The sequence below is a fragment of the Actinoplanes solisilvae genome, from assembly GCF_003999975.1.
GTDB classification, from domain to species: Bacteria; Actinomycetota; Actinomycetes; order Mycobacteriales; family Micromonosporaceae; genus Actinoplanes; species Actinoplanes solisilvae.
In genome coordinates, this window is sequence record NZ_RJAC01000020.1 from 1 (window position 1) to 194,635 (window position 194,635).

The 194,635-nt window shown below is 69.3% G+C and carries 173 protein-coding genes, 7 tRNA genes and 2 pseudogenes; 109 read left to right on the plus strand and 73 right to left on the minus strand.

All coding sequences use genetic code 11. From position 1 onward, the window contains the following. The 3 genes and pseudogenes from EER30_RS35085 to EER30_RS35095 all read left to right on the plus strand — a co-directional run. A pseudogene (locus tag EER30_RS35085) lies at positions 1–131 on the plus strand (thioredoxin-disulfide reductase); the annotation flags it as partial. 31 nt (positions 132–162) lie between these two features. After that, on the plus strand, positions 163–489 hold the full coding sequence (gene trxA / locus EER30_RS35090; RefSeq protein WP_127505134.1) for a thioredoxin: 327 nt from the start codon (positions 163–165) through the stop codon (positions 487–489). A gap of 112 nt (positions 490–601) precedes the next feature. Then, positions 602–1,750, plus strand: coding sequence for an N-acetylmuramoyl-L-alanine amidase (locus EER30_RS35095; protein WP_127505136.1), 1,149 nt, complete (start codon positions 602–604; stop codon positions 1,748–1,750). Here EER30_RS35095 and EER30_RS35100 read toward each other — a convergent pair. After that, positions 1,747–2,415 carry a GNAT family N-acetyltransferase gene (locus tag EER30_RS35100; RefSeq protein ID WP_127505138.1) on the minus strand — a complete coding sequence of 223 codons (669 nt, stop codon included), beginning with the start codon at positions 2,413–2,415 and terminating at the stop codon, positions 1,747–1,749. The two genes, EER30_RS35095 and EER30_RS35100, sit on opposite strands and share 4 nt — an antisense overlap. 173 nt (positions 2,416–2,588) lie before the next feature. Here EER30_RS35100 and EER30_RS35105 point away from each other — a divergent pair, with 173 nt between their 5' ends. The 3 genes from EER30_RS35105 to EER30_RS35115 all read left to right on the plus strand — a co-directional run bounded on the left by EER30_RS35105 (position 2,589) and on the right by EER30_RS35115 (position 5,907). Then, on the plus strand, positions 2,589–3,899 hold the full coding sequence (locus EER30_RS35105) for an aminotransferase-like domain-containing protein (protein ID WP_127505140.1): 1,311 nt from the start codon (positions 2,589–2,591) through the stop codon (positions 3,897–3,899). Then, positions 3,896–4,870: a D-alanine--D-alanine ligase family protein gene (locus tag EER30_RS35110; RefSeq protein WP_127505142.1), complete on the plus strand. Its 975-nt coding sequence runs from the start codon at positions 3,896–3,898 to the stop codon at positions 4,868–4,870. The genes EER30_RS35105 and EER30_RS35110 overlap by 4 nt, the downstream gene beginning before the upstream one ends. Positions 4,871–5,088: 218 nt before the next feature. Further along, on the plus strand, positions 5,089–5,907 hold the full coding sequence (locus EER30_RS35115) for a DUF4259 domain-containing protein (RefSeq protein WP_127505144.1): 819 nt from the start codon (positions 5,089–5,091) through the stop codon (positions 5,905–5,907). A gap of 465 nt (positions 5,908–6,372) precedes the next feature. Here EER30_RS35115 and EER30_RS48995 read toward each other — a convergent pair whose 3' ends face one another. Further along, entirely contained in the window at positions 6,373–7,257 is an 885-nt protein-coding gene (locus EER30_RS48995; RefSeq protein WP_432417584.1) for a hypothetical protein, read from the minus strand. Positions 7,258–8,290: 1,033 nt separating this feature from the next. On the opposite strand from EER30_RS48995, the gene EER30_RS47480 reads away from it, so the two are divergent. After that, a complete protein-coding gene (locus EER30_RS47480; RefSeq protein WP_164842594.1) occupies positions 8,291–8,449 on the plus strand; it encodes a hypothetical protein in 159 nt (52 codons plus the stop codon). A gap of 4,510 nt (positions 8,450–12,959) precedes the next feature. On the opposite strand, the gene EER30_RS35135 is transcribed toward EER30_RS47480, so the two are convergent. From EER30_RS35135 to rpmH, 8 genes are all read right to left on the minus strand, one after another. Then, the gene (locus EER30_RS35135; protein ID WP_127505150.1) at positions 12,960–14,006 is read right to left on the minus strand and encodes a ParB/RepB/Spo0J family partition protein; all 1,047 of its coding nucleotides are present in this window, start codon (positions 14,004–14,006) and stop codon (positions 12,960–12,962) included. Beyond that, positions 14,003–14,956 carry a ParA family protein gene (locus EER30_RS35140; RefSeq protein ID WP_284699735.1) on the minus strand — a complete coding sequence of 318 codons (954 nt, stop codon included), beginning with the start codon at positions 14,954–14,956 and terminating at the stop codon, positions 14,003–14,005. Before EER30_RS35140 ends, EER30_RS35135 begins: the two co-directional genes overlap by 4 nt. A gap of 1,791 nt (positions 14,957–16,747) precedes the next feature. Then, entirely contained in the window at positions 16,748–17,491 is a 744-nt protein-coding gene (gene rsmG, locus EER30_RS49000; protein WP_240670502.1) for a 16S rRNA (guanine(527)-N(7))-methyltransferase RsmG, read from the minus strand. 543 nt (positions 17,492–18,034) lie between these two features. Next, complete coding sequence (locus EER30_RS35150; protein WP_127505154.1) at positions 18,035–18,607, minus strand: Jag family protein; 573 nt, start codon at positions 18,605–18,607, stop codon at positions 18,035–18,037. Between the two features lie 147 nt (positions 18,608–18,754). Next, complete coding sequence (gene yidC, locus EER30_RS35155) at positions 18,755–19,786, minus strand: membrane protein insertase YidC (RefSeq protein ID WP_127505156.1); 1,032 nt, start codon at positions 19,784–19,786, stop codon at positions 18,755–18,757. Position 19,787: 1 nt separating this feature from the next. Beyond that, positions 19,788–20,045 carry a membrane protein insertion efficiency factor YidD gene (yidD, locus tag EER30_RS35160; RefSeq protein WP_127505158.1) on the minus strand — a complete coding sequence of 86 codons (258 nt, stop codon included), beginning with the start codon at positions 20,043–20,045 and terminating at the stop codon, positions 19,788–19,790. After that, positions 20,042–20,398: a ribonuclease P protein component gene (gene rnpA, locus EER30_RS35165; protein WP_127505160.1), complete on the minus strand. Its 357-nt coding sequence runs from the start codon at positions 20,396–20,398 to the stop codon at positions 20,042–20,044. Before rnpA ends, yidD begins: the two co-directional genes overlap by 4 nt. Positions 20,399–20,433: 35 nt before the next feature. Continuing rightward, complete coding sequence (gene rpmH / locus EER30_RS35170; protein ID WP_014448226.1) at positions 20,434–20,571, minus strand: 50S ribosomal protein L34; 138 nt, start codon at positions 20,569–20,571, stop codon at positions 20,434–20,436. A gap of 575 nt (positions 20,572–21,146) precedes the next feature. Here rpmH and dnaA point away from each other — a divergent pair. The 5 genes and pseudogenes from dnaA to EER30_RS35195 all read left to right on the plus strand — a co-directional run bounded on the left by dnaA (position 21,147) and on the right by EER30_RS35195 (position 28,642). Then, on the plus strand, positions 21,147–22,925 hold the full coding sequence (dnaA, locus tag EER30_RS35175) for a chromosomal replication initiator protein DnaA (RefSeq protein WP_127505162.1): 1,779 nt from the start codon (positions 21,147–21,149) through the stop codon (positions 22,923–22,925). Positions 22,926–24,560: 1,635 nt separating this feature from the next. Continuing rightward, complete coding sequence (dnaN, locus tag EER30_RS35180) at positions 24,561–25,694, plus strand: DNA polymerase III subunit beta (RefSeq protein ID WP_127505164.1); 1,134 nt, start codon at positions 24,561–24,563, stop codon at positions 25,692–25,694. 33 nt (positions 25,695–25,727) lie between these two features. Then, positions 25,728–26,609, plus strand: a pseudogene (gene gnd / locus EER30_RS35185) (phosphogluconate dehydrogenase (NAD(+)-dependent, decarboxylating)); the annotation flags it as partial. Positions 26,610–26,616: 7 nt separating this feature from the next. Further along, positions 26,617–27,747, plus strand: a complete 1,131-nt coding sequence (recF, locus tag EER30_RS35190; protein WP_127505168.1) for a DNA replication/repair protein RecF — start codon at positions 26,617–26,619, stop codon at positions 27,745–27,747. A 400-nt stretch (positions 27,748–28,147) separates the two neighbouring features. Continuing rightward, positions 28,148–28,642, plus strand: coding sequence for a DciA family protein (locus EER30_RS35195; RefSeq protein WP_240670503.1), 495 nt, complete (start codon positions 28,148–28,150; stop codon positions 28,640–28,642). A gap of 11 nt (positions 28,643–28,653) precedes the next feature. Here the strand turns inward: EER30_RS35195 and EER30_RS35200 are convergent, their stop codons facing one another. Next, positions 28,654–29,220 (minus strand): hypothetical protein, encoded by a 567-nt coding sequence (locus EER30_RS35200; RefSeq protein WP_127505170.1) that lies wholly within the window; start codon positions 29,218–29,220, stop codon positions 28,654–28,656. Between the two features lie 531 nt (positions 29,221–29,751). Between EER30_RS35200 and gyrB the strand changes: the two genes are divergently transcribed. The 10 genes from gyrB to EER30_RS35245 all read left to right on the plus strand — a co-directional run bounded on the left by gyrB (position 29,752) and on the right by EER30_RS35245 (position 39,233). Then, entirely contained in the window at positions 29,752–31,761 is a 2,010-nt protein-coding gene (gene gyrB, locus EER30_RS35205) for a DNA topoisomerase (ATP-hydrolyzing) subunit B (RefSeq protein WP_127505388.1), read from the plus strand. A gap of 115 nt (positions 31,762–31,876) precedes the next feature. Further along, positions 31,877–34,384, plus strand: a complete 2,508-nt coding sequence (gene gyrA, locus EER30_RS35210) for a DNA gyrase subunit A (protein WP_127505172.1) — start codon at positions 31,877–31,879, stop codon at positions 34,382–34,384. 3 nt (positions 34,385–34,387) lie between these two features. Then, positions 34,388–35,245: a DUF3566 domain-containing protein gene (locus EER30_RS35215; protein WP_127505174.1), complete on the plus strand. Its 858-nt coding sequence runs from the start codon at positions 34,388–34,390 to the stop codon at positions 35,243–35,245. An 80-nt stretch (positions 35,246–35,325) separates the two neighbouring features. Then, positions 35,326–35,399: transfer RNA gene (locus EER30_RS35220), tRNA-Ile, on the plus strand. 221 nt (positions 35,400–35,620) lie between these two features. Then, positions 35,621–35,749 (plus strand): DLW-39 family protein, encoded by a 129-nt coding sequence (locus EER30_RS49005; protein ID WP_240670504.1) that lies wholly within the window; start codon positions 35,621–35,623, stop codon positions 35,747–35,749. A 13-nt stretch (positions 35,750–35,762) separates the two neighbouring features. Then, positions 35,763–35,835: transfer RNA gene (locus EER30_RS35230), tRNA-Ala, on the plus strand. 270 nt (positions 35,836–36,105) lie between these two features. Beyond that, positions 36,106–36,687, plus strand: coding sequence for a DUF6461 domain-containing protein (locus EER30_RS49010; protein WP_240670493.1), 582 nt, complete (start codon positions 36,106–36,108; stop codon positions 36,685–36,687). Between the two features lie 58 nt (positions 36,688–36,745). Beyond that, positions 36,746–37,288 carry a helix-turn-helix domain-containing protein gene (locus EER30_RS35235; protein WP_240670494.1) on the plus strand — a complete coding sequence of 181 codons (543 nt, stop codon included), beginning with the start codon at positions 36,746–36,748 and terminating at the stop codon, positions 37,286–37,288. 107 nt (positions 37,289–37,395) lie between these two features. Then, positions 37,396–38,688, plus strand: a complete 1,293-nt coding sequence (locus EER30_RS35240; protein ID WP_127505178.1) for an SAM-dependent methyltransferase — start codon at positions 37,396–37,398, stop codon at positions 38,686–38,688. A 146-nt stretch (positions 38,689–38,834) separates the two neighbouring features. Beyond that, positions 38,835–39,233, plus strand: coding sequence for an NUDIX domain-containing protein (locus EER30_RS35245; protein ID WP_127505179.1), 399 nt, complete (start codon positions 38,835–38,837; stop codon positions 39,231–39,233). Here the strand turns inward: EER30_RS35245 and EER30_RS48125 are convergent. After that, complete coding sequence (locus EER30_RS48125; protein ID WP_205650557.1) at positions 39,211–39,993, minus strand: hypothetical protein; 783 nt, start codon at positions 39,991–39,993, stop codon at positions 39,211–39,213. The genes EER30_RS35245 and EER30_RS48125 overlap by 23 nt on opposite strands. Positions 39,994–40,155: 162 nt before the next feature. Here EER30_RS48125 and EER30_RS35255 point away from each other — a divergent pair, with 162 nt between their 5' ends. Next, a complete protein-coding gene (locus tag EER30_RS35255) occupies positions 40,156–40,704 on the plus strand; it encodes a YbaK/EbsC family protein (RefSeq protein ID WP_127505390.1) in 549 nt (182 codons plus the stop codon). 33 nt (positions 40,705–40,737) lie between these two features. On the opposite strand, the gene EER30_RS35260 is transcribed toward EER30_RS35255, so the two are convergent. From EER30_RS35260 to EER30_RS35275, 4 genes are all read right to left on the minus strand, one after another. Then, a complete protein-coding gene (locus EER30_RS35260) occupies positions 40,738–41,373 on the minus strand; it encodes a DsbA family oxidoreductase (protein WP_127505180.1) in 636 nt (211 codons plus the stop codon). A gap of 89 nt (positions 41,374–41,462) precedes the next feature. After that, positions 41,463–41,897: a SufE family protein gene (locus EER30_RS35265; protein WP_127505181.1), complete on the minus strand. Its 435-nt coding sequence runs from the start codon at positions 41,895–41,897 to the stop codon at positions 41,463–41,465. A gap of 46 nt (positions 41,898–41,943) precedes the next feature. Then, a complete protein-coding gene (locus EER30_RS35270; protein ID WP_127505182.1) occupies positions 41,944–42,333 on the minus strand; it encodes a CBS domain-containing protein in 390 nt (129 codons plus the stop codon). A 28-nt stretch (positions 42,334–42,361) separates the two neighbouring features. Continuing rightward, complete coding sequence (locus tag EER30_RS35275) at positions 42,362–44,095, minus strand: proline--tRNA ligase (protein WP_127505183.1); 1,734 nt, start codon at positions 44,093–44,095, stop codon at positions 42,362–42,364. Between the two features lie 136 nt (positions 44,096–44,231). Between EER30_RS35275 and EER30_RS35280 the strand changes: the two genes are divergently transcribed. The 12 genes from EER30_RS35280 to EER30_RS35335 all read left to right on the plus strand — a co-directional run bounded on the left by EER30_RS35280 (position 44,232) and on the right by EER30_RS35335 (position 61,892). Beyond that, complete coding sequence (locus EER30_RS35280; protein ID WP_127505185.1) at positions 44,232–45,002, plus strand: SGNH/GDSL hydrolase family protein; 771 nt, start codon at positions 44,232–44,234, stop codon at positions 45,000–45,002. A gap of 130 nt (positions 45,003–45,132) precedes the next feature. Beyond that, positions 45,133–46,032, plus strand: a complete 900-nt coding sequence (locus tag EER30_RS35285) for a sulfurtransferase (RefSeq protein ID WP_127505187.1) — start codon at positions 45,133–45,135, stop codon at positions 46,030–46,032. Between the two features lie 84 nt (positions 46,033–46,116). Then, complete coding sequence (locus EER30_RS35290) at positions 46,117–47,844, plus strand: HSP90 family protein (protein WP_127505189.1); 1,728 nt, start codon at positions 46,117–46,119, stop codon at positions 47,842–47,844. After that, entirely contained in the window at positions 47,841–50,516 is a 2,676-nt protein-coding gene (locus EER30_RS35295; RefSeq protein ID WP_127505191.1) for a tetratricopeptide repeat protein, read from the plus strand. Before EER30_RS35290 ends, EER30_RS35295 begins: the two co-directional genes overlap by 4 nt. A 43-nt stretch (positions 50,517–50,559) precedes the next feature. Next, positions 50,560–51,165: a TetR/AcrR family transcriptional regulator gene (locus EER30_RS35300; RefSeq protein ID WP_127505193.1), complete on the plus strand. Its 606-nt coding sequence runs from the start codon at positions 50,560–50,562 to the stop codon at positions 51,163–51,165. A 228-nt stretch (positions 51,166–51,393) separates the two neighbouring features. Then, complete coding sequence (locus EER30_RS35305; protein WP_127505195.1) at positions 51,394–52,722, plus strand: acetyl-CoA carboxylase biotin carboxylase subunit; 1,329 nt, start codon at positions 51,394–51,396, stop codon at positions 52,720–52,722. 7 nt (positions 52,723–52,729) lie between these two features. Next, the gene (locus tag EER30_RS35310; RefSeq protein WP_127505197.1) at positions 52,730–53,605 is read left to right on the plus strand and encodes a hydroxymethylglutaryl-CoA lyase; all 876 of its coding nucleotides are present in this window, start codon (positions 52,730–52,732) and stop codon (positions 53,603–53,605) included. A 142-nt stretch (positions 53,606–53,747) separates the two neighbouring features. Further along, entirely contained in the window at positions 53,748–54,797 is a 1,050-nt protein-coding gene (locus EER30_RS35315; RefSeq protein WP_127505199.1) for a hypothetical protein, read from the plus strand. Positions 54,798–55,044: 247 nt separating this feature from the next. Beyond that, on the plus strand, positions 55,045–56,397 hold the full coding sequence (locus tag EER30_RS35320; protein WP_127505201.1) for a chaplin family protein: 1,353 nt from the start codon (positions 55,045–55,047) through the stop codon (positions 56,395–56,397). Positions 56,398–56,645: 248 nt separating this feature from the next. Then, complete coding sequence (locus tag EER30_RS35325; protein WP_127505203.1) at positions 56,646–58,172, plus strand: acyl-CoA carboxylase subunit beta; 1,527 nt, start codon at positions 56,646–56,648, stop codon at positions 58,170–58,172. Positions 58,173–58,188: 16 nt separating this feature from the next. Continuing rightward, a complete protein-coding gene (locus tag EER30_RS35330; RefSeq protein WP_205650563.1) occupies positions 58,189–59,343 on the plus strand; it encodes an acyl-CoA dehydrogenase family protein in 1,155 nt (384 codons plus the stop codon). Between the two features lie 89 nt (positions 59,344–59,432). Further along, entirely contained in the window at positions 59,433–61,892 is a 2,460-nt protein-coding gene (locus EER30_RS35335) for an ATP-binding protein (protein WP_127505207.1), read from the plus strand. Positions 61,893–62,223: 331 nt separating this feature from the next. Here the strand turns inward: EER30_RS35335 and EER30_RS35340 are convergent, their stop codons facing one another. Beyond that, entirely contained in the window at positions 62,224–62,712 is a 489-nt protein-coding gene (locus EER30_RS35340) for a MarR family winged helix-turn-helix transcriptional regulator (RefSeq protein ID WP_127505209.1), read from the minus strand. A 101-nt stretch (positions 62,713–62,813) separates the two neighbouring features. On the opposite strand from EER30_RS35340, the gene EER30_RS35345 reads away from it, so the two are divergent. Both EER30_RS35345 and EER30_RS35350 read left to right on the plus strand, forming a co-directional pair. Continuing rightward, entirely contained in the window at positions 62,814–63,392 is a 579-nt protein-coding gene (locus EER30_RS35345) for a YceI family protein (RefSeq protein WP_127505211.1), read from the plus strand. Between the two features lie 150 nt (positions 63,393–63,542). After that, positions 63,543–65,000, plus strand: coding sequence for a glutamate-cysteine ligase family protein (locus tag EER30_RS35350; RefSeq protein WP_240670495.1), 1,458 nt, complete (start codon positions 63,543–63,545; stop codon positions 64,998–65,000). A gap of 45 nt (positions 65,001–65,045) precedes the next feature. Here EER30_RS35350 and EER30_RS35355 read toward each other — a convergent pair whose 3' ends face one another. Further along, positions 65,046–66,524, minus strand: coding sequence for a Hansenula MRAKII killer toxin-resistant protein 1 (locus EER30_RS35355; protein WP_240670496.1), 1,479 nt, complete (start codon positions 66,522–66,524; stop codon positions 65,046–65,048). A 166-nt stretch (positions 66,525–66,690) separates the two neighbouring features. Here EER30_RS35355 and EER30_RS35360 point away from each other — a divergent pair, with 166 nt between their 5' ends. Further along, positions 66,691–67,626, plus strand: coding sequence for a PASTA domain-containing protein (locus EER30_RS35360; protein WP_164842595.1), 936 nt, complete (start codon positions 66,691–66,693; stop codon positions 67,624–67,626). Positions 67,627–67,630: 4 nt separating this feature from the next. On the opposite strand, the gene EER30_RS35365 is transcribed toward EER30_RS35360, so the two are convergent. Beyond that, a complete protein-coding gene (locus EER30_RS35365) occupies positions 67,631–67,930 on the minus strand; it encodes a hypothetical protein (RefSeq protein ID WP_127505217.1) in 300 nt (99 codons plus the stop codon). A 387-nt stretch (positions 67,931–68,317) separates the two neighbouring features. Here EER30_RS35365 and EER30_RS35370 point away from each other — a divergent pair, with 387 nt between their 5' ends. The 3 genes from EER30_RS35370 to EER30_RS35380 all read left to right on the plus strand — a co-directional run bounded on the left by EER30_RS35370 (position 68,318) and on the right by EER30_RS35380 (position 69,989). Continuing rightward, positions 68,318–69,199, plus strand: a complete 882-nt coding sequence (locus tag EER30_RS35370; protein WP_127505394.1) for a helix-turn-helix domain-containing protein — start codon at positions 68,318–68,320, stop codon at positions 69,197–69,199. Further along, positions 69,169–69,387 carry a DUF397 domain-containing protein gene (locus EER30_RS35375; protein WP_432417586.1) on the plus strand — a complete coding sequence of 73 codons (219 nt, stop codon included), beginning with the start codon at positions 69,169–69,171 and terminating at the stop codon, positions 69,385–69,387. The genes EER30_RS35370 and EER30_RS35375 overlap by 31 nt, the downstream gene beginning before the upstream one ends. 155 nt (positions 69,388–69,542) lie before the next feature. Continuing rightward, positions 69,543–69,989 (plus strand): hypothetical protein, encoded by a 447-nt coding sequence (locus tag EER30_RS35380; RefSeq protein WP_127505221.1) that lies wholly within the window; start codon positions 69,543–69,545, stop codon positions 69,987–69,989. A gap of 3 nt (positions 69,990–69,992) precedes the next feature. On the opposite strand, the gene EER30_RS35385 is transcribed toward EER30_RS35380, so the two are convergent. The 3 genes from EER30_RS35385 to EER30_RS35395 form a co-directional block, all read right to left on the minus strand. After that, positions 69,993–70,589 (minus strand): hypothetical protein, encoded by a 597-nt coding sequence (locus EER30_RS35385; protein WP_240670497.1) that lies wholly within the window; start codon positions 70,587–70,589, stop codon positions 69,993–69,995. Positions 70,590–70,695: 106 nt separating this feature from the next. Continuing rightward, positions 70,696–71,502: a WecB/TagA/CpsF family glycosyltransferase gene (locus EER30_RS35390; protein ID WP_127505225.1), complete on the minus strand. Its 807-nt coding sequence runs from the start codon at positions 71,500–71,502 to the stop codon at positions 70,696–70,698. A gap of 307 nt (positions 71,503–71,809) precedes the next feature. Further along, a tRNA-Leu gene (locus tag EER30_RS35395) sits at positions 71,810–71,892 on the minus strand. A gap of 198 nt (positions 71,893–72,090) precedes the next feature. Here EER30_RS35395 and EER30_RS35400 point away from each other — a divergent pair. The 7 genes from EER30_RS35400 (at position 72,091) to pknB (ending at position 80,978) form a co-directional block, all read left to right on the plus strand. Beyond that, the gene (locus EER30_RS35400; protein WP_127505396.1) at positions 72,091–72,885 is read left to right on the plus strand and encodes an FHA domain-containing protein; all 795 of its coding nucleotides are present in this window, start codon (positions 72,091–72,093) and stop codon (positions 72,883–72,885) included. A gap of 5 nt (positions 72,886–72,890) precedes the next feature. Continuing rightward, positions 72,891–73,373 carry an FHA domain-containing protein FhaB/FipA gene (locus EER30_RS35405; RefSeq protein ID WP_127505227.1) on the plus strand — a complete coding sequence of 161 codons (483 nt, stop codon included), beginning with the start codon at positions 72,891–72,893 and terminating at the stop codon, positions 73,371–73,373. Next, a complete protein-coding gene (locus EER30_RS35410; RefSeq protein ID WP_127505229.1) occupies positions 73,370–74,806 on the plus strand; it encodes a PP2C family protein-serine/threonine phosphatase in 1,437 nt (478 codons plus the stop codon). The genes EER30_RS35405 and EER30_RS35410 overlap by 4 nt, the downstream gene beginning before the upstream one ends. A gap of 79 nt (positions 74,807–74,885) precedes the next feature. Continuing rightward, positions 74,886–76,346: an FtsW/RodA/SpoVE family cell cycle protein gene (locus EER30_RS35415; protein ID WP_205650564.1), complete on the plus strand. Its 1,461-nt coding sequence runs from the start codon at positions 74,886–74,888 to the stop codon at positions 76,344–76,346. Further along, positions 76,343–77,839, plus strand: coding sequence for a peptidoglycan D,D-transpeptidase FtsI family protein (locus EER30_RS35420; RefSeq protein WP_127505233.1), 1,497 nt, complete (start codon positions 76,343–76,345; stop codon positions 77,837–77,839). Before EER30_RS35415 ends, EER30_RS35420 begins: the two co-directional genes overlap by 4 nt. 2 nt (positions 77,840–77,841) lie before the next feature. Beyond that, positions 77,842–79,149 carry a serine/threonine-protein kinase gene (locus EER30_RS35425; protein ID WP_127505235.1) on the plus strand — a complete coding sequence of 436 codons (1,308 nt, stop codon included), beginning with the start codon at positions 77,842–77,844 and terminating at the stop codon, positions 79,147–79,149. Continuing rightward, positions 79,146–80,978 (plus strand): Stk1 family PASTA domain-containing Ser/Thr kinase, encoded by a 1,833-nt coding sequence (gene pknB / locus EER30_RS35430; protein ID WP_127505237.1) that lies wholly within the window; start codon positions 79,146–79,148, stop codon positions 80,976–80,978. The genes EER30_RS35425 and pknB overlap by 4 nt, the downstream gene beginning before the upstream one ends. Before the next feature lie 46 nt (positions 80,979–81,024). On the opposite strand, the gene EER30_RS35435 is transcribed toward pknB, so the two are convergent. The 4 genes from EER30_RS35435 to EER30_RS35450 all read right to left on the minus strand — a co-directional run bounded on the left by EER30_RS35435 (position 81,025) and on the right by EER30_RS35450 (position 84,679). Next, on the minus strand, positions 81,025–81,675 hold the full coding sequence (locus tag EER30_RS35435) for an aminodeoxychorismate/anthranilate synthase component II (protein ID WP_127505239.1): 651 nt from the start codon (positions 81,673–81,675) through the stop codon (positions 81,025–81,027). A gap of 1 nt (position 81,676) precedes the next feature. Beyond that, a complete protein-coding gene (locus EER30_RS35440) occupies positions 81,677–81,979 on the minus strand; it encodes a hypothetical protein (protein WP_127505241.1) in 303 nt (100 codons plus the stop codon). A 4-nt stretch (positions 81,980–81,983) separates the two neighbouring features. Then, on the minus strand, positions 81,984–83,621 hold the full coding sequence (locus EER30_RS49015) for a class E sortase (protein WP_240670498.1): 1,638 nt from the start codon (positions 83,619–83,621) through the stop codon (positions 81,984–81,986). A 245-nt stretch (positions 83,622–83,866) separates the two neighbouring features. Then, positions 83,867–84,679, minus strand: a complete 813-nt coding sequence (locus EER30_RS35450) for a DUF881 domain-containing protein (protein ID WP_127505243.1) — start codon at positions 84,677–84,679, stop codon at positions 83,867–83,869. A gap of 178 nt (positions 84,680–84,857) precedes the next feature. Here EER30_RS35450 and EER30_RS35455 point away from each other — a divergent pair, with 178 nt between their 5' ends. Further along, entirely contained in the window at positions 84,858–85,121 is a 264-nt protein-coding gene (locus tag EER30_RS35455; protein ID WP_127505245.1) for a cell division protein CrgA, read from the plus strand. Between the two features lie 185 nt (positions 85,122–85,306). Further along, positions 85,307–87,442 carry a (Fe-S)-binding protein gene (locus tag EER30_RS35460; protein WP_127505247.1) on the plus strand — a complete coding sequence of 712 codons (2,136 nt, stop codon included), beginning with the start codon at positions 85,307–85,309 and terminating at the stop codon, positions 87,440–87,442. Between the two features lie 4 nt (positions 87,443–87,446). On the opposite strand, the gene EER30_RS35465 is transcribed toward EER30_RS35460, so the two are convergent. After that, entirely contained in the window at positions 87,447–88,115 is a 669-nt protein-coding gene (locus tag EER30_RS35465) for a GOLPH3/VPS74 family protein (RefSeq protein ID WP_127505249.1), read from the minus strand. A 103-nt stretch (positions 88,116–88,218) separates the two neighbouring features. Between EER30_RS35465 and EER30_RS35470 the strand changes: the two genes are divergently transcribed. The 3 genes from EER30_RS35470 to EER30_RS35480 all read left to right on the plus strand — a co-directional run bounded on the left by EER30_RS35470 (position 88,219) and on the right by EER30_RS35480 (position 91,562). Then, a complete protein-coding gene (locus tag EER30_RS35470; RefSeq protein WP_127505251.1) occupies positions 88,219–89,541 on the plus strand; it encodes a hemolysin family protein in 1,323 nt (440 codons plus the stop codon). Then, positions 89,534–90,589, plus strand: a complete 1,056-nt coding sequence (locus EER30_RS35475; RefSeq protein WP_127505253.1) for a hemolysin family protein — start codon at positions 89,534–89,536, stop codon at positions 90,587–90,589. The genes EER30_RS35470 and EER30_RS35475 overlap by 8 nt, the downstream gene beginning before the upstream one ends. An 85-nt stretch (positions 90,590–90,674) precedes the next feature. Then, a complete protein-coding gene (locus EER30_RS35480) occupies positions 90,675–91,562 on the plus strand; it encodes a LamG-like jellyroll fold domain-containing protein (protein WP_240670499.1) in 888 nt (295 codons plus the stop codon). Here the strand turns inward: EER30_RS35480 and EER30_RS35485 are convergent. After that, positions 91,559–92,764, minus strand: coding sequence for a helix-turn-helix domain-containing protein (locus EER30_RS35485; RefSeq protein WP_127505255.1), 1,206 nt, complete (start codon positions 92,762–92,764; stop codon positions 91,559–91,561). The genes EER30_RS35480 and EER30_RS35485 overlap by 4 nt on opposite strands. Before the next feature lie 56 nt (positions 92,765–92,820). Here EER30_RS35485 and EER30_RS35490 point away from each other — a divergent pair, with 56 nt between their 5' ends. Beyond that, positions 92,821–93,357, plus strand: coding sequence for a hypothetical protein (locus EER30_RS35490; protein ID WP_127505257.1), 537 nt, complete (start codon positions 92,821–92,823; stop codon positions 93,355–93,357). 7 nt (positions 93,358–93,364) lie between these two features. Here EER30_RS35490 and EER30_RS35495 read toward each other — a convergent pair whose 3' ends face one another. Further along, positions 93,365–93,868: a YcxB family protein gene (locus EER30_RS35495; RefSeq protein ID WP_127505259.1), complete on the minus strand. Its 504-nt coding sequence runs from the start codon at positions 93,866–93,868 to the stop codon at positions 93,365–93,367. Positions 93,869–94,448: 580 nt separating this feature from the next. Here EER30_RS35495 and EER30_RS35500 point away from each other — a divergent pair. Further along, positions 94,449–94,688: a hypothetical protein gene (locus EER30_RS35500; RefSeq protein WP_127505261.1), complete on the plus strand. Its 240-nt coding sequence runs from the start codon at positions 94,449–94,451 to the stop codon at positions 94,686–94,688. Between the two features lie 103 nt (positions 94,689–94,791). Here the strand turns inward: EER30_RS35500 and EER30_RS35505 are convergent. Then, positions 94,792–94,862 (minus strand) — tRNA-Gly (locus EER30_RS35505). 234 nt (positions 94,863–95,096) lie between these two features. Continuing rightward, positions 95,097–95,597, minus strand: a complete 501-nt coding sequence (locus EER30_RS35510) for a pyridoxamine 5'-phosphate oxidase family protein (protein WP_127505263.1) — start codon at positions 95,595–95,597, stop codon at positions 95,097–95,099. Between the two features lie 75 nt (positions 95,598–95,672). Between EER30_RS35510 and dcd the strand changes: the two genes are divergently transcribed. Then, on the plus strand, positions 95,673–96,251 hold the full coding sequence (gene dcd / locus EER30_RS35515) for a dCTP deaminase (protein ID WP_127505265.1): 579 nt from the start codon (positions 95,673–95,675) through the stop codon (positions 96,249–96,251). Between the two features lie 78 nt (positions 96,252–96,329). Here dcd and EER30_RS35520 read toward each other — a convergent pair whose 3' ends face one another. The 3 genes from EER30_RS35520 to EER30_RS35530 all read right to left on the minus strand — a co-directional run bounded on the left by EER30_RS35520 (position 96,330) and on the right by EER30_RS35530 (position 98,802). Beyond that, positions 96,330–97,085: a hypothetical protein gene (locus EER30_RS35520; RefSeq protein WP_127505267.1), complete on the minus strand. Its 756-nt coding sequence runs from the start codon at positions 97,083–97,085 to the stop codon at positions 96,330–96,332. 142 nt (positions 97,086–97,227) lie between these two features. Continuing rightward, positions 97,228–97,701 carry a YcxB family protein gene (locus EER30_RS35525; protein ID WP_127505269.1) on the minus strand — a complete coding sequence of 158 codons (474 nt, stop codon included), beginning with the start codon at positions 97,699–97,701 and terminating at the stop codon, positions 97,228–97,230. Positions 97,702–97,938: 237 nt separating this feature from the next. Further along, positions 97,939–98,802 carry a TIGR03620 family F420-dependent LLM class oxidoreductase gene (locus EER30_RS35530; RefSeq protein WP_127505271.1) on the minus strand — a complete coding sequence of 288 codons (864 nt, stop codon included), beginning with the start codon at positions 98,800–98,802 and terminating at the stop codon, positions 97,939–97,941. A 60-nt stretch (positions 98,803–98,862) separates the two neighbouring features. Here EER30_RS35530 and EER30_RS35535 point away from each other — a divergent pair, with 60 nt between their 5' ends. Further along, on the plus strand, positions 98,863–99,138 hold the full coding sequence (locus EER30_RS35535) for a YciI family protein (protein ID WP_127505402.1): 276 nt from the start codon (positions 98,863–98,865) through the stop codon (positions 99,136–99,138). Here the strand turns inward: EER30_RS35535 and EER30_RS35540 are convergent, their stop codons facing one another. After that, positions 99,139–99,681, minus strand: a complete 543-nt coding sequence (locus EER30_RS35540) for a phosphoribosyltransferase (RefSeq protein WP_127505273.1) — start codon at positions 99,679–99,681, stop codon at positions 99,139–99,141. It abuts the gene before it with no gap. A gap of 100 nt (positions 99,682–99,781) precedes the next feature. Between EER30_RS35540 and EER30_RS35545 the strand changes: the two genes are divergently transcribed. Continuing rightward, positions 99,782–100,903 (plus strand): PP2C family protein-serine/threonine phosphatase, encoded by a 1,122-nt coding sequence (locus tag EER30_RS35545; protein ID WP_127505275.1) that lies wholly within the window; start codon positions 99,782–99,784, stop codon positions 100,901–100,903. Positions 100,904–100,915: 12 nt separating this feature from the next. Here the strand turns inward: EER30_RS35545 and EER30_RS35550 are convergent, their stop codons facing one another. After that, on the minus strand, positions 100,916–101,098 hold the full coding sequence (locus EER30_RS35550; RefSeq protein ID WP_127505277.1) for a hypothetical protein: 183 nt from the start codon (positions 101,096–101,098) through the stop codon (positions 100,916–100,918). Positions 101,099–101,394: 296 nt separating this feature from the next. On the opposite strand from EER30_RS35550, the gene EER30_RS35555 reads away from it, so the two are divergent. Then, positions 101,395–103,251: an acyl-CoA dehydrogenase gene (locus EER30_RS35555; RefSeq protein ID WP_127505279.1), complete on the plus strand. Its 1,857-nt coding sequence runs from the start codon at positions 101,395–101,397 to the stop codon at positions 103,249–103,251. 18 nt (positions 103,252–103,269) lie between these two features. On the opposite strand, the gene EER30_RS35560 is transcribed toward EER30_RS35555, so the two are convergent. Continuing rightward, positions 103,270–103,788, minus strand: coding sequence for a SixA phosphatase family protein (locus tag EER30_RS35560; RefSeq protein ID WP_127505281.1), 519 nt, complete (start codon positions 103,786–103,788; stop codon positions 103,270–103,272). An 89-nt stretch (positions 103,789–103,877) separates the two neighbouring features. Here EER30_RS35560 and EER30_RS35565 point away from each other — a divergent pair, with 89 nt between their 5' ends. Beyond that, on the plus strand, positions 103,878–104,150 hold the full coding sequence (locus EER30_RS35565; protein WP_127505283.1) for a DUF6458 family protein: 273 nt from the start codon (positions 103,878–103,880) through the stop codon (positions 104,148–104,150). Positions 104,151–104,332: 182 nt separating this feature from the next. On the opposite strand, the gene EER30_RS35570 is transcribed toward EER30_RS35565, so the two are convergent. Then, positions 104,333–105,172 (minus strand): SDR family oxidoreductase, encoded by an 840-nt coding sequence (locus EER30_RS35570; RefSeq protein WP_127505285.1) that lies wholly within the window; start codon positions 105,170–105,172, stop codon positions 104,333–104,335. A gap of 120 nt (positions 105,173–105,292) precedes the next feature. On the opposite strand from EER30_RS35570, the gene EER30_RS35575 reads away from it, so the two are divergent. Further along, a complete protein-coding gene (locus EER30_RS35575) occupies positions 105,293–105,664 on the plus strand; it encodes a winged helix-turn-helix transcriptional regulator (RefSeq protein WP_127505287.1) in 372 nt (123 codons plus the stop codon). 28 nt (positions 105,665–105,692) lie between these two features. Here EER30_RS35575 and trhA read toward each other — a convergent pair whose 3' ends face one another. After that, positions 105,693–106,370 (minus strand): PAQR family membrane homeostasis protein TrhA, encoded by a 678-nt coding sequence (trhA, locus tag EER30_RS35580; protein ID WP_127505289.1) that lies wholly within the window; start codon positions 106,368–106,370, stop codon positions 105,693–105,695. A gap of 78 nt (positions 106,371–106,448) precedes the next feature. On the opposite strand from trhA, the gene EER30_RS35585 reads away from it, so the two are divergent. From EER30_RS35585 to EER30_RS35595, 3 genes are read left to right on the plus strand one after another with little or no spacing between them, the layout of a single operon-like run. Then, positions 106,449–107,060: a 5-oxoprolinase subunit B family protein gene (locus EER30_RS35585; RefSeq protein ID WP_127505291.1), complete on the plus strand. Its 612-nt coding sequence runs from the start codon at positions 106,449–106,451 to the stop codon at positions 107,058–107,060. Beyond that, entirely contained in the window at positions 107,057–107,917 is an 861-nt protein-coding gene (locus tag EER30_RS35590) for a 5-oxoprolinase subunit C family protein (RefSeq protein WP_127505293.1), read from the plus strand. The genes EER30_RS35585 and EER30_RS35590 overlap by 4 nt, the downstream gene beginning before the upstream one ends. Further along, positions 107,913–108,662 (plus strand): LamB/YcsF family protein, encoded by a 750-nt coding sequence (locus EER30_RS35595; protein ID WP_127505404.1) that lies wholly within the window; start codon positions 107,913–107,915, stop codon positions 108,660–108,662. Before EER30_RS35590 ends, EER30_RS35595 begins: the two co-directional genes overlap by 5 nt. Positions 108,663–108,665: 3 nt before the next feature. On the opposite strand, the gene EER30_RS35600 is transcribed toward EER30_RS35595, so the two are convergent. The 6 genes from EER30_RS35600 to pdhA all read right to left on the minus strand — a co-directional run bounded on the left by EER30_RS35600 (position 108,666) and on the right by pdhA (position 117,987). Next, positions 108,666–110,459 (minus strand): NHL domain-containing thioredoxin family protein, encoded by a 1,794-nt coding sequence (locus tag EER30_RS35600; RefSeq protein ID WP_127505295.1) that lies wholly within the window; start codon positions 110,457–110,459, stop codon positions 108,666–108,668. Positions 110,460–110,519: 60 nt separating this feature from the next. Beyond that, positions 110,520–113,777: a hypothetical protein gene (locus EER30_RS35605; RefSeq protein ID WP_127505297.1), complete on the minus strand. Its 3,258-nt coding sequence runs from the start codon at positions 113,775–113,777 to the stop codon at positions 110,520–110,522. 298 nt (positions 113,778–114,075) lie between these two features. Continuing rightward, positions 114,076–114,213, minus strand: a complete 138-nt coding sequence (locus tag EER30_RS47485; RefSeq protein WP_164842596.1) for a hypothetical protein — start codon at positions 114,211–114,213, stop codon at positions 114,076–114,078. 173 nt (positions 114,214–114,386) lie between these two features. Next, positions 114,387–115,817 (minus strand): dihydrolipoamide acetyltransferase family protein, encoded by a 1,431-nt coding sequence (locus tag EER30_RS35610; RefSeq protein WP_127505299.1) that lies wholly within the window; start codon positions 115,815–115,817, stop codon positions 114,387–114,389. A 5-nt stretch (positions 115,818–115,822) separates the two neighbouring features. Further along, positions 115,823–116,848: an alpha-ketoacid dehydrogenase subunit beta gene (locus EER30_RS35615; RefSeq protein ID WP_127505301.1), complete on the minus strand. Its 1,026-nt coding sequence runs from the start codon at positions 116,846–116,848 to the stop codon at positions 115,823–115,825. After that, positions 116,848–117,987 (minus strand): pyruvate dehydrogenase (acetyl-transferring) E1 component subunit alpha, encoded by a 1,140-nt coding sequence (gene pdhA / locus EER30_RS35620; protein ID WP_127505303.1) that lies wholly within the window; start codon positions 117,985–117,987, stop codon positions 116,848–116,850. Before pdhA ends, EER30_RS35615 begins: the two co-directional genes overlap by 1 nt. Positions 117,988–118,440: 453 nt before the next feature. On the opposite strand from pdhA, the gene EER30_RS35625 reads away from it, so the two are divergent. Beyond that, complete coding sequence (locus tag EER30_RS35625; RefSeq protein WP_127505305.1) at positions 118,441–119,592, plus strand: hypothetical protein; 1,152 nt, start codon at positions 118,441–118,443, stop codon at positions 119,590–119,592. A gap of 7 nt (positions 119,593–119,599) precedes the next feature. On the opposite strand, the gene EER30_RS35630 is transcribed toward EER30_RS35625, so the two are convergent. From EER30_RS35630 to EER30_RS35640, 3 genes are read right to left on the minus strand one after another with little or no spacing between them, the layout of a single operon-like run. Beyond that, positions 119,600–120,811, minus strand: coding sequence for a hypothetical protein (locus EER30_RS35630; RefSeq protein ID WP_127505307.1), 1,212 nt, complete (start codon positions 120,809–120,811; stop codon positions 119,600–119,602). 37 nt (positions 120,812–120,848) lie between these two features. Then, a complete protein-coding gene (locus tag EER30_RS35635; RefSeq protein ID WP_127505406.1) occupies positions 120,849–122,528 on the minus strand; it encodes a GTPase in 1,680 nt (559 codons plus the stop codon). 26 nt (positions 122,529–122,554) lie between these two features. Beyond that, on the minus strand, positions 122,555–124,591 hold the full coding sequence (locus tag EER30_RS35640) for a GTPase domain-containing protein (protein ID WP_432417585.1): 2,037 nt from the start codon (positions 124,589–124,591) through the stop codon (positions 122,555–122,557). A 216-nt stretch (positions 124,592–124,807) separates the two neighbouring features. Between EER30_RS35640 and dnaK the strand changes: the two genes are divergently transcribed. The 4 genes from dnaK (at position 124,808) to EER30_RS35660 (ending at position 129,046) form a co-directional block, all read left to right on the plus strand. Next, positions 124,808–126,694, plus strand: a complete 1,887-nt coding sequence (gene dnaK, locus EER30_RS35645) for a molecular chaperone DnaK (protein ID WP_127505309.1) — start codon at positions 124,808–124,810, stop codon at positions 126,692–126,694. After that, a complete protein-coding gene (gene grpE / locus EER30_RS35650) occupies positions 126,691–127,323 on the plus strand; it encodes a nucleotide exchange factor GrpE (RefSeq protein WP_127505311.1) in 633 nt (210 codons plus the stop codon). The genes dnaK and grpE overlap by 4 nt, the downstream gene beginning before the upstream one ends. 67 nt (positions 127,324–127,390) lie before the next feature. Further along, positions 127,391–128,590, plus strand: a complete 1,200-nt coding sequence (dnaJ, locus tag EER30_RS35655; RefSeq protein WP_127505313.1) for a molecular chaperone DnaJ — start codon at positions 127,391–127,393, stop codon at positions 128,588–128,590. 21 nt (positions 128,591–128,611) lie between these two features. Beyond that, positions 128,612–129,046, plus strand: coding sequence for a heat shock protein transcriptional repressor HspR (locus EER30_RS35660; RefSeq protein ID WP_127505315.1), 435 nt, complete (start codon positions 128,612–128,614; stop codon positions 129,044–129,046). Positions 129,047–129,086: 40 nt separating this feature from the next. On the opposite strand, the gene EER30_RS35665 is transcribed toward EER30_RS35660, so the two are convergent. The 4 genes from EER30_RS35665 to EER30_RS35680 form a co-directional block, all read right to left on the minus strand. Beyond that, positions 129,087–129,533, minus strand: coding sequence for a hypothetical protein (locus EER30_RS35665; RefSeq protein WP_127505317.1), 447 nt, complete (start codon positions 129,531–129,533; stop codon positions 129,087–129,089). Positions 129,534–129,661: 128 nt separating this feature from the next. Beyond that, positions 129,662–130,870 carry a cation:proton antiporter gene (locus EER30_RS35670; protein WP_127505319.1) on the minus strand — a complete coding sequence of 403 codons (1,209 nt, stop codon included), beginning with the start codon at positions 130,868–130,870 and terminating at the stop codon, positions 129,662–129,664. A gap of 46 nt (positions 130,871–130,916) precedes the next feature. After that, positions 130,917–131,414, minus strand: coding sequence for a cation:proton antiporter regulatory subunit (locus tag EER30_RS35675; RefSeq protein WP_127505321.1), 498 nt, complete (start codon positions 131,412–131,414; stop codon positions 130,917–130,919). Between the two features lie 22 nt (positions 131,415–131,436). Continuing rightward, the gene (locus EER30_RS35680) at positions 131,437–132,666 is read right to left on the minus strand and encodes a sugar efflux transporter (protein ID WP_127505323.1); all 1,230 of its coding nucleotides are present in this window, start codon (positions 132,664–132,666) and stop codon (positions 131,437–131,439) included. Between the two features lie 167 nt (positions 132,667–132,833). Here EER30_RS35680 and clpB point away from each other — a divergent pair, with 167 nt between their 5' ends. Continuing rightward, positions 132,834–135,422 (plus strand): ATP-dependent chaperone ClpB, encoded by a 2,589-nt coding sequence (gene clpB / locus EER30_RS35685; RefSeq protein ID WP_127505325.1) that lies wholly within the window; start codon positions 132,834–132,836, stop codon positions 135,420–135,422. Between the two features lie 58 nt (positions 135,423–135,480). Here the strand turns inward: clpB and EER30_RS47490 are convergent, their stop codons facing one another. After that, positions 135,481–135,657 carry a hypothetical protein gene (locus tag EER30_RS47490; protein ID WP_164842598.1) on the minus strand — a complete coding sequence of 59 codons (177 nt, stop codon included), beginning with the start codon at positions 135,655–135,657 and terminating at the stop codon, positions 135,481–135,483. A 364-nt stretch (positions 135,658–136,021) separates the two neighbouring features. Here EER30_RS47490 and EER30_RS35690 point away from each other — a divergent pair, with 364 nt between their 5' ends. The 4 genes from EER30_RS35690 (at position 136,022) to EER30_RS35705 (ending at position 140,850) form a co-directional block, all read left to right on the plus strand. Beyond that, a complete protein-coding gene (locus tag EER30_RS35690; protein ID WP_205650558.1) occupies positions 136,022–136,948 on the plus strand; it encodes a hypothetical protein in 927 nt (308 codons plus the stop codon). A gap of 71 nt (positions 136,949–137,019) precedes the next feature. Then, entirely contained in the window at positions 137,020–138,330 is a 1,311-nt protein-coding gene (locus EER30_RS35695) for a hypothetical protein (RefSeq protein ID WP_127505327.1), read from the plus strand. A gap of 1,358 nt (positions 138,331–139,688) precedes the next feature. Continuing rightward, positions 139,689–140,066, plus strand: coding sequence for an ArsR/SmtB family transcription factor (locus EER30_RS35700; protein WP_092549981.1), 378 nt, complete (start codon positions 139,689–139,691; stop codon positions 140,064–140,066). A 109-nt stretch (positions 140,067–140,175) separates the two neighbouring features. Further along, entirely contained in the window at positions 140,176–140,850 is a 675-nt protein-coding gene (locus EER30_RS35705; RefSeq protein WP_127505329.1) for a class II aldolase/adducin family protein, read from the plus strand. Positions 140,851–141,061: 211 nt separating this feature from the next. Here EER30_RS35705 and EER30_RS35710 read toward each other — a convergent pair whose 3' ends face one another. The 4 genes from EER30_RS35710 to EER30_RS35725 form a co-directional block, all read right to left on the minus strand. Beyond that, positions 141,062–141,886 (minus strand): DedA family protein, encoded by an 825-nt coding sequence (locus tag EER30_RS35710; protein ID WP_205650559.1) that lies wholly within the window; start codon positions 141,884–141,886, stop codon positions 141,062–141,064. Positions 141,887–142,079: 193 nt separating this feature from the next. Further along, positions 142,080–144,569: a polynucleotide kinase-phosphatase gene (locus EER30_RS35715; protein WP_127505331.1), complete on the minus strand. Its 2,490-nt coding sequence runs from the start codon at positions 144,567–144,569 to the stop codon at positions 142,080–142,082. Then, the gene (locus tag EER30_RS35720) at positions 144,566–145,939 is read right to left on the minus strand and encodes a 3' terminal RNA ribose 2'-O-methyltransferase Hen1 (RefSeq protein WP_127505333.1); all 1,374 of its coding nucleotides are present in this window, start codon (positions 145,937–145,939) and stop codon (positions 144,566–144,568) included. The genes EER30_RS35715 and EER30_RS35720 overlap by 4 nt, the downstream gene beginning before the upstream one ends. A gap of 66 nt (positions 145,940–146,005) precedes the next feature. Beyond that, a complete protein-coding gene (locus EER30_RS35725; protein WP_127505335.1) occupies positions 146,006–147,424 on the minus strand; it encodes a hypothetical protein in 1,419 nt (472 codons plus the stop codon). A gap of 160 nt (positions 147,425–147,584) precedes the next feature. Here EER30_RS35725 and fbaA point away from each other — a divergent pair, with 160 nt between their 5' ends. Continuing rightward, positions 147,585–148,610: a class II fructose-bisphosphate aldolase gene (fbaA, locus tag EER30_RS35730; RefSeq protein ID WP_127505337.1), complete on the plus strand. Its 1,026-nt coding sequence runs from the start codon at positions 147,585–147,587 to the stop codon at positions 148,608–148,610. A gap of 153 nt (positions 148,611–148,763) precedes the next feature. After that, positions 148,764–149,279, plus strand: a complete 516-nt coding sequence (locus tag EER30_RS35735; RefSeq protein WP_127505339.1) for a hypothetical protein — start codon at positions 148,764–148,766, stop codon at positions 149,277–149,279. Here the strand turns inward: EER30_RS35735 and EER30_RS35740 are convergent. Further along, the gene (locus tag EER30_RS35740) at positions 149,241–150,479 is read right to left on the minus strand and encodes an LOG family protein (protein WP_127505341.1); all 1,239 of its coding nucleotides are present in this window, start codon (positions 150,477–150,479) and stop codon (positions 149,241–149,243) included. The two genes, EER30_RS35735 and EER30_RS35740, sit on opposite strands and share 39 nt — an antisense overlap. A gap of 18 nt (positions 150,480–150,497) precedes the next feature. Between EER30_RS35740 and EER30_RS35745 the strand changes: the two genes are divergently transcribed. Beyond that, positions 150,498–151,487: an ADP-ribosylglycohydrolase family protein gene (locus EER30_RS35745; protein WP_127505343.1), complete on the plus strand. Its 990-nt coding sequence runs from the start codon at positions 150,498–150,500 to the stop codon at positions 151,485–151,487. Between the two features lie 45 nt (positions 151,488–151,532). Beyond that, on the plus strand, positions 151,533–151,946 hold the full coding sequence (locus tag EER30_RS35750) for a DUF3151 domain-containing protein (RefSeq protein ID WP_127505345.1): 414 nt from the start codon (positions 151,533–151,535) through the stop codon (positions 151,944–151,946). A gap of 27 nt (positions 151,947–151,973) precedes the next feature. Here EER30_RS35750 and EER30_RS35755 read toward each other — a convergent pair whose 3' ends face one another. The 3 genes from EER30_RS35755 to EER30_RS35765 form a co-directional block, all read right to left on the minus strand. Next, positions 151,974–153,713, minus strand: coding sequence for a MinD/ParA family ATP-binding protein (locus tag EER30_RS35755; protein ID WP_127505418.1), 1,740 nt, complete (start codon positions 153,711–153,713; stop codon positions 151,974–151,976). A 70-nt stretch (positions 153,714–153,783) separates the two neighbouring features. Further along, entirely contained in the window at positions 153,784–154,758 is a 975-nt protein-coding gene (locus tag EER30_RS35760) for a diacylglycerol kinase family protein (RefSeq protein WP_127505347.1), read from the minus strand. Between the two features lie 2 nt (positions 154,759–154,760). Then, positions 154,761–156,053, minus strand: a complete 1,293-nt coding sequence (locus EER30_RS35765) for an adenylosuccinate synthase (protein WP_127505349.1) — start codon at positions 156,051–156,053, stop codon at positions 154,761–154,763. 118 nt (positions 156,054–156,171) lie between these two features. Here EER30_RS35765 and purD point away from each other — a divergent pair, with 118 nt between their 5' ends. Beyond that, positions 156,172–157,413 (plus strand): phosphoribosylamine--glycine ligase, encoded by a 1,242-nt coding sequence (gene purD, locus EER30_RS35770; protein ID WP_127505351.1) that lies wholly within the window; start codon positions 156,172–156,174, stop codon positions 157,411–157,413. A gap of 1 nt (position 157,414) precedes the next feature. Here the strand turns inward: purD and EER30_RS35775 are convergent, their stop codons facing one another. Beyond that, positions 157,415–157,867 carry an SCP2 sterol-binding domain-containing protein gene (locus EER30_RS35775; protein ID WP_127505352.1) on the minus strand — a complete coding sequence of 151 codons (453 nt, stop codon included), beginning with the start codon at positions 157,865–157,867 and terminating at the stop codon, positions 157,415–157,417. Between the two features lie 131 nt (positions 157,868–157,998). On the opposite strand from EER30_RS35775, the gene EER30_RS35780 reads away from it, so the two are divergent. The 6 genes from EER30_RS35780 to purL all read left to right on the plus strand — a co-directional run bounded on the left by EER30_RS35780 (position 157,999) and on the right by purL (position 165,159). Continuing rightward, positions 157,999–158,535 carry an ArsR/SmtB family transcription factor gene (locus tag EER30_RS35780; protein ID WP_127505353.1) on the plus strand — a complete coding sequence of 179 codons (537 nt, stop codon included), beginning with the start codon at positions 157,999–158,001 and terminating at the stop codon, positions 158,533–158,535. Continuing rightward, on the plus strand, positions 158,532–159,836 hold the full coding sequence (locus EER30_RS35785) for an MFS transporter (RefSeq protein WP_127505354.1): 1,305 nt from the start codon (positions 158,532–158,534) through the stop codon (positions 159,834–159,836). Before EER30_RS35780 ends, EER30_RS35785 begins: the two co-directional genes overlap by 4 nt. Next, positions 159,833–161,254, plus strand: coding sequence for an adenylosuccinate lyase (gene purB, locus EER30_RS35790; RefSeq protein WP_127505355.1), 1,422 nt, complete (start codon positions 159,833–159,835; stop codon positions 161,252–161,254). Before EER30_RS35785 ends, purB begins: the two co-directional genes overlap by 4 nt. 331 nt (positions 161,255–161,585) lie before the next feature. Then, positions 161,586–161,843 carry a phosphoribosylformylglycinamidine synthase subunit PurS gene (gene purS / locus EER30_RS35795; protein ID WP_127505356.1) on the plus strand — a complete coding sequence of 86 codons (258 nt, stop codon included), beginning with the start codon at positions 161,586–161,588 and terminating at the stop codon, positions 161,841–161,843. Further along, positions 161,840–162,550 carry a phosphoribosylformylglycinamidine synthase subunit PurQ gene (gene purQ / locus EER30_RS35800; protein ID WP_127505357.1) on the plus strand — a complete coding sequence of 237 codons (711 nt, stop codon included), beginning with the start codon at positions 161,840–161,842 and terminating at the stop codon, positions 162,548–162,550. The genes purS and purQ overlap by 4 nt, the downstream gene beginning before the upstream one ends. After that, positions 162,547–165,159, plus strand: coding sequence for a phosphoribosylformylglycinamidine synthase subunit PurL (gene purL / locus EER30_RS35805; RefSeq protein WP_127505358.1), 2,613 nt, complete (start codon positions 162,547–162,549; stop codon positions 165,157–165,159). Before purQ ends, purL begins: the two co-directional genes overlap by 4 nt. 126 nt (positions 165,160–165,285) lie before the next feature. Here purL and EER30_RS35810 read toward each other — a convergent pair whose 3' ends face one another. Beyond that, positions 165,286–167,160, minus strand: coding sequence for a carboxypeptidase-like regulatory domain-containing protein (locus EER30_RS35810; protein WP_127505359.1), 1,875 nt, complete (start codon positions 167,158–167,160; stop codon positions 165,286–165,288). A gap of 154 nt (positions 167,161–167,314) precedes the next feature. On the opposite strand from EER30_RS35810, the gene EER30_RS35815 reads away from it, so the two are divergent. From EER30_RS35815 to amcA, 5 genes are all read left to right on the plus strand, one after another. Continuing rightward, entirely contained in the window at positions 167,315–167,677 is a 363-nt protein-coding gene (locus EER30_RS35815; protein WP_240670500.1) for a sterol carrier family protein, read from the plus strand. 143 nt (positions 167,678–167,820) lie between these two features. Beyond that, positions 167,821–169,395 (plus strand): amidophosphoribosyltransferase, encoded by a 1,575-nt coding sequence (purF, locus tag EER30_RS35820; protein WP_127505360.1) that lies wholly within the window; start codon positions 167,821–167,823, stop codon positions 169,393–169,395. Positions 169,396–169,424: 29 nt separating this feature from the next. After that, positions 169,425–170,576: a phosphoribosylformylglycinamidine cyclo-ligase gene (purM, locus tag EER30_RS35825; RefSeq protein WP_127505361.1), complete on the plus strand. Its 1,152-nt coding sequence runs from the start codon at positions 169,425–169,427 to the stop codon at positions 170,574–170,576. A 194-nt stretch (positions 170,577–170,770) separates the two neighbouring features. Next, entirely contained in the window at positions 170,771–171,880 is a 1,110-nt protein-coding gene (gene amcB / locus EER30_RS35830; protein ID WP_127505422.1) for a cyclophane-forming radical SAM peptide maturase AmcB, read from the plus strand. Continuing rightward, positions 171,843–172,085: a multiple cyclophane-containing RiPP AmcA gene (gene amcA, locus EER30_RS35835; protein WP_205650560.1), complete on the plus strand. Its 243-nt coding sequence runs from the start codon at positions 171,843–171,845 to the stop codon at positions 172,083–172,085. The genes amcB and amcA overlap by 38 nt, the downstream gene beginning before the upstream one ends. Positions 172,086–172,268: 183 nt before the next feature. On the opposite strand, the gene EER30_RS35840 is transcribed toward amcA, so the two are convergent. After that, entirely contained in the window at positions 172,269–172,481 is a 213-nt protein-coding gene (locus tag EER30_RS35840; RefSeq protein WP_127505362.1) for a DUF3073 domain-containing protein, read from the minus strand. A 244-nt stretch (positions 172,482–172,725) separates the two neighbouring features. Then, on the minus strand, positions 172,726–173,805 hold the full coding sequence (locus EER30_RS35845; RefSeq protein WP_127505363.1) for a Glu/Leu/Phe/Val family dehydrogenase: 1,080 nt from the start codon (positions 173,803–173,805) through the stop codon (positions 172,726–172,728). Positions 173,806–173,955: 150 nt separating this feature from the next. Between EER30_RS35845 and EER30_RS35850 the strand changes: the two genes are divergently transcribed. Continuing rightward, positions 173,956–174,795, plus strand: coding sequence for a DUF8083 family protein (locus tag EER30_RS35850; RefSeq protein WP_127505364.1), 840 nt, complete (start codon positions 173,956–173,958; stop codon positions 174,793–174,795). Between the two features lie 282 nt (positions 174,796–175,077). Beyond that, positions 175,078–175,287: a BldC family transcriptional regulator gene (locus tag EER30_RS35855; RefSeq protein WP_014687221.1), complete on the plus strand. Its 210-nt coding sequence runs from the start codon at positions 175,078–175,080 to the stop codon at positions 175,285–175,287. 104 nt (positions 175,288–175,391) lie between these two features. Here EER30_RS35855 and EER30_RS35860 read toward each other — a convergent pair whose 3' ends face one another. Further along, entirely contained in the window at positions 175,392–175,775 is a 384-nt protein-coding gene (locus EER30_RS35860) for a PPOX class F420-dependent oxidoreductase (RefSeq protein WP_127505365.1), read from the minus strand. A gap of 19 nt (positions 175,776–175,794) precedes the next feature. Between EER30_RS35860 and EER30_RS35865 the strand changes: the two genes are divergently transcribed. Together EER30_RS35865 and EER30_RS35870 are read left to right on the plus strand one after the other, a co-directional pair. Then, the gene (locus EER30_RS35865) at positions 175,795–176,571 is read left to right on the plus strand and encodes a class I SAM-dependent methyltransferase (RefSeq protein ID WP_127505366.1); all 777 of its coding nucleotides are present in this window, start codon (positions 175,795–175,797) and stop codon (positions 176,569–176,571) included. Then, entirely contained in the window at positions 176,568–177,119 is a 552-nt protein-coding gene (locus EER30_RS35870; RefSeq protein ID WP_127505367.1) for an RNA 2'-phosphotransferase, read from the plus strand. Before EER30_RS35865 ends, EER30_RS35870 begins: the two co-directional genes overlap by 4 nt. A 6-nt stretch (positions 177,120–177,125) precedes the next feature. On the opposite strand, the gene EER30_RS35875 is transcribed toward EER30_RS35870, so the two are convergent. Beyond that, entirely contained in the window at positions 177,126–177,374 is a 249-nt protein-coding gene (locus EER30_RS35875) for a hypothetical protein (protein WP_127505368.1), read from the minus strand. 93 nt (positions 177,375–177,467) lie between these two features. Here EER30_RS35875 and EER30_RS35880 point away from each other — a divergent pair, with 93 nt between their 5' ends. Continuing rightward, positions 177,468–177,887 (plus strand): PaaI family thioesterase, encoded by a 420-nt coding sequence (locus tag EER30_RS35880; protein ID WP_205650561.1) that lies wholly within the window; start codon positions 177,468–177,470, stop codon positions 177,885–177,887. A 49-nt stretch (positions 177,888–177,936) separates the two neighbouring features. Further along, positions 177,937–178,326, plus strand: a complete 390-nt coding sequence (locus tag EER30_RS35885; RefSeq protein WP_127505369.1) for a hypothetical protein — start codon at positions 177,937–177,939, stop codon at positions 178,324–178,326. On the opposite strand, the gene EER30_RS35890 is transcribed toward EER30_RS35885, so the two are convergent. Together EER30_RS35890 and EER30_RS35895 are read right to left on the minus strand one after the other, a co-directional pair. Then, positions 178,323–178,631, minus strand: a complete 309-nt coding sequence (locus EER30_RS35890; RefSeq protein WP_127505370.1) for a hypothetical protein — start codon at positions 178,629–178,631, stop codon at positions 178,323–178,325. The two genes, EER30_RS35885 and EER30_RS35890, sit on opposite strands and share 4 nt — an antisense overlap. A 154-nt stretch (positions 178,632–178,785) precedes the next feature. Further along, positions 178,786–179,208 (minus strand): YybH family protein, encoded by a 423-nt coding sequence (locus EER30_RS35895; RefSeq protein WP_127505371.1) that lies wholly within the window; start codon positions 179,206–179,208, stop codon positions 178,786–178,788. Between the two features lie 97 nt (positions 179,209–179,305). On the opposite strand from EER30_RS35895, the gene EER30_RS49020 reads away from it, so the two are divergent. Both EER30_RS49020 and EER30_RS35900 read left to right on the plus strand, forming a co-directional pair. Then, the gene (locus EER30_RS49020) at positions 179,306–179,677 is read left to right on the plus strand and encodes a YciI family protein (protein ID WP_164842600.1); all 372 of its coding nucleotides are present in this window, start codon (positions 179,306–179,308) and stop codon (positions 179,675–179,677) included. Next, entirely contained in the window at positions 179,665–180,855 is a 1,191-nt protein-coding gene (locus EER30_RS35900) for an RNA polymerase sigma factor (RefSeq protein ID WP_240670501.1), read from the plus strand. Before EER30_RS49020 ends, EER30_RS35900 begins: the two co-directional genes overlap by 13 nt. 652 nt (positions 180,856–181,507) lie before the next feature. On the opposite strand, the gene EER30_RS35905 is transcribed toward EER30_RS35900, so the two are convergent. Then, positions 181,508–182,005, minus strand: a complete 498-nt coding sequence (locus EER30_RS35905; protein ID WP_127505373.1) for a MarR family winged helix-turn-helix transcriptional regulator — start codon at positions 182,003–182,005, stop codon at positions 181,508–181,510. 117 nt (positions 182,006–182,122) lie between these two features. On the opposite strand from EER30_RS35905, the gene EER30_RS35910 reads away from it, so the two are divergent. Next, on the plus strand, positions 182,123–182,950 hold the full coding sequence (locus EER30_RS35910) for an NADP-dependent oxidoreductase (protein ID WP_127505374.1): 828 nt from the start codon (positions 182,123–182,125) through the stop codon (positions 182,948–182,950). 87 nt (positions 182,951–183,037) lie between these two features. Here the strand turns inward: EER30_RS35910 and EER30_RS35915 are convergent, their stop codons facing one another. Together EER30_RS35915 and EER30_RS35920 are read right to left on the minus strand one after the other, a co-directional pair. Beyond that, complete coding sequence (locus EER30_RS35915) at positions 183,038–184,363, minus strand: cryptochrome/photolyase family protein (protein WP_127505375.1); 1,326 nt, start codon at positions 184,361–184,363, stop codon at positions 183,038–183,040. Position 184,364: 1 nt separating this feature from the next. Continuing rightward, on the minus strand, positions 184,365–185,252 hold the full coding sequence (locus tag EER30_RS35920) for a phytoene/squalene synthase family protein (RefSeq protein WP_127505376.1): 888 nt from the start codon (positions 185,250–185,252) through the stop codon (positions 184,365–184,367). Between the two features lie 66 nt (positions 185,253–185,318). Here EER30_RS35920 and EER30_RS35925 point away from each other — a divergent pair, with 66 nt between their 5' ends. The 9 genes from EER30_RS35925 to EER30_RS35965 all read left to right on the plus strand — a co-directional run bounded on the left by EER30_RS35925 (position 185,319) and on the right by EER30_RS35965 (position 192,145). Continuing rightward, positions 185,319–186,449 (plus strand): polyprenyl synthetase family protein, encoded by a 1,131-nt coding sequence (locus tag EER30_RS35925; RefSeq protein WP_127505377.1) that lies wholly within the window; start codon positions 185,319–185,321, stop codon positions 186,447–186,449. A gap of 25 nt (positions 186,450–186,474) precedes the next feature. Further along, positions 186,475–187,956, plus strand: a complete 1,482-nt coding sequence (gene crtI, locus EER30_RS35930) for a phytoene desaturase family protein (protein ID WP_127505378.1) — start codon at positions 186,475–186,477, stop codon at positions 187,954–187,956. Further along, complete coding sequence (gene idi, locus EER30_RS35935; protein ID WP_127505379.1) at positions 187,953–188,516, plus strand: isopentenyl-diphosphate Delta-isomerase; 564 nt, start codon at positions 187,953–187,955, stop codon at positions 188,514–188,516. Before crtI ends, idi begins: the two co-directional genes overlap by 4 nt. Further along, positions 188,506–189,399 (plus strand): MerR family transcriptional regulator, encoded by an 894-nt coding sequence (locus EER30_RS35940; RefSeq protein ID WP_127505380.1) that lies wholly within the window; start codon positions 188,506–188,508, stop codon positions 189,397–189,399. The genes idi and EER30_RS35940 overlap by 11 nt, the downstream gene beginning before the upstream one ends. Positions 189,400–189,547: 148 nt before the next feature. Beyond that, positions 189,548–189,620 (plus strand) — tRNA-Glu (locus tag EER30_RS35945). Between the two features lie 96 nt (positions 189,621–189,716). Further along, positions 189,717–189,790: transfer RNA gene (locus EER30_RS35950), tRNA-Asp, on the plus strand. 14 nt (positions 189,791–189,804) lie between these two features. Next, positions 189,805–189,881 (plus strand) — tRNA-Phe (locus tag EER30_RS35955). Positions 189,882–190,055: 174 nt separating this feature from the next. After that, entirely contained in the window at positions 190,056–191,264 is a 1,209-nt protein-coding gene (locus EER30_RS35960; protein ID WP_127505381.1) for an NAD(P)/FAD-dependent oxidoreductase, read from the plus strand. After that, complete coding sequence (locus EER30_RS35965) at positions 191,261–192,145, plus strand: RNA polymerase sigma-70 factor (RefSeq protein ID WP_127505382.1); 885 nt, start codon at positions 191,261–191,263, stop codon at positions 192,143–192,145. Before EER30_RS35960 ends, EER30_RS35965 begins: the two co-directional genes overlap by 4 nt. Before the next feature lie 120 nt (positions 192,146–192,265). Here the strand turns inward: EER30_RS35965 and EER30_RS35970 are convergent, their stop codons facing one another. Continuing rightward, the gene (locus EER30_RS35970; protein WP_127505383.1) at positions 192,266–193,282 is read right to left on the minus strand and encodes a serine hydrolase domain-containing protein; all 1,017 of its coding nucleotides are present in this window, start codon (positions 193,280–193,282) and stop codon (positions 192,266–192,268) included. A 98-nt stretch (positions 193,283–193,380) separates the two neighbouring features. Here EER30_RS35970 and EER30_RS35975 point away from each other — a divergent pair, with 98 nt between their 5' ends. Beyond that, the gene (locus EER30_RS35975; RefSeq protein ID WP_349290902.1) at positions 193,381–194,205 is read left to right on the plus strand and encodes a Rieske (2Fe-2S) protein; all 825 of its coding nucleotides are present in this window, start codon (positions 193,381–193,383) and stop codon (positions 194,203–194,205) included. Positions 194,206–194,635: the final 430 nt, after the last annotated feature.

Here is a 194,635-nt window from a genome sequence, read left to right on the forward strand (position 1 = left end):
ACCTGCCCGGCGTGTTCGCCGCCGGTGACCTGGTCGACCACACCTACCGGCAGGCGATCACCGCCGCCGGCACCGGCACCGCCGCGGCGCTGGACGCCGAGCGCTTCATCGCCTCATTCGTCGAGCTTTAAGAAACGCTGTAACTAGACCTGGAGGGTCCTGGTGGGAGTAGCAGGTAAGGCGGTCACCGACGCCACTTTTGTGAGCGACGTGCTGCAGTCGGACAAGCCCGTGCTGGTCGACTTCTGGGCGGAGTGGTGCGCGCCCTGCAAGAAGGTCGACCCGCTGCTCGCCGAGATCGCCAAGGAGATGGGCGACAAGGTCGAGATCGTCCAGGTGAACATCGACGAGAACCCCGAGACCACCCGTGCCTACCGGGTGATGTCCGTGCCGACCCTGACGATCTTCAAGGGCGGTGAGGCGGTCAGCTCCCGCACCGGCGCCGCCCCCAAGAGCGCCCTGGTCAACTTCATCGAATCGGCCATCTGACCCGTTCTCGCGACGCCCCGCATCCACCGGATGCGGGGCGTTGTCGTCGGGTGGCACCTGCGAGCGCGGAGTACGCTGCCCAAAGTCGTTCTTCGTTCCTAGGGAGTCGCGAGTGCGTTCCATCCGACGTGGAGACAGCGGCCCGGCCGTTGCCGAGATCCGATCGATCCTGGTCGGACTGGAACTGCTGGAAGCCGCGGGAGAAGTCTTCGACGACGCCATGGACAGCGCCGTACGCGCCTTCCAGCAGAATCGCGGCCTAGGCGTCGACGGCCTGGTCGGCGACGAGACGTGGGGCGCGCTCGATGCCTCCCGCTGGCGGCTCGGCGCGCGCACCCTGTTCCACTCGGTGCCCGACGCGCTCGTCGGCGAAGACGTCCACGCCCTGCAGGAACGGCTGCTCGAGATGGGCTTCGACCCGGGCCGCGCCGACTCGATCTACGGTGCTCGCACGGCCCGCGCGGTCGCCCAGTTCCAGCGCGAGGTCGGCCTGACCTCCGACGGCTCCTGCGGCCCCCGCACGATGAAGGCGCTGCGCCAGCTCGGCCGCAAGGTGGTCGGCGGCCGTCCGCAGTGGCTGCGCGAGGCCGAGGCGTTCCGTCAGGCCGGCACCAACCTGGTCGGCAAGACGATCGTGATCGACGCCGGGCACGGCGGCGGTGACGACACCGGTGTCGTGGTGCCCGACGGCCCACTGCGGTGGACCGAGGCCGACCTCGTCTTCGACCTCGCGGCCCGGCTCGAGGGCCGGCTGGCCGCGGCCGGCATGCGCGTCCACCTCACCCGCGGGCCTCACCCGGCCGCCCCGATGAGCGGCGCCGACCGGGCCGCCCTGGCCAACAGCCTCGGCGCCGACCTGCTGATCTCGTTGCACCTCGACGGCCACACCAATGAGACGGCCGAGGGCGTCGCGACCTACCACTACGGCACGGGCAGCGGCCTGAGCTCGACCGTGGGGGAGCGACTGGCCAACCTGGTACAGCGCGAGATCGTCGTGCGCACCGGCATGAGTGACTGCCGCATCCACGCCAAGACGTGGGAGCTGCTTCGTCTGACCCGCATGCCGGCCGTACGGGTGGATCTGGGTTATCTGACGTCGCCGGCCGACCGCGACCGGCTGATCAATCCGATGTTCCGCGAGCAGATCGTCGAGGCGATCCTGGCCGCCGTGCAGCGCATGTATTACCCCGTCGAGGCCGACGTGCCGACCGGGTCGATCGACGTGCGCCAGCTGCGCATGGCGCTGGCGAACCGCGCCTAATTCTCGACGTTGCGGGTGGCTGTGGCCGGGCGGACCGGCCGCAGCAGCGTCTCGGGGCTCATCGAGCCGAGCAGCTTCTCCAACGCGTATTCGACGTCGGACTTCCACGACAGGGCCGTGCGCAGTTCGAGACGCAGCCGCGGATAGCGCGGGTGCGGGCGTACGGTCTTGAAGCCCACGGACAGGAAGAAGTCGACCGGGGCGACGCAGCCCGTCTGCTTCTCCTCGTCGGCCTCGCCGAATTTCGCGTCGCCGAACGCCTCGATCGCCTTGACGCCGCGCTTGGTCAGGTCGCGGGCGACGCCCTGCACGAGCATGCGGCCGAGCCCGCCGCCGGCGAACGAGGCCACCACGTGCGAAGTCATCAGCAGGGCGGCGTCGGCACTCACCGGTGAGGTCGGAAAGGCCATCGAACGGGGGACGTAGGCCGGAGGGGCGTACATCACAAAACCGGCCGGCATACCGTCGACGTAGGCCAGCTTGCCGCACGAACCCCACTCGAGCAGGGTCTGCGAGACCCACGCCTCTTTCTCGAGGCCGGGATCGCCGGAGGCACACGCACGCTCGGCCGAAACCGGGTCCAGCTCCCAGAAGACACACTGGCGGCAGGGCCGGGGGAGGTCTTCGAGCGTGTCCAGGGTGAGGTTGACCAGGCGTCGTGACACTGCAATCCCCCTCGGCGTCGTGGGCCCAGCGCCCCGTGGGGATCCTACGCCGCAATAGTCATGAACGGGACCAGCTCGGGCAAGGTGACTGACTAACCGAGGGCTTCTGTCGCTCCTCGCCGCTACGATCGGACATCGGCACCCGGTCCTTCCTATTGGCGAGGTGAAGCCGCATGACCGGCACAACCCAGGACGACTACACCGATCGGTACGCGCGACGGGTTCGTGGCATGACCACGTCCGAGATCCGCGCACTGTTCGCCGTCGCAAGTCGTCCCGAGGTCGTGTCGCTCGCAGGTGGCTCGCCCTACATCGCCGCCCTCCCCCTCGACGCGGTCGGCGAAATGCTCAACCAACTCGCCGCCGAGCAGGGCGCCCAAAGCCTTCAGTACGGCATCGGCCAAGGCACGGTCGAGCTGCGCGAGCGCATCTGCGACGTGATGGCGCTCTCCGGCATCCACGGCGCGTCTCCAGACGACGTCGTGGTCACCGTCGGCGGCCAGCAGGCACTCGACCTGCTCGCCCGCCTCTTCCTCGACCCGGGCGACGTGGTTCTCGCCGAGGGCCCCAGCTACGTCGGCGCGCTCGGCGTCTTCCAGGCCGCTCAGGCTCAGGTGCAACACGTCCCGATGGACGACGAAGGGCTCATCCCGGCCGCTCTCGAAGAGGCGATCGCCGCCGTCGAGCGTTCCGGCCGCCGGGCCAAATTCCTCTACACGATCCCGACCTTCCAGAACCCGGCCGGCGTCACCCTGACCGACGAGCGCCGCGAACAGGTGCTCGACATCTGCGAACGCGCCGGCCTGCTGGTGGTCGAAGACGATCCGTACGGGATGTTGTCGTTCGAACGTGAAGCGCCACTGCCGCTGCGGGCCCGCCGCCGCGAGGGCGTCTTCTACGTGAGCACGTTCTCGAAGACCTTCGCCCCCGGGTTACGCGTCGGCTGGATTCTCGCCCCGCACGCCGTACGGGAAAAGCTCGTCATGATGAGCGAGGCGAACGTCCTGTGCCCGAGCGCATTCGCCCAGGGAGCCGTGACGCAATACCTGTCCACCATGCCGTGGCGCGAGCAGATCAAGGTCTACCGCGAGATCTATCGGGAGCGCCGCGACGCGATGCTCACCGCCCTGCGCGACCTCATGCCGCCCGGCACCACATGGACCCATCCGACCGGCGGTCTGTTCGTGTGGGCCACCCTGCCCGAAGGGCTCGACTCCAAGGCGATGATGCCGCGCGCGATCGCCGCCCGCGTGGCCTACGTGCCCGGCACAGGTTTTTACGCCGACGGCACGGGTCGCGGCAACATGCGGCTCAACTTCTCGTTCTCGTCTCCCGAGCGCATCCGTGAGGGCATCCGTCGCCTTTCCGGCGTCATGGAACAGGAGCTGGCGATGCGTGCGGTCTTCGGCGCGAGCACCGGTCCGAGCCACACCCGCCGACGGGGTGCGGCCGCCGCCGACGCCCCCGGCCCCGACTTGGCATGATCTCCACCATGTCTACGGGTGACGATGTGCGAGTTCTGGTGCTGGCCGGCGGCCTCTCCTACGAACGGGATGTCTCGCTGCGCTCGGGCCGCCGGGTTCTCGACGCGCTGCGCGCCGCCGGGCTGAACGCCGAGATGCGCGACGCCGACGTGTCCCTGCTGCCGACGCTCCAGGAAGACCCGCCGGACGCGGTCGTGATCGCGCTGCACGGCGCCACGGGTGAGGACGGTTCGCTTCGTGGCGTCCTCGACCTGTGCGGCGTGCCCTACGTCGGTTGCGACGCGCGCGCTGCCCGCCTGGCGTGGGACAAGCCGTCGGCCAAGTCGATGCTGCGCGAGGCCGGCATCCCGACGCCCGACTGGGTGGCGCTGCCCCACGACCGCTTCTCCGAGCTGGGCGCCGTGGCGGTCCTCGACCGCATCGTCGACCGGCTCGGCCTCCCGCTGATGGTCAAGCCCGCTCAAGGCGGCTCGGGTCTGGGCGCCGCGGTGGTGCGCGAAGAGAGCGATCTGCCCGCCGCGATGGTCGGCTGCTTCGCGTACGACTCCACCGCCCTGGTCGAGAAGTTCGTGCCCGGCAAAGATGTCGCCGTTTCGATCGTCGACCTGGGTAGTGGCCCGCAGACCCTGCCGATCGTCGAGATCGTCCCGCGCGACGGCGTCTACGACTACGCGGCCCGCTACACCGCCGGTCTGACGACGTGGCACACGCCCGCTCGCCTGTCGCCCGAGGTGGCTGCCCAGGTGTCCGAGACGGCGCTGGCCGCTCACAAGGCGCTGGGCCTGCGCGACCTGTCCCGCGTCGACCTGATCGTCGCCGAGGACGGCTCGCCTCAGGTGCTGGGCATCAACGTGTCCCCCGGCATGACCGAGACGTCGCTGCTGCCGTTGGCCGTGCAGGCCGCCGGCCAAGACCTCGGCCACATCCTGAAGACCTTGGTCGAACGCGCCGTGGCCCGCTCAGACTCGTGAGACCCCGAGGCGCCGATCCACTCGTCGGAATGCCCGCGACAAGCGTCACTTAGCCATGCACGACGCACTCTCAGTGTTGGGTGTTTGTTGATCGATACTCTCCAGGCCGAAGCGCCGGGCGGGCCGGGAGGCATAGAGAGTTCTCTGCCATCGAGAGGGTCAGCCGCGATTGGCATGATCTTGTAGCTTCAGGACGACGGTGGTCTTGAGGAGGCGTCATGGGAACCTTCGGGACCGGCCCGTTCTCCAGCGATGGCGCCATGGACTTCCTGGAAGAACTCGCCGAACGGCCCCCTTCACAGCGAGCGGAAGCGTTGAAGCGCACGTTCCTGCTGGCGAAGGAACGGCCGGACCTGCTCGGGCGGGACTACTTCGCAGACGAAGTCGTGGCTGCTGCGGCGATCGTCGCGGCGACCCTGCCTGGCGGACGACAGTTTGACGAGCGCCTCGACAGCTTGGTTGAGAACGACATTGTTCCCGACGGCCGGCTGAACGCGTCCGCGTCGGAGTTGGCCAGTGTTGCGCTCGAAGCTCTCCTGTTCGTTGGCGCTCCTCAAGGCCCGCGGCTTCAGGGCTGGAAGAACGACACGGACGCCGCTGAGGCGCGCGACACGATCGCCGCGCTGTCGCAGGTGCTTTCTCTCGGCGGCGGCAGGCTGGACGACCTCGACATCATGTGGAACGAAGCCGCCGACTTCGGCGCTGACGGTGAGATGCCGGACGGCACCCCGTCAGGCATTGAGCAGCTTGCGTCTTTGCTGGGCGTGCACAACTCTGCGATGGGAGGCGGCCTAGGCTTCGCGCTGGAGGTCAACGAGCCGTTTCGCGTCCGGCGCGCGATCAACGCCATGCGTTACTTCGGGCTCGCTGAGCCAGCCGACTTCCTGGACAACGTGCTGGACCGCAGTCTGAACAACGAGTCGCCCGATTCGTTGCCGTCCGACGACGACTTCTATGACCTCATGGACGATGAGATCGTGAGAAGGGCGTTCAAGGCAAAGGTGGCTCAGATTCCGACTGACTTCGGTCGCGGCTAGGGTGCCGAACTCCGGTCAAGCCGCCAGATGGCGGGCGGCTCAGTACGGCCACACCGATCAGAAGGCTCGTTGGCCTTGGTTAGCGCCGGTGAACTACTACGCTCACCGCGACCCGCGTCTGCTTGGGTGGCGACCGTACGGCTTTCGCGTGGTCCCCCACATTGAGATCGGGCGCTGGTTTGAGCTTCGCGGTCCCGGCCCGACGAATGCACGGCGGGCTTCCGTTGGGCCGAGAACGCGCCACGATGTCGGTCAGGTCACCCGCTACTGCTCGTCAGCTCGTCGCCGCGGTGCTACGCCGCACTGTCCCGTGGGCAAGCCTCGGCCGACGTCGTGCAGCCGGAGAGCGGTTGCTGGAGTGGCGTTCTCCCCGCACATGTAATGGCTGCTGTGCCATGCCGGTCCGACCCTCACGGCGTACGGGGAAGGAATTTAACGGCTCTGACGATTGGGGCTCGTCGGTGTTTACAGAGAAGTCGCGGGGTCTGTGACGGCGGTTCTCTGCGTGGGGATCACGCCGTCGCTCGTGTTGCCGGCGTGGAGCCCGGTCGTCTCTTCACCGATGGGAGTCGAGTATCGAGTCGGCTGATCTCGCTGATCTCGCTGATCTCGCTGATCTCGCTGATCTCGCTGATCTCGCTGATCTCGCTGATCTCGCTGATCTCGCTGATCTCGCTGCCCGGGCTGCTCTGGCCGCTGTGGCTGCTCGGGCTGCTCGGGCTGCGAGACGGCTGCGTCTGTGTTGTCGGTGTAGTTGAGCGTGGACGGCGACTCCCACTGGATGTGCGGGGGCTCGGCGATAGCTGTACCGCCGAAGTCGGCCAGCCAGGCGGCGACCAGGGCCAGATTTTCGCGCCACTGCTGTTCTGGGATGACGGGGAGAATGTCGTCCCAGAGGGTGAGGAATGTGCCGCGCAGTTGAAGCCGGCCGTAGGGGCGCGCGAGGAACCACATGTGAAGATGCGCCGAGCCGTCTCCCCAACGGTTGACGTGAACTCGAGCGACGCCGTCGAGCGAGCGGATGGCGCGTTCGAGGCGGACGGTCATGACGCCGAGCTCGGCGGCCAGGAGATTGGGTAGGTCGCCGATGTCGAGGTGCGATCGGCACTCGAGGATCAGCACCATCGGCAGTCCTGTCGGTCGATCCATCGCCCGTACACGCCAGCGTTCACTGATCCAGATATACGACTCGTCGGGGGTGTCGCAGGCGACGCAATCCGCGGCGTCCTCACCGCTGCGCGGCGGCTCGACCTCGACGGGAGCAGCCAGCGGCTTGACCCTCATCTCGCCCTCGAAGGGGAACGACGGCCAGCGCGTGAAGTTGGGCAGCGGGGGGATGTTCTCGGCCACGGGGTGACCTTAGCCCAGGCCAGACCCGCTGTCCCGAGTCAATTTTTCGACTCCGGAACCCCGCACTGTGCGTAGACCCGCGAACTCGGCGACTCCCCTGCAAACGCCGGCTGAACGTTGATCATTGTCACCGTCCGTGGGTGTGGCCCCACACCAAAAGTTATCCACAGAAGTTATCCACAGGCGTCCCCGTTTCACGTGAAACGCGACGTCGCAGGCTTGCAGCCCCTGTGGATACCGCAGTGGACACTCGCCGCCACATCAACGCCGTTTCACGTGAAACGGGGGCGTCGAGTTTCTCAACAAGCCTTACGCACAGCCTGTGGATAACCGAACAGATGTGCCCCTGGGTCCCATCGGGCCGGCGTGGCTTCTATCTCTCCGGATAGACACCGCCGCATCGCCTCGGCTCTGCTCCTGAACGACCGTGAAGGGCGAGACGAAGGCTTCTCGCGTCAGCTTGGTCGCCTGCGTCATTTCACACGGGAGGACGTTGCTCGGCTAAGACCGCCCGACGAGTGGCGGATCAGCTCCGCCGACGAGCAGATCTCCAAACAGTGGAGTGGCCAAAACGGCTCCGGGTCGATCGAGTCATCCGCCTTCATCGGCGTCGCGGTGATCAGCCCTGTCTCCGCAGTCGACACGTCCAGGGGCGGCCGTTGCAGGACCGGATCATGCGTACGGCATTGCAGGGCTGTCGGGCTCACCGGCACGGGCCCACGGCGCCGCAGGGACGTCCGGGTTCGCAGCGTCGCAGGGCGCAGGGCCGTCATTGGTTGCGGCGTCGCATCACCGGCACGTCCTTACGCGGCCGGTTCAATCGGTGAGCGCTGGCCATCAACTTGGCCCGCCTCACACAGAAAGGTCAGCCAATCCCGGCTAGCCCGATGAACCCGTCGAAGCCCGAGTACCGATGGACGCGCCTCCCGCGGTCTCTGGCACGCCATCTCAGCGCCAACGCCACCCCAGTTCCAGCAACCCATCGGAGGAGCCCTCGACCGGGCTTGCGTCCCGGTTCGAGCGGCAGTGGCGAGTGAGGGTTCCTGTCCGGCACTGCCTTCAATATGGCTTCGGCTTCGGCTACGGCTACGGCTACGGCTACGGCTACGGCTACGGCTACGGCTACGGCTACGGCTACGGCTACGGCTACGGCTTGATTATTCGCCTGGGGCATCAGAGCCCATGCTTCTGAGGTCGCCACGTCGATCATTGAGTGTTCGGGCGCCCAGCCGAGCTTCCATCGTGGCTTCGGGAACCAAGCCATATTTGTGAGGCCGCGGTTCCCAACCCCTCAGCGGCGTGTCTGGAGGCAGAGTCTCCGGCCACCGTTGGACCTCACTGATGGCGTGCCGGGAGCTGCCTTCGAAGAGTCAACGGCACTACTCAGCTCTGAGTCCGGCCAGCCCTGCGGATGCGATCAAGACCCAGGCGAATGATCCTCGATGTGGCTCTCACCGTCGGGCGGCAGTTCTCCAGACCCCGAGGAAGCAGCAAAGCCAGAACGAAGACGACACCCCGACACCGTTGTATCAAGCTCCGGTCACTCACCTGCGGGAGACCGAACGCAATCTTCGGCCGGCTACTTGACGTCGAAATCCTCGACCGGCTACCCGACGGCGACGGCGTGGCAGACCCTCCGCCGGCAACGAGCCCAGTGTCCCGTCTACTCCCACCCGGTCGAGTCGATCTATCTCGTGACCGCACCGCCCAGAGTCCCCCGGCGTAGACGAACACCGACACCGCAATCCCCTCCAAGCCGTCCGTCCGACAGGGCAGCCGTTGGTAGGGGCAAGCCGTAACAGCCGCTCCTCTATCAGCCAGCCCTCGTAGCGCTCCTAGATGCACAGCCAAGCTTCTAGCGAGCGACGCCGGCAGCATCAAACCAGAGCCACGGAGGCCTCCCGTCCTTTCCAGAAACGGGCAGGAATTCAGCAGCAGCAACACCGCTTGGCGTAGATCAGGTCGGAACAGATCAGGATCTCGCCTCGGTACATGCCTCCGAAAGCCTCATGGACAAAGCCAGTCCCGAGCCGACTTGGCCTTCCCGTCGCGTATGCCAGCCGGCCACGAGCAGACGGATCCGCTCCCGAGGCTCTGCGTCCCAAATTGGAGATTCGATTCCAACGTCACGTCCAGCCAACGTCAGCCGTGTCATAGCCCGCCCTGCTGCAAGACCCAGCCCGTTTCAGCCCGACGTCGGGCAACAGCACATCGAGCAGCTAAAGATTGCGCCGACTGGTGGTCTCAGCGCGATCAGCATGCTCAGGGCTGTCAGCAAGCTCAGGGCGTTGAGGACAGGCGCCAGGTTCTGTCCGAAAGGCCAAGCGGCTCACCTCCGCGGTTCGATCAGGCCCGGGCATCTTGGCGTAGCGAGTCTCTCCCGAGCGGCCGGCTGCACTCCTTAGTCCGTCCCCACGCCCGTGCCATCGAGGGCGTCCCGCAACCGCTCCGCCTGTCTCGAATCATCCGGACTAACGGTGGGCGGTCCAGTTATCGCTGCCGCCTGTGGCCACGGCGTCCCATGCTCCCCGGGTGGCCCATGCTCCCCCAGGTGGCCCATGCCACCACCTGCTGGGCCTGAACGCTCGGGCCGGGTAGCCACCAGCCCTCAGGCCCACCTCGCCTGATCTCGCCATGGAGCTTTGCTTCCAGTGGCGAGAATGCCGAACGCGCGTTTCACGTGAAACAGCGCTGCGGGCTGCGGGCTGCGGGCTGCGGGCTGCGGGCTGCGGGCTGCGGGCTCCGGGCTGCGGGCTGCGGGCTGCGGGCTGCGGGCTGCGGGCTCCGGAGAATCGTAGATCTGGTGTTCTGTTTCACGTGAAACTCGAGCCAGCCTGGCGTTCAGCCGAATAACCGAACATGACCTCGCGGGGTCTGGGTGATGCGGTGGCCGTTCCACGTGAAACGCGCGTTAGCACTCGGACGATCCGATGGCCTCCAGGCTCAAAGGCGCAACGATCGCCTACACGAAGCCGCCGAGATTCCGTCGGACGCCGACATGAGCGGCTGCCCGTGCTGCATCGATCTGCGCTGCCTTTCGCAACCCCGACCACCCTCGCCGGGGTTGGGCAGAGGCGATCAGATGTTCACCGGCGTCTAGACCGGCACGGCCTTCAAAAGACTGACCTCGGCGCCGGCGCGATGCCGGGACGGTGTTAAGGGCAGACAAACCAACCGACCATCTCCGGTCAGCTAGTCGGTCCCGGAATTCCGGTTGTGAGAGCAGTGCGAACTCTCGAACGCCCTTAAGCGCCGTGCTGCGCTCCTCATCGGCGACAGGCCGACCACGCGACACACCCAGGCGCTCTCCGCAGACAGCGCTGTTTCACGTGAAACGCTGAAGATCGGATTCGCCAAGGAAGGAGCGGCCCGCTGCCTCATGGAGCTGGCATGCCCCAAGAACGGACGGGCTCATCGCTGCGCGCAAGTGCCGTCCAGCCCGGATGCAGCCGATCGGTCCCGCAAGGGCTCGTGCGTACACAGACAAGGTCCGCCGCCGCATTCGGCGGTGACTCCTCCGACGGTTTGAGCTACCTCGGGATAGCCAGCGATCTCAGAATCGCCACCGAGACCCTCGATCAACGGACCCGGGCTTTGGGGCTGCTCACCCAGCCGGGAATGAAGTCGCTGCACGCGCCGACCTACGTCGGTCAGTAGGACGGGCGTACATGAGAGGCACCGATCTCACCGCCTGCGCGGCTCTCGCTGCAGGTGCCTCTTCGCCAATACGACACGAGGCAAAGAGAAGATCGGACTCAGCCGCCAGGCCGTAATTGGCGGTCGACCGGAGATCCTGACGGCGGACAACAGGTTGAGTTGGCTGCCTCTACGAGCGGGTCGAGTCCAGGGCGGGTCTGGCCAACCATCAAGCCGGAACACAAACAATGGACCGGCCGACCGCCGGACCGGAACTCGAGGGCGGGGCCGGACCAGAGCTCAGAGGTGAGCCATGGCCGACCACGGCACTCGCCTCGTAACGAGGCCGCCTTGCGAATGGCCGAGGCATGGCCCGTAGTGGGGGACGGGCTCACAACTGGAATCGCTCACATCTGGAGAGACGAGGAAGACAGGCACGCTCACGAAGACACATGGTCCGCCGGACTCTCGCCGAGTCATCCCACGAGATCCGGAAGATCGATGGCATCCGAGCGCGGCTGGGATCTTCGGCGTGCAGTCTCGCCGGCGTTCCTATTGCGACTTGGATCTTTCGGTTTCACGTGAAACGGCCACGCTGCGCTGGTACGCCTTCGATGTACGACATCCGGTTGACCTTCCATCGCTATCGACTCCGGCATTGGGAAGCGACGCGAAAGACAGATAAACGGTCGTTGTGGTGGAGCTACCCCAACCTGGGCGACGGACTCGGGAATCTCAACGGGGCCGTTGAGGGGCAGAGCCAGGCCCTCACCGCTCAATTGGTCGATCTTCACCGAGCCCTGGTGGCAACGAACGAAGGTCTACCAAGGACCTAGAAGGCGAGCATCCGACGGGGACACCCTGAAACCCAACTTCGTCAGGGCGTTGTCCAACGCAAGCATCTACGACGGCGTGCATAGTGGCGGGCGGACGCGACGTGCCGCAGAAGTTCTCCGCTTCCTGCACGTGCTCATCGCATCGAGCGAGCACGGAGCTAAACGCACCGGGTAACGCCCTTGGCTGTCCGCAGAGGGCAGACCAGATTGCTCGCCGAGTTGCTACGGGTCAGCCGCCGGCCGGGCTTGCAAGCGGTCTGGGGGGCGGAGGTACACACAACAGCATGGGTGTGCCCGCGGCTTGCGTGGATCGACAAGGCGGGGACTTAGTCGAAGGATCGGTCAACCCTTACTCGATCAACGGTCTCGATCGGCGAAGTAGCGGCTGCGGCGAGTGCGGCAAAGTCAGCCGACGAGAGCAGTCTCCATTGCGATCCGGTCGACACAGCCGGGACCAACATGGATCGGGCAGACACGATTTCGGAAGGCTAGAGAGCCCTCGGTATGAGCCACTGGGATCACACCGGCACTGCGGTCCAAGAGCCAGCCGACTCAAATCGGCGCCGCGCTATCGCGGCAATATGGCCGAATCAGCAAGGTCATCATCGCCACGGCTCGGGGAGCCGGCGCCCTCGAGATCGGATCGACAGACCCAACGCGGTCGATCAGAAGTATCGCGGAACCAACGGTGCGCCCAGCAACGCCAGTCGCGGGAACTGAGTGCGAGGGTAGGACGCGGCGTCCGGAGACAGTGCATGGGCCTCGGGCTTGAACAGGCACCAAGGTCTCGCGCGACGAACGGGACACTCAGGCCGGGCTAGACAATCAACGGCATTCAAGATCGGCGGCACTGGGCACGGACACGGTGTGCCTCACGAAAGGAAGAGATGGACGGAGGGTCTGGGCGCGTGACGCAACAGCGATGCCAGGCGATTGTAGATACGTAGTGGTATGCAAACAATGCTACAGAACGGCCGATGGGACCGATGCGGCGCGGGCCGCCTTGAACCAAGGCCCAAACGGACAATTTGGCCGTCAGATTTCGTCTGGAACGCTCGACAGCCGAGGGGAGAAATCCTAGGAGAATGGCTCTGACAGAACCGGTTTTGCGCCTCAATAGCGCTGTTTTCGAGCAAGATCTACTTCGTTCGATGGGCTATCGCGAGACCGGGTCGCAAAAGCAAAATCGGGGGCCGCGAAAGAATCGCGTGCCCCCGAAACTACGTACGGCTAGTCGTCGCCGCCGGCGCCTTCCTCTTCGACCCCGATCATGCCGACTATCCGTTCGAGGTCGTCCACGGTGGCGAACTCGATCGTGATCTTGCCTTTGTTCCGACCGATGTCGACCTTCACTCGGGTGTCGAAGCGATCCGACAGCCGCTCGGCCAAGTCGTTCAGGGCCGGCGCGTGGACCTTCGGCCGGCGGGTGGGCGCGGCCTTCTTCGCGGGACCGTCCGCGATCGCCAGCGAAACGAGCTCTTCGGTGGCGCGTACCGACAAGCCTTCCGCCACGATGCGAAGAGCCAACTTCTCCTGGGCGTCGCTGTCGTCCAAACCGAGCAGGGCGCGCGCGTGACCCGCAGACAGCACCCCGGCCGCGACCCGCCGCTGCACCGGCGCCGGCAGGTTCAGAAGGCGAATCGTGTTGGAGATCTGGGGCCGGCTACGACCGATCCGCTTGGCCAGCTCCTCGTGCGTCGCACCGAACTCCTCGAGGAGCTGCTGATAGGCGGCCGCCTCTTCCAGCGGGTTCAGGTTGGCCCGGTGGATGTTCTCGAGCAGCGCGTCACGCAGCATCGCGTCGTCGCGGGTGTCGCGCACAATCGCGGGGATCGTCTCGCGGCCGACGGCCTGGGCCGCCCGCCAACGGCGTTCACCCATGACGAGTTCGTATCGACCCTCGTCGGTCTCGCGGACCACGATCGGCTGGAGGAAACCGACCTCCTGGATCGAGATCTTGAGCTCGTCGAGCGCTTCCTCGTCAAAGACGTGGCGCGGCTGCTTCGAGTTCGGCTCGATCGAGCTGACCGGCAGTTCGGCGAAGCGTGCACCAGGCACCGGTGCAAGATCCTCGATGGGAGCAGCGACGGGCACCGCTGCGGGCTCTGCCGGCGGAGGATCTGGCACCGTGGCCACAATGTGCGCGGCCGGCGCGGCTACCGGTGCCGCCGGAGCAGCGACCGAGTCTTCGCCGGAGTCGGTGGCTACGGCGGCGGGCGCCGTCGGGATCAGGGCGCCCAGGCCCCGACCCAATCCGCCCCGGGGACGGTTCTTCATGCGGTGCCTCCCGTGTTGACGCCACGCATCGCGATTTCCAGGGCGGCCTCGAAGTAGCTGGTCGCGCCTCGTGATCCCGGATCGTAGGTCATCACGGACTGCCCATAGCTCGGAGCCTCCGACACCCGCACGTTTCGTGGGATGACGGCGTTCAGCACCTTGCTCCCGAAGTGGTTCCGTACGTCCTGCTCGACCGCGTCGGCCAGGCGAGTACGCCGGTCGTACATGGTCAGCAGGATCGTCGACACGTCGAGCGTCGGGTTGAGGTGCTGGCGTACCAGGTTGATGTTGTTGATGAGCTGGTTCAGACCCTCCAGTGCGTAGTACTCGCACTGGATCGGGATGAGAACCTCCTGCGCCGCGCAGAGCGCGTTGACCGTCAGCAAGCCGAGCGAGGGCGGGCAGTCGATGAAGACATAGTCGAACTTCTCGGGGTGCGCCGCAATCGCGCGGGCCAGCCGCGACTCTCGCGCCACAACCGAGACAAGCTCGATCTCCGCGCCCGCGAGGTCGATCGTCGCCGGCACGCACCAGAGGTTCGGGATCCCCTCGACCGGCTGGGCCACCTCGGACAGCGGCACGTTGTCGATCAGGCAGTCGTAAACGTCGGGAACGCCCGCGTGGTGGGGCACGTTGAGACCCGTCGACGCGTTGCCCTGCGGGTCAAGGTCGACGACGAGTACGCGGTTGCCGTGCAACGCCAGAGCAACCGCGAGATTCACGGTCGTGGTGGTCTTACCGACGCCACCCTTCTGGTTCGCGACGCAGAGCACCCTCGGGTGGTCCGGACGCGGCATCGTGATTTCGCCGCTCGGGTTGAGGATCTGCACAGCTCGCAACGCTTCCATGGCTAGGGGCGGATCGTCTTCAACCCGACTCGGCGTTTCACGTGAAACATGTTCGTCCGATACCAGAGGAGGCTCGGATGGCGACACCGGAGACCCGGACACGGGCGACGCCGAAACGGGCGCGGCGGAGACGGGTATCGGCGAAGAGACAACGGCCGGCGGACCCGAACGGGGTGTAGGCGCAGGTCGCCGGCCGTCGGCATCCTGCGGCGCCGCCGGCGACCCATAGATCTGCCCACCCGAGTACGTGCTCCCTACGCGTGGCGCGGGCACACCCTGTTCTCCGGTGTTGTATGCGCCACTATGACCACCGACACCGATTCCTGACGCGTTGTCGCGGTCGAGAGATGACTCGGTTTCACGTGAAACACCGTACTCATGCACCGTTTTATCCCTGTTAGTGAGGAACGGGTCGGTCGGCGACACGTGCGTTCCGGCGGTAAAAGACCGGTCCACACTATCGACGCCCGGCCAGCCTACGGTGGTCGGGCGACCCTCGCCACGGTCGATCAGCTCTCGAGGCAAACGCATCGCCGACAGTCCATCCCCAGTGGACGCCTCGATCACTCCCTCGCCTGACGGTGATTCGATCCAGCCCGTCAGCACCTCACTGTCCGCGATCAAAGAATCGGACGAACCACAAGAAACGACCTCAGCCGCAGTCACCTCCTGCACCACGTCCGACACTTCGGCTGCGGCGACCCCAACATCCCTTCCCGTACGCCGAAACGCGCGCAACAACCGCAATCCCCGGGTCTTCGCGGCGACGCCCACCCGGTCGCCCTCGCCAGAACCGGGTCGAGAATCGATTCCTGCCGCACTTCCGGCAAAACCAGGCTCAGATGCAGCTGACCGAAGATGATTTGTCATCGCTGCACTGCCGGACGAGACGCTCGGCGCGACCTGATCAGTTCCGCCTCGCGCAGCACCTAAGAGACTGCTATCCGCGGCGATCGCTTCAGCGCTCTGGAACCTCAGATCTGTTGCTATTTGTTGGGCACTCCCGGCGTCGCGGCCAAGGGGATCCGTTTGGTCCAGCCGGCCAGTGGACGGCGTACCGGAAGAATCTTGAGCCGAGCGCCCGGCCTTCGATCGTCGCGAGTCTCGTGCCTCTGACGGATCGGCAACCTGCGTCATGCCCGCGCTTACATCAGCGGGAGCCGCGTTGTGCGCATCCTCAGGAGTCGAATTGCGCGCCCTCACCCCCCACGCGGCACGAAGACCCTTTCCGGAAGCTTTGCCGACCCCACTGGCCCCGTTGGTCTCAGCCGTCACATTGGCCGCCTCAACGGGTCCGGTGAAGTCGGACGACGCGTTATCGGGCTGGGCAGAGTTGGGAGCTGGCGTTGGAGTTCTGCCCGCGTCTGAGCGGCCGGAACGGCGGGATTTGCGCGATCGGTTGTTCGCGCCGGAGGCATCGCTCGACGGTGAGGAGACCGGTCTACTCGGGCTACCCAGCGGTGATGCGAGGAACTTCCCATCGCCTCTTGCGCGAGTCGGGGCCGCGGGGGCGGAGGACGATGCCGCGTGGGCGGATCCGTTGTCGTCCGCACGGGTCGATGCCAGCGGTGAGGAGACCGGTCTGGTCGCGCTGCTCGGCGGTGATGCGAGGAACTTCCCATCGCCCTCCGCCCGCGTCACGGCCGCAGCCGGGGAGGACCTTGGCAACGAGGCAGGGGTGGGCCCGCTGTTATCCGCCCGCGTCGATGCTGCGAGCCGCGCGGAGGAGAACCCCGACCGTGATTCGACGGCGGACTCGTTGACATCCGCACGGGTCGAGGCTGCGGAGGGTGGAGAGGAGCGAGGCGGCGTTCCTCCGGCCGCCTCGCTTTGGAGGCCCTGGTCGGGACGCCGTGCTTTCGCGTTTCGTTTTCGCGCGCCCCGCTTGGACATCTATCCCCTCCGCGATCTCCTCTGCCCGGACCCACGACCGCCGGTTCGTCCGCCCGCGTCGCGTGCCGGGCCGTCCGCCCGGGTGGACGGCTTCGGCCTCGACTGCACGACTACCTCGATCACCGTCGTGGGCGGGTCGATCAAGCCCTCCCCACACAGCCGGAGAACCGGATCGGATCCGCCCAGGGCGGCTACCGCATCCCGATGCTCCGCCGCTTCGTCGGCGGCCGTGGCGCCCTTGAGCGCCAGGAGCCTCCCGCCGACCTTGGCCAGCGGCAGACACCAGCCGGCCAACCGGTCGAGCGGGGCGACCGCCCGCGCGGTGACGATGTCGGCACCGGCGGGGGGCCCGTCGACGACATCTTCAGCGCGGCCCCGGACGACCGTGACGGTCTGTTCGAGGCCGAGGGTGGCCACCGCCTCCGACAGGAACGCGGTGCGTCGTGCTAGCGGCTCGACCAGAGTGATGCGTAAATCCGGCCTTGCCACTGCCAGCACGATACCGGGCAAACCAGCACCAGAACCCACATCGACCACTGAAGCCCCGATAGGGATGATCTGGGACACGACGGCACAATTCACCAAGTGACGCTCCCAAATGCGGGGGGCCTCTCTCGGGCCGATAAGTCCGCGAACCACGCCGTCCGTGACGAGCAGCCGGGCATACTCGACGGCTAACCCCAGTCGATCTCCGAAGACTTCGGCCGCCACCGCCGCGATCTCGGCCGGCGGCTCAGCACCGATGTCCGAACCGCGGAGAACGGCCGGCTCCCCTGTCGTTCGGGCATTGCCGGAGTCGGAAAGTGCAGACCCTGACGGACCCGACGAAGTCGAACCAGGAGACGAAACTGCGGGCTCAGGGACCGCGGACGAAACCGCGGGCTCAGAGGCTGAAGACGAAGGCACGCGGTCAGAGGCCGCGGACGAAGCCACGCGCTCAGAGGCCGCGGACGAAGACGACTCCGTACGTTCAGAGTTCGAAGACGTGCGCCCGGAAGTCGAAGTCTCGGGCGAGGGCGCACGGCCAACCAACGAGCTCGAGACAGACGACGCAGAGACCGACAAGCCAGAGGCAGGTGAGTCAGAGGCAGGTGAGTCAGAGGCAGGCGAGCTAGAGGCAGGCGAGTTGGAGGCCGAAGGGCTGGAGGCGCGTGCTGTTCGGCCGGGGAAGGACAGCGGACGGCGTACGCCTCTGGATTGGGTCTTTCGGGGCTGGAAAGGCGGCGGCCCGGGCGATTCCTCACCCGGGCCGCCGTCTCCCGCGCCGAAGCGTGGGTCGGTCATCTCTCAGTCCGCCGCACGCACCACGATGCGCCGGTTGGGCTCGACGCCCTCCGACTCGCTCTGCACACCCGGGATGGCGTTGACCACGTCGTGCACGCACTTGCGCTCGAAGGCCGACATCGGCTCGAGGCGTACCGAGTCGCCGTGCTCCTTGACCTTCTCGACCGCGTTGCGCGCAACCGCGGCCAGTTCCTTGCGACGCGACGCCCGGTAGCCGCCGATGTCGAGCAGCAGGCGCGACGGCGAGCCGGTCGCCCGGAAGATCGCCAGGCGAGTCAGCTCCTGCAGCGCCTCCAGCGTGGCACCGCGCTGACCGACGAGCGGCTGCAGCCGGCCGCCGACGACCTCGACCATCGGCCGGCCCGCGGAGACGAGCTCGTCGATGTCGCCGTCGTAGTCGAGAATGTCGAGCAGGCCCTCGATGTAGTCGGCGGCGATCTCGCTCTGGCGGAACAGGTCGCCGTCGGAAGCGACGCTCTCGGACGTCTTGGTCTCCTCGGTCGCGGTTGTTGACGAGGCCGAGGCCACCTCAGGCTCGGCGGAGACTGACGATTCGGGCGTGCTGGTGTCGGTCACGGTCTCATCTCCGTACTCAATCGGGCCGGACCTGCTCGGTCCGCTGTTCCCGCGGCGCTGCGGCTGTGCTCGGGGCCACGGGGAGGTATCGGCAAGGGGAGCGCTCGGGCGCCCGCGAACGTGTCCGCATGGGCGCCCGAGCCGCGATCATCCCTTGGGTTTGCTCGCCGGCCGGGCGCCCTTCTTGGGATTCACCGGTTTGGCGCCCGGCTTGGGAGCGGCGGCCTTGGTCTCGACGACCGGGGCCGGCTCCGGCTGGGACTTCTTGCCGAACAGGCCACCGCTGCGGCCGGGCTGGACCGGGCTCTTCGGGGCCGCGGTGCCGGCCGGCTTCTTGATCGGCGGGCCGGACGGGCGGGCCGGGGTCGTGCCACCCTTGTTCGCCATCGGCGGCGGCGGGAACTTGCGGAGCACCCACTGCTGCTGGGCCAGGGTGAACAGGTTGTTCGTGACCCAGTAGATGATCACACCGATGGGGAACAGCGCGCCGGAGATGAGCAGCGAGGCCGGGATGCCGTACAGCATCAGGCGCTGGATCATCTTCTGCTGCGGGTCTTCGGCCCAGCCGGTCTTGAGGATCATCTGACGGCTGGTCAGGTAGGTCGTGGTCATCATCATCAGCACGAGGACACCCGCGATGATCTTGACTGTGGTGCCGTTGGCCTGCAGCGCCGAGAGTTCCTGCGAGGTCGACTGGAACTTGCCGGCGAGCGGCGCGGTGAACAGCGAGGCGTGGGTAGCACTCTCGAACTGCTCAACGGTCCACCCGTACAGGGTCTTGCCCTGGTTGTCGGGGTTCAGCCGCCGAAGGACGTGGAACAGGCCGAGGAAGACCGGAATCTGCAAGAACATCGGAAGGCAGCCCATGAGGGGGTTCGCCTTCTCGGTCTTGTAGAGCTCCATCATTTCTTTCTGGAGCGTCTCGCGGTCTTTCCCGTGCTTGGCCTGCAGCTCCTTTACCTTGGGCTGCAGTGCCTGCATCGCCCGCTGGCTCTTGATCTGCTTGACGAAGACCGGGAAGAGGACGACCCGGACCGTCACCACGAGGAAGACGATCGCCAGGACCCAGGACCAGTTGGTGCCGAGGAACCGGCCGTCGGTGATTCCGACGAAGTCCCAGAGGGCATGCCAGCGCAGAAGGATCCACGAAATGGCGTAGTAGATCCAGTCGAGACTCAATTCAGGCTCCAGTCACATCGGCAGGACGGTGACGGATCGGGTCAGGTACCGGGTCGTACCCGCCAGGGTGGAAGGGGTGGCAGCGAAGGAGCCGCCAGACCGCGAGACCCGTCCCCTTCACAGCGCCGTGCCGCGCCAGCGCCTCTTGGGCGTACGCGCTGCACGAGGGATAGAACCGACAGCGGGCCGGCAGCACCGGACTCACATAACGACGGTACGCGACCACCAGGGCTGTCAGCACACGGGCAAGAAGGCTCATCGGGGCCGCCGGGGCTTTTGTGCCGACGCGACAGCGGCGGCGAGGTCAGTGCCGAGAGTGGCGTACGACGCGCCGGCTGATGCCGGCAGGGCACGCACGACAAGCATGGCACCGTCGGGAAGCTCGCCGAGGAGGGGACGCACCAGGTGCCGCAGACGACGGCGCACCCGGTTACGGACGACCGCGTTGCCGACGGCTTTGGATACGACGAAGCCGGCGCGCGCCGTGGAGGCTTGCACCGGCTCCTCGAGAAGCAGATGTACGACAACCGTGCCCCGGCCGACGCGTCGGCCGCCGCGAATCGCTGCGGCGAAGTCGGCGCTACGCCGCAGTCGCTGCGCCGCGGCCAGCACGACTACCTGGGCATTCCGGCCCGACAGCCGTCGGCTCAGGCCGACAGCTTGTCGCGGCCCTTGGTGCGGCGAGCCGACAGGATGGCACGGCCGGCACGGGTGCGCATGCGCAGCCGGAAGCCGTGGGTCTTGGCACGCCGGCGGTTGTTCGGCTGGTAGGTGCGCTTGCTCACGTCATTACTCCGTCAACATCCAGGGGGCATCAAAGCTGCAAGACGCCACTTTATCAGAGCGCGGCGGAGCAACCGCTCGACCCTACGCAGGGGGACCACGCCGGTCAACCATATCCTGGCCCGGCACGCCGATTTCGTGATCACCACCTCGGTGGTCCGTCTTTCTACACAGGTAGTGAATCTTTTCCCGCGCTCGGGCGCTTGCCAGGCATCGGTGGAGTTGAAGCTTCGGCGAGATCGCTGTTAGCGTGCCCGTTTGCTGGTCATCAGCGCTGCCCGCATACCACGACGAGTCGGCCAGAACCAGACAAGCAGGTTAATCGTTCGCCACGATGGGCCTGCAACCGCGCCGATCAGGCTCCGGGAAGTCTGCCGACCATCCGGCCGGGGAGCGTTTGCCGGGCATGCACAGGTTGTGGATAACCTGTGGATAGCCGGTGGCGCCGAACGTCTTCAGCACGTTGAATGTGGTGCTGGGTTGGGGAGACCGTCGACGCCGACAGGGCGGCGACGGGAAAGTCGGTAAGCCGGACATATAGCTACCGGGGGTCGGTGGCGATGGGGGTGGCGCGGCGGTGGCCGATGGTGTCGACCTGAGCGGTGTGTGGAAAGCGACGCTGGACGAACTGGCCGACGAGATCTCGTCGCGTCAGCAGCGCGCCTACCTCCAGCTCACGCAGCTACGCGCCATTGTCGAGGACACCGCGCTGCTCGCCGTGCCCGACGCCTTCACCCGCGATGTCATCGAGTCGCGCCTGCGCCCGGCGATCACCGAGACGCTGAGCCGCCGGCTGAACCGTCCGATCCAGGTCGCGGTGACGGTCAAGCCCCCCGAGGACGGCTCCGGCCTGCCCGGCACGGTGTACGGCACCCCGGTCGAGGCGTCGGCCGCCGAGGCTGACGAGTCCCAGCCGCGGCATTACGCCGAACCGCCGCGGCAGCCCGACCAGCCGCCTTACGATCCTTATCCGACCGGTTCCGCGCAGCGTTCCGCGCCCGGCCTGGCGTACGGCGTGCCCACCGCTCGCGGCGGTCAGGAGGCGCTCTTCGGCGACCCGCTGCCCTCGCCGCCGGCCCCGCCCGGCCGTGGCGGCCCGCCCGTGGGGCACATCACCGAAAAGACGGAATCCAACGACGGCTCCGCGCACCGCATGGCGTCCGATCCGTCGCAGTTGCGAGACAACCAGCGCCGTACGGACGAGCACCCGACGATGCACAGCGATCCGCGCGACGACACGCTCCAGATGCGCGGTGGCGACAACGGTCCCGGCCGCGACCACCGCGATCTTCGCCCGAGCAGCAATCCGCGCGGCACCAACGACGGCAATCGCCTCAACCCGAAATACATGTTCGAGACGTTCGTCATCGGCTCGTCCAACCGTTTCGCCCACGCGGCCGCCGTGGCCGTCGCCGAATCGCCCGCGAAGGCGTACAACCCGCTCTTCATCTACGGCAGTTCCGGACTGGGCAAGACGCACCTGCTGCACGCGATCGGTCACTACGCGACCACCCTCGGCCACGCGAGAAGCGTCCGCTACGTCTCCACCGAGGAATTCACCAACGACTTCATCAACAGCCTGCGCGACGACAAGACCCAGGCGTTCCAGAGGCGCTATCGCGACGTCGACATCCTGCTGATCGACGACATCCAGTTCCTGGAGAATCGCGAGCGCACCCAGGAGGAGTTCTTCCACACCTTCAACACGCTGCACAACGCGAACAAGCAGATCGTCATCAGCTCGGACCGTTCGCCGCGCCAGCTCGCCACGCTGGAAGACCGCATGCGTACGCGTTTCGAGTGGGGCCTGCTCGCCGACATCCAGCCGCCCGATCTGGAAACTCGTATCGCGATCCTGCAGAAGAAGGCCGCGCAGGAGCGCATGTACGCGCCCGACGACGTTCTCGAGTTCATCGCGTCCCGCGTCTCCAACTCGATCCGCGAGCTCGAGGGCGCCCTCATCCGGGTTACGGCTTTCGCGAGCCTCACCCGCTCGTCGGTGCAGCTCTCGCTGGCCGAAGAGGTCTTACGCGACTTCATGCCCGACGGCGCCGGCCCCGAGATCACCGCCGACCAGATCATGGTGTCGACCGCCGACTACTTCGGCGTCTCGCTCGAGGACCTGCGCGGTCACTCGCGCTCCCGCGTGCTCGTCAACGCCCGCCAGGTCGCCATGTATCTGTGCCGCGAACTGACCGACCTCTCCCTCCCGCGCATCGGACAGGCCTTCGGCGGCCGCGACCACACCACGGTCATGCACGCCGACCGCAAGATCCGGCAGCACATGGCCGAGCGTCGCTCCCTCTACAACCAGATCGCCGAACTGACCAACCGCATCAAGCAGAACAACCTCTGAGCAACGCGGCCCGCTCTCCAGTCCTTTAAACCAGAGAGCACAACCCGTTTCCAGTACGCGGGCGCGCAGTTCTCAACCGCACTGGCGCCACGCCCGCAGCTTCATCTCGGACCGTAGGGCTCAAGGCCGAATTTTCGTTCCGGGCGTTCCCGCGTCCCCAGCCGCAGTCCGCCGGCGCCCCACCCACAGCCCACGCAGCACGCCGTCTCTCCCTGCGGCCGTCACCCACGCGGCTTGACCTCGGCCCGAGCACGCTGAAAAAGCGCTGGCCAGCAAGGTCCCGTCCGTCGATCTCGGGCCCGCCCCGCCGACTCAGGCCCGCCCCGCCGACTCTGGGCTCACGCCATCGACCTCGGACACGCCATCGACCTCGGACACGCCGTCGACCTCGTTACTCACGCCGTCGACCTTGGGCTCACGCCGCCCTCCTTGGGGCTCACGCCGCCGACCTTGGGTTCCCGGTCTCGGCCTTGCATTCCTGGCGCCGTCCACACCGCATTTTCCCAGCTCTCTGCGCTGTCAGACCGCGTTGTCCACAGGCCGGCTAAGCGCCCAGAGCAGAGTGCTCATCGGCGCCCGTTGAAGTGCAGCTAACCCCTCGCCGCTCGGCGGAGTGCACGCTCGAGACGGACGGCTCCGGAGGGGCAATCACAACAAGATCCGGTCGGTTGACTCGCGTAGCTAGCGCGTTGTCCACACCCCTCCGCATCGCTGGCTAGGGGTAAATTTCCGCATTCCTCAGCATTTATCCACAGGCTGTGCACAACGGCTGGGCACTCAGCAGGGGTGTTGTCCACAGGTGCGACGGTCGCGAGGGCACTCGGGTGCCGGGTGAATACCCACACGGGTATTCACCCACACGTGCGTTTTGTCAACGGTGGGACGGGACGGTTTCGTGCCAACGTTATCCACACTTATACACAGGCATTCACAGGAAGTTATCCCCAGCGGTGGACAACCGGCCGGGGCTCTACCCACAGATGTGGACAGGCCCTGGGGAAATCGATGTGGACAAACACGGAGCGTCACAAAGTTATCCATGGACTGTGGACGCTTGTGGATTTCCTGTTGAAGACTCTGGGGACGACGTGCCGGTTGCGTCCCGACGCCATCCACAGGGCAGGGGACAAACCCAGTGGATAACCGGTGGATAGCCGGTGGACGACGGTGGAAAACCCGCGTCCGGCTCGAGGACTGTGGACGCAGACCCGGGTTTATACCCTGGTTTCCCACATGTGAATCACCGGTGGATAACCTTCTGACCTGCGAAAACGTGAGTTCTCCACAGTATGCACAGCCCCGATGAAGACGACTAGTTATCTCTCTAGGAGAACAAAAAGCAATCACAGGCGTTGTGGATGTTGTGGATCGGCTCGATGAGGGCTCGCCGCCCCTCCCGCCTCCAAGAGCGCACCGAGGCCAAGAGGTCGATCCGAGAGACTCACCGGGGCCGGTGCCGGAGACCGAGGACCGAGACGGCAGGAGCCAGAATCAAGTGGCACGTCACGGGACAGCCGGGGTGGGTCGTCAGCGGTCACGATGGTGGACGACACTGATTAGGTCACGATCGGCTCGGCGAATAAGGTTCGTGGGGTCGACGAAGCCCCCGACAGAGGAAGCGACGCGGAGGACAGCATGAAGTTCCGGGTGGAGCGAGACGCACTCGCCGACGCCGTGGCGTGGACGGCGAAGAGCCTGCCCAGCCGGCCGTCGGTGCCGGTCCTCGCCGGCGTCATGCTGCGCGTCACCGACGGCCGCCTGCAGGTCTCAGGCTTCGACTACGAGGTCTCCAGCCAGGTCACCGTCGAGGTGCAGGCCGACGCCGACGGTGCCGCCCTGGTCTCCGGCCGCCTGCTCGCCGAGATCACCAAGGCCCTGCCGGCCAAGCCGGTCGACATCGCCGCCGTCGGTGCCCACCTCGAGCTGGTCTGCGGCAGCGCCCGGTTCACGCTGCCCACGATGCCGGTCGAGGACTATCCGAGCCTCCCTGAGATGCCCGCCAGCGCCGGCACGATCGACGCGGCCGCCTTCGCCTCGGCCGTCTCCCAGGTAGCCATCGCCGCCGGTCGCGACGAGACGCTGCCGATGATGACCGGTGTGCGCATCGAGCTGAACGGCTCGACGATCGCGATGCTCGCCACCGACCGCTACCGCCTCGCGATGCGCGAGCTCGAGTGGAACCCCGACGACCCCGAGATCAGCATCAACGCGCTGGTCCCGGCCAAGACGCTGAACGACACCGCCAAGACGCTCGGCCCGCTCGGCGGTTCGGTCGTCCTCGCGCTCGCGCAGGGCAACGCCGGCGAGGGCATGATCGGTTTCGCCGGTGGCACCCGCCGCACCACAAGCCGCCTGCTCGACGGGGCCAACTACCCGCCGGTCCGCTCGCTCTTCCCGGCCACCAGCAACGCGCAGGCCCAGGTCAGCGTGGCCGGCCTGGTCGAGGTGGTCCGTCGTGTGGCGCTGGTCGCCGAGCGCACCACCCCGGTGCTGCTGAGCTTCAGCGAGGACGGTCTGGTCGTCGAGGCCGGTGGGACCGATGAGGCGCGGGCCAGCGAGGCGATGGAGGCCACCTTCACCGGCGAGCCCCTGACGATCGGCTTCAACCCGCAATATCTGATCGACGGCATGCAGAACCTCGGCTCCTCGACCGCGATCTTGTCGTTCGTCGACGCCTTCAAGCCGGCTGTGATCTCCCCCGCAGGCGAAAACGGCGAAATCGTGCCTGGTTACCGCTATCTGATCATGCCGATCCGGGTAACCCGCTGATACTGGGCATGTAAGAAACGCTCATCTAGGGGGAACACCATGCAGCTCGGCCTTATCGGTCTCGGCCGAATGGGTGGCAACATGCGCGAGCGGTTGCGCTCGGCGGGGCACGAGGTGGTCGGTTTCGACCACCACCCGGAGAACAGCGACGTGGCCAACCTGGCCGAACTGGTCGAGAAGCTCGCTGCTCCGCGAGTCATCTGGACCATGGTGCCCGCGGGTCAGATCACCGAGGACACCATCAACGAGCTCTCCGGGCTGCTGTCCGAGGGCGACATCATCATCGACGGCGGGAACTCGAAGTTCACCGACGACGCTCCGCGGGCCGAGCGCCTGAAGCCCAAGGGCATCAAGTACATCGACTGCGGCGTCTCCGGTGGGGTCTGGGGCCGTCAGCTCGGCTACGCGCTCATGGTCGGCGGCGACGAGGCCGACGTCGAGCACTGCCGGCCGATCTTCGAGGCGCTCAAGCCGGAGGGCGAGTTCGGTTTCGCCCACGCGGGCACGCACGGCGCCGGCCACTACGCCAAGATGATCCACAACGGCATCGAGTACGGGATGATGCAGGCGTACGGCGAGGGTTACGAGATCCTCATGGCGTCCGAGCTGGTCACCAACGTGCCGGCGGTCATCAAGAGCTGGCGCGAGGGCAGCGTCGTCAAGTCGTGGCTGCTCGACCTGCTCGACCGGGCGCTAGACGCCGACCCGGAGCTGGCCCAGATCAGGGGTTACGTCGAGGACACCGGTGAGGGCCGCTGGACGGTCGACGAGGCAGTCCGGCTCGCCGTCCCCGCCCACGTCCTGGCCGCGTCGATCTTCACGCGTTTCGAATCGCGTCAGGACGACTCGCCCGCCATGAAGGCCGTGGCCGCGCTGCGCCAGCAGTTCGGCGGTCACGCCGTCAAGTCTGTCTGAGCAGGCTGTGTACGTACGCCGGGTCGAGCTGACCGACTTCCGTTCCTACGAGCGGGTGGCGGTCGATCTCGAACCCGGCGTGTCCGTGCTGGTCGGCCAGAACGGCATGGGCAAGACGAACCTGATCGAAGCATTGGGTTATGTGGCCACTCTGGACAGTCACCGGGTGGCCACGGACGCCCCGCTGGTACGGGCCGGGGCGTCCTCGGCCGTGATCCGTTGCGCGATCGTCCATGAGGGACGCGAGCTGCTGGTCGAGCTTGAGATCGTGCCCGGCAAGGCCAACCGTGCCCGGCTCAACCGCTCGCCGGTACGCCGCCCGCGTGAGGTGCTGGGCGCGCTGCGTATGGTGCTGTTCGCCCCGGAAGACCTCGAGCTGGTGCGAGGCGACCCGTCCGAGCGCCGCCGCTACCTCGACGACCTGCTCGTCGCCCGCCAGCCTCGGTACGCCGGGGTGCGCTCCGACTATGACCGGGTGGTCAAGCAGCGCAACGCCCTGCTGCGAACGGCCTATCTGACCCGCAAGGTCGGCGGCAGCCGCGGCCAGGACCTGTCGACGCTTGCCGTCTGGGACCAGCATCTGGCCCACCACGGCGCCGAGCTGCTGGCCGGCCGCCTCGAGTTGGTCGCCTCCCTCGAGCCACACCTGACCAAGGCGTACGACGCCGTGGCCGCGGGACGCACCGCGGCGTCGATCGCCTACGCCGCCAAACTCGGCGAGGGCCTCACACCGGACCGCCCGGCCCTCGAGCAGGCGCTGCTGGCCTCGCTGCAGGAACGGCGCACGGCCGAGATCGAACGGGGCGTGACCCTGGTCGGCCCGCATCGTGACGACCTGACGCTGGCCCTCGGCGACCTGCCGGCGAAGGGCTACGCGAGCCACGGTGAGTCGTGGTCGTTCGCCCTGGCGCTGCGGCTGGCCGCCTACGACCTGCTGCGCTCGGACGGGATCGAGCCGGTGCTGGTGCTCGACGACGTCTTCGCCGAGCTCGACGGGGGCCGGCGCGAGCGTCTCGCCGCCCTGGTTTCGGACGCCGCGCAGCTTCTGGTCACCTGCGCCGTGCCCGAGGACGTGCCGGCCGCGCTGCGCGGAGCCCGTTTCGACGTCACGACCGGGACGGTGACCCGTGCCGGCTGACCAGGACGCCCCGCGCGACGAGGACAACCGCGAACGCCACGACGACCTGGTGCGCGAGCGGCATCAGGGCCTGGCTCGCGAACGCAGCGCCGACCTCTCCCGCGGCCTGCGCGACGACCTCGTGCGTGAGCACCGCCCGCCCCGGGCCGACGGCGACCGCCCCGACCCGCCGTCCACAGCGGAGCGCTTCTATCCACAGGCTGATCCCCAGGCGCTGGTCCGCAGCGAGCTCGGCGACGCTGACGACGGCTGGTATGCGACCGAGCCCCCGCCGCCCGGCGGCAGCCGGCGGCGCGACGAGAGCCCCGCAGCGGCCCCGGAGAGGCCCGGGGAGGGTTCCGCCCCGGGCGACGGGGGCTCGACGGCGCAGGAAGGCGCTGAGGGCGTTTCCGGTCCCGACCTGGCTCGCGCGGTTCTGGACGCCGCTCTGGCCAAACGCCGCGACGCCGCCGCGCGCAACCCGCGACGCCGTACAGGCTCCGGCGAAGGCCAGGGCACGGGCCGGCGTCCCCGCGGCTATTCGGGCCCCGGCCCCGACCCGCGCGACCCTCAGCTCTTCGGCGACATGCTCCAACGCCTGATGAAGGCGCGCGGCTGGGAACGCCCCAAGGCCGAGGCCACCGTCTTCGGCGCCTGGGAGAAGGTCGTCGGTCCCGACATCGCCAAACACAGCCGTCCGGTCAAACTGGACGCCGGCGTGCTCACGGTCGAGGCCGAGTCGACGGCCTGGGCCACCCAGCTACGCCTACTGGCGGCCACACTCCTTCGCAACATCGCTAAAGAGATCGGCCACAACGTCGTGACCAGGCTCAACATCCACGGCCCGGCTGCTCCTTCGTGGAACAAGGGACCCCGACGCGTCCAGGGCCGAGGGCCCCGGGACACGTACGGCTGAGCTCTGGGCCGTCAGTAGTCGGCGAAGACGGCGAACCCGCGCTCGGCGCAGCGGCGATAGAACCCGGCCAGGACGGCGAGCTCGGAGCGGGCGAAGCTCCAGTGCGGAGCGTTGCCGGCCTCGTCTCGCAGGGCGGTCAGGCGCTGGTCGAGCCACCGAAGTTGCTGCTCGGCGAGCCGTCCGGCGGCGATCGCGTTGCGCATCACGTCGGCCACCGTGTCGAAGGTGACCAGGTCGCCGTACTTCTCGTGACCCTCGACGAAGCGCTCCAGACCGCCGGCGATCCACGCACAGCCGTCCGGATCGATCACCGGGTCCTCGTCCTCGGCCGCGGCGTCGGTGGCGTAGAGAACGCCGCCGAGTCCCAGCAGAAGATCGACGAGCTCCGTGTACGCCGTGGCGCGAACCGTGCCGGTCTTGGCGATATGCAGTGCCAAGGCCCCGGTCGGAGCCGCGATCTCGGGCGCGTCAGCGATCGCGCCGAAGTCGACGAACTCGGCGGGAGCCACCGGATCGTAGTACTGGTTCGTCCGCGGCCAATGGACCGCGACGTTCTCCAGCCCCTTGTCGTGCGCCATGTGGGGGCCACCCCTCCTCGACCTCCGTCGCGGCCGTCCGGCCAACACCGGCCCGCGCGGGCAGAGGTTACGACACGAACCCCTGTCGCCGGGAGGCAGTGTCGCAGTGCGTGGCCGGGAGGCGTGGCAGGCGCGCCCTGACGATCAACCGCCGGATCACTTGTCGTTGCGCGGGGCCCCCGCTCCGTGTAGGGGGAGACTTGGGAGCGGCCTCAAATCCGGCTACGGCAATCTGAGGCACCCGGACGGGGTGCCGGACCCCCGGCAACTCGTTTCGGCGGAGTAGAATCGACGGAGACCGGGAAAACCTGTGAGTAACGATCGCGGTTCGGCTGTCGTTCGGCGCTTTGTCGCTGCCGTTCGGCTTTGTCTTGGACGAATCGGACCGCTGTCGTCACGCTACGCGGTTTTCCCAGCCGATCACGATCCGCGGGCCTGCCGCGGCGACCGGCGTGCACGGTTCCACCGGTGGTCCGCTCCTCTCCGCGGGTTGTCATCTGTGGCTCATCGTGCCTGCTGGTGGCCGCCCGCATGCCCGCCGACCCCGTGCGGGGCCCCAGCGGGTCAAGTGCGAGAAAGTGGCCGAGGGTGGCAGAGAACAAGCAGGAGTACGGTGCTGATTCAATCACCGTGCTGGAGGGTCTCGAGGCGGTCCGCAAGCGCCCAGGCATGTACATCGGTTCCACCGGCGAGCGGGGTCTGCACCACCTGGTCTGGGAGGTCGTCGACAACGCGGTCGACGAGGCCCTGGCCGGCTACTGCGACACGATCGACGTCGTTCTGCTCGCCGACGGTGGCGTGTCCGTGACCGACAACGGCCGCGGTTTCCCGGTCGACCTGCACCCCAAGCTCAAGAAGCCGGGCGTCGAGGTGGCGCTGACCGTGCTGCACGCCGGCGGCAAGTTCGACGGCAAGGCGTACGCGGTCTCCGGTGGTCTGCACGGCGTCGGCGTCTCGGTCGTGAACGCGCTCTCCAGCAAGATGTTCGTCGAGATCAACAAGTCCGGCAACGTCTGGCGTCAGCACTACACGGCGTCCAAGCCGGGTCCGCTCGAGAAGGGCGAGACCACCGACAAGACCGGCTCCATGGTGCAGTTCTGGCCCGACCCGACGGTCTTCGAGACGACCGAGTTCGACTGGCAGACGATCTACCGCCGGCTCCAGGAGATGGCGTTCCTCAACCGCGGTCTGACGATCAACCTCACCGACCTGCGGCCCGAGTCGGCCGACGACAAGGGTGAGCCGCGCAAGGTCTCCTTCATGTACGCGGGCGGCATCGCCGACTTCGTGCGCCACCTCAACGCCACCAAGAGCGCGATTCACAAGACCGTGATCGAGTTCGGCACCGAGGACAACGAAGCGCGCATGGCGGTCGAGATCGCGATGCAGTGGAACGAGTCGTACGGCGAGTCGGTCTACACCTTCGCCAACCGCATCAACACGCACGAGGGCGGCACCCACGAAGAGGGCTTCCGCGCCGCGCTGACCAGCGTCGTCAACCGGTACGGCAAGGACAAGAAGCTGCTCAAGGGCGACCAGAACCTCTCCGGTGAGGACATTCGCGAGGGCCTCGCCGCGATCATCTCGGTCACCCTGGCCAACCCCCAGTTCGAGGGCCAGACCAAGACGAAGCTCGGCAACACCGACATGAAGAGCTTCGTGCAGAAGGTCTGCAACGAGCAGCTCGCCGACTGGTTCGACCGCAACCCGGCCGACGCGAAGAGCATCATTACCAAGGCCGACCAGGCCGCCCGGGCCCGCATCGCGGCCCAGCAGGCGCGCAAGCTGGCCCGGCGTAAGTCGCTGCTCGAGTCGGGGTCGATGCCGGGCAAGCTGGCCGACTGCCAGTCCACCGACCCGCGCGAGTCGGAGCTGTTCATCGTCGAGGGTGACTCGGCCGGCGGCTCGGCCAAGCAGGGCCGCAACAGCCGCATCCAGGCGATCCTGCCGATCCGCGGCAAGATCCTGAACGTGGAGAAGGCCCGGATCGACCGGGTGCTCAAGAACAACGAGGTCCAGTCGCTGATCACCGCGCTGGGCACCGGCATCCACGAGGACTTCGACGTCGCCAAGCTGCGCTATCACAAGATCGTGCTGATGGCCGACGCCGACGTTGACGGTCAGCACATCCAGACGCTGCTGCTGACCCTGCTGTTCCGCTTCATGCGGCCACTGGTCGAGATGGGCCACGTCTACCTGGCCGCCCCGCCGCTCTACAAGATCAAGTGGAACAAGCGGGGCGACGACGCGCAGTACGCCTACTCCGACCGTGAGCGTGACGGGCTGATCGCGTTGCGTCAGCAGAAGAAGGCGAACGCCAAGCCCGACGACATCCAGCGGTTCAAGGGTCTCGGCGAGATGAACTTCCAGGAGCTGTGGGACACGACGATGGACCCGGCCACCCGAACGCTACGCCAAGTGACGCTCGACGACGCCGCGGTGGCCGACGAGCTCTTCAGCGTGCTGATGGGTGAGGACGTGGAGGCGCGGCGCTCGTTCATTCAGCGCAACGCCAAGGACGTGCGGTTCCTCGACATTTAGTTGACGTGGGGGGTTGCTGTATCCACAGCGGCCCCCCACTTTCCACAACCTTATCCACAGCCGGATGCGTATTTTCGCCGCACTTGTCTGGTTTTACCTTGAGTAAGGGTTAACAGTGACTGACACTCCCGAGACTTCCGACGGCGACGAGTTCCCCGAGACCGGCGGTGTGGCTCAGCGGGTCGAGCCCGTCGGCCTCGAGGTCGAGATGCAGCGGTCGTACCTCGACTACGCGATGAGCGTGATCGTGGGCCGCGCGCTGCCCGACGTCCGCGACGGCCTCAAGCCCGTCCACCGCAAGATCCTCTACGCGATGTACGACTCCGGCTTCCGCCCGGACCGCGGCTACGTCAAGTGCGCCCGCGTCGTCGGCGACGTGATGGGCAACTACCACCCGCACGGAGACTCGTCGATCTACGACGCCCTCGTGCGCATGGGCCAGCCGTGGTCGCTGCGCTACCGCTTGATCGACGGCAATGGCAACTTCGGTTCGCCGGGCAACGACCCGCCGGCGGCCATGCGGTACACCGAGTCGAAGCTCTCGCCTCTCGCGATGGAGATGCTGCGGGACATCGACGAGGACACCGTCGACATGCAGGACAACTACGACGGGCGTACGCAGGAACCGACGATTCTGCCCGCGCGGTTCCCCAACCTGCTGGTCAACGGCTCTGAGGGCATCGCCGTCGGCATGGCCACCAAGATCCCGCCGCACAACCTGCGCGAGATCGCCGCCGCCGTGCAGTGGGTGCTCGACCACCCCGAGGCCGACGAGCCGACCGTCCTCGAAGCGCTGCTCGAGATCGTCAAGGGCCCCGACTTCCCGACGTACGGCCTGATCGTGGGCCAGCAGGCGATCCAGGACGCGTACCGCACCGGTCGCGGTTCGATCCGCATGCGCGCCGTGGTCGAGGTCGAGGAGGACGCCCGTGGGCGCCCCTGCCTCGTCGTCACCGAACTGCCCTACCAGGTCAACCCGGACAACCTCGCCGAGCGCGTGGCCGAGCTGGTCAAGGAGGGCAAGCTCACCGGGATCGCCGACATCCGCGACGAGTCCTCCGGGCGTACGGGCTTGCGGTTGATCCTCGTCCTCAAGCGGGACGCGGTCGCCAAGGTCGTGCTGAACAACCTCTACAAGCACACCCAGCTGCAGGAGACGTTCGGCGCGAACATGCTGGCGCTGGTCGACGGCGTGCCGCGCACGCTCAACCTGGCCCAGTTCATCCTCTACTACGTCGAGCACCAGATCGAGGTCATCCGCCGGCGGACCGCGTACCGCCTGCGCAAGGCCGAGGAGCGCGCGCACATCCTGCGCGGCCTGGTCAAGGCGCTCGACGCCCTCGACGAGGTCATCGCCCTGATCCGGCGCTCGCCCACGGTCGAGGACGCTCGCTCGGGCCTGATCCAGCTCCTCGACATCGATGAGGTGCAGGCCGGCGCGATCCTCGACATGCAGCTGCGTCGCCTGGCCGCCCTCGAGCGCCAGAAGATCATCGACGAGCTGGGCAAGATCGAGATCGAAATCGCCGACCTCAAGGACATCCTGGCCAAGCCGGAGCGGCAGCGGGCGATCGTCTCCGACGAGCTCGGTGAGATCGTCCAGAAGTACGGCGACGACCGTCGGACGCAGATCATCCCGTTCGATGGCGAGGTCTCGATGGAAGACCTCATCACGCGCGAAGACGTTGTGGTGACGATCACACGGACCGGTTACGCGAAGCGCACCAAGGTCGACCTCTACCGCTCGCAGAAGCGCGGTGGCAAGGGCGTCAGCGGTGCCACGCTGCGCCAGGACGACATCGTGTCGCACTTCTTCGTGATCTCGACCCACGACTGGATGCTGTTCTTCACCAACAAGGGACGTGTCTACCGGGCCAAGGCGTACGAGTTGCCGGAAGCGGCCCGGGTGGCGAAGGGCCAGCACGTCGCGAACCTGCTGGCGTTCCAGCCCGACGAGCACATCACCCAAGTCATCCAGATCCCGAATTACCAGGTCGAGCCCTACCTTGTGCTCGCCACCAAGAATGGTCTCGTGAAGAAGACCCGGCTCGAGGAATTTGACTCCAACCGAAGCGGTGGCATCATCGCCATCAACCTTCGGGAGGACGACGAGTTGGTGGGTGCTGCGCTGGTGTCTTCGGAGAACGACCTTCTCCTGGTTTCCAAGCACGCCCAGGCGATCCGATTCAACGCAACCGATGAGGCGCTGCGTCCTATGGGTAGGGCCACCTCGGGAGTGATCGGCATGCGGTTCAGCGACAACGACGAGCTCCTGGCCATGGAAGTGGTTCGGGAGGGTATGGATGTGTTGGTCGCCACCAATGGTGGGTATGCGAAGCGCACACCGATCGAGGAGTATCCCGTGCAGGGCAGGGGCGGCAAGGGCGTCCTCACCGCGAAGATCACGGAGCGCCGTGGTGGACTGGTGGGTGCACTCGTGATCAGCCCCGAGGATGAACTATTTGCCATCACCAGCAATGGTGGTGTCATCCGGACTCCCGTGAAGCCTGTACGGCGCACACGGGATCGGAACACAATGGGGGTCAAGCTGATGGACCTCCCAGAAGGTGTAACCATCGTGGCGCTTGCTCGCAATGCCGACGAGCCTGACGAACAGGACTAGTTGATGCCGGAGACACAGGCGAAGTCGGGGGCCACGGGGAGCTCAGCGACTCCGAACGAGGCGGCCAAGAAGGACGGCGCCGCCCCGAACGGACGCGAGGCCGCGGCTCGTGCGGCGACCCCCGCCGATGCCCCGTCCCCGCCGAAGTTCACCCGGGCGCCGGGCATGGCCCCGCCGCCCGGTGAACCCGCCGACCAGGACGGCTCCGACGCCAAACGGCCGGGACCGGCCGTCAAGGGCTCGGCCAGCGTGCCGACCGTGACCAAGGGCAAAGGTGCCGCCCCCGGCAGCACCTCCGGCCGGGTCAGCGTGCCGCCGGCCGGTAAGCCCGGCTCGAGCACCGGTCCGCAGCAGCGGCCCGGCGGCTCGACCGGCAGCGTCACGCCTCCCGCCGGGGCCACCGGCTCCGCCGCGGTCGGCGCGGCCCGCGTCACCGAGGTGGTGCGCTCGGCGCGGTCCACGGTCACGTCGGCGGCCGCCCGCGGCCCCCGGCGGGCCCGGCTCAACCTCAAGCGGATCGACCCCTGGTCCGTCATGAAGTTCTCGTTCGCCGTCTCGGTCGTGCTCTTCATCGTGGTCGTCGTCGCCACCTCGGTGCTCTACCTCGCGCTCGACGCCATGGGCGTCTGGACCGAGGTCAACACGAGCCTCAAGGAGCTGGTGAACGCCAGCGGCGGCGACGAGGCGTCGGCGAGCGGTGGCTTCCAGGTGACCGCCTGGGGCGTCATCGGCACGTCGATGCTCATCGGTGCGGTAAACGTTGTTCTGTTCACAGCGCTGGCCACGCTGGGTGCCTTCATCTACAACGTCTGCGCCGACCTGGTGGGCGGGGTCGAGCTGACCCTCGCCGAGCGGGACTGACGGACGATCTTGGGTTCGGGAGCCACCCCCCGTTTTGGTGGCTCCCACCCCGGTGCGGTAACCTTCGGTGTCGCACTTGAGGGGCTATAGCTCAGTCGGTTAGAGCGCAGAGCTGATAACTCTGAGGTCGCTGGTTCGATTCCAGCTAGCCCCACGAGCGTCGGCGGCCCCTGTCCACGGAAAGCGTGGACCGGGGCCGCTCGTTATGCTGGCTCAGGGGGGCCGAGCCCCCTGAAACCCCACGTTGCGGTGGTCGCTCTGAGCGTCCTGGTTACGCTCGGGTCTGAGCGTCCTGGTTACGCTCGGGTGGTGCTCGTGGCCTGGCGGCCACATCCAAGCTTCGCTTCATTTGGGTCGTTCGGGATGGAGAGCCTTATGCTTAAGAAGCTCCTGATTGTTGCCGGCGTTGTTGGTGCGGCGGCCTTGATCTTCAAGAAGGTTAAGGCGTCCAGCGATGAGCGGGCGTTGTGGCACGAGGCCACTACCGCGCCTGACCTTCGATAAAGGCCGGGGTTCGGGGGCCCTAGCTCAACTGGCAGAGCACCGCCTTTGCAAGGCGGGGGTTAGGGGTTCAAGTCCCCTGGGCTCCACTCGAAAATCTCGTCCCTTCGGCTTTGGCCGGAGGGACTTTTTGCTGTCCTGTGAGGACTGCTCAGGCGCTTTGTGGTGGTCTGAAGCGCCTGGGCGTGAATCGGAGTCGCGTGGCTGGTCCGGGGGGTCGTGGGGTGGGGGCGTTTGATCTACTGGGCGGCGTGCGGCGGCGTGCTTTTTTGAGTCTTCTGGCCGGTGGGCTGTTGGCGGGGTGTGGAGCCCGGGCCGAGCCTGCGGTGGTGCCGTCGACTTCGCCTCGCGGGAACGCGGTGGCGGGTGACTACGGGTGGTTCTCGCAGGTTGGTGACCTGAGCAAAGGGTTTTGCTTTGTTTGGGTGCTCGGGGTGCGGCCCGTGCAGGTGCTTGAACGCATGGGGGCCGATGAGCTCGAACGCATCGGGTGGCAGCAACTCGTCGGGGCCGGGGACGGGCAGCGCGGAGTGACCGACAAGCGGTACTTCGGGGTGTCCCGGATCTCGGATGACTGGTCGTTGGTGGTGGAGGACAACGGCTCGCTCGGGCGGGCTGACGAGCTGCTGCGGCCGTTGTCGGTGGGGACCAAGGTTGTGGTGGTCCATCGGGATGCGGACGGTCGTGGGCGGTTCCTGCTGCTGGAGGACCAGTCCGTGCGGCTCGACTTCGACCCGATGTCGGACGGGCCCCGTGCGGGGGCCGCGGCCGCGGCTTTGAACCCGACGGTTGAGGCGTCGGGATTCGATGGGGCGGCTGAGCCCGCACGGCGGACTGCGGCCGCGTTTGCGCTGGCCGAACGACTTACCGGCGTACGGCTTGATCTTGAGGTTTTGCGGGGTCGAACGTATCTGTTCAGCGTGGTGCCGGCGCCTCTCTGAAAGAGTCAATAGCCGTTCGGTTGTTGCATCGCGGTGGCGTGGGAGACACTATCCTCGTGTGACCAAGCGCACAACTGAGCTGCTCACCATTGGTGAGGCGGCGATCCTGCTGAAGTTTCCGCGGCGGCGGGCGCTGGATCTTTGCGCGCGCGGGCTCCTGCCGTACGTCAGTCTTGGGCGGCAGTGGCGGGTGCGCCGGGAGGACGTCGAGGCGCTCATCCACCCTGTGCTGACGCGGGCCGAGCTGGAGCAGCTCTGGTTGCATCAGGCCGTCGCTACGAGATTCACGGCGCAGCCGGGTGCGGTACGCGCGATCGCGGAGATCAATCTGCGCCGGCTGCGACGCCTTCACCCGGGCGGCCGGGAGTGGGACTGGCTCGAACGGTGGGAAGTGCTGCTGTCGGGCGAACCGGAGGCTGTGCTGGACGCGCTCACGTCGCCGGCGCAATACGCGGTCAAGTTGCGTTCCGCGTCGCCGTTCGTGGGCGTACTGTCCGAAAGGGAGCGTCGCACGGTGCTCGATGCCCTGACGGAGAGCCGCCGTGACCAGGTCCGTCCGCTGCGGCTGGCCAGTCTCGTGCGAGTCATGCGCGCTGTGTGAGTCCTCGATCACAAAACAAGAAAAGGGTCTTATGTAACTCGGCGCGTCGGGCGGATAGTGAATCGGTTCCAAGATTCGGTCGCGCGATGTGCGCCCGGGAGGTACCGATGCCGACCACCATCCCCCATTCCACTACCGCGACGAAGCTGCAGGGCGTTCTCGAAGCGCTGCTGCAGACTCCTCTGCCCATGCGCGTGCGCGCCTGGGACGGTTCCACCGCTGGCCCGGCCGACGGGCCGACGCTGGTGATCAAGCATCGCCGCGCGCTGCGCCGGTTGATGTGGCAGCCCAACGAGCTGGGTCTCGCCCGTGCCTACGTCGCCGGCGAGCTCGACGTCGAGGGCGACCTCTACGACGCCCTCGTTCGCCTGGCCGCGCTGGTCTGGCGCGCGCCCGACGTCAAAGATGTGCCGATCCGGGCGGTCGCGGGCGACCTCGTGCGCCTGGGCGTGCTCGGCACGCAGCCCAAGCCGCCGCCGGAGGAGATGGTCGTCAGCGGCGCCCGGCACAGCAAGCGGCGCGACCGGCAGGCGATCAGCCACCACTACGACGTGGGCAACGACTTCTATCGCCTCGTCCTCGGGCCGAGCATGGTCTATTCGTGCGCCTACTGGACGTCCGACCGGCCCGGCTACGACCTGGCCGACGCGCAGCGCGACAAGCTCGACCTGATCTGCCGCAAGCTCGGCCTGCAGCCCGGTCAGAGGCTGCTCGACGTCGGCTGCGGCTGGGGCAGTCTGGCGATCCACGCGGCCCGGGAGTACGGGGTGCAGGTCGTCGGCATCACCCTTTCGACCGAGCAGGCCGAGTTTGCCCGCAAGCAGGTCGCCGAGGCCGGCCTGGCCGGACAGGTGGAGATCCGGATCGAGGACTATCGCGACCTCGAGGACGGGCCCTACGACGCGATCTCGAGCGTGGGCATGGCCGAGCACGTCGGCACCGAGCCCTACGCGGAATATGCGGCGATCCTCTACGCCCAGCTCAAGCCGGGCGGACGGCTGCTCAACCACCAGATCTCGCGACTGCACCTGCCCGCCAAGCAGCCGCATCAGGCGCGCAGCTTCATCGACGCATACGTCTTCCCGGACGGTGAGCTGGCGCCGGTGGGCACCACGGTCACGCTGCTCGAGCAGGCCGGCTTCGAGGTACGCGACGTGCACGCGCTGCGTGAGCACTACGGGAAGACGCTGCGGGAGTGGGTCGCGAACCTGGAATCGGAGTGGGCGACGGCCGTGCGGCTGACCAGTCCGGGACGCGCTCGCGTGTGGCGGCTCTACATGGCGGCGTCGGCGCTCGCCTTCGAGCAGTCACGCATCGGAGTGAACCAGGTCTTGGCCGTCAAGGATCACCGTGACGGAGCGGCAGATATGCCGGCGACTCGGAGTGACTACTCGGTCTGATCGGTTTCGGACTACGTCGATGTCTCTGTCCGATCTGTCCTCATCGGTCGGTGACGCTTCCGTTACGCGGGAACGAATGTGGGCGTTATCCACAGGCTTCGAAGTTGTCGTGCGGAACGTGGCCGGAGCCGGTTAGCCTGCGTTTCGTGAGCGAACGAAAACGGGCCGCCGCCGTGATCGTGCGGGACGGCCGTGTACTGATGGTGCACGAGCGCAGCCGACGATCCGGTGGCGGTGAGTGGTGGACCCTGCCGGGCGGTGGCATCGAACCCGGCGAGACCGCCGAGCAAGCCGTGAAGCGGGAGGTCTTCGAGGAGACCGGCCTGGTGGTGAGCCATGCCCGCTACGTCCTTGAAATGCCCTATCCCTCGGGGATGACCTCGGTGTTCTCGGTGACCGTGGCCGACGGCGAGCCGCGGGTCGGCGCCGATGACGGGGTCGGGCCCGAGACGCTCGGGCTCGACTGGCTGCCCGCGCCCGAGCTGCCGACGGAGACGAACGGTGGCGTCCCGGTCCCGCCGATCATCGTGGTGCTTCCGACCTGATGGCGGCCGCCCGTCCGGTCGTGAAGGTGGCCGGGCTCGGCAGCGATGCCGGGTGGCTGTGGGCGGGCAGGGTCGAGTTGTGTCCGGCGGCGTGCGAGCGGGTCATCGGGCCGTGGCCGGCGGTGGGAGCGTGGCCTTGGTGACGGCGTCGCAGAACAGCACCGTCGGCTGCGGTGTCATCAGCGCTGGGTCGCGCGGTCGGGTCTTGAGCGTTGGGTCGCGCCGTGGCGTTCTGGGTGCTGGGCCGTGCGGCGGTGTCTTGACCGCTGGGCGGTGCGGTTGTGTTTTGGGTGCTGGGCGGCGCCGTGGTGTTTTGGGTGCTGGGCGTGGGTGCGGCGTTCTGGGTGCCGGGCGTCTCGGTGGTATCCCGGGTGTTCGATCCGGTGGCGATGCGCGCAGTCTCTGTGGCGCAGCGCTCCGCGGCGGCGGGCTCGTGCGGCGGCGGGGTTTGTGCGGCCAGTGTGCGGCGGCGTTCGGTCACGAAGAAGGCGCAGCAGGCGATGTAGGCGACGGCCAGCACCAGACCCAGGCCCCGCGTCGGCCAGGTGTCGAAGACCAGGATGCTCGTCAGCAGCGCGACCTCGGCCCACACGCCCAGCAATACGGCGTTTGTCGTGTCCTCGCGCGTCCACCGAGATTGAGCACGGCGGGCCTGCCGCTTCATCTCCTCGATCAGCGAGTGGCCCAATCCGAGCGTGAGAGTGCCGAGCAGTAACGTCGCCGACAACGACTGGTGGTCCCCGCCCACCGCGGCGGACATGGCGGTACCGCCGGCGAGCAAGGCCAGCCCACCGACGGTCCCGATCCGTCCTTCACGACGCTCCTTCACAATCCCTGACGGTCGGCAGCCGGGGCCGCATCCTGAGGAAGTCCGCCCGCCATCATGACGACGGCGAAGTATTGAGCAAGGATTGCGGTCGTGATGGGAAGCCTGAAGCTCGAACCCGCCCGATCCCGCCCCGACCTGCTGGCCGTTCCGGTCGCCAAGGCCCTCGCTGTCTGGCCCGGCGATGCGCCGATCGACGCCGACCAGGTCCTGGTCGCCCCGATCGACGCGAACCTGGCCGACACGGCTGCCTTCTGCGAGGCGTACGACGTGGGTCTGGACGTCTCGGCGAACTGCGTGATCGTTGCCGGCAAGCGGGGCGAGATCGTGCGTTATGCGGCCTGCATCATCCTGGCCACCACCCGCGCCGACGTGAACGGCGTGGTGCGCAAGCGGCTCGACGTGCGCAAGTGCAGCTTCGCGCCGATGGACGACGCGGTCCGCCTGACCGGCATGGAGTACGGCGGCATCACCCCGATCGGCCTGCCCGCCGACTGGCCGATCCTGGTCGATGCCCGCGTCGCCGCCGCCCCGCACGTGATCATCGGTTCCGGCGTGCGGCACAGCAAGATCGTTATCGCGGGACCGGCGCTGGGTGCCCTGCCGGGCGCCGAGGTGATCGAAGATCTGGCCCGCCCGGTCTGATAGGCGTACGTCGATAAGGTTTCACGTGGAACATCATCGACCGGCGTCGACGGCCTCGCGTCGGGCGATCTCGTGCAGGGCCGACACCAGGCTCGACGTCTCCTGGGCGCCCTGCACGGCGTACTTCCCGTCGATGACGAAGAACGGCACGCTTGAGATGCCCAACTCGCGGGCCTCGGCCAGGTCGGCGTGCACGGCGCCGGTGCCCGCCTCGGACGAGAGGTAGGCACCGGCGGCAGCCGCGTCGAGACCGATCGACCAGGCCACCGAGGCGAGCACCTTGTGCGAGCCGAGGTCTAGCCCGTCGCTGAAGTGTGCCCGTTGCAGGGCCTCGAGCATCTCGGCCTGACGCTCCTGACCGGCGGCCCACGCGATCAGCCGGTGGCTGTCGAACGTGTTGGCCGTGATCGCCCGGTCGAAGTCGAAGCGCAGCCCTTCACCGGCGCCGAGCGCGGTGACGTGGGCATATCGCTGACCGACCTGCTCGCCGAACTTGGCCGCCGCGACCTCCTTGGCCGGCCGGCCCTCCGAGATGCGGGAGGGGTCGAGCTGGAAAGCCCGGAATGTCACAGTGACGTCCCCGCCGAACTGGGCGATTGCCGCTTCCAGCCGCCGCTTGCCGAGGTAACACCACGGGCACACGACGTCGGACCAGACCTGAATATCCACAAGGGCCTCCGTCGGCGAGGGGTGGGGTGACGGGCGAGGGGTGGGTGACGGCGAAGGGTGGGGTGACGGCGAAGGGTGGGGGTGAGGGGTCAGGGGGCGACGGTCTGGGCGGCGACCTGGCGCTTCAGGCGGGCCAGGATGGCTGAGCCGCCTCGGATTCTCAGGGGGCTGATCGCCTGGGCCAGGCCCATGCGGGCGTAGAGGTCGTCGGGAACGGCGAGGATCTCGGCGGCTGTCGCGCCCTCCAGGCCCTCGGCGAGGATGCCCGCGAAGGCGCGAGTGGTCGGCGCCTCGGGCGGGCAGTCGAACCACGTCTCGACCGTGTCGTCAGGGCGAACCACGGCCTTGAGGAAGAACTGGGTCTGGCACTCCGGCACCTGCTCCATGCCGTCGTGCCCGGCGAGGTCGGCCGGTAGCGGCGGCATGGCGTCGGCGAACTCGAGCAGCATCTCGAGCACCAGCTCGCGCGGCGCCGAGGCGAACTCCTCGACGATCTCGGCGAGTTTCGGGGGCATGTCGGTCACGGCTCCGACGATAACGCGACCACCCCACACAACCGTCCGAGAGTTCTCAGGCCGCGGTGGACGTCGGCATCAGCGCCACGTCACTGAGGCTGAGGATGCCCACCACCTTGCGATCCGCGTCGCAGACCAACAGGCGGCGGACGCCGCGCTCGCGCATGGCCTGCACCGCCTCGTCGACCGTGGCCGACTGCTCCACCATGATCAGCTCATGGGACGTGATGTCGCCGAGAGAGGTCGTACGTGGGGGCAGGTTTTCGGCTATGGCCCGCACCACGATGTCGCGGTCGGTGACCACGCCCACCATCGTCGGGCCGCGGGTGACCACGACGTCGCCGATGCCTCGGTCGCGCATCACCTGCGCGGCCTCATCCAGCATCGTCGCCTCCGGCAGGTAGACCACCTGCCGGGTCATGACGTCGGCGACCGGCTTGGCCATTCGCGAACACCTCCCGTTGGGAATGGAGTTACCCGAGTGCTTCCCTGATTACACGCGGTATGTCCGTGACCGCCACCTCGTCACGCGACCCGGTGCGGCGATCGCGAACCTCGACGATGCCTTCACCCAGCCGCCGCCCGACCACGATGGACCTCGCGACACCGATCAGCTCGGCGTCGGTGAACTTCACCCCGGCCGAGATGTTCGGCCGGTCGTCGACGAGGACCCGCAGACCCGCCTCGACCAGCGAAGCACCCAGGGCGAGCGCCGCCTCGACCTGACCGTCCTTACCGGCCGCCACGATGTGCACATCGGCCGGAGCGACCTCGTCGGGCCAGAGCAGTCCACGTTCGTCGTTGTGCTGCTCGGCGATCGCCGCGACAGCCCGGGAGACCCCGATCCCGTACGACCCCATGGTCGGCCGAACCGGTTTGCCGTCCACTCCCAGCACGTCGACCTTGAACGCGTCGGTGTATCGCCGGCCGAGCTGGAAGATGTGGCCGATCTCGATGCCTCGTCGCATGGTCAGTTCGCCGTCCCGGCACGAGGGGCACGGGTCGCCGGCGCGCACCTCGGCCGCCTCGATCGTGCCGTCGGCGGTGAAGTCGCGCCCGGCCACCACATTGATCGCGTGCCGGCCGGCCTCGTTGGCGCCGGTGAGCCAGGCCGTGCCGGGCGCGACACGCGGGTCGGCCAGGTAGCGCGCCTTGATGCCCTGCGGGCCGATGTAGCCCTTGACCAGATCGGGCCGTGCCGAGAAGTCGTCGAAGAGGGTGGCCGTGGCCGGGGCCAGGGCGGCGTCGAGCCGCTTGAGGTCGACCTCGCGATCGCCGGGCACGCCGATCACCAGCACCTCGTCGTCGCCACCGGGGCGGTGCACCGTGACGACGACGTTCTTGAGGGTGTCGGCCGCCGTCCAGTCGGTGCGGCCGCCGAGCGCGCGGGTGTTGGCCAGCTCGACCAGCGAGGCGATCGTCGGGGTGCCGGGGGTGTCGTGCACCTCGAGCGGCCGCGCGGTCATCTCGGGCGAGGGCGGCGCCGGGGTCACGACCGCCTCCGTGTTCGCCGCGTAGGAACAGGACGTGCAACCGACGTACGTGTCCTCGCCCACCTCGGCTGTGGCGAGGAACTCCTCGGAGGCCGAGCCGCCCATCGCCCCCGACATCGCGGCGACGATCGTGTGCGACAGCCCCAACCTCGTGAACGCCCGCTGATAGGCCGCGCGCATGGTGGCGTACGCCTGGGTCAGCTCTTGATCGGTCAGCGAGAACGAGTAGGCGTCTTTCATCAGGAACTCGCGGCCGCGCAGCAGGCCACCGCGGGGCCGGGCCTCGTCGCGGTACTTCGTCTGCACCTGGAAGAGCACCAGGGGAAAGTCCCGGTACGAACTGGTCATGTCCTGCACGAGCAGGGTGAACATCTCTTCGTGGGTGGGCGCGAGCAGGTAGTCGGAGCCGCGCCGGTCGTGCAGCGTGAAGATGTCGTCGCCGTACTCGGTCCAGCGGTTGCTGACGTCGTAGGGCTCGCGCGGCAGCAGCGCCGGGAACGACACCTCTTGCGCGCCGACGGCCAGCATCTCGTCGCGCACGATCGCGGTGACCCGGTCGAGCACCAGCTTGCCGAGCGGGAGCCAGGTGTAACCACCCGGGGCGGCGCGACGGATGTAACCGGCGCGCAGCAGCAGCCGATGACTCGGCACCTCCGCGTCCGCCGGCTCCTCGCGCAGGGTCTTGAGAAGCAAGGTGGACATTCGCAACAGCATGCGCAGCAGCGTAGGGAGGATCACCGCCGAAAGCAGGTCATTAACGGGGTGTCGTGATCGTCACGCTACCGGTCACCTTCATTCAGTGCTTATGTGTCCCCACGAGGACCTAAGGCGCGTTAAGGGGGAGGCGACGATGGGCTGGCACAACTTCGTTGCTATGGGGGACAGCTTCACCGAGGGGTTGAACGACGCATACCCGGACGGCACCTTTCGAGGGTGGGCTGACCTGGTGGCCGCTCGCCTAGCGGTCGACTCGGGTCCGGATTTCGGCTATGCGAACCTGGCCATCCGGGGCAAGGTCATGCACCAGATCGTCGACGAGCAGCTCGAGCCGACCCTGGCCATGAAGCCCGACCTGGTCAGCATCGCGGCCGGCGGCAATGACGCTTTACGCGTACGGGTCGACCCGCACGCGCTCGTGCGAGAGCTCGACGGCGTGGTGCGGCAACTGCGTGACTCGGGGGCCGAAGTCGTCCTGTTCCGGTTCGCCGACGTGACCGTGAACCTGCCGGCCATTATCGGGCGGCGGGCCGCCGTGCTCAACGACGGCGCCAGCATGATCGCCCAGCGGTACGGCGGTTACCTGGTCGACCTGTTCGCCGACTCCGCCTTCCACCATCCGCACATGTGGGCGCCCGATCGGCTGCACCTCTCGCCGGCCGGGCATCGCCGGGTGGCCGGCCAGGTGCTGAGCGTCCTCGGGGTCGGCGTCGACGAAGACTGGATGCTCGTCCCGCCGATGCCCGAGCCCACGCCGTGGCTGCTTGCCCGCAGTGCCGACCTGCGCTGGGCCCGTGAGCACCTCGCGCCCTGGGTCAGCCGCCATCTGCTCGGCCACTCGTCCGGCGAATTGGTCAGCGCCAAACGGCCGGTGCTTGCTCCGATCGGATGCGGCGGCGAGTGACGGGCGGCGGCGAGTGACGCGGCTGGGAGTGACGCGCGGCTGGGAGTGACGCGCGGCTGGGAGTGACGCGCGGCTGGGAGTGACGCAGAGCGCCCCTGATCACGCGACATAGAGGGCTAGCGTGGTGAACATGTCTGTTGCGAACGATTCGGCGCCTGCGCTCCAGGCGTACGCGCATCCCGACAAACTCGTCACCACCGAGTGGCTCGCGGCGAACCTCGACACTCCCGGCCTCGTGGTCGTCGAGTCGGATGAGGACGTGCTGCTCTACGACACCGGGCACATTCCCGGCGCGGTAAAGGTCGACTGGCATCTCGAGCTCAACGACCAGGTGACCCGCGATTACCTCGATCCGGCCGCCTTCGCCGCGCTCATGGAGGCCAAGGGCATCGGCCGCGACGACACGATCGTCTTCTACGGCGACAATTTCAACTGGTGGGCGGCGTACGCCCTCTGGGTCTTCAGTCTTTTCGGCCACCGCGACGTGCGTCTGCTCGACGGCGGCCGCCAGAAATGGGCGGCCGAGGGCCGGCCGATGACCCGCGACCGCACCGAGCGGGCGCCCGCGAAATATCCGGTGCCGGTGCGCAACGACGCCGAGATCCGGGCCTTCCGCGATCAGGTAATGGGCCACATCAGCAGCGGTCGGCCGCTGGTCGACGTGCGTTCCCCGCAGGAATACACCGGCGAGCTGACGCACATGGCGGCCTACCCGCAAGAGGGGGCGCTGCGCGGCGGCCACATTCCGGGCGCGCTGAGCAAGCCGTGGAAGTCGGCGGCCAACGAGGACGGCACGTTCAAGCCGGCCGACGAACTCGCGAAGATCTACCACGACGAGCTGGGCCTCGACTCGGGCGACGACATCATCGCCTACTGCCGCATCGGTGAGCGCTCCAGCCACACCTGGTTCGTGCTGCGTCACCTGCTGGGCTACCCGCAGGTGCGCAACTACGACGGCTCCTGGACCGAGTGGGGCAACCTGGTCCGGGCGCCGATCGCGACGGGTTCGGAGCCCGGCGGCCTGAGCTGAATGATCGACGGCGGGGCGGGTTGATCTTCTCGGGGATCCAGACCTGCCCCGTTTTTGTCGGCCGTTCGCGGTACCTTCTCCGCCGTGAGCAACACGTTCCAGGTCGATCTCCGCGGCATTGTCGATCTTCTGAGCCATCACCTCTACGCGAGCCCTCGTGTCTATGTGCGCGAGCTGCTGCAGAACGCCGTCGACGCGATCACCGCGGCCGGCGGGCCCGGGCTGGTGTCGATCACCACCGGCGCCGACGCGCTGCGGGTCAGCGACAACGGCATCGGCCTCACCGAGGCCCAGGTGCACGAGTTGCTCGCCACCATCGGCCGCAGCTCGAAGAGGGACGAGCTCGGTTTCGCCCGTCACGAGTTCCTCGGCCAGTTCGGCATCGGCCTGCTCTCGTGCTTCATGGTGGCCGACGAGATCCGGGTGCACACCCGCCGCGAGGGCTCCGCGGCCGTCCTGTGGACGGGCTATTCCGACGGCCGTTATTCCGTCGCCCCGGGCGATGAGCGCGAGCCGGGCACGACGGTCACGCTGCTGCCCCGCCGCGGTTCAGAACACCTTCTCTCCCGTACGACGGTTCGCGAACTCGCCGCGCTCTACGGCTCGCTGCTTCCCGTGCGCGTCGAGGTCGACGACGTCCCGGTCACCACCGGCACCCTGCCCTGGACGGGCCGCGACCCGGGGGCGTACGCGGAAGAGGTCTTCGGTTTCCGCCCGCTCGACGTGGTGCCGCTGGAGGTGCCCCAGGCCGGGCTCACCGGTGTCGCGTTCGTGCTGCCCACGCCGGTCAACCCGGCCGCCCGGGGTGGTCACCGCGTCTATCTCAAGCGCATGCTGCTGGCCGAGAGCGTCGAGGGCCTGCTGCCCGAGTGGGCGTTCTTCGCCCGCTGCGTGGTTGACAGCAGCGAGCTGAGGCCGACCGCGAGCCGCGAGGCGCTTTACGACGACAGCCTTCTGGCCGACACCCGCGAGGCGATCGCCGACCAGCTCCGCGGCTGGCTGGTGCGGCTCGCGTCGACCGACCCGCGCCGTCTCGGCGAGTTCCTCTCCATCCACCACCTGGGTGTCAAGGCGCTGGCCCTGCACGACGACGAGATGCTGCGCCTGGTCGAGCAGTGGGTGCCCGTCGAGACCAACATGGGCATGGTCACGCTGGCCGAGTTCCGCGAACGGCACGGCGTTCTGCGCTACGCCGCCGGTCACGACGAGTTCCGCCAGCTCGCCTCGGTCGCCGCCGCCCAGGACCTCGGCGTGATCAACGGCGGCATCGTCTACACCGCCGACATCGTCGAGCGCCTGGCCACTGTGGATGAGGACGTTCGCGTCGAGCGGCTCGAGCCGGCCGACGTGGCTGCTCGCTTCGCCGCCGTCGACACCGAGACCGAGCTGCGCCTTCGTCCTTTCCTGACGGTCGTGCAGCGCCGTCTCGACCGGCTCGGCTGCGAGGTCGTGGTGCGCGGCTTCGACCCGCCGACCGTCCCCGCCCTCTACCTGGTGAGTCGCGCCGCCGCCTTCAGCGAGCAGTTCACCGCGAGCCGCGACGTCGCCGACGACGTGTGGGCCGGCGTGCTCGACGCGCTGTCACACACGGTCGCCACCGACCGCCCGCAGCTCGTGCTCAACCACCGCAACGCCCTGGTCCGCCGCATCACCGCGCTCGGCGACCCCGATCTCGCCGGCCTGGCCGTCGAGTCGCTCTACGGCCAGGCCCTGATGCTCGGGCAGCACCCGATCCGCCCGGCCGACGCCGCTCTGCTCACCAGTTCGTTCATGGGCCTGCTCGACCGGGCCGTCCCGGGGGAGGACCGATGAAGACCGCCGACGAACTCTGGGACCTGTTCCGTCAGGCCGACGACCTGCCGCACGGCTCGGCCCAGATCGCCCTGGTCGAAGAGGTGCTGCGGCACGCCGACATCGTCGACGACCCCCAGCTGGCCTTCGCGATCCGGCTGCTGGCGACGAACGCCTACACCTACGGCGGCGAACCGGCCAAGGCGTTCGCCACCTTCGCCTGGTCGCTCAACGACTTCGACCGCAATCCGGGCCGGCACCACACGCACGGCAAACACACCCTGCTGTGGCACTTCAAGACCATGGTCAGCGCCATGACGAGCTTCCCCGAGATCCCGTTGCAGCGCACCTACGCGGTGCTCGACGACATGGAACGCCGCTACCTCGAGGACGGCCAGAGCCTCCAGGCGGTCCACAAGCACCGCTACCTGGTGGCGAGCCACATCGGCGCGCCCGAGGCCGACGAGTGGTTCGCCCGCTGGCAGGCGACACCGCGCGGCGAGCTCTCCGACTGCATCGGGTGCGACCCGTCGTCGACCGCGGCCTACTACAACCACCGCGACCGGTTCACCGACGTGATCGCCACCGCCGAGCCGGTGCTGGCCGGCGAGCTGACCTGCAGCGAGCAGCCTCAGGGCATCCTGCGCGAGCTGATGGTCGCCTACCTGCGCACCGGCCGCCCCGACGAGGCCGCCGACGCCCATCGCCGCTCCTACCGTCTCGAGCGTGGCAACCTCGCCGACCTGTGGAACATCGGCGTTCACCTGGCGTTCTGCGCGCGCACCGGCAACGAGAGCCGCGGGCTCGAGATCTTCCAGCGGCACGTCGGCTGGCTCGACCGCGCGCCGTCGCCGGCCGCCGAGATGAACTTCTCGGCCCACTCCGCCATGCTGCTGCGCCGTCTCACCGAGCTCGGGCACGGCGAGACGGTGATCCACCGGCGCGACAAGGGCGACATCTCCGCCACCGATCTGGCCGCCGTGCTCGCCGAGCGGGCCACCGACCTGGCCAAGCGGTTCGACGAGCGCAACGGCACCACCCACCAGAGCACGCAGATCGCCGGCAAGATCAACGCCGAGCCGTACGAGGTGACCCTCCCGCTTTCCCCGACGGCGCGCCGCCCGGCCGCGGTCCCGGCGCCACCGGCTGTCGTCACCGCGCCCGATCCCACGCCCGAGATTCCCGCCGAGGCCGGGGCGGCCGAGCTGCTCGACCTGGGCCACCAGCACTGGCGGGCCGACCGTGACGCGGCGCTGGCCGCGATCATCGAGGCGCTCGACGCGCGTTTCCCACGGCTCGACGATCCGCTTCTCGAGGCCCGCCGCGAGCAGCTCATCGGCAACCGCGCCCAGGATTCCGACGAGGAATCGCTGCACGATCACTGGTCGCGCGCGATCGAGCTGTTCGAGGCCGCGGGCGCGACGGGCCCGGCCAGTGCCCTTCGCGCTCGCCTGGCAATGGCCGCGCGATACGCCGGCGGTGATTTCGACGAGCAGCCGATCCGAGCCGACGTGACCCTGCAGGAAGAGCACGGCGGCGCCTTCGAGCGGGCCAACGCGTGGGCCCGCCTGTCGATAATGCATCTGATGGAGGGCCGCCCCGACGAGGCGAACGAGGCCGGCGACCGTGCCGACGCCTATGCCGAGCAAACTGGCGATCCCCGCATGATCGCCATGCACGCCCTGCTGCGCGCCCGCAGCCGTATGGCTGCTCACCGGCACGACGAAGCGGTGACCGCGGCGCGCCAGGCCTGGGAATTCTTCTCCCAGCACGGCCCGGCTCGCCGCGTCGCCGAAGCCGGCACGATCTATGGCCACACCGTCGACGACCCGGCCGTGCAGGTCGAGGTGTTCGGCGCCGTCATCGCCACCGGCGAGACCGACAACGCGCTGCCCGTCCGGGTCGGCCGCGGCAACGCGCTGCTGCGCCTGGGCCGGCCCGACGAGGCGATCCCCGATCTGGTCGAGGCGGTGGCGCTCTGTGCCGAGGCCGGGCTCGACGTCGGCGGCGCCCACGCCCGCAGTGATCTGGCCAACGCCTTCCGCCTCGCCGGCCGCCCGGTCGAGGGGGCCGAGGTGGCCGAAGAGGCTCTGGCGCTCTTCGAGAAGCTGGACGACGACGAGTCGGCCGACAACACCCGCTACCTGCTGGCCGGCCTTTATCAAGCGATCGGCGACAAGAACGGCGCACTCAGCCTCTATCACGATCTCATCGAGCGCCTGGCCGACAACCCGGCGGGCCGAGGTCAGATCGCCGAAGACGCCGCCGGGCTGCTCTTCGACCTCGACCGCGACGCCGAGGCGGCCGAGACGTTCCTGGCCGCGGCCTCGGCGATGCGCCAGGCCGACGACCTGATCGGCGAGCTGCGTGCCCTGCGCCGGGCGGTGAGCGCGCTGCACTACGCCGACCAGCCCGAACGGGGCGAAGAGGTGGTGCGGCAGGTCGGTGAGAAATACGACGCGCTGCCCGCCGAACTCGCGGCCGAACCGAATGCCGTCTTCCAACGCTCGATGGCCTTCTACGAAGCCGGTAACCTGTTGATGTCGCGGGGTCGTTTCGCCGACGCGGTGCCGCTTCTGCTGGGCGTGCCGGAAAGATTGGCCGCCATCGGCGCCGACGAACAGGCGACCCGCGTCGAGGGAATGCTGGCCGAGGCGCGGCGGCAGGCCGACGATGACCGTTCCACATCCTGAACGCCCGTTAAGGAAAACCTTGACGAGGGGTTAAAGTGGCGTCGTGACTACGGTTGATCAGCAGCAGCGCTCGGGGCCGCCCGCGCCCCGGCGGCGGTCCCGTCGCGACGAGATCCTCGAGATCGCGGTCGGTCTCTTCGCGGCTCGTGGCTATCACGGCGTCTCGATGGACGACATCGGCACCGCCGCGGGGGTGACCGGCCCCGCGCTCTACCACCACTTCGCCGGCAAAGAGGCGATGCTGGTGGCCGCTCTGATCCCGGTGAGCGAGAGCCTTCTGCACGGCGGCAAGGCCCGCGTCGCCCTGCACCCCGGCGACGCCAGCGCCGCGCTCGCCGACCTGATCGATTTCCACGTCGAGTTCGCGCTGGCCAACCCGGCCGTCATCGCGCTGCACCTGCACGAGCTCGACCGCCTGCCCGAAGAGCCGCGCCGTCAGATCCGCCGGCTCCAACGGCTCTATGTCGAAGAGTGGGTCACCGTGCTGGCCACGCTGCGGCCCGAGCTCGACGCGGCCGAGGCGCGGGTGCTCGCCCACTCGGCGTTCGGCCTGATGAACTCGACCCCGTTCCTCGGCGGTGAGGTCGATCGTCGCCGTCGTGCCGCCCTGCTGCGCGAGGCCACCGTGCACGCCTTGACCGGCCACTGAGCCCCACCGGAAACACCGAGCCGCCGCAAGACCGAGCCGCTCCGAAACGCGAGCTGCTTCTGTGACACCGTGGCGCAGCGGCACCGAACCGCTGCAACACCGAGCCGTTCTGTAACACCGAGCCGTTCTGCAACACCGAGCCGTTTTGTGACACCGAGCGCCCACACCCCCGGGCGCGCCAACAGTGACCGCCCCGATCGGGCGGCCGACACGAAGAGAAGGTCAACGATGATCGACTCGCTGCTCATCGCCAACCGGGGCGAGATCGCCCGCCGGATCATCCGGACGGCGAAACGGCTCGGCATCCGCACGATCGCCGTGCACTCCGACGCCGACGAGCACATGCCGTTCGTCCTCGAGGCCGACGAGGCCGTCTGCGTCGGCCCGGCCGACCCGGCCCAGAGCTACCGCAACACCGAGGCGATCCTGGCCGCCGCCAAGTCCACCGGTGCCCAGGCCATCCACCCCGGCTACGGCTTCCTCAGCGAGAACGCCGACTTCGCCCGGCAGGTCGAGGCCAACGGCCTGATCTGGGTCGGTCCGAGCCCCGAGGCGATCACCGCGATGGGCGACAAGATCAACGCCCGCAATCTGATGGCCGCCGCCGGGGTTCCGGTCGCCCCGGGAACCGAGCAGCCGGTCGCCACCGTCGACGAGGCGATCGCCGCCGCCTCCGGGGTCGGCTACCCGGTGATGGTCAAGGCGGCCGCCGGTGGTGGTGGCATGGGCATGGCCGTCGCGGCCGACGAGACCGCCCTGCGCGCCGAGTTCGAAAAGGTTCGCGCGTTCGCCGAGCGCATGTTCGGCGACGGTTCGGTGCTGCTCGAGCGCTACTTCCCCCGGGTCCGCCACGTCGAGGTGCAGATTCTGGGCCTGGCCGACGGCCGGGTGCTCGCCCTATCCGAGCGCGAGTGCTCGGTGCAGCGCCGCAATCAGAAGCTCGTCGAAGAGGCGCCCAGTCCGGCTGTCTCCCCCGAGTTGCGCCAACGCTTCCTGGCCGCCGCGGTGAAAGCCGGCGAGGCGGTCGGCTATCGCAACGCCGGCACGGTCGAATGCCTGCTCGACCCGGCCACCGGCGAGTTCTTCTTCCTCGAAATGAACACGCGCCTGCAGGTCGAGCACCCGATCACCGAGCTGATCCACGGCATCGACCTGGTCGAGCAGCAGCTGCGCATCGCCTCCGGGCTCGACGTCGACATTCCCCTGACGACCAGCGGCCACGCCATCGAGCTGCGTGTCAACGCCGAAGACCCGAAACGCTTCCTCCCCGGCCCCGGCAAGGTCACCACCTGGGTCGAGCCGACCGGCGAGGGTGTGCGGGTCGACTCCGGCTACGCCGAGGGCACCACGGTCGGCATGTCTTACGACTCCCTGATGGCCAAGCTGATCGTTTTCGGCGCCGACCGGGCCGACGCGATCGCCAAGGCCCGCACGGCGGTCGCCGGGTTCGCGATCGCCGGCCCCAAGAACAACCTGCCGTTCTTCGCCGAGCTGCTCGAGAACGACGAGTTCCTCTCCGGCGACTACGACACCGGCATCGTCTCGCGGATGAGGTGACGAAACGATGAACGTAAGCATTCGTGAGGTCGCCCCCCGCGACGGCCTGCAGAACGAGGAGCCGATCCCGACCGACGCGAAGGTGCGCCTGATCGACGCGCTGAGCGAGACCGGCGTGCGGCGCATCGAGGCGGTCTCCTTCGTCCACCCGAAGGCCATCCCGCAGATGGCCGACGCCGACGAGGTATGGGCGCGGGTCGACCGGCATCCCGACGTCCGCTATTCGGCGCTGATCCCGAACACCCGGGGCGCGCAGCGGGCGCTGGCCGCCGGCTTCCGCGAGATCGAGGTCGTGGTGTCCGCTTCGGACACGCACAACCGCCGCAACCTGAACCGGTCGACCGACGAGTCGCTCGACGACATCGCGTCACTCATCCCGCTGATTCACGAGGCCGGCGCGACGGTCGAGGTGATCGTCGCGACCAGCTTCGGCTGCCCGTTCGAGGGCGATATCGACCCGGATCGGGTGGCGGCGATCGTGGCCCGCGTCCGCGCCGACGGGGCGGACCGCATCGCCTTCGGCGACACGACCGGCATGGCCACTCCCCGCCGGGTGCGTGACCTGCTGTCCGCCGTACGCCCCGACCTGCTGCACTTCCACAACACCAGGGGTACGGGTCTGGCCAACATCCTGACCGCGCTCGAGCTCGGGATCACCGAGTTCGACGCGAGCGCGGGCGGGATCGGCGGGTGCCCCTACGCGCCCGGCGCCTCGGGCAACGTGGCGACCGAGGAGGTCGTTCACATGCTGCACGACATGGGAATCGACACCGGAATTGATCTGGACCGCCTGATCAGCACCGCCGAGATGGCCGAGAAGATGCTCGGTCGCACACTTCCGTCGGGTGTTTTGCGCGCCGGGCCGCGTACCAGATCTGTGTGATTTTCAGCCCACCGGCCCGCGATCATTTTTCTTATTTGTTCGCGTGACCGCTCTCCCGTCGTCTCGTTACCAATATCGAGTGGCCGATGTCGTCGATTTGGCGAAACGCCACCGGTTCAGCCGACACGAAGAGGGGCGGATCATGACGGGATCGGGGGTCGAGCGCACGCTGCGCACGGCGTACCCGTCGCCGTTGCCGCCCGCCGGCGCCTCCACGCCCTTGCCGCCTCACATCCAGGGGGCGGAGCGGCGATCGGAGCGCCGCACGCGAAGCGTCGCGATGCGGTGGGGTCTGCGCGTTCTCGTCGTCGGGGGCCTGACCGGTGCGGCCTGGCTGCTCACCGGGACCGCCGCCCAGGCAGCGGACCGGGTCGACGGGCCGGACGGCTCGTTGCTCGGCTCCGTCGTGGGCGACGACGTCACCTCGCCGGTCATCGGACTCCTGAAGGCGGCCGCCCAGCCGCTGGAGAATACCCGGCCGGCACACCACGAACGCAACGTCGTGGCCGACATTCTCGACGTCCCCCAGCGGGTTCTGACCCGCCCGGCGGCGACGATCGACGATGTCGCGCACGACCCGACCGGGACCACTGTGGACACCCTCGCCGGTGTCGACGCGGTCCTGGGGGAGGTCGCCGTCCCACTCCGCCCTGCCGGCGGACCGGCGCCCGACCAGCGGCTCACCCCCGCAAGGGGAAAGGTCGTCGACTCCCTGCCTCCGGCCGACGCATCGCCGCAGCTCGCGGCGGACGAGCCGGCTCCTCTCCCCCAGGAGCGGAAGGCTCCACTTTCTCAGGAGCGGACGGAGCGAGCACCCGAGCCGATCACCAAGGCCCCGCCGGCCCCGGCCGTCGACCACCACACGGTCGTCGCGGTCGAGCACGGCAAGGCCTCCTCCGCAGCATCCGTCCACCGGCACCGCACCGCGTACGCGGTGACCGCGGGGCCGGCGACGGAACGGGAGGACAGCACGCCCGGCGGTGACGCACCTGCCGCTCCTCTGCGGCTGCACCTCGGGGATGTCAGCGGCGCTCCGACCAGCGGGTCGGGGACTCCGACGGAAGGTGGCTCCACGGCCTTCCTTCCGGTTGCGATCGCGAACAGCACGATGGCTCGCCACGTGCGGTTGATCGCGGCCGATGTCGAGGCCCGGCGACATGACGCCGAGGCACCGACCGTCTCACCTGACTAGTGATTGACGCCGCACCGGCTTCGGTGCCGCGTTCCGGTCCGATTCCCGAACCGCTTGCGAACAAGCGGCGAATCGCTGACGCCTGAATCACACGCACCGCACCGAAGCGCCGTACGGGCGCACGTCGACAGGCGGGGTCAGGGCAGAAAGAAACGAGCCAGGGCACCGCTGCGCCCAGAAACACCATTCCAAAACCGAATACGCAATACCACTGCCGAGAACATTCTTGAAAGGCATTTCTTTTCTCATGAAGACTTGGGTTCGCAAGACTCTGAGCGTGGGCGTCCTGGCCGCCGGCGCGCTGCTGTTCGCCCCGGGCGCGGCCAACGCCGACGTCCGCCAGACCACCGGCGGCAACTACGGCTTCCTCAACGGCACCCAGATCGCCGTTCCGGTGAAGGTTCCGGTCAACGTCGTCGGCAACTCGCTCGGCATCCTCGGTGTCGCCGACGCCCGCGGCGTCGGGGTCAACCACATCGAGGAGAACGGCCGTCGTGGCGGCAACGGGCCGACCCAGGTCAGCGGGCAGAACTTCGGCCTGCTGAACGGCACCCAGGCGTACCTGCCGGTCACCGTGCCGGTGAACATCGTCGGCAACGCCGCGTCGGTGGCGGGTGTCGCCAGCGCGTCGGGCACCGGTGTCAACCGCACCGAGAGCGGCAAGCAGGGCGGCCACGACTGGAACGAAGGGCCGACCCAGCTGTCGGGCCAGAACTTCGGCCTCGGCAACGGCACGCAGATCTACGCGCCGATCGACGTCCCGATCAACGCCTGCGGCAACTCGCTCGCCATCCTCGGCGCCAGCTACGCCAACGCGGTCTGCTCGAACGACCTGCACAGCCACCGGAGCCACCGGTTCGCCCGCAAGCAGGAGAGCGTCGGCCACCGTCGCGGTGACTCGCAGGTGAGCGGCCAGAACTTCGGCGCCCTGAACGGCACCCAGCTCCTCGCGCCGATCAGCCTGCCGGTGAACCTGGCCGGCAACTCGGCCTCGGTGCTCGGTGTGGCCAGCAGCCGCGCGGTCGCCGTCAACGAGTCGACTCGTGACGACGACGTCAGCCAGGTCTCGGGCCAGAACTTCGGTCTGCTCAACGGCAGCCAGCTCGCTGTGCCGATCAACGTTCCGATCAACGTCTGCGGCAACTCGCTCGGCGTGCTCGGTGCGGCCCAGTCGGCCGCGGCCTGCGCGAACGGCGACCGTGACGGCCGTGGCTTCGGTTTCGACCGGGACCGCGACCGCGACCGTGACGGGCACGGCCACGGCCGCCCGGGTCACGACGGCGACTTCGGCGGCGACGACTGGGACGGCGACGACTGGGACGGCGACCACGGTGACGTGGACGACGACGACGCCTACAAGGGCAACGGTGGCAGCAAGGGCAACGGCAACACCAAAGACGACGACGACAAGAACGACGGCGACGTGCGCGGCCAGAAGGACTACGGCCAGCCCACCGACGTCGAGCCGGACGCGGTCGGCTCGGACAGCGGCGCCGACGGCGGCCGCGACGACGCGACCGAAGAGGCGTCCCCGATCTCGGACCTGACCGAGACCGTCAGCGGCGTCGGCAGCCTGGGCCTGCTCAACACGCTGCGCTGAAGCTCGCCGCACCGCGGGGGACAGTGACAAGGCCGGGTCGCGCCGGTCCCGGGCGCGACCCGAACGGCGCCAGGAGGCGTCGAGCAGTAACCGGTGCCCCTCCACGGCATCGGCAGCAGTGAAACGAACGGGAGTCTCCGCCAGCGGGCGGGGGCTCCCGTTCGTCGTTCGTTGCTGCCGATTGCCCGATGGGATACCCTAACGGTCGTTAAGCTTGAACGAGCGTTAAGGTATCCGGGAGGCTCACCGTGCTCGACGACGAGGCGCTTGCGCAGGTCCGCAAGCGGGTGCTGGCCGGTGGCGCCGAGCGCTACCACGCCGCCAACGCCGCGAAGGGCAAGCTCTTCGCCCGCGAACGGATCGCGCTGCTGGTCGACGAGGGCACCTTCGTCGAGGACGGGCTCTATGCCAACAGCCTGGCTGACGGACTGCCCGCCGATGGTGTGATCACCGGGATCGCCCGGGTCGACGGCCGTGAGGTCTGCCTGATGGCGAACGACTCGACGGTCAAGGCGGGCTCCTGGGGCGCCCGTACGGTCGAAAAGATCATCCGCATCATCGAGCGGGCCGTGCAGTACGGCGTACCGATGATCTACCTGGTCGACTCGGCCGGCGCCCGCATCACCGACCAGGTCGACCTCTTCCCGGGCCGCCGTGGCGCCGGCAAGATCTTCCACACGCAGGTCAAGGCGTCCGGCGCGATCCCGCAGGCGTGCGCGCTCTTCGGCCCGTCGGCGGCCGGTGGGGCGTACATCCCGGCCTTCTGCGACATCGTCGCGATGGTCGACGGCAACGCGAGCATGTATCTCGGCTCCGACCGCATGGTCGAGATGGTCACCGGAGAAAAGACGACGCTCGAGGCGATGGGCGGCGCGCGGGTGCACTGTGCCGAGTCCGGCGTCGGCCACTTTCTCTGCAAGACCGAGCAGGACGCGCTCGACACCGTCCGGTCGTACCTCTCCTATCTCCCCTCGAACTGGGAGGGCAAGCCACCCGCCGTGGAGGCGAAGGCCTCGACGGGGGCCGATCTGGGCGCGCTGGTTCCGGTCAGCGAGCGCCAGGCCTTCGACATGCGGCGCTACGTCAAGGGCCTGGTCGACGAGGGTTCGTTCTTCGAGATCCAGGCGCTGTGGGCGAAGGAGCTGACGATCGGGTTCGCCCGCCTGAACGGCGAGGTGCTGGGCATCGTCGCCAACAACTCGATGTTCAAGGGCGGGGTGCTCTTCCCCGACTCGGCCGACAAGGCTTCCCGCTTCGTGCAGCTCTGCGACGCCTTCAACGTGCCGCTGCTGTTCCTCTGTGACGTGCCCGGCTTCATGGTCGGCTCGGCGGTCGAGAAGCAGGGCATCATCCGGCACGGCGCCAAGATGATCACCGCGATCTCGGAGGCCACGGTGCCCAAGATCTGCGTGGTCGTCCGGAAGGCGTACGGTGCCGGTCTCTATGCCATGGCCGGGCCCGGCTTCGAGCCCGAGGCCACGATCGCGCTGCCCACCGCCAAGATCGCGGTAATGGGCGCCGAGGCCGCGGTGAACGCGGTCTACGCCAACAAGATCGCCGCCCTCGCCACCGAGGAGGAGCGCGCCGCCTTCGTCGCCGAGCGCCGCGCGGAATACGAGCAGGACATCGACATCATGCGACTGGCCAGCGAGCTGGTCGTGGACACCGTCGTCGAACCCGGCGACCTGCGCGACGAACTCATCCGCCGCTACCACGCCGCCCGAGGCAAGGAGCGCGGGTTCGCCCGTCGCCGCCACGGCGTCACGCCCGTCTGACAGGAGCACTCTCATGGTGAACTTCCGGCTCGACGAGGAGCAGGAGGCCCTGCGCGCCACCGTCCGCGACTTCGCTCGTGAGCAGGTCGCGCCGGTGATCGCCGAGCACTACGAGCACAAGACCTTCCCGTACGACGTCATTCGTCAGATGGGCAAGATGGGGCTCTTCGGCCTGCCCGTCAGCGAGGAGTTCGGCGGCATGGGCGGCGACTACTTCGCCCTCTGCATCGCGCTGGAAGAATTGGCCAGGGTGGACAGTTCGGTGGCGGTGACGCTCGAGGCGGGCGTCTCGCTGGGCATCATGCCGATTTACCGCTTCGGCAACGCCGCGCAGAAGGAGCAGTGGCTTCCTCGTCTCACGGCCGGCGAGGCCCTGGCCGGCTTCGGTCTCACCGAGCCCGGCACCGGCTCCGACGCGGGCGCCACGACCACTCGCGCGGTCTACGACGAGGCGACCGACGAGTGGGTCATCAACGGGACGAAGGCCTTCATCACCAACTCCGGCACTGACATCACGTGCCTGGTCACGGTCATGGCGGTCACCGGCGTGAACGACGACGGGTCCAAGGAGCTGTCCACGATCATCGTGCCGTCGGGGACCCCGGGCTTCACCGTGGCGCCGGGCTACTCCAAGGTCGGCTGGTGCGCCTCGGATACCCACGAGCTCTCCTTCGATGACGTACGGGTCCCGGCCGCGAACCTGTTGGGCCAGCGCGGCCGCGGCTTCGCTCAGTTCCTGCAGATCCTCGACGAGGGCCGCATCGCGATCGCCGCGCTGTCGGTCGGTCTCGCCCAGGGCTGCGTCGACGAGTCGGTGCGTTACGCGCAGCAGCGTGAGGCGTTCGGCCGGCCGATCCGCGACTACCAGGCCATCCAGTTCATGATCGCCGACATGGAGCTGCGGGCGCACACGGCTCGGCTGGGCTACTACGACGCGGCAGCGCGCATGCTGGCCGGCGACGACTTCAAGCGGTACGCGGCGATCGCCAAGCTCAACGCCAGCAACGCGGCAATGGAGAACAGCCGCTGGGCGACCCAGGTTCACGGCGGCTACGGCTTCATGAACGAGTCGGCGGTCGGCCGCTTCTACCGCGACGCCAAGATCCTGGAGATCGGCGAGGGCACCTCGGAGGTGCAGCGCATGCTCATCGCCCGCGGCCTGGGGCTTTAGCGGCTTTTGCGAGCAGGATTTCGGTCCGCTTTCCGACAAGGGCGGATCTCTGCTCGCCGGGTTGGTAAAGGCACCCTAAGTTCGTTGTCATGGGGGAAGTAAACGCGCCGGACCAGGGTAGATCCGGGTTCGACGTCGTGCTGCGACGGCAGCGGCTGCGCGCCAAGCTGACCCAGGAAGAACTGGCCACCCGGGCCGGCGTCGGCGTACGCACGGTTCGCGACCTCGAGCGCGGCCGGGCGTCCCGCCCCCAGCGCACCACGATCGAGCTGCTGGCCAACGCGCTCGGCCTGATCACCGCCGAGCGCGAGGCCTTCCTCGCCGCGGCTCGTGGACAGTCCACCGAGGACCGGCTCCCGCCCACCGGTTTCCAGCGCGTGCTGCCGACCGGCGACCTGATCGGCCGCGACGACGACCTCGCCGAGATGACGGCCCAGATCACCACGCCCGACGGGCCGCGCGGCATAACCCTGGTGGGACTCGCCGGTGTCGGCAAGACCAGCCTTGCCATCACGGCCGCCCACCGGGCGGCCGTCGCATATCCGGGCGGTGTCGCCGGCATCGTGGTCACCGACAACTGCACGGTCGGCGAGTTGCTCGGCAGCGTTGCCGCCGAGTTCGGCGTGGGCCGTCCCGATGATCTGCCGGGCCGCTTCGGCGACCGGGCTGCCCTGGTCTTCGTCGACGCCGTCGAACGATCGCCGGACGCGACCGCCGAGATGCTGGCCCGGCTGCTTGAACGACTGCCGACGCTGCGGTTCCTCGCCACCGGTCGTCATCCGGTCGGGCTCAGCGTCGAACGGGTGTGGCCGTTGGCACCGCTCACCGCGCCGCCGCCCGACACCGCGAACACCCTTGCGGACGTGGTGGCGTACCCGGCTGTGGCTCTTTTTCTGGAACGCCTCGGCCGCGTGCGCCACACCGAGCCGGAGCCCGACGAGGTCGCGGCCCTGGCCACGCTGGTGCGCCGGCTCGGCGGCCTGCCGCTCGCGATCGAACTGGCGGCGGCCCGGGGCCGCGTGCTCACCATCCCCGAGATCCTGGACCGGTACGGCAACCGCGTGCTCGATCTCGACCGGCCGGGCTCCCGCGACCCGCTGGTCTCGCTGCGTGACGCCGTGGCGGCCAGCTATCGGCTGCTCAACCCGCAGGAGCAGCGCGCCCTGCGACGACTGGGCATGTTCCGCTACCGCTGGTCGATCGACCTGGCCGAGCAGCTCATCGACGACCCGCGCACCGACGTCGTGCACCTGCTCGACCGCCTTCTCGAACTCGGCCTGCTCAGCGTGCGCGGCAGCCGACCCTTCCGGTTCCGGCTGCTCGACGTGGTGCGCGACTACGCCGCCGAGCGCGCGGCCGCCGAAGGGGAGCTGACCGAGAGCCGGCGACGGCACGCGCGGGTGCTCGCCGACCTGGCCCAGCACATCTGGCCCGATCTGGCCGGCACCCACCTGCCCGAGGCCGCAGGACGGCTCGACGACGTGGCCGGCGACTTCGGGACGGCGCTGGCCTACGCGGCGGGCGACGATCCGCACACCGCGCTGCGTCTGGCGGCGGCCCTGCCACGCTGGTGGCGGTTCCGCGGGAGGGACGTGACCGGTCGTCAGTGGCTGCGACGGCTGCTCGACGACCCGCGCACCGCCGACGCCGACCCGGCCACCCGGGCCTGGGCACGCATCGGCCTGGCCCAGCTCGCCCGCGAGCACGGCGCCGGCGCGGAGGAACTCGAGTCGACCACCGAGGCGCTGGCCGACTTCGTGCGGCTGGACGACATCGCCGGCCAGCTCACGGCGCATGCACAGCTGGCGGCCCTATGGATGAGCACGGGCGAGTTCGACCGGGCGCGGGGGCACGGCGAGGAGGCGCTGCTGCTGGCCCAGCGCGGCGGGCACGACCGCGACCTGGCGGTGGCCGAGAACAACCTGGTCTGGCACGAGATCCGGCAGGGCGATCTGGACGCGGCGCGCCTTCGGCTGGCGGCGGTCGATCGGCTGGCCGGGCGGTGCGGGGAACAGCGGCTCAAGGCGCTGGCCCAGGCGAATCTGGCCGAGGTGGCGCGGCTCGACGGACGGCTTGAGGAGGCCGAGCGGTTGGCCCGCGGCGCGATGATCGAGCTGAACGAGCTGGGGGATCCCGGGCACCGTCGACGGTTGCTGGCGACACTGGGGCTGGCGCTGGCCGAGTTGGGGCGGGTCGACGAGGCGGCCGCGGTGCTCGTGCAGCTGGGGTCGGCGTCGGGGCCCGCCGGGGACAGCGTGCAGGACGGGCCGGGCGCTGTGGTCGAAGGGGCGATCGCATTGCAGCGTGGGGAACCCAAGCGGGCGGCCGACAACTTCGCGCGGGCCGCCGAGGCGTACGACGGGACTCATGATCCGCGGGATGTGGTGGAGGCGCTCGTCGGGTTGATCGTGAGCACGCCGGACGGCGACGAGAAGAGTGTGGCGATTCGGCGGCTGGGCGAGATGTGCCGTTCGAGCGGCATCATGCTGCTGCCCCGAGAGGTCGAACGCCTCGGGCCCCGGACTGTCGCCGAGGTGCTGGGAGCCTGAGCCAGCCCTGTTTCAAGTGACTGGCGGCTGAGAGGGGCTGGTCGGGCGCGGACGGTCGGCGTTGCGTGCCCCCCACGCGCCGACCGTCGCAACGCCCGCCAGTTACGCGGCGAGAACGAAGCTCCCCCGTCAAGCCCCGCTGTCGCCTCGGTCGCGCCGCATCCCCCTGCGTGGATCACAGTAGCCGCGGGCGACCGGCCAACCCGAGAGATTTGTCCGTTTGAGGCCGTGAGTCGACCGGTTCTGCCGGTACTTCTGCCGGTTGCCCGCATAACCTGCGGTCAGTCCGTCACCGACCGTTTCGTGGCGACTTCGCCGGGTGCCCAACGGATCAAGCCGCAGGCTGCTCCTCGGCGTCCATGCCCGCGGTCGCGCACGGGTTGACCGCGTCGCGGATCTTGCGCAGCGACGCGAGCATGTCGTCGAGCTGCTCAGGGGTGAGCTGGCCGATGAACCACTGCTGGAGCAGTTCGAGGTGGCCGGGAAGAACCTCGTCGAGGCGGCCCACGCCCTCGTCGGTGATCACGGCGAACGAGCTGCGACGGTCGCTGGCGCAGGCCTCGCGGCGCACCAGGCCGTCCCGGTCCATGCGGTCGACGACACGGGTGACGCCGCTGGTGGACAGCGAGGTCTGAGCGGCCAGGTCGGTCATGCGCAGCCGACGGCCGGGCGAGCGGGCGAGGCGCATGAGCACCTCGAACTCGACGCCGGAGAGCCGGTGCTCCTCGAATTGGGCGTTGAAGCGATTGGTCAGCCCCGTGAACGCCTCGGCGAACAGGCCGAACGCGGTGAAACGGGGGTCATCGAGATCCGTACTCACGACTCCATCGTACACGTCCCTTGACAGCGGGAATGTTGCTTGGCATATTGTTGTTCCGTCAGACAAACACCGACCGCCCGTGCTTGAGAGAAGGAACAGTCATGACCGAGTCCGTCGCCAACACCCGTGCGTTCGAGGGTCTGCAGATCCCGGCCGCCGGCACGTACGACCTGGATGCCGCGCACAAGCGGGTCGGCTTTGTGGCGCGACACCTCATGGTCAGCAAGGTCCGCGGGCAGTTCGCGGACGCCTCGGCCACGATCACCATCGGCGAGGACCCGCTGCAGTCCTCGGTCACCGCGACGATCAACACCGCGAGCATCACCACCGGCCAGGTCGACCGCGACAACCACCTGCGCAGCGGCGACTTCTTCGAGGCCGAGAAGTACCCGGTCATGACCTACCGCAGCACCGGCATCAAGAGCCACGCGGGCGGCGAGTTCGTCCTCGACGGTGAGCTCACGATCAAGGACATCACCAAGCCGGTCGAGCTGGTCGTCGAGTTCGAGGGCGCCGGCAGCAGCCCCTCCGGCCAGGGCGTCTTCGGCTTCAGCGCGACCGCCGAGATCGACCGCGAGGAGTGGGGCCTGACCTGGAACATGGCCCTCGAGAGCGGCGGCGTCATGGTCAGCCGCAAGATCAAGATTGAGATCGAGGGCGAGGGCGTACGCCGCGCCTGATCTTCACGGTCCACAGTCGAGCCGCCGTCCGGATGCCCGGGCGGCGGCTCGTTGTCGTGTGGCGCGACCTCGGCCGGGGGTGGCAAGGTAGACCGAGCGCAAGCAGTCGCTCACGCAGTGGTGATCCACGTCCCCGGCTCGGGAGGGTAAGTGGGCAACGAGTTCGCCCCCGAAGATCGTGTCGTCCATCGCCGGAAGGTGCGGCAGTGCCTAGACGTCCTGGCCGAGATGCTCGACAACGGTGCCTTTGTCAGCCGCGACGGCATGACCGGCCTCGAGATCGAGCTCAACCTGATCGACGCGAACGGCCGGCCCGCGATGCGCAACGCCGAGGTGCTGGCCCTGCTGGGCGACCCGGCGTTCCAGACCGAACTGGGCCGGTTCAACGTCGAGCTCAACGCGGCCCCCCGGTCGATCGCCGGCCACGGCTTCGGTGACTACGAGCGTGACCTGCTCGAAAGTCTGGGCCGGGCGGCCGAGCGAGCGGCCAAGGCCGACTGCGGTCTCGTGCTGATCGGCATGCTGCCGACGCTGTCCCCCGACGACCTGGTGCTCGAAAATCTCAGCGCCAGCGACCGCTATCGCCTGCTCAACGACTCGATGGCCGGTGCCCGCGGCGAGCAGTTCGACCTCGACATCCGCGGCGTCGAGCGGCTCCGCAGCGCCAGCGACACGATCGTGCCCGAGGCGGCGTGCACGAGCGTCCAGTTCCACCTTCAGGTGCCGCCTGACCGGTTCGACCGCTTCTGGAACGCGTCCCAGGCGATCGCCGGCGTCCAGGTGGCGGTCGGGGCCAACTCGCCGTTCCTGCACGGCCGCCGCCTGTGGGCCGAGACGCGCATCGCGCTTTTCCAACAGGCCACCGACACCCGTCCCGAAGAGCTCAAGGCCCAGGGCGTACGCCCCCGCGTGTGGTTCGGCGAGAACTGGATCACCTCGGTCTTCGACCTCTTCGAGGAGAACGTCCGGTTCTTCCCGCCGCTGCTCCCGATCCTCACCGACGAGGACCCGGCCGAGGTTCTGCGCTCGGGCCGGGTGCCGAGGTTGAGTGAGCTGCGTCTGCACAACGGCACGGTCTATCGCTGGAACCGGCCGGTCTACGACGTGATGGACGGCCGGCCCCACCTGCGCGTCGAGAACCGGGTACTGCCGTCCGGCCCGACCGTGATCGACCTGCTGGCCAACGCGGCCTTCTATTTCGGCCTGGTGCGCCAGCTCGCCGAGGAGGAGCGCCCGGTCTGGTCCCGGTTGCCGTTCGCCGTCGCCCGCGACAACTTCCACACCGGTGCGGTCGAGGGCATCGAGGCGACGATGTTCTGGCCCGGGCACGGCGAGCTCCCGGTGGCCGAGCTGGTGCGATCGGTCCTGCTGCCCAAGGCGTACGCCGGTTTGGATCGCTACGGTGTCGAACCGGGTCTGCGCGACCGCCTGCTGGGCATCGTCGACAACCGCTGTCGCCTGGGCCGCAACGGGGCAACGTGGCAGACCGAGGCCGTGCGGCAGGCCGAGAGCCGAGGCCGATCGCGGGGCGAGGCGCTGCGCGAGATGCTGCTGCGCTATTCAGAGCTGCATCGCACCAACGAGCCGGTCCACACCTGGCCTACCTGACAGCCGCATTGCGCCGACGAGCCGACCCCTTACCTCGGAGTCGTCTCACTTCGAGGCGGAGGGTTTGGGGTTGATCTGCGCGACGGTCGGGGCGGTGGGAGGCGGGGTCACGGTTGACTTCGGTGGGGTGGGCGCCGGTGTGTCCTTTTTGGGCCGGGGGCGGCGAGGTCGAGCCGCGGCCGCGATCTCGGCGTCGACAACCGGCGCCGGAGCAGGCCGGGGCGGCGTCGTTTCCTCAGCGTGTGTTTGTGCGGGGACCTTGGAACGGCCGAACAGCCTGCGCTTTGTGGCGTTGGGCTCAGCCACCGACTCCGGCTCAGCGGCTGCGGGGTTGGGCCGCGGCGATTCGGACGGCTCGGCTGTGACGGCGTCCCTGGCCTGGCGGGGTGGCTCGGCTGTGACGGCGGCCCTGGCCTGGCGGGGTGGCTCGGCGGGAGGCGTGGCCTTGGCCTGGCGGGGTGGCTCGGCGGGAGCGGAGGCTTTGGACGGACGGGGTGGCTCGGCGGGAGCAGCGGCCTTGGCTCGCTGAGGTGGCTGAGGAGAGCCGGCGCTGGGCAGGGCGGGGGCGGCCGCGGGGATGTCGGGAACCGGGCGGGCGGGCGGCGTACTCGTGGTCATGGTGTTGAGGCGGACCGAGGTCAGGACGGCGCCGGGGCGGCGGGCGGCCAGGGCACGGCCGGCGGCGATGGTGACCGCGGAACCGGCGAGGCCGGCCAGGATCGCGTAGGGGGCGATCAGGTAGGCCGACTCGATCGGGCCGAGGGTTCCGGTCAGGCGCGGGGCCAGGGCCAGGAACGCGATGGCGACCAGCATCGGCCCGGCCACGCCCGAGGTGGCGGCACCGGTGCCGAAGTCGCCTCGACGGGCGGCGGGCGCGGCGGCCAGCACTCCGATCAGGACAGCCGCACCCAGCGTGAGCAGCGCACTCGGCCAGAAGATCGCGCCGTAGCGACCGCTGTTGGCCACCTCGGTGAACTGCCAACTCGTCAGATAGGTGGCCGAGTCACGGTGGAGGGCCAGTTCGACCACGATGCCGGCGATCGCGAGGGCCCACAGCCAGACGCCGGTGGCCATCAGGTTGGCCGCGACCGGCCGCGACGACACCGCCCAGAAGGCCATGATCAGGCCGAGCAGCAGGCCGACGGCCGCGTAGCCGCCCGCGATCACCTGCGGCGTGAAGGTGTCGAACCGTACGGCTGAACGGGCCGGCAACGCGATGAGCGCGACCGTCACCAGGGAGCCGACCGCGGCGCAGGCGGCCAGGGCGAAGCGCCAGGATCCACTCGTTCGGGGACCCGGCCCACCCCGGTAGCGGCTGCCGAGGACCGCGCCGAACACTGTGGCGCTCGCGGTGATCCATGTTGCCCAGCCGAGGCTGCCCAGCCAGGCACTGTCGTCGGAGGCCGGTGTCACCGGCCAGACGACCACGCCCAGGCCGTAGCCCAGGCCCAATTGCGCCGCTCCCGTTCCCGCGGCGACACCCGCCGCCGTGGCGATCCGTGCGGTCCAGCCCTTCTCGGCCATGCGCCGCACTGTAGCGGCACCCACCGATGCCTGCGAATCGGTCGGTTGCGGTACCTGTGTCCGTTTCACCCGTAGCCACCTGGTGTGTTTGTCCGGCGGAGTTCGATCCGGTCCGGCAAGATTCGATACGTTGATCCCCGCGGGTGAGCGAGCCGGAGGAGTGGCGATGTCCGACGAGAGCGACGAGACGCGACGCTTCTCGTCCGGCGACGACGCGCCCGGGGAGCCTCGAAAGAAGACCCCGGGGCCCGACGACCCGGACGCCACTCAGGTCGGCGACGTGCCGCCCGATGTGGACGCGGTTCGTTCCTCCTCCGACCTCGATGCGACGCAGGTCGACGGCGTTCCTGCGGCCGGCGACGACGACACACTGCCGGGTCAGGGCGACGAGACCCGCGTGGTGCCGCCCGTCGTCGACGATGCGACGGTGGTGCAGGACCGGCTCGGTTCCACCGCGGTGATCCCGCCGGTCGACGACGACGACTGGGCGCCGAGCCGGGGCAATCCCGCCTGGTCGGGGCGGGCCGAGGTGCGCCCGCCGCAGCCGACCGGCGGCTATCCCGAGGCTGAGTGGCCGGCTGGCCCTCCTCGTCAGCGCGACCGCTGGTGGATGCCGATCGTCGTCGGCATCATCGCGTTGCTGCTGCTGGCGGTGCTCGGCTGGGCGATCTGGCTGCTCGTGCGGGACACCGAGGACGACCGGACCCCGGCTCCGGTGGCCACCACCTCGACGACGCCCAGCTCGGCCCCGACTACTTCGGCCTCGCCCAGTTCATCGCCGACGTCGACTTCGGCCTCGCCCAGCCCGTCGCCGACGACGCCCTCGGCAACGACGCCGTCACCGACGGCAACCGAGGTGCAGATTCCGGCGCTGCGGGGATTGTCGTTGGCTGACGCGCAGGTGGCGTTGCGCTCGACCGGGCTGAACTACCGGCTGATCTACCGGCAGGCACCCGACGTGCCTCCCGGCACAGTGATCGACAGTGACCCGGTGGAGGGGCAGGAGGTGCCACCGGACACGACGATCACGCTCGTGATCGCGGCCGAGGCCACGACCCCGCCGCCCCCGCCCACCGACGATGCCGGGGACGGCCAGAACTAGCCGGTCAGCGGTTGGTGCGGACCGCGCGGGCCTGGACCGAGCCGCTGGCCACGCCTGGCTGCCGGCCGTTGCGCGCCCTGGGGTCGGGCGCCTTGCCGACGGCGCGCAGGCCACTGATCTGAACGAAGATCGATCGGCGCTCGACCGCGTCGCCCGAGGCGTTCAGTTCGTATCCGTCGAGCCAGATCCAGCCCTCGTACGTCGGCCAGTCGTGGACCCGGATGACACGGAACAGCATCGGCGCTGCGAATTGGACGCTCGCCGCCTTCGTCACGTGGAGAACATCACCGGACCGAGGTAGCACGTCATCTCCTGCCCTGAAACTTCGTCGCGGGACGAACCTTGACACGAAAGCATCAAGTGTGCCCGGCATAAACTTCTGTGCAAGCCTCTGATGATGCCAATCATCAAAAGCGTTGCGGAACGTCACCGTCACCGATCCGATGGCCGCTCCGAAGTGGATCAGTACACTCCGGACGGGCCAAAGATCAGTACCCCGTAAACGGTGGCATATCTGTGCGTTGAGCGGCCTTCGGTCACTTCACCCGTTGGGGCGTAGTGACGTGGGCCATACCGAAAGATTGCACCACGAGTGCGGTCGATGCAAGTTGCATGTCAGCCCTTCGTGATTACCGGTTGGTAGGCGTCGGTCAACTTGAATCGTTAAATGATCGACAGGAGACTGGAGGCTGTGAATCAGCATCGCAGTCCCACCATTCGCCGTCGTCGACTCGGAGTCGAGCTGCGCCGGCATCGGGAAGCGGCCCGGGTCACGATCGACATGGTGGCGGACCGTCTCGGCTGCTCAACGTCCAAAGTATCCCGTATTGAGACGGGCCATACGAGTGCGAGCCCCGGCGATGTCTCGGCCATGTTGGACATTTACGGCGTAGACGCTGAGATCAATCAGGAGCTCGTCCAAATTGCCCGAGAGGCCAGGCAAAAGGGATGGTGGCATCCCTTTTCGACCGTTTTGACCGGGGCCTATGTGGGGCTGGAGGCTGCGGCGAGGTCCGTCCGGACCTACGAATCGCAGGTCATCCCCGGTTTACTCCAGAGCGAATCGTACGCAATTGCGATGATTAGGGCCGCCCGACCGGGGGACACCGATCAGGAAATTGAGCGGCGAGTGCGCGTCCGGATGGAACGGCAGTCGTTATTGATTCAGGACGATCCGTTCGATCTTTGGGTGGTGCTCGATGAGGCGGTAGTGAGCCGGCCGGTCGGCGGCGACGAGGTCATGCGAGATCAATTAGCCAGATTGATCACGACGGCCCGGTTGCCGAACGTCACGTTGCAGATCTTGCCCTTCGCGGCGGGCGCGCACGCCGGGATGGACGGCACGTTCGCCATTCTCGAGTTCGAGGAGGAGGGTGATGCCGACGTGGTGTTCACGGAAAACGCGACCGGTGGCCTGTTCCTCGAGAAAGTCGAGGAGCTCGGCAAGTACATCTCCATCTTCGAAACCATCCGGACGACGGCCCTCCCCCCGGAGGAGTCCATCGAGATGATCCAAATGCTGGCAGAGGAGCCATTGTGGAAATCGAAGCGAAGGGTCTCCGAGTCGATCTGAGCCGGGCACAGTGGTTCAAGAGCGCTCGCAGCGGGCCGAACTCCGACAACTGCGTCGAGGTGGCGTTCGTCGACGAGGCGATCGCGGTGCGCGACTCCAAGAACCCGCAAGGGCCCGCACTGATCTTCACCGCCGCCGAGTGGGACGCGTTCGTCGGCGGAGCCAAGGACGGCGAGTTCGACCTCTGAACCACCGTTGACGTCGCCGTGCGGCCGGCCCTCCCACCTCGGTGCGGGAGAGCCGGCCGTAGTCATTTCCACGCTCGCGTCGTTGAACGCCAAAAGCGCGGCCCGGACCGTGCACACCGGCGGGTCAATCACCCGAGCGAGGGCAAGGCATACAGATGACGATTGGTTCGGAAAACCTCAGCAACGGCTCCGCGACGGCGCAGGACCGGTTCAGCGGCGGAGTCAGCGCCTACCGGCAGAACCGGCGTGAGGCCGCACTGGCCGAGGACGGCGAACTGGTGTCGCGGGGCAGCTCGTCGGGCCTGCCCACCCGGTCGCCGGGCCGCTCGCACAGCAGCATCGAGCCGATCAGCCCGCTCGACCGGGCGGCCAAGCTGCCCTCGCTCGACATGCAGGGACTGACCGAGCCGGTCTTCTCGTCGACTGACTGGCCCGAAGCCGGCTCGTCGCAGTCGATGGCCGACCACCCGCTGCTGCGTGGCCTGCTGCTCGAGCTGCCCGCCCGTGGCACGCTGCCCACATCGGACTGGCTCGACCGATGGTTCGAGGCGGCCCGCTCGATTCTCGAGCTGCTCTATGTGCAGGAAGCCAGAAAGAACTGACGCCTATCGCGAGTCGACCGGCGCGCGCAGACGATTGCGGCCGATCGGAGCCAGAGCGAGCAGGCTGAGCCGGCTGTGCCGGATGCCGGCGCGCACCCCGATCGCGAGGACGGCCACGCCGACCACGGTGATCGCGATACCGGCCAGATCGGCGCCCGGCACCCTTACCAGGCCACCCGCGATCGGCAGGCTGACCAGCGTGGCCAAACCGGTGACCTGCAACGGAACCAGGATCATCGGGTGGGCGGCGGCCGCGCGCAGGGCCGGCGGCACCGGGGTCTGAGGGGCGGTAGCAAAGGCGCCCGCCCCGCGCCGCACCTGCGCCATGCGGCGCAGGCCGACGGTGAGCACGACCAGGGCCGGAACGGCCGGCGCGAGAGCCGCGGCCGGAGCCGCCGACTCACCCGGCAGCAGCGCGGTCACCACGGGAACGGCGACGAACACCAGCGCACCCCCGACGACCAGCGCGGTCAGGCGGACCGCCCGGCGGCGCAGCTCCATCGCCGAACGGGCCGACGGCAGCGCGTCGGCCAGCAGCCCGGCCGTGAGCCAGACGACGACGAGGGCGCCGGTGAGGATGAGGTCCGCGACGATGTTCACATCGTTCAGCGTTCACCCGTGCGCGCTCGGGCGAAACCGGGTTATCACCCCACGAGCCCCGTAAGGGAGGTGTGGTTAATTACCCTGACCCGTTTGAGGGGGCCCGTCAGACCGCGAACGAAGTCACCGGTGAGGTGGCCGGAGCGGGCGGGTTCGCCTTCCACAGTCCGCTCTTCTGCGCCGCGAGCCGGCTCAGGTAAGCGGGGTTGAGCAGGACGTATCGCTTCCACAGCCGCTTCGGCTCGAGCCCCAGGCGCCAGAGCCACTCGAGTGCGTACTTCTGCATCCAGGCGGGCGGGTTCTTCAACAGACCGGCGTGGTAGTCGAACGCCGCGCCGACCGCGAGCAACGGCATGTCAAGAAGCGGACGCATCGCGTACGTGAAGATCTCTTGCCGCGGGCACCCGAGCCCGACCAGGACGACACGCGCGCCGGACGCTTTGATCCGCTCGGCGATTTCTTCCGGCTCGCCCGGCTGCGACGCCCGGAACTTCGACGCCTCGACCCCCGCGATCTTCAGCGCCGGGAACATCTCTTCCAGCGCCGGCACCAGCCGGTCGAGAGTGGGCTGCGTGGACCCGTACAGATAAACAGGTAGTCCCTCGGCCGCGGCCTGCTCCACGACCTTCAACGTCAGCGTCGGCCCGTACACGCGGTCGGTGAGCCCCGCGTGGTGCACCGAGTTCAGTGCCCACCGAACCGGCTGCCCGTCCGGCGTGACAAGGTCGAAGGAGTTCAGCCGAGCACCGTGCGCCCTGTCCTGCACCCCGGTCATGACCCCGTGCACAGCCAGCGCGGTAACCGCGAAGGGCCGCCGCTCCCGAGCCGCTTCCATGATCCGGGACGTGGCATCGGCGTAGTTAGTGATGTCAACCAACACCCCGAGCACACTGCGCTTGCCCGCGTTCGTCACGGATCCACCTCTGACTAGGTCCCAAGCCCTTTACCGCCGCCGAGCATAACGACCCCGGAGTAACTCACCCCACAGCATGGGTGACTGAGGCCCACCGGAGGTGTTGCAACCACACCGTGACTTGTAACGCTCAGCAACCAAGTCGGGTCAAAATCCCGACGAAGTCGGGCAATCCAACAAAGGGTGAGAAATCCCGCAGCACGCGACCACGACACCGTGGGGTTTCAGGGGGCTCGGCCCCCTGAGCAGATATGACGAGGCGCCGAGGTTCGCGCTTCTCAGCGAACACTCGGCGCCCAGCGCCTCGTGGGGATGGGGGGAGTTGAACCCCCACGTCCTTTCGGACACACGGACCTGAACCGTGCGCGTCTGCCATTCCGCCACATCCCCGTGGCATATGAGACCGGCCCGTAGACCTGCCTTTTTGTTACCGGCTGCGACAGACTACGCTGTCGCACGTCACCAAGCGAGTTGATATCGCCCTCGACGCCAGGGAACACTATCACGGCGTCGACGGGTGTCATACGAGGGTCAGAAGTGCCGGTCGCTCTTGAGCAACAGATGCGCAAGCGGCGGCCGGATACCATCATGTCCTCGGAAGCCGAGGAGGAGCCGGTGAGCGTGCTGCAGCGCTTTGAGAAGCGATTGGAAGGCCTTGTCGAGGGGGCCTTCGCCAAGGTGTTCAAGGGTGTTGTGCACCCGGTGGAGATTCTTAATGCCATGCAGCGGGAGGCTGAGGCACACAAGGCCATCCTCGCGGGTGGCCGCACTCTCGTGCCGAATCGCTACGTGATTGACCTCTCGCCCTACGACCACAGCCGGCTGGCGCCCTACGCCGCCGCGCTCGCGCAGGAACTTGCGCAGTCGCAGGCCGAGTTCATCGGGGAGCAGGCGTGGACGGTCTACGGCGACGTGATCGTCGAGATCGAGCGCGGTGACGGGCTCGACACGGGCATGTTCCGCGTGACGGCCGAGGTCTACACCGGTGGCGAGGTCGCCCCGGTGCAGCAACCGGCCTACGACGCCGGCCCGCAGTACCCGCCCTACGAGCAGCAGGGTGGTTACCAGCAGCACGGTGGCGGCGGCGGCATGAACGGCCGCGGTGGTGTGGGCCTCATCTCGGGCGACGGGCGCACCTACCCGTTGCAGATGGGCTCGACCGTGATCGGCCGGGGCGATCAGGCCAACCTGCGCCTGCCCGACGTCGGCATCTCGCGCCGGCACGCCCGGCTCGACTACGACGGAAATCAGGTCGTCCTGACCGACCTGGGCTCCACGAACGGCACGATGGTCAACGGCCAGCGCGTGTCGGCAGTGGCGCTCAACCCGGGCGACATGATCCAGTTGGGCACGACCACCCTCACGTTCCGAGTGGACGGCTAGTCACCTTGCCCGAATTCGTCCTCACCGTCGCCCGGTTCGGCTTCCTCATCCTGCTGTGGATCTTCGTCTTCACAGTCGTCGGGGTGATCCGCCGGGATCTCTTCGCTGGGGTCCGGTCCAAGAGCATCGTCGCCAGCCCTCGGGGGGTGGGTGGTGCGGTTCCCGCGGACCGGCCGGCCAAGGCCAAACGCGGTAAGGCGGCAAGGCAGGTCGTGGTCACCGCCGGCCAGTTGGCCGGCACCCGCATCACCTTGGGTGAAGCACCGATCACTATCGGTCGCGCCGAGGATTCGACGCTCGTCATCACCGACGACTTCGCCTCGGCTCGGCACGCGCGGCTCGTTCCGCGGGACGGCCAGTGGTTCGTCGAGGATCTCGGCTCGACGAACGGGACCTATCTCGACCGCGGTAAGGTCTCCGGACCTACTCCCGTCCCCCTTGGCGTCCCGATCCGGATCGGACGCACTTCTCTCGAGTTACGGCCATGACCCTGACCCTGCGCTATGCCGCTCAGAGCGACCGCGGTCTGATCCGAGACCTCAACCAGGACTCCGTCTATGCCGGGCCGCGGCTTCTTGCCGTCGCCGATGGCATGGGCGGCATGGCCGCTGGTGACGTCGCGTCCAATATCGTCATCGCCGCGATGGCGCCGCTCGACGAGGACGTCCCTGGTGACGCCCTGGTCGACGCGTTGCGTCATGCCGTCGGCACGGCCAACCAGCACCTGCGTGACACCGTCGACGCCAATCCGCAGCTCGAGGGCATGGGCACCACGCTGACCGCGGTGCTCTTCTCGGGCAGCAAGTTCGGCATGGTGCACATCGGTGACAGCCGGGCCTATCTGCTGCGCGGGGGTGAGTTCGCCCAGATCACCAAGGACGACACCTACGTTCAGATGCTGGTCGACGAGGGCCGCGTCAGTCCCGAGGAGGCGAGCAGCCACCCGCAGCGCTCGTTGCTCACCCGGGCGCTCGACGGCCGCGACATCGACCCTGAATACAGCGTCCGCCAGGTGCTGAAGGGCGACCGCTACCTGATCTGCAGCGACGGCCTCTCCGGCGTCGTCAGTGCCGACACCATCGGCCAGACGATGCGCGAGATCGCCGACCCGCAGGCCTGCGTCGAGCGGCTCGTACAGCTCGCGTTGCGTGGCGGCGGGCCCGACAACATCACCGTCGTCATCGCCGACGCGACGGACGCCGACATCGTCGAGCAGTCGCCGGTCGTGGGCGGGGCTGCCTCGCTCGACCGCGGCAACAACACGGTCGCCGACAGTTCGACCCCCGCGGCCCGGGCTTCCGCGTTGCAGGCGCCGCGCGCGCCGCAGCCGCAGCCCGAGAACGACAACTACGAGGAGCCGCGGCCCAAGGGCCACCCGGTGCGGGCGACCCTGCTCGTGCTGGTGCTGCTCGGTGTGCTCGGCGGCGGCCTGTGGCTGGGCTACCAATACACGCAGAAGCAGTATTACGTCGGCGCCACCGAGGCGGGCGAGCTCGCGATCTTCCGCGGTGTGCCCGGCCAGATCGCCGGCCTCGACCTCTCCAGCGTCAACGAGACCAGTCCCAACCGTCTCGACGACCTCACCGTCGTCGCGCAGGAGCGGGTCAAGCAGGGCATCCACGCCGAAGACCGGCCGGACGCCCAGCGCATGATCGCCGAGCTCACCGAAGACGTGCCGACGAACCCGAACCTCAAGCCGGCCTGCAACACGTCGACCCTGGCGCCGGCCTCGTCGCCGTCGGCACCGTCGTCGGTCCGGCCGAGTGCCGGAGCCGGCAGCCCGACCGTCGGCCGCACTGCCAACGGCACGGGCTCCAAGGTCGCGTCGGCCCCGCCCGTCGCGCCCACAAGCACGCCGTCCGCTCAGGTTTCCGAGTCCGCGCCCGCTGCCGATCCGGTCGGGTGCCGGACCGTCAACTGAGCTTCGGCTCGACCATGTCTGGGGATCCTTCTTGACCGCGCCCGCCGTACCTGCCTCCTCGCCCGGCTCCACGGGCGAGATGGCGCGTATCCCGGGAATGAAGACCCAGCGCAATGCCGAGCTGGGTCTGCTCGCGTTCGCCATGGTGCTGGTGGCCGCCTATGGGGCCACCGTCGAGGCGGCCCGCATCGGTGAGATCACGCCGACGTTCTGGGTGCCGGCCGCGTTGCTGAGCATCCTGTTCGTCGGCCTGCACTTCGTCGTCCGCTACACCGCGCCGTACGCCGATCCGGTTCTCATTCCGGCGGTCGCCCTGATCAACGGGTTGGGTGTGGGCTTCCTGCGGCGGCTCGACATCGGCGACGCTCTCAGCAAGAAGCAGGCGATCCCGGGAATCTTCTCCGGGATCGGTGGCCGCCAGCTCGCCTGGACCTTGATCGCGTTGATCCTCGCGGCGGTCCTGCTGATCGTGGTGCGTGACCACAAGATCGTCTCTCGGTACGCCTACACGCTCGGTCTGACCGGCATCGTGCTGGTGATGATCCCGGCGGTGCTGCCGTCGAGCATCTCCGAGGTCAACGGCGCGAAGCTGTGGATCCGGATCGGGTCGTTCTCGATCCAGCCCGGTGAGTTCGCCAAGATCGCCCTGGTCTCGTTTTTCGCCTATTACCTGGTGCGCAAACGAGAAGTGCTCTCGCTGGCGAGCAAGCGAGTGCTCGGCATCGACTTCCCGCGTGGCCGTGACCTCGGTCCGGTCGTCACGGTGTGGCTGCTCAGCCTCCTGGTGCTGGTGTTCGAGAAAGACCTGGGTACGGCCCTGCTCTACTTCGGCCTGTTCGTGGTGACGCTCTACGTCGCCACCGAGCGGGCGAGCTGGCTGATCATCGGTCTGCTGCTGTTCTTCGGTGGCGTCTACCTCGCCTACCTGCTGGGCGCCTCGGTCGGCGGCCCGTTCGCCAACTTCTACGACCGCGCGCAGGTCTGGCTCGACCCGTTCGCGCTGGACAACTACGAACGGTTCGGCGGCAGCTATCAGCTCGTGCAGGGCCTGCTCTCGCTCGGCACCGGCGGGTTGTTCGGCTCGGGTCCGGGCGGCGGCTCCCCGCGGTTCGTACCCGAGGTGCAGAACGACTTCATCTTCGCCGGCATGGGTGAGGAGATCGGCCTGTTCGGCCTCTCCGCGCTGCTGGTGCTCTACCTGCTGATCGTCGAGCGGGGTCTGCGCTCGGCGCTCGCCGTGCGCGATTCGTTCGGCAAGCTGGTTGCGGGCGGCCTGTCGTTCACCCTGGGTTTGCAGATCTTCGTCATCCTGGGTGGCATCACCGGACTCATCCCGCTGACCGGCCAGACGACGCCGTTCCTCTCGTCGGGTGGCTCGTCGCTGATGGCCAACTGGCTGCTGATCGCGATGCTGTTGCGAATCTCGAACGCGGCCCGCGGACCGGCGGCGAGCGGCGGCGGCGCCGATCGAGCCGGTGGCGGACCAAAGAAGGCGCCGGCACAACTGCACGGCGCCATGACGGAGGTGATCAAGCCGTGAACGCACCACTTCGCCGGGCCGGCGTGGTCATCCTCGTCCTGTTCGGGCTGCTCTTCGCGAACCTGAACTGGGTGCAGGCCTACAAGGCCGACGACTACCGCACGAGCGACTACAACCGCCGGGTCGTGGTCGCGCAGTACGAGCGGCCGCGCGGCATCATCGAGGTCGGCGGCACCGGGGTGGCGACCAACAAGGTCACCGACGACGCCCTGAAGTACCTGCGCGTCTACCCCCGCAAGGAGGTCTACGCCCCGGTCCTCGGTTACCGTCCCGTCGGCCTGGCCGCGACCGGCATCGAGAATGCCGAGAACGACTTCCTCTCCGGTGAGAGCGACAAGCTCTTCGCCGACCGGGTAAAGGACATGTTCACCGGCAACAACACCGGCGGCGGCAACGTCCTGCTGACGATCAACTCCAAGGCGCAGGAAACGGCCTGGAAAGAGCTGACCGGCAACGAGCGCGGGGTCAAGAGGGGCGCGGCGATCGCGATCGACCCGCGCACGGGGGCCGTGCAGGCCATGGTCTCGATGCCCAGCTTCGACCCGAACCCGCTGGTCAGCCACGACGAGAAGGCCGCCTCGGCCGCGTACAACAGGCTCAACAAGGACCCCGCTCAGCCGTTGCTGAACCGGTCGACAGCCGAGACACTGCCGCCCGGCTCGACCTTCAAGGTGATCGTCTCCGCGGCCGCCCTCCAGAACGGTTACACAACCGAGACAGAGATTCAGGCGGGCGCCGAATACCGCGAGAGCGGGGCGGTCATCCGCAACGCCGAGGACGAAGTTTGCCCTGGTCAGCGCATCGATCTGAAGGAAGCGCTGACGGAGAGCTGCAACACCGGCTTCGCCCGGCTCGGCGTCACCCTCGGCCGCGACAAGATCATGGCGGCGGCCAAGGCGTTCGGTTTCCAGGACAGTCAGCTGACCGTCGGCAACCTCGAGGGCAGCGGCCTCCCGGTCGCCGCCAGCGACACCGGCAAGATCGCCAACGCGGACGGCAGCGTCGACAAGGGCGCGCTCGCGCAGTCGTCGATCGGCCAGCGCGACGTGCGCATGACCCCGATCCAGGGCGCGCTGATCGCCGCCTCGGTGGCCAACGGCGGCAAGCAGATGCGCCCCTACCTGGTGCAGAAGCTGCTCACCCCCGACCTGCGGACGATCTACACCGCCAGTCCGAAGACGCTTCGTGAGCCGATCAACAGCCAGGTCGCCGGTGACCTGAAGGACATGATGATCAGCGTCGTCGAGAACGGCACCGGCAAGAAGGCCCGGATCAAGGGCATGGAGGTCGGCGGCAAGACCGGAACCGCGGAGAACGCCGAGGGCGCCGACGATCACGGATGGTTCATCGGTTTCGCCTACAACGACAAGGGCGACGCGGTTTCCGCGGTTTGCGTCATGCTTGAGAACGTGCCCGGTGGCCATGCGAGTGCCGAGGCTGCCCGGATCTCCGGGCTCATCATGAAGGCCGCGGCGGGTCAGGGAGGGGACTGAGCATGATCAGCCCTGGGGTGACCCTCGGCGGCCGGTACCGTCTCGACGAGCGGATCGCCGGCGGTGGGATGGGTGATGTCTGGCGCGGCACCGACGAGGTGCTGGGCCGGACGGTCGCTGTCAAGATCCTGCTGCCCGCCCTGCTCGACGAGCCCGGCTTCGCCGAGCGGTTCCGGGGCGAGGCCCGCACCATGGCCACGATCAACCACCCCGGGGTCGTCGACGTCTACGACTACGGCAGCGACCAGCAGCTCGCGTTCCTGGTCATGGAGTACGTCGAGGGCGACGCCCTGTCCCGCACGCTGAGCCGGGTGGGCCGGCTGACCCCGGCTCGCACGATGGCCCTCATCGCCCAGGCCGCCGACGCGCTGCAGGCCGCCCACGCGAACGGCATCGTGCACCGGGACGTGAAGCCCGGCAACCTGCTCGTACGCCCGAACGGCACGCTCGTGCTGACCGACTTCGGCATCGCCCGATCGGCCCTGGTCGGGCAGCTCACGGTGGCCGGCTCGGTGCTCGGCACCGCCTCCTACATCTCCCCCGAACAGGCCTCGGGCGCGGTCGCGACGTCCGCCTCCGACGTCTACGCACTCGGCGTCGTGGCCTATCAGTGCCTCTCCGGGCACCGGCCGTTCGACGGCGCCACGCCGATGGAGATCGCGATGAAGCACGTCCGCGAGACGCCGCGGCCGCTGCCCGGCGACATCCCGCCGCACGTGCGCGCGATCGTCGACCGGGCCCTGGCCAAGGACCCGGGTGCCCGCTGGCCCTCGGCCTCCTCGCTGGCCGGCGTCGCCCGGCAGGCCGCCGCCGCGCTGACCTCGAACGCGCCGCAACCGGCACGGGCCGCGGGCCCGGTCAGCCCCGGCGCCGGCGCTCACCCGCCGGCCGGGCGCCCGTCGAGCGGGGCCGGCGCGGGCCACCCGCCGTACCCTCCGGTTCCCCGCCCGGTCTCGGGCGCGCGCGGGGCCGCCTCGGTGCCTTCCGGCCCACCCGTTCAACCGCAGCCCTACCGCCAGCCGTACCAACCACAGCAGGCGCCCGCGCCGGCCGCCGCCAAGCCGGAGAGCTCCGGTGGGCGTCAGGTGCTGATCGTGCTGGCCGTGGTGCTGGCATTGCTGGTGCTGCTCTGCGCGGGAGTCATCTCGTTCCTGCTCAAGCAGGGCCAGGACAACAAGAACAGCGGCGCGGCCGCAATCCACACGGGCGTCACGGGTGGGGATCCATCAGTGGCGTCGTACCGTCTAACCACGCGGGCGGGCGCGAACCCCGGCTGGATAAAAGCTAACGAAGGACGACAGACGCTATGACGGCGCAGGCCCGCCTGCTCGGTGGCAGGTATCAGGTCGGCGAGCTCTTGGGCTACGGCGGCATGGCCGAGGTGCACCGCGGACGCGACCTCAGGCTCGGCCGTGATGTAGCGATCAAGATGCTGCGCACCGACCTGGCCCGGGACGCCACGTTCCAGGAGCGGTTCCGCCGTGAGGCGCAGAACTCGGCCGCCCTGAACCACCCAGCGATCGTCGCCGTCTACGACACGGGCGAAGAGATTTCCCCGGCCGGCGAGAAGCAGCCGTTCATCGTGATGGAGTTCGTCAACGGACAGACCCTCAAGGAGGTTCTGGCCCAGGAGCAGCGCCTTCAACCGCGCAAGGCTCTCGAGATCATCGCCGACATCTGCGCCGCCCTGGAGTTCAGCCACCGGCACGGCATCATCCACCGGGACATCAAGCCCGGCAACGTGATGATCACGCAGAACGGCCAGGTCAAGGTCATGGACTTCGGCATCGCCCGGGCCCTGGCCAGCGGTGCGACCACCATGACCCAGACCAGCGCGGTCATCGGCACGGCGCAATACCTCTCGCCCGAGCAGGCCCGCGGCGAGGCGGTCGACGCGCGTTCCGACGTGTACGCCGCCGGCTGTGTGCTCTTCGAGCTGCTGGTCGGTAACCCGCCGTTCGTCGGCGACAGCCCGGTCAGCGTCGCCTACCAGCACGTTCGCGAGGAACCGAAGGCGCCGAGCGAGATCAACCACGAGGTCTCGCCCGACGTCGACGCCATCGTGCTCAAGGCGCTCGCCAAGAACCCGATGAACCGCTACCAGAGCGCCCAGGAGATGCGGGCCGACGCGCTGCGGGCCGTCGCGGGCCGACCGGTGCTCGCCACCCCGGTGATGTCACAGGCCGAGACAATGGCCATGCAGGGCGCGCCGCAGTGGCAGCCGCAGGGCGCCACGACCATGCAGCGGCCGATCGGCGGCCCCCCGTACACGCCGCAACGCCGTTCCTCGTCCTGGGTGTGGGCCGCGCTCGCGGCGCTCGGTGTTCTGGTAGTCGTGGTGCTCGGCGTCGCGCTGGCGATGCAGCCCGACGACAAGGACAACACCAACGCCACCCCGACGAGCTCGGCCCCGGTGACCAACCCGATGCCCGATCTTCAGGGTCTGACCAACGATGAAGCGGTCCAAGCCCTGCAGCAGGCTGGCATCAAGAACATCACACCCGAATCCCCCGAGTTCAAGAGCGACTGCGAGGGTACGGTCGTCAAGCAGAACCCGAAGGTGGGCACGCCGATCGGCGCCGACCAATCGGTCAGCTACCAGCTGTGCCAGCCGCCGAAGCAGGTCGAAGTGCCGAAGAACCTGGTCGGCTCGAAGCGCGAAGCCGCCTCGAACATTCTCAAGGGTCTTGGCTTCGGGGTGGACATCAAGGAGAAGGCCAGCCTGGAGAAGGCTGGCATTGTGCTCAAGGTCGAGAATGCCGGCGAAAAGGTCGACCCCGGCACGCGGATCACGGTTGAGGTGTCGAACGGCCGCCTGGTCGAGGTGCCCGACGTGATCGGCAGGTCGGCCGCCACGGCGCAGGGCATCCTCGACAACGCCGGCCAGTTCAACGTCAACATCGTGGACGTCGAAGACCCGAACGGCCAGCCCGGCACGGTGGTCGCGCAGACGCCCAAGGCAGGCTCGACCGCTGAGAAGGGCGACAAGGTCACGATCTCCGTCATCGTGGAGCCCGATCCCGGCGAGACCGAGCCCACCGATCCCGGCTCCGAGCCGCCCGGCAACGGCGGTGGCACCGGCACCAACGGCCTGATCGGCAACTCGTTCGGCACGTTCCGCCGCGACGACAGCCTCTGACCGACAGAAATCAGCCCGCCTCTCCGAACAGGGGAGGCGGGCTTTTCTACGTGGTGGCGAAGGCCGCGCGGCGCCGCGTCTCGACCTCGGCGGCCAGCGGCGGCGCCTTCTCGAGAGCTGAGGGCAGGCCGCAGGCGGCGAGCCAGTTGGCCAGCATGGTGTGGCCGCCCTCGGTGAGCACCGACTCGGGGTGGAACTGCACGCCCTCGATCGGCAGCGAGCGGTGCCGCATCGCCATGACGATGCCGGACTCGGTGCGCCCGGTCACCTCGATCTCGTCGGGCACGGTGTCCGGCACGACGGCCAGCGAGTGGTAGCGGGTGGCGGTGAACGGCTCGGGCAGACCGGCCAGCACCCCCGCACCGTTGTGATGCACCGACGAGGTCTTGCCGTGCAACAGCTCGGGCGCGCGGGTGACGGTCGCTCCGAACGCGGCGCCGATCGCCTGATGCCCCAGGCAGACCCCGAACATCGGCAACTTCCCGGCGTACGCCTTGATGACGCCCATCGTGATGCCGGCGCGTTCCGGAGTTCCGGGGCCGGGCGAGAGCAGAATGCCGGCGGCGCCGAACGTGCCGACGTCGGCGACCGAGATCTCGTCGTTGCGCCGCACCTCGCACTCGGCGCCGAGCTGGCCGAGATATTGCACGAGGTTGAAGACGAACGAGTCGTAGTTGTCGATCACCAGCACGCGCATGTCAGTTCCCCGGGATCTGGTTGCCGCCGGCGGGATCGGACGGGTGCGGCTGGTTCGACTCGGTGCTGTAGGGGATGTCCTCGGGACCGTGGTCCGGGTTGTCCGTCGAGGTGATGTCGCCGCCGGCCGGACCCTGTTGCTCGGTGCCGTTGCCGACCTGCACGTCGTCGAAGGGCAGCAGCGGGGTCGCCCACGGGAAGATGACGTACCAGAGGAGCGCGGTCGTGGCCGCGAGGAGCGCGAGCGAGCTGGTCAGCTTGCCCCAGAAGCCGAACGGCAACTTGCGCCAGATCCAGGCGTACATCGCGTCAGGCCTTCTTCACTTCGGCCGGCATGCCGGCGTCGGGGAGCTTCTGGTCGCGTTTGGACGTCGAGACCAGCTCGGCGTGGATGATCAGGCGCTCGTAGTTGTTGTACTTCGGGTTGCAGGTGGTCAGCGTGAGCAGCGCCTTGGACGGCTTGGCCCGGGGCTTGCCGGGTACGGGCGCCACGACCTCGACCTGGCTGGGCTTGACCACGTCCTTGTCGTAGACGCGGTAGACGTACCAGTTGGTGCGGGTCTCCACGCCGATGACGTCGCCGTCCTTCAGCTCGTCGAGCCGCCAGAAGATCTTCTTGATGCGGTGACCGGCCACCGAGAAGTTGCCGACCTTGCCGGGCTTCGCGGAGTCGGGGTAGTGGCCGGGTGCGTAACGGATGTCGTCGGGCTGCACGCCGTCGACGACGACCCACTCCTTATCGAACTTCGGGATGTAGAGGCGGCCGACCAGGTTGCTGCCGGGCGCGGCCGGACCCTTCGACGCGGCGGCTGTCGGGGTCGGGCCGACGGTCGGGTCGTTCCAGACCTCGTCGAGCTGGCTGGCCAGAGCGTCCTGCTCGTCCTGCACCTTGGCCGAGTTGCCGAAGACCTCGTAACCGGCGAAGAGCAGCACGATCAGTCCGAAGGTGATCATCACTTCGCCGGAGACGCGGATGCCGCCGCGGATGCGCGAGCCGATGGTCGGCCGGGTCAGTTCGGAGTAGACGCTCTTGTAGCCCTCGTCGGTCTGTTCGGCCCGCAGCCGGACGACCTTCTCGCCTCGCTTCGGCTCCTCCGCCACGGGTTCCTCCTCGGCGGGGGGCCGGGCCGCACCCGGGCTGACAGGGGCAACCGAGGCGGCGCCGAGGACGGTGTCGGGCTCGGCTTTCGCCTTCGCGGCGTGGGCGGCGACGCCCGGCACAGCGGAGAGCAGAGCGGTGGGCGAGCGGACGGCGGACGGTTGCTCGGCCGGGCGCTTCGCCATCGGCAGCAGGCCGGTGGGCGCATCCGCCGAACGGATGACGGCTGTCTCGTTCGGGTCTTCGGGCCGGCCGAAACCGGGCGCGGCCGACGGGCCGGGCGTCACCGGGGCGCCGACGCCGGCCGGGCTGCCGAAGGCGGCGAGCGCGGTGGTGGGGTGCCCGCCGGGGTTGTGGCCGGCGGTGGCCGGCGGGACCGGCGGCCGAAACCCACGGCCGGCGACGCCGGACGAGGCCCCTGCGGTGCCGGTCGGAATCTGTGCGGTGCCAGTCGGGAGCCCTGCGGCGCCGGTCGGGAGCCCTGCGGTGCCGGACGGGACCTGTGCGGTGCCGTTGGCGGGCGCCTGCGGGCTCGGTGCGGGCGCGGCGGGGGTCGACGGCGGGTAGACGCCGTTGCGGGCCTGAGGGGCCTCGTGAGGGGGCGCCGCGGGCGGGTGGGCCGCGGCGGCGGGCGCGGGAGTGGCCAGGGCCGCCGCAGCGAGCCAGTCGAAGCCCGGCGAGCCGGGCTGCGGCTCCGCGTGCGGCTTCTGCAGCGACGCGTCGGGCGCCACGCCGTTGCGGGCGATCCGTTGCCGCACCTCGTCGGCGGTGGACAGGATCGCCGTCTCGCTGGCTGAAGGGGGCGGCGGCGCGACGGGCGACGGCGCCGCGGCGGGTGGCTGCGGCATGGCGGGTGGCTGCGGCACGGCAGGTGGCTGCGCTGCGGCAGGTGGCTGCGTCGACGCCGGTGGCGAGACCTGCCCGACCGACTGTGTGGAGGCACCCAGCCCGATCGGCGGTGCGAGCGGACCACCGGGCACGCCGTCCGGCGATGCGTCGGTGATCCGCGGGATGTATGCCGTGTGGGCCTCGGCGTCAGGCGCTCGATGCCGGCCTGAATTCCCCGGCGCGCCCGGCTGGTCCGCTGCCGCCATCAGCCGCTGACCCGCGCGGATCGGAGGTCACTCGACCCGTCGTACGCCCGCACTGTCACGTTCCTCTCGACGGTTTCCTGATAACCGAGGCCGAAGTCGGCGACCGCATCCTTGAACTGCCGGACTCCCTCTGCGGACTCCAACGCGTGATGCATCGTTGTGGGTTCGCCGATCGCCGTGATCCGGAACGGCGGCGAGAAGACTTGGCCGTGGAGTAGCAGCGTGTTGCCGACACAGCGTACCGCGCTGGTTGAGATGACGCGGACATCCATGATCGACATTGCCTCGGCCCCACCAGCCCAGAGGGCATTCACGACCGCTTGAACGTCACCCTGGTGGACGACAAGGTCGTCGTTGTCGGGGGCGTTCGCGGCCACGAAGTCGTTACTGCGGCGCGACGAGTCGTCGAGGCTGACGGTGAGGCCCGGACCTTGCAGGGCGGTGAACCCGGCTGGGGAGCGCAGCGCGTCGGCGCGTTCCCGGGCCCGCTCGGCCGGGCCGCCGGCCTCGGCGAGACGGGCCGTGTCTTGATCGACCGCGGTGCGCAGTTTCGCCGCCGTCCGCTCGCGCGCGTCGAGGCGGGCGCGCTTGTCGGCGATCAGCTGGGCGAGCTGGGGGCGGCGGTCGTCGCGCAGCGCCGTGCCGTCCGCGGTGGTCGCCGAGGTGGTGAAGAGCAGGCCCGCGGCTAGGGCGATCAGGGGTACGCCGACGGTCCAGCCGTGCGGGCGCTTGGTCGGTTTGCGGGGCCGCAGACCGCGCCACGCCCGGCGCAGAACGAGCCGCCACGAGGGCGTGCCAGTGGTGTATTCCACGTCCTCGGCTCCCCTGAAAATCGCGCCGAACAATTTTCCTTGCCCGGCGGGTGCCTGTCATCGCACCGACTTGACTACGCTAGCGGTCGAACATTAATCGCCACGGGCAGCATTCGGGACCTCCGAGGCCGCTCAGCGGTGGGGTTGTTCACCACTTGTTGCCCTTCAGGAGAGCACCGTGCCGAAGTCTCAGGTTCGCAAGAAGAAGGTCTACACGCCGCCGACGGACATTCGTCCGGCGGCTGCCGCGGCGTCCAAGAAGCCGAGCCCGATGTGGCTGCCGATCAGTGCCGTGGCGCTGATCGCGATCGGCATCGCCTGGCTGGTCGTGTACTACCTGTCGTCCCAGGCGTACCCGATCGAGTCCCTGCGGTACTGGAACCTCGCCATCGGCTTCGGCTGCATGGTGGCGTCCCTGGGCATCCTGTCGCGCTGGCGTTAACCACGCTTCCGCCCGCTTCCGCGCGGGTAGGGTGACTTTCGTCCGTTTCATGCGCACCCCGCGCCGGTGGCCGGGGTGCGCTTTGTGCCTGGCGGCCGGTCCCTTGACCCCGTGGCATGCGGCCGTCTATTACTCACGAGTAACATGAGCGCGGCGGACACCCGAGGCGAGGAGGCTCAACGCAGATGGGCATAGCGCAGATAGTCGCCACCGTTCTGGCCGGTGCGGTCACCGTCGTGGCTGTTGTGCTCGCGGTGCGAGCCGTGCTGACCATCACCTCGGTGATCAGGCGCGGACAACCCGACCCGGCGCGGTTCGCCGACCCCAAGACGCGTACGAAGACCATGCTGGTCGAGACGCTGGGTCACACCCGCATGCTCAAGTGGAGCACGATCGGTGCCGCCCACTGGCTCGTCATGGTCTCCTTCATGATCCTGTTCCTGCTGGTCGTGGAGGCGTACTTCGAGGTCGTCGACCCCGAGGCGGGGCTGCCGATCATTGGGCACTGGGTCGTCTACGGGTTCGTCACCGAGTGGATCGGCATTCTCGGCCTGCTCGGCATCCTCTACCTAATCTTCGTGCGCCAGCGCGCGAACCGGGCCAAGCGCAGCCGCTTCCTCGGTTCGACCAGGTGGCAGGCCTACTTCGTCGAGGCCGTGATCCTCGGCGTGCTCGTCTGCGGCTTCCTGATCCGAGGCTTCAAGGTCGCCAACGACACCTTCGAATACCCCGGCTGGGCGACCCCGCTGTCGCACGGCGTCGGTTCCCTGCTGCCCGCCGCGGCCGACGGGCCGACCTGGGTCGCGCTGGTCAAGCTGCTCATCTCGATGGGCTGGCTGATCACGATCGCACTCAACCCGACGATGGGCGTGGCCTGGCACCGGTTCCTGGCGTTCTTCAACATCTTCTTCAAGCGCGCCCCCGAGAAGCCGGCCGGCTCCGGGCTGGGCGCGCTGCGGCCGATGATGAGCCAGGGCAAGCCGCTCGACTTCGAAGAGGCCGACCCCGAGAAGGACCAGTTCGGTGTCGCCCAGGTGGAACAGTTCACCTGGAAGGGGCTGCTCGACTTCTCGACGTGTACGGAGTGCGGCCGCTGCCAGTCGCAGTGCCCGGCCTGGAACACCGCCAAGCCGCTCTCGCCCAAGCTCCTCGTGCTCAGCCTGCGCGACCACGCGTACGCGAAGGCTCCTTATCTTTTGGGCGGTGGAGGCAAGGACCTCACCGGCGAGGAGAAGGCGGCCGAGGCGCAACTGGCCCACATGGACGTGCTGGCGCTGGCCGAGGGCAACCGGCCGCTGATCGGCACCGAGGACGAGCAGGGCGTGATCGACCCGGACGTGCTGTGGTCGTGCACCACCTGCGGCGCGTGCGTCGAGCAGTGCCCGGTCGACATCGAGCACATCGACCACATCGTCGACATGCGCCGCTACCAGGTGCTGATCGAGTCGTCGTTCCCCAGCGAGGCCGGCGTGATGCTGCGCAACCTGGAGAACAAGGGCAACCCGTGGGGCGCTCCGCAGAACACCCGCGAGGACTGGACCAAGGGTCTCGACTTCGAGGTGCCGCGGGTCGGCGAGAAGGAAGACTTCGAATACCTGTTCTGGGTCGGCTGCGCCGGCGCGTTCGAGGACAGGGCCAAGAAGACCACCCGCGCGGTCGCCAAACTGCTGCACGAGGCCGGCGTCGACTACGCGATCCTCGGCGAGGGCGAGACCTGTACGGGTGACCCCGCGCGACGCATCGGCAACGAGTTCGTCTTCCAGATGCTGGCCCAGCAGAACGTCGAGACCCTGCAGGAGGCGAAGGTCAAGAAGATCGTCGCCACCTGCCCGCACTGCTTCAACACGCTCGGCAACGAATATGAGCAGCTCGGCCTCGAGGTCGAGGTCGTGCACCACACGCAGTTGCTGGCCCACCTGGTCGCCACCGGCAAGCTCACCCCGGTGCAGCCGGTCGACGGCGGCGTCACCTATCACGACCCCTGCTACCTGGGCCGGCACAACCGGGTCTTCGACGCGCCGCGCGAGGTGCTCGGCTCGTCGATCGCCGGTGGGCTGACCGAGATGCCGCGTAACTCCGAACGCTCCTTCTGCTGCGGCGCCGGCGGCGCACGCATGTGGATGGAGGAGAAGATCGGCAAGCGGATCAACGTCGAGCGCACCGAGGAGGCCCTGGCGACCGGCGCGAAGACGATCGCCGTGGGCTGCCCGTTCTGCTACACGATGATCGGCGACGGGGTCACCGGCAAGGGCGAGCAGGAGAACGTCGAGGTCGTGGACGTGGCAACGGTCCTCCTGCGCTCGCTCAAGCAAGAGGTCTAAGGCTTCACGAGGACGTGCCGGCGGTGGCCGCGGTGGTCGAGGCGACGATCGCGACCATCACGGCCGCCTGGATCTCCTCGATCGTCTTCTTGACCGCCGCGGCCGCCCACGCGCCCTCGCTGATCTCCCGCAGCCGCGCTTTCACGGCCTTCCGGTCGAGGTCACCGAAGACGGTCTTGTCGAGGTCGGTCGCCGCGACCAGGGCACAGAGCGCAGCCGTACGGGGTTCGACCGCGCCACTGTCGAGCACGGCGCGCCGCATCCGGTCGCGCGCCGCCTTCTCCTGCGCGGGCTCGACGCCGTGAGCGGCCGGGTACTTGATGCGGGGGAACACCCACAGCACCTTGTCCTTCTCGGTCGTCAGAATGCCCTCGTCGACCAGGCGGGCCAGCACCATCGGCCGGGTCTCCTTGGCGAACTTCGACACCCAATGGCCGGGCCTGCGCGCTTTGTCCTCGCCGACGATCTTCGCCAGGGCCGCGTCGACCAGCGGGTCTCCGGTCGGGCTCGCATCGACCACGACCACCCTCTTGTCCTCGACGTCCACCCGCCCGGCCAGAGCGAGCTCGAGCAGCAGCCCGCCGCCCAGACCGTGGTCCAGGTGAGTGCCGTCGGTCAGCGGCGTGCCGTCGTCGTCGTACGCGAGCAGCGTGAACTCTTCGACCAGGTTCATACCCTGACGATTCTCCAAATTCGTGACGTGCCAATCCTCACCTCGCCGACGGCGCGCCCGGCTCGCACCGTTCCGGCACAATGAGACCCGAGGTGAACCGATCATGGACGGCCTGTTCCTGACCGCGGTGCTCCCGTTGGCGGCGTTCGCGCTGCTCACGGCCGGCAACGCGTTTTTTGTGGCCGCCGAGTTCGGCCTGGTGACCGTCGACCGGGCCGAGGTCGCGTCCCGGGCCCGTGCGGGCGATCGCCGGGCGCGCACGGTCGAGCACGCTCTGCACGAGCTGTCCTTCCAGCTCTCCGGCACCCAGCTGGGCATCACGATCACCGCGCTGCTCACCGGCTACCTCGCCGAGCCCGCGCTCTCCCGCATCTTCTCGCCGGTCGTCGAGCCGATCGCGGGCGACGCCACCGAGGGCGTCACGCACGGCGTCGCGCTGGTCGTCGCCACCCTGATCTCGATGCTGTTCGGCGAACTCGTGCCCAAGAACGCGGCGCTGGCCCGGCCGATGCGCGCCGCGCTGTCGACCGCGGCCCCGCTGCGTACGTTCTCCAGGCTCCTCAAGTGGGTGATCGCCGGCCTCAACGGCTCGGCCAACTGGCTGGTCCGCCGGCTGGGCATCGAACCTCAGGAAGAGCTGGCCAGTGCGCGCTCGCCCGAGGAACTGGGCCTGCTGGCCGCGATCAGCGCGCGGGCCGGTGCTTTGCCAGCCGAGACGGCCACGCTGCTGCGCCGCACGATCCGCTTCGGCGAGAAGCGGGCGGCCGAGGCGATGACCCCCCGCGTCGACGTGGTCGGGCTCAAGACCACGGCGAGTGTGGCCGAGCTGATCTCGGTCGCGCGCGAGACCGGGCACACCCGGTTCCCCGTCTACGAGAACACGATCGACCTGGTCATCGGCGTCGCCGGGGTGCCCGACGCGCTCGGTGTCCCGCCGGAGCGCCGCGCCGCGACCCAGGTCTCGACCATCGCCCGCGAGCCGGTCTACGTTCCCGAGAGCCTCGGCCTCGACAAAGTGCTCGCCGCGCTGCGCGAGGCCCACGCCGACCTGGCGATCGTGGTCGACGAGTACGGCGGCACCGACGGCGTCGTCACGGCCGAAGACCTGATCGAGGAACTGGTCGGGGAGATCGCCGACGAGTACGACGCTGAGCCGATCGAGACCTCCTCGCAGGAACTCCTGGCACCGGACGGGGTCGTCGACGGCCTGCTCCGCGAGGACGAATTGATGGAGCAGACCGGATTCGCCCTGCCCGAGGGGCCGTACGAGACGCTTGCCGGTTTTCTGCTCTCCCGGCTCGGCCACATCCCGGTGGTCGGCGAGACCTATGAGAGCGACGGATGGGTGTTCACCGTGATGGCCGTCGACCGGCACCGCATCGAACAGGTGCGCGTGTCCGCGCCGCCGGAGCCCGACGATGACTGAGCTGCTGGTCACCTTCGGACTGCTGATCGGAAACGGCCTCTTCGTGGGCGGCGAGTTCGCCCTGATCGCGTCCCGGCGTACGGCCCTGGAACCGCTCGCCGCGACCAGCAAGCGCGCCCGCTGGGCCCTCTCGGCGATGAGCCAGATCCCGCTGATGATCGCCGGCGCTCAGCTCGGCATCACGATCTGCTCGCTCGGACTCGGTGCGCTCGCCGAACCCGCGCTGGCCCACTTCCTCGAAGGCCCGTTCCACGACATCGGCCTGCCCGAGAACGCGGTGCACCCGGTGGCGTTCGTGCTGGCCCTGAGCATCGTCGTGTTCCTGCACACGGTCATCGGCGAGATGGTCCCCAAGAACATCACGCTGGCCGGGCCCGAGAAGGCGGCGCTCATTCTCGGCCCGTTCATGCTGGCCTTCTGCACGGCCACGAAACCGCTGCTCAACGCGATGCGCTGGGCCGCCCGGGTGGTGTTGAAGATCTGGTCGATCGAGGCGACCGACTCGGTCAAGACCGTGTTCACGGCCGAGGAGCTCGCCGGCATGGTCACGCAGGCCCGCGCCGAGGGGCTGCTCGGCACCGAACAGTTCGCGCGCATCCACGCCGCGCTCGAGCTGCACGGGCGTACGGCGGCCGACACACTGCGGCCCTGGTCGAGCGTCACGACGATCGCCGACGACATCACGCCCGCGACGCTCGAGATGGTGGCGACGCGCACCGGCCGGTCCCGCTTCCCGGTCGTGCAGCGCGAGACACGGCGGGTGCTGGGCTTCGTGCACGTCAAAGACATTCTCGGGTACGCCACCGAGCGCCGGACGCGTCCGATCCCGCCTGAGATCATCCGGCCGTTGGCGGTGGTCTCGCCCGAGCGTTCGCTCGCCGACCTGCTGCTCATGATGCGCCGCGACCGGCTGCACATCGTGCTGGTCAGCGATGGCCGGCGGCCGCTCGGAGTGATCACTTTGGACGACGTGGTGCACGCGGTGGTGGGCGAGCCGGGCCATCCGGTTCTGCCCACTCCGGTGGCCCAGCCTCGGACGGTCGGCTGACCGCCTACGGGTTGTTCCCGTTCTGGTCTGCTCTTGCCGCCGGGTCGCGTTCGATCGTCGGCCGACCATTTCGGACAATAGACCTATGGTTCGCAAACGGTGGTGGATTGCGCTGGCGGGGACGCTGGTCGTTCTTGTCGGCACTCTCACTTACTCGCACCGGATGTCGTCGTTGCCGGCCTTCGCCGTGGGATTACGACCCACGCCCACGGCGGACGCGCCCGCGGCAGTCTCAGGCGCCCGTTCCGTCGCACTCGGCGGTCTGCTGCCGATCGAGGAGCCGGTCCCGTCGGCCAAGTCGGCGCCGCCGGGCCGCATCCGGGTCGCCGCCGGCTCAGTGGAGGTGCGATACACCTTCGACGGGGGTGTCGGCCGGCCCATCACCGATCACCTCGGACGCCACCAACTGCGGCCGCTCGGACAGAACGGTGGTGCGCTTCGACTCGTACGCCAAGGGTCTGGCCTGGCCCTTTCCTATCCTGACCGGTGCCGGCTGGCCCGCGAGAAGGACTGCCCGCGGGCGATTCTCGAGGGTGAACGCGACGACAGCCTCAACCCCGGCACAAGGCGTTTGCGGTACGGGGCCTCGGTGCGGATGACGCACGCCGACCTCGCCGATGGGGCGAATGTGGTGCAGAAGGGCTATTCCGTCGGGCGCGTCAGCCAGTACAAACTGCAGGTCGACCATCGGCTCGGGCATCCGAGCTGCGTGCTGGCCGGCAAGGGCGCCATCTATCGCGCCGAACCGATCATCGACGTGGCCGACGGGCGCTGGCACGACCTGGCCTGCACCCGCACCCGCGACGAGCTGACCATGCTGGTGGACGGCGTTCCCGCAGCCTCGGTCGCCGTTCCGGCAGCGCTGTCGATCGCGAACGCCGAACCCCTGCGCGTCGGCGGCAAGGGCACCAGCAAGTCGAACGACCAGTTCGCGGGCGAGATCGACAACGTCTTCGTCGCGATCGGTTCCTAGCGGCTCTGCAGGCGTTCGCACAGAGCCCGCAGCTCGGTGCCGCCGGCCTGACGACGGGAACGGTTGAGCAGCGTGCGGACGGTTTCGGCGAGCTCGGCCGAGGTGCGTACGTGCTGGGGCGCGATGCGTTCCGCGATGAGCAGGAAACGGATCGCCCCACGATCATGCCCGCCGAGACGCGTGAGGGCGCGGGCCGTGTCGGCGTAGTAGAAGACCTGGCGGATGCCGGCCGGGATCGCCGCCGGATCGGTGCGGTGGGCGATCTCCACCACCCGCGCCGGGTCGCCGTCGTCGACCTCGATGCTCATACGCCAGATGTCGACATTCGTGGGGCCGAAGAACATGCCCATCGCGTTGGTCTCACCGGTGCGGTGGGCCAGTTCGGCGGCCTCGTCGAGCCAGTCGCGGCTGTCCTCGAGCCGCTGGCGGCACCGGCTGGCCAGGGCAGCGACGAGATGCAGTGAGCCGAGCACCTCGGCCGCTCCGGGGCGACTCAGGTGGTGGCCGAGGTCGTCGACGGCCCGCTCGGCCAGCGTCTGTCCGCGCTGGTACGAACCGCAGGCGGTCGCGGACCGGGCCAGCGCGAAGGCGGCCTGACCCCGCAGCACCGGGTCGCCGACGGCGTCGGCCGCGTCGCGGCACCGTTCGGCGCCCAGCCAGGCGTCGGCAGGATGACCGAGGCAGCGCAAAACCGACGAGGCGACCGACGTGGCGTCGCAGAGCAGCCGCAACGCTTCGAGATGATCGGGACCGGCCGTCTCGGTGTGCAGGTCGCGCAACAGATCGGGCAGCAGCCGCGCGGCCCCGGCGTAGTCACACGCCTCGAACAGGGCATTGACCAGGACGACGCCGCGGCTCAGCTCGGCGACGGGCGGCGCGGCTCCGGACGGCGGCTCGCTCAGATCGATGTCGATCAGCGCCCGGCGCAATCCGACCACGCCGGCCAGGGCCGCGGCGGTCGCCCGATCGGGGGCCGGAACGCCGGTGCCGGCCAGGTCGGCGGGCGCACACTCCAGCGCGCCGGCGATGTCGGCCAGCGTGAACCGGTTGTCGGCCGCCTGCAGGCCCCGCTCGATCCGGCTCCAGGTGGCATGCGAGACACCGGCGCGGCTAGCCGCGAAGCGCACACTCCAGCCGCGCAGCAGCCGGCGGGCCCGAATCCGCTCACCCACCGCCGGGTCAGCCCTCACTCGTGGCGTCATACGCCGACCGTAGCCGCGCCGCTCCGTGGGGTGGTGCATGCCTGTACCGCCTCGCGGTGACTTTGCGGTGGTCGGTCGTGCCGTTGGAGAGTGTCGGCCCTTTGCGGTTCGGCATGACGATGGCCGAAGTTGTTGCGGCGGTGCCTTCCGCGGTCGAGCTCCGCCGGTTCGTGGCTGATCCCTTTGCCGACGTCGTGGGCATCCAATTCGGATTCCCGGCGCTCTACGCATACTTCGACAGGTCCGGGCAACTGTTCTGCGTCGCGGCCGACGCGGTGAGTGGCCCCCAGCTAGTCCTCGACGGCATGGCGCTGACCGGTGGCAACCCTTCCGAGCTGGAGCAATGGCTCTTCGACCGCGGCGGCCTTCGCTACGGCCCACGCGCCAACCCCGGGATCGACTCGCTGGGCTTGGTGATGCGAGTGCAGCTGACCGCCGGAGGTCTCCAGACGCGCCCCGTACTGGTAGGTCGCAACTGGGCCGACCGCTGCACGGACGATTGGGAGGGCGCGATCCCCGAATGCGAGTGGGTGGGGCACCTCTGGCCCGACCTGCGTTATCCCGAGCGCGCGAAGACGTGGCCGCCGACGTAGGCCTGTTCTACTTCAGGGGATTGTCGACGTGCGCCTGGTACCGCTCGATGAACGCCTCGATGGCCGCCGAATCGGACGTGGTCAGCGTCCGGCGGTGAAGGATGATCCCCGCGGGCTCTCTCGACCCGAAGAAGTAGGCGTCGGGCGTGGTGATCACCTGCGTCATGCCCTCCCAGCGAACCAGACGCTGGTAGAACGCGGTCTCGATCTCGACCCCCTGCTCGGAGATCCGAAAGGTGACCGGATCGTCGACCCAGCCGGGTTGGCCCCAGATGACGAGCCAGACGTACCACCACTGGAAGGTCAAGGCGATCACGCCAACCAGCAGGCAGACCGCCGAAACGATCAGTTGCTCGGCGCAGAGGGCGACACCGCCGACCGCGATGGCGGTCAGCCCGCCCAGACCCACGCGACGGGTCAGCTGCGCATAGGCAGTGCGCGCCGTCCGGCGCAGATCTCGCCGGCTCCTGACAATCCTTACCTCGACACCACTGTGGATCGGCGGCTGCACCGCGGCAGCATCCCCTGCCCCCAGCCACCCGTCAAGATCGAGCCGGACGGGCCACAGCCGCGATGTGTTCCCCAACAGCCTGAACCGTTGTGATTGCTGCGTTCGTTGCGACTAATTCGCTTACGGTTCGGACGCGGAGATGTCGGTGAAGCACTAGGCCGAGACGATCGCGGTCGTGGCGGAGGCGTTGCCCCGAGTTCAGAACTACCTGCGTACGCACCCACAAGGGCCTGCGATCGCAAGGTTCGTCGATGAGCGCGATGAGTTCGTCCTCCACGTGGGGCTGTTGAGCCTCTGCCCCGCATCCTCGCGCACATGACAAACGGCCATAGCGTCTCGATTGTCTTGGAGCATGCGGAACGACCACCAGCAGGCAGCTGACCTACTGAACGTGTCGAGGCCCACCTGATCAGGTCAGGCGAGATCGAGTTCCGCAGAGTGCGCACGCACCGCCGTGTGCTGGCCAGCTCGCTGCGGAGTAAAGCATCAGAACGACCCAAGGCGTCACAAAGCAACTGACGAGCCAGCGCAGCCGGAGCAAACAAAGATCCGACCTGACGGCCGACCCTCCGTCGTCACCGTGCCTGAGCGCAGCACACTACGCGCGTGTCCGAGCCCCGAGCAGCGGGCCTGGTCGAGCCCCGAGCAGCGGGCCTGGTCGAGCCCCGAGCAGCGGGCCTGGTCGAGCCCCGAGCAGCGGGCCTGGTCGAGCCCCGAGCAGCGGGCCTGGTCGAGCCCCGAGCAGCGAGCCGGGTCGAGCTCCGAGCAGTGCTCTCCCAGGCCGGGGCCCCGGGCAGCTCTCCGGGCCGAGCCCCGGTGACCGTGACCATCAGACACCGTGGGGGTCTGGGGGGTCGCCCCCCAGGTGAATATGCGAGGAGCCCCGGTCCGCGCAGTATGCGGACAGGGGCTCCTCAGCGACGAGCGGGTGACGGGAATCGAACCCGCACTGTCAGCTTGGGAAGCTGATGTTCTGCCATTGAACTACACCCGCGGCGGCACCACTGTACCTGATCTGGGCGGCTGGCGGCGCTACCGGGCCGGGGCTGAACTGGCGCCTGTCGGAAGGGCTGGGTTGGCCGACAGTGGCTGCGGTAGGCGGCTGGTGGCGGCTAGGGCAGGTCACCGATCCGAACGACGGCGGGCAGTGACGTGGGCGATGGCGGGCGGCGATGGCGGTGTCGACCTCGGCGTCGGGCGGGGTGCGATTGCGGAGGCTCGGCGAGGGCTAGCTGACTGCGGCCAGGGGGCGGGGTAACTCTGCCCGCCACGTGCGGGTCAAGGGGGTCACGGTGGGGCGGGCGGCCAGGGGTAGGGCGCCGGCGGGGCCGTGGGTGCGGAGTGTGGCGGTGTCGATGGAGAGCTCGAAGACATGCCAGTCGACGTCGGGGGAGGCGTGGAGGGTCAGGGCCAGGCGGGTGATGACTCGGGGGGCGAGGACGCGGGTGGCTCGGCCGGACAGGAAGGCCTCGTCGTCGTTCTCTTCCGGGGGAAATGAGTGCAGCGCGTAACGGCCGTCGCGTTCGAGGTCGCGGCGTTTGGGGGACGGGATCAGGAAGCAGAAGAGGGCCTCGTCGGTGAACACGGGGGACACCGGATGGACCCGGGGGCCGCCGTCGGGGCGGACGGTGGCCAGGTAGGCCAGGCCGGGACCGTATTGCTGCAGGAGCGCGCGGATGCAGGCCGCGAGGGTGGGTTCTGCGGCGGCGAAATCGGACCAGGAAGCCATGAGGGGATTCTATCGAACAAGTGTTCGACGCGCCCACCAAAACACGCCGAAAGGGCAGGTGGGTATGGTGTTGCGATGCTGCTCTCCGACCGCGACCTGGTCTCCGAGATCAAGTCGGGCGATCTGGCCCTGGCGCCCTTCGAGCCGGCGTTGCTGCAACCGTCCAGCATCGACGTGCGGCTGGACAGGTTCTTCCGGGTGTTCAACAACCACCTGTATACGCACATCGATCCGGCCGAGCAACAGGACGATCTCACCGCCCTCGTCGAGGTGAGCGACGGGGAGCCGTTCGTTCTGCATCCGGGTGAGTTCGTGCTGGCCTCGACCCTCGAAGTGATCACGCTGGGCGACCAGCTCGCGGGCCGGCTCGAGGGCAAGAGCAGCCTCGGGCGCCTGGGCCTGCTGACCCACTCGACGGCGGGCTTCATCGACCCGGGCTTCTCGGGGCACGTGACGCTGGAGCTGTCCAACGTGGCCAATCTGCCGATCAAGCTCTGGCCGGGCATGAAGATCGGGCAACTCTGCATCTTCCGGCTGTCGAGCCCGGCCGAGCACCCATACGGTTCGGCCGTCTACGGCTCGCGCTACCAGGGACAACGCGGCCCCACCCCGAGTCGTTCGTCCCACAACTTCCGGCTCTGGCCGACAAGCTGACCGGCAAGACAGAAGAGCGGCCCCATCCCGTACGAGATGTGGCCGCTCTTCTCAGTTGGAAAGCTTGGAAAAGTCAGGTCAGCGGAGCCAGCCCGGCCACCAGACGTTGTTGCGGAACCCGGTCGACCACTGGTGTTCCGAGCAGGACGTCTTCGTGGCGAAGCGCTGCTCGTCGAGGACCGCGATGGTGCCCGCGTTGTAGGTGCCGAGCCCGAAGCCGTAGCCGGTGACGACCATCTTCGGGTTGGCCGCGACGATCTCGGCGAACGTCTTGGCCGGCGGGCCACCACCCATGGGCGGCAGGCCGGTGATCACGTTGGACGACGTCCACAGCTTGCCCTGCAACACGTTCCACTCGGTGCGGACCTGGCGCTGCGGCGTGCCGAGCCCGTTCTGGCTGAGGTACCAGTAGGGCTCGTACACCAGCGTGCCTTCGCCGGCCGGGGTCTTGACATAGATGTGGTACGACGGCAGGGCCGCGTCGTTGACGACGTTGTTGTCACCCGCGGTCTGGTCGAGCTTCACGGTCTCGTACGTGAGCTCGTTGAGCGTGTTCGCCGGGATCGGCCTGATCGTCTCGCGCCACGTCACCTTGTCGACGTTCGTGTTCTGCGCGGTGGTCAGCTTGATGCCGTCGGCGCCGACCGTGGCGGTGGCCGTGCCAAGCTTGGTGACACCGTTGGTGGTGCTGTGCTTGACGATCGTGCACGGCCGGTGCGTCGAGGCCTGTGCGGGCTGCGCGGTCACGGCCAGCGTCGTCGCCGCGGTCATCGCCACGGTCGCCGCGATCAGCGGCCGCCGGGCCATGCGAGAGATCTTGACGTTTTGGTCCATATGTCTATTCTAGGCCGTGTGGGACCTAGATCGCTTTAATGGCACTTCGTCAGTGGTACGCCGAATCGATCCAACTTTCCCCCGAACGGTGTCGGGCTGAGAGGTTTGGAGAGCAGCAATAGCAGGTGACTGTGGACAGAGGTCAGGAACGAACCGGGACGCCGTGAGCGGCCGCCGTGGTCAGCACGTCGTGAATCTGCTGGGCGCTCAGCCCGCGTGTCGGAACCTGCACGAAACGGCCGTGACCGAGGCCGAGCACGATCTGCCCGGCGAGGTGTTCGATGTGGGAAAAGGCGTTCCAGGCGTACGCGTGCCGGCTCTGCCCGGTCGAGCGGGCCACCCCGCCCTCGCTGATCTCGATGGTTGCCGGCTCGCCGTCACTCAATGCCCGCCGCACGCCGCCGTTGAGCAGCACCATCGGCACGATCACGGCCAGCGCCACGCCCGCGACCAGCAACGACACGTTGAGGCCCTCGCCGGTCATCTGCAGCAGCACGGCCAGGCCGAGCAGCGCCCACCCCGCCAGCCGCGAGAGCAGCACGGGCCGGCGCAGTCCGTGTCGCAGGGCGGCCGCGGTCAGGTGGGGGTCCGGTCGCGCGATAATCCGAAGGAACACTCCCGAAAGGTAACTTTGCGGGAGCAGGCGGAGCTATCGTCCGCAGGCCGACCCGGCATCGGCCGCGAGCGGCAACCTCAAGCCGATTTCCGCTCAAGTGGCGGACGCCGTCTAGCCTGTGGCGGCATGGGCGCTATCAAGCCGTGGCACCTCTTCATCCTGCTTTTCTGCTTCCTCGTCGTGGGGGCGATCCTCTCGATGATCGCCGTCGCGGTGATGAAGCGGCGTAAGTAGGCGTCAGCCGTTCAGCGCCTCGGCCAACACCCGCCACTCCTCTTTCGGCAGGTGCTGGCTCGTGTCGGCCGACAACACCTGCAGGGCCACCTGGTCGGCCCCTGCCGCGAGGTGGGCGTCGACCCGTTTGCGCACGGTAGCCACGTCTCCCCAGGCCACCGCCCAGTCGACCAGCTTGTCGCTGCCGCCGTCGGCGAGGTCTTCGTCGGTGATGCCGTAACGGCGCCACACGTTCGTGTAGTTCGGCAGCGTCAGGTAGGTCCGCAGCACCCGCCGGGCCACCGCGCGTGCCACCGCCGGGTCGGTCTCGACGAAGACCTTCTGTTCGGGGATCAGCAGGCGGTCGGGGCCGAGGATCTCGCGCGCCGCCGCCGTGTGCTCGGGCGGAGTGAGGTAGGGCAGCGCCCCCGCCGTCAGCTCCCGTGCCGCCTCGAGCGAGTTCGGCCCGAGCGCCGCGATCATGCGCTCCGGCGGCGGCACCCGGCGCAGCTTGTCGGTGAGGAAGCCACGCAGCCGGCTCAGCGGCTTCACGTAGCTCTGCCCGACGGCCGCCGCGGTCGGGGCGTGGCCGGAACCGACCCCCAGGTAGAAGCGGCCGGGGAAGCCGTGCCGAACCCGCGCATGGCTGGCCGCCAGCGTCTCGCCGTGGCTGTGCCAGATGTCGACCACGCTCGTGCCCGCGACCAGCGTCGACGTGGCTGACAGGATGGCTTCCGGCAGTTCCAGATCGTCGTGCGGGCTGGCGCCGATCCACACCGCGCCGTAGCCGAGGCTTTCGAGTTCCTGCGCGGCCGAGGCGATCAGGTTCGCTTCCGTCGGCCAGTGGTGACGCGAGACCCAGATTCCGTACCGACCAAGGTTGTCCACGATTTCGATCGTACGATTGCGAACCAGCGAAACGCCGGAGAGGAACCCCCCGTGTATCTGATGATCTCGAAATACTCGGTGCCGATCGAGCAGGTCGACCAGTACCGGGACGCGCACCTCGCCTTCCTGGACGGCCTCGAGTCGAAGGGCCTGGTCGTGACGGCCGGGCGGCAGACCCCGCCCAAGGGTGGCGTCGTGGTGCTCAACGTCGACGACGAGGCCACCGCCCTCGAGCTGATGAAGGACGACCCGTACGTGCTGGCGGGCGTCGGCGAATACGTCGCCACCGGCTTCATCCCGTCCCGCGGCGCGCTCAAGGACTACCCCAAGCCGTAATCAGAGATCGATGTCCTGGCCCGTGAGCAGCCCGCGCAGGGTGAGCTCGCGGGCCACGTCCGGCGGGCACTCGTTCACGATCACCGCTGTGCCGACATATCCGGCGCCGAAAAGTGTGCTCAGCGCCCTGGCCTGGGCACCGGTCGACGCCCAGTCGTCCACCACCAGCACGCGATCGTCCGGAGAGATCAACTGACGCCGTACGCCGAGGTGCTGGGTCTCGCCGCGGTGGTCGGCGGGCACCTCGGCCCAGATCATCGGCTCGGCGATGGGACGCCGCGCCCCGGCTCGGTAGGCCTCGACGAAGCCCACGCCGAGCGCCCGCGCCACCAGCGGCCCGACGAGGAAGCCGGTCACCTCGGGCGAGACCACCACGGTGGGCCGGTCGGCGCGGAAGAGGTCGGCCAGCGCGTCGCCGAGCCCCGCGAGGATCACCGGATCGCGCCACCAACCGGAGCGATCGCTCACGAGATAGTCGCTGCCGTCGCCGGGATCGGTCCAGCGGAACGCCGTCCTGAGCTGATCACGCAGATCGGTTGTCACGCCGACATCCTGTCATCGCCCGGCCGTCCGGTTCGGCCGCGCGGTCAGAACCCGCTCAGACTAGGGGTCAAGTTAGTGCCGTCGACGCTCCTGATCGGGCATGCTGTTCCGCGTAGCCATGCCTAACCTGCCGCCGGGCCGACGCCCGCTGAGCCCTGGATCCCGCGCCGGCCTCGGCGCGGCTGTTGTGCTGCTCGCCGTCGTGTCCGCCGTGGAGCTGGCCGACAACCGCAACGCCGACTTCGTGGGCCTGTTCGCGGCCGTCCCGTTCCTCGCCGCGGTCTTCGCCTTCTGGCAGACCGTGCTCGTCGTCGGCGTGCTGGCCACGATCGTCGGCATGGTCTTCATCGGCACGGCCGGCCCGCTCTCGGTCAACGGTGTCGTCAACATCCTCGGCATCCTGCTCGCGACCGGCATCGCCGCCGTGGTGGCCACGATCCGGCAGCGCCAGGCCGACAAGATCGTCGAGCTGCAGCGGCTCGCCGCGGTCGCCCAACAGGCGGTGCTGCGACCGGTCGGCCCCCAGGTGGGCGCGCTCGCGGTCGCGGGCCGTTACATCTCGGCGACCGCCGCGGCCGACATCGGGGGCGACCTCTACGAGGCGCTCGACACGCCGTACGGGGTGCGGATCATCATCGGTGACGTACGGGGCAAGGGGCTGGACGCGGTCCGCCTGGCGAGCATCGTGCTCGGCTCCTATCGTCACGTGGCCTATGAGCGGGCCGATCTCAAGACGATGGTCGCCGATCTCGACCGGGCCGTGGCCCGCAGCGTCGGCGACGAGGATTTCGTCACCGCCGCGCTGGTCGAGGAGCGAGGCGGAACCCTCACGATCGTCAATTGTGGACATCCGGCGCCGTTGCTGCTGCGCCGTGGTCAGGTGATTCCGCTGGAACCGCCCGCACCGGCGCCGCCGCTGGGTTTCATGCCCGAGGTCAAGGCGCGCGTCGAGCGGCTCGAGCCGGGCGACCGGCTGCTGCTCTTCACCGACGGTCTGGGCGAGGCGCGACGGGACGGCGAGTTCTTCCCGACCGCTGACCGGGCGTGGCGGCTGCTGGGTCACGGCACAGTCGGTGATGGGCTGGCCTCGCTCGAGACCGCGCTGGTCGACTGGGTGCACGGCCGCCTCGAAGACGACATCGCCCTGGTCCTGCTCGAATACGCCGGCCCGGGTGACGGTGTCACGGTGCCGATGCCGAGCTGGGAGGTGGGCGCTGCCTGACTGAGGCGGCGCTCAGGCGGCGGCGATCTCTTCGGTGCGGCCTTCGGTGGGGGGTGTGGACTCGACCGGCGGCCCGGCGGGAGCGGGCGAGACCGGCACCGGGACCGGCTCCGGCCGGCGGTGACGCCCGACGTAGTGGCGAGGCTGGTCCGCCTGGCGGGGCTCCGGAATCAGATTTTTGATACTGGCGAACATGGCGCGCCCCCTTGGCGGCTCGTCGAAGTCGAAAGCTTCGTGTCTATCCGGAGCAACGAGCCGCGTGGCGCGCCGATACGTGGGGGTCGCATGGGAGAGCGCAAATAGCCGAACGGCCATCCTGCTGGCCACCCGATCGGAGGCGTTTGATGTGCGAACCGTCGACAAGCCCCCGCAACCAGGTGGTTGGTTCCGGAAAAACTCGCAACTTGTCCCTCGCTACCGATCGGTAATACAGTGGGAGTTACTGACGGGTAACTCCAGACCGGCGGCGTTCGGAGAGCGGGGCCAGCAGCATGACTCACTACAAGAGCAACCTTCGGGACCTACAGTTCAACCTGTTCGAGGTCTTCGGGGCTGATCGTGCGTTCGGCCAGGCGCCGTACGAGGAGATCGACGCGGAGACCGCGCGCGACGTGTTGACCGAGGTCAACCGTCTCGCGACCGAGGACCTGGCCGCGAGCTACGTCGAGGCCGATCGCAACCCGCCGGTCTTCGACCCGGCCACCCACACGGCGCCGTTGCCGGAGTCGTTCAAGAAGTCGTTCGAGCAGTGGATGGCGTCCGAGTTCTGGCGCCTCGACCTGCCCGGCTCGCTCGGCGGCACGTTCGCGCCCCGCGCGCTCTGGTGGGCGCTGGCCGAGAACGTCCTCGGCGCCAACGCCCCCGTGTGGCTCTACTCCTCCGGCCCGTCCTTCGCGCACGTCGTGGAGACCGAGGGCACCGAGGAGCAGAAGAAGTGGGCCAAGCTCTTCGTCGAGAAGCAGTGGGGCTCCACGATGGTGCTGACCGAACCCGACGCGGGTTCCGACGTCGGCGCCGGTCGGTCGCGGGCGATCCCGCAGGCCGACGGCTCGTGGCACATCGAGGGCGTCAAGCGGTTCATCACCTCGGGCGAGCACGACCTGAGCGACAACATCATCCACTACGTGCTGGCCCGCCCGGTCGGCGTCGAGGGTGTCGGCGGCCCGGGCACCAAGGGCCTGTCGCTGTTCATCGTGCCGAAGTACCACTTCGACGCCGAGACCGGCGAACTGGGCGAGCGTAACGGCGTCTACGCCACCAACGTCGAGCACAAGATGGGCCTCAAGGTCTCCAACACGTGCGAGATGACCTTCGGCGAGCACGGCACGCCCGCGAAGGGCTGGCTGCTGGGCGAGGTGCACCAGGGCATCCGTCAGATGTTCATGATCATTGAGTACGCCCGGATGATGGTCGGCACGAAGGCCATCGCCACCCTGTCGACGGGTTACCTGAACGCGCTGGAGTATGCCAAGAACCGCGTGCAGGGCGCCGACCTGGTGCAGAACGACGACAAGGGCGCCCCGCGCGTCACGATCACCCACCACCCCGACGTGCGTCGTTCGCTGATGCTGCAGAAGTCCTACTCGGAGGCTCTGCGCGCGCTGGTCATCTACACCGCCACCTGGCAGGACCGGGTGGCCATCGCCGAGGCGGCCGGTGACACGGAGACCGCGAAGACCGCGAGCAAGGTCAACGACCTGCTGCTTCCGCTGGTCAAGGGCGTCGGCTCCGAGCGGGCGTACGAGCTGCTCAGTCACGAGTCGCTGCAGACCTACGGCGGCTCCGGCTTCCTGCAGGACTACCCGCTCGAGCAATACGTGCGAGACGCCAAGATCGACACCCTGTACGAGGGCACGACCGCGATCCAGAGCCTCGACCTGGTCTTCCGCAAGATCGTGAAGGACCAGGGGGTCGCGCTCGCCGTGGTGGCGGGCGAGATGCAGAGCTTCGTCGAGAGCGAGGCCGGCAACGGTCAGCTCAAGGTCGAGCGGCTCGCGCTGGGCAAAGCGCTCGGCGAGATGCAGCAGATCCTCGGCATCACGATGGGCTGGCTCGGCGCGGTGCAGGGCGGCGAGGCCCGCGAGCTCTACAAGGTGGGCCTCAGCTCACGACGCGTGCTGCTCGCCCTCGGCGACGTAGTGCTCGCCTGGTTGCTGCTCCGCCAGGCCGAGGTTGCTCTCAAGGCGCTGGGCGGCGACGTCTCGGCGGCCGACAAGAACTTCTACGAGGGCAAGATCGCGGCGGCCCGGTTCTTCGTACGCGAGGTGCTGCCGCGGGTCGGCTCCGACCGCCGCATCATCGAGAACACCACGCTGGACATCATGGACCTCTCCGAGGACGTCTTCTGATCTCCTGAGGACAATCCTTCAGCCGCGGGCGGTGTGCCGTTCCACCAGGGGCATTGCTCGCGGCTCGAAGGCCGTCCACGGGCTCTCGAAACGGTGCACGGCCAGGCCTGCCGTCTTGAGCTCGATCTCCTGACCGTCCCATTGGTCGTCCGGCATGAGCATGAGCGACACCTCGGAGACCGTCGGGTTGTGACCGACCACGAGCACCGTACGAATCGTCTCGGGGACCTTGCGCACCAGGTCGAACACCTCAGTGCGGCCGCCGTGGTAGAGCCCCTGCTCGTAGCGGACCTCGGGCGTCCCACCACCCGGCTGCGCCTGGGCCAGCGCGATCGACACGCCCTGCCAGGTCTGACGGGTGCGGGCCGCCGGCGAGCACAGTACGAGCCCCGGTTGCAGGCGCTCGTCGGCCAGCCAGGCGCCGGCCGCGTCGGCGTCGGTCTCGCCGCGCGTCGTCAGCCGTCGGTCGATATCGGAGAGTTCACCCGGCGTCTCGGCCTTGGCGTGACGGAGGAGTACGAGCGTCCTGATGGTCATGGGTCCAGCTTGCCTGATTGAGGAATCGGGCGGGTGGGTAACCCGATCCTTGAACGCATCGACCACGGTGAGGATCAAGGAGGCCCGTGATGGGCATCGGCGGAAGCATTTTCCTGCTGGCGTTGGGCGCGATCCTGGCGTTCGCCGTCAACGCGGACATCAGCGGGCTCGACATCAACATCATCGGCTGGATCCTGATGGCGGCCGGCCTGATCGGACTGATCGTCACGCTCTGGTTCTGGAACAGCCGTCGTCGCACGGTCGTGACGCGCCAGACGGCGGCACCGGTCGCGGCCCCGCAGCAGGTGCGCACCGAATACCGGGAGACCCGGCGCGACGACGTTCCCCCGCCCGGCTACTGATTGATCTCGCGACGCCGGCGACCGCCCACCCCCCTGGCGGCTGCCGGCGTCGCGCCCTGTCCGGCCTCCAACGGCCGTGGCCCGAGGCCGTGGCCCGAGGCCGTGGCATCAGGCTGTGACCGTCAGGCCGTGACCGTCAGGCCGTGACCGTCAGGCCGTGATCGTCAGGCAGGCCGTGATCGTCAGGCCTTCAGCGCCGCCGCTACCCACGTGGCGACCGGGGTCGCCGGCCGGCCCAGCAACCCCTCGAGATCGGCCGTCGGGGCGAAGAGAGCTCCCTGCGAGGCAGCCCGGTCGGAATCCGCGTAGACCGCCGCGGCCGCCTCGGGCAGCCCGACACCGACGAGCATCTCGCGGTACTTCTCCTCGCCCAGGTCGGTGTAGGTCACCGGCTTGCCGGACTGCCGCGCGATCTCGGCGGCCAGCTCGCCGAGTGTGAAGGCGACCCCGCCCAGCTCGTAGACCTTGCCCGCGTGGCCGTCGGTGGTGAGCACCGCCGCGGCGGCCTCGGCGAAGTCGGCCCGCGGCGCGGCGCTGATCTTGCCGTTCCCGGCCGCGCCGAACATGCCGTGCTCGAGAGCCTGCTCGACGTTGTAGTTCTCGGTGTACCAGCTGTTGCGCAGGAACACCGCGGGCAGCCCAGTGGCGGTGATCATCTGCTCGGTCGCCAGGTGCTCGGCGGCCAGCTTCATGTCGGTCGTGTCGGCGTGCGGGGCGCTGGTGTAGGCGATCAGGCCCACGTTCGCGGCCTTGGCCGCGTCGACCACGTTGCGGTGCTGCTCGATCCGCTTGCCGACCTCGCTGCCCGAGATGAAGAGGACCTTGTCGGCGTCTTCGAAAGCGGCGCGCAGCCCGGCCGGATCGTCGTAGGAGACCTGCTTCACGGTGACCCCGAGGTCGGCGATCCGGTCGATCTGACGACCGAGGCCGACGATCTCGCTCGCCGGCACGCCGCGGGCGAGCAGCGACTGGATGGTGAGCCGGCCGAGGTGTCCGGTGGCGCCCGTGACGACGATGGTCATGGTGGTTCCTCCTGCGTTGGTCGTTGTGACAATCCGAGCTAACGTCGCAGCTCAGGGATCACTTCCCTATCGATAGAAGGCACCTTGAAGTGCAGTACTCACCCGAGGGATAGTAACCAGGTGGAAGTCAGTGCGTACGCGAAAGACTGCCCCAGCCGGCAGATCCTCGACCGGATCGGCGACACGTGGAGCGTCCTGGTCGTGATGATGCTCGCCGACGGGCCGCAGCGCTACACGGCGCTGTCCCGGCGGATCGAGGGGGTCAGCCCCAAGATGCTCACCCAGACGCTGCGGGGGCTCGAGCGCGACGGGCTGATCGACCGCACGGTGTACGCCGAGGTGCCGCCGCGGGTCGACTACGAGCTGACCGATCTGGGCCGCAGCCTGCTCGGCCTGGTGCGCGGCCTGGAGCAGTGGGCCGTCACCCACATCGACGACGTGCAGGTGGCTCGCCACGCCTATGACAACCCGGGCGTACGGGTAAAGGTGTAGTGCCTGGCGGCCCGATCGGCGACTGGCCCTAGGCGTAGAGCGCGAAGTAGACGGCGATGTGGTGGCTGATCGCGGCCACCAGCGTGCAGGCGTGGAAGAACTCGTGGTGGCCGAAGACCTCGGGCCACGGGTTCGGCCGGCGCAGCGCGTAGAAGAACGCCCCCACGCTGTAGATCACGCCGCCCACGATCAGCAGGACCAGGCAGGCGACGCCGCCGCGGTGCAGTACCTCGGGCAGGATCGCGACCGCGCCCCAGCCCAGGGCCAAATAGAGCGGGGCCCCGGCCCAGCGCGGCAGATGCGGCCAGATGGTCTTGAGGGCCACCCCGCCGAGCGCGCCGCCCCAGATCAGGCTCAGCATCAGCGTCGCCTTGCCGGGAGACAGCAGCAGCAGGCAGAACGGCGTGTAGGTGCCGGCGATGAAGATGAAGATCATCGAGTGGTCGGCCCGGCGCATGATCTGGTAGCCGCGTTCGCTCCAGACCCGACGGTGGTAGAGCGCGCTGATGCCGAACAGCCCGCACACGGTGATGCTGTAGACCAGGGTGCTCAGGAAGGGCTCGATGCCCGGCCGGCTGAGGGCGATCGAGCAGAGCACGATGCCGCAGACCAGCGCGACGAAGAACGCGTACTGATGCAGCCGTCCACGCAGTCTCGGCTTGCCGAGATCGGCCGGCTTCATCCTGAACGGGGCGGAGGTCGTCACGGCTCCCAGGTTACGGTATCGTAAGTTACTACAGGGTAGGTCAGTCGGGGTGAGAAAGAATACTGGCAAGATCTGCTCATGAGGCTAAAGCGTGCCGGTGCCTCGGCGCTGCTGATCGAGTGTCGCGACGGTGAACAGGTCGAGGCCTGGCGAAGCGAGCTGCTCCGTCGTCGAGACGCCGGTGACCTGCGCATTGTCGACATCGTGCCCGGTGCCCGCTCCCTGCTGCTCGACGGCGTCGGGCCGGGGACAGTCGAGGCGCTGGCCGCCCTGCCCGAGCCCCGGCGATCGGCCGTTTCCCGAGATCAGTGGCCGGTCGTGCCGATCCCGACGGTCTTCGACGGCCAAGATTTGGCGGACGTGGCCACGCGCTGGGCGATGACCACGGCGCAGGCGATCGACCACCTGACGACCACCGACTTCACCGTCGCTTTCTGTGGGTTCTCGCCCGGGTTTGCCTATATGCGCGGACTGGGCGAGAAGTTCTCGGTCCCCCGGCTCGACGCACCTCGTCCCCGCGTGCCGGCCGGTTCGGTGGGCCTCGCCGGCGAATATTGCGGCATCTATCCGACGGCCTCACCGGGCGGCTGGCAACTCGTCGGCCGCACGTCCGAGACCCTTTTCGACGTACGCGACGAGCCCCCGGCCCGCCTCGGCCCGGGCACCCGCGTCCGCCTGGTGGCAGCGTGATCACCGTCGTGCGGGCCGGCCCGCTGACCACCATCCAAGATCAAGGCCGGCCCGGGTACGCCCACCTCGGTGTCCCCCGCTCCGGGGCGCTCGACAGCCGGGCGCTGCGCCGGGCCAACGCGATGGTCGGCAACCCGGCATCGGCGGCCGGGCTCGAGACCACCCTGATGGGTTGCGCGCTGCGTTTCGAAGAGCCGGCCGTCGTGGCGGTGACCGGTGCGGCGGCGATCGTGAAGCTCGACAAGGTGCCCGTCGACGGCCTGATCGAGGTGGGGGCCGGTTCCCTGCTCGACGTGGGAAGGGCGACCCGCGGCGTACGGTCGTACGTGGCTGTCTGCGGTGGTCTCGACGTCGAGCCGGTGCTGGGCAGCCGGGCTACGGACACGCTCTCGGGCCTCGGGCCGGCGCGGCTGACCGACGGCATGACCCTCTCGGTGGGGCGGCCTCCCGCGGCTTCGCCGGAGGCTGCCGTCTCGCTGGAGCCCGACGACTCCCCGGAGATCGAGGACCAGCCCGAGATCGCCGACGAGCTGGACCTCGGGGTGTGGATCGGCCCGCGCGACGACTGGTTCTCGGGCAGCGAGCTGTTCGACACTCCGTACCGGGTCAGCCCGATGAGCAACCGCATCGGCTGCCGGCTGTCGGGTGCCGCCCTGACCCGTACGCGGGCCGGTGAACTGCCCCCGGAAGGCGTGGTGCTGGGCGCGATCCAGGTGCCGGTCGACGGGCAGCCGTTGATCTTCCTGGCCGATCATCCGACCACGGGCGGCTACCCGGTGATCGGGGTGGTCGACGACGTGAACGCCCTGGCCCAGGCGCGACCGGGAAGTACGGTGCGGTTCCATGCCCTCGATTGACCTGAACGCCGACCTCGGTGAGGGGTTCGGCCGCTGGAGCCTCGGCGACGACGATGCGCTGCTCTCCGTGGTGACCTCGGCCAACGTGGCCTGCGGCTTCCACGCGGGCGATCCGTCCACTATGCACCGGATCTGCGCCTTGGCGGTCGAGCGGTCGGTGGCGATCGGGGCACAGGTGGGCTACCGCGACCTGGCCGGGTTCGGGCGGCGGCGCATCGACTACGAGCCGGACGAACTGCGCGACGACGTGCTCTATCAGATCGGCGCGCTCGAGGCCTTCTGCCGCGTGGCCGGTGGACGGGTTGCCTATGTGAAGCCGCACGGCGCTCTCTACAACACGGCGGCCGTCGACGAAGGGCAGGCGGGCGCGGTGGTAGCGGCAGTGCGGGCGTACGACGCCTCGCTGCCGGTGTTGTGCCAGCCGGGATCGGTGCTGGCCCGGCTCGCCGCCGAGGCCGGACTGACCGTGATGGGCGAGGGATTCGCCGACCGGGGCTATCGCGCGGACGGCACGCTGATGCCGCGATCGCTACCGGGGGCGGTGCTGCACGACCCGGACGAGGTGGTCGCCCGGGCCGTGCGCATGGCGGTCGAAGGAGTGGTCGAGACCGGCGACGGCGTCACCGTGCCGGTGCCCGTCGCGTCGATCTGCGTGCACGGCGACACACCCGGCTCGGTCGAACTGGCCGGGCGGGTGCGTGCCGGGCTCGCCGGTGCGTCCCTGACCCTTACACCGTTCGCCTGACCGTCAGGCCTCGTCGTCCATTCCGCGCAGGATGAGCGGGAGGCGGCTCGGGCCGTCGGTGGTGACGACGACCGGGACGCCCCAGTCCTGGCGGGTCAGGTGGCAGGCGGCGAACTCGACGTCGACGTCGCAGGTCGCGGCCTGGGCGACCACCTGGAGCACGCCCTTGGGCACGTCCGGGTTGATGACCAGGGCGCGCGACAGGTCGGTCGTGACCCCGGCGCCGTCGAGCAGCAACTCGGGCGGTGACGCCGAGACCTCGAGCCGGGTCGACGGGCCGAACTGCTCGTCGAGCTTCTGCCCGGGGGCCGGGGTGAACACCACGTCGAGGGTCAGCGCGCCGGGCGCGACCGGGGAGGGCGGGCGCTCGGTGCGGTGCCGTTCGCCGCTGACCGTGCGGACCGCGCCGGGCGCCAGGCGGGTCAGGCGGTGGGCGGCCGACTCGACCACGATCACGTCACCGGCGGTCGTGACCACCAGGTCGCTCGGCTCGGCCAGGCCGGAGTCGACGGTCGACACCTCATCGGTCTGCGGGTCGAACCGCCGGACCGCGCCGTTGTAGGTGTCGGCGATCAGCACCGAGCCGTCGGGCAGCGCGGCGACGCCGAGCGGGTGCTGCAGCAGCGCCTCTTTGGCCGGGCCGTCGACGTGCCCGAAGTCGAACAGACCCTGGCCGGCGGCGGTATGCAGGACGCCGCTCTCGATGTAGCGCAGCGCCGAGGTCTCGCTGTCGGCGATCCACAGCCGGTCACCGCCGACCGAGAGGCCCGACGGCTGGGCCATCCACACGTCAGGGATCGGCCCGTCGCGCAGGGACTCGACCGTCGTGCCGGCGTAGACGCCCACCGTGCGCCGGCTCGGGTCGAACCACCAGAGCTGGTGAATGCCGGCCATCGCGATGATCACCCGGTCGTCGAACCAGGCGAGGTCCCACGGGGAGGACAGGTCGGCGGCCAGGGCCTCTTGCACCGGCTCGTCGACGGCCGAGCGCCACGGACGGCCCGAACCGGCCACCGCGGTGATCTTGCCGTCGGCCAGGCGCAGGCCGCGCAGCTGGTGGTTGACCGTGTCGGCGACCACGACGTCGTAACCGACGTTCGCGGCGACCTCGGCCGGCAGCAGGAGCAGGCCCTCAGGTTCGCTGAACGGCTCACCGCGCTCACCGCTGCCGAACCGGCGGACCAGCGTCTCGCCGTCGGACTCGACCTCGACGACCGAGTGCCGGGCCGAGTCGCTGACGAGCAGGTGGCCGTCAGGCAGCTCGATCGCCTTGCCGGGGAAGCGGAACACGGTGTCGGCGGCGGGCGGCGGAACGTACGGGCCGTCGCCGCGGTGCAGCGTGCCGTCGGCCGTGTGCTTGGTGATCAGCTCGTCGATCAGCCGGGAGAGGCCCTCGGCGTGACCCTCGCCGGCCATCGAGGCGACCAGGTAGCCGGTGGGGTCGATCACCGACAGCGTGGGCCAGGCCTTCGCCGCGTACTGCTGCCAGAGGTGCATGTCGCCGTCGTCGACGACCGGGTGGTGCACGCCGTAGCGCTCGACCGCCGCGGCCAAGGCCTTCGGGTCGCGCTCGTGCTCGAACTTGGGTGAGTGCACGCCGATCACGACGATCGCGTCGCCGTACTTCTCCTCCAGCGGCCGCAGCTCGTCCAGCACGTGCAGGCAGTTGATGCAGCAGAAGGTCCAGAAATCCAGGACGACGATCTTGCCACGCAGGTCGGCCAGGGTCAGGTCCTTGCCGCCGGTGTTCAGCCAGCCACGGCCCCGCAGCTCGGGGGCCCGCACACGTGCAGTCATCGCACCATCGTGCCGCACCTCGACTGCGGGTACGGCACGAAGGTGGTCAGGATGACAACGTCAGGCGGGCTTCTTCAGGCATAGGACCTGGTTGTTGCCGTCGGCGTCCTTGTTGATCACGGCGGGCTGGGCCGGGTCGGCGCACTTCGCCCGGTCGTCCACGATGGAGACGACCTGGAACGCCGTGGCGTCCGAGCACGCGACCTTGACCGCCGCCTCACCCTCCTGCTTCACGCACTCGCCCTGGATCACCGACAGCGACTCGCCACCCTTGCCGCCGGCCACCAGATAGACGATGCCGAACACGATGCCGAGCAGCACGACCGCGCCCAGCACGACCGACACCAGGATCGGCAGCATGCGGACGTGCGGCGTCTCGGGCTTGGCCGGCTTCGCCTCGGACTTGAAGCTGTCGAACCGGCCCTGGTCGGCCTCGACGCCGGGCCAGCTCGTCGTGTCTTCCGGGGTCGGCGGGGTCACCGTGGCGCGGCTGGCCGGGCTCGGGAAGCCGCCCACTCCGCCGTCGTTGCCGAAGCCGTTGGACCCCGGCTGGCCGGGCGAGTCGAACCCGCCCAGACCCGGAGGCATCGGCGGCAGAGCCGGCGCCGGCACATAGGGCTGCAGGTCGCGGCCCGCGATGTCGGTGGTCAGCTCGCTGTAGGGCTCGCCGGGCCGCGGGGGCGGACCGGGCAGGTCGGAATAGAGCGAGCCGGGCGGAGCCGGCTCGGGCGCCGCACCGGGCAGCGCGGGCGCCGAGGCCATGCCGGTCGGGGCGCTGCCGGGGCCGCTCGTCGGGGAGACGCGGGCGCTGGCCCGGGCCGGGGACTGCGGGATGATGCCGGCGCCGCGAGGCTCGTCGTCGTCGGGATAGGCCGGGAAGGGCGGCGACCCGAAAACGCCCTGCGCGGAACTGTCGTCGCTGGCGCCGAAGGCTCCGGAATCCGGGTGGAAGGCACCCGAGTGGGGCTGACCCCCGCCGAAGCCCGCGCCGAACGCGCCGGAATCGGGCTCCGGGCTTGCGGAGGACGACTCGTCCTCGGCGGGCTCGGCCGCGGCGGGACGGCCGTAGACCCGGGCCTGCGGCGCGGCGTTCGCGGACGGGATCTCGGCCGCGTCGACCGGGGCCGTGCGGCTGGTCGTCGGCACCGAGGCGCTCGCCGTGACCGGCCGGGCCGAGCCGACGGCGGCCGGGTTCTCGGCCGGGTCGCGCGGCGCGGGCACCGAACCGGGGGCGACCGGCGAGCTGAGCGCACCGAGCGCGGCCCCGGGCACCCGCTGCGGGTAGCCGTTCGGGTTGTCCTCGGACTGGCCGGGCCTCCGGTAGATCGCTTGATCATCGGCGGGTTGCTCGTCGCCCGGCGTGAACGGCTGGGCTGCGCCGTAGGTGGCGCCCGGATCGCGCACCACGCCGAAGGGCGAGGACGCGGCGTCGGACGGCGATGAGTGGTCCTGCTGGTCGGACTCGAACGGCGGGACCGGACGGGCGGAGCCGTACGTGGGCGAGCTCGCGCGGGCGTCGTCGGATCCGCCGCCGTAGGGCTGGACGGAGCCGAAGGCACCGGGGTCGCCGGCGGCGCCGTAGACGGGAGCGCCGCTTTCTTGGGCGCCGTCGGGCTGACCGAACGGGGACGCCGGGCCGGAGTCGGCCTCGGGCTGGCCGTAGGGGCCGGCGGGCCGGGCCGAGCCATAGACGGAGGCGCCGTTGTCAGGGCTGCCGGGCTGACCGAACGCGCTGGAGTCGCCCGGCTGACCGAACGCACCCGAGTCGGGCTGACCGAACGTGCCCGAGTCGGGCTGACCGAACGTGCCCGAGTCAGGCTGACCGAACGTGACGGAGTCGGGCTGGCCGAACGCGTTGGAGCCGGCCGCAGGCTGGCCGTAGGTGGCCGGGTCGCCGGAGGGCTGGCCGTAGGTGCCCGCCGGACGGGCCGAGCCGTAGACGGGAGCCTCGCCCTCTTGAGCGCCGTCGGGCTGACCGAACGGAGCCGGCGGCCGCGCCGAGCCGAACGCGGGCGTGGCCGGGACGCTGCCATAGGCCGGGCTCTGCGGCTGCCCACCAGCTTTGCCGCCGCGGCCGAACGGGTCGGGCAGACCGTCGCGCTCGGTCTCGCCGAACGACTGCTCGGTCGGTTGCCCCTCGGCGGACGCGCCGCGGCCGAACGGGTCGGCGAACGGCTCGGGACGGCCGTAGGGGTGGGGCGGGATCTCGTCGGCCGAACCCTCCGGCCCGCCGAACGTGTTGAAGCCCTGAGCTGCAGGTTGCTCGGGGAAGCCCGTGGGCGGGCCGAACGGCGCCTGCTGGCTGCGGATCGGGAGCTCGCCGGGAACGCCCTGCGGCGGCTCGGGGCTGTCGCCAGGAGCGTTGCGCAGCGGGAACCCGCCGCTGTCGCCGCGACGGGTCGGGAACGCCGTGCCACCACCGCCGGAGCCGCGCAGCGGGAACCCGCCGCTCTCGGCCGACGCCGGCGCGGGAGCGGCGGCGGGAGCCGCCGGGGGGCGAGGCGCAGCCGGCGGAGGGGCCGGAGCGTCGGAAAGACCGGTCAGCGTGGCGCCGGGAACCCGGATGCGCTGGTCGCCGAAGGCGGAGACGCCCGGCGGCCGACCGGTGGGCGGCTCGGCCTGCTCGGGGGCGGCACCGCGGGACGCCGCGGCGGCGAACCCGTCGAAGCCGTCGAGCGAGTCGACCGTGCTGCCCGGGTTGGCGTTGCGCTGCGGCAACGGGGCGCCGGGGCGCTGGATGAAGTCTTGGTCGGCGGCCGGCGGGGCCGTCGGGGGCGGGCCCCAGACCGACTGCGGCTCGGCGGGCGGTGCCGCGGCCTCGGAACCGGGCGGTGGCCCGAACGCGGAGGACGGGCCGCCGTTCTGCGCGGGGCCGAACGGGGACGCCGGTGCGGCGGAACCGTAGGCGCCGGGGTCGCCGGGCGTGACCGAGCCGTAGGGCGAGGCGGCGCCGCGCTGCGGCAGCGCGCTGCTCTCACCGGTCTGCGGGGCCGGGGTGGGGTTGCGTTGCGGCAGGGTGCCGCCCTCCTCGGGAGTGGGGACGCGGGCCGAACCGTACGACGTGCCGGTCGCCGGACGCGGAGCGTCGGGACCCTGGCCGAACGTCGGCACGGCGGGCACCACGAACGGCGAGCCGCCGTTCGGTGTGGCCTGCGGAGGCGGGCCGTAGGAACTGGGGAAACCGTCGGCGGGTGGCGGGGCGGACGCCCGGCCCGAGATCCGCTGACCGTCGGAGTCGGGCGGGAAACCCTCGGACTCCGGGCCGCCCGACGTGGCCTCGGCCGGTTGTGAACCGGCGTAGTGCCCCTCGGACGTCATGAGCGCCTCCTCATTTCATGCGGCCGTTGCCAGTCAGCTCGACACGGACGCCGGACTAACACGACGTCGTGCCCAGCTCTGAGGCCAGGCCGTGCGAAGACTCCGGGTCTTCAGGCCCGGGCCCCCGGGCCGACCGGCCGAGCCGGTCCGATGACCGTGCCCAACCGTACCGGGCGAGGGCGGCAGGAGGAATCCCGGTGTACGCCCCGGAGGGGAACGGCGGGCCGATCTTCGAGGATGCCGCTAAATGCGAACGGCCCGCCCGGAGGGGATCCGGACGGGCCGTGGCGCCGTTGGCTCAGAAGACCCGGCGCTGTGCGAAGAGCGCGATCTCGTCGCGCATCGACTGGGTGGGCGCGGTCATCCAGGCCCGGTCGATGGCGCGGTTCTGGCGGTTGATCAAACGACGACGGCGGACGCGGTCGACGATGCTCATTGCGTCTTCACTTCCCTCGGGCCGGGATCGCCGGCCCATCGTGGTGCTGGTCTCGATGTGACTCCATTGTGCTTCACATCGAGACCAGCGGCCAACGATTTATGGGGTGACGTCGCGCACGTGCCTAACGATCGTAGGTCAACAAACTTGCTTGCCTAACGATTGCCAGCGTCTTAACTCCAGGCCAAGATCGTTCCCTCGGGGTCGGTGAGGAAGTCACCGATGTCGCGCAGGAACTTCGAGCCCAGTTCGCCATCGATGATCCGGTGGTCGAAGGAGAGCCCGAGGGTCGTGACCTGGCGAACCTTGATCTTGTCCTTGTGCACCCAGGGCATCGGCCTGATCGCGCCGAAGGCCAGGATCGCCGACTCGCCCGGAGGGAGGATCGGCGTGCCGGTGTCCACACCGAACACTCCGACATTTGTGATGGAAAGGGTGCCGGCTGCCATGTCGGACGGCGGCGTCTTCCCCGACTTCGCGACCTGGACCAGCGCATTCAGGGCGTCGGCGAGCTCGCGCAGGGTGAGGCGGCCGGCGTCCTTGACGTTCGGGACGATGAGACCGCGCTCAGTCGCCGCGGCGATGCCGAGGTTGACGTACTCCTTGACGACGATCTCGTTGGTCGCCGCCGACCAGGTCGAATTGACCATCGGGTGGCGCTTGACCGCGAGCAGCACGGCCTTGGCCACCAGCAGCAACGGCGAGATCCGCACGTCGCGGAACTCACGCTGGCCCTTGAGCTTCTCGAGGGTCTTCATGGTGCGGGTCACGTCGACCGTGAGGAACTCGGTGACGTGCGGCGCCGTGAACGCCGACGCGACCATGTTCTCGGCGGTGAGCTTGCGGACACCCTTGACCGGGATCCGCTGTTCACGGCTCGCGTCGAAAACGGCCGCGGCCGAGACGGTGGTCACGCTGGGTGCGGCGACAGCCACCTCCACCGGGGCCGTCGCGGCCTGGTGTACGTCGTCCCGCGTCACCGATCCGAGCGGACCCGTACCGGTGATCGTGGTCAGGTCGACGCCGAGATCGCGGGCCAGCTTGCGCACCGGAGGCTTGGCGAGCACGCGACCACCCGCGGGAACCGGCGGCGGAGGCGGGGCCACCGGGGCCGGAGCGGGCGGGGGCGGCGGCGGTGCGGTGGTAGCGCTGCCGGTCGGCGTACCGACTCGGGGTCGCCTTTTGGCCGTTGTGGTCTTCGGCCCGTAGCCGACGAGCACCGCCGTGCGGCCACCCGGCGCCGGACCACCGATCAGGCCCGGCTCGACCGCACCCTCGGCCGGCGCGATCTCGACTGCCGCCAGCGACTCGGCCGACGGCACAGGACCGGGCCGGTCGGACGGGAGCGGACCGGCCGACGGGTCGGTGTCGATCGCCACGATGGGCGCGCCGACCTCGACCGTGGTGCCGGCCTCGTGGAAGATCCGCGTGACGACGCCCGCCCACTTGGCCGGGATCTCGACCGCGGCCTTGGCCGTCTCGACCTCGACGATGGGCTGGTTCAGCTCGATCGTGTCGCCGACCTTGACCAGCCAGGCCAGGATCTCACCCTCGGTGAGGCCCTCACCGAGGTCGGGCAGGTTGAACTCCTTGACGCGTGACATCGCCGTCACCAGCCGAACGAGCGGTCGACGGCGTCGAGCACACGGTCGAGGTCGGGGAGGTAGTCCTCCTCGACGCGGGCGGCCGGGTAGGGGATGTCGTAGCCGGTGACGCGCAGGACCGGGGCTTCCAGGTTGTAGAAGCAGTGCTCGGTGACGCGGGCGGCCAGTTCGGCGCCGAGGCCGATGTTGCCGGGGGCCTCGTGGACGACGATCGCGCGGCCGGTCTTGCGGACCGAGGCATAGATCGTGTCGTAGTCGACCGGGGAGAGCGAGCGCAGGTCGATGACCTCGAGGTTGCGTCCGTCCTCGGCGGCGGCGGAGGCCGCGTCCAGGGCGGTGCGGACCATCGGGCCGTACGCCAGCAGGGTCGCGTCGGTGCCCTCGCGGGTGACCCGGGCCGAGTGCAGCGGGAAGGCGCCGGACAGGTCGGCGTCGAGGTCGACCTCGCCCTTCTCCCAGTAGCGCCGCTTCGGCTCGAAGAAGACGATCGGGTCGTCCGACGTGATCGCCTGCTGGATCATCGCGTACGCGTCGGCCGGGTTCGAGCAGGTGACGACCTTGAGGCCGGGGGTGTGCGCGAAGTAGGCCTCGGGCGACTCAGAGTGGTGCTCGACTGCGCCGATGCCGCCACCGAAGGGAATGCGGATCACGATCGGCAGCCGTACGTTGCCCTTGGAGCGGTAGAACATCTTCGCCACCTGGGCGACGATCTGGTTGTAGGCCGGGAAGACGAAGCCGTCGAACTGGATCTCGCAGACCGGGCGGTAGCCGCGGATGGCCAGGCCGACCGCGGTGCCGATGATGCCGGCCTCGGCGAGCGGGGTGTCGATGACCCGGTCGTCGCCGAAGTCTTTCAACAGCCCGTCGGTGATGCGGAAGACACCGCCGAGCTTGCCGACGTCCTCGCCCATGATGACGACCTTGGAGTCCTGCTCCAGCGAGCGGCGCAGCCCGTGGTTGAGCGCCTTGCCCAGGGTGATCGTCTCGCCCCGGTTCTGCTGGGGGTTTCCGCCGCGGTTGAGCTCAGCCATCAGTGCTCACTCCCCTCGAACGAGGCGTGGTAGTCGGCGAACCGGGCGCGCTGTGCGTCGACCTCGTGCGAGCCGTTCGGATAGACATGGTCGAACATCGTGTCGGGCGCCGGGTCGGGCATGGCCAGGACCCTTTCCCGCAGGTCGAGGGCGAGCGTCTTGGCCGACTCGTCGACCTCGGTGAAGAAGGCCTCGTCGGCGACCTGCTGCTTGGTCAGGAACGCTTTCAGCCGCGAGATCGGGTCTTTCGCCTTCCACGACTCGACCTCGCTCGCGATGCGGTAACGGGTCGGGTCGTCGGAGCTGGTGTGCGCGCCCATGCGGTAGGTGTAGGCCTCGATCAGCGTCGGGCCCTGCCCGTTGCGCGCGCTGTCGAGCGCCGCCCGGGTGACCGCGAAGCTGGCCAGCACGTCGTTGCCGTCGATGCGTACACCCGGGAAGCCGAAGCCCGCGGCCCGGCGGTAGAGCGGGATGCGCGTCTGCCGCTCGAGCGGCTCGGAGATCGCGTACTGGTTGTTCTGGCAGAAGAAGACCATCGGGGCGTTGAAGACACCGGCCCAGACGAACGCCTCGTTGACCTCACCCTGGCTGGTGGCGCCGTCGCCGAAGTAGGCGATGACGGCCTCGCCGTCGGGCGTGCCGGTCTTGCCGTCCATCGTCACGCCCATGGCGTAGCCGGTGGCGTGCAGCGTCTGCGAGCCGATCACGATGGTGTAGCCGTTGAAGCGGTGCTCGTTGGCGTCCCAGCCGCCCTGGTCGACGCCCCGGAACAGGCCGAACGGCATGATCGGGTCGATCGAGCGGGTGTAGAGGACGCCGTGTTCCCGATAGGTCGGGAAGGCCATGTCCTGGGGGCGCAGAGCCCGGCCGGAGCCGACCTGGGCCGCTTCCTGACCCAGCAGGCTGGCCCAGATGCCCAGCTCACCCTGCCGTTGCAGAGCGGTCGCCTCAGCGTCGAGTCGCCGGACGGTCACCAGATCGCGGTAGAGCCCGCGGTATTCCTCGTCGGTGAAATCGACGGAGTAGGTAGTGCCGTCGGCGGTGGTGACGCTGTCGATGCGATCGCCGTCGGGGGTGAGCAGTTGGACGAAGCCGCCGGCGGGAGCGTCGGCCCCCACTTCGCGTTCGCCGTTCGCCATCCGTGTCTCCCTGTTCATCTCTGCGCCCGCGACGGGTGTTGCCCGTCTGCGCGGCGGACCGTTGGTCGCCGCGCCTGGCCCGGGTGAGGTTGCCGCGCGGCGGATCGGCGCGGGCCTGGACCCCACCGGGGAGTGACGAACCCCACCTCGCGCCCCGCGTGGTCAGCGGAAGCAACGGCGGCGGTGCCGTCGCCACCATCCTGACAGAGAACGTGAGCCGCGTTACAGGTCGGGTCGATCACAGTCAGAAAATTCCCCGGTCATATAGGTGCCCGTTTTTGTCCGAATAAGCGGCTTTCGTACGGTCACTACCGTACGAACGGTCCTTTTGTGCCGCTGCCGATATGCCCATGCGTCGTTCACTCCGGTAACCGAGGCGGATCGGTGTTGATCATTGCAGCCGGTCGTGCCCGTCCATGTCCGCTCGACCATCCGTGAGAGGGGGAGCCCGGCGTGCCGGACCAGCGCGAAGACGACCTCGTGCCGCCGATCAGGGTGATGCGCAAGCGTCTGAACGGGGTGTACCGGGCGGACGCCGGGTTCTCCGGTCCTACGCGTCGCTACGTCCTGATCGTAGCGATGCTGGTGGGGCTCGCGTCGGTGCCGACCCTGGCCGCGATCACGGTGGGCTCGCGAGAGCTGTCGGGCGGTCGTACGGACACGATGGACATCCCTTTCCTGCCGCCGACCGCGTCCGGCCCGGTCCAGCAACGGCCCCCGTCCTCGTCGCCCGCGCCGGATCCCACCGGCGGATCGGCACAGGGCGCCTCCAAGACCGCAGATGCCGCCGTACGGGTGGGGAAGTTGCTCGGTCAGGCAGGCAAGCGAAAGCCGGCCGGGACCGGCACCCCCGCCCCCGACCGCCGCGACGACAGCGATTCGCGGGCCCGGACCCCGGCCGGAGGCTCCGGTGAGGACAGGCCACGACGGAGTGGCCGCGGAGGCACTCGCGCCGCCGACGTCGACCACCCGGTGAACACCAGCAACCGCGCGGCCCGGGCCGCCCGCCCGGCCACTCCCGGACGGCCCGGTGGCGTACGCAAGCCGGTGGTTCCGGGATTGCCGCCGGTGCCTGACGAGCCGGCCGAGCTCGAGACGCCCCCGCGCGACCAGTGGAGCCGCGCCGGGCTGCCGTCGAACCCCGACCTGCCCGACGTGCCGGCCGACGACGAGGAACAGCCGTCGGGCGACGACGAGGACCCACGCCCGCCCGACGGCGAGGAACCGCCGTCAGGCGAGGGCGAGCATTCCGACCGGCAGCGCCGGTGCGAGGAGAACAAGCAGAACCGGAAGACCCACCGTTCCGTAGCCCGTCACCGGTCCCGAGACCGGTCCGAACACAGCCGGAGGTCAACTGTGGCCGAACGCCCGCACAACATCCGACCGACCGCGATCCTCGAGCGCAGCCACGCCAACAGCGGCAACTACGCGCACCGGGTCATCCCCGAGGCCCGCTCGGAGGAGAACCAGAACCGCTCCTACCGGGGCAGCCACAGGGCGAGCAGCATGCACCACGCCGACGACCAGACGCCGGCCCAGCAACGCAGCTCCCGGGTCGGCCGCCATCACGCCGAGCACAGCGAGGATCTTTCCGGCCGCTGGTGAGCGGGCCCTACGGCCCGTCGAGGCGGTGGCGGTTGGCCTCGATCCAGGCGTCGATGGCGTCAGCGTCGTTGGGGTCGACGCCCTCGGAGATGAGCTGGGCCACGGCCGCGGTCGCCGGGCTGCGCTTCTCGCCGGTCGCGTAGAGACGCGCGAACTCGGGGATCATCTCTTCGACGACGGCGTCGGTCTGCTCGGCGGCGGCCTCGGGCAGGTCGCGACGGCGCAGCGCGTAGGACGACCAGGCGCGGGTCACGCGGGGAAGCATCGCGGCGTCGTCCATGTCGAGCACGGCGCGACGGTGCACCCAGTCGAGCAGGAAGAGCCCCGCCACCGCCGGACTCCAGCGCAGCGGGTCGGGGTCGGGCAGGCTCGCCGCGTGGTCGAGGATCAGGCTCAGGCAGAAGTGCAGCGAGGCGAGTTCGTCGTCGGCGTGCACCCGGTCGAGCCCGAAACGGGCCGCCTCGGGCGAGGCCAGGAAGTCACGGACCAGGGCGGAGCCGGCCGGCGTGGGCGGCTCGGCCAGCGGCGGCGTGGTCGCCGAGGGCAACAGGGCCAGCCGCGCGCCGGCCAGCGCCCGGTCGGTCGCGAGGGAGCCCTCGGAGGGCAGGTCGGTCAGCTCGTCGGTGATCTCGAGGTGACGGGCGACCTCGCCGCGCAGGCGGCCCGGATCTTCCTCGCGGAACCAGGTGAGGTCGTCGTCGGCGCACATCTGGCGCACCTGCTCGAGGATGCGCTCGGCCGAGGCGCCGACGAAGACGTCCTTGGCGATGCCGATGTTGTGGTCGACGAGGGCGACGACCGCGTGCTCGGGGCCGCCGGCTTCCTCGTCGTCGTAGGCGAAGGTGGCCAGATAGGACGTCTGGTCGCCGTAGACGTCGCCGTAGGCGTAGCAGCCCGTCGGGCGCACCCGGCCCAGTTGCGCCGTCCACGACGGGGCCTGGGCGCCCGGTCGCACCTGCCCGGTGCCCTCGGCGTCGGGCACGAGAGTAGCGAAGACCTCACGGATAGTGGTCGCGGAGGCCGTGCGGCGGCGGGTCGTCGCCGACAGGAAATCGCCGACGAAGGCGCGCACACCCGCGGCCCGGTCGTCGTGGGCCACGGCGTAGACGCTGCCCAGCAGGGCGGTGCCGAGCATCTCGGCATCCAGCGCGCAGTCGAGCTTCGCCACGTCGCGGGCCGCGTGCAGGACCGCCTCGTACGGAGTCTGTGGTGCCGGCATGCCGCGAGCCTACCCGCCACGGTGCGTGCTGGGACTACTACGAACGCACGGCGGTGAGAGCTTCACGCGCCTGTGCGTAAGCGTTCAGCACTTCGCGCACGGGGGCGACGACATATTCGCGGCCGACCTCGGTCACCGAGGCCCGCAGCCGCTGTTCGGCCCGTCGCCGCGCCCGGTTGGCTCCCCACTGCACGATCGGGCGCAGGATCAGCCACAGCAGCACGCCGAGGACCAGGCCGCCGACGAACAGCACGGTCGGCAACGGAACGACGCCGAGCTGCGGATTGTCCAGTTCGGGCAGTCCGAGCAGGCGCAGCCCGTAACCGAGGATGAGCCAGCCCAGCCCGGCCACGGCGGCCGCGAGGAACAGCCAGTGCAGCCAGCCGGCCGCCCGCCACCAGAGCGGCGTCTTGTCGAGGCCCAGGTCGGTCTTTCCGACGGCGCGGTCGAGCGCGTCGGGCAGGTCGGCCGATCGGGATCGAGCAGCGGTGGCCAGCGCGGGTTTCCACACGTCGGGCAGGGGTGCGGCCGCCCGGTTCGAGACCGCGCGCACGGCCAGGCCGACCGCCGATTTCTGGGCCGCGTCGGCCTCGGGCAGCGACGTGCGCGGGACGATGTCGGTGGAGATCGCGTCGGCCTCGGCCGGTTTCGCGTCGGCTGACTTCGCGTCAGCCGGCTTGGTGTCGAGGTGCAGACGGCGTAGCGGGTCGGGACGCAGGCGGCGCAGCCCGCGGGTCAGCGGCCAGCCGGTGGCGGCCGCAGCCCGGTGACGGTAGGCGCCGGCGGCCGCGTCGGCCACCGCGGTGACCCCGGCCGAGGCGGCCAGCGCGTCGGTGAGCTGGCGCACGGTGGCGCGGTCAACCTCGTCTTCGGCCGCGGGCGGCCCGATCATGCTGGTCAGTGGCCCGCCGACGGAGTCGAGATCGCCGGCCAGGCGGCGCAGGGCGGCCTGCCGGTCGGCGACCGTGGTCTCGAGCGAGCCGCGCAGGTCGGACAGCATGCCGGGCTGCTTCGCCGAGGTCGCCAGCACCGGTGCCTCACCCAGGCCGTCGTCGCCGAGCAGCCGCTTGAGGTCGCCTAGCACCAGCTCGGTGTCTTGAGTGGACAGCCGGTCAGCCTGGTTGAGCACCACGACCGTGACCGCGGCGTGCGAGCGGAACTGCGACAGGTAGGCCTGGTGCAGGATCCGGTCGCCGTATTTCTGCGGGTCGACCACCCAGACGATCAGGTCGACCAGGCCGAGGAGGCGGTCGACCTCGAGCCGGTGACCGCGCTCGACCGAATCGAAGTCGGGCAGGTCGAGCAGCACGAGCCCACGCAGCGAGGCCTCGTCGTCACCGTCGAGCGCGCTCTCGCGCATGAACCGGTGCCGCGGCAGCACGCCGACCCAGTCGAGGAGCTGGTTGGCCGGCTCGAGCGGGCCCCAGACACAGGCGTGCGCCACCCCGGTCGTCGGCCGCCGCACGCCGACCGGCGACAGTTTGAGCCGGGCCAGGGCGTTGAACAGGCTGGACTTGCCGCTGCCGGTGCTGCCGGCCAGAGCGACGACGGTGTGGTCGCGCGAAAGGGAAAGCCGGTTGCCGGCCCGCTCGACCAGCGTGTGGGCGGCGACCAGGCCGCTGTCGGGCAGGTAGGGGTCGACCAGGCGCAGGAATCGGCTCAGCGCCTCGAGCCGCAGCACCAGCCGCTCGGCGTCCACCCGGTCGTCGCCCGCCATCGCCTCGCGCACCTTCTCGATCAAGCTCACGTCGCGCTCCCCGTCAGGGCGAGTTCGCTACGGGAAGTCTCCACGGCGGCCGCGGCTTGCCGCAGGAGGGCCCCCGGTTCCTCGGCCAGGCCGACGGCCGCGAGCCGGTCGGTGAACCGTGCGGCCTCTTCGTCGAGCAGCTTGCCGACCCGCAGCAGCAGATCTTCGCGGGCCTGGGTGGCGAGCGTGCGGATGGCCTGGTCGCCGAAGATCGCCTCGAGCACCTTCTGGGCGGCCACCGCGCTGCCGGCACCGGCAGCCACCTCGAGCCCGGTGGGGATGAAGGCGGTCGAGGTGAAGACGGCGATCATGACGGCCAGCCCGGCGCCGTTGATCGCGTAGGCCGCGCCGCGCGCCACCACCCGCTTTTCCGCTCCCTCGGCTCGCACCAGGCCGAGCACCCACTGCTGCCAGTCGCGCACCATGCGGTCGGCGCGGTCGGGCAGGTCGGCCGAGGGTCGTTGCAGATCGGCGTCGAGCAGGGCCGCACCGGCCGGGTGGGCCTGCCAGGCCGCCGACGCCTGCTCGGCCGCGTCGGCCGCGATGCCCCGCAGCAGCGTGACGAGCTGGGACTCGAGCGCGGCCTGCAGGTTGCGTCCGGGTAGGGGGCGGCCGGTGAGCGCCGAGACGAACCGGTCGCGCAACTGGCCGACCTTGTTCTCGAGGGTTTTGAGGAACTCGCCGGTGCCGACGAACTCTTGCCAGCGGGCCAGCACCTCGCCGCGCAGCAGGCGGCCGTCGCGCAGGCCGTCGCCCATCGTCTGCCGGCCGGTGCGATAGGCGGCGGTGACGCGGTCGCTCAGCGCCTTGGACGCGACGGCCTGCTCGTCGGCCGCGTCGGCCAGGCCGGCCACGGCCGGGGCCAACGACATGAGTGCTCCGTCGAGCGTCTGGCGTACCACCGCGGCGCGGGCGGTGGCGTCGGCGGCGAGCCGGCCGAACCAGTCGTGCAGGGGGCCGATCACGTCTTCGCCGATCAGGCCCTGACCGTCGAGCTGGGTCTCGGGCAGCACGAACAGTGGCGCGGCGCCCAGGTCGCGAACGTTGAGCATGTCTTGCAGGTGAGTGGCGATCTCGGCCGTGGCCTCGGCGGGCACCCGGTCGAGGACCAGGGCGATCACGGTGCCGCGCAGCCGCGCGGTGGTGAGCAGTTCCCACGGCACGGCGTCGGCGTAGCGGGCCGCGGTGGTCACGAACAGCCACAGATCGGCGGCCGCGAGCAACTGCGCGGCGAGTTTGCGGTTGCCCTCGACCACCGAGTCGATGTCGGGCGCGTCCAGCAGGGCCAGGCCGGCGCCGAGCGCGGGGGCCGCGACGAGTTGCAGCGCGGTGGGCTCGTTGCTGGCCTCGCGGGTGCGCACCAGGCCGGGCAGCAACTGTCCCTGTTGGAACCACGGCAGGTCGGCCGGGTTGCTGACCAGCACCGGCGAGCGGGTGGTCGGGCGCAGCACGCCGGCCGTGCTGACGGGGGCGCGTACCAGGCTGTTGACCAGCGTCGACTTGCCCGCGCCGGTGGAGCCGCCCACGACGACCAGCAGCGGGGCGTCGAGCCGGGCGAGGCGCGGCAGCAGGTAGTCGTCGAGCTGCGTGACCAGGGCCGTGCCGACCCGCTCAGCCTCCTCGGCCGAGGGCATGACGAGCGGATAGGACGTGTCGCCGATCACACCGCGTAGTTCGGCGAGCGCCTCGGACAGCCTGCGGACGGCGGGTGAGGGTTCGGCCGTGACCGTCGCGGCGACAAGCGCGTCGGCCTCGCCGAGATCGGCCGGACGTGGCCCGGCCGGAACGAGGGCGGCGTCGGGCGCCGGCGCGGTGATCTCGGCGCCGGGCTCCTGCGGAGGACCTGCCTCATGTGGCTGACGGGACACGGCGGAATCCGTACGATCAGTGTGGTCCACGGCCTCGGCGGTCATGGCGCTGACCTGCTCTTTCTTCTCCGCTGAGCCGCTGCTGGAAACCGGGTCGGGCGCTCGCGTGGCGGCGGGTGCGGCGGACAGGGCCGCTTGCCCCACCGCGTCACCGTGGGTCGTCACGGGTAAAGAGTGCCGTATCAATTGGTGCAGAACAACAGGTGCCGGTATGCCGTGACCGGACAGGTATCTGTCGAACTGCCGACGCGGGGGCAAACCGGCGGTAGTTGCGCCGGGTCGACTCAACTTCGACTTGACGTCGTGCGCGCCCGTGGCATCATTGAGTCGGTTCCACTCAACCTTGTATCGAAGCCGAGCATGTAAGAAGCGAGGAACACCATGGCACGTGCGGTCGGTATCGACCTCGGCACCACGAACTCCTGCGTCAGCGTTCTGGAAGGAGGCGAGCCCACCGTAATCGCCAACGCGGAGGGCTCACGGACCACCCCGTCCATCGTCGCCTTCGCCCGTAACGGTGAGGTGCTCGTCGGTGAGGTCGCGAAGCGTCAGGCGGTGACCAATCCTGACCGGACCATCCGCTCGGTGAAGCGCGAGGTCGGCACGAACTGGTCGATCGACATCGACGGCAAGAAGTACACCCCGCAGGAGATCTCGGCGCGGGTCCTGATGAAGCTGAAGCGCGACTCCGAGGCCTACCTCGGCGAGACGGTCACGGACGCGGTCATCACCGTCCCGGCCTACTTCAACGACGCGCAGCGCCAGGCCACCAAGGAGGCGGGCGAGATCGCCGGCCTCAACGTCCTGCGGATCGTCAACGAGCCCACCGCCGCCGCCCTGGCGTACGGGCTCGACAAGGGCTCCAAGGAGCAGACCGTCCTGGTCTTCGACCTCGGCGGCGGCACCTTCGACGTCTCGCTGCTCGAGCTGGGCGACGGCGTCATCGAGGTCAAGTCGACCTCGGGTGACAACCACCTCGGCGGCGACGACTGGGACCAGCGGGTCATCGACCACCTGGTCAAGACGTTCCGCGGCGAGCACGGCATCGACCTCGGCTCCGACAAGATGGCTCTCCAGCGTCTGCGTGAGGCCGCCGAGAAGGCGAAGATCGAGCTCTCCGCCGCCACCACCACCAGCATCAACCTGCCGTACATCACGGCCGGCCCCGACGGCCCGCTGCACCTCGACATGTCGCTGTCGCGCGCCGAGTTCCAGCGCATGACGCAGGACCTGCTCGACCGCTGCAAGGGCCCGTTCGAGTCTGCGATCAAGGACGCCGACGTCAAGCTCGCCGACGTCGACCACGTCATTCTCGTCGGCGGCTCGACCCGCATGCCGGCGGTCGCCGAGCTCGTCAAGAGCATGACCGGCAAGGACGCCAACAAGGGCGTCAACCCGGACGAGGTCGTCGCGGTCGGCGCCGCTCTGCAGGCCGGCGTGCTCAAGGGCGAGGTCAAGGACGTTCTGCTCCTCGACGTCACCCCGCTGTCCCTGGGCATCGAGACCAAGGGCGGCATCATGCACAAGCTGGTCGAGCGCAACACGACCATCCCGGCGCACCGCTCCGAGGTCTACACGACGGCTGAGGACAACCAGCCCTCCGTGCTGATCCAGGTGTACCAGGGCGAGCGCGAGATGGCGGCGTACAACAAGAAGCTCGGCACCTTCGAGCTCAGCGGCATCGCCCCCGCCCCGCGCAACGTGCCGCAGATCGAGGTCTCCTTCGACATCGACGCGAACGGCATCGTGCACGTGTCCGCCAAGGACCTGGGCACGGGCAAGGAGCAGAAGATGACGATCACCGGCGGCTCCGCGCTGCCGAAGGACGACATCGAGCGCATGATGCGCGACGCGCAGGACCACGCCGACGAGGACAAGAAGCGCCGCGACGACGCGGAGACCCGCAACCTGGCCGAGCAGCTGCAGTGGCAGACCGAGAAGTTCCTGGCCGAGAGCGGCGACAAGCTGCCCGAGGACAGCAAGAACAAGATCGGCGAGGCGCTGGGCGAGCTGCGTGGCGCGCTCGGCGGCACCGACATCGAGAAGATCAAGTCGGCGCACGAGCGTCTGTCACAGGTCTCCCAGGAGGCCGGTTCCCAGCTCTACTCGCAGGGCGACGGCACCCAGGCGGCTCCCGGCCCCGACGGGACCGAGGCGCCCGGCGCGGCCGGTTCCGAGGGCCCGGCCGGTGCGTCGAACGCGGGGCCGAAGGCCGGTGGCAACGACGACGTCGTCGACGCCGAGATCGTGGAGGACGACAAGAAGTGAGTGCCACGGACGACGAGAACGACGGTCAGGCGACCGAGCGGGTCGTCATCCGGGACCGCCGCAAGATCGATCCCAAGGCTGAGTCCAAGGCCCCCGCGGCCAAGGGCAAGGCCCAGGTCGGCGCCCACCGGGCGGCCGAGCCCGAGCAGGAGACCCCTCAGGCCGCTCAGCCCGAGGAGTCCAAGCCCGGTCTCGGCGCCGAGCTCGAGGCGCTGCGGACCGACCTCGAGGAGCGGACCCACGACCTGCAGCGCGTGACCGCCGAGTACGCCAACTACCGCAAGCGGGTCGACCGCGACCGGGGCGCGGCGGCCGAGCAGACGACCGGTGCGGTCCTGACCGCGCTGCTGCCGGTGCTCGACGACATCGACCGGGCACGCGAGCACGGCGACCTGTCGGGTCCGTTCGCCTCGGTGGCCGAGTCGCTGACCACCGTGACGGGCAAGCTCGGGCTGGTGCCCTTCGGCGAGAAGGGCGACCCGTTCGACCCCAACCGCCACGAGGCGGTCGCTCACCAGACGTCCGCGGACGTCACCGAGCCGACCTGCGTCGAGGTCATGCGCCGCGGATACACGCTGGGCGAGCGGCTGTTGCGACCGGCCATGGTCGCGGTCGCCGACCCGGAGTGATCTCACACGTTCGTCCCGCCCACCGCATCGCGGTGGGCGGGACCTGCCGCAGGAGGGGGGAGGCGGGATGAGCTCGAAGGACTGGCTCGAGAAGGACTTCTATGCCGTTCTCGGCGTGCCCAAGTCCGCTCCGGCCGACGAGATCAAGAAGGCCTACCGGAAGCTCGCCCGCGATCTGCACCCGGACCGGAACCCCGGAAACCAGGAGGCGGAGGAGAAGTTCAAGGCCGCCTCCGAGGCGTACGACGTGCTGTCGGACGACAAGAAGCGCAAAGAGTACGACGAGATGCGCTCGCTGTTCGGCTCCGGCGCGTTCCGCCGGGGCGCCCGCTCCGGCACCGGCACCCAGTTCGACCCGTCCGACCTGTTCGGCGGGTTCAGCGGGGCCGGCGCGGCGGGCGGCGCGGCCGGTGACAAGCGCTTCGGCGGGGCCGGGTTCTCCGACATATTCAGCTCGATCTTCTCGGGCGGCGGCCCGGGCGGTGGCGCCGCACGGCGGGGCGGACCGCGCCGCGGCCGCGACGTCGAGACCGAGGTGACGCTCGACTTCCCCCAGGCGGTGAAGGGCACGACACTGCCCCTCACGCTGCGCTCGGCGGGTGAGTGCGAGACCTGCCACGGCAACGGCGCCGCGCCCGGCACCTCGCCGCGCACCTGTCCGCAGTGTCAGGGCAGCGGCCTCATCTCCCGCAACCAGGGCTCGTTCAGCTTCTCGGAGCCGTGCCGCGACTGCCAGGGCGCGGGGACGATCGTCGAACAGAAGTGCCCGGAGTGCCGGGGCACGGGCGGGGTCACCAAGGCCCGCACGATCAACGTCCGGTTCCCGTCCGGGGTCGCCGACGGCCAGCGCATCCGGCTCAGCGGCCGCGGTGAGCCGGGCGATCGGGGCGGGCCCGCGGGCGACCTGTTCGTGCAGGTCAAGGTGCGGCCCGACGACCTGTTCGGACGCACCGGGGACGACCTGACCCTGGTGGTGCCGGTCACGATCGCGGAATCGGTGCTCGGCACCGATCTGCGCGTGCCGACGCTGGACGGCCCGGTCACCCTGCGGGTGCCGCCGGGCACGCCGAGCGGCCGCAAGCTGCGGGCGCGCGGCAAGGGAGTGACCCGCAAGGACGGACCACCCGGAGACCTGATCGTCACGGTCGACGTGCAGGTGCCCGACGGTGTCACGGGGGAAGCCCGCGACGCGCTCGAACGTTTTTCCAAGCTGACCCCGCCGGCCGGGCGGGAGCGGCTCGAGGACCGGGTGCGCCGGAGTAGTTGAGACTGAGGTCAGGAGGGGCACATGCATGAGGAGATTCGCATCTCGGTCGAGCAGACCTCCGACGCGAAAGTTTTGATCATCTCGGTCGCGGCTCGCCTCGCTGGGATGCACCCGCAGACGCTGCGGCAGTACGACCGGCTCGGACTCGTGCAGCCGGGCCGGACGGGCGGTGGCGGTCGTCGCTACAGCGAGCGGGACGTCGCGTTGCTGCGTGAGGTGCAGAAGCTCAGCCAGGAGGAGGGCGTCAACCTGGCCGGGATCAAGCGCATCATCGGCCTGGAGCAGATGGTCGGCGACCTCGAGCAGCGCGTGCAGGACCTCGAGCAGCGGCTCTCCGAGGCCTACGCCCGGATCGCCCAGCTCGAGAGCCCGTACGGCGGAGGGGACCTGGTCCGCCAGGAACGCCACTCGACGGCCCTGGTCGTCTGGCGCCCCCGGCGCTCTTCCGACCGGTAACTACAGGACGGCCCCGCGAAAGCGGGGCCGTCCTCTGTGTTCAGCGCCGGTTGAACAGCCCTAGGCGTCTGGGGTTGCGGACCAGGCCGCCTTCGATCCAATCCGAGTAGTCGAAGATCTCGGGGCGGCTCATCAGGACGCGGCAGTTGTGCGCCCAGATCGACATCGGCTCGTCGCCGACCTCCTCGGCCCGCTCGACGAACTTCTTCAGCCGGCGTTTGCGCTGGCCGGTCGCGTTCTGCCGGACGCCGTCGGCGGCGTAGATGTACATGCAGTGCTGGGCGAAGCGGCGGGCCGGACATTGTCGGTCCATCGCCAGCTCGAAAAGGGTGGGTGCGAGCACGTCGCCGGAGATCAGCAGGTCCCAGTCGGGAGGCATGCTGCTCAACGGCACGGCTTCAGGATGGTAGGCCCACGCCTGGATCTCTTCCGGTCGAGGATCGACCGGGTTGGCGAACCCGAAGAATGTCGACTCACGCACTGTCACGTCGCCGCCCGAGAAAGTCCGATAACACGTAGTTGTCGGGAGGGAACGGTAGCGCGCCAGCAAGGTCCTACGGAAGTGTCAAGACCTCACAATCGGATACCGGTCAGTAGCTTTAAGCAGCATCATGATCATTCTTCGGCGATCAGGGGCCGGTTCGACGACCGCGAGGGCTGGCGCCACCTGCGGATAAAGGTCTTGAACCACTCGTAATCGGGCATCCGGGCGAGCAGTGGGCCGGCCACGACTGTGATCAAGACGTACGCCGTGGCGAGCGGGGCGAGCCGAGGTTCGACCCCCGACGCGACGGCCAGCCCGGCGATGACGATCGAGAACTCCCCGCGCGGCACGAGCGCGAGCCCCGCGCGCAGCCGGCCGGGCAACGCGATGCCGACCCGGCGCGCGGCGAGGAAGCCGGTCGCCACCTTGGTCAGCGCCGTGACCACGGCCAGGGCCAGCGCCGGCAGCAGCACGGGCGGGATGTCGGTCGGGTCGGTGGAGAGCCCGAAGAAGACGAAGAAGACCGCCGCGAACAGGTCGCGCAGCGGGGACAGCATCTGGGTCGCGTGGTGGGCCACCGGTCCCGAGATCGCGATGCCGACGAGGAACGCGCCGACCGCGGCCGAGACGTTGAGCTCCTCGGCCACGCCGGCCACGAACAGGGTCAGGCCGAAGACGCCGAGCAGCAGCGCCTCGGCGTCCTTGGCCGAGATGAGAGCGCTGATCTGGCGGCCGTAGCGGATGGCCACGACCAGGACCGCGACGACGGTGACGACGGCGACGCCCAGCGCCTTGGCCCCGCCCAGCAGGCCCACCCCAGCCAGGACGGCGGTGACCAGGGGCAGGTAGAACGCCATCGCGAGGTCCTCGATGACCAGCACCGAGAGGATCACCGGCGTCTCGCGGTTACCGAGCCGGCCGAGGTCGCCGAGCACCTTGGCGATCACGCCGGAGGACGAGACCCAGGTGATGCCGGCCAGCACCAGGGCGGCCCGCCAGTCCCAGCCCATGATGAACGCGAAGGCGGCCCCGGGCACGGCGTTGAACACCGCGTCGAGCAGCCCGGCCGGAGCCGCGGCGCGCAGGTTGCCGACGAGCTCGCTGGCCGAGTATTCGAGACCCAGCATGACCAGCAGGAGGATGACGCCGATGGACGCGCCGACCTCGATGAACTCCTCGCTCGCGGAGAGCGGGATGATGCCGCCGTGCCCGAAGGCGAGGCCGGCCAGCAGGTAGAGCGGGATGGGCGAGAGACCGACGCGACGGCCCAGCCGGCCGAGCATCCCGAGCGCGAAGAGCAACGCGCCGACCTCGATGAGGAGGATCGTCGTGTCGTGCATCAGCTGCTCTTATTCCTCGGTTCGGCGCCGCGGTTACGCAACGCTCTCAGCCGTCGGCGTCGCCGGCCAGGATGGCGGAGACACCGTCCAGACCCTGACGGGTGCCGACCGCGACGACCACGTCGTTCGCCTCGAAGACGAAGTCGGGGCCGGGGGACGCGATGACCTCGCGGTCGCGCATGACGGCGACGATCGACGAGCTGGTGCGGGTGCGCGCGCGGGTGTCGCCCAGCTTGCGGCCCACGAAGGGCGAGCCGGCGGGCAGGGCGATCTGCTCGGTGAGCAGACCGGACGCCTGCTGGCGCAGCCCGGCGAGCTGCCCGAGCATGAGTGAGGCGCCCAGCACGTCGGCCAGCGCCTCGGCCTCGTCGTCGGTCAGCGGGATCGAGGCGAGGCAGGCGTCGGGGTCGTCCACGTCGTAAAGCACCAGGTCGCGGCGGCCGTTGCGGTGCGAGACCACGCCCACCGTGCGCCCCGAGGACGTCACCAGGTCATGTCGGACGCCGATTCCCGGCAGCGGAGTCTGTTCCACCCTTACGCGCACGATCACCACCGTAACGCAGCAGTCACAGGCTTCCGGCCAGCAGTGGTTGCTCCCGCACTTCCGGGACGATTCGCCGGGCGCGGCGGGCGACGACCATGAGCAGCAGGCCGAGCACGCAAAGACCCAGATTCACCGCGTACGCCAACCGGAAGTCGAAGTGCTGAGCCAGGCCGAACGCCGGCGCGGCCAGGATCTGGCCGATCGGGAACGTATTGGTGATCAGCGTCGTGGCCCGCCCCGGATGGCCCGGCATCAGGTCCTGCATATAGGTGATGTTCAACCCGCCGACGGCGGCGATGAAGATCGCGTTGAGGACCTGCGCCCCGGCCAACACCCCGACCGAGCCCGCGCTGACCGCGACCGCCTGATAGGCGATGCCGAAGCCCACACCGATCAGGATCAGCGTGCGCAGCGGCACCCGGGCGCCGAGCGCGCCGAAGCCGAGCAGCAACGGGATCTCCAAAGCCGCGCACAGCCCGAGCACCAATCCGGCCTGGCCGATCGTGCCGCCCAGCTCGGTGCTGATGAACAGGGGCATCGCCTGTACGCCGAGCGCCATCGAGGTCTGCACGACGGTGAACCCGACGACCAGCAGGAAGATCGTCGAGCGCGGGGCCTCGGGCGTACGCAGTTCGACGGGCTCGGCGTGACCGGCCGGGCCACCCGCCTCGGGCAGCCAGCGCAGCACGATCAGCGCGGCGATGCCGTACATGACCGCGACCAGGCCGTACGTGTAGGCGAAGCCGCCGTCGGCGAGCAGGAACGCGGCCAGCGGCGGCCCGGCGACCCACGCCACCGAGAAGAGCATGCGTAGCGAGCTCATCCCCATCGCGGCATGCTTCGGATCGCCCTGGCGCAGCACCTGACGGGCGTACGCGAAAGCCTGTGGGAAAAGGGTGCCGGCCAGGGCGGTGAGCGTGATCGTGAGTCCGAACAGCACCCAGTAGTCACGCACGACGGCGGTGAGCGCGGCCCCGGCCAGACCGGCCAGCGCGGCGATCAGCAGCAGCTTGCGCCGGATCGGGCGACGGTCCGAGATGCGGCCGACGAGCCACGAGGCGAACACGCCGGCGAGCGGCGTCACCACGAGGAAGACGGTGGTCTTGACCGGGCCGGCATGGATGCCGTCGCTGAGGAAAAGGGCGAGGAACGGGCCGACGAAGGAGGTGCCGATGCCGACCGCGATGAAGATCAGGGCGAGCGGGATCAGGCGCCGCGACACTTTGCCGTGCGCCGGGGGTGGTACGGGCATGATTCGCTACGGTACGACGCCTTCCGGTCCTCTGGATCTTCTCGTGGGCACCGTCACGGCCCCTCTTTGTCGTTGTGGCGCTGCGGGCATAGAGTTGAGTGGAATACGCTCAACTCTGTGGTGAGCCTGTTTGGGTGAGCTTGTTTGGCAGTCGATCAGGGGAGCACATGAACGCCGAACGTTTGACCACCAAGAGCCGCGACGTGATCACGGGGGCGGTCGCCGACGCCGGACGGCGCGGCCACGCCACCGTCGAGCCGTGGCACATGCTGCTTTCTTTGCTGGACACCGGCGGCTCCACGGCCCCGGCTCTGCTGCGCGCGGTGGGGGCCAACCCCGCTGACGTACGCCGGGTCGCGTTGCGCTCCGTCGAGTCGTTGCCCTCGGCCCGCGGCTCGAGCACGGCCGAGCCCAGCCTCTCGCGCGAGTTCGTGAACGCGATCGGCGAGGCCGAGCTGATCGCCCAGCCGCTCGGCGACGAATACATCTCGACCGAGCACCTGCTGGCCGGCCTGGCCCGGGTCGGCGGCGCGGTCGGCAAGGCGCTCAAGGACGTCGGCGCCACCGAGGAGGCCCTGGTCGCCGCGTTCCCGCAGGTGCGCGGCGGGGAGCGCCGGGTGACCACCACCGACCCCGAGCAGACCTACAAGGCGCTGGAGAAATACAGCGTCGACCTGACCGAGCTGGCCCGCGACGGCAAGATCGACCCGGTCATCGGCCGGGACGCCGAGATCCGCCGCGTCGTGCAGGTGCTCTCCCGCCGCACCAAGAACAACCCGGTGCTGATCGGCGAGCCGGGCGTCGGCAAGACCGCGATCGTCGAGGGCCTGGCCCAGCGCATCGTGGCCGGCGACGTGCCCGAGACGCTGCGCGACAAGAAGCTGGTCTCGCTCGACCTCGGCGCGATGGTCGCCGGCGCGCAGTACCGCGGCCAGTTCGAGGAGCGGCTCAAAAGCGTCCTCGAGGAGATCCGCAATTCCAACGGCCAGGTCGTCACCTTCCTCGACGAGCTGCACACCGTCGTCGGCGCCGGCAAGGGCGAGGGCTCGATGGACGCCGGCAACATGCTCAAGCCGATGCTGGCCCGCGGCGAGCTGCGCATGGTCGGCGCGACCACCCTCGACGAGTACCGCGAGCACATCGAGAAGGACCCGGCCCTCGAGCGGCGTTTCCAGCCGGTCGTGGTCGGCGAGCCGACGGTTGAGGACACCATCGGCATCCTGCGCGGTCTCAAGGGCCGCTACGAGGCCCACCACCGAGTGCAGATCACCGATGCCGCCCTGGTCGCGGCCGCCTCGCTGTCCGACCGCTACATCAGTGACCGCTTCCTGCCCGACAAGGCGATCGACCTGATCGACGAAGCCGCGTCCCGGCTCCGCATGGAGATCGACTCCCGTCCGGTCGAGCTCGACCAGCTCCAGCGCCAGGTCGACCGCATGCGCATCGAGAAGCTGGCCCTCGAGAAGGAGACCGACCCGGCCTCCCGCGACCGCCTGGCCCGCCTCGACCGCGACCTCGCCGACCGCGAGGAAGAACTGACCGCCCTCAACGCGCGCTGGGAACGTGAGCGCGGCGGCCTCAACCGGGTCGGTGAGATCAAGAAGCAGCTCGACGAGGTCAAGGCCTCGCTCGAACGCGCACAGCGTGACGCCGAGTGGGAGACCGCCTCGCGCCTGCAGTACCAGGAGATTCCCCGCCTCGAGTCGGAGCTGGCCACCGCGGCGGCGGCCGACGAGGAGACCGCGGCCGAGCCGCCCATGGTCAAGGAAGAGGTAGGCGCCGACGACATCGCCGAGGTCATCTCGTCGTGGACCGGCATTCCGGCCGGCCGGATGATGGAGGGCGAGACCGCCAAGCTGCTGCGCATGGAGGAGTCCCTGCGCGACAAGGTGGTCGGCCAGGCCGAGGCGGTCGCCGCGGTGGCCAGCGCGGTCCGCCGCGCCCGGGCCGGCATCGCCGACCCCGACCGCCCCACCGGCAGCTTCCTCTTCCTCGGCCCCACCGGCGTCGGCAAGACCGAGCTGGCCAAGGCCCTGGCCGGGTTCCTCTTCGACGACGAGCGGGCCATGGTCCGCATCGACATGAGCGAGTACGGCGAAAAGCACTCGGTCGCGCGGCTCGTCGGCGCGCCGCCCGGGTACGTCGGCTACGAGGAGGGGGGCCAGCTCACCGAGGCCGTGCGGCGCCGGCCCTACAGCGTGGTACTGCTCGACGAGGTCGAGAAGGCGCACCCGGACGTCTTCGACGTGCTGCTGCAGGTGCTCGACGACGGGCGGCTCACCGACGGGCAGGGCCGCACGGTCGACTTCCGCAACGCGATCCTGGTGCTCACCTCGAACCTGGGCTCGCAGACCGCCGACATCACTATGGGCGACGAGGAACGGCGGGACGAGGTGCTCGCCGTGGTGCGGGGCCACTTCAAGCCCGAGTTCCTCAACCGGCTCGACGACATCGTGGTCTTCCACGCCCTGACCCGGCAGAACCTGAACGCGATCGTCGACATCCAGCTCGGCCGGCTGCGCTCCCGGCTCGCCGAACGGCGGCTCAGCCTCGAGGTGACGCCCGCCGCGATCGACTGGCTGGGCGAGCACGGGTACGACCCGATCTATGGCGCCCGGCCCCTGCGGCGGCTCGTGCAGTCGACGATCGGGGACGGGCTGGCCAAGGCGCTGCTGGCCGGCGAGATCCGGGACGGCGACACGGTCGTGGCCGACCTGGGCGACGGCAAAGACGGACTGCAGGTTTCGCGAGCCTGACTTACGTACGGAAAAGGGGTCCTGGGTCTGTCGACCCGGGACCCCCTTTCGGTGGCTCTTAAGTTGTGGCCGGCCGCTGCCGGTAGGCCTGGGTCATCAGGACGTCGGTGACGACCTGTTCCCCCTCGTCGGACCAGATGCGGATGCCGTCACGGTGGAGCTGATATCGGACGTCCTTGAATCGGGTCCTCGAGTCGTCATGGTGAACGACGGTCAGAGTGTCGGCGTGGGGCATGGGAGTCACCGGTCCTTAACAGGTCTGGGGCCGCCGCGGTGTGGTCACGCGGCTGGCGTATCGGGACAGTTGCCCGGCTGTGACGGTCTGCCTCGGCCCAGGCGGTATCTCCGCGGGGCGGGCGACTCGTGCGGGCAGGGGGCACCGGGGAAGCGTTGTGCTGCCGCGTCGGTGCCACGGCTGAAAGTGTAGGGACCGACGCGTACCCGCGCCGCCCCCTGAACGAGCGACCTATTTATGGATATTTCGGTCATCTTCGCCCGATGCTGCCATAGATTTGCCGGATTTGAATGGCTGTCGCGGAGTTGGCGGCCTACCGATACCGTGAATGGATCTAGATTTCGGGCATTCTGTTGGGGGCACTGTGACCGTTCCGAGTTATCCGGCACCCGGCTACCCGGCGCCCGCGGCGCGAGCGCGTCCGACCGTCGTCACCGTCGCGGTCTATCTGCTCTATGCCGTGGCCGCCGTTCAAGCGCTGAACGCGGTGCTCACCTTCAGCATCGCCGGCCGCATCACCGAGGCAGTGCGAGACGCGTACGCCGGCACCGAGGTCGACGGCTTCGAGTCGATCGTGTCGTTCACCTTCATCGGCGGCGCGGTGATCAACCTGCTGCTCGGGGCGGGGTTCGTCGTGCTCGGCATCCTCGACGGCCGCGGCAAGAACGCGGCCCGCATCGTGACCTGGGTCATCGGCGGCCTCGCGCTCTGCTGCTTCGGCGTCGGCCTCGGCGGTACGGCCCTGGTCAGCTCGTTCGACACCGGCACCACGACCGGCGCCCCGAGCGACGCCGAACTGCAGCGGCAGCTCGAGGCGGCGCAGCCGTCCTGGTTCGAGCCGATCACCACGACGCTGTCGGTGATCGCACTGCTCGCGATCCTGGGAACGGTGATCCTGCTCGCGTTGCCGGCCGCCAACGACTTCTTCCGGAAGCCGGCGGCCGGTGGGTGGGACCCGACGGCGCCGCCTTACCCGGGGGTGCCCGGCTATCCGGCGCCGCAGGGTGGCTACCAGGGGCAGCCCGGTTACCCCGGTGCTGCTGGTGGTTCCTACCCTGGTCAGCCTGCTCCTGGGTCGCCCTACCCGCCCTACCCCGGTCAGCCTTCGCCCGGCCCCTCGTACCCCGGTCAGCCTTCGCAATACCCGGGTCAGCAGGGCCAGCCTGGGCAGCCGGCTCCGGGGCTGCCGCCCTATCCCGGCCAGGAGACGACCCCGCCGCCCGCCGACCCGTTCGCGCCGCCGCCGACGAACGAGCCGAACCCTCCGAAGCCGCCGACCGACCCGGCCTGACCGGGTTCACTCTCCGCTCGCCGTGACCGCCGGGTAGGTTCGGCGCAACGGATCACCGCGGGGAGTCGTCGATGTCGTACCCAGTCCAGCCGCCGCCGATCGCGGCCGCGCCGCCGGCCTCGCCGTCCGGCCGGCCGCCGGCGGTGACGGTGGCCGCCGCCCTACTGTGGTTGATGGCGGGCGTCGGGCTGATCTATGCCATCGCGACGCTGGCCGTCGTGCCCGGCACGGTCAGCCGCTTCCGCGAGGTCGCCGGCGGCGGGTCGGGCTTCACCGGCGACAACGACCCGGAGTATTACGTAGCCGTCGTCTGGCTGGGCGCCGCGATCGCGATGGCCCTGGCGGTCATCGCCTTCGCGCTGTTCGTGGTGATCGGCCTCTCCCTGCGCCGCGGCAGCAACGTGGCCCGCATCGCGACCCTGGTCGTCTGTGCCCTCGGCCTGCTCGGCGGCATCGGAAGCATCCTGACGGTCGTGGCCCAGCGCAGTGGCGACAGCGTTCCGTTGTCGCTGGGCGGGCAGTTGAGCGAGGCCTACCCGGGCGGCTGGCTCGGCACCAACACCGGCCTCTCGGTGGCCCAGATCCTCGGGTACGCCGTGGTGGGCATCCTCGTCCTCACGGCGCCCCGGGCCTTCTTCCGCCGCCCCGCCGCGCCCACGGTTCCCCAGCAGGCCTACGGCATGCCCTACCCCGGCTACGGTGCCCCCGGCGTTGCCCAGGCCCCGACCGGCTATCCCGCCCCGGGCCTCGCCCCGCCGGCCGTCGGCTATCCGGGAGCCGGGCACCCCGGTAGCTATCCCGCGACACCTCCGAGTGGGCCGTCCACGGTGCCCGGCGGTTACCCCAGCACCTGGGAGCCGGCCGTGCCTCACCCGCCCGGCGGCTACACGGGCGGGCCGGGCTATCCGGGTGTCAGTTACGAGGCGCCCGCTCCCGGGTCCGACCCCGGGCCGAATTCCGCTCAGACCCACCCGGCGACGGACCATTCCTTCTACGCCCGGCCGGCGGGTCACGCGCCGGACTCGCCCTTCGCGCCTCCGGAACCCTCGACGCCGACGGCCGCACAGCTTCCGCTCGCCGACCCGCACTCGCCCTACGCCCGCCCGCAGGCTCAACCCGCAGCCGCTCCCGCGGGCCAGCCCCCTTCCGGCCTCCACGAGGGACAGGGCCGGCCCGCGACCGTTCCCGCAGACTCGCCCCAGGGACAGACCGCGACCGTTCCTGCGGACTCGCCCCAGGGGCAGACCGCGACCGCTCCTGCGGACTCGCCCCAGGGTCCGTCCGCGCCGAGTTCTGCCGACGGCTCCGCCAGTTCTGCGCCCGACCGCCCTGTCTCTGGCGTTGAGGGCGGCACCGAAGCCCAGCCGCCGACCGCTTCCTAGCGTCGGGTTCACTCGATCGGTGCACTCGGGCGGCCGGTCGGGGACCGCCACGGTGATCTGACGGCGGTTCTGCCACCTTCAGGCAAGAGCGGCAGTACTTTCGCGCTGTCCGGAAAGCCAGCCGGGGCGTCAGCCACCTGTGTGTCCAGCCCTGCACCTCTTACAAGCCTCCGAGGGGTCAGCGGCTCGCGGCTGTCCTGAGGCCCCTGAAGAGAGACTGAGCCGCGACCGCTCGCCACAAGGCTGGTCCTAGGAGTGGCATCCGGGCCGAACCGTGCCCGCGCTACGTCGGAACCGCGCCGGACCGCCGACAACTCGCCTCGCGCGACCAGTCGTTGAAAGTCGGCTTCCGGGCGTCGTCGAATGCCGGATTCCGGCGGGCGGGCCGGTGGTTCAAGAAGGACCGGCGGGATTCGTTTGGGGCTGCGAGGGGTGGCCGGGGATGGTGTGATGAGTCCCGGTCAGGGGCATCTACGGTTGTTACCGGCCAGTTACCCCCTCAAATTGATGGAGTGACCCCTCATATTGATGGTCATGGGTCACCCGAACGGGTAACTTTCTTCGTCGGCTTCGTCCCTCTATCGGCTGTCCGGATAGCGCGCCACCAGCCGGTCGGAGGGGGTTTTTCGCTAGATGGGTAAACGTCGAAGCGCACGATTCACAGGAGCTTCTCAGCCCCCCGACCGGGTGATCTGTCGATCTGAGGTCTTGTGACCCGCGACATAGGAGCTTTGAGCTGCATCGATGTTCCCGGCATCGGGCGAAAGGGACTCTTGAATCTGTAAGGTTTGTTTTTAGATCGACTCAATGCTGTGCGTCAATAGTTACGTTCCGCACCGCCGGGGCGAAAGGTTCCAGTTTCGTTCCAGCAAGTACGCTCGATGCATGCAAGCACGCCACGACCTGCGTAAATTCATCACTGAATTAGCCGTCGCGCAGCGTGGTGCCGTGCTTTCATCGGGTCGTGTACTTCCTGGACCGGGCCGCCCGGTCCGAGAGGTCGCGCAGGGTGGTGAGACGACGACGTCGAGGCGGGTGCGGGCCTACGGCGAAACGGATCAGGACCCTGCTGAGCCAGCCCGGACGGACAAATGGATCGACGAATTGACAATGTGGGGTGTCTCACTCCCGGGGCGGGGATCGAGACCTCGACACGGATGGGTAGCGACCTGATGGCGGCTGAGGCGTTGCAGGAGGCAGAGACCGAAGTCGGTACGGCGGTTTGGGTTGCATCGGAGGCTCGGGTTGCCGGCCGTCTCCGATCGACCGACCCGGCGTGGGGCGTCGGCCTTACGGCCTGAAAGTTAGCCGGTTCGTCCCTGCACACATGCAGGAGAATCGATGCAGTTGGTGGAAGGATGGAGATCGTGGGAACTGCGTTGGCGGAAATGACAATGCCTCAGATCTCGCCGCTTGCCGGCGAGCCAATTGAACGTGCCGACGCCGAGCGTCTGGCGGGTGTGCTTAAGGCACTCGCCGACCCGGCTCGACTTCGGCTTCTCAGCCTCATCCAGTCCGCAACGGACGGCGAGGCCTGCGTCTGCGACCTGACCGCTCCGCTCGGTCTGTCACAGCCGACGGTGAGCCATCACCTGCGGATCCTGACCGAGGCTGGTCTGCTCGAGCGCGAGAAGCGTGGAGTCTGGGCGTACTACCGCCTGGTGCCCAGCGCCATCGCGACCATCGCCGACCTCCTGACCCCGCCTCGTAAGCGGGCCACCAAGAAGGCGCGCTGACCGCTTCGCGGAATTCGCCTGGCGTCACCGGCATCACGTGGGCGTGACGCCAGGCAGCAGACCTCTCCGCCTCCAGCAGTCCACCCCCCAGGACCTTCAGGAGTAACGGGTGAACTACGTCCACGGCGATTTGCGTGACCAGCTCGCGTTCGTGGGTTTCGACGTGGTCCAAGCCGGCCTCGTCGCCGGGTCCGGCGGCAACCTGTCCGCCCGGATTCCCGATGAGGACGCCGTCTGGATCACCGGCAGCGGCTCGTGGCTGGGCCGGCTGAGCCGGACCTCCTTCACCGCCGTGCGAACCTCGGACGGCGCGCCCGCGGTGGTCGGCAGTGTGCCGCCGCCCGCGATCGAGCCGACCAGTGAGATCGCGCTGCACCTCGCGCTGTATCGGGCCCGACCCGATGTCAACGCCGTCATCCATCTGCATCCGCAGACCGCACTTCTGCTCGATGCCCTGGGTGAACACATCCGGATCGTCACCACCGACCACGCGTTCTATCTGCGCCGTGTGTCGACGGTGCCGTTCCGTCTGCCCGGCACCACCGAGCTGGCCGCGCTGACCGCCGCGATGGCGGCCGACGGCACCGATTGCCTGGTGCTGAGCCAGCACGGGTGCGTGGTGATGGGCGACTCGATCGAGTTGGCGCACAAACGCGCCCGCAACCTCGAGGAAGCCGCGGAGCTCACCTACCGGGCGCTCTCCGCCGGCCGTCTGGAAAACCTCCGCGACTGCCCCGAGGAGTTCCTCGACCGTCTGTACGGTTCCACCGCCGTCACGGTCTGACAACGCAGAACCCGTCCGCTCGATCGCATCGCCCCCGACGGCGCACGAGCGCGGGTCCCACGGAACACGAACGCGCCCGGCCGACCATGTGGTCAGCCGGGCGCGGTTGTCTTTCCACAGCGGCGCCGTCAGCCAGCGCGTGCGGAGGCGCGAGACCCAGCGGTGCGTCGGTTAGTGCGTGCGGAGGCGCGAGACGCCAGCGGTGCGTCGGTCAGCGCCGGCGGCGGTGCGACCGCGGCGTGGGGTCGTCGTCCTCGTCGTCGTGGTGGTGGTGGGTCGACTCGACCAGGCCGGCGATGCTGGCGGCGGCCACGACACCGATCGCGGCGGCCGGCTCGGGCGGGGCCGTGGGGCCGCCCTTCTTCTTGTGGCGACGCTCGCGCAGCATCTCGATGATGATCGGGAGCAGCGAGATCAGAACGATCAGCGCGACGACCGGCAGGATGTATCGGTCGATGTGGTCGCCGATGGTGTCGTAGATCTTCTGGGCCAGCAGGTGCCCGAGCAACAGGATGCCGTCGGTCCACAGGATCGCGCCGACGATGTTCCAGAGCAGGAACTTGCGGGCCGGCATGCCCAGCGTGCCCGCCACCGGGTTGAGGAACGTGCGCACGATCGGGATGAACCGAGCGAGCACCACGGCCTTGGCCGGGCCGAACTTCTCGAAGTAGTACTCCGCCTTCTCGACGTACTCCCGCTTGAAAAGCTTGGAGTCGGGCTTGTCGAACATGCGCCGCCCGTAGCGCGCGCCCAGCCAGTGCCCGAGCTGAGCGCCGACGATGGCGCAGATCGGCGCCCCGATCATCAGACCCACGAACGAGATCTGGGTCCCCGGGCCGAAGATCGAGTCGGCCACGGGTGACGCGGCGACCCCGGCGAGGAACAGCAGCGAATCGCCGGGGAAGAAGAACCCGACCAGCAGACCGGTCTCGGCGAACATGATCGCCCAAACGCCGGGCATGCCGAGGGTGTGCACCAGATCCTTAGGATCCAGTGGGTTGAAGGCGAGGTTCTCGCCGAGCGCACGGAGGGTCACGAGGAGCCAGGGTACCGCCGATCAGTACGCCGTTCGTGTCCCGATGCTGTGGAAATGCGTTATGGCGTCCGACCGGCGGCCGCGGGATCCGCAGCGGGCCTCCCGGGCAACCCGTTCGTGCTGCTCACCGACCCGAACGGCTCTGGACCCGGCCGGGTGCGGCACCTCGGAGGAAGCGCCGCACCCCGCCCGATCACAGTCGCGGGTCGACCGGCTCGGACTCGGTGGCCAGGATCGCGAAGACCAGCTCGTGGACGCGCCACAGCGGCGCCCCCTCGGCTACCCGGTCGAGCGCGGCCAGCCCCAGCCCGTGCTCCCGCAGGGCCATGTTGCGCTTGCGCCCCAGGTTGCGCCGCCGCAGCCGGTCGAGCTGTTCCGGCCGCGTGTATTCCGGGCCGTAGATGATGCGCAGGTATTCGCGCCCGCGGCATTTCACCCCCGGCTGCACCAGCCGCCCCTTGCCGTCGACGGCCTTGAGCCCGGTCCACGGCTTGACCACCATGCCCTCGCCCCCGGTCGCGGTGAGGTCGAGCCACCACTCGGTCGCGGCGGCTTCCGCGGCGGCGTCGCCGAGGTCGACGATCATGCGGCGCGTCGGGGTGAACAGCGACGGGTCGGCGGCCACGAGCCGGTCGGCCAGCGCCAGGTGCCAGCCGTGGTCGCGACTCGCGTACGACACCCCATCGCCCGCGAGCACGGCGAACGGCGCGAGCGTGACCCCGTCGAGCCCGTCGGTCGGCCGCACGTAGGCGCGGTAGGCCGCGGTGTAGCCGTCGATCTCGGCCGACCGCAGCGCGAGCCCGTCTCGCAGCCCGGCCACGTCGAGCCCGCGCGCGGCGGCCCGCTCGACGACGTCGAGGGCGGCGGGCAGCGCGGCCCGCCCGGCCGCGCCGACCCCCGCGTAGCGCTCGCGGATCAGGCCCGCCGCCTTGGCCGACCAGGGCAGCAGTTCGGCGTCGATCAGCAGCCAGTCGGTCGCCAGCTCGTCCAAGACGCCGGCGCAGGCGGCCCGTACCCGGGCGAGGAGCTGCTCGTCGAGCGGGGAACCGAAGAACGGCCGCCCGGTCCGGGTCCAGATCGCGTCGCCGGCGCCCGAGCGGGACACGCGCACCACAGCGCGCGAACCCATGTGCTTCTCTTCGCACACGACCCGCTCGACGCCTGCCTGACGCAGGTCGTCGAAGGCGGTCGCCGGGTGTTCGAGGTAGCCATCGAGGGTCGACGTCGAGCACGGCGCCATGGTCGGCGGCAGCCACACCAGCGTGGCCGGGTCGAGCGCGAACCGGCTCATCACCTCGAGGGCCGCGGCCGAGTTCTCGGCGGCGATGGTGGCGCGGCCGTAGCCGTACTCGAGGTGGCGGCGGCCGGTCACGTCGGCGAGGTCGAGGCCCTCGTCGGGCCGCTCGGCGGCGGCCAGCGGACGGACGGGCGCGTAGTGCTCCCGCTCGGCCGGCACCGAGACCAGCTCGCGCGACGGCCAGCGCAGCGCGGTGAGGGCGCCACCGAAGACGCAACCGGTGTCGAGGCAGATGGTGTTGTTGATCCATTCCGGCTTCGGCGTCGGGGTGTGGCCGTAGACCACGGCCGCCGAGCCCCGGTAGTCGCGTGCCCACGGGTAGCGGACCGGCAGACCGTATTCGTCGGTCTCGCCGGTCGTCTCGCCGTAGAGCGCGAAGCTGCGCACCCGCCCCGACGCCCGACCGTGGTAGGCCTCCTTGAGGCCGGCGTGCGCGACCACGAGGCGGCCGCCGTCGAGCACGTAGTGGCTGACAAGGCCCTCGATGAAGCCCTTGGCCGAGGCGACGAACTCGTCCGGCTCGAGCTCGAGCTGGGCCAGCGTCTCGGGCAGCCCGTGGGTGAGCTGTACGTTGCGGCCGTTGAGCTTGCGGGCCAGCTTCTGCTCGTGGTTGCCCGGCACGCAGAGCGCGTGGCCGGCCGCGACCATGCCCATGACCAGGCGCAGCACGCCCGGCGAGTCGGGGCCGCGGTCGACCAGGTCGCCCACGAAGATCGCCTGGCGGCCCTCGGGGTGGACCGCGTCGACCGGCCGGTCTGACGCGTCGCGGGTCAGCGTGTAGCCGAGCCGTTCGAGCAGGGTCTCGAGCTCGGCGCGGCAGCCGTGCACGTCGCCGATGATGTCGAACGGGCCGGTCAGCTCGCGCTTGTCGTTGAACAGCCGCTCGTAACGGATCTCGGTGGCCGCGATCTCGTCGGCGCCGCGCAGCACATGCACCTTGCGGAAGCCCTCGCGAGCCAGCGAGCGCAGTGAGCGCCGCAGGTCGCGCTGCATGCGGGCGAGGACGGGGCGGCCGAAGTCGCGGTCGGGCCGGGCCTCGGTGCGTTCCCAGGCCAGCGCCTCGGGCACGTCGAGGACGATCGCCACCGGCAGCACGTCGTGCTCGCGGGCCACGCGTACGAGCTCGGCGCGGCCGTGCGGCTGGAGGTTGGTCGCGTCGACCACGGTGAGCCGGCCCGCGGCGAGGCGCTTGCCCGCGACGTAGTGCAGCGCGTCGAAGGCGTCGGCCGAGGCGGACTGGTCGTTCTCGTCGTCGGCGATCAGGCCGCGGAAGTAGTCGGAGGAGAGGACCTGGGTGGGCTTGAAATGGGCGCGGGCGAAGGTCGACTTGCCCGAGCCGGACACGCCGACCAGGGCGACGAGCGCGAGCTCGGGGATCTCGATCATGCGGTCACCTCCGACGGGGACGATGTGAAGAGCGCGAGCTGGGTGGGGGTGCCGGTGGCCTCGTCGACCTCGCCGACGGGGCGCAGCGACACCGAGTAGTCGTAGGTGGCGGCCACCCGGGCGGCCCAGTCGGCGAATTCGGCGCGGGTCCACTCGAAGCGGTGGTCGGGGTGGCGCATGCCGGTCAGGCCGGCGTAGTTGACGTTGTATTCGGCGTTGGGCGTGGTGACGACGACCGCGGCCGGACGGGCATGGCCGAAGACGCTCGCCTCGAGCGCGGGCAGGCGTGGCGGGTCGAGATGTTCGACGACCTCCATGAGCACGGCCGCGTCGTAGCCGCGCAGGCGGTCGTCGCGGTAGGTCAGGGCGGACTGCCACAGCTTGAGGCGGGTCTGCTGACGCTCGGGCAGGCGGTCGAGGCGCAGCCGGCGGGCGGCGATCTCGAGGGACCGCGCGGACACGTCAGTGCCGACGATCTCGGTGTAGCGCCGGTCCTTCATCAGGGCGGTGAGCAGCGCGCCACCACCGCAGCCGAGGTCGAGCACGCGGGTCGCCCCGACCTCGGTCAGGGCCGCGAGCACGGCGTCGCGCCGCTGCTCGGCCAGTGGCCGCCGCCGAGCGACGGGCAGCTCGGGGTCAGCCGGAATCGCGGAATCAGCCTCGTCCCCCTCGAGCTGCTCCAGCGCCGTGGTCAGGAAGGCCCGCTTGTGCACGAGGTAGCGCCGCGCGATCAGCACCTTGTCGGGATGGTCGGCGAGCCACCCCGCGCCCGAGCGCAGCAGCTTGTCGATCTCGTCGGGAGCCACCCAGTAGTGCTTGGCGTCGTCGAGCACGGGCAGCAGCACGTACAGATGGTTGAGGGCCGCCGACAGCGTGAGCTCGCCGGTCAGTTCGAGGTCGACGTAGCGACTGTCGCCGCCGAGCGAGGCCTCCAGCGGGATCGGCGTGGCGGTCACCGACCAGCCGAGCGGCTCGAACAGCCGGGTGGCGAGCTCGGTCGTGCCGCGCAGCACGGGCACGCGGATGACCAGCGGGATCGGGGTGGCGACCAGGTCAGGCCGGTCTTTGGAGGCACCGCGCAGCGCGCTGCGGAAGACCTTGGCGAGGGCGCTGGCCAGCAGGCTCGACGCGGCGTAGGGCCGGTCGTTGACGAACTGGCCGAGCGAGAACGCGTCGTGCTGGGCGCGCAGCCGCTGAGGGTCGACGTCGAGCAGCAGCGCGGCGGTGCACCTCTCGTCGGTCGCCTCGGGATAGAGCACGTACGCCGTGCCGGTGGGCACGTCGAATCGATGCACCCGGTCGGGATGCTTGACCAGCAGGAACCCGAGGTCGGTCGCCGGCTGGTGCGTGGTCGTCACGGTGAGCAGCACGTCCTAGATGATGAGCGCTCCTGGTGATCTTGGGCGACCCCTTTTACCGCCTGTGGATAACCACCCTCAGCGATTTTCAATCGGCCGGCGGGCACCGAGCACGGCCAGCAGCCCGGCGACGACCAGCAGAAAGCCGCCCAGCCCGGCCCCCGAGCCGGTGATCGGAAGCGCAAGGGCGGTGACCGCACCGCACGTGGCACCACGAACGTCGGCCCGAAGCTCGGCCGTGCTGCGCACCGACCCCGGCAGTTCCTCCTGCATCTCGACGTGACCGGGGTCGCCGCAGTCCGCCGCGACCTGCACCTCGATCGGGAAGGACGCCTGCTGACCCGGCCCGAGATCCTGGTCGAGCAGGCATCGGTGCACGCCGTCCGAGAGTTCGCAGCCTCCGGCGTCACCGGCGACCACGTTGCCCGGCATCCTCGTCGCGACCGCGAGGCGGTTGTTCGGGAACAGCCCGGGTCGCAACGTGCCCGGCCCGAAATTCACGAGCCCCGGCGACAGCGTCACCTCGTCGCCGACCGCCACCTCGCGCCGCACCCCGACCGCGGTCAACGTCGGTCGGCGATCGCCGGTGACCGTCAGCGTCGTGGTCGCGAAGCCGGCGTCCGGCAGAACTCTCGGCGGCGCGACGGTCATCGGCCGGAGCCGCAGGAGCTCTCCGGAACCCGCGGCGCCGTCCTCGATCTCGTCCCGCTCGGTCTTGGTCATCCACTGCTCGACCAGCCGAACCGCGCTGCCGGGGACGGTGTCGGACGGCGTCCGCAGGGTGATCGGCTGGGACAGCGTGTAGCGGCGGCCGGGTTGAAGCTCGGTGTCGAACGTGCAGATCAACCCCGATCCGTAGCGGCAGTTCCGGTAGGACGAGGGTGCGAGCAGCCGAGAATTCACGGGAAGCACCAGCACCGCACCGTCGATCTTGGTCACCCCCGGGTTGCGCACGATCGGCGTGAACGTGACCTTCCGTCCGGCCGCTGCCTTGATCGTCCGAGCCTGACCAGCCGCGAGGCCGGTCCTCTCGCCCACGCGAATCATCGTCGCCGCCGAGCTGACGACCCCGTCACCGATCCTGGCGGACACCGCGATCTCGGCCGCGTCCCCGATCGTCGCGGTCTTCTTCGGCAAGGCCGTGATCAGCGCCGGGAAGTCGATCCCCGAGGTCGCCGTCCACGAGCACAAGACCTTTTCCCCCGTACGTCGACACGCCTGCACCGGCGACGCCGAGAACCCGGACGAGACACGCACGTCGGCGAAGCCGCTCGCCCCGCCGAGGTCGACGGTCACCTCCGCGCGCGCTTTCGTGTCCGGTTCGACGCCCCTCACCCGTACGCGGAGAAGGGTGTTTCTCTCGGGGCCGCCAGGGGCCAAAGTGACTGGTTGGAGATGTGGCTCGGCCACCGCGGCGGTGGGCGCGGCCGCCGCGGGCCACACGGGCACCAGGATCAACAGCAGTGACAGCGCCAGCGTCCGGGAGATCATTGGCATGGTCGGAGCGTAAATCGCCCTCTATGTCCCATGAGCCGGATTCCTAGGAGAGTTACGGGGTCATTTCTCGTCGTCCGATCGGCTACGGAATACTTCCTGCTGGAGGACAGCGCGGTCCTGCCCTCTGCCTGAAGAAACACGAAGAGCAAGGAGCGCACCGATGCCCATCGCTTCTCCCGAGGTCTACGCCGAGATGCTGGACCGCGCCAAGGCCGGCGCGTTCGCCTACCCGGCGATCAACGTGACGTCCTCGCAGACGCTCAACGCGGCCCTGCAGGGCTTCGCCGAGGCCGGCAGCGACGGCATCGTGCAGATCTCCACCGGCGGTGCGGAGTACGCGTCCGGCCCGACGATCAAGAACATGATCACCGGCGCGGTCGCGCTCGCTGAGTACGCCACCGAGGTGGCCAAGAACTACCCGGTCAACATCGCGCTGCACACCGACCACTGCCCCAAGGACAAGCTGGACAAGTACGTCCGCCCGCTGCTCGCGATCAGCAAGGACCGCGTGGCCAACGGCCTGGCGCCGCTGTTCCAGTCGCACATGTGGGACGGCTCGGCCGTGCCGCTCGACGAGAACCTCGAGATCGCCGAGGCGCTGCTCAAGGACGCCGCCGCCGCTCACATCATCCTCGAGATCGAGGTCGGCGTCGTCGGTGGCGAGGAAGACGGCGTCTCCGCCGCGATCGACGACAAGCTCTACTCGACGATCGAGGACGGCCTGGCCACCGCGGCCGCCCTGGGCCTGGGCGAGAAGGGTCGCTACATGACGGCCCTCACCTTCGGCAACGTGCACGGCGTCTACAAGCCGGGCAACGTCAAGCTGCGCCCCGAGATCCTCAAGGAGATCCAGGACGCGGTCGGCGCCAAGTACGGCAAGGAGAAGCCGTTCGACCTGGTCTTCCACGGCGGCTCGGGTTCGCTGCTGTCCGAGATCCACGGCGCCCTGGACTACGGCGTGGTCAAGATGAACATCGACACCGACACGCAGTACGCGTTCACCCGTCCGGTGGCCGACCACATGTTCCGCCACTACGACGGCGTTCTGAAGATCGACGGCGAGGTCGGCAACAAGAAGCAGTACGACCCCCGCGCCTGGGGCAAGCTGGCCGAGGCCGGCCTGGCGCAGCGCGTCGTCGAGGCCTGCGAGAACCTGCGCTCGACCGGCACCACTCTCTCGAAGTAATCACGTCGTGACGGTCGGCCCCCAGCCGGGGGCCGACCCCCATCCGACCACCCCGCCCCCACCCAAAAGTGGACTAAAGGCTCCGCTGATTGTTGCCGGGTTACTGAGAGGTATGTATACGATCGTTCCTCCCTTGAGAGGAGGACCAAGATCGTGCTCGGCATCGAGGGATATGAACCCGAATGGCACCACGATGCCGAGGCGCTGGCGGCGGTCCACCGCACGAGGTTCGTGCGGCTCATCGGGCGCAAGTTGCAGTCGAGCTGGCTGATGTGGGACATGGCCGAACGCGGCTGGTTCGCCGACGGCCCGGTGATCCTCGACTTCGGATCCGCGCACGTCGAAATCACCCATCGTAAGTTCGACGAGTGCGCGATCACCTGGGACCAGATCGATCTGAACATCCCGATCGACTGGTACGAGCACTTCGACTGGCGCCCCGACCCGCACGCCGCCCTGCGCAAAGCCCGCGGCAGCGTCCTGCGCGCGGTCAACATCATCGAACTGATCACGGTGGCCGAGTGGCGGCCCCGGGTGCTGCACGCCGTCGAGTTCCTCTTCGAGGACACGCGGCTGGCCGTCTACAACGCGATGGACGAGAACGGCATCACCGACATCCCCGAGGACGAGCTACCCGTGACGAGCTGGCGTCGTGTACATGTCGCCTGACCCGGCAGCGAGCGCGGTCATGGCTTCGTCGAGCGAGTCGGTGACCACGACCAGGTGAGATTGATCGCCGTGCGGGCTCTTGGCCAGCAGCGGCCGCAGCAGCTCCTCGACCGGCAGCTCGCGCCAGTGGTCGACGCCCAGGAAGACGAAGGCGCCCGAGGGCCCGTCGGTCTGATAGAAGGTTTTCGTCGCGGCCTGGAAGATCTCTTGCACCGTGCCGGCCCAGCCGGGCGCGAAGACGATGCCGCCCCGAGAGAGCCGCAGAATCGAATCTTCCCGCACGGCGTTCGAGAAATACTTGCCGATCTGACCGGCGAACAGATTGGCCGGCTCATGCCCGTAGAGCCAGGTGGGCAGGGCCAGGCCACCGTGCAGCAGCCGGCCGACCACGTCGGTCACCGGTGTCGACGGCGCCGGGAACGCGGCGCGAACAGCCAGAGCCACAGCCGTGTACGGGTCGTGGTCGGCGAAGTGTGGCGCGGCCGACAGCATGTCGATCGCCTCGCCCAGCTGCGTGGCCGGACGCGTCGAGAAGAAGGCGCCCAGATTCGCCGCCTCCATCACGCCCGGGCCGCCACCGGTCACGACCAGCCGGCCGATCGAGGCCAGCCGCCACGCCAGGGTCGCCGCCATGCGATAGGCCGCCGAGCCACGCGGTGCCGCGTGGCCGCCCATGATGCCGACCGCACCCGCCCGGCCCCGCGCGTGCACCCAGGCGGCCAGCGCCTTGCCCAGCGCGTTGTCGACGCCGGCGTCGTGCAGCCGCTGGGCGATCGCCTCGCGGATGTCCGGCCCCGCGCCCCCGTGGCGTACGAAATGGTCGTAGACCTGGGTGTCGTACATGCCCGCGAAACCCTCGGCGGGGAAGCCGAAAGCGAGATCTTCCGGCGTGTAGAGAGTGGCCGGATGAGTCGGGTAGGGCCGCGCGTCGAACGGCGGGATCAGGTGGGCCCCGCGCCGGATCAGGTCGATCTCGACGTCGTCGTTCGCGAGCCGGCAACCCACGAAGAGCGCTCCGTGCACGTCGACGTCGGTCAGGTCGGGCGGGTCAAGATCGAGACGCAGCCCGAGAATGACCAGGTCGGCCAGCGATTTCGTGGCGAGATGCAGGTCGAGCTCGGCCCGCGACTCGATCTCGGAAGCGGTGGCGTCGAACGGGACGGGCCCGCCGAGAACAGGTTGTAACGGGTCGCCGGGCATGTCCGTAGGGTATCCACCGTGCAAAACGTCGCGGGATCGCTCTACGGCCTGGCTTACGGAGACTCGCTCGGCAAACCCACCGAGTTCCAGGACTACGCGACGATCGTCGCCCGCTACGGCGAGGCCGGCCCGAGGGAACTGACCGGCCACCCGGCGCTGGTCACCGACGACACCCAGATGGCGCTCGCGGTCGGCGAGGCGATGCTGGCCGCCGCCGAGCTCACGCCCGCGGCGATGGAGCCGTTGCTGCGTGAGCACTTCCTCGCCTGGGCGATCAGCCCCGACAACAACCGTGCGCCCGGCATGACCTGCCTGCGGGCGTGCGGCGCGCTCGGCGAGGGACTGCCGTGGACGGAGGCGACGATCGCCGGCTCGAAGGGCTGCGGCGCCAATATGCGCGTCACGCCGGTCGGGTTGCACCCCGATCTCGACGAGGACCAGCGCGCTGGTCTGGCCCAGTTCCAGGCGGGCCTGACGCACGGGCATCCGACCGGGCTGGCGGCGAGCGAGCTGACCGCGTACGCCTGCCGGTGGCTGGTCGACGGCCGGGCGCCGTCGGACCTTCTCGGCGCGTTGCGCGAGCGGGCCGACAGCCAGCGCTCGGTCTATCGCGCGGAGTGGCTGGGCGACCTGTGGCAGCGGTCCTCGGCGTCCTCGCCCCAGGAGTTCATCGCCCTCGGCTGGGACGAGGCCGCGGCCGCGCTCGATCGCGTGGGGGTCGCCTTGAAGGCCGGGAACTACGCCGGCGACCCGTGCCTGGCCACCGGCGAGGGCTGGATCGCCGAGGAGGCGCTGGCCACCGCGCTGTACTGCTATCTGATCTCGCCCGACGAGCCGGTGGCCGTGCTGGGACGGGCTGCGGCGTCGTCCGGCGACTCCGACTCGATCGCCTGCCTGGCCGGGGCGTTCGCGGGGGCGGCGTCGGGGCTCGGGGCCTGGCCTTCGGCGTGGTTGGAGCAGATCGAGTACGCCGACCGGCTCGCTCGGCTGTCTCTCACGTGGGAATGAGGAGTCGGTCGGAATGCCCCGCGGCCGGGCCGGTTGAATAAGGTCATGCAGAACCTGCTTCCCGAGCCTCCGGCCACGTTCCTGCCCGCTGACGTCGAGGCCGACAAGGCACTCGCCGAGGCCGGCTCCCTCGCCGCGATCAAGGCCGTCGCCGCTGACCACCCCGCCTACAGTGCCGCCTGGGCCGCCCTCGCGGCCGACGCTCTCGCCGCGGGCGAGCCGGTGACCGCGTACGCCTATGCCCGCACCGGATATCACCGTGGGCTGGATGCGCTGCGCCGCAACGGCTGGAAGGGCCACGGGCCGATCCCGTGGTCGCACGTGCCCAACCAGGGCTTCCTGCGCTGCCTGCACAGCCTCTCGCAGGCCGCCGCCGAGATCGGTGAGGCCGATGAGGCTGCCCGCTGCGCCCAGTTCCTGCGCGACAGCGACCCGGCCGCCGCCGACGCCCTGAGCTGATCGCCGCTCAGCGAAGCGGAGCCAGAATCACAGCCCTTCTGCTACGGCCGCCGCGATCTTCAACCAGGCATCCCTGGTGTGGTTCGAGAGGTGGCCGTAGCGGATCGGCTCACCCGAGTCGATCAACTTCTCGTACGGGGCGAGCAGGACAGATCTCGTACGGGCGGCGAAGTGGCGCTGAATCGCCGGCAGGTCTATGTCCTTGCGGGTCGGCGGCATCGACACCACGCTGACCGCCTGCCGCACGAGGCGCTGACGGCCGGTCTGTTCGAGGTGATCGAGCATGCGGGCGGCGGTCTCGGCCGAGTCGTTGCGGGCCGACATCGTGATCACCAACTGGTCGGTGGCGTCCATCGCGGCCTGCCAGTTCTGGGCCCGCACGTTGTTGCCGGTGTCCACGAAGATCAGCTTGTAGAACCGGCTGACGATCTCGCGGATCTCGCCGAACGCGTCGGCCGTGAGCATCTCACCCGCGGTGGCCGACTCGTCGCTGGCCAGCACGTCGAACATGCCCTCGCCCTGCGCCCGCACATATTGCGAGAGGTCACCCACCCGGCCGTGTGAACCGCGGAAGAGATGCAGGTCGCGCATCATGTCGCGCACCGTGCGGGCGTGGAAGTCTTGCTGGGCGCGCATGCCGAGGGTGCCCTGGGTCTCGTTGTTGTCCCAGGCCAGCACGTAGCCGCCGCGCTTCTGCCCGAAGGTCATCGCGAGCAGCAGCACGGCCACGGTCTTGCCGGCGCCACCCTTCGGGTTGACGACGGTGACCTGCCGCAGCCCGCCGAAGTTGCGCCGGACCATCTCGACGTCCTGCTTGTATTCCTGCTCGCGCTTGCCCGGAGCCAGCTTGACCAGGCCCATCGTGCCCTTGCGCAGCATCGCCCGGGCGCCCTGAGTGGCTACCGGGTCGGCCGGGCGGGCCATGCGGCGGCGGGCGAACTCCTCGGCCGTCGGCGTGCCGTCGGAAACCCACGGAAGGTCTTGGAACGGGTCGGCCGGGGGCGGAGTGGGTGGTTGCGGTGGACGGTTCGCCGGCGGCCGCGGTGTCGTTCGCGGAGGTACGGCGGCCGCGCCGTGGGCGGGCGGCGGAGCGCCGGGCCGGTAGACCGTGCCGTTGGGCGGCTCGGCGGGCGGTGGCGGTGGTGGCGTGAAGTGTGGTGGATCTTCAGGGGGAGCAGCGACGAGCGGGGGTGCTGGGCGCGGCTGCACAGCGATGGGCGGGGGCGTCGGGCGCGGCGGCGCAGGTGTCGAACTGGGTGGTTGTGGCCCCGGACGCGGCGCGAAGACACGTTGGTCGCCGGCTCGGCGCTCAAGGGCCGGTGGCGCGGCCGGACGTTGTGGCGGTTGCGACCACGGAGAGTCGGGCAAACTGTGCACACCGGACTCGGCGGCACCCGCCCCCGAGGTCGGCGACTCCGGATCTGGCCACGGCGGCGCGTGGGCTGGCGGCGCGCCGGGTGGCGTGTGGGCGGGCGGCGCGGGTGGCGTGTGGGCGGGCGGCGCGGGTGGCGTGTGGGCGTGGGGCGCGACCGGCACCGCCACTGGCGGCGGCACCGGAATGCGCTCACCCGGCCGGTAGGTCCCCGGCGCTCCGTGGGGCGGCGTCGGCAGGGGCACAGCCGGGGGCGCTTCGTGCGGCACGGGACGCCCGTGCACCGGCGCTTCGAGTTCTTCCGGCTCCCAGAATGGCTCCACGTCGCGATCGGGCGGTGCGGGGTTGCCGGCCGAGCCCGGGACATAGACGCGGTCAGCGTTCCCGTCCTCCACCGATGCCACTGGTGCGAACCTCCCCGCGACGCTGACGTAGCTGCCTGCTACTTCAGCGTCGCACAGAAGGTCAGCTCGCGTACACCGCCCAGGCCGACGCCTCGGTCCACCATGAACGCTTGCGATTCATCGATCCACCGACCCCGTCGTCGAGGAACTGGATCTCGCCGTCGCGGGGCAGGACCGAGACTGCCCGGCCTCGCGCGCGCCGCACCTCGACGCGCATCTTCGTGCCCCGGAAGCGCTGCTTCACGATCGTCGGGACGGCCACCGCCACCTCGACCTGACCGTCGAGTGCGTCGCCGTCGGCCAGCATGCGCATGCCGGCGAAGTCGGCGTAGCCCGCGCCGTTGCCGATCACGCAGGCGAGGATCGGGTCGTCGCCGTTGGACAGCACCGCGTCGTCGACCTCGACCCGGCCGCGCCACGGAATCGCGCGTCCGTCGTCGTCCATGCCGCCGACGAGCGCGCCGTCCACGGTGACCGAGCCGCCGTCGTTGCGCAGCAGGTCGAGCCGTCGCACTGAGCCGCTCAGCACGGCCGCGGCCACCCCTTCGGGCGTACGGGGGAGGCCGAGCTGGGCGGCGAGGTCGGTGGTGTTGCCCTCGTCGAGCGGCAGGATCGCCAGCGCCGGAAGGTCGGGCACCGTGCGGCCCACCGGCATGTCGGCCGGGCGCTTGCTCGGCGCCGGGGCATAGCGGCGTACGAGCCGGCGCACGACCGCGCGGAGCTGCCCGTCGGTTGCCGAGGCCACCACCAGACGGATCTTGCTGTCGGGGTCGGGCCAGGTCAGGCCGTCGGGCCGGGCCGGGCCGTCGAGCCGGGCGAGCACCTCGTCGATCTCTTTGTCGGAAGCCGCCGTGATCATTTCGACCCGGGCGCCGGCCGCGGTGAGCGCGTCGGAGCAGCGCAGCACCGGAACGCGGGGCGCGCAGGCCGCCGCGGTCGCGGTCGCGGGCGCGCAGCCGCCGCAGTCGGCGCCGCACGCACCGCCACCCCCGGACCCCTGGCCTTCGGCGAGGCTGAGCAGGACGACGTCGTACATCTTCAGTCTCCGCTCAGCACCGAGTGACGCTCGATGACCTGGTCGCGCGCGGGGCCGACGCCGACCACCGAGATGCGGGCGCGGATGCGTTCCTCGACGAACTCGACGAACCGCTGGGCGTCCTTGGGCAGGTCGGCGAACGTGCGGGCCCCGGAGATGTCCTGCTTCCAGCCGGGCAGCGTCTCGTAGATCGGGGTCGCGTGGTGGAAGTCGGTCTGGCTGTACGGCATCTCGTCGTGCCGCACGCCGTTCACCTCGTAGGCCACGCAGACCGGGATCTCGTCGAGGGCGTCGTAGTTGTCGAGCTTGGTGAGCACGAAGTCGGTGACGCCGTTGATCCGCTGCGCGTAGCGGGCCATGACCAGGTCGAGCCAGCCGATGCGGCGCGGACGGCCGGTGGTCGTCCCGTATTCGTGGCCGACCTCGCGCAGGTGATCACCGAACTTGTCGTGCAGCTCGGTCGGGAACGGACCCTCGCCGACGCGCGACGTGAACGCCTTGAGCACCGCGACCACCCGGTCGATGCGGGTCGGCGGGATGCCGGAACCGGTGCAGGCGCCCCCGGCCGTCGCGTTCGAGCTGGTCACGAACGGGTAGGTGCCGTGGTCGACGTCGAGCAGGGTGGCCTGGCCGGCCTCGCACAGCACGACCTTGCCCTCGTCGAGCGCCTCGGAGAGTTCCAGAGCGGTGTCACCCACGTACGGCCGGAGCCGGTCGACGTAGGACAGCAGCTCGTTGACCACGTCGTCGGCGCGGACGGCCTGGCGGTTGTAGATCTTGGCCAGGATCTGGTTCTTGAAGGAGAGGGCCGCCTCGACCTTCTGCCGCAGGATCGACTCGTCGAAGAGGTCCTGAACCCGTACGCCGATGCGGTTCATCTTGTCGGCGTAGGTCGGGCCGATGCCGCGACCGGTGGTGCCGATGCGGCGCGCCCCGAGGTAACGCTCGCTGACCTTGTCGAGCGAGCGATTGTACGAGGGGATGACGTGCGCGTTGGCGCTGATGCGCAGCCGCGACGTGTCGATGCCGCGCGCCTCGAGGCCGTCGATCTCCTGGAAGAGGACGCCGAGGTCGACCACGACGCCGTTGCCGATCACCGGGACGACGCCCGGGGAGAGAATGCCGCTGGGCAGCAGATGCAGCGCGTACTTCTCGCCCTCGATCACCACGGTGTGACCGGCGTTGTTGCCGCCGTTGAACTTCACCACGTAGTCGAGCCGGTCGCCCAGCAGGTCAGTGGCTTTGCCCTTGCCCTCGTCGCCCCATTGGGCGCCGACCAAAACGATCACCGGCACGTGCGGACGCCTTCCGTCGAACAGGTCGTACTCGGCAGAGGTCCGGGTACTGCCGAAGTTTACGCGACTGCCCCGGTGTGCGACGGCGGGAAGGAGAGCGCCGGTAGGATCGCCGCTCGTGCGCGTACTTCTGATCGGCTCCGGCGGCCGCGAACACGCCCTTGCTGTCGGCCTCGCCGCCGACCCCTCCGTCGACTTCCTGGCCGCGGCCCCGGGCAACCCGGGCATCGCCCAGGTGGCCGAGCTGCACGACGTGAAGGCCACCGATCCGGCGGCCGTCGCGGCGCTGGCCGTCGAGCTCGCCGCCGACCTGGTCGTCGTGGGGCCCGAGGCGCCGCTGGTGGCCGGGGTGGCCGACGCGGTGCGGGCCGAGGGCATCGCCTGTTTCGGCCCGAGCGCGGCCGCGGCCCAGCTCGAGGGCTCGAAGGCGTTCGCCAAAGACGTGATGCTGGCGGCCGGCGTGCCGACCGCGCGGTCGTACGCCTGCTCCCACGCCGACGAGGTCGCGCGCGCGCTCGACGACCTCGGCGCGCCCTACGTGGTCAAGAACGACGGGCTCGCGGCGGGCAAGGGCGTGGTGGTGACCGACGACCGCGAGGCGGCGGAGCGGCACGCGGCCGACTGCGGCACGGTCGTGATCGAGGAATACCTGTCCGGCCCCGAGGTCTCGCTCTTCGTGGTGACCGACGGCACGGCTGCGGTCCCGCTGATGCCGGCCCAGGACTTCAAGCGGCTGGCCGACGGCGACGAGGGGCCCAACACCGGCGGTATGGGCGCGTACGCCCCGCTGACCTGGGCGCCGAAGGACCTGGTGCCTCGGGTGCTGGCCGAGACGGTCGAGCCGACGCTGGCCGAGATGCGCCGCCGCGGCACGCCGTTCGCCGGGTTGCTCTACGTCGGTCTCGCGCTGACCCCCGACGGCCCCAAGGTCATCGAGTTCAACGCGCGGTTCGGCGACCCGGAGACCCAGGTCGTGCTGGCCCTGCTCGAGACGCCGCTGGCCGGTCTGCTGCGGGCCGCGGCCACCGGCGCGCTGGCCGAGTTCCCGCCGCTGCGCTGGAGCGACGGCGCCGCGATCACGGTCGTGGTGGCCAGCAAGAACTATCCCGGCACGCCTCGTACGGGCGACGTCATCGAGGGTGCCGAGGTGCCGGGCGTGATCCACGCGGGCACGGCCCGGCGCGACGACGGCGCGCTGATCTCGGCCGGTGGCCGGGTGCTGAGCGTGACCGCGACCGGCCCCGACCTGGCGTCGGCCCGCGACGCCGCCTACACCCTGGTGGACAGCGTGCGCCTCGACGGCGCCCAGTTCCGCACGGACATCGCGCTGGGCGCCGTAGAGGGTCGCATCAAGCTGTAATTCAGGCCTTGGGGATGTCGAAGAGCTTGGCCACGTTGGCGGCCAGGCCCAGGTCACCCTTCGCCTTGATCTTGCCGGTCATGAACAGCATCATCGGGTTGCCGTCACCGGAGACGACCTTGAGGAACGTCACCGCGTCCATCGTCATGGCCAGCTTCGGGTCGCGGACCGGCGAGCTGGTGACCGTGCAGGCGCCGTTCTCGATCACCGTCTCGTAGGTGTCGCTCGCGCCGCCGGCGCCGCCCGTGATGATCCAGTGGATGACCGCGGTGGTGTTGCCGGCCTTCTCGGGGCGGAACAGGGTGGGCATGCGGTTGAAGACCTCGTCGAGGATCTTGGACCGCGAGTCGCCGGACATCACCTCGGCGATCTTCGAATCCGGCGTCGCCTTGACGAGCTGCGCGAACTCCTTGGGGCCGATGGAGGCCAGCGTGTCCGGGTTGAAATCAGTCATCGATGGACCTTTCGGGATGAGCCAGTTGCCTACTCGTCGGTAACTTTAGCGACAATGCCGCATCTCCGTGCAGTGTGCCACTCCCAAACAACCATTGGACAGTTGACCCGCCCGTCCCTAGACTCCCCAACATGTCTTTGGGAGATGCGAACCGGACTGCCGCGCTGAGGGCCACGGCCCATCCCGTACGACTGAGGATCATGTCGTTGCTGACCGGCGCCCCGATGACGGCGGCCGAGGTCGCTCGCGAACTCGGCCTGACTCACGCCAACGCCAGCTACCACCTGCGCAACCTTCTCGCCGCCGGAATGATCGTGATCGCCGGCGAGGAGAAGATCCGGGGCGGTGTGGCCAAGCGCTACCGCTACGACATGAGCAACGACCGCGCGCCCGAGGCCACCGACGAGCGGCGATCACTCTTCACGGCCCTCGGGCACGAATTGATCCGGCGTTCGGCCGAGGGCCGGTTCGGCAAGACCGCACCGGGCCGCACGGTGCTCGGCGACGGCGAGTTCTGGATCGACCCCGACAAATGGCAAGAGATCAAGAACAGGGTCGCGGAAGCCGTTCACGAACTGCATGATGCAGCCCAGCCACCCCGTACCCCCGGCACCATCCGTACGAGCACGACGGTCGCGATGTTCGAGATGGAGACCCCCACGCCATGAGTGCCCTCGCGCCACTCCGCATCCCCGCCTTCCGGCTGCTCCTCGGCGGTCGCACGATCAACGCCCTGGGCAATTCGTTCGCCCCGATCGCGCTCGCCTTCGCCGTCCTCGACCTGACCGGCTCGGCCACCGACCTCGGCCTGGTGGTCGGCGCCCGCACGCTGATCAACGTGCTGTTCCTGCTGTTCGGCGGCGTCCTCGCCGACCGTCTGCCGAAACACCTGCTCATGGTCTGGGCGAGCCTGGCCGCGTTCGTGACCCAGGCGATCGTCGCCACCCTGGTGCTCACCGGCACGGCCACCATCCCGGCGCTCATCGTGATCTCGGCGATCAACGGCATGGTGGGGGCGCTCGCGCTGCCGGCGAGCTCGGCGATCGTGCCGCAGATCGTGCCGGCCGAGATCCGCCAGCAGGCCAACGCGCTCAACCGCCTGGCCCTCAACACGGCGTCCGTCCTCGGCGCCCCGCTGGCCGGCGTTGTCGTCGCCGCGACGAACCCCGGCTGGGGCATCGCGGTCGACTCGGCGACCTTCCTCGTGAGCGGGCTGCTGTTCGCCTTCCTGCGGGTGGCGCCCAAGCCCGTCGCGACGACACCGGCTCCGGGCGTCATCGGTGACGAGCAGACGCCGGGCGTGGCGTCCGTCGAGCCCTCCCGGCCCAACGTCTTCGCCGACCTGCGTACGGGATGGTCGGAATTTCGGTCTCGCACGTGGCTCTGGGTCGTGGTGGCCGGGTTCTGCGTGATCAACGCCAGTTGGAGCGGCTCGCTCTTCGTGCTCGGGCCGGTCGTCGCCGACGAGACCATCGGCCGCCGGGCCTGGGGCCTGGTGCTGGCGGCCGAGACGCTGGGCATGATCGTCGGCGCGCTGATCGCGATGCGCCTGCGGATGCGCCGGTTGCTGTTCTTCGGCACGTTCAGCACCTTTTTCATGGCGCTGCCGGTGCTGATCCTCGGCACCTACGTGCATCTCTGGCTGCTCATCGTCGGCGCCCTGATCGCGGGTCTCATGGTCGAGCAGTTCGGCATCGCGTGGGAGACGACGATGCAGGAGCACATCCCGGCCGACAAGCTGGCCCGGGTCTACTCCTACGACATGGTCGGTTCGTTCCTCGCCATCCCGGTCGGCCAGGTGGCGGTCGGCCCGATCTCGCACGCTGTCGGCGTCGAGGCGACCCTGGTGGGGGCGGCAGTGCTGATGACCCTCGCGGTGGTGGGCATGCTGAGCAGCCGTGACGTACGCACCTTGCCGCACGCGCTGCCCGAGCCCGAACCGAGCACCGTGAAACAATCGGTCGCGTGACCATCCCGAACGTCCTAGCCGCCCGTTACGCCTCGAGCGACCTCGTCGACCTCTGGTCCCCGGAAGAGAAGATCCGCATGGAGCGCCGGCTCTGGCTGGCCGTGCTCCGGGCCCAGCGCGATCTCGGCGTGTCCGTTCCCGAGGGCGCCGTCGAGGCGTACGAGGCGGTGCTCGACCAGGTCGACCTGGGTTCGATCGCCGACCGCGAGCGTGTCACCCGGCACGACGTCAAGGCCCGCATCGAAGAGTTCAGCGCGCTGGCCGGCTTCGAGCAGATCCACAAGGGAATGACCTCCCGCGACCTGACCGAGAATGTCGAGCAGCTTCAGATCAAGGCCTCGCTCGAGCTCATCCGGTCGCGCGTGATCTCCACGCTGGCCCGGCTCACCGAGCGCGCCGTCGAACACTCCGACCTCGTCATGACCGGCCGCTCGCACAACGTCGCGGCTCAGGCGACCACCCTGGGCAAGCGGTTCGCCTCGGCCGCCGAAGAGCTGCTGATCGCGTACGAGCGTCTCGACGACCTGATCGGCCGCTATCCCCTGCGGGGCATCAAGGGCCCGGTCGGCACCGCCGCCGACCAGCTCGACCTGCTCGACGGCGACTTCGAGGCACTGGCCACGCTCGAGCAGCGCGTCGCTGGCCACCTCGGCTTCGAGCGCGTGCTGAGCAGCGTCGGCCAGGTCTACCCGCGCTCGCTCGACTTCGACGTGGTGTCCGCTCTGGCCCAGATCGTCGCCGGGCCGTCGTCGCTGGCCACCACGATCCGCCTGATGGTGGGTCAGGAATTGGTGACCGAGGGCTTCAAGCCGGGCCAGGTCGGCTCGTCGGCGATGCCGCACAAGATGAACACGCGGTCGTCCGAGCGGGTCAACGGCCTCGCGGTGATCGTCCGCGGCTACCTGTCGATGGTCGGCGAGCTGGCCGGCGATCAGTGGAACGAGGGCGACGTCTCCTGCTCGGTGGTGCGGCGGGTCGCGCTGCCCGACGCGTTCTTCGCGACCGACGGGCTGTTCCAGACGTTCCTCACCGTGCTCGACGAGTTCGGCGCCTACCCGGCGGTGATCGCGCGCGAGCTCGACCGGTTCCTGCCGTTCCTCGCGACCACCAAGATCCTGGTCGCGGCGGTCCGCAAGGGAGTCGGCCGCGAGGTCGCCCACGAGGTGATCAAGGAGCATGCCGTCGCTGTCGCGCTGGCCATGCGCGAGAAGGGCGCCACGGTCAACGACCTGTTCGACCGGCTCGCCACCGATGGCCGGCTCGGGCTGACCCGCGCCGAGATCGACACGCTGGTGGCTGACCGGGCCGCCTTCGTGGGGGCCGCGCCGTCACAGGTGCGGGCCGTGGCCGACCGGGTCGCGACGATCGTCGCCGCCCACCCCGAAGCCGCGAAGTACGCGCCCGCTCCGATTCTGTGAGGCATGCCGCTGGGGCGCGGCGGAGATGATTTTCACGCCGCGCCCCGGCGGAATCCGCGCCGCGCGGTGGTGGGGCGACCGCCGCACGGTCTTATGGAGATCGATGGATTGACGGTAGGGTCCGCCTGCCCCGCTGCCAAGAATCCAGTTCGCACCTATCACGGTGTGATGACCCACGGTGCTTGAAGTTTTGACCACACCGTGGTCGAGATCACCCGTGTGTTGCCTGCTCAGCACCGCCGGCGTCGTTCACGCGGCACCGGCCGACAAACTCGTAGCGTGGTTCACAAGGTAGGCTCCACGTGCTTACACCTATCAGTCAGGAGTGCCCGTGGCTCGCGTCGTGGTCGACGTCATGCTCAAGCCGGAGATCCTCGATCCGCAGGGCCAGGCAGTCGCCAATGCTCTGCCCCGGCTCGGCGTCAACGATGTTTCGTCCGTCCGCATCGGTCGCCGGATCGAGATCGAATTCGTCGGCGAGCCCGATCTCGACCGGGCTCGCGAGATCGCCGACAAACTGCTCGCCAACCCGGTGATCGAAGACTTCGCCATCCACGTCGTGGATGACGCCGCGGCGGAGGTCGTCTGACCATGCGCATCGGTGTGGTCACCTTCCCGGGCTCGCTGGACGACGGGGACGCGGCCCGCGCCGCGCGCATCGCCGGCGCCGACGTCGTCCGTCTCTGGCACGGCGATCCCGATCTGCACGGCGTCGACGCCGTGGTGCTGCCCGGCGGCTTCTCCTACGGCGACGCTCTGCGCTGCGGCGCGATCGCCCGGTTCGCCCCGGTGATGGAGACGATCATCGACGCGGCCCGTGGCGGCCTCCCGGTGCTCGGCATCTGCAACGGCTTCCAGATCCTCTGCGAGGCGCACCTGCTTCCCGGCGCGCTCACCCGCAACCAGCACCTGCACTTCCGCAACCGCGACCAGTTCCTGCGCGTCGAGTCGACCGGCACCGCGTGGACCAACAGCTTCACCGCCGGTCAGGAGATCCTGATCCCGGTGAAGAACGGCGAGGGTTGCTACGTCGCCGACGAGCGCACGCTCGACCAGCTCGAGGCCGAGGGCCGCGTGGTCGCGCGCTACATCCGCGGCAACCCCAACGGTTCGCAGCGCGACATCGCCGCGATCACCAACGAGGCCGGCAACGTGGTCGGCATCATGCCGCATCCGGAACACGCCGTGGAGGCGCTGACCGGCCCGTCGCTCGACGGCCTCGGCTTCTTCACTTCGGTCCTGCGCGCCCTCGCCGGGGCGTCCGCGGGCGCAAACGCAGGGGGACACCAGTCATGACGACGCAGCCGGACACGGCCACCAGCGGCGCGGTCGCGCCGTCGGCCGGGCCGAACCAGTCGCCGTCAGCGGGCAAGCAGACCGGCTTCGCCGCCACCGACGTGCTGGTCAACGAGTTCGACGGCGGACCCGACACCGTGCAGCGTGCCCTGAGCACCCCCGAGGAGCTGCAGCCGCACACCGAGCTCGGCCTCAAGGACGACGAGTACGACCGCATCCGTCAGATCCTCGGCCGGCGTCCCACCGCGTCCGAGCTGGCGATGTACTCGATCATGTGGAGCGAGCACTGCTCCTACAAGTCGAGCAAGGTGCACCTGCGCCAGTTCGGCGAGAAGACGCCGCAGGGCACCCGCATGCTCGCCGGCATCGGTGAGAACGCGGGCGTCGTACAGATCTCCGACGAGGTCGCGGTCGCCTTCAAGGTCGAGTCGCACAACCACCCCAGCTTCGTCGAGCCCTATCAGGGTGCGGCCACCGGCGTCGGCGGCATCGTGCGCGACATCCTGGCCATGGGCGCCCGCCCGATCGCGGTGATGGACCCGCTGCGCTTCGGCGCGGCCGACCACCCCGACACCGCCCGCGTGCTGCCCGGCATCGTCGCCGGCATCGGCGGCTACGGCAACTGCCTGGGCCTGCCCAACATCGGCGGCGAGATCGTCTTCGACCCGACCTACCAGGGCAACCCGCTGGTCAACGCCTTGAGCATCGGCGTGCTGCCGGTCGAGCGCCTGCAGCACAAAGAGGCAGCCGGCGTCGGCAACATCGTCGTGCTGCTCGGCGCGCGTACGGGCCGCGACGGCATCGGCGGCGTCTCCGTGCTGGCCTCGGCCACCTTCGACGAGGGCGCCGAGCAGCGCCGCCCGTCGGTGCAGGTCGGCGACCCGTTCATGGAGAAGCTGCTCATCGAGAGCTGCCTCGAGCTTTACGACGCCGGCCTCGTCGCCGGCATCCAGGACCTGGGCGGCGCCGGCCTGACCTGTGCGCTCACCGAAACCGCGGCTGCGGCCGGTGCCGGCATGCGGGTGTGGCTCGAGCGGGTTCCGCTGCGCGAGGCGTCCATGTCGCCCACCGAGATCCTGGCCAGTGAGTCCCAGGAGCGCATGCTCCTGATCGTCACACCGGAAAACCTCGAAGCGGTGCTCGGCGTGGCCGAGAAGTGGGGCGTCTGGGCCACCGCGATCGGCGAGGTCACCCCGGCCGGCGAGGACGGCTCCCCGGGACGCCTGCTGATCACCTGGAACGACCACGTCGTGGTGGACGTGCCTCCGGGCTCGCTCGCCGACGACGGCCCGGTCTACGCCCGGCCGATCCGCGAGCCCGCCGACCTGATCCTGATCCAGGCCGACAAGGCCGAGACGCTGCCCCGCCCGGCCACCGGTGACGAGCTGCGCGCGACCGTGCTGCGCATGATCGCCTCGCCGAACCTGTGCGACAAGAGCTGGGTCACCGAGCAGTACGACCGCTACGTCCTCGGCAACACCGTGCTGGCCCAGCCGGAAGACTCCGGTGTGCTGCGCATCGACGAGCGCAGCGGCGCCGGCGTTGCGCTTTCGGTCGACGGCAACGGCCGGATGGCCCGCCTCGACCCGTACGAGGGCTCCCGTTTCGCGCTGGCCGAGGCGTACCGGAACGTCGCCGTCACCGGCGCCGACCCGATCGCGGTCACCAACTGCCTGAACTTCGGCTCGCCCGAGGACCCGGCCGTGATGTGGCAGTTCGCCGAGGCCGTTCGCGCCCTGGCCGACGGCTGCCTCGAGCTCGGCACCCCGATGACCGGCGGCAACGTCAGCTTCTACAACCAGACCGGCGCGGCCGCGATCCACCCGACCCCGGTGGTCGGCGTGCTGGGCGTCTTCGACGACGTTGCCCGGCGCATCCCGATGGGCTTCCCGGCGGTGACCGGCGAGGGCGACCGGCTGTTCCTGCTCGGCGACACCGAGGTCGAGCTGTCCGGCTCCGAGTGGGCCTGGGTCACCCATGGCCACCTGGGCGGACGCCCGCCGAAGGTCGACCTCGGGCACGAGCAGCGGCTGGCTCAGATGATGGCCCGCGCCTCGCACGCCGGTCACGTCAGCGCCGCGCACGACCTCTCCGACGGCGGCCTGTCCCAGGTGCTGGTCGAGAGCTGCCTGCGCCGCAACGTGGGCGCCAAGGTCGCGCTGCCCGACGACGGCAAGTCCGCGTTCGTTCACCTCTTCAGCGAGTCGACCGGTCGCGTGCTGATCGCCGTGCCCCGCGGGCACGACAAGGCGTTCGTGGCCCTCGCCGCCGAGTACGGCATCACCTGCACGCCGCTCGGCAGCACCACCGCCGAGCCGGTGCTCGAGGTGCGCGACCAGTTCAGCCTGCCGCTCGACGAGGCCCGCGAGGCGTTCGAGGGGACGCTGCCCCGCCTCTTCGGCGGCGCGGCCGAGCTGGCCAACCGGCACGGCGACCCGGAGCACGCGGCCGACCCGACCGCGCCGGCGAGCCCCGACCGCGGCAACCAGGTGCTGATCGCCGCGGCGGCCGGTGCGGCGATGGAGTCCGCGGCTCCGATCGAGGCGGACGGTATTCCGGCCGCCTCCGTGGCCGAGGTCAAGGAGCCGGTGCCCGACGAGGACGCCTGATCCAGCAATACACAGAACCGGTCGGCGGAAACGCCGGCCGGTTCTTTTTTGTGTGCGCCCTCCAGATACGAAAGAGCCGGTCGGCGTTTCCGCCGACCGGCTCTTTCGGTGTCCTATTTCAGGGACTCAGTAGTCGTGGCCACCCCGTCGCTGGACGGGTGGGTCCTGCCGGCCGCCGTAGGTGCCGTTGCCGCGCTGGCCCTGGTTGTTGCCGTACTGCTGTTGCTGCTGGTCGTCGTATCCGCCCTGGTCGGCGTACCCGCCGCCCTGGTAGGAGTCGTAACCGCCGCGCTGCTCGCCCTGGTAACCCTGCTCGTAGTCGCCGGCGTTGTACTGCTGGGTGCCGCCGCCGTACTGGGCGGTGCCGCTGTACTGACCGCCGCCCTGCGGGCCGTAGCCGTTGTTGTTGTCGACGCCGTCCGCGGGCGACTCCCACGATCCGTAACCGCCGGGGCTAGCCGGCTGCTGTCCGTAACCGTCGGCTTGGTAGCCGTCGGCAGCCTGGTCGGCGCCGTACTGGCCACCACCGTACGGCTGGGTGCCGCCGCCGTACTGGCCGCCGGCCTGGTCGTAGCCGTCGGCCTCGGGCCGGTACATTCCGGTCGGCTCGCTGTACGTTCCGTAACCGCCGCCCTGCTGAGCGCCGGCGCCGGCGTAGTCGTCGTCCTGGCCGGCACCGTACTGCTGAGTGCCCGCGCCGTACTGGCCGCCACCGGCAGCGCCGTAGGGCTGGGTGCCCGCGCCGTACTGGTTGGCCTGGCCGCCCTGGTCGTCCCAGCCGCCCTGCTGAGCGCCGGCGAAGGTGCCGGGCTGCGGCATCGGCGCGCCGTAGGGGTCGGGGAACTCGTCCTCGACCGGAGCGGGCCGGTGGATCATGGTCGGCGCGTCCGACATGGACGGCGCGCCCGAACGCGGGGCGACCATGGTCGCGTCGTTGCGGGCACCGGCGCCGACCGGCGCGCCGACGCGCGTTGCGTCGCTGCGCCCGCCGCGGCTCGGCGGCACCGAGCCACCCGGGCCACCACGGCCGGTCGAATCGTCGTCGCCGTTGTCGGCGTTGCGGCGGCGCAGCACCACCAGCACGATCGCGCCGATGCCGGCCGCGACCAGCAGCACGCCGACGATGATGTAGAGCATTGAGCCGCCGCTGTCCTCCTCGGTGGAGGCGGCGTTGTTGGCGTCCTGGTCGGTGGCCTCGGTCTCGGCCGGAGTCGTCGCCTCGTCGGACGGGTCCTCGGTGGGCACGGCGCTGGCCGACGCGCTCGGCGAGGCCGAGGCCGAGGGGGACGCGGTGACTTTGGCCTTCAAGGTCAGCGACACGGTCACGTTGCGGCCGGCGTCGGCCTGCCGCTGGACGGCGGCCTCGATGAAGCCGTCCTTGCCGGCGCCGATCGAGATCTTGCCGGGGGCGATCGGGTTGTTGTCCGACGAGCGGAAGGAGAACTGGCCGGAACCGTCCGACGTGGTCGTGAAGGTGCGGCCGGTGCTGTCCTTCATGCCGACAATCGCGCCGGCCACCGACTTGCCGTCCTGGTCCTTGACGCGGCCGGAGACCTGACGCACGGCCTGCGGCTTGTCCGGTCCCTTGACCTTGATGACCGCGGTGGCCTCGCCGCGATCGTCCTCGCCGGCGACCGAGGCGGTGACCTTGACCGTCGCGTTCTGCGTCTCCCCGGCGGCAACCTGAGGCGCGGTGAGCGAGACCGTGAACTGGGTGCCGTCGGCGTCGACCTGGCCGCTCTTCTGGCAGTCGTTGCCGCAATCCATGCCGCCGCTGACGGTGATCGAGCCGTCCACCGGCAACGGAGCGGGATTATTGGTGTTGACGACCGTGACTGTCATGGTGAGCCGGCCGCCCGAGAGAACGTCGCGCTGCACCTGGATAGACACGTCCGGCGCGTCAGCGAACGCCACCGCGGGTGCGACGACGAGTCCGCCGAGCACCACCGCCAGTAACGCACCGGCCTGGGCCGCCCGGGCTCGTAGGTGCGTCGTCACCATCCACCGCCTTCCGGTCGCACGGTCGTCCGGCCGTTTTGGGTGCCGGTTACATCCCGCGACTAAAACACCGTCGGCCACTATGCCTTGTCACACGTCCGTTGCGCGACCCAGGGCCGCGTACCAATCTTGGAGAAGCGAGTCGTATTGTCCGGACGTGTCCCCTGCGCACAATAAATCTGACTCGGTGAAGCAAGCGTTGGACGCGCTGGACCGCGGCGCCGAAGTTGAGAGATCCGTGCTGCGTGACGCTGTGCGAGCACTGCTGGCGGAGCTGTCACGCAAGGCGCCTGGCCGATCGGTCGAGGTGCGGATTCCGCCTTTCGGTGCGATTCAGTGTGTTCCCGGTCCTAGGCACACACGCGGCACACCGCCCAATGTGGTCGAAGCGGATCCGGTCACCTGGGTGCTCGTCGCCACGCTCCGTATGAGCTGGGCGGATGCAGTGCGTGACGGACGGTTACGGGCGAGCGGTAATCGCACCGACCTGACCGAATACCTTCCGCTGACCGGGGAGTGACCCTGCGTCGGGGCAGCGTGAGCTGCTACTGAGACCGGGCCGGGCCCGGTCGGCTCGCGTACACTTGTCGGTCGGACGGTCCAGCACGTTTCCAAAGCCAGCTGGGTTCTAAAGCCGGCAAGGTTCTAAGGCAGGAGCGACAGGTGCCCCGAGGCGACGGCCGGTTGACCGACGATCTCGACCCCCAGGAGCGCGGCCCCCAGGACGCCTGCGGCGTCTTCGGCGTCTGGGCCCCCGAGGAAGAGGTCGCCAAACTCACCTACTTCGGGCTCTTCGCTCTCCAGCATCGCGGCCAAGAGGCCGCCGGCATCGCGGTGAGTGACGGCTCCGGCGTGGTGGTCTACAAGGACCTCGGCCTGGTGTCCCAGGTCTTCGACGAGCCCACGCTGGCGAGCCTGCGCGGCCACCTCGCGATCGGGCACACGCGTTACTCCACCACCGGCGGTTCGAACTGGGAGAATGCCCAGCCGACGATCCGCGCGACCACGGCCGGCACGACGATCGCGCTGGCCCACAACGGCAACCTGGTCAACACGGCCGAGATGGCTCGCGAGGTCGCCGAGCGCGGCCTGGAAGTCGACAGCGCCACCTCCGACACCGCCCTGGTCACCACGCTCCTCGCCAGCCGCCCCGATCTCTCGGTCGAGGCCGCCGCGCTCGAGGTGCTGCCGACCCTGCGCGGCGCGTTCAGCTTTGTCTTCATGGACGAGAACACCCTCTATGCCGCGCGCGACCCCCAGGGCGTACGCCCCCTGGTCCTCGGCCGCATGGAGAGGGGCTGGGTCGTCGCCAGCGAGACCGCCGCCCTCGACATCGTCGGCGCGAGCTTCGTGCGCGAGGTCGAGCCGGGCGAGATGCTCGCGGTCGACGAGCACGGCCTGCGTTCCACCCGGTTCGGCGCGCCCGAGCCCAAGGGCTGCATCTTCGAATACGTCTACCTGGCCCGCCCCGACACGACGATCGCCGGCCGCAACGTCTACTCGGCCCGCGTCGAGGTCGGCCGCCGCCTCGCCAAGGAGCACCCGGTCGAGGCCGACCTGGTCATCCCGGTGCCCGAGTCGGGCACCCCGGCCGCGATCGGCTACGCCGAGGCCTCCGGCATCCCCTACAGCGCCGGTCTCACCAAGAACGCCTACGTCGGCCGCACCTTCATCCAGCCGTCGCAGACGATCCGCCAGCTCGGCATCCGGCTCAAGCTCAACCCGCTGCGCGAGGTCGTGCGGGGCAAGCGCCTGGTCGTGGTCGACGACTCGATCGTCCGTGGCAACACCCAGCGGGCCCTGGTGCGCATGCTGCGTGAGGCGGGCGCCCTCGAGGTGCACGTGCGCATCTCGTCGCCCCCGGTGCAGTGGCCCTGTTTCTACGGCATCGACTTCGCCACCCGCGCCGAGTTGATCGCCAACGGCCTCGACAATGAGGGCATCCGCCGCTCGATCGGCGCCGACAGTCTGGGTTATGTTTCCCTGGACGGGCTGGTGCAGGCGACCGAGCAGCCGAAAACGCGGCTCTGCATGGCATGCTTCGACGGTCAGTATCCGATCGAGCTTCCGGCCGGCAACCTGATCGGCAAGCACCTGCTCGAGGGCGTCGGCAAGCGCGCCTCGATGCCGTCGGCGACCAACGACGCCGCGACCGCGGCCGTGGCCGAGCTCGAGACGACCGAGTTCGCCACCGAGATGGCCGGCCAGGGTGGCTCGACCGCCCTGAACCACCCGTGACTGACGAAGAACGCTCTAAGGGGAGAACCGTGACGCACGTGTCCGAGCGCAACAGTGCCGGATCCAACGGCGCTGAGGGCGCCGACCGCCAGCCGTGGACGGCGGGCGCCGGCCGCGGTGTGCGTAAGCGCACGGCCACGTACGCCGACGCGGGCGTCTCGATCGAGGCCGGTGACCGGGCCGTCGAGCTGCTCAAGTCGAAGGTGAAGAAGACCACCCGCCCCGAGGTGATCGGCGACCTGGGTGGCTTCTCGGGCCTCTTCCGGCTCAACACCGCGAAGTACAAGAGCCCGATCCTGGCCTCCTCGACCGACGGCGTCGGCACCAAGCTGGTCATCGCCCAGCAGCTCGACATCCACGACACCATCGGCATCGACCTGGTCGCCATGGTCGTCGACGACCTGGTGGCCTGCGGGGCCGAGCCGCTGTTCCTGCTCGACTACATCGCCTGCGGCGAGGTCGTGCCCGACAAGGTCGCCGAGATCGGCGCCGGCATCGCCGACGGCTGCCGTTACGCCGGCTGCGCGCTGCTCGGCGGCGAGACCGCCGAACACCCGGGCGTCCTGCGCCCGGACGAGTACGACGTCTCCGCCACCGGCGTCGGCGTCGTCGAGGAGAGCGAGATCCTCGGCCCGCAGCGGGTCGAGGTCGGCGACGCGGTGATCGCGATGCGCTCGTCGGGCCTGCACTCCAACGGCTACTCGCTGGTGCGCCACGTCCTGCTGGGCGCCGGCCGCATGCGTCTCGACTCGGTGGTCGACGACTTCGGCAGCCAGCGCACCCTGGGCGAGGAACTCCTCACCCCCACCAAGATCTACGCCAAGGACTGCCTGGGCCTGATCGAGGAGACCGACGTCCGCGCGTTCTCGCACGTGACCGGCGGCGGCATCCCCGGCAACCTCAACCGCGTCCTGCCGACGAACATGGACGCGGTCGTCGACCGTTCGACCTGGCGTCCGCAGCCCATCTTCGACCTCATCCAGGCCAAGGGCCGCATCGAGGACCACGAGATGGAAGCCACGTTCAACATGGGCGTCGGCATGTTCGCGATCGTCTCGTCCGACGACGCCGACCGCGCGATGGCCTACCTGACCGGCCGTGGCGTCGAGGCGTGGCAGGTCGGCGAGGTCATCGAGGGCGCCGGCGACGTGCAGATGATGGGTCAGTACACCCGCGGCTGACGGGGTTCCGCACCTACGGCCAGGCGAAAGATCTTGGGCGTTGCCGCCCGAACGTGAAATGATCCGCGTGTGTCGATATCCGGCACATGCGGATCTTTCGTTTACTCCGGTGGACCCCGAGGCCTAGCCTCTGACGTGAGTTCTCACATTTTCCGCCGGACGGGGGTGCTTTGGTGGAGCGGGCCTGGAATGGGATGCGGGGGATCGCGTCCGTACCGACCTATGTCGTGATGCAGCCCACGACCCTCTGCAACCTCGACTGCGGCTACTGCTATCTCCCGTTCCGGGCCGCCGACAAGCGCATGCCGGTCGAGGTCGCCCGGGCCGTCGCCACGTCGGTCGAGGGCTGGGCCGGCGACGGGCGGTTCTCGGTGGTCTGGCACGGCGGTGAGCCCCTGGCGGCCGGCCGCGATCATCTCGCTGCCCTGATGGCGCCCTTCGGCCCCGGCATCGAGCACCACGTGCAGACCAACGCGACCCTGATCGACGACGCCTGGTGCGAATTCTTCCAGACCCATGACGTACGGGTCAGTGTCAGCGTCGACGGTCCCGAGGCGCACAACGGCGAGCGTGTCACCCGGGGCGGCAAGCCCGCGTACGACCGCATCGTGCGCGGCATCGAAGCGCTTCGGCGACACGACCTCCCGTTCTCGGCGCTCTGCGTCGTCGGTGACCCGCGGCCCGGTTTCGCCGCCGAGCTCTACGCCTACTTCCTCGAGCTGGGCTGCGACGTGCTCGGCATCAACGTCGAGGAGCAGGAGGGCGTCAACACCCGTGCCAACGGGCACGCCGCCGCCGACGTCACCGCCTTCTGGGCCGAGCTGGTCACGGCCTGGCGTGCCGACCCTCGCATCCACCTGCGCGAGGTCGAGTGGTCGCTGCGCTACGTCTCGGCGGTGCTCGACGGCACCGCCGACGACCTGCTGCCCCGGCGGCTCGACCCGATCCCGACCGTCGCGCACGACGGCTCGGTCGTGCTGCTCTCGCCCGAGCTGGCCGGCTTCTCCGACCCGCGATACGGCGACTTCACCAGTGGCAACGTGCTCACCACGCCGCTGGCGGAGATCCTCGCCGGGGCGGCCGGCACGTCGTGGATCGGCGAGTTCCTGCAGGGCGTGGAGTCGTGCCGTGCAAGCTGTCCGTACTTCGGTTTCTGCGGGGGCGCCCACGCGGCCAACCGCTACTTCGAGCAGGGCCGGTTCGACACCACCGAGACCGACCACTGCCGGAACAGCAAGATTCGCCTACTGGAGGGAGTGCTGGACCATGCCCGAGACCACGAGTCCTCGGCTGTCCGATGCTGAGCTGTCCGACGAGCTGGGGATCGATCCGGTGACGGCACGGGTGCGCGACACCCGGGCAGGGCTGGCCGCGCTCATCGAGGAAGCAGAAACGGCCCGGCGGTCCCGAGCCGAAAGCACGTCAGAAGACAGCTCGGCCGTCTGCGCCTGGAACCATTTTGAAAACATCCCGACGTTCTACAACTGGAACAACAGGCCCAGGCAGTAGTTCGCTCGGCAGCCCACGCGCAACGTCAGCGGGCTCAACGGCGCGAGGCGGAATCGGTTCGAAGCCCACGCGGACATCAGCCCGCGTGGGCTTCGGTGTTGAACCGTAGGCAGTGTTGACTAAGACAAATGACCACGACACACGGAAGCACGCGGTCTGCCGCGTGCTCTGTGCAATGCGGGGTCAGCGCCTTGTCGGCGACCAGGAGTCCTGATCGTCGTCAGCGTCGTCCTCGTCATCGTCGACGAACTCATCGTTGTCGTCGTCGAAGTGACGGTCGGACTTACCGGCACCCGCCAGTTCGCGCTGCAAGGCGGTGAGGTCGGTGTTCGGAGAGTGATATTTCAACTCCCGGGCCACCTTCGTCTGCTTGGCCTTAGCACGGCCGCGCCCCATGGCTCGACCCCCTCGCACAGAATTCGGGGCAGCCCGAAGGCGGGCCCCGATGACGTTAGGCATCTCTCGTGGGTCTTACGGTACATGGACGATGCCGCCTTCGGCACCTCGGGTTGCGTGTGACACTGCCGCGCGTCGCGGTTTTCCGTCCCGGAACGCGCGGCAGGCACTAAACCGCTCTCATTTTCACCCTCGGTGCCCTCCGTTCGGGTTCTCAAACCCGACCGTTCGTACAGGTGAGGGCCTAGCTGAGATAGATCGACCGGAGGCGTCCGACCTCGGCCATGCGCTGCTCGGCGAGCCGGTCGGCGGCGACCGCGGGAGCGACGCCCTCGGTGTCAGCCACCTGCAGGATGCGGCGCGTGGTCTCGAAGATGCCGGTGGCGCGCAGCTTGGCCCGCTCGAAGTTGAAGCCCTCGATCTCGTCGGCCACCTGGATCACGCCGCCGGCGTTGACCAGATAGTCGGGCGTGTAGAGGATGCCCCGCTCGGCCAGCGTCTTCTCGATGCCGGGGTGGGCGAGCTGGTTGTTGGCGCCACCGGTGACGACCTTGGCCCGCAGGACTCCGACGGTGTCGTCGTCGAGTGCGCCGCCGAGCGCGCACGGGGCGTAGACGTCGAGGTCCGAGGTGATCAGGGCCTGGGTGTCGGCGACGAGCTCGATCTGGGGATAGGTGGTGCGGGCCCAGCTCAGCGCGGACTCGTTCACATCGGTGGCGATCACCGCGGCGCCGTCCTCGATCAGGTGGCCGGCGAGGTATTTGCCGACCTTGCCGAGACCGGCGATGCCGACCGTCCGCCCGGCGAGCGTGGGGCGGCCCCACGTGTGCTCGGCCGCCGCGCGCATGCCCTGGAAGACACCCCAGGCCGTGAGGATGGAGGAGTCGCCGGCGCCGCCGTGCTCGAGGCTGCGGCCGGTGACGTAGCGCGTCTCGCGGGCGATCACGTCCATGTCGGGGACGTAGGTGCCGACGTCGCACGCGGTGTAGTAGCGGCCGTGCAGCGACTCGACGAAGCGGCCGTAGGCGCGCAGCAGACCCTCGGACTTGGCGCGGGCCGGGTCGCCCCAGATGACCGCCTTACCGCCGCCGAGGTCAAGACCGGCCAGAGCGTTCTTGTACGCCATGCCGCGCGAAAGCTTCAGCACGTCGGCGAGCGCTGCTTCCTCACTCTCGTACGGATAGAAGCGGGTGCCGCCGAGCGCCGGCCCGAGGGCCGTGGAGTAGATCCCGATGATCGCCTTGAGGCCGGTCTGCCGGTCCTGGCAGAAGACGACCTGTTCGTGACCGTTGGCGTCGGTGCCGTCGGTGTCGAACACGCCCATGGCTGTTCTCCTGATCTCGTTTCAGGCCCTTGTGGGGCGGGTCGGCCGGCGAGGGTGTGCCGGACAGTGCGAGCCTAGTCGGGCAGTCGTCGCGGTGATTACGTCCGCGCGGGAAGTTCCACCCGGCCGATTTCGTGAAAGGATCGCGCCGTGCCGTCACTGTTCGCGTCGTACCTGAGGGTTTACGAGCCGCTGACCGCGTTCGATCGAGACCGTCAGGTTTTCTGGCGTAAATACGCCCGTGAGGGTCGCGCCCTGGGCCCGGTCGACGGTCCGCTCCGGCAGCGCTCGGCCGTTCTCGAGGCGCTCGGCGCCGGTTGGACCAGGTTGCCCGATCTTCCCGACGAGGCCTATGTGTTGCAGTCGGGCGACTCGCTGCTGGTCTGCCCGTGGAACCTGCGTCTGCGTGTGGCCGAGGCCGCCCTCAACGCGCGTGACGGCGTGCCCAGCGTGCTGGCCGACGCGTTCGTGCCGCCCGTGCTGGCCGGTCAGGCAAAGGCCATCGTGGAAGATTGGCGCAGCGGGGCCAAGGTGCTCGAGCACGGCGTGCCGCGGGTGCACGAGCAGATCGCGACCTGGGGTGTGCCGCTGCGCTGGTTCGTCTTCGTCGACCTCGAGGAGCGGGTCATCGACCTTGCCTCCCAACCGCGCATGCTGCGCTACCGCACCGAGATCTCCAAGGCTCGCCGGCGTGCCCATCGCGCGGTGGCGGTGCTGCGCAAGTCGCTCGGCGACGCCCCGATCACCGAGGCCGTTGAGGAGGGCACTCGCTGGCTCGAGGAGTTCCATCCGCGGTCGATCGTCGAGCTTGACTACGGCGGCCTCGTCAACCTTCTCCCGGATGACGTTCTCGCCGGTGACGATTCACCCGGCGTGGTGGCGGCCGGGCTGTCGGCCCTGTCGCGCGGCGATGCCGACGACGCCTCCGGCGCCTACGAAAAGCTGGTCGAGCGCTGGCGCGCGGTCCAACTGCTGGAACGCTGCAACTGAGCTGCGGGAATGCGTACAGAAGGGCTTGTTTCACCTGCCGTGGGAACGCTCCCGAGGTGAACACTCTTCGTAATCATGGGTCGCCGAAGCGTGATAATCGGACTAAACGAGACACTATCTGGCGTAGAAAACACGCAAAAATCGGGCATGCTTCATCCGTCTATCTGGGGACGTTCGTCCGTTCGGCCCATGTCGGACATCGGGGACTAGCCGGACCATGAGAGACGCACCGGCCGGCGGGACCCCGGCCGATGTCTTTAGGTACCTGTGGAGGAGTGACCGATGGCATCGCGTACGCACGATCCTGAGCCGCTACTAACACCGGCCGAGGTGGCGTCGATGTTCCGTGTCGACCCGAAGACCGTCACCCGGTGGGCGAAGGCTGGCAAGCTGAGTGCGATCCGCACTCTGGGCGGCCACCGTCGTTACCGGGAGTCGGAGGTTCGTGCCCTGCTGCAGGGGCAGATTCCCACGCAGCGTCAGGGCGACTGAACCGACCTTCCTCGGTCGAGACGGAAGATCGTTGCAAGGGGCGAGCGCTGGGGAAGGCGATCGCCCCTTCTTCGTATCCAGAGTTCCTGGAGTCCGCTCGGCTGTCAGGCCGGATTCACGATGATCACCGTGATGCGCTCGCGCCGGCGCTTGCCCATCAGCCGATAGCGGAGCGTCCCGAAGACGCCGAGCAGTCTGTATTTGCGCGCCAGCACCTCGGCGAAGTGATCGCGCTCGGCGTCATCACCGATGCGGGCCCGTCCCTCGACGGCCTCACCCCGTACGTTTCCTCGCACATCGCACGCGGCCAGGGTGACCCGCGGATTGTTGCGGACCCGCTTGACCTTCCAGGAGTCGCTCACGGTCCAGACGGCCGCGCCGTCGCCGGCGGGCAGGACCCACACCGGCGTCGCGACCGGGCTCCCGTCCTTGCGGAACGTCGTCAGGGAGGCGTACTTCTCCGAACTGATTTGCTCCAAGGTCGGCATGGGCACAAGGGTAGTGGTCATGGACGATTTTCTTGTCGGCGACGCGTTCGGCGAGATGATCCGCGACGCCTACGCGGTGCACACCGGGATCGGGCCACGACCGCTCGCCGGGGGACGCAAGCACCGCCCGGTGATCGAGGTGATCGAACGCGACGACGGTCTCATCAACGGCGCACTGGCCGACCACTATCTCGACGAGCCCGGCGAGTGGGAGCACTATGACCACCGGGCGCTGAGTCTCTGTCGCGGGCACGTCCTCGATATCGGGGTCGGTGCCGGACGTACGGCCATCGAGCTGCAACGCCGGGGCATGGCCGTGACGGGACTCGACACCTCGCCCGGAGCCATCGAAGTCGCACGCCGCCGAGGCCTGCGCGACACCGTCCTCAACACCGTTGACGCGTACGCATCCGCCAGCGTCCGGTATGACACGTTCCTGTTGCTCGGCAACAACCTCGGCCTGCTCGAGGGGGCCGAACGCGCCCCCGTCTTCCTGGCCGCGCTGGCCCGGCTGGCCAATCCCGGCGCCCGGATCGTCGCGCAGGGCACCGACCCCTACGGCACCACCGACCCGGTGCAGGTCGCCTATCACCAGCGCAACCGGGACCGTGGCCGGTTCGGCGGGCAGATCCGGTTGCGGCTGCGCTACCGCCGGGTCGCCAGCGAGTGGTTCGACTACTTGAACCTCTCGGTGGCCGAGCTGGAAGGACTGCTCGAGGGAACGCCGTGGCGCCTGGCCGCCATCGACGATTCCGACCGGCCCTACTACCTCGCGGTGATGGAGCTGCGGGAGTGACCGCCCTGAGCCGTGAGCAGGTGCGCGTCAGCCGGCGGATCGCGCTGGTGCTGCGGCACCGGCCCGAGTCGGCCGGCCTGACTCTCGACGCGAACGGCTGGGTGCCGGTCGACGAACTGCTCGCCGCTCTGCGTCTGACGCGGGCCGAGCTCGACGCGGTCGTCGAGCACAACGACAAGTCCCGCTTCGCCGTGGCCCGCCGCGAAGACGGCACCGACTGGATCAGGGCCAGCCAGGGCCACTCCCGCCGGGTGCCCGTCGACCTCGAACTGCCGCCGGTCGACCCGCCGCCCGTGCTCTTCCACGGCACGCCCCGCAGCAACCTCGACCCGATCCTGCGTGCCGGGCTGCACTCGCGCAGCCGCCACCACGTGCACCTCTCCGCCGACGTGCCGACGGCGCTCACGGTGGCGCGCCGCCGGTCAGCCGACGTCGTGGTGCTGCGGGTGGCGGCGGGCGAAATGGCGAAAGACGGTCACGTCTTCCGCCTCAGCGCGAACGGCGTTTGGCTGACCTCGGCCGTGCCGCCACGCTATCTCCGGATCTGAGGTCTTTCAGACCGCCGGGGGCAGCCCGCCGTCGCCGTCCACGATCAGGTCGGGGTTCCCGTCCTCGTCGAGGTCGACCATCGTGACGTCGACCTTGCCGTCGCCGTCGGTGTCGAACTGGAAGAGGTCGGGTTTGCCGTCCCCGTCGGTGTCGGACACCCACACGTCGTTCCGGCCGTCTCCGTTGGCGTCCCGGGCGATCAGGTCGACGCGGTCGTCCCCGCGAGTCTCGACAGTCTCCTGCGGCTCGGTCACGGAACCTCCCAAGATTTTGTGAACGTGACCCCCGGAACAGTAGGGCCCAACTCACAACGCCGCGAGCCGAGCGTCGCCGGTAACGTTCATCGAATGGACATAGCTGCCGACAGCGTGCAGGAACTCTTCACCACCGGCGGCGGCGGATCGCTCGGTGCGCGCATGGGCATCCAGCTCAGCGAGGCCTCGGCCGAGCGGGTCGTGGGCACCATGCCGGTCGAGGGCAACACCCAGCCGTACGGGTTGCTGCACGGTGGCGCGTCCTGCGTGCTGGCCGAGACGCTGGGCTCGGTGGGAGCGGTCATGCACGGCCAGACCGTCGACCGGCCGTTCGCCGTCGGTGTCGACATCAACGCCACCCATCACCGGTCCGCCCGCTCGGGCGTTGTCACGGGCATCGCCACACCGGTCCACCGGGGCCGCACGATGGCGACGTACGAAATCGTCATCACCGACGACAGTGGGGAGCGCGTCTGCACGGCGCGCATCACCTGCCTGTTGCGCGGGGCCTGATTTCCTTCTCGACGGGCGAACCTTGACCGATCCACGTACCTTCTTTCACGTGACCGAGGTACCACAGCACGCTATCGACGACGCGGCACTCGTGCTCCAGAGTGCGCTGAGCGGCGACAGTGATGCGGTGGTCGGCACGTTCGACTCGGTCGTCGACCGCTCCGGCATCGTCGGGGCGTACGACGTCGCCTGGTGCCTCGCCGCCACGATGGTCGGCCAGGTGCCCTCCGGCGGCGCGTGGACGCTCGACTTCCCCGGCATCGACGACGCGCGCTACGACAAGCGCTGGGTGGCCCGCTTCGTCAGCGCCTACGTCAACGGCGACATTCCGACCGGTGAGGCGCTCTTCGGCGCCGCGATCGCCGACGGGCAACTGCCCGACTGCCTGCTAGCGCTGGCCGGCTCGACGGTGGCGACGCTGCGCCACCGAGCCGCCTAACGACTCTTCAGATAGAGCGCCTTGGCATATTGGGCGGCTGCCGCCTCGTTGTACATCGACGCCAGCGACATGTAGAACTCGTGATCGGCCAGCGCGGCCTGCGCCTGCGCGGTGCTCTTCCACCGGATGCTGGCGTCGACCTCGGACAGGCCACGCGCCTTGAACTGCCGCCGCATCGCCACCCGCCCCAACCGGAACGCCTCCTGCGCCTCCTCGGCGTTCTTCATCGCGGCGAAGGCTTTCTCGCTCAACGCCTCCGCCATGCTCCAGGCCGCCTGTTCGGCCGCGTTGGTGAAAGTCAGCACGCCGTCCTCCTCGCCCCGCCAGACTCGCCAAGATCGATATGCGTTGTTGTTCGAGAACCTGACAACACTCTTATCGACGGGGCAGCGGCCTACAAGGTCTGCGCGCATGGTCGACAAACGCCGGGCCCCTTCTTCAGGCCCGGCGTCCGGCTCATCAGGGCTTGAGGTCGACAGCGGCGGCGAAGGAGCCGTCCATCAGGAACGGCACCGACTCGTGCTCGTGGACGACCAGCCAGCGCCCGTCCACGCGGCGCAGACCGATCGTCACCCGGTACCACAGCGTGAACGAGTCGGTCGTGCCCTTCGGCGTCGCGCTCATCGAGTCGATGCTGGTCGCGAAGGCCACATCGCCGTCCGCCGTGATCTCGAGCTGGGTCACTTCCCGGCGCGGCGGCGCCTCGAAGGTGGCGAGCCACTGCTCCACCGGGGTCGGGTCGCCGCTGTCGACCCGTTCGCCCAGCGGAGGGGCCAGGCTGTAAAGAACGACCTCGGGCGCGGCGTAGGCCAGGAACCCCCGTACGTCGCCCTCGCTGAGCCGGGCGGCCCGGCCCTCGATCACCTCTCGGATCTCGCGCATCTCTGACTCCTATCCCAGAAACTTCCGGCTGCTGGTGACCGAGACGTCGAAGCCGGCGGCCCGGTTTCGACATGCTGGTGAGAGAAGGAGATGAGCCATGAAATATCTGATCCTCATTCAGTCGAACGAGCGCAGCCTCGCCGTCTGGGACGCGATGTCCGACGACGAGCGCACGACCTTCGGCCGCGACCATCTGACCCTCAACGAAGAGATGGCCGAGGCGGGGGTGCTCGTGGCCGCCGAAGGGCTGGCCGACCCGTCGCTGGCCCGCTTCGTCTCGGTCCGCGGCGGCGAGACGATCGTCTCGGACGGCCCCTTCGCCGAGGTCAAGGAGCACCTCGCCGGCTTCTATCTGATCGACTGCCCGACGCCCGAGGACGCGTTCGCGTGGGCGGCCAAAGTTCCCGATGCGGCCAACACCGAGGTCGAGGTACGCCCCGTGCTCGACATGAGCGGGTGGGAGTTCTGACCCCGGTCGAAGAGGTGCTTCGCGCGGCCGCGCCGCAGGTGCTGGGCGCGGTGGTGCGTCGCTACGGCGACTTCGACAGCAGTGAGGACGCCGTGCAGGAAGCCCTGCTGGCGGCCGCACGCCAGTGGCCGGCCGAGGGCGTGCCCGACAACCCGCGCGCCTGGTTGATCCGGGTCGCCTCGCGCCGGCGCATCGAACTGCTGCGCAACGACGAGGCACGCCGTCGACGTGAGGCGCTGCCGCCCGACCCGGCCCCCGAAGTACGAGGTGACGACGAGCTCACGCTGCTGGTGCTCTGCTGCCATCCGGCCCTGACGGCGGCGTCGCAGGTGGCGTTGACCCTGCGCGCGGTCGGCGGCCTGGGCACGGCCGAGATCGCTCGCGCGCTGCTGGTGCCGGAAAGCACGGTCGGCCAGCGGATCAGCCGAGCGAAGAAGAAGCTCCAAGGCGCCCGCTTCGTGCTCCCCGACAATCTTGAAGAGCGACTGCCCGGCGTACGGCAGGTGTTGTATCTGATCTTCAATGAGGGCCACACGGCCAGCTCGGGAACGTCACTGCACCGCGTCGAGTTGAGCGCCGAGGCGATCCGGCTGACCCGGCAGTTGCACGCGCGGCTCCCAGCCGACGGCGAAGTAGCCGGACTTCTCGCGCTGATGCTGCTCACCGACGCACGCCGCCCGGCCCGCACCCGCCCCGACGGTGCCCTCGTGCCCCTGGCCGACCAGGACCGTACGTTGTGGGACAGCGCGGCGATCGCCGAAGGCATCACGATCGTGACCGCCGCGCTGCGCGACACCGCGATCGGTCCGTTCCAGGTGCAGGCCGCGATCGCCGCCGTGCACGCCGAAGCTGCGGCCGCCGCGGACACCGACTGGGAGCAGATCCTCGCGCTCTATCGGGTGCTGCACGTGCTCGCCCCCGGCCCGATGGTGACGCTGAACCGGATCGTCGCGCTCGCCGAGGTCGACGGCCCGCTGGTCGGTCTGCGGGAGCTTTCCCTCGCCGCCCGCGACCCGGCGCTGGCCGATCACCACCGCGTCTCCGCCGTCCGAGCCCACCTGCTCGAACGCGCCGGCGACGCGACGGCCGCCCGCGCCGAGTATCTGGTGGCCGCCCGCCGCACCCTCAGCCTGCCGGAACGCCGCTACCTCGAACTCCGCGCGTCCCGCCTGCGATAGCCGCCCATGCCGCTGCCCCTGGACCCAGGCTCACGAGGGCGATCTCGAGCATCCACGGCGTTCCGAAGGACCAGTGCCGGGATGGCGCCGACGTTCAACAGCGGCGTAGCCACCAAGGATCATCGTCCGGCGTCTGCGGATCATGATGAGTGCGCCTGAGTAAGGCGTTATCCAAGCAGTCGATGACGGCTCGGAGCTCCCGCGCGGCATGGGCGGGCAGCATGGCAACCGTCTCTTCCAAGCGCGCCCGTGCCCAGCCCTCGCCGCAACACGAACATGTGAACTCCGCTTCCCATGGCTTCCACCGCCGCCGAGTGCCGTGAGCATGGACGCTCCAAACGCTCACCGCAGCAGCTACCACTCCCGGCGACCAGAGCCGCCCCTCCAGCAGACGGACAGCAGCGTTGGCGCGGCCGGACAACCCAGGAACGTCGCGATAGCGGATCCATGGGCTTCGTGCGATCGACGAACGGCGACGCAGCAATCCAGGCGCTCTACGAGGCACAGCCCCTTCTGTGAAGTGTCACGCCGCCGATCATCCCACAGGTACCAACGCCTGGCGGCCCGCCAGCCCTTGGCGCGGTCATTCGCGAATGAAGCCATCGCACTGTCGACGAGGGTTGAACCCCGTTGTCCATAGCCTGCGCGCGGGCTACTCGGGGTTGCGTTTGCGGGGGGCTGACTTTCGGGGGGCGGCTGATCTGGGTGGCTCGGCGCGCAGATGGTCTCGTATGCGGGTCATGATCTCGCCCAAGGCGTCGACGTCGTCGTCGGTCAGCTGGGCGAAGAGCAGGCGCTGGGCCACGTCGACGTGGCCGGGGAGGACCTGGTCGATGCGGGCGCGGCCGGCGTCGGTGATCGTCACGAGGGTGGCGCGGTCGTCGCGGGGGTCGGGGGCGCGGGTGACCAGGCCGGCCTTTTCGAGCTGGCCCGCCTGATAGGTGAGGCCGGAGCGGCTGTAGACGACGCTGTCCGCCAGCTCGGTCATCGTCAGTTGCCCGTTCGCGCCGATGAGCCGCATCAGCAGCTGGAACTGGATGTCGCTGAGGTCGCCGTCGGCGCGGAGCTGCTGCTCGACGGCGTGCTGGAAGAGGTTCACCGCCTCGATCAGCGCGAAGTAGGTCCCCAGCTGGCGGGGTTGCAAGGGCATGCCCGAAGGCTACCGCTGCGAACTCGAAGCATCGTGACGAGCACCATATTGCTTCGAATTCGTAGCGAGAGGATGCTTCGAAGTCGTAGCAAGACGACACAACGACGGAGGCCCACCATGAAGGCAGTGCGTTTCCACGATTACGGCGACAGCAAGGTCCTGCGCTACGAAGAGGTGCCCACTCCCGTCCCCGGCCCGGGTGAGGTGCTCGTCAAGATCGCCGGCAGCGCGTTCAACCCGGTCGACGACGGCATTCGAGGTGGCTACCTGCAGCAGGTGTTCCCCGTCGACCTGCCGCACGTTCCCGGCATCGAATTGTCGGGCACGGTTGCTCTGAGCGCGGCCGGGTGGCCGGCAGGCGAGCCCGTCATCGCGCTCCTCTCGATGACCGCTCCGGGCTCGGCGGCCGAATATGCGCTGGTGCCCGCCGAGGCGTTGGTGCGCGCACCCCGTACGGTCGATCTCGCCGACGCCGCGGCCCTGCCCTCGTCGGCCCTGACCGCGTGGCAGGTCCTTTTCGAGCACGCCAAGTTGCAGAAGGGGCAGACCGTCCTGATCAACGGTGCCGGTGGTGCCGTCGGCGGCTATGCCGTGCAACTCGCCAAGCAGGTCGGCGCCGTCGTCACCGCGACCGCGAGCAAGCGCAGCGCTGACCGGCTGCGGGCCCGCGGCGCCGACCACCTGATCGACTACACCGCCGAGCCGCTCAGCGGGCAGTTCGACGTGGTGGTGAACCTGGTAGCCACCGAGGCGCCGGGTTTCAACACAGCCGGACCGAACATCAACGTCTTCCTGCGGCCCGACCCGGCCCGGCTCGCCGATCTGGTCGCCCGCGTCGACGCCGGTGAGCTGGTCATCGACGTCGCCGAGCGCCGCCCGCTGAAGGATCTCGCAGCCGTGCATGACAACCCGGCCGGCGGGGGAAAGAGCGTCCTGCTGCCGTGAAGGGTGCGGGGCCCGTCGACCTGACGTTATGACGGACGCAACAGCCGCCGGGCCCCGCTGAGACCCGCCCGGGCGTACCGGGCGGGGTCACGGCCGCAGCCACACCGCCTCATCTCGATGTGACTCGAGCGGCCCCGGGTAGTCAAGGCCGCGCCGGACCTCGTCCGGCAGGCGCCAGGGCTGGTGCACGGCGCCGCCCTCGACTCCCTTGAGTTCGGGAACGTAGCGCCGAACGTACACGCCTTCGGGGTCGAACCGCTGCGCCTGACGGATGGGATTGAACTTCCGATAGGGCCGGGTGTCGTTGCCGGTGCCGGCCACCCACTGCCAGTTGCCCGAGTTGTTCGGCACGTCACCGTCGAGCAACCAGCGGAAGAACCACTGCACTCCGGCCCGCCAGTCGAGGCCGAGGTGCTTGGTCAGGAACGCGGCGGTGATCAGCCGGGCCCGGTTGTGCATCCAGCCCTCGGCGCGCAATTGGCGCATGCCGGCGTCGACGACGGGAACTCCGGTCAGCCCGTCCTGCCAATGCTGCAGCGCGTCGGCGTCGTCGCGCCACGAGGTGTCGCCGGCGGGCCTGATCGGCTTGGTCGACAACGCCGGGAACGTCAGCGCGACCTGGTAGTAGAAGTCGCGCCAGCAGAGCTGCCGCGCATACTCCTCGGCCTCCTGCTTGATCGCGGCGTTGGCCAGCTCCAAAGGCGACAGACAACCGAACCTGAGGTACGGGCTGAGCCTGCTCGTCCCGTCGTCGGCCATCGCGTCGTGCAACTCCGGGTACGGCCCGATGTGCCGCAACCAGGAGGCCAGCCGTCGTCGTGCCTCGGTCTCGCCGCCCTCCGCCGCGTCCGGTGACTCACCCGCGGGCAGCGCGGGCAGTTGTCCGACTGTGACTCCGCCCGGCATCGTGATCGAGCGTGGGGTCGCCACCTCGTCGCGCCATTTCGCGGCGCGCCACGACCGGTGATAGGGCGAGAACACCTTGTACGAGTCGCCACCCCCGCCCGGCCGCAGCTCACCCGGGTCGACGACGGTCAGGCCGGGGAACAGCCGCAACGCGATCCGGTGCCGTTCACACTCCTGTCGCAGCCGCTCCTCGCGCCGCTTGGCGTAGGCGCTGACGTCGGCGGCCAGCGCGATCCCCTCCGCGTCGACCGACCGAGTGAGTTCGACCGCCTCGGCCACCGGGTCGCCCGTACGGATCACCAGGTCGCCGCCCCGCTCGCGCAGCGCCGAGCGCAGGTCGGCCAGCGACTGGTGCAGGAAGCGGGTGCGGTTGGCCGAGAGCCGGCCGAGCGGCGGGTCGAGCACATAGAGCGGCACGACCTGCTCGGCGTTGGCGCATGCGGCGGCGAGCGCCGGGTTGTCCCGTATGCGCAGGTCGCGGGTGAAGAGCACGACGGCCGTACGCATCTCAGGCCCCCGTCCGCACCGGCACGCCGGGCTTGGTGAGCAGGCTGCGCATCGCGACCGACGCCCGGCGCCGGTTGGGCACGGTGGCGCGGCGGCTGAAGACGTCGTAGTCGTTCGCCTCGATCTCGTTGAGGATGCCGCCGTAGAGGGCGAACGCCGTACGCATGCAGGCCTGTGAGGCGGGGTCGAGCATGACGATGCCGGGGGCGGCGGCCGCGTAGTGCTCGCGAGCGACCCCCACCTCGTACCGGATGAGCTCTCGGACGGGCGGCGTGACCAGGCCACGGGCGAGGTCGTCGTCGGTGACACCGAAGCGGTTGAGGTGTGATTCGGGCAGGTAGACGCGGCCGCGCTCGAGATCCTCGGCGATGTCGCGGATGAAGTTGGTGAGCTGGAAGGCGAAGCCGAGCTGGCGGGCCGGCTCGCGCGCGGCGGCCGGGTCGCTCGAACCGAGGATCGGCAGCATCATCGTGCCGATAACGGCGGCCGAGCCCTCCATGTAGTCGAGAAGATCGTCATAGGTCGCGTACGACGTCTCCGTGAGATCCATCGCCATGCAGCGCAGAAATGTCGCGAAATCGTCGACGGCCAGGTCGAATACGGCGATGGTGTGCAGCACCGCGGGCAGCAGCGGGTCGTCGACCGGCTCGCCCCGCAGGCCGGCGACGAAGGCGGCCGACCACTGCGTCAACCTCTCGGCGCGAGCAATTGGTGGGAGATCCGAGGTTTCATCGACGATTTCGTCGGCATACCGGGTGAAGCCGTAGAGCGCGTGGACATGCCGGTGCTTCCAGGCCGGGAGGAGCTTCGTGGCCAGGTAATAGGTGCGGCCGTGGCGCTTGTGCAGCTCTCGGCACCGCTCGTAGGCCGCGGTCAGATCGGTTTCCACGGGCTCCTCCGGAGAAAATCGACGCACGAATCGACGCAACTTCAAAGCAAGGGTACGGTACTACTCGTGGCCAACGACACGCTCGAGGGAAACAGGCAGCTGGGCATACCCCGTCAGGGGGCGTCCCCACACGCGCTGATCGACGCGATCGACGGCACCCTCGCCGACTTTCTGGCCGCCCAGATCGCGTCGCTCGACTCGATCGACCCGGCCCTGGGCCGCTTCGCCCGCACCGCTCGCGGTCTGGTGCTCGCCGGCGGCAAGAGGCTGCGCCCGGTCTTCGCCTACTGGGGCTGGCGCGGCGCCGCCGGACCCGGCGAGCCGGTCGAGCCGGCGCTGCCCGCCTTCGCCGCGCTCGAGCTGCTGCACACGTTCGCGCTGGTGCACGACGACGTGATGGACGGGTCGGCCACCCGCCGCGGCCTGCCGACCGCCCACCGCATCTTCGCCGGTCAGCACGAGAGCGACCTCAGCATCGGAGATTCCGACCGGTTCGGTTCGGCCGCCGCGATCCTCGTCGGCGACCTCTGCCTCGTCTGGGCCGACCAGCTGCTGGCCCGCGCCGGCAACCCGCCCGCCGTCCGCGCCTACTACGACCGCATGCGCGTCGAGGCGATCGCCGGGCAATATCTCGACATTCTCGGCGAAAGCCAGCCCAGCGCCTGGTCGACCGAGCGCGCCCTGCTCGTCGCCCGGCACAAGACCGCCAGTTACACCGTCCAGCGCCCGCTGCAGTTCGGTCTGGCTCTGACCGGCCTCACCCAACCGCAGACCGAGGAGGCGTACGGAAAATACGGCCTCGCGGTCGGCGAGGCGTTCCAGCTTCGCGACGACCTGCTGGGTGTTTACGGCGATCCCGCGGTTACCGGCAAACCGGCCAGCGACGACCTGCGTACCGGAAAGCCCACCGCTCTGCTGATGCTCGCGCACAAGCTCGCGACTCCTGAGCAACGCGCCGAGCTCGCCCTCGACTCCGCCGGAGCCATCAACCCCGCCGATGGCTCCGGCGGCCCCGAACCGCTGATCGAGCGGCGTGCCAAGCTGATCGCCGAGACGGGAGCGCCGGCCCGGGTCGAGGCGATGATTCAGGAACGGGTGGCCGACGGCATCGCCGCGCTGGCCGGCGCCCCGATCCACGAGGATGCCCGCGCGGCCCTCATCGAACTTGCGGTCCGTGTCACGCACCGCCCGGCATGATGTCCACCCGGAGGTGCACTCAACTATGCGAACAGTGACGGGACGCACCGATCACGTGGTCGTGGTCGGCGCCGGACTGGGCGGGCTCGCCTGCGCCCTGCATCTGGCCGCGGCCGGCCGGCAGGTGACGGTCGTCGAGCGCGAGGCCGTCCCCGGCGGCCGGGCGGGCAAGCTCAGCCTTCAGGGCTACGAGTTCGACACCGGTCCGACCGTGCTGACGATGCCGGAACTGATCGCCGAGCCGCTCGCCGCCGTCGGCGAGAACCTGAGCGACTGGCTCGAACTCACGCCGCTCGACCCGGCCTACCGGGCCTATTATCCCGACGGTTCGACGCTCGACGTGCGCACCGACACCGTACGGATGGCGGCCGAGATCTCCCGGGTCTGCGGCCCCCGCGAGGCCGACGGCTACCTGCGCTTCGTCGATTTCGCCCGGCAGCTCTGGCGCCTCGAGCGCAACGCCTTCATCGACCGCAATCTCGACACCCCGGTCGACCTGCTCAACCTCAACCTGCTCAAGCTGCTGGGCATGGGCGGGTTCCGCCGCCTCCAACCCAAGATCAACCAATATTTCCGAGACCCCCGTACGCAGCGCATCTTCTCGTTCCAGGCGATGTACGCGGGACTCGCGCCGCACGACGCGCTCGCCATCTACGCCGTGATCGCCTATCTCGACTCGGTCGCCGGCGTCTTCTTCCCCAAGGGCGGCATGCACGCCGTGCCCCGCGCGCTCGCCGGCGCGGCCGAGAAACACGGCGTCACCTTCCGCTACGAGACCACGGTCACCGACGTCGAGACGGCCAACGGCCGGGCCACCGCCGTGATCACCGCGGACGGCTCACGGATCCCGGCGGACGTGGTCGTACTCAACCCCGACCTGCCGATCGCCAAACGCGATCTTCTCCCCCCGGCCCGGCAGCGACGCCTGCGATATTCGCCCTCGTGCGTGGTTCTGCACCTCGGCTCCCGCCAGGGCTACAGCAAGATCGCGCACCACAACATCCACTTCGGATCGAAATGGCGCGGCACGTTCGACGAGGTCATCCGCCAGGGGCTGCTGATGAGCGACCCCTCGCTGCTGGTGACCAACCCCACCCGCACCGATCCGTCGGGCGCCCCAGCCGGACGGCACAGTTACTACGTGCTTGCACCGACACCTAATCTGGTCGCCGGTCCGATGGACTGGCGTGGCGGCCTGGCCGAGAGATACGCGGCTTCGCTCGTCCGCACTCTGGAACAGCGCGGTTACGTCGGCTTCGGCGACGGCATCGAAGTGCAACAGATCATCACCCCCGCAGACTGGGAGGATCAGGGTATGGCCGCCGGCACCCCGTTCGCGGCGGCGCACACGTTCGGCCAGACCGGGCCGTTCCGCCCCGCCAATCTGCACCCCGGCCTCGACAACGTGGTCTTCACCGGCTCGGGCACCCAGCCCGGTGTGGGCGTACCCATGGTGTTGATCTCGGGCAAGCTGGCCGCCGCTCGCGTCACCGGGCGGGCGTCGTGACCGCCCGCGAGGAACACCTCGTCGAACTGGTCGACGCCGAAGGCCGAGCACTCGGCACGGCCACCGTCGCCGACTCCCACCGGGCGCCGGGCCGGCTGCACCGCGCGTTCTCGGTCTTCCTGCGCGACGAGTTCGGGCAGGTGCTGCTCCAGCAGCGCGCCGCGGTCAAGACCCGCTTCCCGCTGCGCTGGGCCAACACCTGCTGCGGGCACCCCCTGCCGGGCGAGCCGCTGCAGATCGCGGCCGGCCGCCGCCTGATCGAAGAGGTCGGGATCGCCGACGTGACCCTCAGCGAGGTCGGCGTCTACGCCTACTACGCGGAAGACCCAGCCACCGGCCGCGTCGAATACGAGTACGACCACGTGCTCGTGGGCGACCTGCCCGCCGGCGTGCACCCCATGCCCGACCCGGACGAGGTCGCCGACCTGCGCTGGGCGCCGGTGCCGACGCTCCTCGCCGAGATCGAGAGCGACTCCCGGGCGTACGCGCCCTGGCTCCTCGGGGTGACCCAGCGCCTCGCCGGTGTCACCGGCGTCGTCGTCCAGCCCGATGGCCGTTGAAGGACTGACCGCCGGCGCCGTCGCCCGCCGCCTCGGAGTGGCGGTCACGACCCTGCGCACCTGGCACCAGCGGTACGGCCTCGGGCCGAGCGAACACGTCCCCGGACACCACCGTCGCTACACCGAGCAGGACCTCGACCGCCTCGAGGTGATGCGCCGGCTGACCGCCCAGGGCGTCGCCCCCGCCGAAGCAGCCGCGTGGGCCCGGCGCGCCCCCACCGACATGCTGACCCCGGCACCCGCCCGGGACGGCGGCGGACACACGATCGCCGTCGGCCCGGCCTCACCCGCGGCCCGCGGACTGGCCCGCGCCGCCATGCGCCTGGACGCGCCCGCGATGCGGGACATCGTCGAGGTGGTGGTTCTTGACCACGGGGTGATCGAAGCCTGGAACGAAGTTGCCATGCCGGTGCTGATCGGCATCGGCGAACGCTACGAGGCCACCTCGCGCTACATCGAGGTCGAGCACCTGCTCTCCCGCGCGATCACCGAAGTGCTGGCCTCGGTGCCCCGCCCCGATCGCACGGCGATCCCCCGGGTGCTGCTCGCCGCCGTCGACGAGGAACAGCACACGCTGCCGCTGGAGGCCCTGGCCGCCGCACTGGCCGAGGTCGGCGTCGCCAGCCGGCTGCTGGGCGCTCGCGTGCCCCCGGCCGCCCTGGCCGAGGCGATCGCGCGCACCGGCCCCGCCGTGGTCGTGCTTTGGTCGCAGACGCCCGCGACGGCCGACGTTCTCCAGCTCGCCCAGGTGGCCGATGGGCCTCATCCGCCGCTGCTGACCGCCGCCGCCGGACCTGGTTGGCACGGCCCGTTTCCTCCCGGAGTGGCCCAGCTCACGAACCTCGCCGAGGCCGTAGAAGCCGTCCAAGCCGCCGCCTGCTGACGTTTCCGCAGGTCATGGCGGTGCCGCACGGAAGGGGATACCGATTTGAAGCGGGGTCGGTGGATCACGTATGCTTTCCAAGCCTCAAGCGGGGGCCCGGTTGGGGTCAAGCCGCAAAGCATTGCAGACGTGCAATACTTGCGGAGTTGCCCTCATCGTCTAGTGGCCCAGGACGCCGCCCTTTCAAGGCGGTAGCACGGGTTCGAATCCCGTTGGGGGTACTGGTAAGTTAGCGGCAAGCAACCGCTAAGCTAGCCGGGCAGTAAAGAGCAAGGCAGTACGGAACGGCAAGACAGCGAGGAACGGTAAGACAGCAAGGTCCTGTGGAGCAGTTGGAGTGCTCGCCGCCCTGTCAAGGCGGAGGTCGCGGGTTCAAGTCCCGTCAGGACCGCAAGAAACATGCAAGGCCAGGTAGCTCAGTTGGTACGAGCGTCCGACTGAAAATCGGAAGGTCGGCGGTTCGACCCCGCCCCTGGCCACCAGGCCTCTCGCCGGGCTCTGAGCACCGTCCACCTGCGGAAACGCACGGTGGACGTTTTGCTTTTCCGGATCTTTCCCGCGGACGCTCTCGTCGTCAGCGGAAGACCTGATTTTCCGATGTCACATCCGCGTGCGCCGCGGTGTCTTGGGGTCAAACCTTCGAAAGAGGAGTGGCCATGTCGGAGAACACCAAGGTCATCGTGGTTGGCGGCGGGTACGCGGGCCTGATGGCGGCCAACCGGCTCACGCAGCGCGACGACGTGTCGGTGACCCTGATCAACCCACGCGCGGAATTCGTCGAGCGGATCAGGCTGCATCAGCTGGTCGGCGGGTCGGATGACGCGCTCGTCGAATACCGCGACATTCTCGCCGGGCCCGTCCAGCTGCTGGTCGACACCGTGACGACCATCGACGCGGCCGAGCGCCACGCGGTGCTGGCCGGCGGCGGCACCCTCGACTACGACTACCTGGTCTACGCCGCCGGCAGTGGCAGCGGCACCCCGGCCGTCCCCGGCGCGGCCGAGCACGCCTACCCGATCTCCACCCTGGAGCAGGCCCGAAAACTGCAGCCGGTGATCGCGGCCGCGCCGGCCTCGGCCCCGCTGACCGTCGTGGGCGCCGGGCCGACCGGCCTGGAAACCGCGTCCGAGCTGGCCGAACTGGGCCGTAGGGTGACCCTCGTCTGCGGCAAGGTGCTCGGCCCCTACCTGCACCCGAAGGCCCGGCGCGCGGTGGCCAAACGGCTCGTCAAACTCGGCGTGACCATCATCGAGGGCGGCGACGCGCGGGTGGCCACCATGACCGCCGACGCGGTGCAGCTCGCGGACGGCCGTGAACTGCCCAGCGCCGTGACTATCTGGACCGCGGGTTTCAGCGTGCCGGACCTCGCCGTTCGCAGCGGCCTCAGCACCGATTCGCTCGGGCGCCTGCTCACCGACGAGACGCTCACGAGCGTGGACGACCCGCGCATCATCGCGGCCGGCGACTCCGCGTCGCCGTCGGGCCTGCCGGTGCGCATGAGCTGCCAGTCCGCGATGCAGATCGGTCCGCAGGCCGCCGAGACGGTGCTGAACCGGATCGCCGGCAAGCAGCCGCGCCACTTCGACGTCGGGTTCTTCGGCGAGTGCATCAGCCTCGGCCGCGGGGCCGGCGTCGTCCAGGTCGCGCGCAAGGACGACACCGTGACCAAGGCGTTCTACGAGGGCACCAAGTCGATGGCCACCCTCAAGGAGGGCGTCTGCAAGAGCACCATCTGGCAGTTGAAGCTCGAGGCTCGCCGCCCCGGCTCGATCAACCTGTGGTTCAAGGACCGCAGCCGCGCCGAGACCGTACGCCGCGCCAAGACCGAGACCGAGACCGAGACCGCGCCTGCGGTGCCCCGATGAGCGACCCGGCGACCGACGCGTTCGTCGCCCACCGGAACCTGCTCTTCACCGTCGCCTACGAGATCCTCGGATCGGCCGCCGACGCCGAGGACGTGCTGCAGGAGTCCTGGCTGCGGTGGATCAAAGTCGATCTGGACCAGGTACGGGATCAGCGCGCCTACCTGATCCGGATCGCCACCCGCCAGTCACTCAACCGCATCCGCACCATGCAACGGCGCAAAGAGGCGTACGTGGGCTCGTGGTTGCCCGAACCGCTGCTGACCGCGCCCGATTCGGCGGCCGACGTCGAGCTGGCCGAGAGCGTGTCGATGGCGATGATGCTGGTCCTCGAGACGCTCTCGCCGACCGAACGCGCCGTCTTCGTGCTGCGTGAGGTGTTCGACATCAGCTATGACGAGATCGCCGCGGCGGTCGAGAAGACCCCGGCCGCCGTACGCCAGATCGCGCACCGCGCTCGGCAACACGTCGACGCCCGTCGCCCCCGTACGGTGGTCTCGCCGGGCGAGAGGCGGGAGGTGCTGGCGGCGTTCCAGCGCGCGGTCGAGACCAGTGACCTGCAAGGTTTGCTGGACGTGCTCGCGCCCGAGGTGGTCGTGGTCAGCGACGGCGGTGGCGTGAAGCTGACCGCACTGCGCCCGATCGTCGGGGTCGAGAAGGCGATCCGCCTGTTCTTCGGCAGCATGCAGAAGGTCGGGGGCACGCTGAGCGCCGAGCCGACCGTGATCAACGGGAACCCGGCGCTGCTGTTCCGCTTCGACGGGGAGATCGACGGGGTCGCCGCGCTGCGGATCGACGACGGCCGGGTCAGCGGCATCTACTACGTGCGCAACCCTGAGAAGCTGTCCCGGATCGAGGCGGAAACCCCGCTCACAGTGCGCTGATGGCCGCGGAAACGGCCGCGAGAATGCCGGACACCAGCCATGTCCGCTCGCGGCCGCCTCACTGTGAACCCTCTTCCGCGCTGGTCAGAATCGGGCGCGAACAGCCGCACCTGAGAAGTTTCAGCGAGGCAGTGCGGCGTCGATCCGGTCGAGCGCCGCGAAATCACCGAGACGCCTGGTCACGTACGCGATGGCCAGGCCGCGCGCCGGGTCGGCGTAGCCCGCCGAGCCGCCCAGTCCGCCGTGGCCCCAGGTGCCGTCCGGTTCGAGTTGCACGCCCAGACCCCAGGTCGTCTCCTCGCCGATGAACAGGTCGGGGCCGGTGAACTGCGGCACCGCCAGCGAGGGCAGTGAACCGTCGAGGATCGCGGCGTAGAAACGGGCGATGCCGGTGGCGCTCGCGTGCAGATTGACCGCGGGCACGGTCGCCTGACGCCAGGCGGTGCTGTTGACGACGGACAGGTCCCGGGCGCCCTCCGGGTTGCTGATCGCCCGCGACTTCGGCGAATCAGGCTCGCCCGCGTTGCGCTGGGGCCAGTCGGGGCGGTCGAACTCGAGATCGGCACAGCGTGCGAGGTCGGCATCGGCGAGCGCGAATCCGAAATCGAAACCGAGCTCCTCCGCGACGAACCGCGCAGGAGGCCGACCGTCGACGCGGCGCACCAATTCACCGACCAGATGGCCGTACGTCAAGGCGTGCTCGGCGGCCACCGTGCCCGGCTCCCATTCCGGCGAGGTCGCGGCCAGGTCGCCGCAGAGCAGGTCCCAGTCGCTGAAGGCGGAGGCCGTACGCGGAACCGGGAAGAAGGGAAGGCCCGCAGTGTGGGACAGGACCTGGCGTACGGAGGCTGGGGTCTGGAAAGACGTCCAATAGGTGGACATCAGCGCATCGAGATCGACCAGGCCACGAGCGACCAGAATCATCGCGGCCATGGCGATCACGGGCTTTCCGGTCGAATACACATTGACCAGAGTGTTCGGCTGCCACGGCGCGGTGCGGGCCTCGTCGCGCCAGCCCTCGACCAGCTCGACCACCGGCTCGCCGTCCCGCAGCACGGTCAGCGCCGAGCCTCCGCGTGGCTCGATGGCAAACGCCTCGCCGACCGCCGCGAAACCCGGTGCGATGAATCCGTCCATGAACGGCACCATAAGTGTCTGACGCTCAATCTGTGCCGTAGACCATGCCTCCCTTCGGGTTTCGTCGCTCTCCGTCGGGGAATCGCGACGGAATGCAGATGCTCAGCCGGCTCGAGGAGGCACGCTCGCTCGACGGCGTGACCGACAAACTGCAGGCAGCGGTGTCCGCCGTGGTGAAACCCCGGTGGCTGCGCGACCTGCTGCACGGCACGCCCCAGGGTCACCCGTTGCACCCGGTGCTGGTGCAGGTGCCGGTAGGAGCGTTCATCTCGGCGGCCGTCCTCGACCTGGTGCCGGGCGGCCACCGATCGGCGACCACGCTGATCGGTGTCGGCACGGCCAGCGTCGCCCCGGCTGTGGCTGCCGGCCTGGTCGACTGGTCGGAGCTCACCAGGGACCGCCAGCGGCTGGGCCTGGTGCACGCAACCGTGAACGTGGTGGGAGTCAGCTTCTATGCGGCCTCGCTCGTCGCCCGCCTGCGTGGGGGCTCCGGGCGAGCGTTGAGCTTCGCGGGACTGACGGTGATCAGCCTCGGTGCCCATCTGGGCGGCCATTTGTCGTACGCCCTGGGTGGCGGGGTCAGTCACGCGGCGACCGAGATGCCGCGTGTGCCGGATGACTGGACGTCGGTCGGGGAGCTGTCGACGCTGCCGGAGCGGAAGCCCGCGGTGCGGACGGTCGGCGATGTGCCGGTGCTGCTGTACCGCGACGGGCAGACCGTGACGGCGATGGTGGAGCGATGCGGTCATGAAGGCGGCCCGCTCGGTGAGGGCGCCGTTGAGGAGGATTGCGTTGTCTGCCCCTGGCACGGGAGCACCTTCCGGCTGCGGGACGGCGTGGTTGTGCACGGGCCGGCGGCCGCGGATCAGCCCCTGCTGCGAGTCCGGGTGCGCGACGGCGCTGTCGAGGTTGCCCATCCCTGATCGTTCGCCAGGCGGCCTTACTGTCGTTTCTCCGTGTTGACCTGGGCATATGCGAGGTACGGGTACCCGATTTGGAGCCCCAGGAACGTCCGTGTAATCTTTTCCAGGCCAGCAGGGAAACGGGCGAGGCAGCGGAGAGATCCGCAGCGGCCGTCCTGCTAAATCCTAGGAAACACGGAACGCAGCGACGCTGCGCGCCTCGAATCCGGGAGGCACTAGGACGAAGAGGCACCAACCGGGAGAAACCGGTTGACAACGCCAGGAAGACCTAGTAAAGTTGAGCGAGTGCCCCGGAGCAGTAAGCCGGGAGCGGTTGTTCTTTGAGAACTCAACAGGGTGCTTGATAAGCCAGTGCCAATTAGTAATACCCCGGCCGGCTTGCCTCGTTTTGCGGGGTCAAGTTTGGTGGGAGATTCCTTTGGCAACATTT

Excerpts from the sequence above, each read along its gene's own strand:
- EER30_RS35105 (WP_127505140.1), top strand. The coding sequence starts at position 2,589 with ATGACCGGCACAACCCAGGACGACTACACCGATCGGTACGCGCGACGG.
- EER30_RS35110 (WP_127505142.1), top strand. The coding sequence starts at position 3,896 with ATGATCTCCACCATGTCTACGGGTGACGATGTGCGAGTTCTGGTGCTG.
- EER30_RS35115 (WP_127505144.1), top strand. The coding sequence starts at position 5,089 with ATGGGAACCTTCGGGACCGGCCCGTTCTCCAGCGATGGCGCCATGGAC.
- EER30_RS35135 (WP_127505150.1), bottom strand. The coding sequence starts at position 14,006 with ATGAAGAACCGTCCCCGGGGCGGATTGGGTCGGGGCCTGGGCGCCCTG.
- yidD (WP_127505158.1), bottom strand. The coding sequence starts at position 20,045 with ATGAGCCTTCTTGCCCGTGTGCTGACAGCCCTGGTGGTCGCGTACCGT.
- dnaN (WP_127505164.1), top strand. The coding sequence starts at position 24,561 with ATGAAGTTCCGGGTGGAGCGAGACGCACTCGCCGACGCCGTGGCGTGG.
- EER30_RS35200 (WP_127505170.1), bottom strand. The coding sequence starts at position 29,220 with ATGGCGCACGACAAGGGGCTGGAGAACGTCGCGGTCCATTGGCCGCGG.
- gyrB (WP_127505388.1), top strand. The coding sequence starts at position 29,752 with ATGCCCGCCGACCCCGTGCGGGGCCCCAGCGGGTCAAGTGCGAGAAAG.
- EER30_RS35215 (WP_127505174.1), top strand. The coding sequence starts at position 34,388 with ATGCCGGAGACACAGGCGAAGTCGGGGGCCACGGGGAGCTCAGCGACT.
- EER30_RS49005 (WP_240670504.1), top strand. The coding sequence starts at position 35,621 with ATGCTTAAGAAGCTCCTGATTGTTGCCGGCGTTGTTGGTGCGGCGGCC.
- EER30_RS35240 (WP_127505178.1), top strand. The coding sequence starts at position 37,396 with ATGCCGACCACCATCCCCCATTCCACTACCGCGACGAAGCTGCAGGGC.
- EER30_RS48125 (WP_205650557.1), bottom strand. The coding sequence starts at position 39,993 with ATGTCCGCCGCGGTGGGCGGGGACCACCAGTCGTTGTCGGCGACGTTA.
- EER30_RS35255 (WP_127505390.1), top strand. The coding sequence starts at position 40,156 with ATGGGAAGCCTGAAGCTCGAACCCGCCCGATCCCGCCCCGACCTGCTG.
- EER30_RS35270 (WP_127505182.1), bottom strand. The coding sequence starts at position 42,333 with ATGGCCAAGCCGGTCGCCGACGTCATGACCCGGCAGGTGGTCTACCTG.
- EER30_RS35275 (WP_127505183.1), bottom strand. The coding sequence starts at position 44,095 with ATGCTGTTGCGAATGTCCACCTTGCTTCTCAAGACCCTGCGCGAGGAG.
- EER30_RS35280 (WP_127505185.1), top strand. The coding sequence starts at position 44,232 with ATGGGCTGGCACAACTTCGTTGCTATGGGGGACAGCTTCACCGAGGGG.
- EER30_RS35285 (WP_127505187.1), top strand. The coding sequence starts at position 45,133 with ATGTCTGTTGCGAACGATTCGGCGCCTGCGCTCCAGGCGTACGCGCAT.
- EER30_RS35295 (WP_127505191.1), top strand. The coding sequence starts at position 47,841 with ATGAAGACCGCCGACGAACTCTGGGACCTGTTCCGTCAGGCCGACGAC.
- EER30_RS35305 (WP_127505195.1), top strand. The coding sequence starts at position 51,394 with ATGATCGACTCGCTGCTCATCGCCAACCGGGGCGAGATCGCCCGCCGG.
- EER30_RS35310 (WP_127505197.1), top strand. The coding sequence starts at position 52,730 with ATGAACGTAAGCATTCGTGAGGTCGCCCCCCGCGACGGCCTGCAGAAC.
- EER30_RS35315 (WP_127505199.1), top strand. The coding sequence starts at position 53,748 with ATGACGGGATCGGGGGTCGAGCGCACGCTGCGCACGGCGTACCCGTCG.
- EER30_RS35320 (WP_127505201.1), top strand. The coding sequence starts at position 55,045 with ATGAAGACTTGGGTTCGCAAGACTCTGAGCGTGGGCGTCCTGGCCGCC.
- EER30_RS35335 (WP_127505207.1), top strand. The coding sequence starts at position 59,433 with ATGGGGGAAGTAAACGCGCCGGACCAGGGTAGATCCGGGTTCGACGTC.
- EER30_RS35345 (WP_127505211.1), top strand. The coding sequence starts at position 62,814 with ATGACCGAGTCCGTCGCCAACACCCGTGCGTTCGAGGGTCTGCAGATC.
- EER30_RS35355 (WP_240670496.1), bottom strand. The coding sequence starts at position 66,524 with ATGGCCGAGAAGGGCTGGACCGCACGGATCGCCACGGCGGCGGGTGTC.
- EER30_RS35360 (WP_164842595.1), top strand. The coding sequence starts at position 66,691 with ATGTCCGACGAGAGCGACGAGACGCGACGCTTCTCGTCCGGCGACGAC.
- EER30_RS35380 (WP_127505221.1), top strand. The coding sequence starts at position 69,543 with ATGACGATTGGTTCGGAAAACCTCAGCAACGGCTCCGCGACGGCGCAG.
- EER30_RS35400 (WP_127505396.1), top strand. The coding sequence starts at position 72,091 with ATGTCCTCGGAAGCCGAGGAGGAGCCGGTGAGCGTGCTGCAGCGCTTT.
- EER30_RS35410 (WP_127505229.1), top strand. The coding sequence starts at position 73,370 with ATGACCCTGACCCTGCGCTATGCCGCTCAGAGCGACCGCGGTCTGATC.
- EER30_RS35415 (WP_205650564.1), top strand. The coding sequence starts at position 74,886 with ATGGCGCGTATCCCGGGAATGAAGACCCAGCGCAATGCCGAGCTGGGT.
- EER30_RS35425 (WP_127505235.1), top strand. The coding sequence starts at position 77,842 with ATGATCAGCCCTGGGGTGACCCTCGGCGGCCGGTACCGTCTCGACGAG.
- pknB (WP_127505237.1), top strand. The coding sequence starts at position 79,146 with ATGACGGCGCAGGCCCGCCTGCTCGGTGGCAGGTATCAGGTCGGCGAG.
- EER30_RS35435 (WP_127505239.1), bottom strand. The coding sequence starts at position 81,675 with ATGCGCGTGCTGGTGATCGACAACTACGACTCGTTCGTCTTCAACCTC.
- EER30_RS35440 (WP_127505241.1), bottom strand. The coding sequence starts at position 81,979 with ATGTACGCCTGGATCTGGCGCAAGTTGCCGTTCGGCTTCTGGGGCAAG.
- EER30_RS49015 (WP_240670498.1), bottom strand. The coding sequence starts at position 83,621 with ATGCCGCAGCCACCCGCCGCGGCGCCGTCGCCCGTCGCGCCGCCGCCC.
- EER30_RS35460 (WP_127505247.1), top strand. The coding sequence starts at position 85,307 with ATGGGCATAGCGCAGATAGTCGCCACCGTTCTGGCCGGTGCGGTCACC.
- EER30_RS35465 (WP_127505249.1), bottom strand. The coding sequence starts at position 88,115 with ATGAACCTGGTCGAAGAGTTCACGCTGCTCGCGTACGACGACGACGGC.
- EER30_RS35470 (WP_127505251.1), top strand. The coding sequence starts at position 88,219 with ATGGACGGCCTGTTCCTGACCGCGGTGCTCCCGTTGGCGGCGTTCGCG.
- EER30_RS35475 (WP_127505253.1), top strand. The coding sequence starts at position 89,534 with ATGACTGAGCTGCTGGTCACCTTCGGACTGCTGATCGGAAACGGCCTC.
- EER30_RS35480 (WP_240670499.1), top strand. The coding sequence starts at position 90,675 with ATGGTTCGCAAACGGTGGTGGATTGCGCTGGCGGGGACGCTGGTCGTT.
- EER30_RS35485 (WP_127505255.1), bottom strand. The coding sequence starts at position 92,764 with ATGACGCCACGAGTGAGGGCTGACCCGGCGGTGGGTGAGCGGATTCGG.
- EER30_RS35510 (WP_127505263.1), bottom strand. The coding sequence starts at position 95,597 with ATGGCTTCCTGGTCCGATTTCGCCGCCGCAGAACCCACCCTCGCGGCC.
- dcd (WP_127505265.1), top strand. The coding sequence starts at position 95,673 with ATGCTGCTCTCCGACCGCGACCTGGTCTCCGAGATCAAGTCGGGCGAT.
- EER30_RS35520 (WP_127505267.1), bottom strand. The coding sequence starts at position 97,085 with ATGGACCAAAACGTCAAGATCTCTCGCATGGCCCGGCGGCCGCTGATC.
- EER30_RS35535 (WP_127505402.1), top strand. The coding sequence starts at position 98,863 with ATGATCTCGAAATACTCGGTGCCGATCGAGCAGGTCGACCAGTACCGG.
- EER30_RS35545 (WP_127505275.1), top strand. The coding sequence starts at position 99,782 with ATGCTGTTCCGCGTAGCCATGCCTAACCTGCCGCCGGGCCGACGCCCG.
- EER30_RS35550 (WP_127505277.1), bottom strand. The coding sequence starts at position 101,098 with ATGTTCGCCAGTATCAAAAATCTGATTCCGGAGCCCCGCCAGGCGGAC.
- EER30_RS35555 (WP_127505279.1), top strand. The coding sequence starts at position 101,395 with ATGACTCACTACAAGAGCAACCTTCGGGACCTACAGTTCAACCTGTTC.
- EER30_RS35560 (WP_127505281.1), bottom strand. The coding sequence starts at position 103,788 with ATGACCATCAGGACGCTCGTACTCCTCCGTCACGCCAAGGCCGAGACG.
- EER30_RS35565 (WP_127505283.1), top strand. The coding sequence starts at position 103,878 with ATGGGCATCGGCGGAAGCATTTTCCTGCTGGCGTTGGGCGCGATCCTG.
- EER30_RS35570 (WP_127505285.1), bottom strand. The coding sequence starts at position 105,172 with ATGACCATCGTCGTCACGGGCGCCACCGGACACCTCGGCCGGCTCACC.
- EER30_RS35585 (WP_127505291.1), top strand. The coding sequence starts at position 106,449 with ATGAGGCTAAAGCGTGCCGGTGCCTCGGCGCTGCTGATCGAGTGTCGC.
- EER30_RS35600 (WP_127505295.1), bottom strand. The coding sequence starts at position 110,459 with ATGACTGCACGTGTGCGGGCCCCCGAGCTGCGGGGCCGTGGCTGGCTG.
- EER30_RS35605 (WP_127505297.1), bottom strand. The coding sequence starts at position 113,777 with ATGACGTCCGAGGGGCACTACGCCGGTTCACAACCGGCCGAGGCCACG.
- EER30_RS47485 (WP_164842596.1), bottom strand. The coding sequence starts at position 114,213 with ATGAGCATCGTCGACCGCGTCCGCCGTCGTCGTTTGATCAACCGCCAG.
- EER30_RS35610 (WP_127505299.1), bottom strand. The coding sequence starts at position 115,817 with ATGTCACGCGTCAAGGAGTTCAACCTGCCCGACCTCGGTGAGGGCCTC.
- EER30_RS35615 (WP_127505301.1), bottom strand. The coding sequence starts at position 116,848 with ATGGCTGAGCTCAACCGCGGCGGAAACCCCCAGCAGAACCGGGGCGAG.
- pdhA (WP_127505303.1), bottom strand. The coding sequence starts at position 117,987 with ATGGCGAACGGCGAACGCGAAGTGGGGGCCGACGCTCCCGCCGGCGGC.
- EER30_RS35630 (WP_127505307.1), bottom strand. The coding sequence starts at position 120,811 with ATGCCGGCACCACAGACTCCGTACGAGGCGGTCCTGCACGCGGCCCGC.
- EER30_RS35635 (WP_127505406.1), bottom strand. The coding sequence starts at position 122,528 with ATGGCGGGCGACGACCGGGTGGACGCCGAGCGGCTGGTGCTGCGGCTC.
- dnaK (WP_127505309.1), top strand. The coding sequence starts at position 124,808 with ATGGCACGTGCGGTCGGTATCGACCTCGGCACCACGAACTCCTGCGTC.
- dnaJ (WP_127505313.1), top strand. The coding sequence starts at position 127,391 with ATGAGCTCGAAGGACTGGCTCGAGAAGGACTTCTATGCCGTTCTCGGC.
- EER30_RS35660 (WP_127505315.1), top strand. The coding sequence starts at position 128,612 with ATGCATGAGGAGATTCGCATCTCGGTCGAGCAGACCTCCGACGCGAAA.
- EER30_RS35670 (WP_127505319.1), bottom strand. The coding sequence starts at position 130,870 with ATGCACGACACGACGATCCTCCTCATCGAGGTCGGCGCGTTGCTCTTC.
- EER30_RS35680 (WP_127505323.1), bottom strand. The coding sequence starts at position 132,666 with ATGCCCGTACCACCCCCGGCGCACGGCAAAGTGTCGCGGCGCCTGATC.
- clpB (WP_127505325.1), top strand. The coding sequence starts at position 132,834 with ATGAACGCCGAACGTTTGACCACCAAGAGCCGCGACGTGATCACGGGG.
- EER30_RS47490 (WP_164842598.1), bottom strand. The coding sequence starts at position 135,657 with ATGCCCCACGCCGACACTCTGACCGTCGTTCACCATGACGACTCGAGG.
- EER30_RS35695 (WP_127505327.1), top strand. The coding sequence starts at position 137,020 with ATGTCGTACCCAGTCCAGCCGCCGCCGATCGCGGCCGCGCCGCCGGCC.
- EER30_RS35700 (WP_092549981.1), top strand. The coding sequence starts at position 139,689 with ATGGAGATCGTGGGAACTGCGTTGGCGGAAATGACAATGCCTCAGATC.
- EER30_RS35715 (WP_127505331.1), bottom strand. The coding sequence starts at position 144,569 with ATGATCGAGATCCCCGAGCTCGCGCTCGTCGCCCTGGTCGGCGTGTCC.
- EER30_RS35725 (WP_127505335.1), bottom strand. The coding sequence starts at position 147,424 with ATGCCAATGATCTCCCGGACGCTGGCGCTGTCACTGCTGTTGATCCTG.
- fbaA (WP_127505337.1), top strand. The coding sequence starts at position 147,585 with ATGCCCATCGCTTCTCCCGAGGTCTACGCCGAGATGCTGGACCGCGCC.
- EER30_RS35740 (WP_127505341.1), bottom strand. The coding sequence starts at position 150,479 with ATGCCCGGCGACCCGTTACAACCTGTTCTCGGCGGGCCCGTCCCGTTC.
- EER30_RS35750 (WP_127505345.1), top strand. The coding sequence starts at position 151,533 with ATGCAGAACCTGCTTCCCGAGCCTCCGGCCACGTTCCTGCCCGCTGAC.
- EER30_RS35760 (WP_127505347.1), bottom strand. The coding sequence starts at position 154,758 with ATGTACGACGTCGTCCTGCTCAGCCTCGCCGAAGGCCAGGGGTCCGGG.
- EER30_RS35775 (WP_127505352.1), bottom strand. The coding sequence starts at position 157,867 with ATGACTGATTTCAACCCGGACACGCTGGCCTCCATCGGCCCCAAGGAG.
- EER30_RS35780 (WP_127505353.1), top strand. The coding sequence starts at position 157,999 with ATGTCTTTGGGAGATGCGAACCGGACTGCCGCGCTGAGGGCCACGGCC.
- EER30_RS35785 (WP_127505354.1), top strand. The coding sequence starts at position 158,532 with ATGAGTGCCCTCGCGCCACTCCGCATCCCCGCCTTCCGGCTGCTCCTC.
- purL (WP_127505358.1), top strand. The coding sequence starts at position 162,547 with ATGACGACGCAGCCGGACACGGCCACCAGCGGCGCGGTCGCGCCGTCG.
- EER30_RS35810 (WP_127505359.1), bottom strand. The coding sequence starts at position 167,160 with ATGGTGACGACGCACCTACGAGCCCGGGCGGCCCAGGCCGGTGCGTTA.
- amcB (WP_127505422.1), top strand. The coding sequence starts at position 170,771 with ATGCGGGGGATCGCGTCCGTACCGACCTATGTCGTGATGCAGCCCACG.
- amcA (WP_205650560.1), top strand. The coding sequence starts at position 171,843 with ATGCCCGAGACCACGAGTCCTCGGCTGTCCGATGCTGAGCTGTCCGAC.
- EER30_RS35840 (WP_127505362.1), bottom strand. The coding sequence starts at position 172,481 with ATGGGGCGCGGCCGTGCTAAGGCCAAGCAGACGAAGGTGGCCCGGGAG.
- EER30_RS35845 (WP_127505363.1), bottom strand. The coding sequence starts at position 173,805 with ATGGGCGTGTTCGACACCGACGGCACCGACGCCAACGGTCACGAACAG.
- EER30_RS35855 (WP_014687221.1), top strand. The coding sequence starts at position 175,078 with ATGGCATCGCGTACGCACGATCCTGAGCCGCTACTAACACCGGCCGAG.
- EER30_RS35860 (WP_127505365.1), bottom strand. The coding sequence starts at position 175,775 with ATGCCGACCTTGGAGCAAATCAGTTCGGAGAAGTACGCCTCCCTGACG.
- EER30_RS35865 (WP_127505366.1), top strand. The coding sequence starts at position 175,795 with ATGGACGATTTTCTTGTCGGCGACGCGTTCGGCGAGATGATCCGCGAC.
- EER30_RS35880 (WP_205650561.1), top strand. The coding sequence starts at position 177,468 with ATGGACATAGCTGCCGACAGCGTGCAGGAACTCTTCACCACCGGCGGC.
- EER30_RS35895 (WP_127505371.1), bottom strand. The coding sequence starts at position 179,208 with ATGCGCGAGATCCGAGAGGTGATCGAGGGCCGGGCCGCCCGGCTCAGC.
- EER30_RS49020 (WP_164842600.1), top strand. The coding sequence starts at position 179,306 with ATGAAATATCTGATCCTCATTCAGTCGAACGAGCGCAGCCTCGCCGTC.
- EER30_RS35905 (WP_127505373.1), bottom strand. The coding sequence starts at position 182,005 with ATGCCCTTGCAACCCCGCCAGCTGGGGACCTACTTCGCGCTGATCGAG.
- EER30_RS35910 (WP_127505374.1), top strand. The coding sequence starts at position 182,123 with ATGAAGGCAGTGCGTTTCCACGATTACGGCGACAGCAAGGTCCTGCGC.
- EER30_RS35915 (WP_127505375.1), bottom strand. The coding sequence starts at position 184,363 with ATGCGTACGGCCGTCGTGCTCTTCACCCGCGACCTGCGCATACGGGAC.
- crtI (WP_127505378.1), top strand. The coding sequence starts at position 186,475 with ATGCGAACAGTGACGGGACGCACCGATCACGTGGTCGTGGTCGGCGCC.
- EER30_RS35940 (WP_127505380.1), top strand. The coding sequence starts at position 188,506 with ATGGCCGTTGAAGGACTGACCGCCGGCGCCGTCGCCCGCCGCCTCGGA.
- EER30_RS35960 (WP_127505381.1), top strand. The coding sequence starts at position 190,056 with ATGTCGGAGAACACCAAGGTCATCGTGGTTGGCGGCGGGTACGCGGGC.
- EER30_RS35965 (WP_127505382.1), top strand. The coding sequence starts at position 191,261 with ATGAGCGACCCGGCGACCGACGCGTTCGTCGCCCACCGGAACCTGCTC.
- EER30_RS35970 (WP_127505383.1), bottom strand. The coding sequence starts at position 193,282 with ATGGACGGATTCATCGCACCGGGTTTCGCGGCGGTCGGCGAGGCGTTT.
- EER30_RS35975 (WP_349290902.1), top strand. The coding sequence starts at position 193,381 with ATGCTCAGCCGGCTCGAGGAGGCACGCTCGCTCGACGGCGTGACCGAC.